Origin of the sequence: Paraburkholderia sp. J11-2, assembly GCF_905220185.1 — a bacterium.
Classification (GTDB): domain Bacteria; phylum Pseudomonadota; class Gammaproteobacteria; order Burkholderiales; family Burkholderiaceae; genus Paraburkholderia.
Genome location: NZ_CAJMYY010000002.1, coordinates 1 through 230,686 on the forward strand (window position 1 = coordinate 1; position 230,686 = coordinate 230,686).

The window sequence follows — 230,686 nt, forward strand, 5'->3', positions numbered from 1 at the left end:
GTAGGTGTCGCCGCCCACGAGATACGTCGGAGCCGAGATCGAGCCGTCGCTGTTCACCGTCGAACCGCCACCCAGCGCTGCCGCCGTCGAACTGGACACCGAGTACAGCTGCGAGCCGTTCACCGCGTCGAGGCTCGATGCGTTCACCATGCCGTTCGCCACGTTGTGCAGTGCCACTGCCGACGTTGCCGACGTGCCGCCCAGCGTTACCGAGTCATGCGCCGACGAGTCGTACAGCACTGCATCTGCCAGTTGCCCCTGCATGTTCGTGATCTGGCCATCGATGGTCGTCACGTCACCGGCGAGGTTCGTCACGTTGCCAGCCAGGTTCGACACGTTTGTGTTAGTCGCATACAGCTGCGAACCGTTCACCGCATCAAGGCTCGATGCGCTCAGCGTACCATTCGCCACGTTGTGCAGCGCGACTGCCGAAGTCGCACCCGTACCGCCCAGCGTTACCGAGTCATGTGCCGACGAGTCGTACAGAACCGCATCAGCCAGCTGGCCGTTGATGTTCGTGATGTCGCCAGACAGGTTCGAGATGCTCTGGTTCGTTGCGTACAGCTGCGAACCGTTCACTGCATCAAGGCTCGATGCGCCCAGCGCGCCGTTGGCCACGTTGTGCAGCGCCACTGCCGAGGTCGCCCCCGTGCCGCCCAGCGTCACCGAGTCATGTGCCGACGAGTCGTACAGCACTGCATCGGCCAGTTGACCCTGCATGTTCGTGATCTGGCCGTTGATGGTCGTCACGTTGCCCTGCAGCGTCGTCACCGCACCCGAAAGGTTCGACACATTCGTGTTCGTCGCATACAGCTGCGAACCGTTCACCGCGTCGAGGCTCGAAGCACTCAGCGTGCCATTCGCCACGTTGTGCAGCGCCACTGCCGACGTTGCACCCGAACCGCCCAGCGTCACCGAGTCATGCGCCGACGAGTCGTACAGTACCGCATCAGCCAGCTGGCCGTTGATGTTCGTGATGTCGCCCGACAGGTTCGAGATGCTCTGGTTCGTCGCATACAGCTGCGAACCGTTCACCGCATCCAGGCTCGATGCGCCCAGCGCGCCGTTGGCCACGTTGTGCAGCGCCACTGCCGAGGTCGCACCCGTACCGCCCAGCGTCACCGAATCATGCGCCGACGAGTCGTACAGTACCGCGTCAGCCAGTTGACCCTGCATGTTCGTGATCTGGCCATCGATGTTCGTGATCTGACCATTGATGCTCGTCACATTGCCCTGCAGCGTCGTCACCTCACCCGAGAGGTTCGACACATTCGTGTTCGTCGCATACAGCTGCGAGCCGTTAACCGCATCAAGGCTCGACGCACTCAGCGTGCCATTCGCCACGTTGTGCAGCGCCACTGCCGAGGTCGCGCCCGTGCCGCCCAGCGTCACCGAGTCATGTGCCGACGAGTCGTACAGCACTGCATCGGCCAGTTGCCCCTGCATGTTCGTGATCTGGCCGTTGATGGTCGTCACGTCACCGGCGAGGTTCGTCACGTTGCCAGCCAGGTTCGACACGTTTGTGTTAGTCGCATACAGCTGCGAACCGTTCACCGCATCAAGGCTCGATGCGCCCAGCGTGCCATTCGCCACGTTGTGCAGCGCCACCGGCGTGGTCGAGCCCGAGCCGCCCAGCGTCACCGACGTATGCGCCGACGAGTCGTACAGCACCGCATCGGCCAACTGTCCCTGCATGTTCGTGATCTGGCCGTTGATGGTCGTCACGTTGCCCTGCAGCGTCGTCACGTTACCCGCGAGGTTCGACACATTCGTGTTCGTCGCGTTCAGCTGCGAGCCGTTCACAGCGTCCGTGCTCGTCGCACTCAGCGTGCCATTCTGCACGTTGTGCAGTGCCACCGGCGTGGTCGAGCCCGAGCCGCCCAACGTCACCGACGTATGCGCAGACGAGTCGTAGAGCACCGCATCGGCCAGCTGGCCCTGCATGTTCGTAATCTGGCCGTCGATGGTCGTGATCTGACCATTGATGGTCGTCACGTTGCCTTGAAGGGTCGTGACATTACCCTGCAGCGTCGTGATGTTGTTCGCGTTCGCCGTGATCTGCGTATCGGCCGCGTACAGTTGCGAACCGTTCACCGCGTCCGTGCTCGTGGCCGCCACCTGACCCGCTGCCACGTTCGTGACCGTGCGTTCAGCGCCTGCCGAACCCACGCTCACCGTGCCCGTCGGGCTCGTGCCGGCATAGTTGTACGTCGTGCCGCCGATCACGCCGCTCGCCGTGCCCACCGCTGCCGAAGTCGTTGCGCCACTGCCCAGCGCGACCGAGTTCGCCACGCTTGCGTTCGCGCCGTAGCCGATCGCAACTCCGTTCTGGCCGCTCGCCTTCGCGTTGTAGCCCATTGCCGCTGAGTTGTTGCCAGTCGCGACTGCATTTGCGCCAACCGCAGTTGCGTACGTGCCGCCACTGGCGGTCGCGGACACGCCAAGCGCCGTACCAGCCTGGGCAGAGGCCGTCGCGCCATTGCCAAGCGCCATGGCGTCCATCCCGCTAGCAACTGCCACACCGCCAAACGACCCACCAACGCCCATGGCAATAGCGCCCGTCCCCGACGCGGTCGTTGAACTGCCGATAGCGACTGAGCCGTTGCTACCGGAAGCCGTCGAGCCACTCCCCAAACTAACGACGCCACCTCCGCTTGCAAGCGTGTTAAGGCCAATCGCGACACCGCCCCCGCTCGTGGCCGTCGCCGCCGGACCGATTGCCGTGCTGTTCGTGGCTACGGCCGACGAATCTGCCAGCGACGAATTCGTGTGGAAGTACTTGATCCCGCCGCCGTTGTTGATGTTGTTGACGGTGTTCGAGAGGTTCGTCACGTTCGTGTTCGTCGCGTTCAGCTGCGAACCGTTCACCGCGTCCGTGCTCGTCGCACTCAGCGTGCCATTCTGCACGTTGTGCAACGCCACCGGCGTGGTCGAGCCCGAACCGCCCAGCGTCACCGAAGTATGTGACGACGAGTCGTACATCACCGCGTCGGCCAGCTTGCCTTGCAGGTTCGTGATCTGACCGTTGATGGTCGTCACGTTGCCTTGCAGCGTGGTGACCTGGCCCTGGATCGTCGTGACCTGACCTTGCAGCGTCGTGATGTTGTTCGCGTTCGTCGTGACCTGCGTGTTGGTTGCGTAAAGCTCGGAGCCGTTCACCGCGTCCGTGCTGCTCGCAGTCAAATTGCCCGCTGCCACGTTCTGGATCTGACGCTCGGCGCCAGCGGCACCTACGCTCACCACACCGATCGGCGCCGTGCCAGCGTAGCTGTACGACGTGCCGCCGATCATCCCGCCAGGAATGGGGGTAGCCGCAACAGTGGCTTTCGCGCCATTGCCCAGCGCGACAGAGTTCGCCAGCGTCGCAGTGGATAGCAAGCCGATGGCCACGCTATTGTTGCCGAGCGCAAACGACTGCGTTCCGAGCGCTGTAGCACCGCCTGCTGCGTTACTACCAAAGCCAAAAGCCACGCCGAGGTCGCCAGTGACTGACGCAAACGTGCCGAAGGCTGTTGCTGCCAGATGGTTACCACCGGAAGCAGCACAGCCCGCAACGGAAGACCAGTCCCCACTGCCGTCGACCGCGTTGTAATTAGTACCGTAGCTGTAGCCATTAAGCGAACCACCAGCGCTACTACAGGTATAGGTTCCAGCGCCAATGGTATCTGCTTCAGCGACGGTTGAATATCCACTCAACGCGGTTACCGCCATAACCGCAGACGAAGCAACCAAAGTCTTGACCGATGAGCGTTTGCCACGCGCGGCAGCGTTCTCCTGCACAGCAACCCATGTTCCTGCGGCTTCGTTCCACACCGTCCGATACGACTTATTCATTTGCATTCCTGATTTATTTACAAATATTCCTATCGATTTCCGATCCATCGAGCAGCACAGCAATCGTCCCGTCTCTCGATATTCTGAGAAGTCTCACCTATTGATTTTTTCCACTCGCTAGAGTACGCATCAGGCCAAACCAGATGCCCCAGACGAGTACGGGTTTGACCGTCGTCGTAACGCACCAGGACAGAACGCGGACGCTAAACAGTCCACGCCCTGAGTCCGCTCCTGGCGACCACAAGAACAGGCAGCAGAAATACGACGGACGCGCCGGACTATTACGGGATCGAAAGCCCAACCCAATTCCGGACTAGTCCGGTGCCATTGGGGCAGTACTATTCGCGCCCGCTTTTTGCCCATCGCAGTTGCGTACGTGCTGCCAGCCGCACTCGCAGGCGAGCTGAGCGCCGCACCGGCCCAACAAAGGCCATCGCGCACATTGCGGCCATCCCGCCTGCCGGGGTGATACCCGCCGTCGAATCTCAAACGCCCAGCGCAATAGCGCCAATCTGAGCCACCTGAGCAGCGACATTGCCAAGGCAAACATGCCCGCAAATTGACAACGTCGCGATGTTGCTAAAAGAAGTGTGAGAGGCGAGCCGGACAAGTATGGTTACGACTTGGCACCGAGCAGATATGACCATTCTTAACACCCACTGACGGCTTCACACGTCACCCGTTACGCACAGCGGCGCGGGTCTGCCTGGGCAATCCAAGGCCTGTCATGATTTGGATGGATGCACACGAATTCCGTAGACGAATCTGTGCAATGGATCTAGATACACGGAGTGAAACAGGGCCTGTCCAACTCAGCGACGGCCTCCGAGTCCGTCGCACCTCTCGCGCTGTTGCGGGAAGGGATACGCTCAGCCGGATCGATCTCGTACGCCGGCATTTCCGCGCCCGCCAGCTTGCGGGCAACATCGACTAGTTCTTGCCCGCGCGCGGCTTCGCAGTCGTATGCGATGCGGCCCTTTACCGACAAGACAGTTCCAGTAACGGATTCGCCTCGCATAGCAGGACGGCGCGCGCAATGGCGAACCGAACGTGGCTTGCTGCAAACGAGCACCGTGCCAATCCGAGTGCCGATCCAAAAAAAGGGCGCGACCCCGTCGAGCCTCGCCGATGCGCACGGTAAATCCGGATCTATGCCACCGCAGTTCCGAACTTGTCCTGCCACGAAAGGTAAAGGCCTCGCGTAGCATGCATATTGAGTTGATTAGTGCCCAACTGGCACAGGGGAAAGCTGCGGTGGTTGGATTCTGCATGCGCCGCCCCTCTCGCGAATTGGGCCCGCACTTCAGGATCGGTAGTTGTTCTCAGACGAGCGCTGGAATACAGGAATCGAGCGAATAATTTGATATGCGCATATCACGGTTGATCATTTTGTCCGCCAAACAATAATCGCGAATGGGATTGTCATGCGAAGCGTTCCAATTCATGCTTTACTGGCGGACAGTCAACCTATCGTTGTATGTGGCGCGCGCTACGTATTGTCGACCGCAAGCACAATAGCCGTCACCAAAGCCGCACACGACTCTGGCGAGATGATGGACGCGTTGGCCAATCAATACTTCGACGTGCTTGTCGCGGACTATTCGATCTCCGGCGCCCGGTTCAGTGAAGGCCTTGCGCTTTTCGACACGATTCGCCAGCGCCATCCAAACCTGAATGTGGTAGTGACAACGACCACGGAAAACGCAATATTGACGCGGGCGCTTATCGAACTCGGTATTCGCTGCATTATCAGCAAGTTCGATATGACCAGTCATCTGATCAAAGCCATTTATTCGGCTTTTTTCGGAGGAACCTACCTGTCTCCGGCGCTGCACAAGAACCTCCATCGCGCCGAATTCATTGATCGAAATGTGCGCGCGCTTTCCGCACGCGAAATCGAGGTCGTGCGACTGTATGCGTCCGGACTAAGCTTAAAGGAGATTGCCGGCAGGCGCGCGCGTAGCATCAAGACGGTCAGTACGCAAAAGTCCAACGCGATGGCGAAACTCAACATCACACGCGATACGGATCTCGTTCGCTACGCGATTGAAGTCGGTCTCGGCGGCTAACCCGCCGGACATACTCTGGCCTAAGGGTGCGAACCACCGACGGTCATGCGGTTGCCAGCGTGAGCACCGCGATCAACAGTACGACCACATGACCGATTGCTGCAAAATAAGCTGGAAAGCACAGCGTTTTGGACTCGTTGAGGCTTCGCCGGAACTCATCGCCAGTCCATGTCACGCCAGCGGTTGCGATGATCGCAAACCCGCCAGGACCTAGCAAACCCCTATCGGCCATCGTGCCGTAACACGCCAGGACAACCAAAATGAGCAGCAAGGCCAACGGCCCGATGCCAACCATCTCCGACGAATAAGTACGCACTTTTTCCATTGTCTCCTCTCACACAATTGCGCTGAAAGCGTTCGGCACCCCATGCCCCATGAATGCAAGAACAGATACATTCAGCACACTAGCATCGGAGTTGCTGGAAAAGTGTCCATATAACGATATTTGACTTTCTTTTCGGCGGCATATCTATCAGACACTGTATATTGGACCCCGTTAAGTTTTATAGGGAATCGTCGCGCAGAAATTTTTTGCGATGATAAAGAGCGCTACACTTGCGCTGAGAGTTTCCACGTGCATTTCAGCGTGACCATGATCCCCCATAATCCTGGCCTGATGCGGCGCGAGCGCGCGGCATTGGACCTCTTTGAAGCCAGATCCGATCCGAACTTTGCTTCGGCATCCATGGCAATCATCGCCTGCGGCCAGGCGCAAATCTGCTCGGCTCGCCCGGTCGATGCTCGTCCATGCGCAACAGACGGCGGCACGTCATCCGCAATGCGGATGCGCTGCGGCCTATGTCTCGCGCGGTCGCACAACTTCGCATAAGCACGAATGCACGTTAGACGTCGTGGCGTCCGCGCGAACGCGGCGATGCGCAATGCTTTAATCGTTCTCGGCCAATTCGAGGTCAATAGCGCAGCGCATTGAATCCCGTTTTTTACAAGAGCTGTCGACCGCCGATCTCCCGGCATCCAGCGGGATCATCCAGACAGTGGCAACCATCCCGGCATGTCGACGTGAAAGCGTGATATCGCCTTCAAGGCCCGATTTTTTAGTACGTTTTCGAATATGTCCAACCTGATCGTCCACGGCGGATTTCCACTGCGGGGAGAGCTCACGCCTTCGGCCAACAAGAATGCCGTTCTGCCTGTTCTCTGCGCCACGCTGCTCACCAATAAACCGGTGCGCCTCGTCGGCGTGCCGGAGATCACTGACGTCACCAAAATTCTCGACATCTTCCGCTCGTTGGGCAGCGAAGTTTCTGTGAACTTCTCGACGGGCATTCTCGACCTGCATCACCATGCAACCGACTTCGATCCAGCGACGCACCGGCTACCCGAGGAGATGCGTTCGTCGATCATGCTGATCCCCCCGCTGCTTGCGCGTTTTGGCGTAGCGCGCCTGGAGAGCGACGTGAAAGGTTGCACACTCGGCGTGCGAGAGATCGACCCGCACGTCGAGGTATTCGAACGTTTCGGGGCACGCGTTACGCGCACCGACGATTCCCTGATCGTGCGCCACGACGGGCAGATGATTGCTAACGATCACTGGCTCGATTATGTGTCGGTTACGACCACCGAGAACTTTGCACTTTGCGCGGCGTCCGCCAAAGGAACCTCCACGCTCGTCAACGCAGCTTCGTAGCCACACGTGCAGGAGTTCTGCCGCTTTCTGGCCATGCTTGGCGTCGGTATCGAAGGCATCGGCACCTCGCGGCTCGGCGTGACAGGCGGCGGACAGCTCGGCGGCGGCGAGTTCCGCTTCAGCGAGGACTTCCACGAGATCACGACTTTTCTGGCGCTGGGCGCAATTACGGATGGTGATATCGCAGTCAGGAACTCGGCGCCGGAGCACTTCCCCCTGATCGACAGGACCTTTGCCAAGTTTGGCGTGCATGTTGTGCATCGCGACGGTTGGTCGCGTGCGCTAAGCAACGGCCCGCTCAAGGTACAGCGGCCGTTCACGCAGAATATCCTGACCAAGATCGAAGCGGCGCCGTGGCCGTATCTACCCGTGGACCTGCTGCCGATCTTCGTTGCGCTCGGCGTGAAGGCGCAAGGCAGCGCGATGTTCTGGAACAAGGTCTACGATGGCGCGATGGGTTGGACCAGCGAATTGTCGAAGTTCGGTGCCCACGCATTCCTTTCGGATCCACACCGGCTTATCACGTTCGGAGGACTGACGCTGACGCCCGCCCGCGTCGAGAGCCCCTATATTATTCGCGTTGCAATCGCACTACTGATGGTTGCGGCGAGCACCGAGGGGCGCTCCGAGATCATGCATGCGCAGCCTATCCGGCGGGCGCACCCGCGCTTCGTCGAAAATCTGTGCGCACTGGGTGCAAAGGTCAAATGGACCAGTGGCGAGTGAGCACAGGCCGCGCTTCGCATGGGCGTCTTGAGCGTTCGTGCACCAGAACGCCGGATACACCCGGTCGACATCTCGCGGCGCGCACGTAACACCAGCGTCCGCCCTGCATAGAACGACTACATCCGCATGGGCGCCGTGTGACGGGCGCCCATGCAGCACATCTCACGTTTTAGTCACGTGTTACTGACGCGGCGCAGCCGTGGCCGATGAAGCAGGCATTGCGCTATCGCTTGCGACCGAAGGAGTAGCGGCAGTTGCTGCGTGATCCGCATTCTTCACGCTCGTCATGTGCACGGCGTTATGCTTCGCGTGGCGCTTCGTGTGCTTCTTGTGCTTATGCTTATGTTTTTTGTACTTGACAGGCACAGTTGCCGGCTCGCTTGAAGTCGAGTTGGCCGTGGCAACCTGGCCACGCGCGTTTTGCACGACCTCTTCCTTCACCTGCTGCGTGATCTGCGCGACCGCCGCCTGCGCGACCTGCTGCTGGACTGCCTGTGCAACCTGAGCTGCGGCAGCCTGCGCCACCTGATCCTTAACCGCCTGCACCACCTGCGCGGTAGCGGCTTGCGCTACCTGGTCCTTCACCGCATTGGTCACCTGGACGGCCTGATCGACCTGAGCGTATGCGCCGGCCGAGAACAGTGCTGCAACAGCGACCATTACGAACTTCTTCTTCATCACGGTATATCCCTGCTTGATTGAATCGCCGATGAAATTGTTCGGCTTCGACCAAACGCACGATGTCGACAATGAGTTGACCGGATAGCGCCGCAAATTAACGCCTTTAAAGATGTTTATCAATTGACCACTATAAAATGAAATCACTATCGTTATCCGTTCGCAATCCGTAATTAAATTAGTAAAGGATCATCAAATCCTTGAAATCCATAACCAACGACGCAGACAATCGATATACGATAGTTCTTTATTCCGCATCGATCTCACCGCCTCAATCATGAAATACGGCGCCTTCCTGCTTACTGTCGCATGCGTCTGCGCAGGCATATCCTGTGCCGCGAAAGGCATCATGAAGGACGCACCGGCACCCACCGGACTCCATGCATACGGCGAACGGTTGACGCCGGTCATGCGTCATCCACAACTCGACCGCAGCTATTGGGGCGTAGCGCACGTCTTTCACCGAAGCGGCAGCAAGCGCCGCAATGCGGGATGCAATCACGAACTGTCCCAGGCTCACCCCTGCCCCGGCGCGGACAAGGGACTCCGTGATCCGTCGAACGCGCCCGCAGCCAGCAATGCCGCATAGCGCGGCATACACGCCTCAGCAACTCCTGGAATTTTGAGTCTGAAAAATGAACTTGACGATCGGCGATAGACACGGCGCAGTCTATTCTGCGCGACGCCTCGTGCACTTCCTGATTCCCGTGCTTTGCGGCAGCCTTGCCCAGGTGACTGGCTGCAGTACCGTGCCGGGTTCCCAGAACTGTGCGCCGCAGTCGGGCGCACTCGCCCACGCGGAACTCCCGCTGGCGCGCGCTGGCTACTATCGCGTCAACAATGGCGACACTGTCGCGTCGGTGGCGTCCGGGTTCTCCCGCGACCCATCTCTAATCGCGAAGTGGAACGGCATATCGTTCGACTCGCCTCTCGCCGCTGGTCAACTATTGCGCGTCGCGCCGGTCGCAAACCCTGTCGCCGCGAACCCGACGCCAGCTTGCGAAGCCCAGCCAGGCGCGGACCCGGCAGCGCACGAACTCGCGTGGCCGGCGGACGGTCCCGTTCTCAAGACGTTCAGCGCCGCCGGCTCGAAAAATATGGTGATTGGACTCGCACCAGGCGCTCCTGTACGTGCCGCGCGAGGCGGGCGCGTCGTGTACGTGGGTAGCCAGATCAAGGCATACGGCAACCTGATCGTCATTAGGCACGACCGCCACCTGCTCACCGCGTATGGCAATGCAGGGCGAATCCTCACCCGGGAAGGCGCGGTCGTCACCCAAGGCCAGGCGATCGCGGAAATGAGCGATCAACCAGATGGAAATCAATCGCTCATATTCGAGGTTCGCAAGGACCGTGTTCCCGTTGACCCGGCGGGATTGCTAACTGCGTGTCATCAGGCCAGGTAGTCTCAATCGGGACGAAGCGATCATGGCATCCTCGAAGTGTCAAATTGAATGGAGGTCTGTAACCCCGGGGGCGAACGGTAATTTACCGAAACTATCCGCGCAGCTCTGTTACTCATCCATCGCATCTCACTAACCCATCCACTGTAGACTTCTTGCGCTTCGGCACCCTGTCGACAGCATTGTTAACTGTAATTAACATTCATAAGGATTCCATATGAAATTGAAGAGCCAACTCATTCTGTCCTTGATCGCAGGCTGCGCAACGATTGCTGCCGGCACGGCCCACGCGGGCGTTTCCATCAACCTCGGCAATACTGCAGCCCCAACGTTCGTCGCCCCGGCGCCGGCTACGGAAGCCACGCCCGGCTGGCACGGCGACCGCTACCACGACGACCATCGCATGGGAGATCGCAAGGACTGGGAAGCGCATCAACGCATGGCCCAGGACCATCGCGAAGTGCGGCACGACGAACGTCATGACGAACGCGCCCGCCATGACGCTGATCACCGTGACGATCACGGCGCCTTCCATCACCAGGGTTGACCTCACGATGGCTCCACAGCCGTCCTCGCGCAGCCAAGGGTATAAGCCCCGCTCACGAGGACGGCTCTTCAAGACGACTGCGATACACGTCCTTGTCTGGATCGGCAGCACTGCAGCCCGCGACATCGGGATCTGTATTGATCCGCTGTATTCGTGAACAAATACAGGTTCAACCCGTGATCAGAAAGACGCGCCATATCAGGCTGGCAATCATGATGTCAGCGGCGGCAGTGCTGGCTGGCTGCGCCAGGTTCCCCTTGGCCCACCATTCCGGAGCTCCTGCGCCGGGCAATGGTTCGGGAAGCAAAGGGCATCCGGAACCGGATCACCCGTACAACATCGCGCCTGAAACGCCAAAGGGCGGCACAGCGCTACAACATGGATTCCGGCAGTCGGGCATTGCCTCGTGGTATGGACGGGCCTTCAACGGTCGTCGTACCGCAAATGGCGAACGCTTCAATACGAACGCCATGACCGCCGCACACAGGACCTTGCCGCTCGGCTCATACGCGCGGGTGACGCTCCCGCGCACCGGAAAGTCGGTCATCGTTCGTATCAACGATCGGGGACCGTATACCCACCATCGAATCATTGACCTCTCGTATGCCGCGGCATCGGCGCTGGGGATACAACGAACCGGGACGGGTCGCGTGATTGTCGAAGCGGTTGGCTCGCCGACGCCTCTCTATGCCAGTTCGCGCAAAGGCGAAAGCAAGAAGCGCGGCTGAACAGGCTGGAACTCGCCCAGCGAGGGCGATAATCTCTAGATCAATATTTCAACGGAGTGCATGGCGCGCCGTATGTCGGGAGCCTGCGTCCATTCTTCGGCGCGCACCGTTTCGATCAGGCAGTCAATAAAGCAACGCGACGCGGCATCCGCAGGTTCACCAGTGCGCGTAATGATGCCCACCATCGAATCATCGAGCTGTTCACGCACCGGCACCGCACGCAGGCCGTCGCGCTCCGCACACAATTCCACCAACGGCCATGGAAAGATGCTCACCATGTCCGTTCCCCTGAGCAGCGCGACAGCCACGGTCAGCGAATGCAAATAGTGGATGCTACGCGGCACCGGCAACCCGTGCTGCGCGAACATCCGGTAGGAAGCATGGCCCTCGGTTTCGGGGTCGAGCGCAACCAGCCAGTCGAGGTGGAGCAAATCGGCCAGTGAACGGCTTTCTGCATTTGGGTGATCGCGGCGCGCGACCACTGCACGGCTCGATGCAAACAGCGGTCTATATGTGAATTCGGAACTGGTTGCGCCTGGCGTCTGCCGGCCTACATACACGTCGAGGCTACCGTCGCGTAGCCGCGGATTGGCGATTGCGAGCAGTCCTTCGAACAGTTCGAGCTGGACTTGAGGCATCCGCGCCCGGAAGCGGGCAACCGCCCCTGGAAGGAACGCGAGTGCGACCCATGCCGTGACCGCAACCGAGAGACGTTTGCGCGTGTTGCCGCGTAGCGCATCCATGGCTTCGTGAGCGCGCGTCACCTGCGAGGCCACGAGCCGCGCGTGGGTGAGCAGCGTTTGCCCGCTCGCGGTCAGCGTGACGCCCGAGGGCGTACGCAGGACGAGTTGCATTTGCACCGATTCCTCCAGTAACTGGAGGCACTGGGTAATCGCGGCCGGCGACGAATTGATCAGACGCGCCGCACCGCGAACACTGCCCGTGTCTGCGATAGCGACAAGCGCTCGAAGCTGATGAATCTTCATGGCACCCCTGTCATAGGTATCGAGGAAGCGTGTTCGGTCCTACTTTACGCGTTCCGCTCTGCCCTGCGTTCCTCGATGACTTTCCCGGGCGTATCTTTGCGACACGTTCCCAGCGTCGATTCAGCATGCAGGTTGGCCGCACGATTTTTTTAAGGTGCTACTACATGACCCGCTTCGCGCCTTTTTCGCGCAGGTCGTGTGGCCGGCATTCTGGATATCAGAATGAATTGATTCGTTTGCGAACATAGCTCAACCGCGGCGCGCCGCAGCAGTCAAGCAAGGCTTCCTGCCCGAGCGACGCAGTCCGACGTATTGACCGAAGACGACCAACGCCCTTCGCTAACTCCGAAAGGGTGAGTGTGGAGCGAGGAGAGAGAAAATGTTTGATGCAGAAGCCGCTGTGACGTTATTGAACAACTGGGGCCACGAGGCGCTCGCTGAAGGATGGCCCGTATGCCTCGAAATCCTGCAAGAGGGCAATCTGGCGTTCACGCACGAACAAGGCTATATCGGCGAACGCAGCATTTTCGACGCCAAGGCGTGCCACGCCGAGTCACTGCGCTTCTGCGACGGTTCGCGAGCCGTGCGCCTGATATCTGGGGATAGCGCAGGCGGCTGGACCAGATGGACCGCACTGTTGCCTGTTCAGCCGCTACAGTAGTCCTTCAACGGCCGTCGCGGCGGCGGGCGCTTCATCGGACCTGGCGAGGCAAATTGAAGCTGCACTTCCCTTCGGTCAGCGGGCGGGATATTCGAGCCCTGCCCGCTTTTCCGGGCGCGACAGTCGTTCGACCAAACCGTTTCGACAACCGCCCTGATGCGTCGGCACGTCGCACTTCGTAGCGGACTTGTCTGGGTCTCTCAGCACACGTGTTTTCTTATCCTGATTTCATCCAGAAACATTGTGCGACAGAGAGGAAGTCATGAGCCCGCTTGCATTGCTCGACGTTGCGCGCAGGTGCGACTGCGCGCATTCAGCCATCCATTTCGATCGTCCAGTCCAGTGCGAAGCAACGCCGCCTGAACCGGACGGCCTGCTTACCCACTCCCTGGTTCAGGAGTCGTGGCTGTTTCTCCTGCTCGGCGGGGTCATCCTGCTCGCAATCATGTTCTTCGGTGCGCTGCTCGCTCTTCAGATATTGCTAGGCTAATCGAACTGTCATGTCTAACCATGTGAAAATTCGCGTCATCCTTGCCGATGACCATCCCCTGGTCATCGCCGGAGCCACGCGCTATCTATCCAGAATCGAAACGATAAACATCGTTGGGACTGCTCACGATTCGGGAGATGTCGTGGAGAAGCTCGACCAAACGACATGCGACGTACTGATCACCGGCTACTCCATGCCAAACGGAAAATTTGGCGACGGCCTTGCTTACCTCTCGTTCCTGAGACGGCGCTACCCTCACCAGAAGATCATCGTGTACACGTCAGTTGACGATCCTGCGCTAGTTTCGGAAATCAATCGATTGGGAATCCGCGCAGTGGTAAACAAGATGAGTGAGATGGAAACGCTGCTTGCAGCGATCAACGCTGCTTTTGCCGGCGATACGTTTTCCCCCGAACCTGAGGTAGGCGGTCAACGTGAGACAGTGACTGTCGATGAGCAGCGAAAGCATCCTCTTAGCGCGCGAGAAGCCGAAGTCATGCGCCTTTTCATCTCCGGTTTAAGGATTAGTGAAATCGCGCAGAAGCTAAGAAAGACTCATAAGACGATAAGTACCCAAAAATGTGCTGCCATGCGAAAGCTTGGAGCTAGAGGCGATGCCGACCTGTTCCGGATCTTTTCCATCGGCGGCCGGAATCTGGTTGGCGGCTTCAAGCCTATGCCTATGGTGAACTAGCCGTAGAATGTGACGCAGCCCCCTGGCTGAAACGACCCCAGCCATATAACACATCATGTGAACTTCCTGCGCTTCTTTCATACGTTTGACCATTCCCGAAAGCGTCGCAAATGGGGCGCCAAACCTTAACCGATCTCGCCAGCTAAGTCTGCACCGGCAGCTCAGTCGTGTGATGGGATGGCGGATCAACGCAGCATGGGCAGACTGCCTCACGACTTGGGCAGGAGCGTGGAAAGAAAACTGCGTCCCCGCGTTGCGATGGCAAGACTCCGCGGCTAGTCCCGATCGTGCCGAGTCATGGCGCTCATGGCCGCAGTGAGGTCTGGGTCGGCCTTCGGCCATCGCCGCGCTACAATTACCCGCTCGCTGACCCGGCGCTCAGCACCGTTGTGTTCGTGCGACAACGTAGCGCGCTTGAACACCCTGGAGGACGGGCCGCGCTTGCCCTGCGCGACACAGCCCGCGTCGCTGACTTCGCCTTTAGCCTGCATCTTCCGTAGTGCAACTGCAACGCCGCCCACGCTAGCATTGAGAGCGCGTGTGAGTTGCGCAATCGTCCATTCACTTCCATCAGCCATTCGCTCGGCAATGCGGCCCTGAAGCCGCGTCGCGACATCTCCCTCTTTCATCGTGCCCCTCCGTTGGCTAATCCTGCCTCCCTTGATCGACGTACCTCACTCTTCCTTGGGCAATGACTCGCGCCACAGGAGAATCGCCAGTTGCTCACTGGGCGGCAGGCTTGCAAGATCGACCGTGTGACGGCGCGTGGCGACGAGCCAACGATATCGCTTCTGGAGCCCAGTCAAGGGTTGAGCAAATAATAGATCCCATGCAGTGCGCAGCGCCTCCCGCTGCCAATAATGCATGGCTAGTTCGAGCTCCGTGAGCGTTACGCTCCGCATCTCGTCACGCGGCTGAAAGCCACCTGTCACACAAGGTCTTCCGGACTCTCCCTCATTCTTCATCTGCAATCCTGATTATTTATCTGGAGTAGGCCTGTCGATCGGGACGAATGGCTCGTGTATTCCGGGAGCGGCGGCCTTACTACCAGCTCACGCCGCAACGACCGAGCCGTCCCCGACGAAGTGCGGGCTAGCGCGCGGTGAATGCGCGAAAATCGTCGCAATCTCATATCGCCTCCCCATCACGCCAGCGTCCGGCTTTGCTCAATAATAAGCAAATCGTGGCGAAGGCGGCACCCTGGCGATGGGGGGGGGTAGCGAACGCAGATGTCCTGGAGCATATGTTGGCTGGTTGCGCTAACGGCGCGGCATCCCCGCCTTCGCCCGAATTACCTACGTTTTGGAGTAGGCGCTGTGCCATCCCATTTGAACGGGTCGAAACGACCACCAGGATCAGCGCAAGTTTCCATGAAGGGGGCGACCTCGGACTGATCTGCGAAGAGTTCGAATCGCGGATCGTTGTACGCGAGGTACGCGATCTGGTTCATCCGGTCGCGCTTTGCTTCTTGTTGGGCAAGCAATTCAGCGTTCTCATGCGCGAGTTGGTCATAGGTAACCCGGCCGGATTTGTGTGCCGTTGCGTACATCCATGCCGCCGTCACGTCGTCGTTGCACTGCGCTTCCAGATCGACTGCCGGCGTTACGCCGGTTGCGTCATTTTGCGCGTGGGAAGCGCTCGCGGCCGCGCTGACCAGAAGCGCACAGAATATCGTTCTCATGCCTCTACATTTGTAGGTGCGGCGCAGATTAGCGCCGCCGCGGCCGTGGAGTATTCCTGCAGCGCCTACAAACTAAGGGCATCTTGAAATAATGTCATTCGGCCCCGGCTGATGCTCGAGGCGACCGACCGGCTCGCGATACGCTGCCTCGCAGCGAACTTCTCTATTCGTCCGACTCTGATTGTGGCCGTACAAAGGCTGCCTCGGCCGATCGACACGCTCCGCGACTGTCCATTCCGAAGCTGACTCGATCGTCCCTCACAGTGCTCTTGAAATGGCCTCCTACATGGACGCTGAAGATCGGCCTGGATCGGCTCCGCAGAGAAAGGCAACATCGACCGGCCCATTTTCGGCCTGAAAGGCGATCTTTTTTATATAGAGCGTTTGTGCGCCTTTATTTTGCCGTCCGCATATATCAAAGGCCTTTGCCAGGCACGCGCTGGTATCTTCCGTGGCCCCGGAACAGCCAACGTGAAACGTAATGGATTTCGCCTCGAGGAAGCTACTCAGGATGGGTACTGTTTGCGGTTGGAACCCAAAGAATAGAAGCGAAGCACAGAAACCAAATACGATCAAAAATCCAGAAGCGAGAATTGATATTATGGCAAACGTTATCATTTTCGTATCATAAAATGAACTTTTCACCACATCCATTTTTCACCCGCACCCTCTTCGACCTGCGCCCTAATCGAAGCCTGCCAGCGTGGTGCAGAAGGCTACCGGCCAGCATTACCCATCGACTGTTATTCTGTCGTTTATGTTCAATTCCAACGCTTCGCGAATATAATCCGGATAAATTCATAGCGTTACTTGTACCAAATATAAATTGGTTCGAAAATAAGCAAAACCGGATAAAGCGAATAGCCTTAGCGTGTTCCGTTTCGTGCCGAGCATCGGAACATCAGAAACGACAATTTGATGATATGCCCGGCGCGTTCACGCATGTACCAGACTTGTTCGGAAGCGAGGTATCTATGGATTACCAGGTTCCGGCTCGAGAGCACGGACGCGAACCGAGCGCGCTAGACAGATGATCTGTCACCAATCATCTGGTCGAGACGTCGGGAATGATCCACGTCACCCAACTCCGCACCTCAGCCCAAGACGAGCCGTTCGAGTGAGCAACGCCTCACCGCAATTCCTTCCAGCATTGCGGAGGTGGAGGAGATACTGTTAGCGCCCGTCTTCGGTATCGGTAGCCAGCAGACCGGCAAGTTGCGCAGCCAGTTCGTCAATGTCCGCGCGCAAATCCGAATCGCCACTGAAGAGCACCCGTTCCATTGCCTCGCACTTCTCGCCCTGTTCTCTGCACCCGGTCATAAAAAACATGCCCTTCAAGGAATGGAGTTCTGAGCGCATCTGTGTCGCGTTATTGTGCTTGCATGCGTCCCGCAACACCTCGATGGACTTTGAGCTTGTCTCGGCAAAGCTGGCACGCAAATGCGCCGGAATCGACGCCACGCGATCGGGTGGCGGCGTATTTTCCATATCGGGCGCCAGGACATTCAACCCTTGCAGCAATTGATAAAGCGTCCGCATGGATACGGGCTTCAGGAGGATATCTCTGGCTCCGGCTCGTTCACATCGCTCTCGCTCATCCGCCGTTGCCTGCGCCGTAATGACGATGCACGGCAAATCCGGGAGTTCGGCGCCTACCGCGACACAGACCTCGTCGCCGTGCATGTCCGGCATGTTCAGATCGGTTAGCAATACGTCCCATTGCTTTGAATGAAGCTCGGCCAATAGAGCAGCCCCGGAGTTGACCACCAGCGCGTCGGCCCCCAGTTGCTCGAGTTGATCAGCCAGCAACTGTGCGTTCACCGGATTGTCCTCGGCGGCGAGGACGCGAACGGCGCGACGCGGCGCGGGCACTTGCCCACCTTGTGAGAAGGATTCTCCGCCTATGCCCCCCTGGCCTGCACGAACATCGCCGTCGAGCGCCATACGCACCGCTTCATGCAGTGCCGTAATCGAACAGGTAGACACCGTGATGATTTTCCCCGTTTGTACTGGCCGGGCTGGTGCGTCGCGCTGGCAGTCCACGACCCATTTCGCAGCGTCGACAATCCGGTCTTCGTCGTCCTGATCCCAGGCCGCTCCGTCGTGAAACATGACGACGAAGTCGTAGTCGCCGACCTCGTCGTCATCCAGTGAGTCGAGCCGCTGTTCATATCGGACAGACAGCCCCCATCTCGTGAATTGGGGAGCAGCCCACGCGTGCCACTCATCCAAGGATGCCAGGAGCAGAACGTTGCCGTTCAGGTCTGCAGTCACCTCTGTGATTTGCACCCGATCGTCAAGCGGCAGGCGCACGATAAAGCGACTCCCTGCACCGACACTGCTCTCAACAGACAAACTGCCAGACATTGCGCGAACGAACCACTGACAAAGAAATAGCCCAAGGCCAGTTCCGCCGAATCGGCTGGCGATCGATGCATCCGCCTGAACAAAAGCCTCGAATATCCTGCTCATTTGCTCTTTGGTCATACCGATGCCGGTATCGCGAACCTCGATGACCAGCATTTTCTCTTCCGGCTCAATACGGGCTATCGCCTTCACGATACCAGATTCGGTAAATTTTATAGCATTGCTAATCAGATTATGGATGACCTGTGCCAGGCGATTTTTATCCCCATAAAATTGCTGAGTCATTTCCATATCGATATCACTTGCCAGCATGATTCCCTTACCGGCAGCGACGGGTGCGAATAACATCAGAGCCTGCTCGATGACAGGGACGACCTGAAATGGAACGCACTCCAGGTTCATTTGACCGGCGCCGATTCTCGAGATATCGAGCACGTCACTAATGATAGTCAGAAGTCCAGCCGAGGATGCGCGGATTGTCGAGAGTCTCGCTTTCTGCGAATTGTTCAGCGTTGAATCGCCCAGAAGCTCGAGGTTGCCTATGATGGCGCTCAGTGGCGTCCGTATTTCATGACTGATCATGGCAACGAAGTTGGACTTCGCCGCGTTTGCCGACTCGGCTGCCTGCTTCGCGTCCTTTAAATACTCTTCGATTCTTTTTTGCTCAGTGATGTCTGAAAATGCCGCGACGAGGATATCCTGGCCAAGGTAGCGAGCCGATGAGACATTCACGGAGTAAGTATTCGCACTACCGGAAGACGAGACGATTTCAATCTCAACTGGCTTGACGATTCGTTGCGTGCCGCTTTTCTTCGGTTCGGGCGGCGAAAAATCATCCTTGTTCACCTTGGCAAGGAGCGCTGGAACGGCGGCCGTCCCCACCCTGTGCATCGTGGGACTGTTCAGGAGCGGGGTTCCACTGTCCTTAGCGATGAGACTCAAGCCGATTGGGGCCGTCTCGATCAATGTCCGGCTTAAATGCTCGCTCTCAAAAACGCGACCCGATCGATCCATGATCGGCTTGAAGTAGCGCTTCATCATAAGCAGCAATGTTGCCCATTGGCCCAGAATGATCGCAAACGTCATGCATGCGGACAGGAGCATGTGCCCTGCAATAGCCGACACGACCTCCTGCCAGGAAAACACATACGTCAATTTCCATCCTGTATCGCCAAGACCTTCGGAGAAACTGACGAAGTGTCCGTCGAGAGATCCTGGCATCTGGAGATCGCCGGCCTGCCCAAGACCAGACAACGTCGGCGGCTCGAAGCCGTGTGCCGTTCTCGCGACCACCAATCGCCCCGTGGGATCTGAGACGAGGTAGGTTCCCCGGCCCAAGGAGGACAGTGACGAAAACAGGATCTTGGGATCGAACTCGACCACGACTACCGCAAATGGAATTGCCGCATTGAGCACAACGCCTGCAACTCGTCCGGTAACCTCACCGGTAACCGGACTCATGGCTGGCGTCAACCAATGAAGCTTGCGTTTCACGGCCGGTAAGCGCGTATCGGCATCCGGTTGATCAGGTTTCGACAAATCAATGCGGATTGATTGCATCAAAGATGAGCGGTCGGAATGGATCTGCTCGAGCAGCGCTGCTGAGCGGCGGGACGGAACCAGCATGCTCGCGAAATCGGAGTCCGTACCGTAGAAGTACGCTCCCTTGAGGAGCCCCTCCCAGGCCACGTCGTTGACAGCAACGCCTTGCTCCAATATCTGGGCGAGCGCCAGCATGCGCGGAAGCGCTGCATCCGATGCTGTACAGCCTGGCCGGCCCACTGATACAAGCGCCATGCCGGGCACCGGTTGCGGGACAACGGAAGTACAGCCGCCCATCACGAACGCGCCCACCCAATCGGCCGGAGCCTGCCTGCCCCTTGCCCACGACACTTCGGCGCCGACCACCATCGCTCGAAAGAAGGTTTCCTTGACCTTGATGGCTTCAGTCATGACGTTCTTGTCATTGAAAAACTGCTGCCGCTCACGATCAATTTGAGCCTTGACCATGACTGCAACATTGACAAGAAACGCAACGATGACCATTGCGGTCACAATTGCGCCGCCGCCAAAAACCACCAGTTGGTGATAGTGTCGGAGTTCTGCCAGTGGTCTAAACCGGCTGATTCTAGGCACGCCCTGTCCTTAAGCCGCGTCGTGTACTTGTGGCTGTTGCAGCGCGCTCCGATACCGCATGCAGCGAAATCGGAGCCCCTTATTCCTCCGTCCAACGCACTCTGGTTTCACTTGTCCGCCCCACCACTCGGCAGGCCGGAGTTGTTATCCCCATCTTCGTGCGGCGCGCTGGTGTGATGTCGATCTTCGCGTCCCATGGCCAATCCCGCGTCAAAGGCGTAGCGGAAAAGATCCGCATCCCGCGAAATTCCCAACTTGCGCTTTACGCTGACTTTTTGGCCGCTGATCGTCTGTTTGCTGCGATGGAGGATTTCGGCAATTTTCCCGACCGAATGACCTGACGAGTAAAGACGAAGGAATTCCAATTCCTTGCCAGTCAGCCGAACGTCGCCTGCTGCGTCCTCGGCGGCCGAACGCAGCGGACGCCCAGTATTGGCCAGTTCCTCCACGTTAACCACACTGGGCGAGAAATATTCAGCGCCGGCGTAAACTTCGTTGATCGCCGTAATAAGATGTCGCGACTCGTCCCTCTTACTAACAATGGCTGGAATACCAATCTTGCGCATTTGCTGCACCATTGCCTGATTGTCCATCATCGTCAAAACGACTATTTTGAGCCCAAGGAATCGCCGCGCAAGAAATGCGAGCAGCATCAGCCCGTCGCCGAATTCGCCACCCGGCATAGCATAGTCGGTCAGCAGAATATCGCAATGTGTGGAATTGAGACGCTCGATGATTTGGGTTGAATTATTCGCTGTCCCGACGATATTGATGAACGGCACGCGCGCCAGTTCATGAAGTATGCCGGCGACCACAGTGGGGTGGTCGTCGGCAACAAGCAGATCGATCTTCATAACACCCCCTGAACGGTACCTGGAAGCTCTGTGCAAGCACACGAAAGTATCCGACCCCAGCCGCCTGACATACCAGACATGTACGGTTTAGCAGCCAATCTCGAATCAGGCCGCGACTTTGCCTCGCGCCGTTATTCAAAAGTATGCAAACGTCTCGCCCCTATTCGATCTGCATGCTGTACACGATCGGCCTGGACGCCACGCCAGCGCCTCACGATCAACCCTTTCAATTTCCTGCGCCCACCTTCCAATTCTTTACCATCGTACGCCTTTGGACAGGAGATGCCAGCAGGTACTTATTCACCTGCGCCAGTATGTGATCCTGCTCCGTTTTCCTTAGACTCACAAACGCCAGCAGCACGCTCAGTGCGCTGATCGAAAACTGGCTCTTCATTCAATCTCCTTTCATTTATTGGTCATTTTCCGGTCCCGACCACAGCTCGTTCTACATGTGAAACACGTGAACACACCCTGCCGACTATCTCGCATGCTGTCCTGCACTTGATCCAAGATACATTCAAACTTAACAATTGACGTTGCTTAATGATTGCAGACATGTCCGGAAAGCAAACGCCTTTCGATGCACGGTGAATCACATCGGCTCGACATGACCGGCATCGCATAGTGACGAGCAATGGCTACCTGCGCTCCCCTGGATCAAAAAGTAGTCAGCGGATTTGAAATTATGGCCACAACGCCACCATTTGGCGCTATTCACCTCAGCTCCGTGACGTCACATGCCTTTGAGCGCATAGGTATCGCGATATTTTCGGAATGCGAACTTATTCGACGAGAATTCGCGTTGCCAATCGGCGACGTTAGCGTACTCTTTGGGAGACCCAGACTTGTCCGATTTCACCCCCCATCTAAAAGTCTTAACATTAAATTCATATCAAAAACATTCCAGTCAGGCTAAATTCTCCCGCTTTTAGACCAGCTTATTCAAAAAATACGACATTACAACAGTCAAATCATGAGATCCGCTGACTAGCGGCACAAATGACCCTTTGCGGTAGTCTCATTTCCGGATCTTTGGTTTTTTTCTTTTTTCTGATCCACACATGATCTCTACCAAGAAAGAATGCCGAGTGATCATCGCCGATGACCATCCCTTCGTAACGGCTGGAATCAAGCATTTTCTGGCTGGAAGTGATTCCCTTGAGATCATCGGAACGGCACACGATTCAGGAGAGATTGTCGAACTATTGGATCATATCGGATGCGACATTCTGATTTCCGACTATTCCATGCCTAATGGCAAGTACGGCGATGGCATCAAATTCCTCTCGTTCCTGAGACGACGCTATCCGAACCTGAATATCATCGTGTATACCGTGATCGAAGAGCCGACCCTGCTGACGAAAATCAGCCGGTTAGGCATTCGTTCAGTCGTCGACAAATCAAGCGACATGGAGATGCTGCTCTCTGCGATAAATGCAGTTCGCGCCATTGACCAACGGGCTCCCAGGCACGTCGCAGCAGCAAGAGTCGAATCAAGCGTTGCACACGGACAGCAACGCGTAGCGCTCAGCCCACAGGAAGCAGAAGTTGTTCGCCTTTTCATTTCCGGGCTCACTGTCGATGAAATCGCACGAACGCTATGCCGAAGTAAAAAGACGATAAGCACGCAGAAGAACGCCGCAAAGAATAAGCTAGGCATCAAACGCGATGTCGAATTATACCGCCTCTTTCTCGGCTTCGATTAGTCATAGCCGACAAATATCGACGGTCTTCTGAATCGCACCATAGCGATGCGGAAAAATCACGACAAAGCGTTAATCCCTATTCACGCAGACCTGGTTCGGCTCAAGCACCTCGTCGCAAGCCGGAATCAGAAGAAAAAAGCGGACTCTCTAAGGAGTCCGCTTTGTGTTTACGCACCGCCCCGGTCATTGAACCGCCGGGGCGACGCGGCTAACGGATAAGGCTCAAAAGCACCGCTCCGTTTTCTGGCCACTTACCACTGGTACGACATGCCGGCGCCGACGGTGGTCCCGCCGCCTTCGCTGTATCCCGCACCCAGTTTCACCTTCAGATTCTGGGTGACGCGTGCCGATGCACCGAGCGCCGTCGCCTGGTAGCCCTTGTAGTTGGCCGTACCGACGCCAACCGCAATGGTCTTGCCCTGATCGACGTCCGGGATCATGGTGAGCGCCGTTGCCGCCGCCACACCGCCGTATGCGCCACGCTGCAGATTCGTCATGCCAGACTGGATATTGTTCATACCGGCCTGGAACTGTCCCATATTGACGGCATCCGTCGCGTTGACACCACTCGCCACGTTGGTAATACGTCGTTCGTTACCCGCCGAGCCCACGGACACGGTGTTGTCCTCGTTCGCCACCGAGTTCGCACCCAGAGCGACCGAGTTGTTGCCCGTGGCCGAAGCCTTGTCGCCGATTGCCGTCGAGTTCGCACCCGATGCCGTCGCGCCGCCGCCCGCCGCGATCGAGTTGCTGCCGGTCGCGGAAGCTGCTCCACTCGTCGTGTTGGTCGATACGTACTGGGAACCCGTGTCGCCGATGTTCTGGATCGCCTGGCCCAGGTTCGCGACTTGCTGGTTCGTCGCGTACAACTGCTCGCCCGTCACGGCGTCGGTGCTGGTCGCAGTCAGAGCCGCATCGGTCAGATTGGTCAACTTGACTGTGGAGGTCGAACTCGTACCGCCGAGCGTCACCTGATTGTGTGCCGACGAGTCGTACTGCACCGCATTGGCCACCGTACCGGCAATGTTGGTCACCGTATTCTCGATGCTGCTCACGCGTCCATCGAGGTTCGTGATCGCGCCGCCAACATTGTTGTAAGTGTTGCCGCCCACCGTGTACGTCGGCGCCGAAATCGAACCATCCGGATTCACCGTCGAGCCACCACCCAACGCGGAAGCCGTGCTCTGCGCAACGTTGTAGAGCTGACCGCCGTTCACGGCGTCACTACTGCCCGCCGCAACTGCGCCCGTTGCAACGTTGTGGATCGCGACCGGCGTGGTCGAGCCGACTCCGCCAAGCGTGATCGCACTCTTCGACGTATCGTCGTAGGCGACGAATGCGTTCGTCACGTTACCCGACGTATCGATGTTCGCGCCCATCGCTTCGAGCTGCGACAGGTTCACGGCGTCGTTGGCCGACGTGCCGTTCGCGACGTTGTGCAGCACGACCGGCGTCTTCGAGCCGACGCCGCCGAGTGTGACCGAACTCATCGACGTGTTGTCGTAGGCAACGAAGGCGTTCAGCACGTTACCCGAGGCATCGGTCTTCGCGCCCAGCGCATACAGCTGCGAGCCGTTCACCGCGTCGACGCTCGAAGCGCTCAGCGTCCCGTTCGCCACGTTTGTCAGCGCTACCGGCGTGGTCGAGCCTACACCGCCCAGCGTCAGCCTGGTATGCGTTGACGAGTCGTACATCACGGAGTCCACGGAACCGCCATCTGCGAGCGACGCAATTGCGTCCAGCGCCGAACCGACGTTGTTGTAGGTATGGCCATCGATCGAGTAACTCGGCACGCCGATCGTTCCGCTCTGGCTAACCGTTGCACCGCCACCCAGCGCACTGGCCGTGCTCGACGCCAGACCATAGAGTTGCGAGCCGTTCACGCCATCGGTGCTGGATGCGTTCACCGCACCCGCCTTGATGTTGTGCAGCGCCACCGGCGTACTCGAACCGACACCACCCAACGTCACCGATCCCATCGACGTGTCGTCGTAGGCAACGAACGCGTTAAGCACGTTGCCCGATGCATCGGTCTTCGCGCCCAGTGCATAGAGTTGCGAGCCGTTCACCGCGTCGACGCTCGATGCACTCAGCGTCCCGTTTGCCACGTTCGTCAGCGCAACCGGCGTGGTCGATCCTGCACCACCCAGCGTCACCTTGCCCATCGACGTATCGTCGTAGGCAACGAAGGCGTTGAGCACGTTGCCCGAGGCATCGGTCTTCGCACCCAGTGCGTACAGTTGCGAGCCGTTCACCGCGTCTACGCTCGATGCACTCAGCGTCCCGTTTGCCACGTTCGTCAGCGCAACCGGCGTGGTCGAGCCCGAGCCGCCCAGCGTGACCTTGCCCATCGACGTATCGTCGTAAGCAACGAAGGCGTTGAGCACGTTGCCCGAGGCATCGGTCTTCGCACCCAGTGCGTACAGCTGCGAGCCGTTCACCGCGTCGACGCTCGATGCGCTCAGCGCACCGTTCGCCACGTTCGTCAGCGCAACCGGCGTGGTCGAGCCCGAGCCGCCCAGCGTCAGCTTGTCGTGCGCCGACGAGTCATACACCACGCCGTCGACGGAACCCGAACGCGCCTCCGCATCCAACGCTTTCAGCGCCGTGCCCACATCGCTGTAGGTTGTGTTGTCAAGAACATAATTCGGCGTGCTGATCGAACCGTTCGGCGTCACCGAGGCGTTGCCACCCAGTGCCTGCGCTGTGCCCGACGCCAGACCATAGAGTTGCGAGCCGTTCACTCCATCGGTGCTGGATGCGGTCACCACACCCGCCTTGACGTTGTGCAGCGCCACCGGCGTGGTCGAGCCGACTGCACCCAACGTCAGCGAGTCATGCGCCGACGAGTCATACAGCACCGCATCGGCCACCTTGCCTGCCAGGTTCGTCACGGTGCCCGCGAGGTTCGAAACCGTCGTGTTCGTTGCATACAGCTGCGAGCCGTTCACCGCATCTACGCTTGATACGCTCAATGCACCATTTGCCACGTTCGTCAGCGCAACCGGCGTGGTCGAGCCTGCGCCGCCCAGCGTCACCTTGGCCATCGACGTATCGTCATAAGCAACGAAGGCGTTGAGCACGTTACCCGAGGCATCCGTCTTCGCACCGAGTGCATACAGTTGCGAGCCGTTCACCGCATCGACGCTCGACGCGCTCAGTGCGCCGTTTGCCACGTTGATCAGCGCCACCGGCGTAGTCGAGCCGACTCCGCCCAGGGTAAGCTTGTCGTGCAGCGACGAGTCATACACAACCGTGTCAGGAGACGGCGAGCCGCCACCATCATCGGCCGCCAAGGCCGAAATGGCCGAACCCACGTCCGAGTACGTCTTGCCTGCCACATCGTAGGCCGGAGCAGCGATCGAACCATCGGCATTCACGCTCGCGCCGCCGCCAAGCGCATTCGTCACGCCCTTGAGCTGCGAAACGTTCACGGCGTCCGTGTCCGCCTCGCCCGCTGCCATGTTCACGATGCGGCGCGTGTTCTGCCCGTTCTGGATCGTGTACGCGTTGCCGCTCGAGTCGTAAGCGACATACGAACCCGTTCCGTCGTTACCGACCGAAACCGTATTAGCCTGATTTGCGACCGAACCCGAACCCAGCGCAACGGCGTCGCTTGCCGACGTATACGCCTGCACGCCTACCGCTGTACCTGCCGTGCCCGTCGTATAGGCGTTCGAGCCGACTGCGATGGAGCCAGCGCCAGCGGCGCGCGCCACATCCGAAGGCGGCGTCGAGCCGGAACTGTTGCCCAGCCCCGAGACCTGCGAGTAATAGGCTGCAGTCTTGTACGTCGTGGTCAAACCAGTCGTATCGACGCCCGAACCCGACGGTGCCGCACCCAGCAGCGACGCTCGCATCATTTGCACGCCGCTGGCACCGGTTTGCGAGCTGTTCATGATGTCGTACACCTGGCCAACGTTCGCGGCATCCGTATCCTGGATACCATTGGCCACGTTGCTGATGACCGTGCCAGCCGGCAAATGACCATCCTGGCGATTGCCGTCGACAAAGTAGGCGCTGTTGCCCGTGCCTGGGTCCAGCGTGATCGTGGGCTTGCCCGACGCGATCGAGCCAGCATCGTACGTAACGGCCTTGTTGAGCACCGCCCCCGAACTGTCGAGGTTGAAGCCTGCCGAAGCCAGCTGCGCCACGTTCACGGCGTCGTTGTTGGCAAGGCCATTCGCAACGTTGTGGAGCGTGACCGGTGTGGTCGAGCCCACACCGCCCAGCGTCACCGAGTCATGCGTCGATGCATCGTACAGCACCGCATCGGCTACTTTACCCGCGAGATTCGTCACATCGCCTGCGATGTTAGTCACGGCGCCTGCGAGGTTCGAGACGTTCGTGTTCGTCGCATACAGCTGCGAGCCGTTCACCGCGTCGACGCTCGATGCGCTCAATGCACCGTTGGCGACGTTCGTCAGCGCAACCGGCGTGGTCGAACCCGCGCCGCCCAGCGTCAGCTTGTCGTGCGCCGACGAGTCATACGTCACCGCATCGGCTACCTTGCCTGCCAGGTTCGTCACGTCGCCAGCGATGTTCGTCACGGCGCCCGCGAGGTTCGAGACATTCGTGTTCGTCGCATACAGCTGCGAGCCGTTCACCGCGTCGACGCTCGATGCGCTCAATGCACCGTTGGCGACGTTCGTCAGCGCAACCGGCGTAGTCGAGCCCGCGCCGCCCAGCGTCAGCTTGTCGTGCGCCGACGAGTCGTACGTCACCGCATCGGCTACCTTGCCTGCCAGATTCGTCACATCGCCTGCGATGTTAGTCACGGTGCCTGCGAGGTTCGAAACATTCGTGTTCGTCGCGTACAGCTGCGAGCCGTTCACCGCGTCGATGCTCGATGCGCTCAATGCACCGTTGGCGACGTTCGTCAGCGCAACAGGCGTGGACGAACCCTTGCCGCCCAGCGTCACCGAGGCATGCGCCGACGAGTCGTACTTGACGGCATCGCTCGAGCTTGATTGCGCATCGTTATCGACAGCCTGCAACGCCGAACCCACATCGCTATAGGTGGAGCCATTGAGCACGTAGGCCGGAGCGGCAATCGAACCATCGGCATTCACGCTCGTTCCGCTACCCAGCGCATTCGTCACGCCCTTGAGCTGCGAAACGTTCACGGCGTCCGTGTCCGCTTCGCCCGCTGCCATGTTCACGATGCGGCGCGTGTTCTGCGCGTTCTGGATCGTGTACGCGTTGTTGCTCGAGTCGTAAGCGACATACGAACCCGTTCCGTCGCTACCGACCGAAACCGTATTAGCCTGATTTGCGACCGAACCCGAACCCAGCGCAACGGCGTCGCTTGCCGACGTATACGCCTGCACGCCTACCGCTGTACCTGCCGTGCCCGTCGTATAGGCGTTCGAGCCGACTGCGATGGAGCCAGCGCCAGCGGCGCGCGCCACATCCGAAGGCGCCGTCGAGCCGGAACTGTTGCCCAGGCCCGAGACCTGCGAGTAATAGGCTGCAGTCTTGTACGTCGTGGTCAAACCAGTCGTGTTGACGCCCGAACCCGAGGGCGCGGCACCGAGCAACCTTGCGCTCATCATCAGCTTCGGCGTCGCAGAGACCACGCCGCCACCGCCATCCTGCGCCTGCGCTACGATGTCGTAGACCTGTCCAACGTTAGCCGCGTCTGTATCCTGGATGCCATCTGCGACGTTGCTGAGGACCGTGCCTTCCGGCAGGCGACCCTGGCTGCGATCGCCATTCACGAAATACTGGCTGCTGCCTTGACCCGGATCGAGAACAATGTGCGCGTTCGCGGTGCCAGTGGTATTCGGCACGTAAAGAACCGCTGGATTGCTTACATGGCCGTTTGCGTCGGTGATGAAGCCACCGTACGTATAGCCGGCGGGACTCGATGCATTCTGCTGCGCACCCCAGCCGGCGGTGGTCAACGTGTTGTTGATCTTCGTGATCGAGTTATTGACGTTCGTGAGCGTCTGACTCACGCCGTACAGTTGTGCGCCGTTCACCGCGTCGGTGCTCGACGCGCTCAGCGCGCCGCTCGCCACGTTATGCAACGCCACTGCAGAGGTCGAACCCACACCACCCAACGTCACCGACGTATGTGCCGACGAGTCGTAAATCACAGCACCGAGAGCGCTGCCGCTGATTTGCGTGACCTCGCTGTACAGGTTCGAGATGTCCGACGTGTTCTGCGTAACCTTGGTGTTCGTAGCATAGAGCTCCGAACCATCCACCGCATCCGTGCTCGATGCTGTCACCCGGCCTGCGGCCACGTTTGTAATCGTGCGCTCGGCGCCTGCCGCACCCACGCTCACTGTGCCCGTCGGGCTCGTGCCGGCGTAGTTGTACGTCGTGCCGCCGATCACGCCGCTCGCTGTGGCCACCGCTACTGAAGTCGCTGCGCCGTTGCCCAGCGCCACCGAATTCGCCGTCGTCGACTTCGCTCCAGTGCCGATCGCGATCGAAGACGCACTAGAGGCCGTTGTCTGGCTTCCCAGCGATATTGAATTCGCGCCGCTAGCAACATTGAAGGCACCGCCCTTGCCAGTCGATGTTCCACCGATGGAAATCGCATTTTGCCCCGACGCCAGCGCAGCCCCGCCTACCGCGACAGAACCGCCACCCGTTGCGGACGCGGCAGCACCCAGCGCAACAGCCGATTCCTGGCTAGCAACTGTGCCATTGCCCAGCGCCATCGAATCCATTCCGGAAGCAAGCGTGGACCCGGAAAACGATCCCGAGTTTCCCATTGCGATCGCACCTGTGCCTGTGGCACGCGCGGCACCGCCAATGGCCTGTGCACCATTGCTCCCCGTTGCAACACCACCGTCCAATGAACCGGCCAAAGCCCCAGTTGCAGAACTGCTCAAGATCACCACCGCGACTGCACCGCGAACACTCGCTCCCTTTCTACGTGCCGCAGTATTCTCTTGAACCGCTACCCACGTCCCCGTGGACTCGTTCCAGACAGACCTATATGTTTTGTTCAATTTCTGTGTCCCGTTCAAAAATTCTTTAACGTGAATTCATTGCGCCGAAATCCACATCACGTACTGCCCCGCAATGCTCCATAACGGAAAAATCCAGCTTCGAAGGAGTTTCCGGCCATATCAAGCGAACGGAGAAAATCAGAGAATTTTTGATTCGGATATTTCAGAAATTTCCAGCAATCCCCATCATCCTGATACGGCACCCTCCACCTTATTCTTCATATAAATAGGAAGATTCAAGACGAGTCCGGAAATAAAGGGCTGCAACGTCAAATTGACAATTGCGACAGAAATTCACCCCATCATCGCGCTCGCTCGAGATTTTTGTTAATTTCTATAAATTACGAGGATGAATATAATTTGAAATTCACATGCGATTTATCCATGAATAATAATAATTTTCACTGGATGAAATCAGCATTCAACGCGATGGGCCATCGCACGCCGCCCGATTTACGGGTAGTCATGATCTCTCATGGAATTCTGCCTACAATATCTGCACGCTCAGTGGAATAACGCGCGAACGCGCTGGACCGCTGCCTTAGCGGCCCCAGCAATCTGGCGCACTCGTCCGCGTGAACGCGGACGAGCCGTGCACTCTGGTACTACGGATACGGCTTAGCGCGCGGTAACGCCACTCGTCTGAATCTCAACCCGGCGATTCTGCGCTCGGCCCTCTGCGGTGGCATTCGATGCAACTGGCTTCGAAGCACCATAGCCATGCACTTCATACTGACCAACACGCAGACCGTGTGAGTCCAGATAGTTGCGCACGGTTTGCGCGCGACGCAGCGAGAGGCGATCGTTATAGGCCTTCGAACCCACCGAGTCCGTATAGCCGCTAATCGCAACAGTGCCAATATTGATGCCGTCGCTGTCATGAACAAAGCGGTCGAGTTGCTCTTTGCCAGGCGGCAACAATTCCGCTTTGTTGAACGCGAAGTTGGCGTCAGCGTTCAGCGTAATCGTGCGCGGCTCGACCCGCGGCGGTGCCGGGGGCGGAGGCGGCATCTGTACGACGGGCTGCTGCTGAACTACCGGTTGCGGCGCCTGACAGATGAACGTGATTTCGCGCGGATCGTCTTCCGGCTTGAAGCCCGAAACAGCGCGATCCACCGACGAAACTCGCAGCGGCTCCTTGTTGCCGCAAATTTCGGTGACCTTGGCCATACAGGCCTTTGAACTTTCGAGCAAGCCAAGACACTGAACGCGCCAGGCTTGGGTGCCGTTTGCGAGTGTGACGACGTCGAGATTGTGGCGCGGACCCGAGGCAGTGGAGCAGCCGGTCACCGCTGCCGCAATCAGGGTAACCAACGCATAGGTGGAGAGATGTCGTAGTTTCATTGTCGATTTTGAGTTGTGAACGACGGAACGTGGCCCGGCGTGCGCCGAACTTGGTGCACGATACGAGACCCAATTTGCGCTCTCAACCAGACAATGACGGAACTCGCAACGCTCTAGTCAGCAATAACGACCCCGGTTTTTGTGAGCCTCGCGATTAGCGCTTGTCCCCGGTCAAGCACTATCGATACATCGCCATTGCGTTGCTCCCAACCTACATCGCGCCGCTTGTCAGCAGCTATATTCGCCTCGCTCATCAGTTCCGATCATTGCCGGTTACGGCTGACTGATTGGCGAAGCCTTATGGAAATGAAATCATGAAATTCAATCTGAAAAAAACACTGATTATTCTTGGCGTTGCGAGCACTTTCAGCGCAGCGGCACACGCACAAAGCAGCGTGACCCTGTACGGCTCGCTTGATGCAGGCCTGCTCTACGTGAACAACTGGGAAGGACACAGCAACTGGCTGGAACACAGTAGCACCCTGTCGAACACGTATTTCGGCCTCAAAGGCGTTGAAGACCTGGGCGGTGGCACCAAGGCAATCTTCAGGCTCGAAAGCGGATTTGACCTGACCAATGGCGGCTTCGCCGGTAACGGCCTGTTCAACCGTCAGGCTTATGTCGGTCTGCAGAACAACCAGTACGGGACGCTCACGCTCGGCCGCCAGTACGACTCCGTGGTCGACTATCTCTCGCCGCTCGCGCTGGCCGGCCAGGCCGGCGGTGTCAATGTCGCAGCGCACCCGCTGAACAACGACAACATCGGCGCCCAGTATTCGGTTGCCAATTCGGTCAAGTACGAGAGCGCGAACCACTCGGGCTTCCACTTCGGCGCCCTCTACGGCTTCAGTAACCAGGCAGGCGGCTTTGCCAACGGTCGCGCATGGAGCGTGGGCGCGGGCTATTCGAACGGCCCGCTCACGGTTGCGGCCGCCTACGACCAGTCGAACATCAATCCCAACGCTGCTGTCGCGAACCCGAGTCCGGCCGTTGCAGTGCTGCAGGATGCGAACCTGCAGCGCACGTTTGGCGTCGGCGCCAACTACGCGTTCGGGCCGGGTACGGTTGGTCTGCTCTGGACCCACACCATCCTGAACGGCGCGACCTTTGCCCCGCAAGATGGCGTCCCTGCGCTCAACGCTCACTTTGACAATATCGAGCTAAACGGCACCTACGGTCTCACGCCGGCGCTCGCGCTGGTGGGCGAATATACCTATACGTTCGGCAAGACATCGGGCGCCGGCACACAATCGAGCAGCCCGCGCTGGCACTCGGTCACGCTGGGCACCGACTACTCGCTCAGCAAGCGGACTGACCTGTACTTCGCTGGCGTCTACCAGCATGCGTCCGGTGACCTCTACAACGATGGCCAGGGCTTTGTCGTCGACAATTCGACCTCGATCGCCAATGCTCTCCCGCCCTCGTCGACACCGAACCAGGTGGGCGTGACTGCCGGGATCCGTCACCGCTTCTAAGACGATGTCAGGCAGGTGAGCCGCTGGTCGGCTCCCGCCTGAACGCCCTGCACCATCCTGCGCTCACGGACGCGTCTGCCACGATCTGTGGCGGCGCGCCCGTTCCCCTTTTCGCAGGTCCGACGAAGCAGTTGCGATGGATCACCTCCCGCGTCACTCGCTGGCAGTCCATAGCGGATACCAGTCATGCTCGCTTGAAAAATTAGCACCGGGCACCGGCTCTATTTCAGCCGGGCCTTTACGTCTCTCCAGACGTAACCTTCGACGTTTGCATGCCGCTTTCCCCACCGGACCCGACGCTGACGCGCCGTGACCGGGCTCTCGCGCTGCGCGTCGTGCCGCGTCCCCGCGTCACGCCCCTGCCCGGCATCAATCCCTGGCGCAACAATCAAACCCGCTCATCCTCCAGCCTTTCAGCCTCGCCCCTGCCCGGTCAACCCGAGGCCCGGCATGCATCCGGTTCCCAGGGTCCCGCCCTTGACCCGCGACCGTAGCCGATAGCGGACAGGCGTCAAGGGGCGAGGGACCGTGTTGCCCGCACCCCTCCCTCGCCTTTTTCCTTGACGCCTGCCCGCTATCGGCTCCTCAAGTCGCACGGGCGGGAACCCGGGAGCCTCGCGGCAGCAAAGCCAACCCCGAGTTCCACCGGGAGGTGTCCAGCCGCAACGGCAAATCACATCCCTTCGCCCGGTTCAGGTCCTCAACCTTGACTGTGGAGATTGCCATGCAACTCGCTTCTTCCTTCCGTTACGGCTCCCCGATGCTGCGCGCTGACTCGCCCCTGTCGGACGACCAGATTCGCCGCGTTGCCCCGTCCATCTTCGCGGATGGCAAGCACGAAAGCCGCTCCGAACGCTACACCTACATTCCGACCATCGACGTGCTACGCGGCCTGCGTAACGAGGGTTTCCAACCCTTCATGGTCTGCCAGACGCGCGTGCGGCACGACGACCGTCGCGAGTACACGAAACACATGCTTCGGCTTCGTCACGCCGACCAGATTACCGGCGAGGAAGCCAATGAAATCGTGCTGCTGAACTCGCACGATGGCACCAGCAGTTACCAGATGCTCGCGGGCATGCTGCGCTTCGTCTGCCAGAACGGCATGGTGGCGGGCGACAACGTCGCCGATATCCGCGTCCCGCATAAGGGCAACATTGTTCAGAACGTGATCAACGGTGCGTTCGACGTGCTCGACGGTTTTGACCTGATCTGCGAGCAGAAGGAAAGCATGCGCGCCGTCACGCTCGACCGCGACGAACAGCATGCGTTCGCCCGCTCCGCACTCGCGCTGCGCTATGACCCGACCGACACGGAGGCCCCGGCCCCGGTCACCGACAGCCAGTTACTCGCCCCGCGCCGCTTCGAGGATCGCCGCGACGACCTCTGGACCGTCTTTAACCGCGTACAGGAAAACCTCACCAAGGGCGGCTTGCATGGTCGCTCGCGCACGGGTCGCTCGATGTCCACCCGCCCCATCACCGGCATCGACCAGAACGTGAAGCTCAATCGCGCCCTCTGGATGCTCGCGGACGCCATGCGCCAGATGAAGGCGTAGCTACGAGAGGCGTAAGAAAACCACTTTTTCTCCTCATCCATCAGGATTCCTATACGGGTCGAGTCCTGATGGAATCCGATAGTCCCAGACCCGGAACCTTCTTTTCAACTCTCTGGAGTCAGCCATGCAAGCCCAATCCGAAACCATGACGGCGGACACTGCCGAGCCGGCTACCTTTCTCGAAACGCACTTCGGCAACGAGCAGCCTATCGTGACCGTGCCGTACTCCATCCTGCGGCCTTCGCCACTCAATGCGCGCACGAAACCCCTGTCCGGCATTCCCGGCCTTGCCTCCAATATCCGGGCCAAGGGTCTGCTGCAAAACCTCGTCGTCCATGAGATCAAGGGATCGCGCGGAAGGCAGCGCAAATATGGCGTGTGCGCCGGTCAGCGCCGCGAGGCCGCCCTCGACCTCCTCTTCGAACAGAAAGACATCGCCGCCGACTACCCAGTCCCCGTGCGAATCGTCAGCGAAGGCGAAGCCCTCGCCATTTCCCTGATCGAAAATACCGAGCGCGAAGGACTCGACCCGTTCGACGTGTTGCGCGCATACCGGATGCTGGCCGAGGAAGGGCGAAGCGTCGATTACATCGCCGCGCTCTTTTCCGCCTCGCCGCTCACGGTCAAACGGCGCATGAAGCTCGCCAATGTATCCCCAAAACTGTTGACCCTGTTGCGGGAGGACGCGATCACGCTCGACCAGCTTGCCGCACTCGCCCTCGCGGACAACCATGAAACGCAGGAACACATCTGGTTCGATGCGAACGATTGGCAGCGTCAGCCCAACTATCTGCGGCAGGCGATCACGCGGGCCGAAATCGACGCGAGCAGCAGCCGCCTTGTGCGCTTTATTGGCCTCCATACCTACGAAGCAGCAGGCGGGTATGTACGCCGGGACCTCTTCAGTGACGACGGGAATGCGGGCTACATTGCTGATGCCGCACTGCTGCAGCGGCTCGTCGCGCAGAAGCTCGACGCGGCTGCAGAAGAAGTGCGCGCCGAGGGTTGGGGTTGGACAGAAACCCGAGTCGAGTGTGACGTGCTGGAGCTTAACCGCTATGGCAAGCTGCGCCCCATCCAGCGCCCCTTTACGGACGACGAGCAGTGCGAGATGGCCGCACTCACCGCACAGCAGGATGAACTGGCCGGGAAGCTGGAGGCACTGTCCGAGGACGATGAAAATGCCTATGAGGAAGCCGACCGCCTTGATGCCGAAATCGGGCGGGTCAACGCCACGATCGTCGCACTCGAAAGCCGCGCCCTGGTGTGGGATGCACAGCAGATGGCAGAGGCGGGCGTGTTCGTGCTCATCGATCCACAGGGAAAACTGCTCATCGAGCGCGGTCTCGTGCGGCGCGAGAACAGTGCGGCACTGGACGCGGCGGGTGCAACTGTCACCGGCACGCCGCAGGCGGAAGCTGCGGACCCGGCAGACGGACCTGTTCCGAAGATCAAGCCGGTCCACAGCGCGAAACTCTGCCAGCGACTCACCGCGCACCGCACCGTCGCCATCCACGCCGAACTGGTCACGCAGCCCTCCGTCGCGCTTGCCGCCCTGTTGCGGCATCTCGTCCCACAGGCGCTGCCCGAGCACTACGGCTACACGTCCGCGCGCGACTATCTGGCGCTATCCGGCGACAACAATCACGACAACCTGCTGCGCGCGGCGGACGACCTGCCCACCAGCGTCGCCTGGAACGCGATTGAGGCACAACGCGCCCGATGGGTCGCCGAGTTGCCCGCGAAACGCGCCGACCTGCTGCCGTGGCTCACGAAACAGGATCCTGGCACGACGCTGCTCGATCTGCTCGCCTTCTGCACCGGCACCCTGCTCGACGGCATCGTGGGCGAGGAAAAACCACAGGCGATCAACGCGCTCGCGGGCGCGCTGAACCTGGACATGACCCGGTACTGGACGCCGACCCGTGCCACGTACTTCGATCATGTCAGTAAGGCGCGCGTTGGGGAAGTCGTGTCCGCAGCAGTTTCGCCAAAGGTTGCCGCCGACCTCGGGAAGATGAAGAAGGCCGACGCTGCTGCCGCAGCCGAACTGCGTCTGGCAAAGGTCGCGTGGCTCCCGGAAATCCTCACCGATACGGGAATCCCGATCGCGCAGTCATGGGAAACCCGCGACGACGAGGACGAAGACGCGGCGGAGGACGAACACAGCCCGGAACCCGGTAATGGTTCCAACGACGCGCAGGAGGACGACGAAGGTGCCGCCGAGCCCGGGAGCAATCACAATGGCATCAACCACACGGCTTGCGACGTGCCCGTGTCTCCCGCCACAGTCGGCACGCAGCCGCCGTGGCCCTTCCCGACCGCTACCGGCCTCGCGCACGCTTCATGATGGCCTCGCGTTCCTGAAAGGCAACAACAACTAAGTATGACCCGTGCGGGCAGACGGCAAACTGTCTGCCCGCACCATATGACTACCGGAGTAGCGGCCCGCCAGCCCACCCGCTGTCGCCGCAAGCAGAATCACGATCAACGCCCCGGCCACCAGTGCGCGGAACGCCTTCGTCATCCGTCGTGCGGCTATCTGCTCAACCTTCGCGGCTCGCGCCGCTGCCGCGCTCATTTCCCGTTCAAACAGAGCTACCGCTGCGTCGAGTTGCTGCCGGTGCTCGCGAGCCGCGGCGGCTACCGCGCCCACTACCCGGTTTCCCGCGATGCGCGCTATCCGGTCAGCCGCGCGCCCCGCCTGCGCAACCAACGCCTGTTCATTCAGTGCCGCGAGCGTCGCGCGATACCTCGCCTCGTGTTCAACGGTCATCCGTTCCGCGAGTTCTATGGTCACCTTGCAGCGCGCGAGCGCGTCGCGGTGCTGCGCCATCAACGCGTCCGTTGCCTCACGTGCCTCATCCCGCACTGCGTCCAGATTGCCCTTGCCTGCCTGCCGGATGCGCTCCGGCATCGCTTCGTAAAGCCGCGCATAGTATTCGAGCACCGCCAGCACCGACCACAGCGCATCGTTGTCGCGCAGATTCAGGGCCACCGACACCCGGCGCATGCGCAGCAGGCTCGCGTCGTCCGGCTTCTCGCCGGTCACGTCGTAAAAGAGCCGGGCGAGCGGATCGACAGGACGTCCGCGCCGCGCCCGCCGTTCAGGCATTGCCCGTCACCCCGGTGAACATCGTGTCATAGAGGGCCCGCCAGCGCAGCAGTTCCGCGCGCTGCCCAATGGGCAGCGACTCTGCCGCCTTGCGCACCGACAGGCGCTGACTGCGCAGATCGTCCGCCACGCGATCCGCGAGTTCCGGAAAGTCGAGCGACTTGCCCTTCGCCTCGACACTCTTGCGGATTTTCGAGTCCTGATACAGCACGAACCTGTCCGGCGCGCCGTAGTGGCCATTGCGCACAACATGTGTAATCGCCTCTGGAAACGTCTCCCCGAACTGGCGCAGCAGTTCCAGACTGTCGCGCTGCCGGTTGATCACCCAGAACACGACGAGCCGCCTGCCAAGCTCGCCCAGCGTGCTGGCCAGCGTCGCACCGTAGCGGGCGACGCCATCCTGGTTGCGGGCTGCCGTGCTGACCACCACAACTGCGTCGCGATGCTCGTCGCAGTAGTTCACGAAGTTGATCCAGCCGTCCGCCTCGTCCAGATCGAACGCGGCGCAATCAATCTCGCCCTGTACGGCCTTCATCACGTCAGGGTTTGACGTGTCGTTCTCAACCAGCACGGGTTTCACTCCGCGCCGCTGCAGATGATCGACCAGCGCGAGTGCAACAAGGCTCTTGCCAACACCGCCCTTGCCACCGCCCACAAGATAGATGGGATTGACTGTCGTATCCATCTCGACTCCTCTACAGATCGTCGGTGTCGGGCCGGATCGCAAATCCGAGTGCGCCCTGCACCGGCCCGGATTGCGGTCTGGCCTCTGTCTTTCCCCCATCCTTGCGAACATGCTTTGCCGGAGATGTCACATCCTGCGTGCGCGATTGCGCCGTGAACACCTTCTCAGCACCGGGCGCGCGTGCAGCTGGTGCTGGCCGCGCAACACCACCTGCGCTACCGCCTTTCCCGGTCGAGCGCAGTGCGTAGCGAATCGTCCCAGCCGTGATGTCGAGTCCTTGCTGCCGCGCCTGCTCCGCGATCTGCTCCAGCGTATAGCCCATCGCCTGCGCAGTCCGCACGCGCACACGCATGTCCTTCATCGCATCGCGCACCGTCACGCCACGTTCGGTATCCGGCTTCTCTGGCAGCGCATCGAGCGCGCGGGCAAACGCCTCCCATTGCGACTTCGTATAGACCTTCGCAACAGGCATGGTTACTCTCCTGAACATCGGCTACGCATTGCCGTGACATCATCGTGCGCAGCTCCTGAGCACGCGTCAACACGGTTTTTGCGCACGACTTGCTCATGCAGGAACAAACTGGCAGCGAAGGGAAAGTAGGAGAACAACGCAGTTTTTTGAGTATGTTGTGCGCACACGACACGCTTCACCAACGCATCAAGGTACGCCGGACGCGCACGTGCCGTTGACGCCGAGCGACATCACCTTGACGCGCATTTCTGGCTTCGGCCGCCGCGTGTGTGCGCGTGCAGATTCCAGTTCTCTCGCCTGAATCGCTCACGGTGCTCCGCACTTAACCGCGAGATCCACGCTCACGCGACAGTGCAACACGTGAATCTCAACGCAAGCAGGTCTCAGTCTGCCCAGCGCAATACGTTGACAGCCTGGACACTACACTTGGCTTTTCTTATACGGCCCGCGAAACGCATCGCTTACTCATTTACTCTACGAATTACTCGCACTTTTCTCGTGCGCCAAACGCACCGCGGTGCGCACATTCAACACGTCGGGTTCGCCACCGGTCGGCAGTTCATAGCACTGCGGCTACGCATCTTGTAGCGCGTCGTTCTACGCAGTACGTTGACTCTGGCTGCAATCTCAAGTCGCATCGTCTTCGCAAGGACACGCACGCCGTTGTCCAGGACGCGATCAGATGTTTACGCGAGGGCGGAAACCTCTGCGCACAGCGTTTACTCTGGGACACAATAAGTGCACGGAAAACAAGGGATGGCAGGATTGGCTTGCGCCGGTTTTGGGTGCCATGCACATATATTTAGATTTCAAGTCCTTGACTCATGCCATGTTAAGACAAATTGGAGTAAACCCCACGGCAGGTGCTTTGCCGATGTACTACGCTGTAGCTGTCCTCGCTGACTCGTGACAGCCAGGACTTTTTCCTTTCTGCACAGCCGATGTCCGGTCTGGTGAGCGGAGAACCGTGGCACTCATGTTTTACCCTGCCAAACTGATGGTGCCCAAATCGGTGCCGCAAGGTTTCCGGCCAATCACGTCAATACGTTAACCGCGAAACAGAATCGCTTGACCAATTGAGCCGCGCTCATTAACTTCTTGGAAAGTGTCCGCCGGCCGTTGAAATTCGAGGCGATTGAGCAGTCATGAACAGATATAAACAAAAAGGAAAACTATGGTTCACGTGACTCTTCTCGACGAGGCTGCCTGTTCTGTTCACCACGCATCGCTTGTCCCTTTTCGAATTCGCGTATGGCAATACGCGCAAATGGTGTGTGCACTTGCCTGTTGCATGATGGCCGCTGGGTGCTCGCTGCTGCCGCATGCCGCTTCCGCGTCCGATCCCCCCACGCTGTACGTATGGCCAGAACCGCTCTGCCCATCGGGCAATCAGCATGGCGGCGAGTTGGTGACAGCGACGCAGAACCTGCTGGGAGGAGATCTGATCGGCGCGGCGGTCGGCGTCCTCGCGTCGTCGTTGACCGCTGCCGCGGCGGCGGACAAGGCGGGCTACCAGGTCAGTTCGACCCGCTCGATTTACTACCAGACCGCCGAATGGTCCGCGGCCGGCAACAAATACAATGCGACTGCACCCACCTGCTACGTCGTCGCTCTTTCGAAACCCGACGCAGTGGGCAAGGACTGGTGCACGGACCCGGCGTTTAAAACCGCGCTCAGTGACACCTGTGGTCATGGCGGTAGTGTGGTCACCGTGTTGTCGACTACACAGGGCTTGCCCAATCCACAGCCGACTACGCTACCTTTGACGGTACCAACGTTCTACGCGGAAATCGCGCTGGAACCTACAAGCGATCCTCGGCCGAGCGCGCAGACATTCAAGATTGTTCAACCGCGCATCGCCGCGATGTATTACCCCCACTCGCTGCTTGGCGGCGTGTTCGAGCAAAACAAGAAAGAACACGTCGCGCTAACGCTCGCCTTCTCCAATCCCAACCCGAACTCAAAGGCCGACTACTACAAAGCGGCGTCGGTCGCACTAGACATTTACAACATCAAGCCGAGCAACAATCTGACCCCCGGCGATATCGGCAACAACACGCAAACCGCATGGGCGTTGGTGCCGATCGAAACCGTGCCGAACGGGCTTTCGTATCAAGACGCCTCTGGCAATCCCGCCGATGGTCCGTTCGAGCCAGTCACCGTCACTGCGTCGATTCACGAGGTGGGAGATCCGAACGCCTTTCTCCAAGCGCTGACCGGAGCGTTCGCATCCAGTACGTCGACGAACGGCGCCACCAATGCGTTAAGCAACGCACTACTGCCACAAGGGCAACTCACGCAGGAGCAGAACGACTCCACGCTGCAGGGCAATATCGGCAAGTACTATACGGCCGTCGCTAGTTATAAATCGGCTTGCGTCACGTTGCGGACGGACGAGAACACGCCTGCCAATGCAAGTAAGGTGGCCGCCGACAAAGCGACTCTTAGCGCGGCGCTTTACAACGCGCAAAGCGCGTATACCACCGCCTCGGCATCTGCGCTGCAGAGCAACGCGGCGTCGCTTCCCGCCCAACAAAGCTTGAGTTGTCCGTAGTGCTCCACGTTTCGCTGGGGATCACCACCTCCGGCACAACCACGAGACAGGTAAAACGGGAACTTTGACCATGCTAGCAAAGTCATCGTGCGTCAGCACAATATCGGTCATGTTGTACTGGGCCTTGATGGTTCCGGCTTCGGCGCAAACGGTAAGTATAGGCGACGGGTTTGGTAACAACGGCGCGATCGCGAAGCAAGCCCTCGCGGTTTCGGGCCGGCGCTTCGCCGAAGACACACCGGAGTTCAGCGCGAGCCTGCGATCAGCTATCACCGCGCTGAACGCGAAGCACTCGCAGGCGCAGATCGCAACGGACGCGCTGAAAAATCTCGAAGCACCCAACCTCGCGCCGCTCGACAACGATCCGCAATATCGCAGGATGATGTCATCTATCGTGCACGCAGCGGCCAAAGGCGATCCCAACAAGATTCTGACCGGACAGACTGACGGACCGGTGTCCGATCCGACGCAGTCGCCGCCGATCCTCGGTGGTTCGGGTGCCCCTCCGCAGCAGCCGGGCAGCGGGCCAGCTTCCCTCAACCTCATCAGTGCCTATAACGCGTCCACACACTATCCCAACGTCGTCTTCCTCTGGGACACGCATACCAATTTCTGTTCGGGCGTGGCAATCGCCAAGAGGCTCGTGTTGACCGCCGCGCACTGCGTATGTGATTACACAATGCGCTCGGTGGGCGTCGGTGTCGCGAAGGGCCGCGACATGCAGTTCACGCCGATCACACACAGCACCAGCATGGCCGCGTGCGGCGCCGGCGGCCCGGACGTCGCAATCGTCGAAACGCAGGGGGACGTCTACGATCCAAATGCGCGAGCCGCCTTCGCCTCGGCGGCCGCGCTCAACGCTGCAGGTTCTGGCGTCGCAGTTGGCTACGGCAACCGCGATGTGGGCGACAATGGTGGCGCGATGGACGGCCAGCGGGGCTGGGCAGGCATCGGCATCATGGGCCCGATCGGCTCGTCGCAGGTGTGCGATAAATATGGGTGCAATGCGAGCTTCGAATTCGCGACGCTTCCGCTCAACAACCTTCTCGGCGTTCAATGCATGGGCGACAGCGGCGGCCCGCTCTACATCAAGAACGGCAAGACCACGCTGCTAGCGGGCATCGCAGCTCGGGCCGTCAGCGTCCAGGGAACGACGTCCCTCGGATGCGGCCATGGCGGAATCTACGAGCGCGTCGACGGCAACGTCAGTACCTGGATCAACGGGATGCTGGCGAAGAAATGAGCGCCAAATAGTCGAGCGTTCCCCGTCCAATGGAAATGCAGCAATCCGGACCGAAGCGCACTCTACTCAAGCCGCTTGCCATATCACGACACAGTCCTTGCGCGCCTTGGTCCCAACCACAGTTGCGGCGGTGTCTCGACCACGGTCGCTTCGATCGCACGACATGATCCACGTGTCGGCGTAGAAAACGGCCCCGACAATCAAACCTGCCGAATTTAACGCGAACAAATATCAAAGCGCACCGACCAACTGCTTTCGATAAACCATACCTCCTCGCATGCGAGGGACGAGTATGCATTACGACCCAGTCTCCAAAATCTGAGCATGAGACAAAAGATCAACTCGTTTTCGTTTTGGAAGCCTACCAAAAACCAGGATCAGTTGAGCAAGTTCAGAGTCTTCAGCATACAGAAAGGCCACCGGCACCTTGAGCACGGCGGCAAGACGAATTGCGAATGTGTAGTCGACCTTATGGACGCCCAGTTCATAGCGGTTAATACGGGTGCTCGCGACGAATGGATCCAGGCCAGCCTCGATTCCGAGTTGCTTCTGCGACAGCCCGGCTTTCAGGCGAGCCTCGTTCAGTCGTGTTCCAAAAATCGAAGATGACGCCGCGGACATTCACTGGTAGCTCGTTAAATACGAAGCTACGAATATCGTTGCAAAGCGCCTGCTACGATTATCGTAGCACCCGTACGCAACTCGAGAGCTCTTGAAGCGTGCCACCGTGACCGCCCCGGATACATAGCGCTTCAACGCGGTTGCTGCACGTCCCCGGTCCGGCGCTTAACGCGCTCAACGCCCGGCAACGCAGGAAGCGAGAAATGCACGACAAGCAACTGCCGACCGGCCTCGGCATTGACCTCAACGAACAGGAATGCGTCCGCCTGCGCCTGCTCAACGACGAGTTGGCGCAGGCAGAACAGTGGATCACTCGCCGCAGTAGTGAAATGGTCGCGGCGTACGGCCTAGCTGCCGCCCAAAGCCGTCACAATGACCGGCTGGACGAAGACGTGGAACTGATCGCTACCGTACTGTTCCTGCTACGGAAGGATCATCCTGACTTTACCCCCGGGCGCCATGACCTTGTGACACGAATCGACATCCCGATTCTGCCCGCAACCCTTCGTGAGGATGATCTCCATTGCAACGGTGCGCGAACGGCCTGGCCATTTCGGGATCGCCGTAAAAACTGGTGCCCATTATTTCTGGAACTATACGAACGCGCTCTGCAGAAGGACACAGCGAAAGCGCTGAGCATCGGCACGCTATGCATTGACATCTCGCTGATACAACAGCAACTGCGCTCGTGCTAGACGAGCGACACGCTAACCACCAGTCATCTTTTCTAACCGTTCACGGCATTCGACAGGGCAACGTCTATATTGCATTTGTGGGATATTGAGGCTGTGCGTTTTCCTCAAATCATGCGCAGTCACGTTTCGCGGGAGAACGTCATATGGCTTTACTGAAACTTGCCGTCGTGGTCGGCATTCTTCTTGGTACTGCCTGGGCAATCCGGCTATGTGGCCGCCACTGCCGGGTTCGTTTCGGCCACAGCTTTTTCACTGCGCGCGGATTCTGGCTCGCCGCTATCGCAATCAATTTCCTCTGGTGGGGATACTATGCGTGGGCGACGGCCGCACTCCATCACGCGCCGCCGTCAGGAGGACTTGCCCTGATGGCTCTGGGTATCGCAGCAGCGGGCTGGCTGATTTTCGAAAACGTTCACGCAACAAACACCCTCTACGGCGTCGTCGGCTCGTCTCTCCAGCTCGTGCTGTTTTTTCCGGTGGCACTCTACGGCCTGCCGCTCCTCGCGATCGCCCTGATTTTCCTGCTCTTCGCGACCTACAAGGGCGCACCCGTGTGGCTTATCGACCTGTGAACCGCTTGCAGTTGATAACAGCCGTGCCTGTATGCTCTGTATGGTCATGGTCCGTCTCACGCCAGTACACCCTGCATACCGACCGGAACTTCAACGTCATCTTCCCAAGCGGACGATGACGGGTGCAGGGCCACGCGAGACGTGTCTCGCAAGAATGGCCCATAGAGCCCGCCGCGCGTGGATGCGGATACCGGACGATGCGTCGCTCGCTTCGCCCGTCGGAACACTACGATCGCCCTGACCGCACTAATGTTCGATGTCTGGACTGGGACCGTCAGGCTGACTATCTCGTTCTGGCGCCGTCCGATTCTCACGCTTTGGTACAGAATCCCGCTGCATGTCGGGGACGACGGCGTCCCGCTGGACCGGCATCGCACGCACAAACTCGACGATGCCGAGGGCCATCGCGCGGTCCGCACCGGCTGGAGACGCGGCCACTGTCCGCGCCACTTCCCGCCACGCGGCAAATGCCATGTCGTGAGCCTGCCACCCAGCCTGTCGCTGCTTTTCGCTCGCCACGGCGCGCCAGTGCTTCGGTGTCTCGCCACGATCCACCATATGCCTGACACCCTGAACGGGATACCGTCGCGTCTCGCCACGCACCCGTCGCGGCGTCGCATTGGCATCCACCCCGTTCGCGCGGAGCTGCTCGGCGAACCGCTCGCGCCAGCGCCGCAGATCCTGCTTTCGCGGATTCAGGCGCCGGCCATCCGGCCCACGCACCTGCACACTCAGGTGAACATGCGGGTGTGCCTCGTCGTCATGCGCAGCAAACACATAGGCACGCCCATCCCCAAATTCGACGGCCGCAAAATCCCGCGCCGCGTCCTTCACAGCCTGACGGTTCGTACCCGGGGGCATCGACAGCAGGATGTTGAATACCTCGCGACGGGCGCTCGTTTCCGGTATCCCCCATCCACCGAATTGCCAGGTCAATACAAGATCACGTACCGCATCGGTGCCTGCGATCCGGTCCCCGTTCTGGTCTTCCAGCTCCACCTGACCGTTCCGGGAAATATATCGAAGGTGCCGGCGCACCGCGCCGATACCTTGCGCGCCCGATGCCTTGTTCGTGATCTTGATCATCACCTCCGGCATGCGCCGGAGCGTACGCGCCAGCTGCTCGCGCATACGCGCTGCCTCATCGCGCAGGCTCGCATGGGAAAGCCGCTGTGCCCGTGCATGCCTGAACGGCTCCTGAAACAGCCGGTCACCCCAGTTCAGAAGCATCGCATCGATATAGACTTTCGGATAAGGCATCTCACCGGCTCCATCGATCCAGGTTCGCACGTATCACGACCGCCACGACCCGCAGATGCGCATCGATCGCTCCACGGATGGCCTCGATATCCCCGTTCCTATCCTGTGCGGTAGGTCGTATGTGGCCGCCGCGGACAAGTTGTCCGAGCCACCGGCTGATCGAAGCGAGCTGCAAATTCGAATCCGACAGCAGCCGCATTTCCCGCGCGCCGAGCTGGGGTTCGTTCGTCAACTGCGCACGGATCAGCGCAACGATCCAGCGATTCGCGGTCAGGCCTGATGCCCCCGCGCGCAACCCAACCGCCTCAAGTTCGGCGGGCGTCAGCCTGAGTTCGATCCGGGTACGAGGATCATCGACAGCAGTCCAGCGGATATCCGCTTCTATCCCTGGATCACCATTGCCAGCGTCAGCACGCAACGCGGCGGCAACCACTTGCCGAGCCCCCTCACCAGCGGTCAAGCCCCGGCGCACGCACCAGCGATCCCAATCCCGTCTCATGCCACCGAGCTCGACACACAGGCGCTCACGTTCACGCACACGCATAACCGCTCCTAGCGCGCCGGCGAAGGTTCGACGGGCGTGTGCACCAGCTCGAGCGCGATATCCCGCGCAGGCGTACGTCCGACCGCAGTGCGTGTCCGGCGATCCCGTTCCGACGGCGCTTTCGGATCGAAGACCTTCGGCCGCGGCACGGGAATTCCCTCGCGACCAAACGCATCGAGCAGCGCTTCCGCACGCCGTTGCACACGCTCGATCGAGCGCGCGCTGAATCCCTGCTCCCGCATCGCGCCGACGAGCACAGCCAGGTGCAGCACCTTGTCCTCGTCGGAGACGCCCGGGCGTCGCGACTCCTGGCCGTTTCCGCGCGCATTCGTGCCCGCAGGTGTCGCGTCTGCTCCCAGTACGCGTTCGGGTTCTGATACAGATTGCGTCGCCGTACGCTCTCGTCGCGTCAGATCTACCTGCCACGTATTCCGGTGCACATCGCGCTCATCTTCACCGATCACCACACCGTGCTCGTCCAGGATCGGTACCTTGACGGTGACGAGCCGTCGCCCCAGGTTTTCCAGTGTGACCTGCTGGCCGGGCCGCGCACCCGATTCCCGCACCGCGCGTTCGAGATCCACACCCCACACCGCGTGATCTGTGCCCGTCGTATCACGGAACACGACGTAGTACGACTCGCTGCGCGCCGGATTATTCTGGTACGGTGCACCGCCGTGCTCGCGCAGCTCGCCGGTATATCGCCTCGGGGTGTCGGCTTCGTCGCCCGCTACCGCTTGTCGCTTCGCGTCAAGAGGCTCACCCCGCTGAGCATCACGTCGCAGGGCTGCCGATGCGGCGCCATCCGCCACATCCGCCGGCCCGGCGGCTGGCGCGGGCGCAGACGTTGCACGACTGCGCTCTGCTACGTCTATCGGCGAACCAGCTGCATGCAACTGCGCATCTGCTTCGATCCGGTTGTTCAGACGGCCCTGTCGCGCATCGGCCAGACGTGCCAGATCGGCGGCCTTTGGCTCATACCCGCTGACCTCGATGCCCAGCAGCGATCCCTGCAGCCACACCTCGCCGCGGAACGCCTCATGACCGGATACGCGAATGCGACGCCACGATTTCGCCGCCACCATGTCGACCATCGACTCCACCACGTCCGGCCGGTTGTGTTCAGTGACGAGGTACGGTCCAATATCCTCGAACGCGAGCTGATACGGCGCGTCCTTCAGGAAGTACTGGTTCCCGGCCCGCAGATAGCGTTTGCGCACGCGCTCCGGCGCCTGATCAAGCGGTACACGGACGGCATCGGCACTTCCCCTCTCCGTTGGAACATCACTGGCTGGGCGGGAACCAGACTGACGTGCCGCACCGACATCGTCCCGGATGAGCTGATCACGCAGACGCGCCCGCGCCGCATCGAACTCACGCCGGCGCCGGGCCGACACGGCATCCAGGGCAACAGCGTCGAAGCGACTGGTATCATCATCACCCTTCGGGTCTTCAACGGATAGCGGAGGCCCGGGAATATCCTGTTCGATCACATTGATGACCGGTTCGGCAGACGACAGGGGGGCAGACATGGCAGAGCTCCTTTCTGATCGGTCATACTTCCTGGTGGTACGTCGAATGGTCTAGCGATCCGGCCCAGGCGTATCCTGCGATGCCGACCGCTCCTTCGACTGCTCGAGCGCCGCTGTGCGCGCTTCGCGTATCCGGGCCCATGAACGCGCCTGTAGCTGATCGAGCATCCCCTCGAGATTCGGACTGAAATTCAGTTCCCGGGCAGACTTCTTGAGCGAGCCGACGGTGCGGTCGAGCAGGTCACGTGCGCGATCCCACGGATAGACCCTAGGCCGATCACCCTCGTAGCCGACCTGCAGTTCCGATCCATTGAGCCGGGCGTTCTCGTCCATCCATCGCAGCCGCTCCGAGACGAACTCCATCTGTGTCTTCGGATGGAAGACAACGCTGCGCGTCGCCACCTCCTGGATCAGGTAGTGCTCGGTGTTGAACACCTCGCCACGATACGGTCCACCGTTTTCCCGCGGTGTGCCCATACGGAGCGGTGAACCGAACCGATGTTCGGCCAGTGCCCGGACTTCATTCGGCACATCCGCTACGGCGAACAATGGTTCGCCAACTGGTGGACGGGTTGGTGCGAACCGCCTCGGCTCAGCGGCCGGCGTATCAACCGCAGGGACAGCCGTAGACCGCTCCCCCGTCGGTTGTGCCTCCGCCGATGCCGTCACCGGCTCAGGTGCTTCCGACGGAGTGGTCGGCTTCGGTGCGTCGCGTTTCGACGTGCGACGACGCGGTGTGTCGTCCCCAGTATTGACGAGTTTTTCCTTCACGTTGCCCATCATGTCCTCCATCGGTTCGTCCAGCTCCCTGCCGTTTGCTGTGCCCGCCAGCGACCCAATGCCATCGACCACCCGCGCGTCATCGCGGCCCACGACTTCGCGCAGACGTTCGCCCACACGATCGAGCCCGGACAGCACCGCCATGTCGTTGAAATCGGTTGGAGCCTTGTCGTCAATTCGCGCGTCGGCGGCAAATACGGGTGAGACCACGCGTGCGCGGGATGCGTCCGCAGCCTGTCGTGCCTTGGCCTCGCCCGGCCCCAGTTCGCCCAGGACGACGATGTCTGCGTCCGGGAACTGCTCGCGCACGGATTCCGCGACGGGAGGCAGATTGCCGTTGGAGAGTGCCGCGAGCGCCACCCATCCCGTTGCGCGATGCGCAGAGAGCATGGTGGCCATGCCCTCGCCAATCAGGATCGGCACTGCCTGTCCGCTTGCGACAGGTGCTGGCCCTGCGATCCAGTACCCGCCTTTCTTGACGCCCCCGGCCAGCGACGACTTGTTGCCCGCTTCGTCGATCAGCTCCAGCGTGGAGACGGCAGGACCGATCCAGACCGGCACGACCAGGACGCGCCCGGAAAGCGGCCGCTCCTCGCTCGCCGGGGCATAGCCGAGCAACGCACGCAGTTCGGGCGCCTCCAGTTCGCGGAGTGCCGGCACGGGATCGAGACCCTTGCGCACGAGATAGGGATGTTCCGGACCAACAGGTCGTGCCCATTGCCAGATTTCCTGTGCCTCACGAGCCGCGGCAGCATGCCGTGCCTGCTGGCGTGCCGCTTCCCGCGCGCGGCGTTCCAGCACATCGGGACCCGGCATTGAGCGTCGTTGCCATCTGGTCCGGGTAGTGCCCACGTTTGAGGTCAAACCCATGCTCTCGCGCCAGCCAGAAGAGCGACGCGAGCGTCTTTCCGCCTGATTCCTTCACTGATCGCCAGGTCGTGCGGGCCGCCCGCTCGTCATAGTTGCCGGCTGTGCGACTCCATTCGTCCCAGATCCCGAAGCCCGCGTCACCCAGACCGTGCTTCAGTGCAAACGCCATATCGACCCACGTGCCGTAGTCCTCCGCCGGAATCACGGCAAGGGCGGCCCGTACACGGGCGGTTTCGTCCACCTGGGGCGTACTCATCGCCGGGTTCCCTCAATCGGTGCCGTGTTCGTCCCGGCACGTGTCACCGGGTCACGCCTCGCTCGCGCGGACTTTGGCGGCACCAGCTCCGCGACGTCGAGGTCTGCCACCGACAACCGGCGCGTCGCCTGCCCGATACGTCTGGCCGGAACGCCCAGCAGCATGAAGTGCCGTTCGACGTAGGTCGTGACCTCGTCCTCGCTGAGGTCGGCGAGTCGCGGCGGCAGATCGCGCGGATTCCAGGCCTGCAGCACCTCCAGATACTCGGCCGACAGATGAAGGAGACCCGCACCGTCCGGATCGATCTCGTCAGATCCGACTTCGCGTACACGTCGTTCGATCTGGGCAGTGAAGCGGGCCAGGTCCATGGCCGGCACCGATGGTGCACTGGAGACCCGCGAAGCGAAAACAGGGTCGCGCCAGTAGCAGATCCGGTCGGCAAGGATCGGCTTCGTGTTCTCCAGCACGATGATTTCCTTGTCGCACCCCAGTTCCTTGAGCTCCTGCGGTAACAGCAGCGGGCGACGCTGCTCGGACATGCTTTCGCTCGATCCACCGCGGCCGCCGAACATCGCGCTCGGGCGACTGATGCTGCGCGACTGGTCGGTCAAGGTGCCGAGCATCTCAGAGTAGTCGTTCGCATCCTTTTGCTCACGCGGGGCATAGAGGATCTGCATCGCGTGGTTCGTGAGGAACGTACGGGCGTCGGCCCGGCCGTAGACCGATTCGAGCTGCGCAATAGACTGCACGACGGAGAGCAGACGCAGGTTGTAGCCCGCCATGTAGGCCACGGCGCGCGCGATGATGTGGATCTTGCCGATTGCGGTCATCTCGTCGAGCAGCAGCAGGCACTGGAACCGCAGGGTTGGATCCGCCTCCGGCAACTGTTTCGTGTTCAGGTTGACGAGCTGCGAGAACACGAGGTTCACCAGCAGCGCCGCTTCGGACAGGTGATCGGGCGTGATTCCGATATAGACCGATATGCGACGCCGACGCACGTCGCGCAGGTCAAAGTCGTTGGCGCTCGTTGCCGCATCGACAATGGGGTTTGCCCAGATCGTGAGCGGCGCGTGGAATGTCGCGAGAATACTCGCCAGCACCTTGTCGTCGTTGGACAGGAAGCGGTTCAGGGCATCGACGCATGCGCCGGTCAGCAAAGTTCGATGCTGCACGAGTGCACGCTGCAGGTATGCCTTGACCGGCATGCCATCGCCCGACGACTGTCGCAGCACCTCGCCCATCGTGACAGGGTAGTCGGGAATGGATTCGCCCTTCCCCGTGCGCCGCGCGTCACGCCACTCACTGAGCAGCAGGACGATGCCGAGAAACAGGTTGCGCGCCTGGTCCTTCCAGAAGTCGTCGTGGCCACCTGGCGGATACAGGGCGTAGCCGATCGCCAGAATGTCGCCGACCCGGAACAGGCCATCCGAAATGGCCGACAGCGGGTTGAACCGGTGCGTGCGGCCATCTTCCGCGAACGGGTCGAAGAGATAGACCTCCTGCCCGTGCGCGCGCCGGAATCCTGCCGTGATCGCATAGTTCTCGCGCTTGATGTCGAGGACAACGACCGAACCGGTATAACTCAACAGGTTCGGAATCACGATGCTGACGCCCTTGCCCGAGCGCGCGGGCGCCGCGAGCAGCACGAACTGCTGTCCGGCAAAGCGCAGATAGCGCCCTCGCCAGACCCCGACGACGATGGGCGGCGCATCGATCAGTGTCCGCGCATTCATAGCAACCCCGCCGCGCGGATTTCCGCTTCGCTGGCAAACCGGGCGCTGCCGTAGAGACGCCGCCGTCCAGTCCGCTCCCAGATCGAATGCAACGTCATCGCCGGGCAACCCACCGCGACCAGCACGCCGAGCAAGACGGAGCCCGCGAGACGCCGACCGCAGTTCGGCATCAGGCCGTCATGCCAGGCCAGCAGTGCATCGGGCCAGCCCCATAGGCCCGCATGGAACGGGTTCAGCCGCAGGCTCGCGTAAAGGAAAAATGACGCAACCCACAGCGAGGCCAGCAGAGCCCCTGCGGCAACCGCCAGAACGGCGACCGTAACCAGGGTGGCGCGAACATGACGTGCTGCCGGACCAGCGGCATCGGAAGGAATTGAGGATCGACGGTTCGTATCCATGCCGGCCTCACGAAAACGTCGTGCGCGCCTTGCGCACCGGATCGAACCAGACTTCCGTCATGCCCCAGCGTTTGCCGACCTGTTTGCCCGCCTCGTCGTAGAGCGGAGATGCTTCCATGTGTGCGACGACGTCTATCGACAGGGTGAGCAGACGCTTGAGCGCCGCATCGTCATAGGCGGCAGCTTCGGGGTGCTCCTTCGCCATCAGTGCAAAGCGCTCGATCGCAACTGTGGCGCTCGACGCGTGATAGCTCGTGATCGAGCCAGCGTGGCCCGTCGTTAGCAGTTTCAGGAAGTCATAGGCTTCGGCGCCGCGCAGCTCGGCGAGCAGCACGCGATCCGGTCGCATGCGCATCGTGCTCGCGATCAGGTCGGCCGGCGTCACGCGGGCTTGGCCGTGGCCGCCCTTACTGTAAAGCAGGTGCACACAGTTTTCGATATGCCGGATGAAGAGTTCACGGACATCCTCGATCGTCACGATCCGCTCGGTCGACGGAATCGAGCGGCAGAGAGTCTTCATGAAACTGGTCTTGCCCGACCCTGTATTACCGACGATCACGATATTCAGACGGCCGGTCACGGCCAGTTCGAAGAAAGTGCCCCAGTCCCGCGCTTCGAGGCACTCCACGAGCTTCCGGTCTGTCGGGCGTAGCGCCGGCAGCACGGCATCGAGCCCATCCGGGCGGTGCCAGACGGTGTCGTCGAGCAGCCCTTCGTCGCGATATGCGTCGAGGCTCTTTTCGCGCGCGGAAGGCCGGCGAATCGTCACCGAGACGGTGCGCGGCGGCACGACGGGCGGCACCACGATCTGGATGCGTGCGTCACCCGGCAGCAAGGCGGAGAGCACCGGATGCTGCGCCGACACCTCCTGGTTCGTCAGCGTCGCAACCGCCACCGCGAACGACATTAGGCGCTCATAGTCCAGATCAGCGTAGTCGTGGCCGTGCCACCCCAGATGGGTCTCGGTCAGCACGCGCTGCGGCCGGTTGATGACCAGTTCAGTCACATCGGCATCATCGAGCAGCGGAGCGAACGGCCGCATCAGCTCGCGTACCGACGCGTCGTCGGGAAGCCGCGCGAGCACGGTATCGACCGACCGATCTTGCATCTCAGCGCGGGCGATCATGGCGCTCGCTCCGGCTGCAGTGCATAGACCGTCCCGAAATCCAGATCGCGCGCAACGACGATGGTAAATTCAGCGCCCTGGTTCTGCGTCAGCGTCGGCGGAATATTGATCGTGCTGTTGAGCACCCGCGTCGCCATGTCGTTGCCCTGCTGCTGCGTGTTCTCGTAGACGACAGACCCGTTGCTGTTACCACCTCGCGTAGCCAGATAACCGATCGCGTCCTGGGTAATGCCCAGCATCATCGCAGCGCCAATGCGCTGCCCCCAGTGATTGTCGACGTAGCCGTCAATCCCCATGCGGCCGAGCGCGTCAGCCGCCGGCGAATCGATCTCGACGGTCACGCCGCGCGGCGTCTCGATGCGGGCCGCAAGGATGAAAGTCCGCTTCTGTCCGGGCGACAGGTTCGAGCGGTACTGGCTGTTGATCTGGGAACCGCGTTCGATCAGTACGACCCGCCCGTCATCGGAATAGACGTTTTTCGTCACCGTGCAGGTGGACAACCCCGCTTCCGTCGAATCGAATGCGGTGTCGCCTGCGCAATCAATCTTTGCGCCCTGCGCGAGAATCAGGCTGCGGTCACCGAGCGTACTGGCACGCATCCTCGGCGTGGCGGTCGGGGTCAACGCCTGGGCAAGCGCCCCCGGCTCACCCTGACCGAGCGTAGCCGCAGGGCGACCAGACACGGATGCCGCCACTGACGAAGCTGCTTCCGCGGCGCCCCCAGCAACACCCTCCGCAGCGAGCATGCCCGTCAGGCCTCCAACCTGACCACTCTCCCCGGTTGCGCCACCATTCGCGAGTAACGGCGCATCGTAGTAACTGCGGGCCGGTGCCGGGCGCTGAACCGCGACCGGAGGACGGGCGACCACCGGCCCCGAAACCGCGGCAGGCGCACTTGCCACAATTGGTGTGGATGGTGCGCTCGCAGCCATCGGCGCGTCCCTGAATACACGCCCCTGCGTCGCCGTTTCCTGCACCGCGTCGCGATGCGCTTTGGCTTCCGCGTCGTGACGTGTGAGAAACGTGTGAACCGTCCAGACCGCGCCGGCCCCGGCCACAAGGATCACGACAAGCGGTGTCAGCCACCAGGCGCGCGGGCGCGTGCCCCGGTACTGCCCGAGTGCGGGCATGCCGCGATCGACTGGCTCCGCGGCCCCGTTCATGACACTCCGGTCCGCACTATCCGGACGACGGTCGAACGGGTCATCCGGTTCAATCGTGTTGCGGATATCGTCACTCATGGTCCTGACTCCGCAAGACGCGCTTCACGCCGTTGACCGTCGTGCCGTCACGGGGTGGCACGCCATCCATGTCGTACGCGTCGTTCCAGAGACCGACGACCTCGTCCCCAAGCCGCAGCTCGAAGCGCTTCGCCACCTCGTGGACGACGATCGTGTCGTCCTCCATGTGTTTGTCGACCACGCTCTCCGTGCCATCGTCCGCCACCCGGAAGATCGCCGGGATGCGCCGGTTGGCAGGAATGCGGATCCAGGTGAACCGTCCGTCGTCCCACGCCGCGACCGGCGCGATGTCGTCCGAATGCGGCATGACCTGCATCGAGTACCGGGTATTGCGCACCAGGGACGGCTGGGCCAGGCGCCGCGCCACCAGCGCCGCATCGGCTTGAGCGTGCGTCTGAACGCTGACCTCATCCGGGTAGACGAACGTCACCCGATACATCTCGTCGTCGTTGCCGAATCTCGCCCTCAGAGGCAGCACCACCAGGTCGAAGCTGTAGCTGCGTCTGTCCGTTCGGATTTCGAGGTTCGAGTTGTGCGCGGCGAACTGCGGTTTCAGATAGACGTCGTGGTCGCCTTTGTTGGCCACGACCTGCCAGCCGTCACGGTCACCGGGCGCCACTACCTGGATCTGCTCGTGCGGGTCGAGCGCGATATGGGTGGCGAAGCCACGCTGCGCCTCGATGCGTACGACGGCGTCGGACGCATACACGATCTGCCGCACCCGGGAGTCATCGGACCAGCCCGGCACGGTCCAGGCCCGTGCGACTGGACTCAGCACCAGCAGGCTCACAAGGCAGAGCACCAAAACAGGGAGCATTTTCATGGCGCACCTCCCGCGCTGGTGGATGAAGCCGGCGGCGTATATTCGGGATCGCGGCTGTAGGCGGTCACCTTGAAGCCGAACGGATTCGCGACGGCCACGCTCTCACGCGTAAAGACCGGCGGCCGGTAGATGTAGGCCAGCGTGATGACGAACCGCTGTGTGGGCTCGGCGTTCGCCTGGCCGTTCTTCAGAGTCGTGCGCTCGATGTGCACGACCGCGTGCCCTGGTTCATCGGGCGGCAGCGTCGTCGAGAGAATCCGCACGCGTCGCTCCGTGTTCGGGCCAAGCTGCCGGTCCAGCGCATCCGGGCCGCTGTAAATGCCGCGGTAGTCGCGCGCGACGACGTCATCGCTCATGGCGAGCACGCTGTCGTAGTCCATCTGCAGCAGCCCCCAGTCATAGCGTTCACGCTCGCGCACGTACGCCTCAACCCAGTGCTTGTCCTGGATTTCCTTCGTGTGCACGTGACGCGCATCGAGCACGTCGATCACCTGCGACTCACCTGTCAGACGATCGACCTCGATCGGCAACGGCACCACCCGGTAGAACGGCACCATAACGGCAAGCGCCATCACGCTGAGCACGGCTACACCGACCGCCCCGTACGCAACGTGCCAGGCCCGTCGCTCGGAGCGCTCCTGCAGGTGTGTCAGCGACGCCTCGATGTCGAGCACGCGTCCATAGTCGTTGTCCGCGCTCATGATCCCGCCCCCACTCCCGACGCGGAGGACGGCACAGCCGGAACGGGAAGCTCGCGGTTGATCGGCACGCGATGCGATCCGTCCGGAAGGACAGGTTTCGACGGACTAGATGAGCATCCACTGATAAGGATGACGAAATTTAAGAGAAGCGACCCAGCCAAAAATCTTTTCATAATCGCCTCCTCAGTTACCGAACGACGCCGGCACCATCTGGTCCTGCAGCCGGACGGTATTGCCCGCGCGACTCAATACCAGTTCGCTCTGCTGCTCCGCGACGAGCCGGTCTTCCGTATCGGCCAGCATCCGGAAGAGCTGCAGCTTGGTCATCTCGTCACCGACCGCCGTGGTCTCGGTCTGGACGCGCGCCTGCAGTTCGGCAATACCTTTCGGATCCTGCGTGACGTCGATCTGCTGCATCAGGCTCTGGATCTGGTTCAGTTCCTGCAGTTCCGTCTGATACGCCTGCTGGCCAAACGCCTTGTCCTGGAAGGGCTTGTTCAGTGCCCGCTGGCACACCTGCTGGTCGATGCCGGCCTGGTCTTCGCAGTTGTAGATCTCGCTGGCCGAACGCAGCGCCTGCGCGCTTCCGGTCAGACCCGCGTAGCCGCCGTTCTGCACTGCCGTGTAGACGCCCTGCCAGTTCGACGGTAGCGAATTCGCCACCACCGGATTGCTTAGCAGCGCACCAAAGCCCCGTGTGCCGACCGTCGACTGGTAGATCTGGATCTCCTGCTGAACCTCCTGCTCAAGCTGGAGCACCGTCGCAATGGCCTGGGCGACGTTCTGCGCGTCGAACACCGGAATGCCCTGGGCATAGCTCACCGGAGAAACTGCCACCCAGAAGAGCGCAGCAGCGGCTATCTTGAATCGTGTCTTCATCTTGATCACCTCTCTCAACTACCCTGCTGTCCGAGATTGGCGTGCGCGGCGCGCTGGTAAGCTGGCGCCACGCCACCTGAAGAATTTCCCGGTCCGCCGCCGGAACCCGTCCGGTCACGGATCGTGCCACCGGGACGCGGACCGCTCCCGCCGCGGGTTAATACCTGCCCGATCACGGTCGCGAGGCGCCGCGACGCCACACCCGCCACGAACGCGCCGAAGCCCGACACGGTGGCGCCACCGGACAGGCCGGACGCCACCGACGGCAGTTGCCAGCCGACCATCGCAAGGAAATTCGCGGTAGCGAACATGCCGAGCGCTGCCCCCCAGGCCGACGCGGCTTCGAGCGCTGCCTGACTCGCCGCCACAAGCGCTGCCGCGTTGGCACCGGGCGCAGACGTTGTCACCTGGAACGGCGCGAGCTCGGTCGAGAACGCCGTCAGCGCCATCCCCAGGAAAGCGGCCACCAGTACCTGCAGCAACGCATAGTTCGCGACTTTCGCGGTCCACGCCTCAAAGAAGCGCGCGGTCGGCGCAAATGCCGCGCAGGCAATGAAAATCGGACCGATCCCGAGCACCAGGTCAAGCAGCATGCGACCCATCACCACCTCGAACGCGAGCACGATCAGGAAGATCGAACCGCCGACCGCCGCGATGAACCCGCAAACAATGTCGCCGATGGCGGCAGCGAGGCCACTTGGGCTGAGCCCCTCGTGGGTCGCCTTTTCGGAATAGGCATCCAGAACCAGATCGATCTGCTGGTCATAGCAGTCGAGTGTCTGGTAGATGCTCGTTGCGCTCGTCGAAGTCACGCTACTGCCGCTCACCGATCCACACCCCGGGTTGCCGCCACCCGTGGTGTTGGCGGCGTTCTGGATCGTCTGGGCAAGGCCCGACGTCGCGCCGCTGACGGCCGTTACGACCTGCTGCTGGTAGATGCCGCTGCCGAGCGCAAACGCGAGGATGGTGGCCACCTTCAATCCTCGCCAGGCAAACGCGGGTACGGCTTCGTGTGCCTCACCACGCACAATCGCAAGACCATAGGCGACGACCCAGATCGTGACGGCGGTCGTCACGACGGGAACGAGCGCGCCCGACAGCGCCGACGAGACGTTCGTCACGTAGGTCGACATGCCGTTCTCGAGCGTGCCGCCGATCGCGGTAAAGAGGCCACTCATCGCGCACCTCCTGCACGGGTCGCCTGCGTCGCCCGGCGCTTCGCCAGTTGCGCATGGAAGACCGGTAGCCATACGTCGGGGTCGTCACCAACTTGGGCGCGGATCTTGTCGAGCAGTTCGACGTTGTCGCTCGTACCTGAAAGGACATCGAGGACATCCCCGAGCCCCGCGAGATCGAGCTTTCCGATCGCCGACCGGTGCCCCTGCTTGACCAGAAACATGCGGCTGTTCTCACCGAGATTGCGCACGATGTTGAATTCGGCTTCAGTCAGCTTGAAGCCGTGCACGTAGTCGTCGTAGTCGGCTCGCGGGTTCGGCAGGAAGAAGAAGGTTGCGCTTTGCTCGATCAGCGCCCGTGCGATATCGCTACTCAGCACGTCAGCCGGCGACTGGGTATCGAAGATGCCGAGCCCGTTCTGCTTGCGGATCGTCTTCTGCTTGTTCTTCGCAAAGTCCGTGAAGACCGGGTCACCCAGCCGCTTCCAGAATTCGGTCATCACATAGATGAAGCGCCGGCCGTCGATCAGGCTTTCCGTCAGGTGCAGTAGATACATCGTGACGGGCGTCGAGACTTCCGCATCGTCCAGCAGTTCAGTATCGTCGAAGCCGAAGAGATTCGCGCGTGCCAGGTTCACGGTGTCTGTCGGGTTGTCGAGCACCCAGCCCAGACGCCCACCCGCACACCATCTCGCGAGACGCGCGTGCAGGCTGTTCTCGCCCACATTCGGCATCAGTTGTCGCACCATCGACAGGCGCCGCAGTGACTTTTCCATGCGGGCAACTTCTCGCACGGCGCGCGAGATGTCGAGTTCGTCTTTCGCGGACAGCGGTAAACCCGTATCGACGAGCTTGCGCACCAGCCGCTCCCAGAAGTCGAGCACGAACTCGTCCGGCGTCATCTGGAAAGGGTTGAGTCCGGTCGCCTCGCCGCGGCGGAACACGGTATAAATGCCGCCCATCGCACGGATCGCGATCTCGGTGCCGCGATCCTTGTCGTACAGCACCGCGGTCAGCCCGAATTTCGTCGCCATCGCGAGCAGGAACAGTTCGAGCACCGTCTTGCCCGCACCGGCCTGACCGATGATCTGGGTATTGGCAAGCGCCTTCTCGTCGGCCGAATCCTGCTTCTCCGGCGTGACGTGAAAATTCAGGTACAGCGGCTGCCCGCTCGGCGTCTTGACGATCGTGATCGCCTCGCCCCACGGATTGCCGTCGCGCTTGCCGGTCGCGAAGTTGTGCAAACTGGACAGGCCACAAAAGTTGCGGGACGTCAGCTTCGCTTCGCGCGGCCGGTAACGCCAGTTGCCCGGCAACTGCGCGAACCATGCGGCGTCCGCCACGAGGTCAATCAGCGCAGTCTGGAATCCGGCGTCGGCAAGCTGCGTGCGGGCCTTCGCAACGTGCTTCGAGACTGCCGCGGGCGTATCAGCCAGCACCGCGAGCGAATAGTGATATTCGCCCAGCACGAAATCGCCGTTGATCAGATCGTTCAGTGCCCGGTCCATCGCCTCGACCTGGGAGACAGCCACATCGTCGCCGGCGATCAACTGGTTGCGCTGGCGCTCCAGCGCTTCCTTCGCACCGGGTTTGTCGAGGATGGTGAAGCTCTGCGTCTCGATATACTCGAAGTCGCCATACAGCAGGCCGTTGAGCATGCCCGGCTCGGTCTCTTCGGGATAGTCCTTCAGGTCGAGCAGCGCGGCGTAACGCGTCGCGCCTGGCATGCGGATCTCGACCTTCTCTACGCCGACGAACAGGCGCGAGGTCGGCAGTGCCTCACGGATCGCTCCGGCAGGGACTGGCTCTGGCTCCCAGACAGCGTTGACGAGATAGCCGAGCAGTTCCAGCGCGGACGAATACCGGCGCGGCCGCTTCATGAAAGGACTCGACTTGCGATAGACCCCGAGCGCCACCGGGTCGTAGGGCTTCAGCCCCGACTCGACCTGGGCACCGAGCTCGTCCATCACTTTCAGCGCTTCCTGCTCGTCACGCCGGATGTCCTCGCGTGTGCGGCGCGCCGCGCGACTGAAGACACGCCCAAGCTTCGTGCGGTTGGGGCGGTAGACAAGCGTCAGATACAATTCGTTGGCCATCATCCGGTAACCCGCGAAGCTCCCGTAGTAGCGGGTGGCCAGCTCCTGGCAGAAGCGGTTGCCGTAAGGCGTCGCAAAGTGGTCCGAGACACGCCGGCGCAGCCGGTGTGTCCAGAGTGCGACGTGACCACCGGGCAGCGCACGCACCAGCTGGTTGAATCCATCACGGCGCACGAGGATGTCCACTGGATCGGCGGCCTCGAATGCGATCCCGGCAAGCTTCCAGATCCGCAGGTAATCGCCCTCGCGCGTCCTGATCACCTGATCGGTGACGTGCGTCGAGTAAGGGATGTAGTCGGCAAGCGCCACCTCACGTTTTGAAACGGCGCCGCGTGTCGGATCAGCCAGCATGTCGGCCCCTCCTCTTCAGGCGAACCGGCGCATAGGCGCGCGCACCCCAGAAGCCACGATTACCCTGCCCCAGGACCATGCGCAGGCGCAGTGCGTACTGCGCGAGGCGCTGGTCGTCGCGGCGTGTAACGGCGCGCATGGCGACGAACACCGGGATCATCAGGAACAGCAGCCCGACACCAAGCGGTGGGGTGGCAAGCAGTGCCCAGATGGCCGGGATCAGCATGCCGCCGCCGACCATGAGGAATGGCACGAGCGGCACTCCCCAGAGCATGGCGGGCCGCGTGCATCCCTTGAAGACGGGATCCCTGAGCGTATTCATGATCGGGTTCATGGTTGACAGCCCCGGATCAGCTCGTCGGGATAAGCATGCCGGCAATCACGGTCGCGCACCCGACGAAAAGACCGCCGATGAACACGTTCGCGATGTCGCCGAACCGGGCATGCTGGAACATCATCCGGAAGCCCGCCCAGATGATCGAAATCGAGCAGATCACACCGCCGACACCCAGAAGGGTCGTCTGGATCGTGCTCAGCAGCGTATTGACCTGCGACAGCTGCGCCCAGGCGGGCGACGCCAACAACAGCGCAGTCGCGACGACAGCCGCCCACCGCGCTATCCAGCGGTCAGACAGCGTGACAGGCACGCGTTCAGCTTTCCTCTTTCTGATAAGTATTCCTAAATTCATGACAAACTCCTTTCCAACTGAACTAAATTTGCTATCGAAGGGAGACCGGGCTAGAACACCACCGCACTATCGCCTGAGTCGTCGGCATTCGTGCCGGATGCGGTATCCGGCGGATCCGGAAGCCGATGCCTCACCGGTTGTGACGACGTCCGGGCTGCGGACACGGCCCGGTCAACCGGAACGACTGGAACAACCGGAATCGGCTCAATCGCCGGCACGACGGTCTGTGAGGGAATCGACGCGGGCAAGTTGGCGTTATCGACCACACGCTGCACATACCCGGTGCGATACCCCGTCGAGAAATTGCCGCTCGCATAGCACGACAGGCCTGCGCGCAGCGCAGCCTGTGGATCGCGCCGGCCATCCGTTTGCGCAAGGCGCGCTGCGGTAAAACAGCCCTCAAGGACCGCGGCTCCCGCCGCCAGGTTGCGGCACGGATCGAAGGCGCTCTGCTCGTTCAGGCCATACGCCGCCCAGTTCGCGCGATTGACCTGAGCGAGACCGACGCTGAAGTTCCAGCCGCCTGCCACAAGCGCGCGGACAGTGGCCACGGCCTCAGCCTGGTTCGCTGGCTGACGCACCAGTCGACCGTGCACCACGCCAATCGCATAGGGATTGAATCCAGATTCCGTCCGCACGATCGAAGCCATCGTGACCGGCGAGACCCGGGGCGCGCACTGTTGCACAAGGGCGGTGAAATCGAGCAGCATCATTGCCCCCCGCCGCCGGCGCTGTTCTGCTGTTCGCTCTGCTGCAGGAAGAGAACAGCAGACCGCGATGGGTCGTAAGGCACCTGAGACGGCACCTGCGTACTGCCTGTGCCGTAATACTCGGTGACGGTCGATCCTGCACCCGCAACATCCCACCAGACGCGGGTATAAAGCTGGTTGTCGATGTCGACATTGATCGCGCCAGTAGCACCGCATAGCAGTTCGCTCTGCTCCGGGCCGCCCCAGTAGAGGAGGTGTTCCCTGCAATACCCACCACCCGCGAAGGTATTGGTCGCGGATGTTCCCTGCGAGCCGCCTGTGCCAAAGTCACAGGTCGGGACCGAATCGCCATGGCGCAGCGCACTCCAGAGTCGCTCAATCGGTGACACGCGCGCGCCGTATTGCTCCCGGCCGCCCGGGTTGGACAGGCAAAGCAGCACCTGACAGCCCCAGTCGTCCGCATGCGCCACGCCAGGCGCGAGAACTGACGTACCGGCAACCAATGTCAGGGCAAGCGTCCACCGACGGACGATGCTGCGCATCGCACATAACCGCGCTGCATCCGCTTTCAACCGAAAAAAATTCATGATTCGTTTCCTCACATCGATGCAGCGCCGAGCTGTCGAACCGGATAGGCGAAAAAGGAACCAGCGGCGCCTGGGAGGCAGACCGCGGGTTCAAGGGGGTCAGTCGTCAGGATCAGGCACAGAAGGACCTGCGAACGCAGGTCCAGGACCGGAAAACCACCATCATGCTCACACGCATCCGTCGATACGTCGGGGCCGCTTATGCGTACTCGGCCGTGCATCTCACACGTCGGCCGGAACAGGTTGTCGAACTACTTCCGGGGCTCTGCCGCCGCAGCGAGATCGTGCCGCATTGATCGGCCGCGCGTCGCTCCGGCATTCCGGACACCTCAATTCATGGTTTCTCCACCAGCAGATCCGCCAGCGCCTGCTTCGCGGATGACAGTTCAAGCTCATACCGGCGCAAGGGGGACCTTGGGATCCCAAGCCGGCGACAGATCACCTCGCGACCGGCTCGCCACAGATACACCATGCGCAACAGATCGCGGTGACGCACAGCCAGTCGCCGCCAGGCGCGTTCGATATGACCCGCATCAACCGGATCGTACGGACCACGGCCAGCGCTCGCCCAGTTATCGAGCCGCGCGTCGAGAGATCGCTGTGAGGCACGCTCACACATCTTCGCCGCCCTTAGCTGGCGATGAAACGCGATACCCGGCAGGGTCCTCAAGAAATCGCTCGATATCCGATGCACGCCAGCCCACCGCGCGCTCGCCGAGGCGGATCGGGCGCGGGAACGTGCCCTCCTGCATCCGTTGGTAGATCGTCGAACGCTTTAGTCCGACTTCCCGTTCGACCTGCCCGCGCCGTAGTATTGCGCCTGCTCCCCTCAACTGGACCGACATGGCCAACCTCCCGCTGTCCTGTTCGAAAGAGTTGCTGCATGGGTCTCATTCAAGCATCAGAGGCGTCAGACGGACAATTCCGTCACGCCGTCGGAAGATTCCGTCGAGAAGAGCGTGTCATCGATGACGACCGTCGACCTCGTTGACCGAATCCGGGCGCAATGCCGCGGCGAACGTTTGTGCGCTCCGTGAGGCCTCACCGTTCGCTTGACTCTTTAACCCGAGTTTCTCGTCAATAGCACGAGCAACTGTAGAAGACTTCGGAGGGCGTTCCGAGTCCCAGTCAGACCAGTGTGACCACATCACCTCGAAGAGAGCAGCAAGTGTCTGGGTCACGTGAGGCAGATGTACGACAACACCTTTCGTTACCTCTTGGGCGCGCACCGGTACGCAATCGGGTAGTCCAGTTAGGGCTTCTGACGGCGTACGATCCAGTTTGCGCTCCAAATGCACCGCCCATATGTGGTGCATAACCACTGTTCGCGCCAATGCACGTTCCAGGAGCTGGATGCGGCGATCCCGTCCTCTCAAGCGCCCCGTGAGACGCAACACCGCAGCCTGAGATACCTCAGCGCTTCGGCGCAAAACCTCCTCGTCAGACGCCGTCGCAGAGTTCTTCAACTTTAGACTTTGATGGTCGGTCGATTCGGACATACCTCCTCCTTTGGGTCTCGGCGGAGTTGATCGATGCCCAGGCAAAGACTTGGAACCCACACACTCGGATAGGATGTCCTGGTAGGCTCATCACTCATCTACATCACAAAAGTGCTTCTACAAGCGAGAGAATGAAGCACCATAATTTGCAGGTATCCAAATCTCAATTCCCATCGGACTTCGACGGAATCTCACAAAATCAAGTAACTTCTCACGGCGCGCAAGGATTTAATGTCGGGATTCCGCCATCTACTAACTGGTCATCGCTTTGGCTCTTTCAATTTATTGGGCGATCGCGTACACCGCAAGGGCAAATCCGCGAACTGAAGAAGTGCTATCGGCTGAATAGAAAAAGTAACAGGTCGGCAATGTCACGCCAACCCGATGTGATTCATTTGGCTGGCTCGTTGCGTCATAGCGCGGAAGTCGAGATCTCATGCAGTTGAGTCATCGCTTCATCCGCCTGATCCACTGGCACGAGAAGATGATCGTGGTAATAGCCGGCAATGATGTTGCACGGAATTTTCGCCTCTGCGAGCGTCCGACTAATCACCGCGATGAAACCAACTGCATTAAGGCTAGAGTGCACAGAGAGGGTAATAAGGCGAGCAGCGTACGTGTAGCACACGCCCAAACGCTGAGCCTCCGTACGCTCGACAATCGCGGTCAGTCCCTCGCTTTCCCGGAAGGTGCACAAGCAAGGCAAGCCCGTCGGAATATTGAATTCGGGAAACGAGCAGTAGACATACACTGCCGGCGCCATCACCGGCTTCATTGTCGCGCACAATTTTGCAAGATCGATTTCGCCCAATGTCTTGCCCTCCTATGTTCCTGCTTGCTTTATGCCATTAACTCAATCGATACGCATATGCGTATAGAAAGTCTAACCGGCGGATAGCAGTTCTGATTGCCCCTTCCATTATGCCGCTGGCTTCCTATGATCCCGTCATCGCTTCTTTTTGTCTTACGAACGGAACTAAGAGTCCGAACCTTCGGGGCGTACATCTCATCGGAAGGAGAGTGTGATGTGGACAACCCCAACAGCGTCGGTTATTGCCGATCAAGTGATTTTACAATCAACCTTGAGAGAAAATTTTCCTGCGGTAACGGCGAGTACATGGCGGTCAGTCAGAGATATCGTCCTTGACTGGGGCATCATCGGCCTCGCTGTCTGGGCAACCTACCGAATCGGCCTCTGGGCTATGCCGCTCTCCATTATTGTTATCGGAAACCGGCAGAGGGCACTTGGTAATTTGCTCCATGAAGCCAGCCATCAAAATCTCAGTCCATGGCGCCATATCAACGATGTGCTCGCCGGGATTCTGCTCGCGGCTCCGCTCTTCAACAGCTTGGCGTTTTACCGCCGTCAACACGCAAAGCATCATGCTTGGCTCGGTGATGCTGTTCATGATCCTGACGTTATTGCTTGTACCGTCGCGGATGATGACCACTGGCTCAATGTTTACTCCCACGTGCTCTTTGCATATCCGGTTTGGGAGGGCTCGCTCCTTGGACATTTGACTGGTCGGCGACTCGCGTGGCGCCAATGGTCGGCTATTGTTTTTTGGTGGATCTTATTTGAAATCCTGATCGCAATCTTTTTAGGTATACATATGGCGTGGTTGTCGCTCGTACTCTGGATAGTCGCCAAAGGCACAATCTTTCACGCTATCACGGTCTTTCGAGAGATGACGGATCACTACGGCCTGAAACCGGTGGGAATCTTCCAATACACAAGAGAGATCCCCACTCACGGTTTGCTGTCTGTTCTGCTCCATCCACATCACAATGGATACCACCTCACACACCATTTATTCCCGCATATTCCGTACTACCGTCTACCTCACGTACATGCTTATTTGATACAGAACTCGTTGTTCATCCAACGCGCAATAATTTGCCACACGTACTTGAACGGTACCCATGCCGGAGTTGACGGATGGGGAGCGAATCATGCCTGAGCGCTCACTGAATACGAGACAGGTCGCGAGCATGCTGGCATCCACTAGTTGCGGCATCGGATTTCTCTTGGGAACGGGAGAGATTGCTTTACGCCAAGGCATGATTGGCTGCCTTTACGCCGTTGCCAGCGCGCTGGGACTCGCCATACTTGCAGTATGCTCATCCACGCTTTGGAACGCAGGGCGATCCATCTGGGGTTTGTTCGGTCAACTCTACGGTCCTTCAGTTAGTCACGGCGCAGCGCTTTTGTCTCTCATCTGGATGACGGGTGCGCTCAGTGCACAAATCCGTGGGGGATCAGCGATACTCGCTCTGTCAGGCCTGCCCGAGGCTGTCGTGCTTCCGTTGATCGCCAGCATCCTGGTAGGCATATCCCTCGTCCGGCTCTCATGGCTTTCAGTGGGATTAGCCATCTGCATGCTGGGTTGCTGTGCCATGCTCGTCTGCGCATTGCTCGAAACCGGGGGAATTGGTATCTGGCTGCACGCCCCGATACTCTTCGCCGATGCAACGCGACAAACTTCGCTTGGCCGAATTGGGATCACCGTGACGTCGGTAGTTGCGATGGTAATCTGCGGTGCCGACTACCAACAGTTTGTCATTGCAGCGGATAAACCGAGCGCAGCTCGTATGGGGTGCATCCTCGCAGCCGGATTTGTATTCGTCATCGGCTTTTTGCCCGCCTCGGCCGTTATCGCCGCCCGATCGCTCTGGCATTTAGGCGAGGTGAGTGACCCCGCACAGGTTGTTCCGATACTGCTCATGCACAGCCTGTCGGATAGTGTGGCCTCCAGCGTTGTCATCGTGTTATTGAGTGCCTCGACCCTCGGCGCTGGGTGTGCGATCCTGTGCGCCATGTCAGAAGTAGTCTCTGCAATTGGACCCTCAACCGTTCGGCGGCCCATCTCATCACGCATCCTGCCCGTCGTCTTCAGTTTGCTTGTGGCAGCTCGTGGGCAAAACCTCGTCGACATGATGGTCGATCTCAACATGGTCTATCTTGCGGCAGTCGGCCCGCTGCTTGTTCTCAGGCTGCTGCGCTTGCGTATATGCGATGTCGCGGCAAATACATCGATGGCGGCAGGGTGCGGAATAGCACTGAGCTGTTACTTGTTACGCTGGGCAGGCGTGATCTCGCTACCATCTGGGGCCAGCGCACTTCTCTCGTTACTTGTTTCCCTCGTACTAGCAGTTGCGCACCACAACCACAGTGTCTCAGGGCTCCGCGATTCCGAACATCCGAAACGCTCGCTGTGGCTGACGCTCATATCCCAGCGGCGCCTTCTTCTCCCTTATCAGATGACGCAGAGGACAACTGAAACAGGCTCCGACGAGCGTGATACATCACAATTTCACTGATCGCTCTCGCGTTGGGCGGCGCTACCTCCCAATGATGCCAATACAAGTCGACTAGTATCTTGCGGCGCGGCGCCAAGGCAACCAGATCGCCCGATTCCTTCAGCGCCTGAACCTGCAAGGACGGCACGAGACCGTAGCCGACCCCGGCCCGAATGGCAGCGAGCAAAGCTGTCGGCGACGGAAAATAATGGGTTGCATAGCCACTTACGGGGAAACCCAGCAAATGCTCCAAGAACAGGGCGTGCAGACCATCCTTGCGGTTGAATAGAACAGCGGGCACGGCCAGGATATTGTGCAAACCGAGGCCGTGGGCAAAGTGGGTTTGTGCAAATGCTGGACGGGCGACGCATTCGTATTCCATAGCTCCGATCGGCTCAGCTACGAATCCAATCGGCGCAGAACTTTGCGTCGAAACGCATCCCATCGCCTCCCCCCTCGATAAGATGGGCAACGTGTGATCCTGGTCTTCGACAATGAGTTCAAGGACGAATTCTTCCTTTGCTATAGCGCACGCGACGGGCTCAAACCAGGTTGCCAGCGAATCGGCATTGACCGCGATGGCAACGCGCGTACGCTCGCTCGCCTCCGGCTTGATTTGCTTCAACGTGTCGGATTCGAGCGTCCGAAGCACCTGGATATGCCTCAGAAGCGCTTCACCCGCGGGGGTGGGTACCGCCCCGTCACGCACTAGTAATGGCGTCCCGAGAGACTCCTCAAGCGCGTTGATTCGCTGGGATACCGCGCCGCGAGTAATATTCAACGCGCTAGCTGCTCGTCCGAAATGCCGCAACTCGACGACGGCGGCTAAGGTTTCCAGCTGCTGACGGTCGAAACCCATACAACCTCCCACGCGCTAGCGCTGTTCACGTTGGCGCAATCACCTGACGGCGGTCTTCACTCCGCCACCGGTCAAACCATACTATAGACAAATAAGTAAACCGCTTTTCCGGTGTACATGTGACATGGTCAGCGTCATGCCGCGTATGCGAACTGCATGCAAGTACGCCAAATAGTGCCGGCGCTTACGCCCTGCCGGGCACGGGTATGTGAGAAGCGTCGTGACGTTGATCACGCCAACGCGCAGCATGGGAAAGTGAAAGGAAAAACCGGCATTTTCCGGCTTTTCGTACCGAGAGAAGCACTTGACTTTGAATGGACAGACCGAACTCTCACCCCTGAAGGGGTCGCAACAATTCCCGTCCGACTGGAGACGTTCAATCATTTTCGGGAATGACACTCCGGCATCAACTCGCTCTCGGATTCAATCCGAAGCAGCCTGGCAGTGTCCACAAGACCAGGGGCATTTATGCCGCTGCGCTCACGTTAAGCGGGATCACGTTGCCACCTGCCGCTGGCCGCCCGTGCAGGTAATCCGTCCATGCGCCCATGAGAATCGCCCGGCGCACAAACATCGTATCTCGTTGATATGCCACCGCTGTCTCTCCGCGTGGCCGGTGTGCAAGCTGGCGCTCGCCAAGTCTGGGATCATAGCCGTTGGCATCAACCCAACCGCGAAAGCACGCTCGGCATCCATGTGGCACAGGCGTGCGGCCCGGGGTATCCGACACAACGCCCGTTTCCCGAAAGAATGTCTGCAGGTCCACGTCAGAAAGCGGCCCGGTGTTGGTCACGTTCGGGAAAACGTACCGATCGTGCACTTTAATCTCGCGCATCGCGCGCAGCAAGCCGACCACCTCGGGGACGAGCGGCACATCATGTTCGACGCCACCTTTCATCCGCTCAGCGGGGATCAGCCACCGCGCCCGATCAAGATCAAGTTCTCCCCACTCCATGCCGCGCGCCTCGGCCGGGCGAACCGCCGTGTGCAGCAGCGCGAACGTGCACGCGCGCGTCACCTCGTGCGGCTCGATGTCCGTAAGGTGCGCGCGTACGAACGCAGGTGCATCGGTGTGCGGGATCGCGGGGTGATGTTTGGGCTTCGACTGCCGCGCGCTTCGGCTCGGTAGCAAGGCGCGCGCGCTCGGCACCGGATTACACATCACGTGCTCCGGGTACGCAGCGAAAGCCCATTCCATGATCGCACTAGCGCGCTGAAAGACATTATCCGCGACACGCGGACACTCAATCCACGCAGACGCTAGCGCATCGGAAAAGTCGCGCGGCTTGAGGGTATCGACGCGACGCTCCAGCAGCGGCGCGAGGTGCATTTTTACGCTACCTAGCCACCGCCGCGCATTTCTACCTTCGGCGTGCTTCCAGCCGCTCTTAGCCTTCTCGTGCGTTTTCTCGGCGGCCTGCAGGAAGGTAGGTACATTCGCCTCCCGCTCGGTGATGACCTGCTCGCGTCTACGTTCCTGGATTGGGTCGTGGCCGCTATCGATCTGGCTGCGCATCGCCAGCGCGCGTAGCCGGGCGTCGCGCAGCGACGTAGACGGGTACACGCCCAATCCCATTTCTCGGCGCTTCCGCGTCGTAGGACTCACATAGCGCAGCGCCCACTTGCCGCCGTTGGCATTGGGGCGGATCATCAGTCCGGGCACCTGACTATCGGTGAGCGGCCCATCGTCGGGTTTCATGTTGCGTAGCGCACGGTCGGTAAGCATGGGCATAGGGCATTCCCCACGAATTTGACCCACCATCTAGCCCACCATAAGATACTTGGCAGCAGTCGGATCAAAATGGAACACATCAGGCCAACCATGTTGACAACATATTGATTATACAGTGAAATTACAGAAAGATTGTAGGCCACCCTGGATCAACTTGCACAACAAGGGATCGACAAATGGATTACAGTCCCGAAGCCATCCGCACGATCGCTCTGGTCGGCCATGCCGGCTGCGGCAAGACCTCGCTTGCCGAAGCGCTCCTGCACCAGGGCGGCGCGCTGCACGCGCCAGGCAGCGTGAATCGCGGCACCGCCCTCTGCGATTTCGATCCCCTCGAACGCAAATATCACCACTCCCTCAACTCCGCCATCGCCCACTTCGAACACGAAGACACGCGCATCTACCTGCTCGACACGCCCGGCTACCCCGACTTCGCCGGCATGTCGATGAGCGCGCTGCCCGCGGTGGAAACGGCGGCCATCGTCGTCAACGCGCGCACCGGCATCGAAATGACGACGACGCGCATGATGGCGTACGCGCAGCAACGCAAGCTGTGCCGGATGATCATCGTGAACGGCATCGACGCGGAGAAGGTCGATTTACCTGGACTGCTTGCGCAGATACAGGAGACCTTCGGCAAGACGTGTTTGCCGATCAATCTGCCTGCACAAGGCGGACGTGAAGTGGTGGACTGCTTTTTCAACCCCGCGGGCGAGGCCGATTTCTATTCGGTGGAAGCCGCGCACAATGCACTCATCGACCAGGTGATCGAACTCGATCCCGAGTTGATGGAGCTGTACCTCGAACAGGGCGAAGCCATCAGCCCCGAGCAACTGCACGCGCCGTTCGAACGTGCGTTGCGCGAAGGGCATCTCGTGCCGGTGTGCTTTACCTCTACGGCGACGGGCGCGGGCATCGCGCAGCTGCTCGACGTGTTCGTGAAGCTCTTGCCCAATGTCACCGAAGGCAATCCGCCGCTGTTTTACCGCGAGGTGGACGGCAAGGAAGGCAAGGAGCCCGTGCGCGCCGAACCGGACGCCGATAAACACGTGCTCGCGCATGTGTTCAAGATCGTGATGGACCCGTATATCGGCAAGGTGGCCGTGTTTCGCATTCATCAGGGCACGGTAACGCGCGACAGCCAGCTGTATATCGGCAACGCGCGGCAGCCGTTCAAGGTAGCGCATTTGCTCATGCTGCAGGGCAAGGAGCATACGGAGGTCCAACGCGCGGGGCCCGGCAATATCTGCGCGGTGGCGAAGGCCGACGATATCGGCTTCGACGCCGTACTGCACGACGCCCCCGAAGACGGCAACATCCACCTCACGCCACCGGCGTTTCCGAATCCGATCTACGGTCTCGCTATCGAACCGGCGCGCCCTGGCAACGAGCAGCGCGTGTGGGAAGTGCTGCAAAAGCTCGCGGCGGAAGATCCTTGCCTGCAGATCGATCACCCCGAGGGCACCAACGAGACCGTTGTACGTGGGCTCGGCGAACTGCATTTGCGCTACATGCTGGAGCGGCTAACCGATCAGTACAAACTCGAAGTCGTAACACGTCCGCCTACGATCGCATGGCGCGAGACGATAGGCGGCAAGGCCGAAGGCCATTGCCGCCACAAGAAGCAGACCGGCGGCGCGGGCCAGTTCGGCGAGGTCATGCTGCGCGTCGAGCCCTTGCCGCGCGGTGCGGGCTTCGAGTTCGTGGATGCCGTGAAAGGCGGCGCGATTCCTTCGCAATTCATGCCAGCGGTGGAAAAAGGCATCTTGCAGGTGATCGACAGCGGGCCGCTCGCCGGTTTCCCCATGCAGGACGTGCGCGTGATCGTGTATGACGGCAAGCATCATCCGGTCGATTCGAAGGAAGTCGCGTTCGTTACCGCGGGGCGCAAGGCGTTTATCGATGCGGTCTTGAAGGCGCAGCCTATCGTGCTCGAACCGATTGTCGATATCGAGGTGATGACGCCCGAGGCCGCGATGGGCGACATCATCGGCGATCTTTCCTCGCGGCGCGGGCAGGTGCACGGCACGCGCACGATGGGCGGGCAAGCCATGGTCATTGCGGGGAAGGTGCCGCTGGCCGAACTTAACGACTATCAATCGCGGCTGAATTCGCTCGCGGGCGGGCATGGGAATTACAGCATTCAGCTGAGCCACTATGATCCGGTGCCGCCGACGCATCAGGAAAAGCTCGCGGCACAGCACAAGGGGCGGGGGGAGAGCGTGGAGTGAGGGTGTCTTGAATGAGGCAGTTGATTAGGAAATGAACATTTCCTATAATCCCCCCTCATGGCATCCGAGCACCCATCCCAACCCGTGGCCCGCAGCCCAGGCCGCCCGCGCGAATTCGACATGGACACCGTCGTGGACGGCGCCGTGCGCGTGTTTCGCGAGCGCGGCTACCACGCCACGTCGGTCGGCGATCTCAGCGAAGCAACGGGCCTGACCGCTGGCAGCCTCTACAAAGCCTTCGGCGACAAGCGCGGCGTCTTTCTCGCCGCGTTCGACCACTACGTCACCACGCGCCACGCCGAGTTGCGCCATCGCCTCGACAAGCAGTCCAAAGCAAGCGAGAAGATTCGCGTCATCTTCATTTTCTACGCCGAATCGTCGCATGGCAGCGAGGGCCGGCGCGGGTGTCTCGTCGTTTCAAGCGCCACGGCGCTCGCCACCTTCGACGACGAAATCGCCACGCGCATCGAAGCCGCCATGCGGCGCACCGAAGAGATGCTGCGCGAACTCCTCCAGCAAGGCCAGAAAGACGGCTCCGTTGCACCGGAAATTCATGTCCCGGCCATGGCGCGCACCTTGCTCGCCCTGCTCCACGGCTTTCGTTTGATCGGCAAATCCGGGCGCACACAGCGCGAGATGCTAGCCGCGGCTGAAGAAGCCATGCGTTTGCTGCGTTGAAATTTTTTTGGCCAATTTGGAAATGATTATTTCCAATTTATGTCTGCGTTTTTCTGCAACCACAGGAGCTTCACGTCATGAGCACGCCCTCCCGCATGATCGACCACGGTTCGGCCTCGCTGCCCGACCCCATCCTCCCCGGCTTCGCGCATCGCTTCGAAACCGTTGAAGGCACGCGCCTGCACTACGTCATCGGCGGAAAAGAGGAAGGCGAGACCGTGGTGCTGCTGGCCGGCTACCCAGAAAGCTGGTTCGCGTGGCGCAAGGTCATGCCGCTCCTCGCGCAAAACTACCGCGTGATCGTCCCCGACCTGCCCGGTCAGGGCGACTCGGACCGGCCGCAAGACGGCTACGACACACAATCGCTCGCCACTGCCCTGCATTCGTTGCTCGGCAAGCTCGAAGCGCGCCGCCACCATCTCGCCGCCCACGACGTCGGCGCATGGGTCGCTTATCCTTATGCGGCCCTATTCGGCGACGAAGTGTCGAAGCTCGCATTGCTCGACGCCGGCATTCCCGGCATCACACTGCCGGATGCGCTGCCCGTTGCGCCCGAGCGCGCGTGGCGCACCTGGCACTTCGCCTTCCATGCAGTTGCCGATCTGCCGGAGTTGCTGATAGCGGGCAAGGAGCGCGCGTACCTGGACTGGTTTCTGCGCCGCAAGACGGCCAATCCGCACACCTTCACGGAGGCTGATATCGACGAATATCTGCGCGTGTTCACGAAGGAAGGCGGATTGCGCGCGGGACTGGCCTACTACCGCGCGGCCCATATTTCAGCGCGCCAGAACCGCGAGTTGAGCAAGCGAGGCAAATTGCGGATGCCCGTTCTCGCGCTGAGCGCCGATCAGGGCTCGATTGCGGATATGGCGAGTCCGCTGCGCGATTACGCCGATGAGGTGCAAGGCGCGACGATCGCCCACTGCGGCCACTTCTTGCCGGAGGAACAGCCCGCAGCGGTTGCCGAAGCGCTGCTGCGTTTCTTCGCTCAACCCTGACGCTCGCCGTCCTTACTCCGGCGCCTCGACCGTGGTCACCGCCGAGGAAAACACATACCCCTCGCTGCGCAGCGTCTTGATGTAACGCGGCTCACGCGCCTCGTCGCGCAGGCGCTGGCGCAGCCGGCTCACGAGCAGGTCGATCGAGCGGTCGAACGCATCGGCCTGGCGGCCTTGCGTGAGGCTCAGTAGCTGGTCGCGCGTGAGCACGCGCTGCGGGTGGTCGAGGAACACGCGCAGCAGCCGGTATTCCGCGCCGCTAAGCGCGACGATCGTGCCTTCGGCGTCGAGCAGATGGCGCGCCGTGGTATCGAGCCGCCAGTCGCCGAACGCGAGCAGTTGCGCCGATTCGCTCACTTCCATGCCCGGCGGCAGCATGCGCGTGCGGCGCAGCACCGAGCGGATGCGCGCGAACAGTTCGCGCACGGCAAAGGGCTTGGGCAGATAGTCGTCGGCGCCCATTTCGAGGCCGACAATGCGATCCGTCTCCTCATTGCGCGCGGTGAGCATCACCACGGGCACGGCGCGGAACTTGCCCGCGCGCAGCTCGCGGCACAGCACGAGGCCGTCGTCGCCGGGCATCATGAGGTCGAGCACGATCAGGTCGGGCGCGCCGCTCTCGAGCACCGTGCGCATCTCGCGCCCGTTCGCGGCCAGCGACACGCGCATGCCGTTCTTTTCGAGGTACGCCCCGACCAGTTCACGTATGCCGCGATCGTCGTCGACGATCAGGACGTGATCGATCTTTTCCGTCATGGGTTCTTTTTCTCCTTGCGCGCGAGGCGTGAACGGGTTTCCGCGATGCACGAACAGTACACCGGATGGGCAATCTCCGCAGCCAGGCCGCTCGCCGCGAAGAACAGGATCGCGAACAGGCGTTTCATGCGTCCTCCAGGACCGAAAGGCTCGCGCCGTCGGCAACCGACGCTTCGAGCGCGTAGACGTCCACGCCTTCCAGGCAGCCGAGATTGACGCGCCAGCGCGCCGGGTCCCTTCGCGTCTGGTGAAACGGATAAATGCCGCAGTGCTTGCAGAAATAGTGCTTCGCCACGCGCGTATTGAACTGGTACAGCGTGAGCGCGTCTTCGCCCGCGAGAATCGTCAGTTCGCGAGCCTCGAACATCGGGCTCATCAGCGCGCCCTTGCGGCGGCACAGGCTGCAGTTGCAGCGCCCCGCCGGCTCGATGGCCGTGTGGACTTCGAACTTTACTGCACCGCAATGACAGGAACCCGTCCAGCGAGTCGTACCGGTCGACGTGCTCATATTGCCCTCCGCTCGATTGATTTCGTTGGCTGATTGATAACGCAGCGCGCGCGAGGCGCGGTATCACACCGTATCCACCGCGCCGCAAGACACAACACATTGCAATGCGCTCGCAAATTAGTTCAAAGCGCAGTGCAACAAGCAGTGCACATCGCAGTGCACAACGCGCGACACGGCGCGTACAACCCGCAACCGCGCCACCCGATTCGGGACCACAATGTGCGCTAGCGCGTATCCGGCGCGCCGCCCATCGACCCGACATGACCTGAAGCGACCGGCAATGACCGCTGCCGGTCGAGCAACAAACCGGCATTGTTTATGCGCGTTTGCTGTAGCGAGCGAAACTCATAGAACGGCTCCAGGAGGTCTCCATGAAATGTCTGCGAATCTACGCCGACGCCCAGGGTGAGTCCCATTTCGAGGACATCGATATCCCGCTCACGCCGCTGGAGCTCTTTCCCAACATCCCGCCCATTTATCTTTCGACATGGGAGCAGGCGAAGGCGGTGCGCTTTGGCTGGGTGCCGGCCGGTCTCAAGGAGGCGGACTGGCACACCACGCCGGTTCGTCAGTTCGTGATCTGGATGACCGGCTGGGTCGAGTTCGAAACGAGCGACGGCGACACGCGCCACTGCGAACCGGGCACGGTCGTGCTGTGCGAAGACACCGTGGGCAAGGGCCATCGCTCGCGCCACCCCGAGGAAGGCCAGTTCAACGTGTTCATTCCGCTTGCGTGAGCGACATGGGCGCGCGCTCGTGGCGCGCCGCCTTTCACGCATCCGCGCCGCCAAGCACGAGCCGTCCTTCCAGCCCGCCTTCGGGCCGGTTGCGCAGCGTAAGCTGCGCGCCCATCGCCACGGCAAGCTGGCGCGAGATCGCAAGGCCGAGACCCGTGCCGCCCGTGCCCCGGTTGCGCGAGGTTTCGAGCCGGTAGAACGGCTCGAACACCTTTTCGAGCGCTTCTTCGGGAATGCCGGGGCCGCTGTCGAGCACCGAGATCGTGACAGTCTTGTCGCGCGGCGACGCGCTCACTTCAATGGCCGCCGTGCTGCCGTACTTCAGCGCGTTATCCACAAGATTGCCGACGATGCGGCGCAGCGCCTGCACGCGCGTGACGATCGCCACGTTCAAACGCCGCTCGAAGGTCACGGGCGAGCCCGCATCCACGTAGTCGCACACGAGGCTGTCGAGCAGCGCGTCGAGATCGACGCGGGCGGGCGCTTCGCCGGTGCCGTGCAGCGTGCGCGCGTAGGCCACGCCCTCCTTCACCAGTTGCTCCATCTCGTGCAGGTCCTGCGCGAGCTTTTCCGCCTGCGTGCTGTCGTCCATCTGGTCCACGCGCAGGCGCATGCGCGTAATCGGCGTCTGCAAATCGTGCGAGATGGCCGCGAGTATCTGCATACGCTCGGCCACGTGCGCCGAAATGCGCTCCTGCATGGCGTTGAACGCGCGCGCCGCGCGCGCCACTTCGGAAGGCCCTTCCTCCTCGAGGCGCTCCGCCTTCAGGTCCGGACCCAGTGCATCGGCCACGCGTGCGAGTTCGTGCAGCGGCCGCGTGGCCGTGCGCACCGCGAACCAGCAGCATGCCGCCAGCACGACGAGCTGGGCGACGAGCACGGCCGGCAGCCAGCCCGACAAGGGCAGCGCGGCGCCCGGGCGGTAATCGATGGTGAGCGGCGAGCCGTCGGAAAGCCGCAGATGGATCTGCAGACGTTCGCCGTCGCCGGGCACCGAATTGGTCGTGAGCGCGTACTTGTCGGCAATGCCCGCCGCAATGGCCGACGCCACGGCCTTCGAGCGGCTCGCGTCGGGCGCCTCGCCTGGCGTGCCGGGGCCGAGAATGAAGCTATAGGTACGCCGCGCGAGTTGCGGCAGCCACGCCGCGCGTTCGGCCGCGGGCAGATGGTCGAGCAGCGCCACGGAGATGGCGACTTCACGCGAGATGTAATTGGTCATCATGTTCGCGGTGGCGTCGTTACGCTCGGTCATCGTGAGCTTGAACGACAGCAACTGCGCGAGCGCGAGGCCGACACAAAGGATCAGGGCGAGGCGCGCGAACAGCGTGCGCGGCCAGTGCAGCGCGCTCATCGCCGCCCCGCCCGCAAAACCAGCGGCTTGCATGTTCGGACTCCGTATGCAGGGAATGATGGGTTTATACCGCATGCCGCGCGCGGCTTTGTATCTCACTGTATCGGCGCAGGCGCGGGACACAATACATTGCAGCCCGGTTCATTTCAGCGCGTTTGCGTCTTGCGCTGCGGCGCGGCATCGGCCGTGCCGGCCGGGTCGGCCCATTCGCGCACGGCCTGCGCAAAGAGGCGCAGCGCCGCGGGCGGATGCCGATTGGCCGGATAGTAAAGGCAGAGCCCCGAAAACACCGGCCCCCATTCCGGCAGCAAGTGGACGAGCCGGCCGGCGGCCACATGCTCGGCCACGAGCGACTCCGGCACCCAGGCCACGCCGACCCCGGCGAGCGCGGCCTCGACCATCAGGTTCAGATTGCCGAGCGTAAGCGGCCCGTCCACGTCGATGCTGGCGCTCTTGCCGCGGTGCGCGAAATCCCAACGGAACAGCGCGCCGCTCTCGAAACGAAAGCGGATGCAGCGGTGCTGCTCCAGGTCGTGCGGCGCGCGCGGCGGCGCATGCTGCGCCAGATACGCGGGCGAGGCCACCGCGCCAAAGCGCATGTCCTGCGTGAAGCGAATGGCGATCATGTCGCGCGGCACGTCTTCGAGCACGCGCACGCCGGCGTCGAATCCGCCGGCCACGATGTCCACGAGCCGCGAGTCGACCACGAACTCCACGCGTATGTCCGGATAGCGGGCGAGGAACGCCGGCAACACATGTCGAATGAGCGGGCGCGCCCCCGATTCCGAAGCGCTGATGCGGATCGACCCCGAAGGCCGGTTGCTCGCGGACGTGACGTCGTTCACGGCGTCTTCGAGATCGGCCATGGCGGGCCGCACGCGGTTGAGCAACTGCTCCCCCGCCTCGGTCAGCGCCACAGAGCGCGTGGTGCGGTTCAGGAGACGCACGCCGAGTTTCGCCTCCAGGTTGCGCACGGTGTGGCTGAGCGCGGACGGCGAGACGCCCAGCACACGCGCCGCGCCGCTAAAGCTGCGTTGCTCGGCGATCGTCACGAAAGCCGTCAGTTCGGATAAGCCGGTGCGCACCATTTGTGAATTTTCCTCAGTACCCCATGCAAGTCTAGCGGGATTGTTGAGCGGCATGCAGCAACCTACACTCGATCGGGTAGAAGGCGGCTCGCGCGTGAACACGGGGGCCGTCCGTCCAATCGCTTTCAAGGAGCAAGACATGCAAAAGCGCACACTCGGCAAGAACGGCCTCGAAGTCTCCGCGTTGGGCCTCGGCTGCATGGGGCTCAGCTTCGGCTATGGGCCCGCCACCGAAAAGGCGGACGCGATCCGCCTGATCCGCACGGCGTTCGAGCGCGGCGTCACGTTCTTCGACACGGCCGAAGTCTACGGCCCCTTCGTCAACGAAGCGCTCGTGGGCGAAGCGCTCGCGCCGATTCGCGACCAGGTGGTGATCGCGACGAAGTTCGGCTTTCAGGACGGCGACTCGAAAAAGCCCATGGACAGCAGGCCCGAGCGCATCCGCGCGGTGGCCGAAGCGTCGCTCAAACGCCTGAAGACCGACCGCATCGACCTCTTCTACCAGCACCGCGTCGATCCGAACGTGCCCATGGAAGACGTGGCGGGCACGGTCAAGGATCTGATCCGCGAAGGCAAGGTGAAGCACTTCGGTCTTTCCGAAGCGGGCGAGCAGTCCATTCGCCGCGCCCACGCCGTGCAGCCCGTAGCCGCGCTGCAAAGCGAATATTCGCTCTGGTGGCGCGAGCCGGAGCACAAGGTGATGCCGGTCCTGGAGGAGCTGGGCATTGGCTTCGTGCCGTTCAGCCCACTCGGCAAGGGCTTTCTGACCGGCGCGATCGATGAGCGCACGTCATTCGATCAAAGCGACTTCCGCATGATCGTGCCGCGCTTTTCGGAGGAGAATCGCAAGGCCAATGCCGGTCTCGTCGACGTGCTGGGCCGCATTGCCGAGGGCAAAGGCGCCACGCGCGCGCAGATCGCGCTGGCCTGGCTGCTCGCGCAGAAGCCGTGGATCGTGCCGATTCCTGGCACCACGAAGCTTTCGCGGCTCGACGAGAACATGGGCGCGGCCAGTCTCGAGTTGAGCGCAGGCGATCTCGCCGCCATCGAAGCGGCGCTCAAGGCGATCCAGGTGGTGGGCGACCGGTATCCGGCGCAGATGCAGCAGCGGGTGGACCGCTAGGTTCGCGCGCGCGGCCCGCTCATACCCACAACCGGTACATCCAGAACGACTCGTCCTCGACATAGCGCTGCGCGAAGTCGGTGGGCGAGAAGCCGGTCATGCGGCGGGTCGTGCGGCTCAGGTGCGCCTGATCAGCGAATCCTTCGTCGTGGGCGAACGCCGCCCAGTCGAAGGACTGACCGTTGGCGAGGCGCTCCGTTGCCGCAAAATACGCGCCCTCGGCCTTCACGAGCGAGTGCCACTCGCGCAGCGAGCGCCCGCTGTAAGCCTTGATGCGCCGCTCCACCTGCCGCGCGCTATGCGTGCGCCCCCATTCGCGCGCCTGCCAGGCAAGACGCCCCACCCAGCGGCGGCCCGCCTGGCGCAGCGTGGCAACGGAGGAGCGCTGGCCGCGAACAGCTTGCCAGCGTGGCGCGAGATGCGTTTCGAGCGTCGCGAGCGTCTGCGCATCTTCGGCAGTGCAAAGCAACGCGTCGAGGAGCGCGAGCCACTCGCGGCCCAGCGTTTCGCGCGCGCACAGAAAGCGGTCGTGGACCGCAGCCAGATTGAGATCGAACAAGGCCTTCGCTGCGTCGGCGTTGAAGCACACCATGCCGCCGAAGCCCGCGGTGGGCGCCCAACTCGTGGTGGGCTGCGACTGGCTGCCCGAGAGCGTGATCGCCGTGCCGAAGGGCCGCCACCGCGGCCCGTTCGCGGTCGATTCCACGAGCCCGGCATCCAGGTCCCGATACCACGAGAGGCACACGAGCGGCGAGGCCGGGAAATGCGAGAGGCGTTGCGCGTCGTTCAGGTCGAAGCCGCGCGTGTCGCGGCAGGCCACGGCCACAATGGCATCCGCCAACGCCGCAGGCGGCGGATAGAGCCGCGCGTGAGGACGCTCGGCGCCGCGCAATACGCGCGGGCCGCGTGCCCAACGGTCGGGGCAAGCAATCGAGCTGGAAGGCGTAGCGGTGGACATGACCGCGCAGTATAGGCGAGCGCTGCAAGAGCGTCGATGTCGTTTGCGTTCAAGACGCGCGGCGGCCGTTGGTGTGCAATGCGTGGCATGAAAACGCCATCGACCGCTCAATGTCCTTTCCATGCGAGGCGCGACGGGACGCCGCCTTCGCCCCCGCCCACCGGCACATGGCCGCCCGGCCCGCCCGCTGGCCTGACCGGCTGGCGCCTGTTGCGCCGCATGTCCCGCGACCTGCTCGGCACGCTCGGCGAGTGGCAGCGCAGCTACGGCGACGTCGTGCATGTGCGCACCTTCCCCGAACACGCGGTCATGGTGGCCGACCCACAGCTTGCGCGCGACCTGCTGGTCACGCATCACGACGCGCTGGTCCGCTGGGAACGCGGCACGAGCATCTTCGCGCAGCTACACGGCCACAGCGTGCTGACATCCGAAGGCGATGCATGGCGCGTCAAACGTCATGCGATGCAGCCCGGCTTCGCGCCGAAGACCGTGCAGGCCTTCGTGCCGGGCGTGGCGGCGGCAACGGCGGCCGCGCTCGCGCAGTGGCCGTCGCATGACGCGCGCTGGCCGGTGGAAAACGCGCTGACCTCGCTGACCATGGACGTGATCTTGCGGATGATGTTCTCCGCGCAAGTCGGCGCGCAGGCTCGCGAGGCCGAAGACGCCGTGCGGGTGGCGAGCGAAGCCGCCAATGCCGAATTCTATTGGCCTGCCAGCGCACCCGACTGGATGCCCTGGAAGCGCGCGAAGCGACGGGCCATACGCGTGCTGAAGGGTCTCATCGAGCAGCATCTGCAAGCGCGCCTCGCGCTCTCCGCTAGCGCGTGGCCCGACGACCTGCTCTCGCGTCTCTTGCATCTTCATCGCGAAGACGCGGCTACATGGCCACTGCAGGCGGTGCGCGACGAATGCATGACGACGTTTCTCGCGGGTCACGAGACGACTGCGGCCACGCTCACATGGTGGGCTTGGTGCATGGCCTCGAACCCATCGGCGCAAGCGGCCGCGCGTGCGGAGGTGAGCGAGGTGCTGCAAGGCCGCGCGCCGGGCGCCGATGTCCGCACCGCGCTGCCGTGGGTGACGCAAACCCTCGAGGAAACGCTGCGCCTCTACCCCGCCGCGCCGGTGCTCATCAGCCGCCGCGCGACGCGTGCGGTGGAACTCGGTGCGTGGCGGTTCCCGGCGCGCACGCTGTTCATGCTGCCCGTGCAGTTGATGCAGCACGACGCGCGCTGGTTCGCCGACCCGTCCGCATTCAAGCCCGAGCGCTTCGCCCGCGAAGCCGCGCCCGCCCAGCGCGGCGCGTGGTCGCCGTTCGGCATGGGTCCGCGTGTGTGCCTGGGGCAGCATCTGGCGATGACCGAGATGACGGTGATCGCCGCAATGGTCTTGCAGCGCTACACGCTCGCGGTGCCGAACGGCATGGCGGCCCCGCGCCCCGTGCTCAACGTGACGCTAAGGCCGCAGGCGCCGCTACATCTGGCGCTCGCACCGGCTTAGCCCTAGCGGTTCGGGGGGATCACGGCGCCCCGGCCAACGCCAGCGCATCCGCACCCGCGACGATGCGGGCCGGAGCCGCCGCATCGGTCGCCGCGCGCCAGACCGCCTCGGCCACGTCCTGCGAGCGCGTGATCGCCGTGGACTGCGCCCACTGCTCGAACACGCGCTGTCCCAGCTCGACATAAGGCTCGGGAATGCTGCCCTCCATGCGTTGCTGCGCGTTCTCGCCGAAGCGCGTGTCGGGCGCGCGGCCCGGCAGCACGACGCAAGTGCGCACATTGAACGGCGCGAGTTCGTGCGCCAGCGACTCCGTGAACGCGTTGACCGCCGCCTTGCTCGCCGCATACACGGCGAGCAGCGGCAACGCGCGCAGCGTCACGCTCGACGTGACGTTCACGACGACACCGCTCTTACGCTGCCGAAACTGCGGCAGAACCGCCTGCGTGAGCGCAATGGTGCCGAGCGTATTCGTCTCGAACACGTCGCGCGCGGTCTCCATCGACATGCCTTCGAGCGCGCCCAGCACGCCAATGCCCGCGTTGTTGACGAGCACGTCGATCGGCCCGGCGGCCTCCACGGCCTCGCGTATGCTCTGCGCCTGCGTGACATCGAGCGCGAGCACGCGCAGGCGCGGCGACCGCGGCAGCACATCCTCGCGCGGCGTGCGCATCGTCGCGACGACGTTCCAGTCGCGGTCGAGAAAGTAGCGGGCGATTTCGAGGCCGAAACCGGACGAGCATCCAGTGATCAAGACGGTTTTCATCAACGCTCCTGCAGGTGGGTTGGCAGTACCGAGACGATAAGCCTCCGTAGCCGGACTTGCTACAATCAAACGTCCACGTTTCATTTGCAGGAGTCCGGTCATGATCGACCCACTCGCGGAAGTGGTCGCGCTGCTCCAGCCGGGCGCCTCGATCTCGAAACGAGTGAGCGGTGCGGGCGCCTGGCGTATCCGGCGCACGGATGCCGGGCAGCCCTTCTACTGCGCGATCCTCGAAGGTTCATGCCGCCTCGAGGTAGATGGCCAGGCGCCGCTCACGCTCGAACCCGACGATTTCGTCCTGATTCCGGAGGCCCACGGCTTCGCGATGTCGAGCCTCGACCCGGCGACGACGCAGACCACTGACACCACCCCCGTCGCGCAGCTCAGCGGCGAATACCGGCTTGGCGACCTGAGCGGCCCGCCCAATATGCAGATGCTCGTGGGTTACTGCGTGTTCGGCTCGCCCGATGCGGCATTGCTCGTCTCGCTGCTGCCGCAGCGCATTCATGTGCGCGGCGAAAAGCGCCTCGCCACGCTCGTACAACTCGTGCGCGACGAGTCGCGTGCGCAGCGGCCCGCGCGTGAGGTCGTCCTCGCGCGCCTGCTGGAGGTGCTGCTGATCGAAGCGCTGCGCTCGACAGGGGATGCGTCGGCTACGCCGGGCCTGCTGCGTGGGCTCGGCGACCCACGCCTTGCGCCCGCGCTGCGGCGCATGCACGAAAGCCCGACCGTGCCCTGGACCGTCGCTCAGCTCGCGAAGGAAGCGGCGCTGTCGCGCTCGGCGTTTTTCGAGCGCTTCCGGCGAGCCGTGGGCGTCGCGCCAATGGAGTATCTGCTCGGCTGGCGCATGGCGATCGCGAGAAACCTGCTGCGCCGCGAGACGCAGGGCGTGGCCGAAGTTGCGCTGCGTGTTGGCTACAGTTCGGCCAGCACATTCAGCGTCGCGTTCACGCGACATGTGGGCGTGCCGCCTGCGCAATACGCACGGGAGCAGGCGGCGGGTTGAGGGCGCTCAGTGCGAAATGCTCTCCAGCGACTTGCCCAGCGTACGCGGCCCCATCAGGCCGATGGCGACCATCACGAGCGCCATCGCGCCCGCGATGAAAACGAACACGCCAGTCACGCCGAACTCCTTGAGCGTGAAGGCGATGACGAAGGAACTGAACACGGCCGAGAGCCGGCTCCACGAATAGACGAAGCCCACGGCGCGCGCGCGGATGGCCGTGGGGTAAAGCTCCTGCTGATACGTGTGATAGGTGAACGAGATGATGTTGCCCGCGAGCGTCAACAGCACGCCAAGCGTGACGATCGCCACCGCCGCCGACGCCTGGCTGAACAACAAGCCGCTCACGATATTGATCGCCGCCATGCCGACGATCACATGCTTGCGCTCGAAACGGTCGGCAATCCAGTAGCCGAGCAGCGGACCCAGCGGCGCAGCGAGCCCGATCACCGTGGTGTACATGAGGCTCGACGTGACCGTGATGCCTTGCTTCACGAGCAGCGTGGGCACCCAGTTCGCGAAGCCATAAAAGCCCACCGTCTGGAAAACATGGAAGACGATGAGCATGACGGTGCGCTTGCCGTACGGCGGCTTCCACATGTCCGCGAATCCCGCCTTTCGCGGCACCGGGTCGGCGGGTCCTGGGGCAGGGAGCGGCGCTCCGTATTGCCGCGCCACCTTCTCTTCGAGATCCGCCAGCACCGCAGCGGCTTCTTCGGTGCGGCCTTTGCCCGCGAGCCAGCGCGGACTCTCGGGCAAATTGCGCCGGAAGTACCAGACAAAGAGCGCGCTAATGCCGCCAAGCAGCACGACCCAGCGCCATCCGTCGAGTCCCAGCAGCGCACGCGGCACGAGCAGCCACGAAAGAAACGCCACGACAGGCACAGCCGAAAAGCCGATCGCCTGGCACACCGCAAACGCTCTGCCGCGCAAATGTTTCGGCGCAAGCTCGGACAGGTACGTGCCGATGGTCACCAGTTCGACGCCTATGCCCACGCCCGAAACGAAGCGCCAGAAGTTCAGGCCGCTCGCCGTATCCTGGAAGGCCATGACCGTGTTCGCCGCGACATACCACAGCAGCGACCACGTGAAGATGGCGCGCCGGCCAAAGCGGTCCGCGAGAAAGCCACACGCGGCCGTGCCGATAAAGAGTCCGCAAAACAGCGCGGCGATGAAGCTCGCCACACCCGAGGTGCCGAAAAGGCCTGGTGTGGTCGAAGTGAGAATGCCGCTTTTGACGAGACCCGGCGCGACGTAGCCTGTGAAGAGCAGATCGTACAGTTCGAAGAAGAACCCGAGGCTCAGCAACAGAATCAGCTTCCATACCGCGCGCGTGGCTGGAAGCCTGTCGAGACGGGCCGATATCGACCCGTACTGCCCGCTGCCGTCGGCCAGCGCGTTCGCATCGCCGGGGGTTCCATGGTCAGCGGCGCGCAAGCTCGCCGTGCCCTCCAGAATGGCCATGTTTTGTCTCCAATGTAGTCATTCGAATGAATTGTTCTTGACGCTGCGCTCACGGATACCGCGCTTTCAGCTCGTCAAACGAAGCGATCTCTCCCGCAAGCGCGCTCGCCACGACCGTCGGCGGGCTCGCGAGCCAGACGCGGCCAGGACCCGAGCGTCCCGGAAAATTACGGTTGATCGCGCTGATCGTAACCTGGCCCGCGTCGACAGAGGCGCCAGGTCCGCAATTCGCGCACGCGCCGCATGAGGGTTGCAGGAGAACCGCGCCCGCCTGTTCGAAAGCTTCGATGTAGCCGCGCTGCACGCAATAGTCGCGCACGTCGGACGTACCGAATTGCAGATAGAGCTTCACATCGGCGGGCACGCGTATGCCGCGCGCCGCCGCCCACGCCAGCACTTCGTGGTAGTGGTCGAAGTCTTCGCGCTTGCCCGCCGTACACGAGCCGCCGTAGGCGATGTCGACGCGCGGCCGCACTTCAAGGTCATGCAGCGCAATGCCGTTGCCGGGGTCGCCCGGCGCGGCGAGCATGGGCGAGAGGCGCGTGCAGTCGATGTCGATCACTTCGGCGTAGGGCGCGCCGGGGTCACTGCACATCCACGGCTCGATGGCAAACTCGATACCGCGACGCTCCCGCAGAAAGCGCACGGTTTCTTCATCGGGCGCAACGATGCCCGTGAAGCCGCCCAGCTCCGCCGTCATGTTCGTGAGCGTCGTGCGCTCGTCGGTGCTCAACTGCGCGATCGCGGAACCCGCGAACTCGAACACTTTTCCTACGCCCGCGCCGGCGCGGATTCCTGGTTGCGCGAGCAGGTGCAGCACAAGGTCTTTTGCCGTCACGCCGGCGGGAATCGGGCCGTGGAAATTCACGCGCAAGGACTGCGGCACGGTCACGCGCACCGCGCCCGTCACGAACGCATTCGCCATGTCGGTCGTGCCCACGCCAAACGCGAGACACCCGAGCGCGCCGCTGTGCGGCGTATGCGAATCGGTCCCTGCCACGACCTGCCCCGGCAGCGCGTAACGCTCGGACATCATCGCGTGGGAAATGCCTTCTGAGCCTTCTTGTATGCCGCGTTCGAGTTCGCTCAAATAGCCGTGATTGCGCACCCCATAGTCGTGCGCGAATTGACGGTGTGCAGCCGAAAGCTCGCGTACGTCAGGCAGCAGGCCGTTACGCACATGCAGCTCGCTCTTGTGCGAATAGGAAAGGTGATCTTCGAACGCGAGCAGGGTTTCGGGCTCATGCAGTGAAAGCGGCTTGCCGAACGTGGCATGCAGCATGTGCGTGGCCATCCCCGTGTAGTACTCGTGGATGAAGCGCCAGTCCGCGCGAACGAAAACGCCCGCGCCCGGCGCGAGCGATTCGCCCGTGTGCTCCGTGCGTAACACATGCCGTTCGAGGATTTTCTGCGCGAACGTACGCGGCGCGTGATTGACGGACCGCGCGACAGGCTCGATCTGCCGCATGTATTGCGCGCCGTATTTCAACAGCCCGCCGCTGCGCAGAATCGACGCCGCCAGGCCGTCGCGGGAGGCGACCAGCTCCTCGATGTCGATCGGCTCGCCGCGCCGGATGCGCTCGATCAGGCCGAAATCCGTCGATGTGAACAAGCCGATGTTGTCCGCGTTCTGACGATAGATGCGCTCGAAGCTGCGCGCGATGACGAGCCGGATGCCCGCACGGTATTCCGCCAGCGGGCTGTGCTCGCGCGATGAGCCCTTGCCATAGCGACTCCCTGCCACGGTCACGCTGAAGCCGCCATTTCGTACGGAATCCATACCAATTGGATTGCGCCCGCCGGCCTGAAAGCCGACGTAGGGCACGCGGCCAAGACGGTCGTCGAAACGCGTGAGCACGCTCATGGGCGTGATCTCGTCGGTCGAAACGTCGTCTCTCAACGCGTCGGGCGTGACGCCGTCCAGATCGGCGCCTCGCATGTCTGCATGCAATTGCCGCTCGACCCGTTCCGGGTCATTGCAAAGAAACAGCACGCGGCCAGTCAATTCCAGTGTTGCCATCCATTTTCTCCTTGAGAGGAAATCTAGACGGCAGCTAGCGGCGCAATGAAGTGCTCGATCGGCAAAGGGGGCATCGCCGTTCGCGATGTCCTCGTTAACCCTCGCGCTGGACGAGCGTATCGATCAAGGCCTGCACGGCCCTCAGGCGCGGCGACTTGCGCAACGCGTGCAAGCGCAGGCTGCGGCTCGTCGCCCAGGGCTCATCGAGCGGCCGGCGCACGAACCCCTGCGAGCCCGCGAAGGCAGACGCCGCGCTGGTCGGGACGATGCCGATGCCAAGCCCGGCCTCGACCATGCGGCACTGCGCGTCGAAGCTGTTGACCGTCACCGGAATCTTGAGCGGCACGCGCGCAGCGGCGGCGCGCTCCTTGAGCATCTGGTCGAGCGAGCCGCCCGCCTGCAGCGCCACGAGCGGAAAACGCAGTACGTCGTGGAACGTGAGCGCCTGCATGGCGGCCAGTTCGTGTTCGGGCGGAAGCACGACCATGAGCGGGTCGGCGGCGAAATGCCATGAGTCGAGCGCGCCGGGAATCCTGCCGTTCGCGGAGATCCCCACGTCGGCGCGATCTTCCATGCAGGCCCGCACGACCTCGTCGCTGATCTGTTCGGTCAGCGCGATCTGCACGAGCGGAAAGCGCGCCTGAAAGACCTTGAGCCGCTCCGGCAGAAAGCCGACGATCGCGGACGCGTTCGCGAAAAGGCGCACGACGCCCGCCACCTCGCCGCTGAGCGACTGGACTTCGCGCGCGAGCGACTGCAACTGGTCGTGCACCGCCGCCGCACGAGAAAACGCGTGACGGCCCGCCTCGGTCAATTCGACGCCCGCAGGAGAGCGGATGAGCAAAGGCAGCCCCATTGCCGCTTCCAGATCCGCCATGCGGCGGCTGAGTGCCGAAGGCGCAATGTGATTGCGGCTGGCCGCCCGGGCAATGGAACCTTCCTCCACGACCGAAATGAACAGCTCGAGGCTATAGGGATCGATTCGCATGCCCGCAATCATATCAGCAGAGTCAATTAAATTCCGACCCGATTTAAATCAGAAAGGCATTTAAAAGGGAAATATAGACAAAAGAATGAATGACATCTGCGCTCTTCAGATCGCCCCATAGTTGCCGATATAGCCAGAAATAGCGGGTGAAACACGCGATCGATGCAGCAAGCATTACCGTCTTCTTTTGAGGTAATTCATACCTTGCTATTGGCGGAAATTCACTAAGTTTCGGTAATTGAAACTGATGTGAATTCGTGTGACATTTTGTTACGTCTGATTTTCACATGTCAGGGGGAATTATCGGTAACATCCGCCGCGCGTCTGACTTCAAGCAGTGACTTAATACTTCTTCGTCCGAAAATATTGCGCACGTCTCCCCTCCTCCAGGGATCCAGCGCAGGGCCGAAATTCCCGACGGGCAGCCGTAGCGAGGGCGCAATATTTACCCCCGCGAAAGCAAAGGACAGATACGCACGTTCGCGCAGTAGCGCGAGCCGCGCGGCGCACGTAGCGGGCGCAGGGCTCATCGAGCCGTTGTGCGGCGTCTGCCAAAACTCATTCTTCAGACCTTAGCCAGCCTCTGAGCGCGCACCGCGCGCCGTCGCCGGCTGGGCGTCGCTTTGTCTTTTTCGAGCACGATGAAACTCTTTTATCTCTTGCTGTCCTCGTCGCTATTCCTCGCGGCGTGCGGCGGCGGCGGTTCCGGAAGCTCCGGCGATGCAACCAATGCCTCGGCCACGTCGCAAAACTCGAGTGGCGCCAATGGCGGCAGCAACGCGGCCGCAGCGAATGCGGGCACGACCGCGCTCAAGCCCGGAACGATGACCTGCGGCTCCGCCTCGACATCGAGTGCGAGTTCCGGCAGCGCGCTCGTTTCGGCCGATACGCCGACCACGCAAAGCGGCCGCATCTTCGCCTCGGCCACAGCGTTCCCTGTGGCCTTGACGACCAACGCGCCCGCCGCCGACACGCTGATCTGGTCGATCGCCGACCAGTTCGGCAACGTGGCCGCGAGTGGCCGCCTGCCCGTGACGGCAGGCCCCCTGACGACCACGCTGTCCTGCTCGTCCACGCTCGCGGGCTACTTCGCCGTGTCCGCCACGCTCGCCAACGCCGGCGGTCAGCTGCCCTCGCTCGGCACCCGGCCCGCGGGCACCGCGACCTTCGGCGTGCTGCCCAATCTGGCCAACATCGTGCCGACGGTCACGTATGCGCATCAGGACCTGCATCGCTTCGGCATGCAAGGCGAGGACGACAACACCTCCGTGCTCTCGTCGCTCGGCATTTCGTGGACGTACGACCATCGCGAGCTGTACAACATGGAGCCGAACGGCCCCAACACCTTCAACCCGAACGCCAATAACCTCGATCCGTTCTACACCACGGGCCAGGTGATGCGGCTCGTGCGTCTGGACGGCATTCCCGCGTGGGCGAGCCCCACGGGCGCGTTCGAGGACGAAGCGCTTGCGCCTTCCGATCTCTCGTACTACCAGAACTACATGGCCCGGATCGGCACGGAGTCGAATCTCATTCGGACGACTTATTTTCCGAACCAGTCGGCCAACTACTACCAGCTCACCTGGGAACCGGATGCGCAATGGCAAGGCACGAACGCGCAGTTCGTGCAGCTCTATCAGACCGTTTATCAGGGCATCCATTCGACTGACCCGCATGCTGTCGTGATGGGTCCGACCGATACGGCGCCCTCCGGCACCGCCAGCCAGCTCAAGACGCTCGCGCCGCTCGGCTACGCGCAGTACATCGACGGCGTGACGACGCACGGCTACTACGACATCAACGGCACTTCGCCTTCGTATGCGCCGGAACGTCTCGCGACCGATCCCGCCAACGCATCCGGCTCGCTGATCGGGCAAATGCGCGCGCTGCGCAGCGAAATGGCCGCCGACTACAAGCCGGGCATGAAGCTGTTCAGCACGGAGCTAGGCATCAGCTATGACAACGGCTCGTCGTACGGCGCCAACTATCCGAGCGCCAACATCCTGTACGCACAAGGTGCACTGGTGGCGCGCAGCCACGTGATCATTCTGGGCGAAGGCGCCGATCAAACCTGGATCTTCTATGGCGCGGACTTCCCGGGCCTCGTGGGCTATGGCACGTTCTTCGATCTCGCCGACGCCCAGGGCCAATACGGTGCGCAGAACATCAGCCCCAAGCCGGCGGCGATGGCTGTCGCGGCGATGACGCGCATTCTCGATGGCACCAACACGCTCGGCCCGGTGAACGGCACGCCCTCGGGTGTCTACGCCTACGCGTTCCAGCAGTTGAACAACGGCGCGGTCATCACCGCGCTCTGGACGCACAACAACAGCGTGTGGAGCGCGAGCAGCGGCTACAGCTCGACCTATAGCGTGGCCTATAGCCTCGCAGTGGATGCGCCCGGCACGAGCGGCACGGTCACCGTGCTCGACGAGATGGGCAACCCGACCACGATGAGCTACACCAATGGCCAGCTCTCGCTGAATCTGACTGAATCGCCGGTGTACGTGGTTTCGCAGAATGCCTCGGTGGCGAGCGCCAATGCGACGCTTCCCACGGGCTACGTGGCGAACTGAGCGAACTGCGCGGCCACCTGGCCGCGCGAAAAGCGGCACCCCGAAGCGCCCGGCCCGCGGACACGGTTCCGCGGGCCGGGCGCTTCGTCCGTTTACCGTCGACAGGCTTGCTCCCCGTGAGCCGCACATCGTTGCGGTTGGCAACGAATCGAAATATACGCGAGAATATAGCGCTACCGCCCCGGTCCCCTCCTCAATGGGCGGCAAGACAACTGGAGCGACATCAGGTGAACACTGGCAGCAAGGAAGCGGTCGGAGAAAAATTCTCGGCCGACGCCATGGAGCACGCACGCGTGATGACCTGGAAGGCAATCGAGCAGATTGCGGCGGCTATCCGGCCCGGCATGCGCGAATCGGAAGCCACGGCGCAAAGCAAGGCCATCCTCGAAGCGCTGGGCATGGACCGCATCTGGCATCCCGTGCTGATCCGCTTTGGCGAGAACACGCTGCGCATCTTCAAGGAGCGCTCCGAAGACGACCCCGTTCTGGGCGCGGACGACATCTTCTTCATCGACCTTGGCGTGGTGTGGAACCAGCATGAAGGCGACGCGGGCGCAACCTTCGTCACCGGCGGCGACCTCGAAATGCGGCGCTGCGCGCGCGACGTCAAGATCATCTACGACGAGGTGGCCATCCACTGGCGCAGCACGGGCTGCAGCGGCAAGGCGCTCTACGAATTCGCCGCGGAACGCGCGAGCGCCTATGGCTGGCGCCTGAACGTCGATATCAAGGGCCATCGCGTGAGCGACTTCCCGCACGCCATCTACCGGGCCGGCGACCTCGGCGACTTCGAAACGGTGCCGGCCGCCGGGCTGTGGATCCTCGAAATTCAGATCGCTCACCCCACGCGTGCGTTCGGCGCGTTCTACGAGGACCTGCTCGCGTAGCGCCAGGCGTTGCGGGTAACGCAATCAGGCTGACGACGTCTGCGCCTCATAGCTGCGCTGAGCGCGGTCGTCCTGCAACACGCGCCGCCCCGTGCGCGTGAGCAGCACGAGCACGATGGCCAGCAGACTCGTGCCGAACAGATAGCCCGGTGGAATGAATCTGGCGTCCGTGAATCGCGCCACGACCGAGATATAAAAAGGCGCCAGCCCGCCGAACAGCATCACCGCCGTGTTGTATGCGATCGCCACGCCGGTGGAGCGGCCTTGCACCGTAAAGATCTTCACGAGCATGCCGGGGTGGGCGGCGCCTTGCAGCGTCAGGAACAGCATGCCGACGACCTGCACGAACATCAGCCTGTTCTCGCTCGGCTGGGCGAGCAGGTACCAGAAGAGCGGAAAGACACACACCATCCATCCTGCAATAAATAAGCAGAACAGACGATAGGCGCCAATGCGGTCGGCGAGCTTGCCGAACACGGGTGAAAGGATCGACATCACGAGGCTCGTCACGAACACGCCGCGCAGCGTCGAGCCCAGCGAAAGATGCAGCTGGAACTGCGCATAGTTCGGCAAATAGGCATTCCACACGTAATTGAGCGAGGTGCCCGCGATCATCACGCCCATCGCGCACACGAGCGCATCGCCGTTTTCGCGCACGAACTGGCGCGCACGAACTGGCGCGCACGAACGAGCGTGGGTGCCTGCGCGGCGGGGCGCGCCTGCATGCGCTGAAAGTCGTCCGACTCGCCGATATGATGCCGCAGATAAAAGCCGATGGGCCCGACGAGCGCGCCGACCAGGAACGGCACGCGCCATCCCCACGCGGCGAGCGCGTCGTGCGAAAGATGACTCGTCAACAGGTAGCTGCAACCCGAAGAGAGCATGGCCGCGACACCGAGCGAGACCATGTTGAAGCTACCGTAGAACATCTTCTTGCCCGGCGGCGCCACCTCGTAGATCGTGACCGACGAAAGCGCGAACTGCGCGCCCACCGCAAAGCCCTGCACGAGGCGGCCGATCACCACCAGAATGGGCGCCGCGAGCCCGAGCGTGGCGTAGCCCGGCGTCAGCGCGAGCAGCAGCGAGGCCACGGACATTGCCACCATGATCCACGAGAGCGCCTTCACGCGCCCGGCGCGGTCGGCGTACATGCCCATCACGACGCCGCCTATCGGCCGCACGAGAAAGCCAACCGCGAACGTTGCGAACGTCAACAGCAAGGACTCGCCGCGATTCACGCCAGCGAAAAACGTCCGCGCAATCAAGCTCGAAAAATAGGCGTATACCGCGAAGTCGAACCATTCGAACGTGCCGCCCGCCACAGTCGTGATGATGACTTTGCGGATCTTTCTGGCTTCGCTGACCGTTTCCATCGGCTTAGGCTCCCGTGCGCATCGCGCGCAGACTTTGCGCGAAGAAGTCCTGGACCACCTCGACCACCTGCAGGCCGCTGTGGGCGATGTTCTCGAGTTCGTCGAAGCGTACGTCGATACCGGCCGCCTCGAACGATGCCTTGAGCGCTCTAAGGCGCTCCGGGCGCGTTCTACCCGCATCGTTGATACCCGGCAGGTACATCGGGCTGTCGTCGCGCACGGTGATTTCCCACGTTTCGAGGTCCGCGCGGCCCACCACCATCTGCACCGGCACCCGGCGCAGCGCGGCGAGATCGAAAGGCTTGCCGAAATGCCGCTCGAAGCCGCCCACGCCCAGCCACCAGTCCTTCGACGCGTCCAGCAGCGTGACGTTGCCCGGCGCGCCGATGGTAGCCGCCCACAAGCGTTCGGGGTGAACATACGCGAAACGGTTGACGAACTGGCCGCCGCCCGAGTAGCCGAACAAGGCGAACTTCTCAAAGTGCTTGCCGTAACGTTCGCCGACTTCGCTCACCATGTCGAGCAGAACTTTGTCGTAGTGGATGTCGCCTTCCACGAGGCGCTTGAAGCCGCTGCGATCGCCGTCGCCGCGCACGCCCACCGGAAAGAGCGGACAGAGCACGATGCAGCGGTTCCAGCGGCCGAAGCCCGCAAATGCATCGCGGTACTGAATGAATTGCCGGCCGGTGCCGTGCATCACGACAACCAGCTCGACGTCGTTGCCAGGCGCAATCACTTCGGGCGGCACGTAAAGCGTGTAGGGGAACCGCGCATCGTGCCGGCTCGCGTACACCGTGGTCGAGCCCAGGTCATAGAGCGCTTCGGCTTTCGCTTTGTCCACCGTAAGCGGCCTTTCTGCAACTTCGGACATCGGTCTCTCCTCCCAATTCGTTTCGGGTATGGCGTTTATCAAGCTTCAAGCCGCTTCGGCAATCGGCTCGTGCTGGAGGCTGTAGCGAGTGAAAACGCGGTTCAGCGCAGGCATCGGCGCGACGTCCATCTCGCCGCTGGCCGGTTCCATGACGATCATCGCGACCGTTGCACTCAGCGTGTGGCGCGTGCCCGGGCGCGGCGGACGGCAAACCGAATGCGGCGTGCCGAACGCGTCGAACAGCGCGGCTTTCACCGCATTGCGGTCCACCTTCGGCGCGGCGTTCAGCAACTGACGCACGCGCCAGTCGCGGTAGTAGCTGTCGGGCGAATTTTCGCAGCCGGTGTCGCGCAGCTTCGTGCGGGCGACCGGACTCATCCAGTGGTTCGCATGCACGATCAGTTGATCGTCGTTTGGCCAGATCGGAAACGCCTCATCCGGCGCGCATTCGAAATCGATGCCGAAGCCCTCGGCCATGCCCAGCATGATGTTGTTCGAGCACGACTTGGGCGTCGTGGCGATCGTGCGCATCGCGTTGGCGAAGACCGGCTCTTCGAGCACGCGGCGGCGCAGAAGCGAAAGCGGCACGCCCATCTGCGTGAAATCGCGATCCGATTCGAGGTAGTTCGCCGTGATCGACACGCCCGCCGCATTCAGGCCGCTGCGCGCGAGGCCGCCCGCTTCGACGAAGGTCAGATAGTCGGGGCCCTCGTCGTTGCGCACGCGCAGCACGATGCCGGTATCCACGCAGTCGGCTTTCCAGTCCCAGTTCTGCGCGTGGATCAGCCGCCCGTTCGCGGAACGCGAAGGCAGCACGAGCACGCCCGTGCAGCCGTCCTCGTCTTCGGCATCCGCCGGTGTCGTCTTGTCGGCGCGCGCCTTGGCCAGCACCTCGGTGCGGGCATTGATCATGACGATGTCTTCGACCGGCACGTCCGCGCCCGCCGCAATGCCGCGCATTTCGTCCAGATACGCCGGCTGGAACTCGCCGATCGCCTGTTCGAGCGAGCGGATCAGCGCCGTTTGCGACGCTTCGCTATAGCCGATATTGCGCAGCGTCTGGCCGTAGCGCGACGCGCTCAAACGAACGCGGCCGGCCACGGCGCGGCCATATTGCACCCCGCGCTCATAGGGCTTGCCGGAGACGCTGACGAACGGAAACGGCTGGATTTGCGGCATCGAATCACTCCCACGCAAGAAACGAATGAACTTGATGAAACGATTCTCGGGCGAGAGAAATAAAATAAAAAGCGTTATTTTGTTTACTGAAAGGAAAGATTTTTTTGTGCTTCGTGCGATCATGCGGGCACGGCATGACATGCCAGAAACGGCCCGAGGAGGCGAAAGATGAGCGAAATCCGGATGCTCCGGACCTTTCTGGCGATCGAGAAGCACGGCACCATGGCCGCCGCCGCCGATCGCATGGCGCTGACCCACGCGGCGGTCGGCGCGCAAATGCGCACGCTGGAACGCGTGTGCCAACGCCAGCTGTTCGACCGCAGCGGCCGCAGCATCCAGCTCAACGACGCGGGCCGCTCGATCATCGAGCAGGCGCGCACGGTGGTGGCGGCCTACGACTCGCTGCTGCGCGGCGTGGCCGACACGCACAGCATCGAAGGCACGGTCACGATCGGCTCGACCGTGTCGTCCATGGGCTTTCTCGCCGCCAACGTCATCAAGCTCAAGGTGCCGTACCCCGCGCTGAACGTGCGCCTCACCCATGGCAGCAGCCCGGAACTGGAGCGCCAGGTGCGCGCGGGCGAGATCGACGCTGCGGTGCTCATCAGCGAACCGCGCAACACCACGCTGCCGGAATCGTGGGAGTCGCTCTATGAGGAGCCACTCGTGCTGCTGGCCAATCCGGCAGTCGGTCCCGCCGACGCGTCGGCGGCCTCGCTGCTCAAGCGCTTGCCGTTCATCGGCTTCGAAGCGGCATCGCTCACAGGCAGACACGTGGCGAGCCTGCTGCGCCGTTTGCGCGTGGAGGTCAATCCGGTGCTTGAAATGAATTCGATCGCGGCTATTGCCGATCTGGTACGGCAGAACGTGGGGGTGTCGATCGTGCCGAGCCTGCGGCACGCCGCGTGGGCCGACGACCCGCAACTGTTCGTCAAGCCGATTCCCGGCACCACATGGCGCCGGCACGTGGCCTGGTACGAGTTCGGCCGCCAGCCGCGGGCAACGGCGATCGTGAAGAATCAGCTGCTTGCGGCGCTCTCGAATTCGTAAGTCTTCCTGATTGATTTCATCGCGTGGCGAAGAAAGCCGGAATGGCGGATGCGACCAGCGACCCCGTCCAACGCGATCGCAGGATTCGACGCAGCGACCAAAATCAACGAAAATACCGCGAACCTACTGGAAAGAAACATGAAACGACTGTTACTCGCCGCGCTCACCGCCGCCTCGTTCGCCACCTGCGCTCATGCACAGAGCAACGCGGCCGGCTCGTTCGCCACCCCCGCAGGCACGGTGCAATTCGTGCGCGACGACCGCGACTTCGTGGCGGTCCTCGGCAAGGACATCTTCGACCGCTTCGACGCGAAAACGCTCGCGCATTTCGACGAAGTGGGCCACGACAACAGCACGATTACGCGCATGCTCGTGCAGACCGACTTCGGCCCGGTGCTGTACGACTTTCGCCGCAATCCGCCGCTCGTGCAGCACGTGAGCGCGCGCATGACGATCAAGCGCGTGTTCTGGCAACCCGACGAAGTCGTGATGCAAGGCTCGGAGGGTTGGTTCCGGCTCAAGAACGGCGCGCTCACCAAGCTGCAATCGTCGACGACCACCTACCGCACCAACTAGACCGCTCAGGCGTCTTTTTCGTCCTTCTCCTCGCCCTGCGAGTCGCGAGCCGCGATCTTCAGCTGACGCAGCTTGTGATAAAGCGTTTTCTTCGGCATGCCAAGCTCGTCGCTCGCCTGGGCGACGTTGCCGTGATGGCGCCGCAGGGTGTTCTCGATCAGCATGCGTTCGAAGTACGCAATCTGGTCCGCAAGCGTCTCCCCTTTCGCCGTCGCCGCGCCTGCGGAAAGCAGGCTGTCGCCGGTTAGTCCAAGCACGAAGCGGTCGGCGACATTCTGCAGCTCGCGCACGTTGCCGGGCCACGCATGCGTCATGAGCTCGGACACCTGCGCGGCGGTCACGACCGGCGCCGGCGTGCCGAAGCGGCGCGCGGCCGCGAGCACGAAATGTTCGAACAGCAGCGGGACGTCTTCGCGCCGCTCGCGCAGCGGCGGCAATTCGATCTGCGCAACGTTCAGCCGGTACAGCAGGTCCGCGCGGAAGTTGCCCTCGGCGGAGACTTCGGCGAGGTCCGCCTTCGAAGCGGCGACGATGCGGCAATCCACCGGAATCAGCTCGTTCGCGCCGAGGCGCTCGACCACGCGCTCCTGCAACACGCGCAACATCTTGATCTGCAGCGGCATCGACATCGTTTCGATTTCGTCGAGAAAGAGCGTGCCGCCGTTGGCCCATTCGATCTTGCCCACGCGCTTCTTGATCGCGCCCGTGAACGCGCCCGCCTCGTGCCCGAACAGCTCGCTTTCGAACACCTGCTCGGGCAAGCCGCCGCAGTTCAGCGCCACGAAATGCGCGTCGCGCCGCGCGCTGAAGTCGTGCAGGCTGCGTGCGATCAGTTCCTTGCCGGTGCCCGTTTCGCCGGTAATCAGCACCGACACGGACGTATCGGCGAGGCGCAGAATTTTCTTGCGGACTTCCGCCATGGCAGGCGACTTGCCGAGCACGAGCGCCTCGATCCCCTGCCAGTTGTGCAATGACGCGCGCAGCCCCTCGACTTCGAGTGTGAGCCGCCGTTTCTCGACCGCGCGGGCCACGCGGCCTGCGATCACGTCGGACGAGAACGGCTTTTCGATGAAGTCGTAGGCGCCCACGCGCATCGCGCTGACCGCCGTCGAAATGTCCGCGTGCCCGCTGATCAGCAACACCGGAATTTGCGGGTCAATCGCCATCACATGGTCGAGCAGCTGCAACCCGTCGATGCCTGGCATGCGCACGTCCGAGACGATCACGATCGGGGCGCCCGGGGCGATGTCGGCATAGGCATCGGCCGCCGACGCATACGCGCTCACTGGAAAGCCCGCGAGCGCCACCGCCTGCTCGACGCCGATGCGCACGTTCTCGTCATCCTCGACGACCAGCACGCGAATCTCATTTGCCCTGTCATCTGCCATGTTCTGTCCTTTGCGGCTCCGCGGCCGCGAATTCGATCGTGAAGCGGGCCCCGCCTTCGTCGCGATTCGTGGCCGTAATTTTCGCGCCAAAGCCTTCGACTATGCGCGACGTGATCGCGAGCCCCAGCCCGAGGCCTTGCCCGCGCGGCTTGGTCGTCACGAACGGCTCGAACAGGTGCGCCAGCACTTCCGGCGCGATGCCGGGGCCGCTATCGTCGATCGTAAAGCGCACGCGGCCCTGTGCGTCGGGCTCGCTCGCTTGCATCGCGATCACACGCTGGCTCGCGTCGCGCACCGCGTCGAGCGCGTTGCCAAGCAGGTTCACGATCACCTGCTGCAACTGGCTCGACTCCGCGTACACGGTGGTGCCCGGCGCGATCCGCACGTCGAGCTGAACCGCTTCGTCGCGAATGCGCGACTCGTAGATGAGCCTTGCATGCGCCACCGCTTCGCCTAGCGACACCGCTACACGCTCCACGTCCGGCTTGCGCGCGAACGCCTTCAGCTCGCTCGTGAGCACCGCCATGCTGTCCACGAGACGCCCGACGCGCTCGAGATTGGCGATCGCCTGCGCGGGTTGATTGCGTTCGAAGAAGGTGCGCGCATTGTCGCAGAGCGTGCGGATCGCGACGAGCGGCTGATTCAGCTCATGCGTGAGCGCGGCCGCCATCTGGCCGATCACGGCGAGCTTGCCGGCATGCACGACTTCCTGCTGTGTAGCACGCAGGCGCTGCTCGGTGCGTTCGCGCTCGGCGATCTCACGCTGCATCTGCGCATTGGCCTGAGTGAGCGCGGCGGTGCGCTGCGCGACGGTCGTTTCCAGCTGGTCGTTCGCGCGCCGCAAGGCTTCTTGCGCCTTGAGCTTTTCCACGATCACGCGGCGGCGCTGCACCGCATAGAGCGCATAGAGCGCGGCAATCACAAACAAGCCCGTCACGAACGCGAACGCAAGCCGCTGCTGCCGTCGCGCGCCCGCCGTGTCGAGCAGCACCATGATCGTGTCCTGGCCTTGCGGCGCGGGGCGCGACATCACGAGAAAGCGTGCGGTGCGGCCCGCGCGGCGCAGGTCGGGGAAGAGGCCGATCCACGCGTTGTCGTTCCAGTCGCCAACGCGCCGGTATTGCAGCGCCTCGACAATGCGGCCCGCGTATTGCCGCGACGCCTGAATGTCGCGCTGCTGCGGCTCGGTCATCGCCCGCATGGCGGTGAATTTCCATTCGGGCTGGGTCGAGATCACGATCACGCCGTTGCTGTCGACGACGACGGCCGCTTCGCCAGGCGTGCGCCATGCCGATTCGAGCGCGTCGACGCTGACCTTCACGGCCGCAGCTCCAATTGCCGCATTGCCAACATTGCCATCGTGAATCGCATTCGCGAAGTACAGCCCCGGCACGCCGGTGTTCGTGCCAATGCCGAAGAAGCGGCCGCGGCCCTGCGCGAGCGCGTCCTTGAAGTACGGGCGATACGACACGTTGGTGCCGACGAAGCTGACCGGCTGGTTCCAGTTGCTCGCGGCGATCACGGTGCCGTGCGCGTCGATCACGTCTACGGCGCCGCTGCCGACATCGTTGTTGACCGCTTCGAGGTAGGCATTGACTGCGGGCAACATGCCGCGCGCTTCATCGGGCGATGCCTTGAGCAACGCGCGCACGCTGTCCTGGCGCGCCACGAGCGCGGGGACCATCTCGAAGCGTCCCAGCTCGCTTTTCAGGCTCGCGGCGTAGAGATCGAGGCGATGCTCGCCCACGTCGGCGAGCGCGTCGATCGCGCGGTTCCATGCGAACTCCACCGCGGCGGCGGCCGCGCCGACATACAGCACGGCCGCCGCCGCCCATCCCCACCATGGAATGCCCTTGTAACGCATCTGCACGTTCACCCTCGTCGATTGGCTGCCGCCAGACGGCGGGTTCAGCGAACACCGCGCGCCGATTGGACCAGCGACGCTATCGCGAAGGCGCGTGCGAGGCTCGCACGCAGGGCGCACAGCGGCGCGTCATGCGCCGAAATGCGCGAGCAGGATGAGCGTCACCGTCACGACGATGGCGCCGCCAATACGCGTGGCGATCTGCGCGAACGGCATGAGCTGCATGCGGTTCGCGGCGGTGAGGATCGCCACGTCGCCGGTGCCGCCCTGGCCGCTGTGGCACGCGTTCACGATTGCGGTGTCGATAGGGTACATCTTCATCAGGCGGCCCACCACGAAGCCCGTGCCCATGAGCGTGACCACGGTCGCGGCAATCGTCACGACGTTGACGAGCGTGAACGCGGCCATGAGCTTGTCCCACGGCGTCATTGCCACGCCGATGGCGAACAGCAGCGGGTACGTAACCGCCGTCGAGAAGAACTTGTAGACGACGAACGCGCCTTCCTGCAGCGGCGGCGAAACCGCGCGCGCGAGCTTTACGAGCACGGCGAGGAACAGCATGGCCACCGGCGCGGGCAAACCGAACAGCTTGTTCGCCATCAGGCCGATGAGGTACAGCGTGATCGCCGTGATACCGGCCGCAGCGATGTGGCTCACGTCCACATGCCCGCGAATTTCGTCGTTCGACGACGACGCCAGTTCATCGGTTGCGCCGACTTGCAGGCGGCCGTTGCCGGTGAGATGCGGCATGCGCCGGCCCAGCATGTCGAGCATGCCCGAGAGGATGATGGCGATGAGGCTGCCGAGCATCACGGGCGGCAGCACCTGTGCGAACAGATCGCCTTGCGCCACATGCATGATTTCCGAGTAGCCCACCGAAAGCGGAATCGCGCCTTCGCCCACGCCGCCCGCCATGATCGGCACGACGATATACAGCAGCGTATGTTTGACGCCGAGGCCGAGCGCAGCACCCACCGCCGTGCCCACGATAGTCGCCGCAACCGTGCCGGCCGCGAGCGGAATGAAGATCTTCAGGAAGCCCTGGATCAGCACGCGCCGGTCCATGCTCAGAATGCTGCCGACGATGATCGAAGCGATGAAGAGATACAGGAAATTGGTCTGCTTCGTGAACTCGACCGTGAGGTGCTGCACGGGCTGGGGCAGCACGTGGTAGTACACGAGCGCCGAAGGCACGAAGGTCGCGAGAATCGCCGCCGCGCCGATATTGCGCAGGAGCGGCAGGCGCTTGCCGAGTTCGGCGCACGTGAAGCCGCAGAATGCGAGCACGGCGATGGCCATCGAGATTTCGCCGGGCACCTTGCCGGTCACCGCGAAGCCAGCGATGAGCGCAAACAGGATCACGTAGATCGGCAGCGGAATGATGCCGATGCGGATTTCCATCAGCTTCCACCAGCCTTCGGGCCAGAAGCGGGTTGGAGTCGTGGAGGATGATTCGGGGACCGACTGGCTCACTTGCGAGGCGGTGGATGCGGATGCGCTGTTCTGCACGGGATGTCTCCTTCGTTTTCGCGACCGGACTGCGTCGCGTCTCCGGTGCTTGTTTAATAACGGGTGCGGACTATCGAGGAATAGGCCGCCGGGCGTCTATATAGCAGTAGCCGTGCCAGCGCGTTTCATCCTGCCGCGCCAACCATAACTTGTTGATTTTTTTATTATTTTCAAGAAACGCTTCCACTCCCGTCATCCTATCGCTCCGAAATTTCAGAATCGGCCCGAGCCGCAGGCTGAAATCTCGGCCTGCCTGCCGACCGCTTGCATCCGTCGCCAATAACAACGGCCCGACCCTTGAGCCCATCGCAAGAATCATTTTCAGAATTTGTTCTGGTACAGCACCGAACGTTGGCCGAAGATGAATCACCGCAACTTGAGGAGCGAGCCATGAAGATCGTCTTGCCAGGATGCGCCGCTGTTTGCGCCGCGGTGCTGTGGAGTACCGGCGCGCTGGCCGCGCCACCGGGTTCCGCTTACCAGACGCCGGTGCAGTTATCGAGCGGAAGAAACCTGCTTTGCAGCGTGAACGAATCACAGCCTGCCGGCGAAACCGCGGTGCTCACGCGCCGCGAGCAAGTGGAGGCCGATGTCCTCGCCACGCAGCGCTTGCGGCTCGTGAGCGGACCGGAGTCGCCTTATCCCTCTGCCTATACGGCGCCGAGCGTGGCCTGCGTGAACGCAGGTTGATGCCGCAACAAGACAACGGGCTCGATTCGCCTGACGAATCGAGCCCGTTTGTTTTGAACGCGGATCAGAAGCGCGTACGCACGCCCGTCGTCACTTCGACCTGATTGGTCGCCCCGAAGGTCGTGCCAACCGTGTAGCCGCCGTGCAGCTTCATGTAGTCGCCCGCCAGGTACACTTCGGTGCGCTTCGAGAGGTGATAGAAGACCGAGCCGTAGAGCGTTTCCTTGAAGCCGTTGTGCAGCCCGCTCGCAGGATCGAATGCGCCTACGTTGGCGTTCGGAATATCGCCATCGACGTTGTACGCAGCGTTGTGCGTGCGCATTTGCTGATAGCCCAGTTCGTAGTCGAACGCGCCCTTCGGCACGAGCTTGAACGACACCGTCCACGCGTTGTCCTGACGCTGCCCGAGCGCACCCTGATTGCCCCAGTAGCGGAAATAGCCCGCATTGGCGCGCACGATGCCGATCGTGTAGTTGCCGCCCACCGAGAACGCCTGGTTCGTGTTGCCGTTGTTGTTCACATGGTTGTAGAACGTCGAGGCCGTCCAGGTCGGCGCGTTGTAGCCGAGCGCGAACTGATAGTTTGCGTTATTGCCAAAGCTCGTTGAATTGCCGAACGCGTAGCCCGCTGCCGCGTAGATCCCGTTGTCGAACACCTTCTTCCATGCGACGCCATTGTTATAACGGGTGCCCGTTGCGCTCGCAGCGTAGAAAATCATCTGCTTGAAGTTGTTCGCGTTGGTCCAGCCGCCCTCTTCCGTCGTGAGCTTCGCGTTGCCGTACGGGTCGCCGTAAATGGCCGCGGCGTCGCGCGCAATGGTGTTCTGGAAGCCCGCGGTGATCTTGCCGAAGCGGTCGTCCTCCAGGCCCACCCACGCGTCGCGGTCGAAGATCTGGCCAGGGTCTTCCATCTGGCCGTCGCTCACGCGGTATTCGCTTTCGAGCCGGAAGATCACCTTCGTGCCGCCGCCAATGTCTTCAGCGCCCTTCAAGCCCCAGCGGCTGCCGCTGAACCACGGTTCACCGGCAATGCCCATGCCGATCACGTGATTGCCGTTGGCGTCGGCATGCGACTGATACGTGGGAACGCTCAGGTCGATAAGACCATAGAGTTGAACGCTCGACTGCGCGTGTGCGCCGCTCGCCGCCAGTGCGCCAACCGTCACGGTGAATGCAAGGTGCCTTCTCTTCAAGATCGTCTCCAGGGGTGCTGTGTTGAAGTTTTCATGGACCCGCTGGCATCACTCACCGGTTGCGGCGAGCCGTGTGAATCAGCGGGTGAGACGAATAGTAGAGAGGTGAATCCTTCGCGATTCTTTCACGACCGCTTGGTAATACTAAGTAAAATCACTAATACCGGTAGAGAAGCGGACCTGTTCACGCCGGCATGGGCTCCTTCGCGCGAAGGATGTAGCCAAGGCCGCGCAGCGTGGTGATTTGCACGCTCGACTCCGCGAGATGTTTGCGCAGCCTGTGAATGTAGATGTCGATCGCGTCCACACTCGGGTCGTCGCTCAGGCTGCAGATGCGCTCGAGCAGCGCATGCTTGGGCACGGCCTTGCCCTGGCGCAGCATCAGTGCTTCGAGTATGGAATGCTCGCGCCTGCGTAGCGTGAGCGGCGCGTCCTTGTGACGGAATTCGCGCGTGTCGCAAACGTACCGCAGGTCGCCGCAGGTGAGCCAGCCCGACTTCTCGCCCGTCTGCCGCCGTATCAGCGCCTTGATGCGCGCCACCAGTTCGCGGCTGTCGAACGGCTTGACCACGTAATCGTCGGCGCCGGCGCCGAAACACGCCACCTTGTCGTCGATCGAGCCATGGGCGGTCAGCATGAGCACGGGCACGTTATTGCGCCTGCGCCGCAAGCGGTTGAGCACGTCCTTGCCGCTCAGGCGCGGCAGGCGCATGTCGAGAAGCACGAGATCGTAGCTCTGCGTAAGCAGCACGGAATCCGCGGCCTCTCCGTCGACCACGCAGTCCACCGTGAAATTCTCGGCGCGCAACAGGTTGACGATCCAGTGCGCGAGTTCGGCATTGTCTTCTACGAGCAGCAGCTTCATGGTCCTTCCTCACTTCCTCTCATCCGGGCCACACAGGCAAGCGCACCGTCGCAACAAGACCCACGCGCGCGGCCCCCGCGGCCACGCTCACCGAGCCGCCGTGCGAGCGCGCGACCTGGTGCACGATGGCAAGACCGAGGCCTGTGCCTTCAGTATCCGCCGCCACGCGATAGAAGCGCTCGAACACATGCGCGCGCGCCTCGGCGGGAATACCTGGGCCGTTGTCCACCACCTGCAGCATGACCTCGCTGCCTTCGCTGCGGCAGATGGCAGTCACGCGGCCGCCGGGCTGCGTATAGCGTATGGCGTTGTCGATCAGGTTCGACACGAGCGATGCAAGCAGGCCCGTGTTGCCCGCCACGTGCACGTCGTCGGCAAGTTCCGCGCCGAGATCGATGCCGCGCCGCTCGGCGGCCTGAACCATCTCCTCGAGCACCGAAGACACGACCTCAGTGAAATCGACGCGTGTCTGGCTGCGCGACGACTGCGCCATCGACTCTGCCTGCGCGAGCAGAAGTAGTTGATTCGTCAACTCCGCCATTTTCTGGCTGGTGCGGCGCACGCCTTTGAGCGCGTCGTAAAGCGCGGGATCGCGCGCGTCGCATTGACTCGCGAATTGCGTTTGCGTGGTGAGCAGCGTGAGCGGGGTGCGCAACTGGTGCGCCGCGTCGGCAATGAACTGGCGCTGCATGGCGGCGTGCACCTTGAGCCGCGCGATGCACTGGTTGATCGCTTCGACGATGGGCCTCAGTTCCGAAGGCAGATGGTCCGGGCGGATCGGCTCCAGTTGCACGGGCTCGCGGTCGGCCACGTCGTCCTTGAGCTTCATGAGCGGCCGCAGTTCGAGCGTGAGCCCGAGCGGCACGAGCAGCGCGACGAGCGCGAGCATGAGCCACTGGCGTGCAAGCTGCGGCCTCCACAAGGCGCTGATCATCGCTTCGCGCGACGCGCTCGTCTTGCCGACGATCACCACGACGCGTTCGGCGCGGCCCGAGTCGTAGAGCATGCGCTCGTAGGCCACGGCGCGAATCGGCATACCCGCGTACGCGGTGTCGTAGAACACTGGGGCGTTGGCGGTATCCGCGCGCGGCAGCGGCAAGTCCGGCGCGCCGCCCAGCAGGCGGCCATTGCCGGCCAGCACCTTGTAGAAAACGTGGTCCTGCCACGGCGATTCGAACAGCTCCAGCGCCGCAGGCGGAATCGACGCGCGGAGGGAACCGTTGTCCCAGTCGACGTCTTCGATGATCGTACGCGCCGAGTTCAGCAGCGAATGGTCCTGCACGAGATCCGCGGTCTGACGTGCGGCGTCATACGACACACCGCTCGTCACGACGACAAATACGGCAAGCGGCACCAGCAGCCACAACAGCAATCGCGCACGCAGGCTATGCACCATGTCACGCTCTCTCAGGTATGAAGCCGCGAGACGGCGCGCGCAAAACGGCGCTCGACGTGCTTCATTTCGCGCTGACGAATTCGTTCGTATACGTGCCGGACAAATCCACGTGCTTCCCCTTGACCGAAGGATTGAAACTCGAAAGCACCTTCAGCACGGTCGCCGGACCGTCGGCCGGCATCTTTCCGTCTGCGGTGTACATCGGCAGCGAGGCCTTGAGTGCGCTGACATACAGCGCCTTGTCCTTTTGATAATCGGCGGGCATTTGCGCGGCGATTTCCTCGGCGCTATGCGTGTGAATGAACTGCATGGTGCGCACGAACGCGTGCGCGAGCTTCGCCGCCTGCGCCTTGTGCGACTCGGCCCACGCGTTCTGCACGTAAAGGCTCGCGGCGGGATAGGTGCCGCCGAGCGCGGCGCGCGTGCCTTCCACCGAGCGCATGTCCACGAGCACCTTCGCGTCGCCGGCTTTCTGCAGCGCCGAAACGGTCGGCTCGGTCGTCATGCCCGCGTCGATGCGCCCTTGCTTGATGGCGGCAATGAAACTCGCGTCCGCACCCACCGGCAACATGGTGTATGCGCTGGACGCGACGCCGTGCTGGCTCGCGAGATACTGCGTGAGAAAGCTGGTCGAGGAGCCCAGGCCCGTCACGCCCAGCGTTTTGCCTTTGACGTCGCCCATGGACTTGATGGTGTCGGCCGCTTTAGACGACACCATCTCCACTTCGCCCGGCACCTGACCGAACACGACGATCGCCTTGACGTCCTTACCTTTGGTCTGCAAGTCGATGGTGTGATCGTAGAAGCCCACAACGCCCTGCACTGCGCCCGCGAGCAGTTCGTTCTCGGCATCCACGCCCGCGGGTTGCGAGAGCAACTCGACATTCAGCCCTTCGTCCCTGAAATAACCCAGTTGCTCGGTGAGGCGCGCGGGCAGGTAAATGAGCTTCGTAATTCCGCCCACCATGATGGTGATCTTGTCGCCGGCATCGTCGGCGGCATGAGCGCCGTGAAGCGCCATGGCAAACAGCAGGCCGCCAGCGAGTGCGACTTGACGCAGCGCGCCAAAACTGGGTTGCATTGAGTGTCTCCGTCAGAATGGGCCGGCGGCGCAAGGCTGGCCGCCTCGATCGTTTCGGGGATTTTAGTGATCCAAACCCTTCCCGAAGCTTTCGCGGGTCGCGCCGATTTATACGGGATTTCCATGAGCGGAGGCGTTATTTATACTTTTTATTGTTCTGAATAAAAATAGCTTTTATTCAGCGTGAATCGCTCGCCAATTCGATGCGTCGTGGCGATGGAATCTGCTACTGGACCGAAGTCGAACGCCAGCGGCAGCATCGCTATGACTGACTTCTACAGGATTACTTATTGATTCACGGCACGGAACGCATCGACGTTCCGTGTTCATTCAGCAGGAGCCCGCTCCAGCCGTTACCTTCGATCGAGCGGCTATCCGGCCACCCGAAGCGCCGGTCAAATAGCGCGCTGAACGGCCCGTGCAGAGTCCGTAATGTCCTGCCCGAAACCGGCAATCGTATTGCAGCCCGCCAAGGCGGCCAGTACGCCAACCATCGATACCACCACCAGAAGCCGTCCCATCATTTTTACTACCCCGTAAGCTCATTTTTAGATTGATGCGCGTGCGGCGGCGCATAGCGCGAACCCACCGCGCATAGCGTCTTTGCATCCGCTGGAATGGCGTATTCTGCCTGTGGTCGGTCCGCGTGTGCAAATTGCCCCCGCTGCGGCCTGGAGGTTCTTGCGCCAATCGATGCACGCGCAACGTGTGCAGCTTACTGAGCCTGATGAATGGGCTCCGGGCGAGAACAGTCCAAAAACACGCTCATCGAACGGCAACGCTAGAATTCACGACAATCCTGCCATCGCCCCAATGTGGCGCAACCATGACCAAGCCATCGAGGACTGCCTTATTTTCCGCAGCCCGCATGTGGGACTGGAAGCCGGTGGCAGCGCTATGCGCAGCCGCGCCCGGGCAGGTCGAAGCAAGCGAGCCGAACGGCGCGAGAGTGTTGCACTTGCGAGGGAACGCAAGCCGCCCGCGGGTATCATTGAAAGGATGGCGTCGATGCAGCGCAAACTGCGCAAACGTCGGCTTTGATCCGCGAGCGCGAGGTCGATTCGACGACCTGGGACGACTCGCCATGCCTGAAGCAGAACCACGCACCGGCAACGCACCACAAGGGACCCTTTCGCCAATGCGCATATTCGGAATCAGCCTCTACGTCATCATCGCCCTGCTCTTTGCAGTGCATGCCATCCGCAACCAGCAGAACATGTACTGGCTGCTGATCCTGTTTCTTTTCCCTGGCCTTGGCAGCCTCGTCTACTTCTTCGTGATTTATTTGCCGAGCCTGCGCCAGTCGCGCGGGGCGAGGGCGACTGGCCGGGCCATCTCGCAACTGGTCGATCCCAACCGCGCGGTGCGCGAGGCGCGCACGGACTTCGACCGCGCGCCGACCGTCGCGCACCGTATGCGGCTGGGCGCGGCGCTGCTCGACGCGGGCAATGCCGTCGAAGCGCTGGAGCATTACGAGGCGGCGGCAACCGGGCCGTTCGCCTCCGATCCCGCCCTGCTCGAAGGCCTCGCGCGCGCACAGTTTGCAAACGGCAATGCCGCTGCCACGCAAGAGACGCTCGAAAAGCTGTTCGCCGTGCAGCCTGTCGCCCGCCAGCAGCCGGACCCCACTTTGCTGTATGCACGGGCGCTCGCCGCCAATGGCGCAGCGGGCACGCGCGCCGCGTTCGAAGCCGCGCTTGCGTGCGCAAGCGACGCCGCTCCGCGTTGCCTCTTCGCCGACTGGCTGGCCAAGCAGCCAAGCGACGCCGACCGCCAGCGCGCACGCGAGCTTTACGCCGATATCGTGCACGACGCAAAGCACTGGCCGCGCCATGCCCGCGAACACAATAGCGAATGGCTGCAACGGGCCCAGGCCGGGTTGAGCCGCTAGCGCAGCCGCAGACCTTTCCCGCGAGGCGCGGCCATGCGAAACGCCAATCGCGGAATTCGCCTAGTCGCGCCTCTCCTCGCACATGCGCCGGTAGGTGGCCGGCGTCATCCGGTACGCGCGGCGAAACCAGCGTCCCAAATGGCTCTGGTCCGCGAAGCCGACTTCCGCGGCAACCTGGGCCGGCGTGCGCCCCGCCGCCAGCAGTCTGCGAGCGGCGCGCAGACGCAAGCGCACCAGGTAAGCATGGGGCGACGTTCCGAACTCGCGCTGGAACAGGCGCGTCAAACGAAACCGGTCGATGCCCGAGCTATCGACGAGTTCGTCGAGCCCGATGTTCGCGGCCATGTGCTCGTGCAGCAGGTCACGCACGCGAGCCAATGCGGGCGGCGCCGGGGCCGCTGCTGCGGTCGTATCGACCAGATGGCCGCCCAGGTGCTCCAGCAAGCGGTCGAGCGCCTCGTCGCGCGCGAGCCGGCCTTCCTCGCCGTATAGCGCGAGAAAGGCGCGGCGGATTGCGTCGGTCAGGCGCGGGTCGTCAACGAGCGTCTGGCCGAAAGCGGCCTCCACGGCGCCCAGACCCGCAATGTTCAGCCTGCGCGCCGCACGTTCGACCCACGGCTGCGGCAGATACAACATCGCGTAGGTGAAGCCGCCCGGTTCGGGCGCGTGGCCGTCGTGCAGCGCGCCCGGCTCGATCAGGATCGCGCGGCCCGGCACGCTCGTGTGCAGCGACCGGTGACACTGAAAACGCTGCACCCCCTGCTCCGTATAGCCGATCAGCATGTCGTCGTGATCGTGGGGGTCGTAGGCGTGACCGCTGAAATGCGCGCGCAAACTCTCGATACCTGTTTGCGCGTCGCGCCGCGCGACGAGCCAGTGATCGTTCCGGCCCTCAGTCACCGTCGCGTTCGTCATGGCCAGCGTCGCTCCTCATTCCCGGTTCCTTGCCCAAGGGCACGAGTGTACGCCAGCCCTGCGCGAAGCACGCCGCGCGCTCGCGGCGTTACCGGGTTCCCGGCGCCCGCTCGGCCTGGTTCAGTCGTCGAACTCGCCGGCCTGCAGCGCTTCGTCGAAATCCGTGATCCACGGGGCGAAGTGGTCGGTGTCGTAGGTGGCCGTCTTGCCATTGGCGATCCGTGTGACGGATACCTGCCGCATCGCCGCGCGCTCGCCCCCCGCAGGGCTTTTCTCGTTGTCCGAGATGCGGAACTCGCGCAGTTCGAGCCCCCGGCTGGCGAGCACAGCCTTCACGTCTTCCTGTTCGTCCCAGGAAAACTCGGCGAAGTCGTGGGCTGTCATGTTCGTCTCCTCCAGGGCGTCATCACGGACTGCACGGCGCGACGGGCAGTCCCTCGGCCTTCCAGCGCAACATGCCGCCGGCGAGATTGGCCACCTTGCCGAAGCCCGCCTTCGTGAGCAATACGCTTGCCTGCGCGGAGCGCACGCCGGAGCGGCACACGGCCACGACCGGCCGGTCGCGATCGAGCTCGTCGATGCGGGCCATCAGTTGCGAAAGCGGCACGAGCTTCGCATCGGGCAGATGGCCGAGCTGGTCGATGAACTCGGGCGGCTCGCGCACATCGACGATCTGCATGGCCGCCACATGCTCCAGCAACGCCATGGGCTCGATTTCCCACACGCCGCTAAAACGCAGCGTGAGCGGGGCCCAGTCGGGCGTTTCCTGGATCGGCGCCTCGCCCTCGGGCTTGCCGCAGCGCAGGTTGGCGGGCACCGCGACGGCCATCTGCTTGGGGTGCGGCAAATTCAGGTTGTGCATGTAGCCCGCGAAGTCGCCGAGATCGACGTCGCCGCCCAGGCGCGGATTGAAGCGCCGCTCTTCGGCCACGCTCGTGACCGTGATGCCGCGATAGTCGTGCGCCGGGTAAAGCAGGCAGTCGCCGGGCAGCGTGAGAATCTGCTCGCGCACGGAAGCGAACAGCTGCTCCGCGCTCCCGCCCTGAAAATCGGTGCGGCCGCAGCCGCGAATCAACAGGCTGTCGCCGGTGAAGGCCATGCTTGCGTCGTCGAGCACGTAGGTCAGGCAGCCGCTGGTGTGGCCGGGCGTGGCGCGCACCTCCAGATACCGCTTGCCGAAAGCGATGCGGTCGCCATGCCGCAGCGGGCGGCTCACGCCCTCGGCGCCGACCGTTTCGGCAAGCGCGATCTGGCTGCCGCTGCGCTCGCGCAGGCGCCACGCGCCGGTCACATGGTCGGCGTGCACATGGGTGTCGAGCGTCGCCTGCAGACGCAGGCCCAGTTCCTGCAGCAGCGCGAGGTCGCGCGGCACCTGCTCGTAGACAGGGTCGATCAGCAGCGCCTCGCCGCTTTCGGGGTCGCCGAGCAGGTAGGTATAGGTAGACGATACCGGGTCGAAAAGCTGGCGAAAGATCATCGCGGCTCTCTGTAATGGCAAACGCGTGGTGCGCTTTGCAGTATGCCGCATCCGCCTTCGGCCCGGTGGCTCGACGTGCGCGATAGGCCCGCGTTTATCCGCCGTTTGTTCGCTGTGTGTTCGGCACCGAACGTAGGGCGCGCGGCGGCCATTTCACCTGCCCTCGAGAAAATGGATGTCACGCGCCGCGGAGCGCTTCCCAACGACGAACCGAAAATGGAAGAAAGCCCGCCGTCAGCCGTTTATCACGTATCCCAGCGGGTTTTTACAAGGACTGAAATCATGACCAGAATCTTGTTGTGCGCCGTGGTTTGCTTTCTACCCATTGCGGTGTTCGCGGAACCGCCGAAAGTGGCCAACGGCATGGTCGTCGACGACGACGGCATGACGCTCTATACGTTCGACAAGGACACCGAGCAGGGCAAAAGCGCGTGCGCCGGCGCATGCGCAACCATGTGGCCAGCCGCGCTCGCCGACCCTTACGACAAGGCCAGCGGCGACTGGGGGTTGATCGCTTCCGCAGACGGGAAGCATCAATGGACCTACAAGGGCCACCCCCTCTATCGCTACTCGAAAGACACACACGCTGGACAGATGACCGGCGACGGCTTCAAAGACATGTGGCACGTCGTGAAGCCCTGATATTCTTTCGGCACACTAAGCAATTTCCACCACCTGCCCCGCTCCAGCGCTTCGGAGCGGGGCATGGGTCATCACGTTGCGCGCTTGTTGATCAGTTGCCGGTACGCAGCGTCCAGACCGTCGTCGTGTTGGTGGCGTCGTCTACGGCGGCAAACTGCGAGTGATGCTGGCTGTCCATGCCAAATGCCAGCCCGAATGCAGAACCCGCCGCGGGATCGACCGACATCTGAGCGACGAATTGCCCGTCCACCGTGAACTCGACGATTTCGCTAGGCTGTTTCGGGTCGGCGTTCACGGCGTCGCCGTTGGCCGTGACCAGATGCCCGTTGGGTGCGAGTGCAAGGGCAAGCGGTCCATGCAGATGGGTGTTGTCCTGATAGATCATCCGCCCCATTCCGCCGCTATGGCTCGCGAGCGCCGCGCCGTAAATGGCGAACACCGCGTTGTCGCCGGTCGAGGCGACATAGAGCACGTCGCGCAGGCCGTCGTAGGCGAGCCCCGTGGGGCCGACAACCAGCGCCGCCGGATCGGTCCGATGCAGGTAGCCCGAGGCGACGATCGTCGAGGTCGGCAACTCGGTCACGCCGTTCTCGCCGATCAGGAGGTCGATTCTCGCGACGGTGCCGTTCAGCACGTCCGAGACGAATACCTTCACGAATGGCCCGCCGTCGATCACCGTGAGGTCCCAGGGGCCGTCGAGCAGGCGCGCATCTTTCAGTTCCTTGACGAGCCGGCCTTGCGGATTGATGACGAGCAGCGAGCCCGGCGCGATGACGTTCTTGCCGTCGGCGGTCGGCACGTTGCCCACCAGCACGAAGCCGCTTCTCAGCACGGCGAGCGCCGTTGTGAGACCGAGGTTGTGCCCCGCGAAGAAGGTCACGGGCTGGCTATTGGGAACGATCTTCACGATCGTCGTGCCGGTGCCTTGCAGATTCGATTGCGCATTGAAGTTGGACACCACCACGTCGCCGGGTTTGAGCGGACTCCACGACGGCACGCCGGCCGGTACGAATGCAATGCCGTACGGATTGACGTCGCCATTGGTCGGCACAGTCGATGAAGTCGCAAACGCCGGCGGCAGGATCGCTTGCTGGGCGTCCACGCTAACCGCGCCGAGTGAAAGGGCGAGGAGCCCGGCGCCCAACGCCAGGTGACGCAGTCGCGGCACGAACGCCGTGCGGTTCCTGCCGATGTATGAACGACATGCAGACAACGAGCGAGAAGCTTTCATCTGACACCTCCTTCTCGCGGGGACGGGCCGCCAATGCCATGACGACTCGCGCGGCCGGTGAACCCACCATGCTTCGCGCGCCCCGCGTCTTGCATAAACGCAGCAGCGGCGGGGCTATTCCCTGGCAAGCAATGAATTCAGGCCGTCGCCCGAGCCCTCATGTTGCACGCTTCGCACGCGGCGCAGGCGCCGCCAGTTGCTCCACCAGAAAATCCACAAAGGCCCGCACGCGCGACGTCAAATAACGCGCGTGCGGATACAGCAGAATGAAAGGCCGGGTACGCCCGCCCTCCTCGCGCAGCACCTCAACGAGCCTGCCTTCGCGCAGGTCGTCCGCCACCACGAAGCGATACGTCTGAAAGAGCCCCGCCCCCGCACGCGCGAGCGTCACGCCCGCGAGCGCGTCGCCGGAGGTTCCGTAACTTCCGCTCGTCACCACATCGCCATCTTCATTGGCATTGCCGTCGAACGTCCAGACAACATGGCGCCCGCTACTTGGCAGTTCGAACTGTATGCATTCGTGCTTCTGCAGATCGGCCACGGTCTTCGGTGTACCCGCACGCTTCAGATAAGCGGGCGTGGCCACCACCACCATCTCCGCGTCTTCCAGCTTGCGCGCGACCAGGTTGGAATCGGCAGGCGCACGCCCGCGAATCGCCAGGTCGAAGCCTTCGTCGGCGAAGTCGATGTTGCGGTTGCTCAGGTGCGTGTCGACCTGCACCTGCGGATAGCGTTCGCGAAACGCCGGCAAAAGCGGCAGCACGCGATAGTGCCCGTAGGGCGTGGGCATGCTGATGCGCAGCACGCCGGCCGGCGTGGTCTGCTCGCCCGTGACCTCGCGCTCGGCGTCGACGAGTTGCGACAGCGCCTCGCGGCACTGCTCGAAGTAGCGTCGCCCCGCATCGGTCAGGCGGATCTGGCGCGTCGTGCGCACGAACAGGCGCACGCCAAGCCGCTCTTCGAGCCGCGCGACGGACCGGCTCACCGCAGCGGGCGTGACGCTCGCCGCATTGGCCGCCAGCGTGAAGCTGCCCAGTTCCGCCGCCTGGCAGAACAGCTCGATGCTGCCCAGCAGCAGATCGTCGAATTTGCGTTGCATGCCCGTTTTCTCCTGCCTGCTCCGATTCGCGCCCGCTGTTTTCGCTCTATTCTGAAGGCGCCAACATGAGGCGAATGCTCACCACCACTCAAGGAGAACATCGTGTCCGTCGAACAGAAACTTGCCGATCTCGGTCTCGCCCTGCCCGCCGCGCCGCAGCCGCTTGGCAACTACACGGCCGCTTCCCGGCGGGCAATCTGCTCTTCATCTCCGGCCAGGGGCCGCTCGCCGACGGCAAGCTGCGCTGGACCGGACGCGTGGGCGCGGAGTTGACGCTCGAACAAGGCCGCGAGGCCGCGCAGCTCACCGCCTTGAACGTGCTCGCGCAAATCAAGCGCCACCTGGGCGGCTTCGAGCGTCTGCATCACGTCGTGCGTATGGAAGGCCACGTGAGCAGCGCCGAAGGCTTTCTCGATCAGCCTGCCGTGCTCGACGCCGCATCGGACCTCTTCGCAGCCGCGCTCGGCGAGAAGGCCGGACATGCGCGCTCGGCGTTCTCGCATTCGCAACTGCCGCTGAACTTGCCCGTCGAACTCGTGGTGATCGCGCAGATCGTGCCCGCCTGAGCGCGTCTTTTGCGGCGGGCGGCGAAACGTTGGCGGCAGTCAGACCCGGCTCAACCCCACACGGACTGCAAGCGCGCGATGCTTTCGCGCGTCTCGCGCTCCAGTTGCGCCACGAGTTCCGCCGCCGGCAACGCGCGCGCGAGCGGCGCGGCCTGGCCCGCCCATTGCGCGCCATAGCCGGATTCGCCCTTGGCCTTCGCAGCCGCGATCAGGGATTTGCCCGCGTCGTAGGCGATCGGGTAGGACGGAATGCGCGGCGCCTTCGGGTCCTCGCCAAGCGCGGTGAACCGGTTGACGATGCTGCGCGCAAGGCGCCCCGAAATCGCCGAGGTGAAGGTGGTATGCCGCGCCGCGTCGCCAAGCAAGGCCGCGCGATAACCCTCGTCGGCCGCGCTCTCCGGGCAGGCCACGAACGCGGTGCCCAGTTGCGCCGCCTGCGCGCCGAGCGCCAGCGCGGCGGCAATGCCCGCGCCGTCCATGATGCCGCCCGCCGCGATCACGGGTACGTCGAACTCGCTCACGAGCAGGCGCGTGAGCGCGAACGTGCCAAGGCCGTCGTCGCGGGCATTCTGATCGAACACGCCGCGATGGCCGCCCGCCTCCACGCCCTGCGCGACGATGGCATCCACGCCCGCCTCCACGGCTGCGGCCGCTTCGTCGAGACTCGTTGCGCTCGCAAACAAACGGATGCCCGCGTGTTTAAGTTCGGCGATCACCGCATCGGGCGGCAGGCCGAAATGAAAGCTCACCACCGCGGGTTTTTCTTCGAGCAGCATGCGCTGCATGGCCTGATCCGCGACGAAGCTCGTGTAGATCTCCGAAAGCGATTGCGGCGGCGTGGCGCCGTATTGCTCGAACACCGGCGCGAGCCAGTCCAGCCACGCGCGCTCGACCGCCGCATCGGGCGTGGCCGGGCGATGGCAGAACACGTTGACGTTGAACGGCTTGGCCGTCAGTTCGCGCGTCTGGCGAATGGCGTTGCGCGCGTTCTCCGCGCTCATCGCGGCCACGCCCAGCGAGCCGAGCGCACCCGCGTTCGACACGGCGGCGGCCAGCGCGGGCGTGGTGGTGCCCGCCATGGGCGCCTGAATGATCGGCTTTTGAATGCCGAGCGAGCGCAGCAACGCGCGTTCGTCCACTTGAGTGCTGCTCATGTTGCGTTACCTCCGGATGCTTGCGATTTTCAAGCGTGAGCGCGGCGCTGCGCCCAGTGCGCGAGTCCACCGCATGCGACCAGCAGCGCGCCGGTCACGAAGAACACGGCGTGCAGGCCGAATTGAACGCCGATCACGCCGCCGATCACCGGGCCCACCACCTGGCCGCTGAATTGGGCCGATTGCAGATAGCCGAGCATGCGCCCCGTTTTGCTTTCGTCTACCGATTGCCGCGCGAGCTTGCCGATGGAAGGCAAGAGCCCCGCGAGCGTCATGCCCATCACCACGCGCAGGCCCGCGAGCTGCCACCAGTGCGTGACGAACGCTTGCGGCACCATGGCGAGCCCCGTGAGCACGAGGCACGCGACGATCACGCGCCAGCTCCCGAAGCGGTCGGCGAGCGCGCCAAGGCGCGCCGCCGTAAGCATGCTGCCAAGCGCCGAGCATGCCATGACCACGCCCGCCACGCGCGCGAGATGCGCCGCGCCCACGCCCAGACTGCCGATAAAAACCGTGATGACGGGTTCGATCGACATGTTGGCGAGCAGCACCATCATCGCGGTCACGAGCAGCGCGGCTACGACCGCGTAATCGGGGCGGCGCGCGCTACTGCCTGAACCCGCTGCTACATGGCGCGCGTGTGGCTTCGCGTCGCTTTCTGGATGAAACTCTTCCTTCACCACGAAGATGGTCAGGAGCGCCGCCACGGCGATCATCGCGCCGCCGGCGAAAAAGGTGCCGCGAATGCCGATCCAGCCAGGCAGCACGCCGCCCACCAGCGGCCCGACGAGATTGCCCGCCAGCGCGCCCGTGGAAAGGATGCCGAGGGCCCAGCCCGCGCGCTCGCGCGGCGCCTGGGTGCCGACCATCACGGTGGAAGCCGACGCATAGCCCCCCACGAGACCGGCGATCAGACGCAGCGCGACGAGCTCGTACACATTGTGCGCCACGCCGATCAACGACATCACCACGGCCATGCCGATCGCCGCGCGCACGAGCATGGGCTTGCGGCCATAGCGGTCGGCGAGACGCCCCCAGATCGGCGCGGTAAGCGCCGTGCCGAGGAAGGTCGCGCCGAATGCCACGCCCGACCACTGGATCACGGCGGACTGCGAGCTCACGCCGAGCTGCCGCACGTAAAGCGGCAGGAACGGCAGCAGCATGCTCAGGCTCACGAGCGTCGTGAACGAGCCGATCACGCACACGACGAGATTGCGCTGCCAGTACGGCGCATTGCGCTCCACATAGCCGCGCGGCGCAGGCGTGGCCTGCCGCAGCGCAGCGGCGGGGGAAGATGCGGTGGTATTCACCTGGCCCTCACTTGGCGCGCAGCGCGGAGCAGAGATCGACAAAGAGCGCGAGCACGAGAGCCGCAGCGCCGATGGCGAACAACACGAGGTAGTTGCCGCCGCTCGACGAGAACACGAACGACAGCCCGTAGGCGGCGGCCGCCTGCATCACGGCAAAGCTCGTCGTGGCGCGGCTCCACGCGCTTTTCACGGCGGACGGATGATGCGAGAGCAGCTCGTTCACGCGGCCGAGCACCAGCGGCACGATGGCCGGTGTAAAGGCGCCCACCAGCACGGCGGAGACCATGAGCCCCTGCGCGCCGAACATGCCAAACGCCGGAATGGCGACCGCGACGGCCTGCAGCAGATACGCCGCGCGCAATGCCGGCGCGAAGCCCGAGCGGTCGGCGAGATGTCCCGCCGCGAGCGGGCCGACGATCGCGCCGATGCCGTACAGCACCCAGAATTCGGCGCCTGCATCGACGCCGCGACCGAGACCGCGCGCCACGTAGTCGACGAGGAAGATCATGTGCGGCACGAGCCCCACGGCGTTCAGCCCGTATTCGACGTAGAGCGCGCGCAGCTTCGCGCGGGGGTAGGCCCTGGCGTGTTCGAAGCGTGAAGGCGTATGAGCGGGCGCGCTCGCGCCGTGCTCGGGCCAGCCGTTCCACGCCACGGCCGTGAGCAGCGCCGAGACGACGGCGAGCCCGAGCCACGTGGCGCTCAGGCCCTGGCGCAGCAGGATCGGCACGATCGTGCCCGAGGCCGCAATGCCGAGCCCGATGCCCGTGAAGATGCCGCCGCTCGCAAAGCCCCTGCGCGCCGCAGGAACGTGCGCAAGGATCGTGGGCGCGGCGAGCACCATGAGCGCGCCGCCCGACAGGCCCGAGGCGAAGCGCCAGGCGAAGAACCAGAGGAACGAAACGGGCACCGCGCAGGCGGCGAAGGCGAGCGTCGCGAGCAGCATCATCGCGCGCAGCACGGTGGCGGGCCTCGCGGCGCGAGCCATTGCGCCCGCGAGCAGCGCACCGGCCAGATAGCCGCCCAGGTTCGCGGCGCCGAGGTAGGCGGCGGTCGAGGCGGGGAACCAGTGCGCGCCGATGATGGCGGGCAACAGCGGCGTGTAGGCGAAACGTGCAAGGCCAATGCCGATGAGGCTGGCGCTGGCCCCGGCGAGCGTGCCGCGCCACACGTTGTAGGCGGCAGGCGTGGACGGATTCGAAACGGCTTGATGCATGACGACTCCCGGCAAGCGAGGCAATGAAGCACCTGCTGAAGATGGGAGTCAGTCTAGGTTAGATCGAATGGCGGGAGAATCGCCGCAGCACGGAAGTCATTCTTCCGCGCCGCGAACGAATGCGCGTATGGCGGCCACGTCGAATATCGCTTAATCGGCGTCGGTAATGCGCCGGGCCTGCGCGAAGTACTCGCGCAGCCGGGGCGCGGCGAAATCGACGAAACTGCGCACCTTGGGCACCGAAAGACGCCCGTGCGGCGTGACGAGATTCGCGGGCAGCGGCGCATGCTCGCTGTCGCGCAGCACAATCTCGAGCCTGCCCGCCTCGACCTCCTCGGCCACGTGGTACGAAAAGAGCCGCGTGAGCCCATGCCCCGCCACGGCCGAAGCGCGCGCCGCGCGTATCGTGTTCACGATGAAGCGCGGCGAGAACTGCACGACCTGGGGCAGCGCCGTCTGGCGCGCGGCCGGGAAGCTCCACGAGTCGAGCCCGAAATGCGTCATCGAAATGATCGGGTGGCTCGCGAGATCGGCGGGCGCCTCGATGGCCGCATGCGTGGCGAGATAGCCGGGCGAAGCGACCACCACGCGCCGCACCTCGCCCACCGGAATGGCGACGAGCGTGGAGTCCTGCAAATGCGCAATGCGCAACGCCACGTCGATGCCCTCGTCGATCAGGCTTGCGGGCCTGTCGAGCAAGTGCAGGCGGATCGACACCTCGGGGTGGCGGTCGATGAACTCGTCGATCATCGGGCGCAGCACCTCTTCGCCCACCGCCACCGCCGCCGTGACGCCGAGCAGCCCGCGCGGCGCGGAGCGCTCGTCGGCGGCGAGCAAGTCCGCCTCCTCGAGGTCGGCCAGAATGCGCCGGCATGCGAGCGCATAGCGCTCGCCCGCCTCGCTCAGCCGAATCGTGCGCGTGGTGCGGTACAAGAGCGGCGTGCCGGTGTGCTCCTCCAGGAACGCAATGGCCCGGCTCACCGCCGCGGGCGAGCGGCCCAGGCGGCGACCCGCGCCCGCGAGACTTCCCTCGTCGAGCGTGGCGACGAAAACCTTCATGGCGTCGATTCGGTCCATTGCGTATTTCTGGTTGGGTGGCCGCTTTGCGTTGTGACCTTGTATCACGAACCCGCATTCCGGTTGGCACTTCGTGCAGGCGCATTCAATCGAAAAGGCAATGGCGATTCGGCCGGAGCGACCGGCTCTCGCTGAATAAAGCCATTCAAAAAACGGCATCGTCTGGTCATCGCGCGACAGCAAAACCGGATGTCGCTTCCAGAGCGTCACCATGTCGCCTTTGTTCTAGGAGCGCCATTTATGGTCGCATTTACTGTGCAAACCAATACCGTGCGACTTCAGCGTTAAACCGCTCGCCTCAAGTGGCTCTGCCATTCATGGTGATACGCACACCTTATTCAACGCATAAGGGACGGCCAGAGCATGAAAGCGTATCAGCCAGACGTGGACCCAAAAACGCTTCGCAAGGTGATCATCGCCGCCGCGGTCGGCAATTTCGTCGAATGGTTCGACTTTGCCGTTTACGGATTTCTGGCAACCCTGCTGACTCGCCAATTCTTTCCGAACGGCGACCCCGCGATCGCGTTGATGAAAACCTTCGCGGTTTTCGCCGTCGCTTTTGCATTCAGGCCGCTCGGCGGCATCTTCTTCGGCGTGGTGGGCGACAGGGTAGGCCGCAAGAAAACGCTCGCCATGACCATCCTGATCATGGCAGGTGCAACTACGGTTATCGGCTTGCTGCCGACCTACGCATCGGTCGGCATGCTCGCACCGTTGCTGCTCGCGATCGTGCGATGCGTGCAAGGCTTTTCCGCCGGCGGCGAGTACGCAGGCGCCTGCGCGTATCTGATGGAACATGCGCCGAAGCACCAGCGCGCGCGCTACGGCAGCTTCATTCCGGTCTCCACGTTCCTTTCGTTCGCGAGCGCCGCCGTGGTGGCATCCGGACTGGACGCCCTGCTGTCCGCAGAGGCAATGAGCAGCTGGGGCTGGCGAGTCCCGTTCATCGCTGCTGCGCCTATCGGCCTCGTCGGCCTGTATCTGCGCACGCGCCTTGGCGAAACGCCGTCGTTCGCCGCAGTCGAACACGATCACGACCTGGCCCACGCCCCGCTGCGTGAAACGCTCAAGACCCAGGCAAGCGCGATTGTGCGCCTTGGGGCCTTTGTTTCCGTCACCGCGCTCTCGTTCTATACCTTTACGACCTACTTCGCCACGTATCTGCAGGTTGTCGGCCATCTGAGCCGGGCCAGCGCGTTGTTGATCACGGTAATCGCACTGGTCTTCGCCGCGGCGCTCTGCCCGCTCGCCGGCCTCTACTCGGACGCCGTGGGAAGACGCAAAACCGTTTTCACGGTATGCGCCATCCTGATCGCCGCGGTCTACCCTTCCTTCGTGCTCGGTGGGTCAGGCGACTTTCGCTCCGCACTGCTTGGCGCGGCCATGCTTGCGGTCGGCGCGGTCTTGTCGGGCGTGGTCACGGCGGCACTGCTGTCCGAAGTCTTTCCGACCCGAACGCGTTATACCGCTTCGGCCATCACGTACAACCTCGCCTATACGATCTTTGGCGGAACGGCGCCGCTCGTTGCCACCTGGCTGATCGAGACGACGGGCAACAACATCTCGCCCGCTTTCTACCTGATCGCCGTCTCGCTGCTGGCGCTGGTTGGCGGCATGTCCTTGCCGGAAACGTCGCGGATATCGCTCGACGATCACCTGCATGAAGCGGCCACTGAAGGCGTACGCGACTGGCAGGCTCCCACCGCTCAGTAGGCCGCGCGCAGGGCCTCCGTGGCGAGGGCGAGGCGCGACGCAATGACCTTCACCAGAAAGCGGTGAAACTGCTGGGCGGCTGCGGGGTCGTCCCGCTCTAGCGCAACGAGCGCGGCCAGCGACAACCTGCGCACCCGCGTCGGCACCTCGGCGAACACATCCGCGCTGCGCGGCCGCTGCGTATACACGGCCATTTCCCCGATGACCGTGCCCGGCAGGCAAGCGCGCACACGCACCGAGCGCCCGTTGCCAAGCGGCAGCGAAACGGCGACGCGCCCGCGCTCGATGATATACAGCGCGTCGCCGGGATCTCCACGAAGAAACAGCGCCTGGCCCGCTTGCAGATCGTGCACTTCGAGCCGGGTGGAGAGCGTGATCAGCGCGCTGGCCGTGAAATGCAGCGCGAGCAATGCGTTCAGGTCGTCCCCGCGCTTCGGCGCGAACGCGCTTGACGCGAGCAACTGGTCCTCCACCCATTCCAGGCCCGCATCGAGCGTGTCGAATTCACGAATGCGCAGATTGAGCGTGCCGGTTCGGGTCAGCAGGTCGCGCGAGCGCGGCGGCAGCGCGGTCAGGATCAGGTCCGCGTCCATCGCCGCACAAAGCTGCCGCAGCTTGACGAAGCTGATCGAAACCGACGCGTCGATGCCTTGCGTCGCCGCGAAATCGAGCATGACGAAACGAACCGGCACCGCGTCGCGCGCGGCTATTCGCTCGCGTATGCGCTGGAGGATCGAATTGGCCGTGCCGAAAAAAAGAAACCCTTGCAGGCACATTCCGCACACCTGCGCGCCGAGTGCGCGCAATGCTTCGGTCTCCTCGATGTTGCGCTCGACATTCGATCTGCGGGTGCGAAGGTCGAACGCCATGCGTATGCAACTCACGCGGCCGTAGAGCAGCGTGAACATGATGCACGCGGCGATCACGCCCGCGCCTACGCCGACAATCACGCCCCAGGCCGCGATCGTGCCGAGAATGACGGGCACGAGCAGGTACTCGTACCAGGCGAGCTTCGTCCATGCGCCGACAACCCACTGCACGATGAGGCGCAGCCCCATGAACAGCTGGAGGCCGACCAGCACCGGCACGGGAAAGAGCGCGACAAAACCGGGCGACGACGCCAGCACGACGAGACACGCGAGCGATGCGAACACGCCCGCCATGCGGCTCGTCGCGCCAACGCGCGCATTGAGCATCGAGCGATTGAACGATTGATAACCCACCATGCCGCCCAACAGTCCGCTCGCGAGATTGGCGAGGCCTGCAGCCTTCATCTCGCGGTTCAGATCGACTTCCTCGCCCGTTGCCGCGCCGATCGCCGTCGAATTCATCAGGATCGTGACGGCCGAGACCGACGTGACCACGAGGCTTTCGGGGAGGTGAGAGGCGATCGCCGCCCAGTCGATGCCACCCTGTGCGAGCTGCGCCCGCAAGTGCAGCTCCGGTATGCCCGTGAGCCGCAGCGCCACGCGCGGCAGCAGCAGCCCCATGTCGCGCGCCTGATCGATCGACAAGCCAGCAGCATGTAGCAGAACGTAGAAAAGGACGATCCCGAAGGCGAGCGTGAGCGGCAGCGCCGCAACGTGTTTCCAGCTGCGCATGAGGACAGTGGCCAGCACGCCTACGATGAGCGCGGGCAGCCAGGCGAGCCAGTGAAGATGGGTCAACAGCGCGAGCGTGTGCCATTGCAGCGACTCGCCCGTCATGACGCGAAATGCACCGGCGAGCAGCAGATAACCCGTGCCCGCGAGAAAACCGCCGAGGACCGGATAAGGCAGGAACTGCAGCGAGCGGCTGCGCTTCGAGGAGCCGATCGCGTAAAGCACGACCCCGGTCACGAGCGAACACAGCGCGATGGCGATCAGCACGGTGAGAAGGAGCGTCTGCGGGGAGCCGCCATCCGCGCGCACGCTGCTCGCCACGCCTGCCGCCACCCCCGCGAGAAACGCAGCCGCATTGCTGTCGGGGCCGCCAATGTTCAGACGCATCGAGCTAGTCAAGGCAATCACGAGCGCCGTGACGACACAGCTGACGAGCGCGGTGGGCACGCCGAGCATCGCGTAGCGCGCAAGATCGGCGCTGAAGATCATCGTGCCGAGGCTCATTGCGTAGCACAGCATGACGAGCGCCGATACCGCGCCGGCCGCCAGATCGCCGGGCAGCGCCGCCATACGCGAGCGCGGCGGGGCAGCGGCGACGGTAGCGGTCTTGCCCGGCTTCACGTGAATGCTCAGTGGAATGCGCGAGGCGCGATTGGGGAGCGATGGGGTGCGATCCAGTATCCGTCCGCAATCGAAAGCCTGTCAAACGCCGGAAGCAGGCCATACGCGGCGCGTGGCGCGCGCCTACACTGAATATTCATCGGCACGAGTGCCCACAGGCTCGCGGCGGTTCGCATCGGGCGAGCGGCATGGGATCCAGACGGCGAACATGGATACTGAGCAATGGCTGCGCGCCCTCGGACTTGAGCAGTACGCACCCGCGTTCGCGGCAAACGATATCGATCTGTCGCTGCTCGCGCAGCTGACCGACGCGGACCTGAGGGAGCTCGGGGTGCAGTCGCTCGGCCATCGCAAACGCATCCTCGCTGCCGCCGCGCAGGGCCTGGCGCCGGCGTCCGGGCCGCAGGCGCAGACGCCGAACACACCCACCGCACCCGACGCTGCGGACATCCCCACGGACGAGCGCAGGCAGGTCACGATCCTCTTTGCCGATCTCTGCGGCTTCACCGCGCTCTCGCGCACACTCGATCCGGAGGAGCTGCGCGCGCTGATCGGCCGCTTCACGGCGCTCGTCGACGGTATCGTGCTCGCCTACGGCGGCACGACCGACAGGCACATCGGCGACGCGGTCATGGCGCTGTTCGGCGCGCCCCGCGCGCACGAGACGGACACGCTGCGCGCGGCGCGTGCGGCGCTCGACATCCATGAGGCGCTGACGCAGCTGAGCGCGCAGGCGGCGCGCACGCTGCAGGCGCATATCGGCATCGCGAGCGGCGAAGTCGTCGCGGGCGCGCTCGGCTGCGTCGACGCGCGGGACTACACCGTGACCGGCAATCCGGTGAACCTGGCCGCGCGGCTGCAGGTGGCGGCGGCGCCCGGGGAGACCTGGCTTTCCGATGACGTGGCGCGCGCGCTCGGCGACGCCGCCGTGTGCGACGCGCTCGGCGAGCAGCGCTTCAAAGGCATCGACACGCCGCTGCGCGCATGGCGGCTGCGCGCGATTTCGAACGACCCGGCGAGCGAGTCGGCCAAGGCGAGCCAGAGCCTTTTCGTCGGACGTCAGGCCGAGCTCGAGCAGTTTCACGGTATCGTCCACGCGTGCATTGCGAGGCGGGCCGGCCACATCGTCCATGTGCGCGGCGAAGCGGGCATCGGCAAGACGCGTCTTGTCGACGAGATGCGCCGCTACGCGCAGTCGCAGGGTTTCGAGATCCACCGGGGCCTCGTGCTCGATTTCGGCGTGGGCAAAGGGCAGGACCCCGTGCACACGATCGTCGCCAGCCTGCTCGGCCTGCCGGCCGGCGCTTCGGGCGACGCGCGCCAGGCCGCCGCCGATCGCCTCGCCGCTGAAGGCGTCGTCAAGGCCGAACAGCGCGCGTTTGTCCACGACCTCCTCGACCTGCCGCTCGCGCACGAGTGGCGCGCCCTTTACGACGCGATGGACCACGGCGCGCGCAAGCGCGGCAAGCAGGCGCTCGCCGCGAGACTGACCGACGACGCCTGCCGGCGCGCGGCAACGCTTATCGTCGTAGAAGACCTGCATTGGGCCGACCCCGAAGTGCTCGACTATCTCTCGGCCTTCGCCTCGGGCATCGCGAACGGTCCGGGCCTGCTCGTGACGACTTCGCGCGTGGAAGGCGATCCGATCGATGCGACGTGGCGCGCGCGCTGCCGCGACACGCCGTTCGCGACGATCGATCTCGGGCCGCTGCGCAAGGATGAGGCGCTGAGCCTCGCGGGCAACTTCATCGACGCGACGCAGCGCGTGGCGCTCGCGTGCATCGAGCGCGCGGGCGGCAACCCGCTGTTCCTCGAACAGCTGTTGCGCAACGTCGAGGAAGGCAGCGGCAGCGCCGTGCCCGCCTCGATCCGCAGCCTCGTGCTCGCGCGCATGGACCGGCTCGCGCGGCACGACCGCCTCGCCTTCCAGGCGGCCGCCGTGATCGGCCAGCGCTTCGACCTCGCCTTGTTGCGGCGGCTCATCGACGATCCCGGCTATGTCTGCGACGGTCTGCTTGCCAATGCGCTCGTGTTGCCGGAGGGCGAGGAGTTCCTGTTCGCCCATGCACTGATCCAGGAAAGCGCCTATTCGACGTTGCTGCGCGCGCGCAGGCGCGAGCTGCACCGCAGCGCGGCCGACTGGTTTGCGCACGGCGACCCCACGCTGCACGCCCAGCATCTCGACCGCGCCGAGGACGAACGCGCGCCGCAGGCCTACCTCGCCGCCGCGCTCGCACAGCGCGCGGCGCACCTGCTCGAAGCCGCGCTACGCCTCGCCGAGCGCGGCCTCGAGATCGCGCAGACAGAGGCGGACCGCCTCGCCCTGGCCTGTTGCAAGGGCGAACTCCAGCGCGACCTGGGCGACATTGCGGGATCGATCGCGACCTGGCGCGCAGCGCTCGCGGCCGCCCCCGACGACGCCAGTTTGTGCCGCTGCCAGCTCGGGCTCGCGGAAGGCTTGCGCGTGAGCGAAGGGCTCGACGAAGCGCTAGACCTGCTCGACGCTGCGCAGCGGATCGCGGAGCGCGACGACCGGGTGGCCGAACTCGCGAGCCTTCACTATTTGCGCGGCAACATCTACTTTCCGCTCGGAAAGATCGATGCCTGCAGCACCGAGCACGAACGCGGACTTGTTTATGCGCGTCGCCTCGGCCTGCCGGAGGCAGAGGCCCGCGCGCTGGGCGGCCTCGCCGATGCCGCGTACGCGCAAGGGCGCATGCGCACGGCGTTCCGCCATTTCAGCGATTGCGTGGCGCTGAGCCGCGAGCACGGGTGCGGCCGGATCGAAGTCGCCAACCGGTCGATGCAGGGCTTCAGCCGCATTTATCTGAACGACCCGCGGCAGGCGCGCGAAGACGCTGTCGCCGCCGTGGGCGCCGCCGAGCTGGTCGGGCAGCCGCGCGCGCAATTGCTGGGCGAAACGCTCGGCGTATTCTCCTGCTACGAGCTGGGCGATATGCAGGCCATGCAGGTCCATCTGGACCTGGAGCGGCGCGTGATCCGGCAATTGGGCGCACGCCGGTTCGAGGCGCAGAACGTGGAAATGCAGGGGCGCGTCTGGCTCGCCGATGGGCGCCGCAGCGAAGCGCTCGAAGCGCTGCGTGAGGCGATTGCGATCTCGCGCGAGGTGGGCACGCAGTTCAGCGCACCGAAGGCGCTGAGCGCGCTCGCCGGCGCAGTCGACGAGCATGACGAACGGCTGCGGCTCCTCGCAGAAGGTGAGGACCTTCTGCGCCGCGGCGCGGTTGGCCACAACCACCTCTGGTTCTATCGCGACGCGATCGAAGCGATGCTCGCGGCCCGCGATCCGGCCGGCGTGCTGCGCTATGTGAGCGCGCTGGAGAACTACACGCGGCGCGAACCGCTGCCCTGGGCCGACCTGTTCGCGGCGCGCGGACGCGCGCTCGCGAGCGCCCTGCATGAGCGCGCTGACGAAGCCGCGCGGTGCGAGCTTGCACGCGTGCGAAGCGTGCTGTTGCAGGCTGGCTTCCAGCAATACCAGGCCGCGGTCGATGCAGCGCTTGCCGCTTGAAGCGGGCGGACCACCGCCATGCGGTGCGTTTGGCCCGATAGCGAATTGCGCGCAAGCGTTAAAATCGCGGATTCCACTTTTGCGGCAATAGAACACCCATGAAGTGCCTCACCCTCTCGTGCGCCCTCGCTGCCATCGCTCTGGCCGCCGTTCCCGCCCTTGCCCAAACGTCGTCGGGCGATTCGAATTCGAAGCGCGATTGCGCGATCGGCTACGTCACGGGCGTTGCAGGCTCGGCGCAAAGCGTGCGCGACTATCTGGCTACGCCCGACCGCGACCGCATTCGCTACCTCAAGGAAAACGAGATCCAATGCAAGATCGCCGACGACGACAGCCACGCGTCCGGCTGCACGGGCGTCACGCTATTGAAGAACGAGAAGGTGAGCGTGTACGACGATAGCGACCCCGCTACCACCGCTGTCGTCGTGCGCGTGGAACTCGACCGCGGCACCTACCCCGTGATCATCGTCGCGCCCAAGAGCGAGGTGAAGTGCGACGAGTGAGCGGCAGGTAGTTGGCGCGTCGCAGTTAGCCGGGTTGCTCGCACGCCGCGATTTCCGCATCCGTCACTCCCGCCATGCGCGCGGCATCGACAATCTGCGCCCAGCTCGTCGCATCCACGGGAATGCCGTGCGCCTCGCGCGCACGCCGTGTTGCGTCCTCGCGCTCGCCGGGCAGCAGGATCTCGTCGACACCCGCCGCGCGCCGCGTGGCCTTGAGCCATTCGACGAATGCGAGCGCTTCGTCCTCGCGCGAGGGCGCGTCGAACGCCGCCGGATCGACGATCACCGACATCATGCAATTGACGATCGCGTGCGTGGAGACGATGGTTTGCTCGCGCGTCGTGAAGCCGCCCGAGAGCGCACCGGCCAGAATCTCGCACATCGCGGCAAGCCCCGAACCCTTGTGCCCTGCCACCGCGCCGCCGAACGCGCGCAGCGCGCCATGCTGGGTATCGCTAAAGAGCGCGCCGGGGTCGCGCGTGGGGCGGCCGTCGCTGTCGATCAACGCGTCGGCGGGTACATCCACGCCTTTGTTGTAGGCCACGCGCACTTTGCCCGCGGCAATCGCGCTCGTGGCGAAGTCGAGCACCAGCGGCGAGCGGCCCTCGAGCGGAAACGCCGCGCAAAACGGATTGGTGCCGAAGCGCCGGTCGATGCCGCCGAACGGCGCGACGAGCGGATCGCCCGCGACGTTGACGAAATGGAACGACACGAGCCCGGCGCGCGCGCATTGCTCCGCCCAGTGGCCGATACGTCCGATGTGATGGGCATTGCGCAGACCGAGCGCGCACACGCCGAGCGACTTCGCGCGCTCGATGCCGCGCTCCATCGCTTCGAACGCCGTGACTTGCCCGAAGCCGCGCCCGGCTTCGATGGTGAGCACCGCGCCCGCGTCGCGCGCGACTTGCGCGTGCGCGTTCAGTTTCAGTTCACCTTCGCGGCACGCCAGCATATAGCGCGGGATCATGCCCACGCCGTGCGAGTCGTGCCCCGCGAGATTCGCTTCGACGAGATGGTCGGCAACGAGCGTCGCCTCGCGCGCCTCGCTGCCGGCCGCGCGCCAGATGGCGACGACGAAAGCATGCAGCGCGCGAGCCTCGACAACGACTTCTGAACCTTTTGCAGCAGTGGAATTCGACATGTACGTGACCCTGTGTATGGCAGCGGAACAAGAGGCGGCGCTCAGGCGCGCGGCGCGTAGGCCGACTCGTCGACACCCTTGGCCTCGGGCGCCCGCAGCGGCTCCACACGCCCGACTATCACAAGATAGCTCACCGCGCCGAGCACGCAAAACCCGCCGGCGACAACAAGCGGAATCGTGAAAGAGCCGCGCGTGAGCTGCAACATCACGCCTGTAAACGTCGTAAGCGCGATGCCCGCGAGATTCGACGCGAAGTTCTGGATGCCCGCCAGCGAGGCGACGTGCCGCGGCGTGGGCGCGACGTCGGCAGGCAGCGACCAGATGCTGGCCGCGGCGGCCGCGAGGCTCCCGTAAGCAACCGCGAAGAGCGCGAGCATTAGATAGACATCCTGAACAACGCCGGTGAGCGTGATCACGGACGAAAGCAGCATGCCGCCGACAATGCAGGTCTTGCGCGCGGCCGTCAGGCTCCAGCCGCGCTTGACCAGCGTGTCGGAAAGCCAGCCGCCCAGCCAGCCGCCGGGTATCGAGGCAATGGCGGGCAAGGTGCCGAGCGTGCCAAGCGACTTGAGCGAGAAGCCGCGCGCTTGCACGAGATAGCTCGGAAACCACGTAATGAAGAAGTAGATGACGAAGTTCAGGCAGAAGAAGCCCAGCATCATGCCCCACACGGTGCGATAGCGGAACAACCCGCTCCAGCGGATCGAGGCGGCGGCCGGCACGGGGGCGCGCGGCTGATCGAGTGCGGCGCGCGCCTCAGGCTCCCGATACATCACGAGCCAGCCCACGATCCACACGAACCCGAGCGCACCGGTAATCACAAATGAAGCCTTCCAGCCCCACGCGGCCATGATCGCGGCAACGAGCGGCAGCGACAGCGCGGAGCCCACGCGCGAGCCGCTATCGAAAATGCTCGTGGCGAGCGCGCGTTCTTCGCGCGAAAACCACTGGCTAACGAGCTTCGCGCACGACGGGTATGCGCCCGCCTCACCCGCGCCGAGCATGAGCCGGCAGCCGAACATCGCCGCGAAGCCGCCCGCTACCGCGGTGGCCGCGGTGAACACCGACCACCAGCCCACGGCGAACGGCAACGCGATGCGTGCGCCGGCCCGGTCGACGAACCAGCCGTAGGGCAGTTGCATCACGGCGTAAGTCCAGAAGAAGCCGCTCAGCAGGAGCCCCATGGCGGCAGGACCAATGCCGAGGTCCTTCATGATGTGGGGCGCTGCGACCGCGAGATTGGCGCGGTCGATGTAGTTCACTGCAATCGCCAGAAAACAGAAGAAAATGACCAGCCAGCGCGACTTTTCCTTCATGGAAAGCACTCCTTCTGAATGTGGCGTCGTGCCTCCATCGAGTTGCGGCGCCTGTCCGAATCGCTCCCGTGTTACATGACCGCCCCCAGATGCCAGGGCACGAATTCATTCTGGCCGTAGCCGTGCAGCTCGCTCTTGGTGCGCTGTCCGGAAGCCGTCGCGAGTATCAGCTCGAAGATCGCCGCGCCCGTCTCGTCCACGCTTTGCTCGCCGTCCAGAATGCGGCCGCAGTTCAGGTCGATGTCTTCTTCCTGGCGCCGCCACAGCGCGCTGTTCGTGCCGAGCTTGAGCGAAGGCGAAGGCGCGCAGCCGTAGGCCGAGCCGCGTCCCGTCGTGAAGCAGATCAGATTGGCGCCGCCCGCCACCTGGCCCGTGGCGGACACAGGGTCGTAGCCGGGCGTGTCCATGAACACGAGCCCCCGCGCATGCACGGGTTGCGCGTACTCGTAGGTTTCGACGAGCCGTGTCGTGCCGCCTTTCGCCACCGCGCCGAGCGACTTTTCGAGGATCGTCGTGAGGCCGCCCGCCTTGTTGCCGGCAGAAGGATTGTTGTTCATGTTCGCTTCCATGCGCGCGCAATACGCTTCCCACCAGCGGATGCGCGCCACGAGCTTTTCGCCCACTTCGCGCGACGCCGCACGCCGTGTGAGCAAATGTTCGGCGCCGTAGATCTCGGGCGTTTCGGAGAGAATGGCCGTGCCGCCGTGCATGACCAGTCTGTCTACCGCTGCGCCGAGCGCCGGATTCGCGGAAATGCCGGAGTAGCCGTCCGAGCCGCCGCACTGCAGGCCGACCATCAGATGACGCGCCTCCACCGGCTCGCGCGTCACGCGATTCGCATCGGGCAGCAGCGCGCGCACCTGGTCGATGCCCGCTGCAACCGTGCGCGCGGTGCCGCCCGTTTGCTGGATCGTCATGGTCGAGAGGCGCGCGCCGCGCTCCAGTTGCTCGGCTTCCACGAGACCGTCGATCTGGTTCGTCTCGCAGCCAAGACCAACGATCAGCACGGCATAGAAGTTGGCGTGACGCGCATAGCCCGCGAGCGTACGGCGCAGCACCGTAATGGGCTCGCCCTCTGCCGCGAGCGCACACCCTTCGCCGTGCGTGAGCGCCACCACGCCATCCACGTTAGGGAACGCTTCGAGCGCTTCGGGGTGGATATCGCGGCGGAAGTGGTCGGCTATCGCGCGCGCAACCGTGGCCGAGCAGTTCACGGACGTCAGGATGCCTATGTAATTGCGCGTGGCGACGCGGCCATCCGCGCGCCGGATGCCGAGGAACGTCGCAGGCTGCGCAGCGGCGGGCGTGTCGTGCGCATCCACGCCGAATGCGTAGTCGCGCTCGAAATCGCCCATCGAGAGATTCTGGGTATGCACGTGTTCGCCACGGCGGATCGGCCGGCTCGCGAAGCCGATGATCTGCCCATAGCGGCGCACCGGTTCGCCTTGCTCGATGTCGCGCAGCGCGACCTTGTGGCCCGGCGGAATCATGCCCGCGACCGTGTGGTCGCCATAGAGTACCGAGCCTGGCATCAACTGCCCGCGCGCGATGGCAACGTCGTCGCGCCGGTCGAGAAGAATGAGCGCGGCCGAAAGCTGAGCGGGGTCGAGAAGTGTCATAGCCGGTCTCCCTGGGAAGCGCCGCGCACGCCAACGTAAAGCGAATACAGCGAGGTGTTGGCCGCGATGAAAAGACGATTGCGGTTCGGGCCGCCGAACACGAGATTCGCGACCGTTTCCGGCACGAGGATCTTGCCGAGCAGCGTGGCATCGGGCGCATAGCAGTGGATGCCGTCTCCCGCGCTCGTCCACACGTTGCCGTGCTCGTCCACGCGCATGCCGTCCGGCACGCCCGGCGCAATGTCCGCGAACACCCGGCCGTTGTGCAACCTGCCTTGCGCGTCCACGTCGAATACGCGGATGTGATGCGGGCCGTTCTCGATATGCGACGCGCCCGAGTCGGCCACGTAAAGCCGCGCTTCATCCGGCGAGAATGCGAGGCCGTTGGGCTTCGTGAAGTCGTCGGCCATGCGCTGCACCACGCCCGTGTCGGGCGCCACGCGATACACGTGGCAGCCGCCGATCTCGCTCGGCGCGCGAAAGCCCTCGTAGTCGCCGAGAATGCCGTAGTCGGGGTCCGTGAACCAGATCGAGCCGTCCGACTGCACGATCACGTCGTTGGGTGAATTCAGCCGGTGGCCTTCAAAGCGATCGGCGATCACGGTGATGCGCCCGTCGTGCTCCGTGCGCGTGACACGGCGCGTACCGTGCTCGCACGTCACGAGCCGGCATTCCCGGTCGAGCGTATTGCCGTTGCTGAAATTCGAGTTCGCGCGGAACACGCCGGTGCCGATGCCGGGCACCCAGCGCATCATGCGGTTGTTGGGGATGTCGCTCCAGACAAGAAAGTCGCCGGCGGGAAACCACACCGGCCCTTCCGCCCACATGCAGCCGCCCGCGAGCTTCTCGAACTGCGCGTTGGGCTGCAGCAGCATGCGAAAGCGCGCATCGTGGATTTCGTATTCGTGGGGATTCATCGTTCCGGCCTCGTACCGTCAGGGTCAGGTCACGGCGACGCGCGTGACCCGTCGCTCACTGCCGCGCCGGTTTATTAAATACTAGTTGAATAGGCCTGTGAAGATTTTCTTCAAGCGCCTGGAATGTGGTTTACCCGCGTTTGCTCATCGGCCCGCGCGGCGACAACCGTGCAGCGCGCCGGCGGCCGCCAGCCGTTTTGTACCGCCTCGCCTTCGAGCGCGTAGAAGAACTCGGGACCGGTATGGCGGTGCCTCGGAAATGTTGCGCCTGCAGCGAACCGCACCCGTTGCATGGCGCGGCCCGCTGTTGTGCGCCCGGTATGCGTTATCGTGTCTTTTCGTCGGCAGCGGCAAGCATGGCGTCGCCCATGCGGGACTCGCCGCTCGATATGAGCGCTTCGCCCGCGCCGCGAATATCGCGCTCTTCCTTGTTCTGGCTGAGCTTGCTCTTGCCGACCAGACGCGTGATCTCGATCTCCACGCCAACGATCAGCTTCACGAGGGTGTCCGTATAGTCCTTGGGCGCGTCGGCCATCTTCCAGGGCTTGGGCTGCGTGGCTTCGTGCGTGCGCGTCAAGCGGCCGACCACGCCGCGCACGTAACGCTCGTCGTCGAGAATCCTGATGCGCCCATGCGCGTGAACGACCACGTAATTCCAGGTCGGCACCTGCTTGTGTGCTTCGTGCTTGCTCGGATACCAGTTCGGCGAGATATACGCGTCGCCCGCGCGGAAGATCACGAGCACGTCGTCGCCGTTGGTCACGTCCTGCCAAACCGGATTGGCCCGCGCGACGTGCGCGCGCAAGATGCCCAGCTCGCCTTCGCCCGCCGCGAGTTCGAAGGGAATGTGATTGGCGTCGAGCCCGCTTTCTCCGTGCGTGACCAGCGTGCCGAACGGATGTTGGGCAATGCAATCGTGCAGCACGTCCTTGCGGTTTTCGGCGAAATGGGCTGGTACGTACATGCGGGTGTCCCTGCTTGTAAGGTGAATGGATAGCGTGGCCGGCGCTGCCACACACCCAAGTCTGCCCCAAAAGTGGTTTATTCTATAGATCCAGTTTATTTAAATTCCAGTGAACCAGAATCATGCCGAGAACAGCGCAGGCCGCGGAAATGCCATCGTTCGGCACGCTGGACCGTGAGGCCGGCAATCTCAGCCGCCAGGTGGCCGAGGCGCTGCGCGAAGCGGTGCGCAAAGGGGACTTGAGGCCCGCCGACGCGTTGCCTTCCACGCGCGCGCTCGCCGCTTCGCTCCAGATCGCGCGCGGCACCGTGGTCGAGGCATACGAGCAATTGATCGCCGAAGGCTTCCTGGAATCGAAAGCGGGAGCCGGCACGCGCGTGGCGCTCGCGCTGGCCGAGCCGCCGCCCGCTCGCGAGCCCCGCGCAGCTTCGCGCCACGCGGAAGAAGCCGGGCTGCCGGAACGCGCCGAAGCGTTCGCCAGAATCGGACGCGAGTTCAAGCCGCTTCCTCCGGTGCCGTTTGCCATTTCGGTGCCAACGGGCCTGACCGCGCCCGGCGATATCTGGCGCCGGCTCGGCAACCGCTTGCGCGCGCGCGGTCCGGCCTCGCCAACCGGTTATGCCGATCCGCTTGGCGCGCGGGCGCTGCGCGAAGCCATCGCCGACTATGTGCGCAAGTCCCGCTCGGTGCGATGCGATGCGGATCAGGTCATCGTGACGAGCGGCACCCAGCAGGGCCTCTTTCTCGCCAGCCAGGTGCTGCTCGGGCCGCGAGACCAGGCATGGGTCGAGAACCCGGCCTACCGTGGCGTCACCGCCATTCTGGAGAGCCTTCCCTTCCGCGACGCCATGGTCCGCGTGCCCGTAGATGCCGAAGGTCTCGACGTCGAGGCGGGCATACGCATGGCGCCGAAAGCGCGCGTGGCATTCGTCACGCCTTCGCATCAATATCCGCTCGGCATGCCGCTGAGCATGGCGCGGCGCGCGGCGTTGCTCGCGTGGGCGCGCTCGGCCCACGCGTGGATCGTCGAGGACGACTATGACAGCGAGTTGCGCTACGAGGGCTATCCGTTTCCGGCACTGCAGGGCCTCGCGCCGGATCGCGTGGTGTATCTCGGCACCTTCAGCAAGATCCTCTTTCCATCACTGCGGCTGGGCTATGTCGTCGTGCCGCCCAATCTCGTCGATGCGTTCTGCGGCGCGCGCGTACTCGTAGACCGCCATCCGCCCACTGCCGATCAACACGTTCTGGCCGCCTTCATGACCGAGGGGCACCTGGCGCGGCACGTGCGCAAGGTTCGCAACGTCTATGCGGAGCAGCGGCTCAGCCTGATCGAGACCCTCGAAGCGCTATTGCCCCGGAATCTGGCGTGGATCGAGCCCGGCGATCAGGGCATGCATCTCGTGCTCTGGCTTGCAGCGGGACTCGACGATCACCGTGTGGTCCGGCTCGCCGCCGATGCGGGCGTCGCGGTGCGCGCGGCGTCGCCCATGTTCGCGGCGGGCACGGCGCGCCCGGGGCTGATCCTCGGCTTTGGCGGCTTTAGCAGCGCTCAAATGAAAGCGGCTGCGCATCGCCTTGCCGCCGTGATCGCCTCAGTGGCGAGATAAGGCGAGATCAAGTATTTCGGGCTACTGGATATCGCTGCGACTTGCTGAGTTCAATGGCGAGAAAGTCGACAAACGCCCGAATGCGCGTGGAAAGCTGATGCCGCTGCGCATACACGGCGTAGATGTCCGCGCCCGGCGTTTCATACTCGGGCAGCACGACCACGAGCCGCCCGTCCGCGAGATATTCGTTGATATCCCATTCCGCGCGCATCAGAATGCCGTGCCCGTCCAGCGCCCACTTCACCGCAATCTCGCCGTCATTGGTCGTGAGGTTGCCATTGATCCGGATGGCTTCCGATTTGCGCGTATTGCCGCGCTCGTTCGAAAGCCGCCACACGCCATACGCTTCGTCGCCCTGGCGAATGCTGATGCAGTTGTGCTTCGCGAGGTCGTGCGGCGTAGCCGGCGTGCCCCGGCTCGCGAGATAGGCGGGCGAAGCGCAGAGCAAACGCCGGTTCGCCGCGAGACGCCGGGCGATCACGCGCGTATCCGGCGGCTCGCCAAAGCGGATGCAGACATCGTATGAATCTTCCGTGAGCGGCGGCGGCATGACCGAAAGCTGAAGCTGCACGGAAACCTGCGGATACTGCGCGACGAAACGCGAAAGCGCAGGCCCGATGTGGCTGCGCCCAAAGCCGAGCGTGGCGTTCACGCGCAGCAAGCCCTTGGGGTGCTTCTTCGAGCCACCGAGCAGTTCACCCAGTTCGTCGATCTCGTCGAGAATGCGCCGCGCATGCTCCAGGTACACCTCGCCTTCGGGCGTGAGCATCATGCGGCGCGTCGTGCGGTTCACGAGCGGCACGCCGGCGCGCTCTTCCATTTGCGCGAGCCGCTTGCTCACGGCAGCGGGCGTGAGGCCCAGTTCGCGTGCGGCGGCGCTCAGGCTGCCCGATGAGGCGAGCGTGGAAAAAAAGCCGAGATCGGCGGGCAGAACGGTGTCGGTCACGGTCGCCACTTGTGAATTCAGGTTAAGGATGCTTTGAGTCTAGCACCGGTTTTTGAACCAGGAGTTGGGTAAAGTGCACCCACACTGGCCACATTCCAAAGGAACGAGACATGAAGACCTATCGCATCGCAACCATTCCCGGCGACGGCATCGGCAAGGAAGTCGTGCCCGCAGGCAAGGAGGTGCTGGAAGCGCTTGCGAAAACCACGCAGCGCTTTGCGTTCGAGTTCGAGAACTTCGACTGGGGCGCCGACTATTACCGCCAGCACGGCGTGATGATGCCCGCTGATGGCCTCGACGCCATTCGCAACAAGGACGCGATTCTGTTCGGCTCCGCGGGCGACCCCGACGTACCCGATCACATCACACTGTGGGGCCTGCGCCTGAAGATCTGCCAGGGCTTCGACCAGTATGCGAACGTGCGCCCCACGCGCATCCTGCCTGGCATCGACGCGCCTTTGAAGCGCTGCAAGCCCGAGGACCTCAACTGGGTGATCGTGCGCGAAAACTCCGAAGGCGAATACTCGGGCGTGGGCGGCCGCGTGCACCAGGGCCATCCGCTCGAAGCGGCAACCGATGTCTCGATCCTCACGCGCGCCGGCGTCGAACGCATCCTGCGTTTTGCGTTCCGGCTCGCGCAGTCGCGCCCCCGCAAGCTGCTCACGGTCATCACCAAGAGCAACGCGCAGCGCCACGCCATGGTCATGTGGGACGAGATTGCGCAGCAAGTCTCGAAGGAATTCCCGGACGTGAAGTGGGACAAGGAGCTGGTGGACGCCGCCACGGCGCGCATGGTCAACCGTCCCGCCTCGCTCGACACGATCGTCGCAACCAACCTGCACGCCGACATTCTCAGCGACCTCGCCGCCGCGCTCGCGGGCAGCCTGGGCATTGCGCCTACGGGCAACATCGATCCCGAGCGCCGCTACCCGTCGATGTTCGAGCCAATCCACGGCTCCGCCTTCGACATCATGGGCAAGGGGCTCGCCAATCCGATCGGCACGTTCTGGTCGGTCGTGATGCTGCTCGAACACCTCGGCGAAACCGAAGCCGCCGCTCATGTGATGCAGGCTATCGAGACCGTGACGGCCAACCCCGCGCTGCACACCGGCGACCTTGGCGGCAAGGCGACCACCGCACAGGTCACGGCCGCGGTGTGCGAACTCGTCGAGAAGGCGGCCGTCGCTGCCTGAACGCAGGCCTGAGCGCTACCGCGCCGTCAAATCAAGCAGACACGGGGGCGTAACACAAAAAATACCCGCACGCCTCCGTCAACCCTCCAAGGAGGAGACACATGAATTCGGATACCGAAGCAATTGTCACGCGCAAACTCATGTGGCGCATCATCCCGTTCGTCATGCTGCTCTACTTCGTGAGCTTTCTCGACCGGGTCAACGTGGGCTTCGCGGCAATGACGATGAATAAGGCGATCGGCCTTTCGCCCACGGCGTTTGGTCTCGGCGGCGGGCTCTTCTTCATCGGCTACTTTCTGTTCGAAGTGCCTTCGAACCTGATCTTGCACCGCGTGGGCGCGCGCATCTGGATCGCGCGCGTCATGGTCACGTGGGGCATCGTCTCGGCGGCCTCCGCTTTCGTGACCGGGCCCACGAGCTTCTATGTACTGCGCTTTCTGCTGGGCGTGGCGGAAGCGGGCTTCTTCCCCGGCATCATTCTCTATCTCAGCCTCTGGTTTCCGGGCAAGCAACGCGCGGCAGCCGCGGCATGGTTCATGGCAGCCGCGCCGATCTCGACTGCGCTCGGCTCGCCCATTTCAGGCGCGCTCATGCAATTGCCGCGCACGTTCGGGCTCGCCAACTGGCAACTGCTCTACGTGATCGAAGCAATTCCCGCCGTGCTGCTGGGTTTCGTGGTCCTGAAGGTTCTCACCGATGCGCCTGCCAAAGCGCGCTGGCTGAAGCCGCAAGAACGCGACTGGCTGATGGCGAAGCTCGCCGAGGAAGCGCGCGCGAGAGAGAACCACACCGGCCACACGGCAGGCGCGCTGAGCGCCCTGCGCGACCCGCGCGTGCTGGCGCTCGCGCTGATCTACTTCGGCACCTCGGCAGGCCTTTACACGCTGGGGCTGTGGGCGCCGCTCATCATCCGGCAATATGGTTTCAGTTCGCTCGAAACCGGACTGCTCAATGCCATTCCGAGCATCGTGGCGGTCGTCGCGATGATTCTGTGGGCGCGGCACTCCGACCGCACGGCGGAGCGCACCTGGCACGTCGTCGTCCCTTGCGTGCTCGCTTGCGTGGGCTTCATCTTCGCGGGGCAAGCCAGCACCGCGCTGATGATCGTGCTGGCGCTCGTGGTGGTCAATATCGGCATCAGCGCCGCGAAGGCGCCGCTCTGGGCCATGCCCAGCATGTTTCTCTCTGGCGCTGGAGCAGCGGCGGGAATCGCCATGATCAATTCGATCGGCAATCTCGGCGGCTTCGTTGGGCCCGCCGTGATTGGCTGGCTGAAAACTCAGACGGGGGGTTATGCCGCCGGCTTGTACGTCGTTGGCGCGACGCTCGCGCTTTCCGCGGTGGTCACGTTGATGCTGAGCCGCAAAGCAAGCCAGCCGGTCATTGCGCAGGTGAGGCACGATCACTGAAGGGGCCGCGCGGAGCTTGTGGCAATCCAGGCGCATGCTGGCATGCTCCGCGCGAGCGCGATAAGCCGATAACAGGGTTGGCATTAGTGGCGGCGCGCGTTATCTCGGCCGACCCGATGCGCCAGATTCTGTATCGCCGACGCGCGGCGTGGCCATGCGCACCGCAACCACACAAGCCGCCATCGATATCAACGAGACGATCAGCACGGCCCACTCCACCGGTACATAGCTGCCGCGTATCGCCCAGATCGCTGCGCCCGCGATAGGCGCAATGCCTTTGGCGATGTTTGCAGGCATCGAGAGCAGGCCGCTCACCGCGCCGTAGCCTTCGGTTCCCAGCAGCGCCTGCACGATCGTCCCGCGCAGGATCGTCATCATGCCGTTGGCGCCGCCGTAGACGACGGCGAACAGCATCAGCCACGCAGCGGACTTCCCCGCACCCATCAGGATCACGACGGAGCACGGGAACGCAGTCGTCACCACGACGGCGACACGCCCCGGTGGCGCGCGCCTGCCGACGGCGAACCACAGGACCCGCGCAAGCACCTGTGCCGGCCCGATCGCCGCCATGGTGACAATGACCGTTGCGCCCGCAACGTCACGCTCGTGCATCAACGGGATCAGATGGAAGGTGAGCGCGACGAAGGTGGAGTAATACGCCGTGAAGCAAACGGCCAGCGCCCAGAATACGGGCGAGCGCAAGGCGTTGCGCGTCGAGGTGCGGCTCACTTCGCGGGCGCGTTGCTGCGTCGCGGTGTCCGCATCCGGCTCGCCGCGATGAATCGCAAATACGTGCACCGGCAAGCAGACAAGCAGATTGACGAGCGCAAGCGCGAGCAACGCGCCCCGCCAGCCGAACGCGACGATCAAGCCTTGCGTGAGCGGAATGAACACCGTGCTCGCGAAACCCGCCACAAGCGTGATGAGCGTGATTTTCCTTGCATAGCTGCGCGGGAAGTCGCGCGTCACGACGGCAAACACCGGGTCGTAGAGCGTCGCCGCAATGGCTACGCCCAACCCGCACCACACGGCAAAGAGCGTCGGCAGACTGCGCGCCTGCGCCCACAGCACGAGCATCGCCGATGCAAGCAGCGTACCGCCCGCCATGACGCGCCGCCCATAGCCGCGGTCGATCAGGGTGCCGACCGGGTAGGCCGCAAACCCCGAGACCAGCAAACCTGTTGAGAGCGCAGCGTTCGTCGCCGTGCGGCTCCAGCCCAACGCGCTTTCCATGGGCACGACGAAAAGCGAGAACGCGTAGTAGATCGTCCCCCACGAAACGAGTTGCGCCACCGCGAGCGCCCATGTCTGCGCTGCGGCATGCGGTCGGTCCAGTCCGTGCGGTCTCGCGTGGGTCGGTGTCGGCATGGATGTGAGTGCCGGGGCGCGCTGTTCGTCGGGCGCGCGCCGGACCCGATTTGCCGATTCTGGCGCACCTTCAGCGCGACTGCACTATGTACGCTAGCGCACGGAACGGGCCGCGCTCGATCGCTATGCTCGCCAGGTGCCCGAGAGGCCCGGCGCTATCCCTCACGTTCGTTTCTCCAAACGGTATCGCCAGTGCGCAGCCAAGCCATCCAATATGCCTTGCTTCTCGCCTGCGGGTGCCCGCCAGCATTCGACGCGCACGCAGCCGATGCAATTGGCATAGTCAAGACGATCAAAGGCTCGGTGCAAATCGAGCGCGCAAGCCAACCGGTCAGCGTGGCGGTCGGCAGCGAGGTGTTCGCGAGCGACCGTGTCACGACCGGCCCCGCATCCGCCGTTGGGATCACGCTGCGCGACAACACACTGCTGACCGAGGGCGCCAATTCCATTCTCGATCTCAACAAGTTCGCATTCAACACCACCACCTACGACGGTGCGCTCGACGTGAGCATCAAGCGCGGTTCGCTCGCCGTGGTCGACGGCAAGCTCGCGAAGGCCAATCCGGAAGCCGTGCGCTACAGCACGCCCACCACCACGCTCGGCGTGCGGGGCACCGAATTCATCATCGAGGTAGGGGGAAGCGGGGAGAACGGTCATTGAAGACAATGAACGCCGGGCACTGGCTTGCGCGATACATGGCCCTTACGCTGTGCTTGTGCCTCTTTGCATGCAGCACGCCCGACAAGATCACGCTGCTGCCGAATCCGGACGGCAGCGTCGGCAACGTGATCGTGCATAGCGGCAGCAAGACGCAAGTCATCGACAAGGCCTACACACGCGCCGATGTTTCGAAAGGCGGCGCCATCGCGGAAACCGCCGATAACAAGGCCGCCGTGGAGGCGCAGTACGGCGATCTGCTGGCCGCCCAGCCGCCACGCCCCCGCACGTTCACGATCAACTTCGTTTTCGACTCCGCCACGCAACTTGCACCCGAGTCCGCGGCCACGGTTGCCGAGTTGAAGAAGGTGCTGGCAACGTGGCCGGCCCCTCACCTCACGGTGGTCGGCCATACCGACATGGCGGGCTCGCAGGCGTTCAACGACCAGCTTTCCATGCGCAGGGCGCAAAGCGTAGCGTCGTTTCTGGTCAAGTCCGGCATACCCGCGCAGCAAATCGAAATTGCCGGCCGGGGCAAACGCGAGCCACTCGTCCACACTGCAGACGGCGTGCCCAACCAGGCAAACCGGCGCGCGGTCATCACCGTTCAGTAATCCGTATCGATGCGCGGCGCTCATCGTCAGCCCCCATCCCCATGAAACGCTACCGCAACGCATGCATCGCATTCTTGAGACGCATGATGCGGGCGCGCAAAGGGCGCCCTTGGGCGCTCGCGGTGCTCGTGACGCTTTTGTTCATCAACCTGTGCAGCGAATGGCCCGGCGACGTGGTACGCCCCGCCTTCCTCGACACACTCGACAATGTGTTGCCCGATACCTTCGGTTCGGCGCGCCAGCTTCTTTTCGACCACTATCAGCGCCGCTTTCCGCGTGTGCCCGCCGCGCAGCCGGTGACCATCGTCGAGATCGACGACAAGACGCTCGAAGCCTTCGGCCAATGGCCCTGGCCGCGCAACCGCCTGGCCGGCCTCGTCGATGCGATCGAGGCGGGCAAACCGCTGGCGATCGGCCTTGACATCTACATGCCCGAACCCGATCAAACCTCGCCGGGCATCGTGGCCGACAACCTGCCCGCCTCCGAGGCCGCGCTCGCCACACAACTGCGCGCGCTGCCCAGCCACGAGCGCATTCTTGAGACCGCGTTGCGCGCGTCGCCTTCCATTCTCGGTGCGGCCGCGTTCGACTACGCGACCTCCACCACGCGCACCGACATGCTGAGCGCCCCCGTGCTCGTGCACGGCCCGGACGCGCTCGCGAGCGTTCACCGCTTCAATTACGTGCTCGCAAGCCTGCCCGAACTGCAAGGCGCGGCCCACGGCCAGGCCATGCTCAACGTCGCGCAGGAGCAGGGCACGGTGCGGCGCATTCCGCTCGTGCTGGGACTTGGCGACAAGCTCGTGCCGAGCCTGCCCGTTGAAATGCTGCGCGTGGCCACCGGCTCGCCCGCCATCGAGGTGTTCGCGGGCCCATCCGGCGTGCGCGCCGTGGGCGTGGCGGATGTGCGGGTGCCCACGCAACCCGACGGCGATATCTGGCTGCATTTCGCCTCGATTGCGCGCACGCAGCAGCGCTATGTTTCCGCACGCGACGTGCTGCAAGGCAAGATCGACGCGAACCGCATCCGCAACAAGCTGATTCTCGTCGGCCTCACCGGCACGGGCCTGACCGACATGCGCACGACGGCGCTAGGCGAGTTGGTGCCCGGCATCGAAATTCAGGCGCAAGTGATCGAGACGATCTTCGAGGGCCGTTTCCTGCAGCGCCCGGCCTGGCTGATCTGGTGCGAGAGCGCTTTCATCCTCGTGGTCGGGCTGTTCTTCATCTGGTATGTGCCGCGCAACGATTCGCGCCTCGCCGTCTTCATGCGCACCGTGCCGAAGGCTTCGGCCATCATTGGCGTTACGCTTAACGTGTTGACGCTTTCGGTTTGCTTCCTCGTGTTCCGGTATTTCGGCTTCCTTGTCGATGCCGCATCGATCTTCATCATTCTTTCCGCTGTCATGGGCAGCTTCTTCACGATCTCCCTCATGGAGCCCGAAGCGCAAATCCCGTCCAGCTCCGGCCGCGCGCACGTCAGCTGAGGTTGCCGAGTGCTACATTACGGTCCTGATCGCCCGGCGACGGGAAGCCACGCAAGGCACGGAGCGCGAATGACCCCATCGGAACGTATTGACCAGCTAATCGCGGACCTCACCGACTGGCGCCGCGACACCTTCACCGCCATGCGCGAGGCCATTCTCGAAGCCGACCCGGCGATCGTCGAGGAATGGAAATACATGGGCAGCCCCGTGTGGTATCGGGACGGCATGATCGCCGTGGGCAATGCGCACAAAGGCAAGGTCAAGCTCACGTTCCTGTACGGCGCGAGCCTGCCCGACCCGAGCAAGCTCTTCAACGCCGGGCTCGAGGGCAACGCGCGGCGCGCCATCGACTATCTCGAGGGCGACAAGGTCGACAAGCGCGCACTGAAGGCGCTCATTCGCGCGGCAATCGAATTCAACCAGGGCAAGGCGAAGAAAAAAGCGCCCGCGAAGCCGCGCGCCAGCAAAACCGCCTGACGCGAGCGCCTCACACTTCGCTCACCTCGCGAATGGGAATCACGGTGCGCTCGCCGCATTCGCGCAGCAGGTCGCGCAATTCGTTGATGACGGGAAAGACTTCGTGATTCCAGTCGGCGCCCTGGTTGTCGTGCGCCGCCTGTTCGAGTTCCACGATCGTGCGGTCTTCCTTGAAGATGCGCTCCGTGAACCAGACCAGCAGCGGCCACGCCGCGTCGAGCAGGAACGGCACGGCGGGGCGCTTCACCGAAAGGAGTCCGAAGGTCCGGTTCGTGCGCTGCTGCGCGTCGAGCGGCACATACACGATCCACAGGTCCATGAGGAGCGACTCGTCGCCCGACCGGATCTTCAGCGTTTGATACGGATATTCCGTGCGCACAGTCATCACGCTCTGATCGCTCGGGTCCGCGCGGTTCTTGCTCGCGCCGAACACGAGCGCCTCGCCCGCGGGCTGCTTGCCCGCCATGCGCGCGAACGTGTAATCCACTTCGATGGACTTCTCGCCGCGCCGCCGGCCGAGCGAGCGCGCCCGCATCTGGCCCATCTGGCGGCGGTGGAGAAACTGGTGGTTCATGTCCATCAGATTCTCGTGCATGAACGAGTAGTGGCACTTCACTTCCCGGCCGAAGCGGCGCGTCTTGTAGGCCTTGTCCGTGACCGAATCCAGCACGGGCAGCGGACGCGCTTCGGCAAGCGTGGCATTGCCGGGAAAGACAAAGATCATGCCGTGCGCCTCGCGGCACGGATAGGCGCGCACGCCGTTGGGCAAGCGCTCCCTGCCGAGGTACGGCACGTCCACGCATTGGCCCGAACAATCGTAGGTCCAGCCGTGGTAGCCGCAACGAAGCGACTCGCCGTCCACCACCCCCGCATGTAGCGGCACCTGGCGATGCGCGCAGCGGTCTTCGAGCGCGTACACCGCGCCTGACGCGGTGCGAAAGAGCACAATGGGCTCGCCGGCGAAATGCGTACCCAGCGTCTTGCCAGGCTTGAGTTCGCGCGACCAGGCAAGCGGATACCAGTAGTCGGGATGAATGGGCACCCGGCGCAAATCGCGCGGTTCCTGCAAATGTGACTCGATCGTATAACCATCTGGCAAAGGCACTGCGCGCATGCGGAGAATCTCCTTGTCGAGTCCGTTGTTATCGTCGTTCCGTTAAGAGACTGGCTGGAGGCAAATCTCGTGCCCGATCATTCAACGCGAATGCCGCCTGGGTGTCGATCAGTGTTTAGCCGGAAAGCACGCGATGATGGCGGCCTGAACCTTGACGACGGCAGCGTCGCGCAGCGAGCTGTTGCGCCACCCGAGTTCCACCGGATAGCGCGGCAGATCGATCGGGCAAGCAAGCAGTTTCAGGCCCGTCACGCGCGCGATCGCTTCGGCCGCATGGCGCGGAATCGTGGCGACGCTGCGCGTGCCCTTGAGCAGGAAAGGCAACGCGGCGAAATGCGTCGTGGAGGCCACGACATTGCGCTTCAGGCCGCGCGCGGCGAGCCCTTCGTCGACGATCCCGACCACGCCGCCCGACGACACCAGGATGTGCCCTCTCGACACGTAGTCGGCAAGCGTCAGGCGCCGTGGGGTGCGGGGAGCGTCGTCCACGAGGCACGCATAGCTGCCCTCGCCGAGCACCCGGTGGCTCAGCCCGCGCGAAGCGAAGCCGCCCGCCGCGACGGCGAGATCCATGTCCTGATTCGCGAGCGCGTCGGCGACGATCTGGCTGTGCGTCTGACGAAAGATGATGCGCAGGCCCGGCGCGCTCGCTTCGAGCGTTTCGATGATCCGCCGGCCAATGGCCACCTCGAAGTCGTCGGAAAGCCCGATCGACACCGCGCGCCCATGAAACGTGGTCGCGTCGGGCGAGGCAATCGCAAGGCTATGGCGGCAACGGTCGAGCGCCTCGCTAATCACAGGCTTGAGTTCCTGCGCGCGCGAGGTCGGCGCGAGCCCCCGCCCGGTACGCACGAAGAGCGTGTCCGCATAGAGCGCGCGCAAGCGCCTGAGCGCGGCGCTCACGGCGGACTGTGTCATGTCGAGGCGTATCGCGGCGCGGCTTGCCCCGCCCTCCTCGAACAGCGCCTCGAAGATCTTCAGCAGATTCAGGTCCACGCCTGCGATATCAAACTGGTTCATATCACATAGTATCGATATACGTTCTCGCGATTTTATCGCCGTGGAAAGATGTGAGCTGTCCAAACCCCTGGGAGCACGCCATCATGGCCAAGTCGAAAGTCGCCGCGCTGCAGATCGGTTCATCCGCCGCCGGCAAAGCGCAAACGCTGGAACAGATTCTCTCGTTCGAAGCGCAGATCCGCGCCTCGGGCGCGAAGCTCGTGGTCATGCCCGAGGCGTTGCTCGGCGGTTACCCGAAGGGCGAAATATTCGGCACGCGCCTTGGCTACCGCCTGCCCGAAGGCCGCGAGGCATTCGCGCGCTATTACGAGAATGCGATCGACGTGCCGGGCGCGGAAACCGAAGCGCTCGCCGAGCTTTCCACGCGTTGCGGCGCGTCGCTCGTGCTCGGCGTGATCGAGCGCGATGGCAGCACGCTCTATTGCACCGCGCTGTTCTTCAATCCGGGTGAGGGGCTCGTGGCGAAGCACCGCAAGCTCATGCCCACCGGCACCGAACGGCTCATCTGGGGGCAAGGCGACGGCTCGACGCTGCCGGCCGTTCGTACGGAATCCGGCGTAGCGGGCGCTGCGATCTGCTGGGAAAACCACATGCCGCTGTTGCGCACGGCGATGTACGCGAAAGGCGTGCAGATCTGGTGTGCGCCCACCGTGGACGAGCGCGACATCTGGCAGTGCTCCATGCGCCATATCGCGCACGAAGGGCGCTGCTTCGTGATCAGCGCATGCCAGGTGCAGCCCTCGCCCGCGGCGCTTGGCGTCGAGGTGCCGGGCTGGGACGAGAACCGGCCGCTCATCAATGGCGGCAGCTTGATTGTCGGGCCGCTTGGCGATGTGCTGGCCGGGCCGTTGCGCGGCGAAACCGGCCTTATTGTCGCGGAGATCGACACCGAAGAACTCACGCGCGCCCGCTACGATTTCGATGTGGTGGGCCACTATGCGCGGCCCGATGTGTTCTCGCTTTCGGTCGATGAGCGGCGCAAGCGTACGGTCTCGTTTATCGCCGAGTGAGCGCGCGTAACGTTACGCCGCGCGACGTCACGCCGAATACAACCCTTCCGGCCCGTTGCGCAGCGTGCGCGCCAGCAACTCCAGCCCCTCGCGCAGCGCCTCGTGGCTGCGCGCGCCGCCCAGACTCAAACGCACCGCGTGCGGTGCAGAGCCGCGCCCGATCACGAAGCTGTCCGCTGTTTTCGCAAGCACGCCGGCCTGACGCAGCGCCGCCGAGAATTCGGCGGCACGCCACGGCTCGGCGAGCGGCAGCCAGAGATGCGGGCTTGCGGGGTCGGTGCGATACGTCCAGTCCGCCAGCACCTCGGCGGCGATCGCGTGGCGCACGTCCACCTGCGCGCGCTGCTGCGCGACGAGGCGATCGATCTCGCCATCGACGATCCAGCGCGCCGCAATCTCCGCGGCGAGCGGCGACGTCATCCAGCAATCGCTGCGTATCACCGCGAGAATCTTGCCGACCCAGTCCTGCGGCGCCTGCACATAGCCAATGCGCAGGCCCGGCGCGACCGCCTTCGAAAGACTGCTGATCACGATGCCATGCTCGGGCAGGCGCGCCGCGAGCGGCGTGGGCGGGGCGTCGAGCAGGGCGGCTGGCACGAGATCCTCGATCACGACGAGGTGATGGCGCACGGCGATCTCGGCGATCATCGCGCGGCGCGCTTCGGAAAGCGTGGCCGTGGTCGGGTTGTGCAGCGTCGGCACGCAAAAAAGCGCGCGCGGCGCGAGCAGGCCGCACGCGCGCTCGAGCGCCGCGGGCACGATGCCTTCCTCGTCGATTTCGATGCCGACGAGATTGAGCCGCAGCTGCCGCGCGAGCGCGACGATACCGGGATAGCTCAAGGCCTCGGCGAAAATCGTGTCGCCTGGACGCAGCACTGCGCGCAACACACAGGCAAGTCCGTGCTGCGCGCCCTGCGTGACCAGCACGCGCTCGGCGGCCACCGTGCAGCCCATGCGCGCGAGCCAGCGCGCCCCCGCCTCGCGGTGCGAGCGGCGGCCGCCTTCGGGCTGGTACAGCAGCAGCTCGCCCGCCAGCCGCTCGTCGGCGGCCAGTTCGCGCAGGGTCTGCGTCAGCAGGAAGGCTTCGTCGGTCGGCATCGGCACGTTCTGGCCGAGATCGATCAGGCGCCCCGGTGCATAAGCGCCCGGTGCACCCGGCGTGGTCGCCGCAGCCCGCTCGGTGGATTCGGGTGCGGGGCGCGTACGGTCCTGCATACGCACGCCGTCGGCGTCGGGCTCGGCCACGTAGGTGCCATCGCCCACGCGCGCCACCACCATCCCGCCGCGCTCCAGCTCCGCATACGCGCGGCTCACCGTGCCGGTCGTGACATTGAGCTTCTTCGCGAGCAGCCGGTGCGCAGGCAGCTTTTCTCCGGGCAGCATCTGGCCGCCATGAATGGCCTGCGCGTAGGCGTGAGCGATTGCGCGGTACTTGGGTTCGCTGCTGCGCGAGAGCGTGGGCATCCAGCCATTCATGGTTTTCCCGAAGGAGAAAAGCACGCCGCGGCACGGCGCGGCGGCTGCGCCATTATCGCGCCCAATTCGCGGAAATGAAGGCTGTCATTTACTTCAATTGACTTCATTGAGTGCGTGGAATTGACCCTCTAGGATGCCGTAACGCCTAACAAGGCCAAGGAGACAATGCCCGCCCCACGGCGCACTGCGTGCGTATCTTCATACGTAAGTTACGCAATGTTGCGCGCCACCGGGCGGCGCCCCACGCGCCATGACGAACCGCATCGCCCGCATCACCGTGAGCCAGCACCGGCTGCCGCTCGACCCGCCGTTCCCCGCCTCGTGGGACAGCCGCCCGCGGCGCGCCTTCCCGGCGACGATCGTGCGCGTGGAGGACGACGAAGGCCGCGTGGGCATCGGTTCCGGCGACGCCATGTATGGCTTCGACGACTACCGCGATCTCTTTATCGGCACAGATCCGCTCGATCTGGCGCGCCACTCGGCGGTGCTCGACAACCTCAGCTTCCACGCAGGCCGCCTTTGGCCGCTTGACGTCGCGCTCTGGGACCTCGCCGGCAAGATTCGCGGCGAGCCTTGCTGGCAGATGGCCGGCGGCCGTTCGAAGCGGGTGCGGGCGTATGCGTCCTCGGGCGTGCATCGCACACTCGAAGGCATGGCGCAGTGGGCCGAGCATGCCGTCGCGCGCGGCTTCCCGGCGCTCAAGGTGCGCTTCGGCCGCGCCACGCTCGCCGACGATATTGCCGCGCTCGCCGCCGTGCGCGAAGCCGCTGGCGACGCGATCGAACTCATGGTGGATTGCAACCAGGGCTGGCGCATGCCCTGGGACACCCAGGCGCCGTGGCGCGCCGACGAAGCACTCGCCGTGATCCGGCAGATCGAAAAGTATCGCGTGTACTGGGTGGAAGAGCCGCTGCATCGCGGCGACTACGCGGGCTACGCGCAGTTACGCAAACAAACGGCAGGACTCGGCATACGCATCGCAGGCGGCGAGATGACGCGCGACGCGCACGAATTCGCGGCGCTCCTTGCACACGACTGTCTGGACGTCTATCAGCCCGATGTCGTCTGCACGCTCGGCATGGAAGGCGCGCGGCGGCTCGCGGCGCAGATCGAAGCGCACGGCAAGGTGTTCACGCCGCACACGTGGGGCAACGGCATTGGCCTCGCCGCGAACCTGCATATCGTGGCGGGCGCGGCGCACGCGCCGTTCGTCGAGTTTCCGTACGACCCGCCCGAATGGACGCCTGCGCGGCGCGACTTTCCGATCAAGCACGTGATCGACATCGACGCGAACGGCTGGATCGAGCTGAGCGATGCGCCGGGCCTTGGTATCGAACTCGACGAAGCCATGCTCGCCACCACACGCGCACACGACAGCCGGTACGACTGAAGCAAAACGGGCATGGCATGAAGACGATGCCATCCTCTATATGAAGCATTCCGAAACAATTCAATAAAGTGGAGACATGCAATGAAAAGCTTGACGTCCCTCTTGCGCGCGGCCTGCCTCGCGGCGCCGCTCGCCCTTGCCGCGTTGCCGGCGCACGCCGCGGGCACCTGGTGCAGCAGCGGCAAACCCGTGCGCTTCGCGGGCATCACGTGGGAAAGCGGCAACTTCACGAGCGAAGTGCTGCGCTACATCCTCAAGAACGGCTATAGCTGCCAGACCGACAGCGTGCCCGGCAGCACCGCGGCCACCGAAACGGCGCTCTCGCGCAACGACCTGCAGATCTGGGCCGAGCAGTGGACGGGCCGGTCGGAAATCATCGCGGGCGCGGTCAAGGCGGGCTCGGTCAAGCTCGTGGGCGACACGCTGCCGGGCGGCACGAAGGAAGGCTGGTACGTGCCCGACTACGTGGTGCACGGCGACGCGAAGCGCGGCATCAAGGCCAGCGCGCCCGACCTTCAGTCCGTGAGCGATCTGCCCAAATACAAGGGCCTTTTCGTCGATGACGAGGAACCCGATCGCGGCCGCTTTCTCAACTGCCCCTCGGGCTGGGATTGCGAACGCGTGAATACGCGCTTGCTCAAGCTGCTCAAGCTCGACGACACCTACACGAACTTCCGCCCCGGCACGGGCGCGGCGCTCGATGCGGCCATCTCCTCGGCCTACGCGCGCGGCAAGCCGATTCTCACCTACTACTGGGAGCCGGCCGCGCTGATGGCGAAGTACAAGTTCGTTCAGCTCAAAATGCCGCCGTTCAACGAAGCCTGCTGGAAGACGCTGCGCGACGCCAACAGCGCGCAGCAATGCGCCTCGTCGTATCTGGTCTCGCAGTTGAAGATCGGCGTTTCGACACCGTTCTATCAGGCGGAGCCCGACGTGATGACCTTCTTCTCGAAGGTGAGCTTCCCTATCGACTTCCTGAACACGACGATCCTCGACATGACCGAGCACAAGGTCGATGCGCAGGACGAAGCGCTCAAGTTCCTCAAGCAGCACCCTGAAATGTGGAAGACCTGGGTGCCTGCGGATGTCGCGGCGAAGGTGCAGAAATCGCTTGGCGCGTAATACGAATCCGATACCGCGCGATACCAGCGCGATACCAGCGCGATACAAGCCTGATACCAACCAGAATGCCGAGCCGCGTTACGCGGCTCCATGATAAGGAGACTTAATTGAAGAAGAAGATTCTCGCGGCGCTGCCGCTGGCGCTCGCCGCAGCAGGCGCGCACGCGCAAAGCAGCGTGACGCTGTACGGCCTCATCGACCTCGGCGTGGACTACGCCAGCAATGTGGCGAACGGGGCGAACGGCCAGCTCGTGCCGGGCACGGGCAGCAAGCTCGTGCAGATGCAAAGCGGCGTGCCCGCAGGCAGCCGCTGGGGTCTGCGCGGCACCGAAGACCTGGGCGGCGGCTACGCCGCGATCTTCCGGCTCGAAAGCGGTTTTAACGCTGCGACGGGCGGACTTGGCGGCGGTCTCGCGTTTTCGCGTAATGCCTATGTCGGCTTCAAGTCGGATCAGTATGGCCAGATCACCTTCGGCAAGCAATGGGACGCCACCGTCGACCTGATCGAACCGTATTCGCTCAACGGCAACTACGGCGGCTGGTATTTCGCCCACCCGAACGACATGGACAACCTGGACAACGGCTTCCCTGTCAACAACGCCGTGAAATACGTGAGCCCCGTGCTCGCCGGCTTCCAGTTCGAAGGCCACTACTCGTTTGGCGGCCAGGCGGGCCAGTTCTCGAACAACGCCTCGTATAGCGCGGCGGCAGCCTACACGCTCGGCTCGTTCAGTGCGGGCGTGGGCTACCTGCGCGTGAACAACCCGATCACGGCGGTGGCCGGTTATGGCAGCGGCGGCAGCTTCGTGAATTCGGTGTTCGGCGACGCGCTCGCCAACGCGCGCTACCAGGGCATTCTCTCGGCCGGCGCGTCATACGTGATCGGCAGCCTCAAGCTGATGACGAACTACTCGAACGTGGACTTCTCCTCGGCCACCGGCAGCGGCGACCTGCACTTCCAGAACTTCGAAGTGGCCGGCACCTACGCCGTGACGCCCGCCTTCACGGTGGGCGCGGGCTACACCTACACGGTGGGCCAGGACCACGCCACCGACAACTCGCCGAAGTATCACCAGGTCAACCTGATCGGCCAGTACGCGCTCTCCAAGCGCACGTCGCTCTATGCGATGGGCGTGTACCAGCATGCGGCGGGCTCGGCGGAAAACGCGCAGATCACGGGCTTCAACCCCTCGGGCACCGACAACCAGGCCGTCGCCCGCGTGGGTATCACGCACGCGTTCTAACGTTCTTGACGTAGTCCTTATCAATGTCAATACGCCGGCGCGCATGACCATGCGCCGGCGTGCCTGCATCGCGAGGTTTGCATGCGCCGCCTTCCCTCTTTATCGGCACTGCGTTCATTCGAGGAGGCGAGCCGCACGCTCAGCTTCACCCGGGCAGCGCAAAACCTGCACGTGACCCAGGGGGCGATCAGCCGCCAGATTCGCCTGCTCGAAGACTATCTCGGCACGCCGCTCTTCATGCGGCATCATCACCGGCTCGAAATCACGGCAGCAGGCAAGCGTTTGCTGCCTACGCTCCAGGCCGCGTTCGACAGCATCGCCCACACGCTCGACACGATTCGCGCCGATCCGTCGAACAGCCTGCTCAGTCTGAACGCCGCGCCTACGCTCGCCACGCGCTGGCTCACGCCGCGCCTGCGCGACTTCCAGGTGCGCCACCCCGATCTGCGCATCTCCATCACCAACGAATACGGCCCGCTGCACGGCACGGAGCGCAACGAGGACTGCCAGATCCGCTTCGGCATGGAACCGCTGCCGGGCGGGCAGAGCACACTGCTCATGCGCGAGCGCCATGTACTCGTCGGCTCGGCGCGCGAGTTCTCCGAGGCCCCCGCCGATCCAGATGTGCTGCGCGAGATCCTCGCACGGCATCCGTGGCTCTATATCCTCGATATCGACCGGCGCCTGCTGGTCTGGGAAGCGTGGCTCGAGGCCGCGGCGCTCGACGTGCCGATCGCACCGCGCGGGGAACTGGAGTTCAGCACGCTCGATCAGGTCATACACGCGGCGGTGGCCGGGCTTGGCATTGCCGTTGCCGACCGGCACATGATCGCGCCCGAACTGGCGAACGGCACGCTCGTCCAGCTGAGCGAGGTGGAAGTGGCGGGACCTTCGGGATACTGGCTCGACGTGCGCCCCGAAGTGCAGGACACACTACGCGTTCGCAACTTCAGCAACTGGCTGGTCGAGCGCCACAGCGAGCAACCGGCCAGGCAATGCGCGGCTAGCCCGGGCGCATGACTGGCGTCACCCACCCGGGCCTACGCTGCGCAATGCGTCAATTGGGATCGATTGGCGGGCCAGGCGGCCCCGAATCCACCTGCCTCATCGTGGGCGCGGCGGCCGCGCCCTGCGCCATGTTGCCCGCGCCCTGCGCCGCGATCGAACGCGAGAGGATTGCCCGCGCTTCGCCGCTCGACGAATCGACGGTCAAGGCATGCCCCGCGTTGTGCCAGGCGCACAGCCACCGCCCGTCGCGTGCGCACAGCCGTGCGTAGCCAAGCAACGAATCGCGCTGATCTTCACGCGAAGTCAATTCGGCCTGCATTTGCAGCGCGTTGCCGTTGCCCGGTTGTTCCGCGAGTGCGGCATTGATTGCACTGCGCGCAGGCCCCAGGTTGTTCTTGTCGAGGCTCGCACGCGCGCTTGCCAGATTTCGCGCAACGTCGGCGCGCGCGTAGCTGGCCTTCGCGGCGTTGGCCTTCGCTTCGTTGGCCTTTTCCGCCTTGATCTTCGCGGCAGCGAGTGCGCGTTCATCAGCGCTGCTCTTTCGTGCAGCATTGCCCGGCGGCAGCGTCACCGTATGCACTGCAGCGGTACGCGGCGGCGCTTGCTGCACTTGATGCGGCAGTGGCACCTGAGCGGTCATAGGCGGCGGCGCGCTCACGGCAGGAGGCGGCAACTGGGCGACGGCTACCGGCGGCGCGCTGCGCACCGGATGCAGCACCGATGGCGGCTTCGTGGCCGGCACAGCCGATGGGGTCTTCGGCCCGAGGATCGCTCCCTCGACGACCTGGGCGCCCGGCGCCGGCTCCCGCTCGGCTCGATGCGAAATGATGTACGCGGTCAGCAGGAACGCGATCGACACCACGCTGCCAATGGCATAGAAAGGCAGCCACGAGCGTGGCGCGGCAGGCGCTTCATCGCGCGGTTCGTAATCACTGTCGCGCGCCGCGCCGCCGAAACTGAACGCCGGAGCGTTCCACTCCGTGCGCGCATGGCGTGCGAAACCATCGTGCCATTCGGGCGCGGCGGATTCGCTTGCCGGCGACATGCGCGGGCCAGAGGAAAGCTGCTTCGCGCCGCACTGAGGGCAAATCATCAGTGGCGCATTGAAGCGGGTCCCGCAGTATGGACATCCCCACGGACCAGACGTGGCTCGGCCAGGTTCGTTGAACATTGCAGGCATGGAAGCTTTGACAGGATAGGTTCGGGTTTGCTACCGGCGGCTGGTGCGCGTCACGTCACGGCGGAGGCATCCAGGCGGCACGGATTCGAAGTATTCGCTGTAATCCCTACTGTATTTCGCGGAGCGCGGGAGGGTTGTAACAAATAGTCGTTTTGAATATGAGCTACTTCGCGGCGAAGTTCAACCGGCTTAATCGGCCAGATGGCGGATTTGGACAGGCGGGATTTCGACCCCCGCAGAGGGCTGGAGGGCCATGCCATGATGGCTGCGCCACGCGGGCAAATCTGCCCGGTCGATGGGGACCGACGGCGTGACATCTTGATACAGAAAACGTGTGGCTCATACGCGAAACACAGGCGTTTTCGCAACGCCTCGCGCAAACAGCCGACGAATAGCGCCACGGCAAGCGGACTTACAACGTCCTTGCGCCAGATGACGCCCACCGGCTCGAGCACGCTGCCTCGCGAAAGCGGCGCGCCTCACAGCGTCACGCCTTCAACGCATCCTTGAAAATGCGGCCATCCTTCATGATCAGATTCAGGTTCTGATCGGGGTTGGCCAGCAGCGTCATATCCTGGAGCGGGTCGCCGGCCACGAGCAGCAGATCCGCATACGCGCCCTCTTCCAGCACGCCGAGCTTGTGCGGATACGGATTTCGCTCGCCCGCCAGCGCAAGCAATTGCCCATTCGTGGCCGTGGCCATGCGCAACGCTTCGGCGTTCGAATACCAGCGCGTCATGTGCCCGAGCATCGTGCCCTGGCGCGTCGCCAGCGCCTGGGAGAAGATCAGATCCGTGCCGAACGCGACCTTGAGCCCGTGCTTGCGCGCGAGCTTGTACATGTTGTCGGTCCCGGCGGTCACTTCCAGAAACTTCTCGCGGCTCGACGGCGCCATTGGCGCCACATCCTCTTCGCTCGTAAACGGTTGCGTGCTCAACCAAGTGCCGTTCTTCGCGATGACTTCGGCGGTCCGGTCGTCGATGAGGTGTCCGTGCTCGACGCATTGCGCGCCCGCCGCCACACTGCGCTTCACCGCTTCTGGCGTGTACGCATGCACGAGCACGTAGGTGCCCCAGTCGGCTGCGGTTTCCACCGCCGCTTTCAGTTGCGCCTCGGTGAACGTGAGCATGTCGAGCGGGCTGCGCGGCGTGGAAACGCCGCCGCAACCCACGATCTTGATCTGCGTCGCGCCCATCATGAACTGCTCGCGCACACGCAGGCGCACTTCGTCGGACGAATCGGCGATCGCGGCGGCGCCGGTTCGCTCAATCTCGCTGATCTGGCCGGTGGTGCGCGGCACATCGGTCAGCAGACGAAAGTCGCCGTGCCCGCCCGTCGTGGTGATCATCGCGCCGCAGGGGTAAATACGCGGGCCGCTCAGCATGCCCGCGTCGATAGCCTGCTTCAGGGCGAACGCGGGCCCCCCCACATCGCGAATGGTCGTGAATCCGCGCAACAGCGTGCGCTGTGCCTCCGCGCCCGCGGCCAGGTACACGAAGCTCAGGTCGGATTGCATGATGGCCGCGATCGGGAGCGAGGCGAGCAGCGAATGCCAGTGCATGTCGATGAGGCCCGGCATCATCACCTTGCCGCCGCAGTCGATCACGCGGCCGCCCGACGCGTTCTGCGCGTCGGGCGAGCCCCGGCGCAACTGCGAGATGCGGTTGCCGTCGACCACGAGATACATGCCGTCCTGCAGCGCGGCCGACTTGCCGTCGAACAAGCGGAAGTTCGTGAATGTCGTGGGCTGCGCGGGGGCCGCGGCGCCGGGCTGCTGCGCGCTGCTGAACTCAGGCAAGACCGCGCTCAACAACGATGCACCCATGCCGACCAAAAAACCGCGCCTGGAAAGATCGGCGCTGATGCGGCGATTCGCGAACGCTGCGAGCGCCTTGTCGCACAGGCACGAGGAAACCGGGCCGATTGCGTTGCCGCGGCGGTTGATTCTGGAAGCCATAGATCACCTGAGAGAGTAAGCCACGCATTTATTCTGCATGCCTGACGACATCGTCCTTCGTCAACAGCAACGCCAGCGGCCGTGTGGAGCTGAACGCGGAGAAAATGATCGTGAGCGCCACGGTTCCCGGCACGGCGAGAAAGGCGCCCGGAATGCCCCAGATCGCCGTCCATGCGGCGAGGCTCATGAGAATGACCGCGGGGCTCAGGTTCAACGAGCCCGCCATCAACCACGGGTCGAGCACGTTGCCCATCACGAAGTTGATCGCCGAAAGCGCAATGAGCAGTGTGATCGCTTCGTTCCACTGACCGAATTGAAGCGCGGCGAGCAAGGCGGGAAGCACCACGGAGATGAGCGAGCCCGCATACGGCACGAAGTTGAGCAACACGATGAGAATGGCCAGGAGCGGCGCGAACTCGAGCCCGACCAGATGCATGCAGATCCAGCTGAGAATGCCGAGCACCACGCCGAGCAGCGCTTTCAACGCCAGATACGTGCCGATCTTCGCGTTGATGGCGTCGATCACGGGCTCCATGTCGGCCTTGCCGCGCATGACCGCAGAGAGCTTGCGACGAAAGCGCCCCATCTCGATCATGAAGAACGCCGTGTATAGCAAGACGACGAGCGTCGTGGCCATGAGCGAAGAGAGCGAGCCAAGGAGCGAGGTGAGCAGCGACTGCACGTTGACGGTCGCGAGCAGTTCGCGCCGGAATGCTGCCCACGAAGCCTCGGTTTCCAGATGAAACAGCGCGGTGATCTTGGCGAGCAACGCGAGCAGCGTGGCTTCGTACTTGGGCGCCACGGCGACCATGCGGTCCGTGTCGGAAAGCAGCAGTTCGGTTGCGAGCCACGCGGCCGCGAGGATGAGCGCGGCGGCGCTCCAGTAGCGCACGCCCGCGCGAATGCGCTTGCCCACGTGGGGCACGCGCCGCAGGATGTCGGCGAGCCCGTAGATCACGTACGACGTGATGATCGCGAATGCAATGGGCACCAGCACCGGCCGCCCGATATACAGCACCCATCCCGTGATGACGGCGATGACGACCACGCAGGTGAACGTGACGAGATCCTGTTTCATGGAGATGCTTTGGATGACGAACCACGTTGCGTTGATGAGACGTTTGCAAGCCATCAACGTCCCGCTGTGTTTTATCCGGCCCCAAAAAAAACGTCTTCGGGGCGTGATCGGGCACGACTTCGAAAGACTAGCTGCTTTGCAGAAGACTTGCGCGCTAGCTGGCGAGGATTCCGAACCACGTCGAAACAAGCGCGCCCCAATTTCGTTGCGCGCACATCGACTCGTCGATCGGTCAAAAGATCCTTCTTTCCTTTAAGTCACGTTTAAGCAGCAAAAAGTACCTTACGCCCCACCTTCACCAACCTCTTCGAAGACCATAGCAATGAGTACCATCAAATATCGGCGCCGGGGCCTGATCGCCGGTGTAGCGGTGGCGCTTGCCGGCGCCTGGGTTGTTAGCCATGAGCACGCCAGCGCGGACGAACGCGGCATCATGAAAACGTCGTTGTCGACGCCTGTGCCCAAAACGGACGACGTCAAGGGCACGGCGCCGAACTTCTCGGCGATCGTCGCGCAGTACGGTCCGGCTGTGGTCCATGTCGAAGTCGTCAAGGAAAACCCCGACTCCGAAGACGGCCATTCGGGCGCCCTGGGATCGGGCTTCATCGTGAGCCAGGATGGCTACATCCTGACGAACAATCACGTCGTCGAAGGCGCGGACGACGTGACGGTCAAGCTCACCGACGGCCGCAAGTTCCCCGCACGCGTGATCGGCACCGACAAGGCGGGCGACGTGGCCGTGCTGAAAATCGCCGGTACGGGTTTCCCCACGGTGAAGATCGGCAATCCGGCGAACAGCAAGGTCGGCGACTGGGTCGTTGCAATCGGCTCGCCTTATGGTCTCGACAACACCGTGACCTCGGGCATCATCAGCGCGAAGTCGCGCCAGCTCTCGGAAGACAGCCCGACGCACCTCATCCAGACCGACGTGCCCGTCAATCCGGGCAATTCGGGTGGCCCGCTCTTCAACCTGAACGGCGAAGTCATCGGCATCAATTCGATGATCTATTCGCGCACGGGCGGCTTCCAGGGCCTCTCGTTCGCCATTCCCATCGACGAAGCCATGCACATCAAGGATCAGATCGTGCAAGGCGGCGGCAACGGCAACGGCGGCACGCTGGCCCACAATGCGCGTCCGCGCCTTGGCGTGGCCGTGCGCTCGCTCACCAGCGACGAAGCGCAGCAAGTCGGCGTGGACGGCGGCGTGCTCGTCGTGAAGTCGGGCGGTGCGGCCAAGGCGGCTGGCATCAGCGCCGGCGACGTGATCGTTGCGATCAACGGCATCGAGGTGGAGAACGTCGAGCAGCTGCAAAGCATGATCGCGCGGGCTCGCAGCAACGTGTCGATCGTCGTTGCGCGCGACGGCGAGCAGATGACCGCGAAGGTCGAACTCGCACCGCGCGCCTAAGCGAGGGCGGGCCGGGCGCGCGTTATTTGCGCGCTCACGGCCCATGACTCGCCAGAGCGTCGATGCGCTCGACGATGTACCCGTAGAAGGGGTTCCACGAGAGCCGCGTGAGGAACCCCGCCCCCACCATCAGCGCCCCGGTTTCGCCGCGTACGGATTGGGCGCCCAGGTGGATGCCCATGTCGTCGTCGGGGTCGGGGGTGCGGCCGTACAGCGAGTCGGTCACCGGAAACGGCAGGGCCACGTGTGAAAGCGAATAGACGTCAGGTGGATAGTCGAGCCCCGTGGGTTCGACTTTCGCCGTTGTTTCGTTCGGTGCCGTGCTCGCTTCGACCACTTGCGGCGAGGTGGCGGAGGCGTTGGTCAGCACGGTCAGCCGGTAGCGCAGCGGCGGCACGGGCAAGAGACGGCGCAGCGCGTCGCGCATCGAAGCGCGCAGCAGCGGGCTCCATTGCGCCGTGCGATTGATGTCGAACAGCACAAGCTCGCTGCCATTGGCAGGCAGTTGCGAGTACAACGAACTGATAATCGCGCTCGTGCTGACCGTGGAGTCGAGCACGGACTGGAATGCGAGCGTGGGCGGCAGCGACGCGAGTTTGCCGTTGCGCGCCGCGTCCGCCACTTCCTGCTGGATCTTGCGCGTGACCCGCCATGACTGGCGCGCGCCGTTCACCGGAAACGAGTTGTACTTGAACGGATTGAATTCCGGCACGATGTCGAGCCACGCGGCTTTTGCAAATGCAGGCAGGATCGCGGGCAAGGCCGCAAGCCCCGCAAAGCGCGCGAAGGCCGTAACGCCGATCATCGGCGAAAGCAGGATCAGGCGATCCGCTTTCGGCAGGCTCGGGTCGTCCAGCACTTCGAGCGAGTATTGCAGCGCGAGTGCGCCGCCGTTCGAATAACCCACGATATGCAGCGGCGCAGGCGCCGGCACGAGCCGCCGCGCTTCGCGCACGGCCAGACGCGTGGCCGCTTCCCAATCTTCCGCCGTCACCTCGGTCAGACCCGCTGGCACGGTGCCGTGCCCCGGCAAGCGCACCCCCACCACGGCGAAGCCATCTTGCTGATAACGCTGCGCGATGTGCCGCAGGCTGTATGGCGAATCGGTCAGCCCGTGCAGCATCACGGCCACGCCGCGCGGCGCGCCCTGAGGCATGAGCGTGAACGAACGGTTCCAGTCGGCGCGAAAGTGGCCCGGATAAATCGGGCTGCCCGAGAAATAGCGGTTAGCGGGAACGCGTTCGTCCGCCGGTAGTTTGTCGGTCACGTTCTTCCTGACCGAGTCGAACACGCGGTTCTCGTTCGCGATGTATTGCTCCCACGTCGCGTGATCGATCTCGTGCGCGTGCATGTCTTCCGGGACATACGTGTGCCACAGGCTCAACGGCGCCTTGCGCTGCGCGTCGTACAGGCGCACGCCGGCAATGCACACGAATGCGATCAGCACGAACAGGAGAAGCCGCTTGATCCAGCGAAAAGCCCACGTTCTCGTCAAGAAGTTCGCCATGTCCGGTCAATGCCTCGCGAACGGGTGGCCGGCCGTTCTTCGCGCTAGCGCGGGTAAACCGGCCAGATGAGCGGTACCAGCAATACGGTGATCACGAGCGCCCCGAGGGCGGCGGGCGAGCCCACCTTGAAAAAATCCCGGAACCGATAACCGCCCGCCGTGCTGACGAGCGCATTCACAGGGGTCGATATCGGCGACATATAGGCTGCGGACGCGGCAACGGCCGTCGTCATCGCGAACGGATACGGCGACGCATGCAGGTGCGCCGCCATCGCGAGCACCACGGGCGCCATCAGCACCGCGGTCGCCGTGCCGGAAATCACGGTGCCGATCACGAGCGTGAGCAGAAATACGGCGCCCAGCAGTCCATGCGCCCCCCAGTTGCCGGCCACGCGCAGCACGGCGTCGGCGGCAATGTCGATGCCGCCCGTGCGTTGCAGCGCGATGGAAAACGGCAGCATGCCCACGATCAGCACGAGGCTGCGCCAGTGAATCGCGCGATACGCGCTGTCGAGACTCACGCAGCCGAACGCGCCCATCAAGAGACAGCCGATCAGGCCCGCGAGCACGTTCGGCACGCGCGGCGTGAGCATCATCGCGATGACGAGCGCCATGATGGCGAGCGCGTGCAGCGCCTTGTGCGGCACGGGCACGTAGGCGTCGCTTTCGACCGGCATGGCGAGACACACGATATCGCGCTCGACCGACTGCATCGAAAAAATGTCGATCCACGGCCCCACCACCAGCAGCGTGTCGCCCACTTTCAGCCGTGTGGCCTGCAGATCCTGCTCGAGCGCGGCGTCGGCGCGGCGCAGGCCGACGACCGTCACGCCGTGGCGGCGCAGCGCGGCGGAACTGCGCGCGACGTTGCCCACGAGCGAGGAGTCCGGCGGCACGATGACCTCGGCCATGCCCACGTCGTGGGTCTGGTCCGTGAAGTACGCGCCCGACATGTGGCGCACCGCGAGCGCATAGCGCCCGCAAAACGCCTTGACGTCGAAGCTCGCGGACTCCACGTCGAGCAGCAGCACGTCGCCGGGCGCGATGCTGCTGTCCGCAGTCGCGGGCAGCACCGTTGCGCCCATGCGCGCGCGCCGCTCGATCGCAACGACATGCGCCACGGGGTCGTCATCGAGCCCGGTGTGCCCGAGCGTTTGCCCGACGAGCGGGGAACCCGCGCCCACCTCCAGGCGAAATGCGCGCCCTTCGAGCGAATAGCGCGCAACCCAGTCGTTCAGCGACGGGCGCGTGCTCGCCTCCGCGCCGCCGGTGCCGTTCAGAAAGCGCCTTGCGAACAGCATCCAGGCAATGCTCGCCGCGAGAATCGGCAGGCCCAGCGGCGTGATGCCGAAAAAGCTGAAGCCCGGGTAGCCGTGATAGACGAGCGCGCTGTTGATGACGAGATTCGGCGTGGTGGCGACGAGCGTGAGCATGCCGCTCGTGAGCGCGGCCATGCTGACCGGCATGAGCATGCGTGCGCGCGACACGCGCGACTGCCGCGCAATGCGAATGACGATGGGAATGAAGATCGCCACGACGGCCGTCGAACTCATGACCGAGCCCATGACGCCCACCACGACCATGATCAGCACGACGAGGCGGCGCTCGTTGGAGCCGCCGCGCGCAATCAGGTAGTCGCCCACGCGCTGGGCCACGCCCGTGCGCGCGAGCCCGTCGCCGAGCACGAAAAGGGCCGCGATGAGCACGATGTTCGGATCGGAGAAACCGGCCAGCGCCTCGTTGACGGTCACGATGCCCGAGAGCGACAGCGCGACGATCATGATGAGCCCCACCGCGTCCGAGCGGGGCCGGCCGATCAGGAACATCGCGATCGCGCTGGCCAGACAGGCAACGGTCATCAAAAGGTCGGTAGACATGATTTCGGTTTGCCTGGTCGATGTACCGCTCAACGGGCCTTTGAAACCACTGCTACCGCAAATAGTGCCGGATTTTGAAAACTTACGTTTCAGCGCGGCCTTGGGTCATGCCCGGGGCGCGGCCGGTTTGATGGCATGTTTGTGAACGTTTTCGGCCTTCACGCTTCCAGCAGGGAAACGCGGTTGCGCCCCTGGTGCTTGGCCCGGTACATGGCCTGATCGGCCTGCTCCAGCAGCGAGCGCGCCAGCACCTCGGGGCTCGCGGCGAGCGCGTTCATCCGATACGCCGCCACGCCGATCGACACGCTGAGCGCAATGCGCTCGCCCTCGTCGTCGAGCACTTCGAGCGCCTCGACCGCATGCCGGATACGCTCCGCAACCGCCAGCGCGTCGGGCAACTCGCACATCAGCAGCGCGACGAACTCTTCGCCGCCGTAGCGCGATACCGTATCCCCCACGCGCACCTGCTGCTTCAGGCACGTGCCGATGGCGCCCAGCGCGAGATCGCCGGTTGCGTGGCCGTGCGTGTCGTTGATCTGCTTGAAATGATCGATGTCGATGAAGAGGCACGACATGGGCGCGGCGTGCGAGCTCGCGCGTCGAATCTCGTGATGCAGGCGCTCGTCGAAATAGCGGCGGTTCGAGAGGCCGGTGAGCGGGTCGGTCACGCCCGTCTTGCGCAAATGCTCGCGGTGGGCGACGTTGTCGAGACTCGCCGCCGCCACGCTGCTGAAGCGCATGAGCAGGTCGGTGCCCATGCTGGCGTCGAAGCGCGCGGGGTCATCGCTTGCGAGGCACAGGTAGCCGAGCACCTGAGTGCGGTTAAGGAGCGGCAGCACGATTGCGCTGCCGGTCGCTGTCTGTGCCGTCTGCGCCGCCCGCGCCGCTCGCGCGCCGAAAAAGGTCTCGCTCACCGCGGGCTCGAGATCGCTCATTTCGCTCACGCGGCCCAGCCACGGCTGGTTGCCCGCGCACAGACGCGACAGCGCGAGGCCGCCCTGAAACCCGGACCGCAGGTTCGCTTCGAGGTCGGCGCGCCCGCAGTCGGTTTCGAGCAGGTCGCGCAGGAGCGGCGTGCGGGCATCGAGCCAGATGCCGGACGAAGCGAGCCGGAACACCTCAGGCAGATAGACGAATATCCCTTCGAGAAAGGCGCACCAGTCGTGCGCGCCGATCAGGCGCAGTTCCACGTCCTGGAAGGACTTCGACGCGCGCTCGTTCCGCTGGACGGTTTCGATAAGCGCAGCAAGATCCAGTGAAGGCTGAGTCCCGGGATGTGTCACGATGCATCGAGAATATTCCGAAGCCTGCTATTACGGCAGCTTGGGGCCAGACTTGAGGCCGCATTTCACCTGCCGGACCAGGGAGAAAAAGAAAAGGCCGCTGCCCGTGAGGGCCGCGGCCTTGCTTACGGCGAGAGGCTGCTGTTATTTGGCGGCCGGCGACGCTGTGGTCGGGGTCGCCAGCGTATTGTTGCTAGGCCCGCCCGGGACCGCCGCCGCGCCATTGTTCGCGCTATTCGGCGACGCAGCGCTCATGCCGCTGTCCGAGCTGGTGGCGCCTGGGGTGCCGTAGCCGCTCGTTGCGTTGTTATTGGCGGCGGCGGGCGATACAACGCTCGGGGTTGCCAGCGTATTGTTGGCCTGTGCATACGCACCGGCCGACAGCGTGAGTGCGGCGACACCCGCGATGAATGTGCTGATTGTTCTGCTCATGACTCGCTCCTCCTATGATTGGACTGGAATTCCGGCACAAACGATCCACTCCTTTATCTCCTTAGCGGTCGTTATATGCGCGGCTCGCGGCGATCAAAATCGCGTAACTGTTCGCAGCGGTATGCGTATAACAAACCACTACCAGTTGATATCAAGTTTAGGAAAGCGATGGCAGATTATTAAGCGCATTGCACGCAACGATTTATTTCGCTTTTTGGCATTAGAGGTAATGGATTCGGGTCGCCAATCCTCTGGGCGCACGATTGCCGTATTAAGGGGAATTTCCTGTAAATCGGCTCGGAACGGATATTCGACGGGCCTCAACGCGTGCAAGGGTCCGTACATCCGCAATGATTCGCGTTTTGGCCAGTCAGGCAGGCATTGACAAGCAGCCCTTTGGCACGCTGATTGAAATCCGGTTCAGCGATAAATGCCGACTTTTGCGAAACGTTGTTTTCGCAACGGCGTTTCGAAAAATCGTTGCATACGCATCGAGGTCGTCTGTCGTTTCCGCATTGGCATGCGGTCCGCGGCGGGCCGGCAAAGCACAGCCAAAGCGCGAGAGAACCCACCGGGCGCGAGAAGAGCGCGTCTGGCGCGCTTCGCGATATGAAACCTTCAGCAGGAGCCCGGAGACTCGTCTCCGGGTATCGGCGCATGCGCCCGGGCGGGCGCATGGCGATGGCGAGGAACGATCAGGACTCGTTCGGGCGGATCGTCAGCGCGTTCTTGACCGACGTTACGCCTTGCACGCCCTTGGCGACTTCGGTGGCGTGGTCGATCTGCGCCGACTCGGGCACCGAGCCCTGCAGCACCACGGCGCCGTCACGTGCGCGCACGGTGATACGGGCAACGTCGATCTTCTTGTCCTTGGCGAGCGCCGTGCGAACCTTGCGGCTGAGCGCCCGGTTAGCGGCCTTCTCCTGCTTCGTTTGCGCGTGCGACGGGCTGGCCTGCTGGGCAGCGGCGGCCGCGCCGCTCGCTGCGTCGTCCTGCGCATAGGCGTGCAGGGACGCAGCCACGAGAGCCGTCGCCGCGGCCAGCTTGAATACTTGAAGAGCCTTCATGCAGTTTCTCCTGTTGTCACAGTCTTGTTGTGGGCCCACGAACGAGCCGGTGCACTACCCCATCCACTACTCAGCATTCGCGCGTCAAACGCGAGCACGCGCCAGATTATAGGAATGTAATGTGCGGTGCAGGGCGGGAAAATGCGGCTCCATCACTAGCTTGATATCGATCCCATCATGGAGTAGGCACACCGTTTGTAGCCATGAACTCATGGTCACATCGCCCCCAACTCCAATCGGGTCCGTCAACCATGAAATGGCTTCGACGCGCTGTTTTACGGATGTGGGAGAAATAGAGCGCCTATCCAGGAGCGCGTGCGCGAAAAAAGTCTGCCTGGCGTCGCATAATTGCGACGCCGGTTCTCGCGGCGCATGAGCACGACAGCAGGCTTTCTCTTGCATCGCGTGGCGCCCCGCTGCGTTCATGCAGCCATCCCTTCCCGCTCGAGCCACGCACGGAACAGCGCGACCCATTCATCGCCGGACTTCTCGTGCGCAACGTAAGTGCAATAGCTGCGCGACGGCAGGCGCGGAGCCGCGAACGGCGCGACGAGCCGGCCAGCAGCGAGATCGTCGGCCACCAGCGCGGTCGGCCCCATCGCAATGCCGATTCCGTCGATCGCTGCCTGCAAGGTCAGATAGAAGTGGTCGAACGTCAAAGCGGCCGCCGGCCTCAGTTCGGCAATCTGCGCGCTCGCCAGCCAGTCGGGCCAAAGCCGCGGAAGACTCGAGGTATGCAGCAACGTGTGGTCTCGCAAGTCGCGAGGCGTGCGCAGCGGCACGCGCTGCAAAAGCGCAGGACTACACACCGGAAGCCGCTCCTCACACAAGAAAGGCCGCATTGAATAGCCGTAGAACGTGTCGGGACCGCCGCGGATGACGATGTCGTAGTCATCGTTCAGACTCTCTAACGGCTCGTTCGACGTTTCCACCTTGACGTGCACGTCGGGGTGCCCGGCGCGGAACGTTGCCAGCCTCGGCACCAGCCAGCGCAATGTAAATGTCGCGGGCGCGTTCACGGACAGCGTGCGGGAGACCGTTCGCGGCACGCCGTATCGCGCGGTTGCCTGCGCGAGCCGTTCGAACAAAGGGCCGATTTCCTCCAGATATGCCTTTGCCGCCGCAGTGAGCGCCACACGCCGGTTGTGCCGTTCAAACAGCGACGCGCCAAGCCACTCCTCCAGCAAGCGTACCTGCTGGCTCACCGCCCCTGGCGTCACGTGCAACTCCGCGGCGGCTTCCTTGAAGCTGCCGAGCCGGCCTGCGGCCTCGAAGGCTCGCAGGGCATTGAGCGGGGGTAACACCGGCTTCATTCGAAATAGTTTATCTAACGTGAACGAGCAATTTATCTGGTTTGCCGGTCCATCACAAGATAGATATCCTGCCAGTGAAAATCACTCATGAAACCCGACCCGCGCGCTCATGCTCAGCTATACCGGCGGTATCGTGCTCTTCGCAGCGCTCCTCCACGCAAGCTGGAACGCGATGCTTCACGGCAACCGCGACCGGTTTTTTTCCATGACGTGGATGAGCATCGCCATCGCGGCGGTCGCCACGCTCGTCGTCCTGTCCACGCCCTGGCCGGCTAGCGCCGCCTGGCCGTACATTGCCGCGTCGGGGCTCGTGCATATCTTCTACAACGTGAGCCTCGTGCGGTCGTATCGGCGCAGCGATCTGGCGTTGGCGTATCCGATTGCGCGAGGCTCGTCGCCGCTGCTCGTCACGCTCGGCGCGGCGCTCTTTGCACACGAAGCGATCGGCCTCTTGCACGTACTCGGGATCTTGATGATTTCGGGAGGCATCATCGCGATCGCGCTGCAGGGGCGCCGCGTGCCTCGCGCGGGTGCGCTGGCCGCGTTGACGACCGGCGCGACGATCGCGCTCTATACCGTGATCGACGGCATGGGTGTGCGCTTGTCCGACGGCCAACCGCTCAGTTACACCGCATGGATGTTCCTGTTCTACTGGGCGATGCCGGTGCTGTTCGTCGCTGCGCGCGGGTTCGCGCCGTTATGGACGCCGGTGCGTGACGAGCCATTGTCGATCGCCTCGTCGCTGGCCGGCGGCCTCGTGTCCATCGCGGCCTATGGCATCGTGATCTGGGCGCTGCAGTCAGGCGCGATGGGCGCGGTGTCGGCGCTGCGCGAGACCAGCGTGGTGTTCGCGGTGCTGATCGGGCGACTGTTTTTGCGGGAAACGGTGAGCGCAGCGCGCTGGCTCGCCTGCGTGGTTGTCGCGGCCGGTGCGGTTTGTCTTGGGCTTTGACGGGGCCTTGAGCGCGTTATTTTGAGGAAACGCTTCAATCTTTCCTGCGCGACCGTAGCGGGCTGGAGCGGGTTAAAGGGTAACAAGCGCAATGACCAGTTGATGCGCCATAGCGCTGGCCCGACAACCGTTTGGGTAGACGACTGCGTCCTCCGCGACTACAGAAAGCGATCCCCCGGCTTCGGCACACGCTTCCCCTAACTTGCCCGGATGGCGATGCGTTTCCTGGGTACCTGGGTCCCTGGAATCGTGCATAGCAAGGTGTCCATAGCTTCGGTCGCGTATTCGAGCACAACACGGCCATCGGCTTCCACCACAGGTAGCGGCCGCGCCGAAAAGTCGAGCCAACGCACATCCACACGCCCCTGGAGCGATCTCCGCTTCCGCCTGACATGCTCGTGAAGCGTGTTCCGCTGCGCCGGAGTCAGTCCATATTCGCCCTGCGTGCCAAAGCCGCTTCCACGCGGAATAAACGGAAGAATATTGAGTTGCCGTACGCGCTCGGCTACGCAGAAGTCTGCCATCCAGTCGACCACCCATTCGCCGTCAGCCACGATCGTCGTTTGTATCGCCGTCGGAATTCCCTCATCGAGCAGACGGCGCACATGTCCGATTGCCAGATCGAACGCCGCGCGCCCGACCAGTGCGTCGTGCCGCGCACGATCGCCATGCAGGCTCACTCTGACGCGCGTGCCTGCCATGCGCAAAGCGGGCAACAGCGCCTCAGGCAAGGCGATACCGTTTGTCGTGAGCCTCGAACCCGAGCCGCGAGCAGCGACATACGCGAGCAGTTCCGGCAGTGCCGGATGAATGGTCGGCTCGCCGCCGCAGAAGTGAATAACCCGCACGCCCTGTTCGGCCAGCCAGTCGAGACGCTGCATGAGCACAGATGAAGGCGGATGCGCGCCATCGGGCGGAGCGAGGCAGAAGCCGCAACGCGCATTGCAGTAGCGCGTGACCCTGAAGCAGATCATGGACGGCAGGTGCAGGTTCATGGCGATGGATCACCGAGTCGGCGCTCAGCGCTCGCGGCTCTCTCTGAGCATGTTGCAAAACAGTGCGCCCTGCTCGAGCGCATCGTCAAGTGCAACATGGCGATGCGGCACGTCGTCAAACCAGCGCTTGGGCATCGCGCTCTTCGTGCTGCGGCGATACTCCCTGCGCAGAAGCATCATGGCCATGGTCTTGATGTCGAGCGCGGAAAAGCTGAAAGGACTTCGCCCCACAAACCGCATCATGTACCAGTACACGAACATAAAATCAAAGGCTGCCGGATATCCGACGAACACGGGTAGCCCCGGTAGCGACTCGAGCCACGCGACATACTCGGTCATCGCTGATTGCGGGGGCTGCTGATTCGTCCGCGATGCTTCCCAGGCCTCGGGATGTTCGCGCCACCACGCGAGCGTGTCGGGATGGCCGCTCGCACCTGGTAGCAATTCGAGGTTGGCAGAAAACGTGCCATGCAGCACCTTGTCGGCGCCGTATGCCGCCGACGCGAAACTCAACATCGAATGCGGCCCGGGAATTGGACCGTCGACCTCGACGTCGGTGCTGACATAGACTTCGGTTCTGGTTTTGCCGCTCATCGGATGCTTGTCTCATTGGTGTCTGCAACATGATCGCGCAACCAGCGCGCGACGGTAGCGCTCCCGCGCTTGGCGAGCGCGGTGTTCCAGTCTTTGCAGCGCGGCGGCGGCAATAAACGTGAGATGCTCGATTGAGCAAGCAACTGCGCATAGCGCGCCGCCTCACGATCGCCTGGCGCGTTCGCGTCGAAGCCCAGCCACACTGCGCGCTGCGCGCAGACCTGCGGCAACCACGAAGCCCAGCGGCCGATGGTGGCGACGCTGGGCCATCCGCATGTGGCGAGCGAAAGCGCATCGAAGATGCCTTCGACCAGAATGAGGTGTCTCGCATGCCAGCCTTCGCCAACGTTGGCCACGCCGCCACCGCGACCGACCGTCAGCATCTTGTTTTGGCCGCGCAAGGTCGTAAGATAGCGGCCGTGAACCGCAGTGAGCGCACCCTCGCAGTCATACAAGCCGATCAGGACCGCGGCGCGGCCGTCCCAGTCGGGATCGAAGCGCATGCCGGCCGCGTCGGCGACGGCGAGCGGAATGCCGCGACGCTCGACGTATGCCTCGCCCGGCGTGGCGGCGAGCGGCGCAGCTCGCGCAATGCGCTCGTCCGGTAAATCACCGGAGCGCGGCATCCGCAGGCTATCGACGAATCCAGACTGGGCCATGTGCGTTGGCGTGCCACTGCCCACGTGCAAACGGCTCCGGCCGCTCTCTTGATTGGGTCGCATACAGCGTTCGACCAAATGCACCACTATGCATTTAACGAATTCCGATACACGTCTTGCGTCTTGATGTATCAGTGTATGCGCACGAGGCTGCTCTTGCCACAAAGCCTTGTCGGATTGACCGCCTCACAGAGGCTGCCAAACATATGTTCGCATCGCCAACAAACGACCGTTCAACTCGCCGCTGGAGACGCGAATCCATCCTGGAGCGAGTCGGACTGGCTCGACAAGGTGCACGGAAGAACACCGATGCCACAGAAGGGCTGCTCCATCGCGGCGATGTGTGCGTCAGCTTGCAGCATGCGGATGATTGCGCCCGAACCCGTTGATCCAGGCGGTGAGGAAATCAACACAGCGCTTGACGCCCTGACCACCTGGCGCGAAATGACTGAACGTTCCAACACCATGCTCGATGAGGAACGCATCACGCTCGAGATGTGGTAGATCCGGCGCGGCGGGCAGCAATAGCGCGCAGAAGTCCGCACGCTGAAGATCGACACGAAGCGAGTCATGGTAGATGTGCGCGGATTCCATCGCTTCGAGCACGTTCTCGCGGTACCTTCGATATTTGGCGTCCAGCACCAGAAATGAACATGCGCCTTCTCCCCTGAGCACAAATACGATGTCAGGAATACGCGAACGCGACAAACTCCACCCCTGCCGGCCGGCCTCCGGGTAGCTCGACCGGAAGTTCGCCTGAAAGTGCGCCTCGAGCAACCTGCCGTCCGCAAGCGTCAACTCATAGGACTCGGCAGCACTCACGATACCTGAGCGCAAGATCCGCCATGCAGACTAGCCTACTGATTGCGCGACCCTGCCAAGCAAATGGGCGAAGCACCATGTTTCATACACGCCCCAAGTCGGACTGACATACAGCGGGCTCTGATCGTTCGTGCCATCCACGCCTCGCAGCAAAGCCCGGTTGCCTTGTCGATACGCGCTGCTGTAGAGGGGCTGTGCCGAGATTTGCGTCAGGCTGGCGGCCGACGTTTCCAACCGCGAAGCGCTGGAAAACGGCTCCTGTGCCAATAGCGGCTTCAGTTCTCGTAACAATCCGGAAAGAAAGCGGACTCGTCGTGGCCGTCGAAGCTGTTGCTCTGCTATGTCACCCTCCAGCCGGCTATCCTGCACTGAGTCCAGAAGGTCGGTAATGCGCGTTTCCAGTCGAATGGCGAGCGCTTTCAGTGCGCGATTGGCGGGTGTGTCGAAAGTCTGCACGGCCGTTGGCGTGGCGACCTGCAGAGAATCGAGAGGCGCGGTGTCGACAGCTCGTCTCGCGACGACCGCGGCGATGCGCGGCTCGCGCAGCGCAAGTGGATGAAGACGTTTCGCGCGCGAAAGAGGAATCCGGTGCTCGCCATAAAGTATCGAGCGGTGCGGCATGCGACAAATCGCGCGAAGACTTCGGAGGAAACCGGGCGCATAGCGCTTCAGCCGGGCCAGTAGAACCAGCCGTTCGAATGCATGCGTGCCAAACTCGCTTCCAAATGTCGTCGTGGCACTCGAGATTCCGAGCAGGAGCGCCGCCCGGAACGCGCGAATCTCATCGATCATCGCATCGAACTGCTCATCAATCATCTTGCTGATCGACGGTCCGACAACGGCATGGAAAGCAATTTCATTGTCCTGATCAATCGCCACGACGATTTCGACGCGTCCCGCGAAGAATGTCGGCGTCCACGCGAACCGGCCGTGCTCGTCTTGCCGAACCTCCACGTCATCGATGAACAATCTCGCGTGCCGCGCATTCACAATTTCAATCTGACATGGTTCGCATTCCCGCAGTCCGACGATGAGAGACCCTGCTGCATAGGTCGCCGTGGGCGTCTGGTCGCCAGGCAAAGAAACTTTCAGGAGCACACCGTTGGACTGCGCATCTTCGAAGCTCATCGCCAGAATCTGGCCGTGCCAGTCTCTTTCAGATCGACCAACAGTGCAGCAACCTTGTTCGCACAACGCTTCAGATCCTTCTTGAGCAGCGCCGCTTGCGTCGACGTGAGGGCCTGATGAAATCTCTCGGTGCTCTCGCCTCGCAGCTTTGGCAGGACTCTCGCGTAGATGACCGCGTCGAGCGCATCGCGCTCCGCCGCACCGGCCTCGATAGCGAGCTTCATATAACTGAGCACGTCCTCGATGGTGCGCCAGCCAAAGTGCAGCCGGACAGGGGCGAGCGCTTCACTCAGCTCCGCAAGCAGTTCGCGCAAGGAGTTCTGCAAGCCCGAAGACAATTCGAATCGATTCCAGCCCGGAAAGGCATCGACACTGATGTTCCAGAATTCCAGTGTGAATGCACGGTCTAGCACTTTGTCCGATAGGCCATGCGTGGTCTCGTCCATGTTCAGCGTTCCGATAACCGCGAGATTGGCAGGATATTGGATACGTTGTGGCACATCCGTTGCATCCTCAGGCAATTCGTGCAGATCGATCCAACCACGTGTCTCCATGGCGGACAGAAGCGGCGCGAGGTACTGCTCCGGATGCGACAGATTCAATTCGTCGAGTATGACCACATAGGGCCGCTCAGGGTCCTGTGCGGCGCGCAGGAACAGTTCCAGAAAGGGGGCCGAACAGTACTGTTGGCTCAGGGGGCTAACGTAGCCGAAAAGTGGCGTTGGATCGAACCAGCCCGGTTGAACCGGGATGACACGGACGCGCTCCGATTGCGCGTCTTCGCCTCCGCATAGTGCCGCACCATAGTTCAATGCGAGCTGGGTTTTTCCGGAGCCGGAGATTCCAGTTAGTACGGCGAAGTGCCGTACGGGATGAGACCAAAGCCCGACGTGAAGTTGACGAACGAGATCGTTCGGAAACAGAAACTTCCCACCGTTGATCGTTTCCAGCGTCAGTGCGATCTCGGCAAAAGCTGGGACTTTCACTACGGCGCCAGTAGTCTCGAGCATCGGCGTTACCGGCGCTGAAGCGAGCGACAGCGATTCGAGGGGCCAAGTGATCTTGCCAGCCCACACGTTCCCTCGTTCCGTCAGCACACACCTGTTCGAAGCATCCTGCGCGACGACATCGAGGCTGACAAGCCAGGCGATGATCGAGCGCGGCATAAAGTCCGAAGTCCAGCCCGGATTGACGTGCTTGACGGTCTTGACCAGATCCACGAGTGGCAAGGGACCTTCCTGAAGCGCCTTGATAGCATGGTCTATGCCGAGAATACGCGTGAGCAGATGATCGACGAACTCGTCGGGGTCGCGCGTGTCGAGCAGATTGAAACCACGCCGGTTCAGGCGGTATTCGTTCCCCTCACGGACACAAAGATCAAATTCCCGGGTAATCGTGCTGATGGTCGTACTGACGCTGCTTTCCGATAAGTTGGCATTGCTGCGCCTGACTTCGTCGGCCAGTTCCTCTCTGGTCAGGCCGTCCTTCAAGATCTGGACGAATTCGAGCAACGTGCCAAAGTAGCCCTTGAGCGCAGTTAGTCCCTTGCGCCGCAGTGGTGCCGGCAGCGGCCGCAGACTGGTCGAAGTCGGAGTGGAATCTCCCGAAGAAGCATTCGTCTCGGTTTGCGCATCGTCGGCTATGTGTTGATACAAGTACCACGGCAATGACAAGCGCTCGAGATCGCCATCGGTCTTGTTGGGATCGATCGGACCGAGCACTTCGTCTATGCGCCGTCTGATGGTGAGATGCGCGTGAATGGCATGATCGCTCGACGCTCCGCCCATCGAACGATGAAGGACCTTGAGGGCCCCCGTATCCGCGACTGTTGTTAAATGCTGCGGGAAACGTGCGCACAACACTCGATTGAGTTTGAGACGGGCGACGCGACCGCACTTCTCGCCCAAGCGTTGCTCCAGTTCCCCGTACAACGCGGTCAGATGCGTCTCGATCTGAGCGTCGTCCGAGGGGAGCGCAGCGCTGTAGGCGTGGCTGAACCATTCGCGAAACGCTGAATCCTCGAGCGCGGGCCCCACTTTGACACTACCCATGCCCGTCGCCGAAACGGACTCGTCGCTCCAGAGGGCTTCGAGAAAATCTTTATCGGAAAAGTCAGCCGTCGTCGCCGCGGCGACTCTTGCCAGGTGCGCGCGAAGGCGCGGATACCACGCCTTCGCCTCGCTCGCCGACTCCGCCAGCGTTGCGGCAATTGCTTCTGTCAGCGCCTCGTCGGAACTTAGGTCCTGTGTTTTTTCTCTCATATCGAAAGCCTGCAATCTTGCGTTGGGCTGACGTGCTCGAAGGCACCGGGGTCGAAGTGTGCATGCTATCCCGAAGAGGGCGGTCGCGCGCGGCACCTCGCTGTCATATCTACCCTGATACCAGAATCGATGTTGCGGTGATAGGCCGATCAGACGGCAGCCGGTCATGAGCGGTCATCGGAAAGTATTTGCCGAAGCAGTCATTCGGCAGTGTTGACCTGCGCAAACAATAGACGCTAGGATTAACGCTATGCCTATTCTCAGCCACTTCCTCTCTTTGCTGGTTCACGCATGTTGTCAGGACATGCCAGGAGGGCGCTGCGTCTAGCGATCTAGCGACACGTTGAATCAATCGCCTTCTGGCCGCCCGTTGAGAAACCGGCGGCCTTTTGTTTTGTCCCAATCCTTTCTGGACGGAGAATTCGATGCCGCTCGTGCTATATGACACCTGGTCGCGCACGGTGCGCCCGTTCAAATCAATCCATGCCGGCACAGTTGGTATGTATTGCTGCGGCCCCACCGTCTATGACTATGCCCATATCGGCAATCTGAGAACCTATGTGTTCGAGGACCTCCTGCGCCGCACGCTGATTCGCAACGGATATGAGGTTCGGCATGTCGTCAATATCACCGACGTCGGGCATTTGACTTCGGATGCTGACGAAGGCGAAGACAAAATGGAAAAAGGCAGCCGGCGTGCCGGAGAGTCTGCGTGGGTCATCGCGCGGCGCTACACCGACGCCTTCGTCACGGACTGGCGAGCGCTTCACCTGTTGGAGCCGACTGTTTGGTGCCGCGCGACCGATCACATCGCGGAACAGATCGAGTTCATCGGCGAACTCGAACGGGCGGGCTACGTGTATCGGACCGGTGACGGTTTGTATTTCGACACCAGCAAGCAGGACGATTATGGCTTCCTGGCCCGGCTCGATCGCACCGGCCTTCAGGCAGGCAAGCGCGTCGCAGTGGGCAGCAAGAAGAGCAATACGGATTTCGCATTGTGGAAGTTTGCTCCGGCTGGCACCACGCGCCAGATGGAATGGGATAGCCCATGGGGCCGGGGATTTCCAGGCTGGCATATCGAGTGCTCGGCCATGGCGGCGAAATACCTTGGCAACTGGTTCGATCTTCACTGCGGCGGTGAAGACCATATTGCAGTCCATCATAGCAATGAGATTGCGCAGACTCAGGCGGCACGCGGTACGCGGCTCGCGAACTTCTGGATGCACGGACACTTTCTGACGCTTGATGCCAACGCAAAGATGTCCAAGTCGAGCGGCGACTTCATTCGTCTCCAGACCCTGCGTAGCGGCAATATTGATCCGGTCGCGTTTCGTTACCTGTGCCTGACAGCCCACTACCGAAGCAAGCTGCATTTCAGCTGGGCGTCGCTTGATGCGGCGCAGACGGCTTTGAACCGGCTGAGGCACCTCTATTCGAGCTGGCCGGAAGGGGGGCGTGTCGACCCTGACTTCGCCGCACGCTTCGACGCTGAAGTGAACGAAGACCTGAATCTGCCGCGGGCGCTGGCCGTGCTGTGGCAACTCGTCAAGCGTCCTCTGCCCCCCGCGATCTTGCGAGCCACCGTGGACAGCTTCGATTCGGTGCTAGGTCTCGGGCTTCGCAACTGGAAGCCGCTTGTGTCTGATATTCCGGAAGACGTCCGGGCCTTGCTTGGCGAGCGCGAGCAGGCCAGAGCGGTAAGGGACTGGGCAAAATCCGATGCAATGCGGGACGCGTTGAACGCGCGGGGCTGGCGAGTCGAGGACAGCAAAGAAGGGCAGCGCCTAATCGGAATCCCCGCAGACTCGGCAGATATCAGGCACGATTGATGACTGAATTGGCGTCATCTGAGCGTCTGGTCTGCATAGGGATCGGCTGACCGCCTGAGGTCGAACAGAGCCTCCGCTGAAGCCCGCAAAAGAAAACCGCCGCGCAATCGCGCGGCGGCCTCCACCAAAAACCTGCCAGACGTGGCAACGGCGCAGAAAATCAGCCAAGCCCGCCCATCATCAGGTACTTCGTTTCAAGGTACTCATCGAGCCCGTACTTCGAGCCTTCGCGCCCGAGCCCCGACTCCTTCACGCCGCCAAACGGCGCGACTTCCGTCGAGAGAATGCCTTCGTTGATGCCCACCATGCCGCTTTCCAGCGCGCCCGCGACGCGCCACACGCGCCCAATATCGCGCGCATAGAAGTACGCGGAAAGCCCGAACTCCGTATCGTTCGCCGCCTGGATCGCTTCCTCTTCGGTCTCGAAGCGGAACACCGCCGCCACGGGCCCGAACGTCTCCTCATGCGCGAGCATCATGCCGCCGTGCGCGCCCGTAATGACCGTGGGCTCGTAAAACGTGCCGCCCAGCGCATGCGCGCGGCCGCCGCACACAATGGCGCCGCCCTTCTCGAGCGCGTCGCTCACGTGCGCCTCGACCTTGCGCAGCGCGGCGCCGTTGATGAGCGGCCCTTGTGTGGCGCCGGGCTCCATGCCGCCCGCCACACGCAGCGCGCGCACCGCCTTCACGAGTTTCTCGACAAACGCGTCGTGCACGCCGGCCTGCACGTAGAAGCGGTTCACGCATACGCAGGTCTGCCCCGTGTTGCGGAATTTCGAGGCCATCGCGCCTTCCACGGCAGCGTCGAGATCGGCGTCGTCGAATACGATGAAAGGCGCATTGCCGCCCAGTTCGAGCGAGACCTTCTTCACCGTATCGGCGGCGGCGCGCATGAGCAGCTTGCCCACGCGCGTCGACCCCGTGAACGAGATCTTGCGCACGGCTTTCGAGGCCATGAGCGTGTCGCCAATGGCCGGTGCATCGCCCGACACGACGTTGAACACGCCGCGCGGAATGCCCGCCTCGAGCGCCAGTTCGGCGAGCGCGAACGCCGAAAGCGGCGTCTCCTCCGAAGGCTTGAGCACCATCGTGCAACCCGCAGCGAGCGCGGGGCCAGCCTTGCGCGTCACCATGGCGAGCGGGAAATTCCATGGCGTGATCGCGCCGACCACACCCACGGCCTCCTTCGTCACGACGATGCGCGCGCCCTTCTTCGGCGCGGGAATCACATCGCCGTAGGCACGGCGCGCTTCCTCCGCGAACCACGTGAGAAAGCTCGCCGCGTAGGCCACTTCACCCAGCGCTTCCGCATAGGGCTTGCCCTGCTCGGCCGTCATGATGCGCGCGAGGTCTTCGCGATGCACCTGCATCAGCTCGCCCCAGCGGCGCACCTTCGCGCTGCGCTCCGCCGCCGTGGCGTCGCGCCACGCAGGGAACGCGTGCGACGCCGCCGCCACGGCCTGCAGCGCTTCGCGCGCACCGGCGCGGGCCACTTGTGCGAGCGGTGCGCCCGTGGCCGGGTCGACGACCGCATAGGTCGCTTCGCTTGCGACCCACTCGCCGTCGATGAAGCTCGACGTGCGCCACAGGCGCGTTTCCTTGAGGCCTTCGATCATGCTGCGATCTCCAGGCGTCGCGCCGCGCGCGGCACACGCGGAATGCGCGCGCTCACGTAGTCGTTGATCACGTCGCACGGCGTATAGTTGCGCTCGAGTTCGTAAAGCTCGTCGGCGCTCAGTTGCGTGTCGAGCGCGGCGAGCGCGCTCTCGAACTGCGCGACGGTGTCCGCGCCCACGAGCATCGACGAAATACCCGCGCGCCCCAGCACCCACGCCTGCGCGATCTGCGCGCTCGACACGCCGCGCGCCGAAGCGACTTCCGCCACCGAACGCGCGATATTGCGTGAGGCTTCGTCGTCGTACATTTGCACGGTGAAGAAGTCGGTCTGGTTGCGCACCGACTTCGCGTCGCCGGAAAGCAGGCCGCGTGCGAGCGGGCTGAACACCGAAACACCCACGCCCTGGTCCTGGCAGAACGGAATCATCTCGCGCTCTTCTTCGCGATACGCGCAGTTCAGCTGCAACTGCATATTGATTGGTCGTGCGAAGTTATAGCGCTCGCACGCCTGCAGAATCTTGGCGAACTGCCACGTGAACATCGTCGAAACGCCGATATAACGCGCCTTGCCCGCACGCACGATGTCGTTGAGCGCATCCATGGTTTCTTCGACAGGCGTGTTCACGTCGAAGTAATGCAGCATATAGATGTCGACGTAGTCGGTTTGCAGCCGGCGCAGCGACCCGTCTATGCCTTCCATGATGTGCTTGCGCGAATGCCCCTGGTTATTCACGCCATTGCCGATCGGATAGCCGACCTTGGTCGTAAGCACGAGTTCGTCGCGCTTCGCGAGGCGCCGCACGATGCGCCCCACCACTTCCTCGCCCACGCCCGTCGAATAAAAGTCCGCGAGGTCGATGAAGTTCACGCCCGCTTCGAGCGCGCGGCGCACGATCGGCTCGCTCTGCTCTTCGTTGTAAATCCACGGCTTCCAGTCGGGCGTGCCCATGTTCATCGTGCCGAGGCACAGGCGCGACACCTTCAGGCCGGAGCGGCCAAGTTGCACGTATTGCATCGTAGTCACCTGTAACGATTTGCGCGGCTCAGGCCGCCTTGGCCTTCGGCGTGTAGAACGGATTGCTGATCTGATCCTTGATCTTCGCAATGTCGTCGAGCTTGGGCAGGCCGTTCATCGCGGCGCGAATGGCCGTTTTGCAGGCCACGTAGTTGTTCTCGTACACGGCGTCGAGGTCGTCGCACGACCAGTTCACCCAGTTCGCCGTGACGATGCACCATTCGTTTTCCGCTTGCGGCGGCAGCGTGCCGTCGAGCATCGCTTCCGTCACGGCCTTCGCAATCGCCGCCTGCGACGCGCCCCACGTGGCGTTGCCGTGCAGGTCGCCGCGAATGTCGGCCTTGTTCACGTAGAGCGTGGCGGGCTTGACCGGCACGTTGGGCTGCGCCACCACCATGAACGGCACGTGGCCTTGCGAAGGCGACGACAAGCTGTTCGTAAACGCCTGCCCCACGGGGCCGTTGCGCGGGCCGATCATGATGTTGATGTGAGCAGCGTTTACGCCTGGTCCAGCGAAACCTTCGCCGATATAGACTTGCAGGTCTTTCATGTTTGACTCCGTCTCCTGTGTCGTGAGTTCGAATTGGCCAGACGCATTCCAGCACACGCCGCAAGCGCTCAAAAGCTATGAAATCTCATGGGGGCATGACGCGCAGTCATCGCTCGTACCTGAGTCATTCGCGCGCTGAAAGTGGCATGAGATCAGGTAATGCATCGATGACTATTCGTGGCTTTCGCAACCCGAAATGCCACGGCTAGACTCTGGTCGGATCGATTCGAAAAGCACGGCCCATCGTGCCTATAAAACTGGAGACGACATGAGACGTATCACGCTGGCAGGCGTACGTATTGCCGCCGCCCTCGCGCTGACCAGCGCGGCCACGAGCAGCTTTGCCGCCCCCGGCTGGTGCGAGGCAGGCAAAACCGTGAAGCTCGCGCAAATCACCTGGGAAAGCGGCGCACTGATGACCGAAATGGTGCGCACGGTGCTGGAGAAGGGTTACGGCTGCAAGACCGAAGTCGTGCCCGGCGCCACGGCCGCCACCGAAACGGCGCTCACGAAAAACGACCTGCAGGTGTGGGCCGAGCACTGGACGGGCCGCAGCCCCATCGTCGCGCGAGGCTTGCAGGACGGCAGCGTGAAGCTCGTGGGCGAACTGATTCCCGGCGGCGACAAGGAAGGCTGGTACGTCCCCGACTACGTGATCAACGGCGACCCGAAGCGCGGCATCAAGCCCATGGCGCCGCAACTGCGCTCCGTCGCGCAACTGCCGCAGTACAAATCCCTCTTCACCGACGACGAAGAACCCGGCAAGGGCCGCTTCTACAACTGCCCGGCGGGCTGGGACTGCGAGCGCTTCAACAATCGCCTGCTCACGGCCTACAAGCTCGGCGACGACTACACGAACTTCCGCCCCGGCACCGGCGGCGCGCTCGACGCGGCCATCGCCTCCGCCTACGAGCGCGGCAAGCCCATTCTCTTCTACTACTGGCAGCCCGCCGGCCTGATGGCGAAGTACCGCTTCGTGCAACTGGAGAGTGCGCCGTATTCCGACGCCTGCTGGAACACCATCGCCGACCCGAAGGGCACGCCGTGCGCTTCCGCATTCAAGGTGTCGCATCTGAAGGTCGCGGTCTCCACCCCGTTCTACGATGCGCAACCCGACGCGGTGGCGTTCTTCGGCAAGGTCAGCTTGCCGCTCGCGCTCGACGAGCAACTGGTCCAGCAAATGCACGACAAGAAGCTCGACGCCTCCACGGTCGCGCGCACGTTCTTCGAGCAGCATCCGGAAATCTGGAAGCAATGGGTCACGCCGGAAGTCGCGGCGCGCGTGCAGGCCGGCCTGCGCACGTAAGCCACGATACCGACCGCAAGACGGCACGCATCACATGACACACGCAGAATGAGGCTCACCATGGGATCTCCCTTTCTTCACCTCTCGATCGCCGACTGGGTCAACGACCAGGTCGCCGCGTTCGTCCAGCGCTACGGCGACGCGTTCCACAACTTCAGCGTGCTCATGCTGCGCGACCTGCTCGTGCCGCTCGAAGGCCTGTTGCGCGCCACGCCGCCCATTGTCGTGCTCGCGGCCGTGGGCCTGCTCGGCTGGCATGCGTCGCGGCGCATCGGCGTGGCGCTGCTGTTCGTCGTCCTGCTCTGGCTGATCGGCTGCTTCGGGCTGTGGGACAAGCTCATGCAGACCTTCGCGCTGATGGTGGTCGCCACGCTCATCTCGGTCATGCTCGGCGTGCCGCTCGGCATTCTCGCGGCTTCGAGCAGCGGGCTGCGCCGCGTGCTGCTGCCGGTGCTCGACGTGATGCAAACGCTGCCGAGCTTCGTGTACCTCATCCCGGTGCTCATGCTGTTCGGCCTCGGCAAGGTGCCCGCCATTCTCGCCACGGTCGTCTATGCGCTGCCGCCGCTCATTCGCTTGACCGATCTCGGCATTCGCCACGTGGATGGGGAAATCGTCGAGGCCGCGCGCGCGTTCGGCACCACGCGCATGCAATTGCTCTTTGGTGTGCAGTTGCCGCTCGCGCGGCCCAGCATCATGGCCGGTATCAACCAGACCACGATGATGGCGCTTTCCATGGTCGTGATCGCCTCGATGATCGGTTCGCGCGGTCTTGGCGAAGACGTGCTCGCGGGCATTCAAACGCTCGATGTGGGCAAGGGCACGCAGGCGGGCGTCGCGATCGTGATTCTCGCGATCGTGATCGACCGCATCAGCCAGGGCTATGGCCAGGGCCGGCGCACACGCGGCCTCGCGCGCAAGCAGAAGCAGCCCTCGCGCATTCCGTTTCGCCGCGTTCGCGAGCAGGAAAGCGACAGCGCGCAAGCAGCCAAGGCCAGCGACCTGGCGAGCCAGCCGGCCAAATAACGAACGCGAAGGCACAAGCGCCGGCACAATGGAAGCGATCCGGCCGGCGCATCCCGCATACGCAATGAGCATGGAATGAGGTAACGATCATGAGCGGCATCGAAGTCAAGAATGTCTACAAGATCTTCGGCACACGCGACGCAAGCCAGCGCGCGCTCGACCTGCTGCGCGGCGGCGCGGGCAAGGCCGAGGTCCTCGAAAAGACGCGCTGCAACGTGGGCCTGAACGACGTGAGCCTGTCGATCGGCTCTGGCCAGATCTTCGTGATCATGGGCCTTTCGGGCTCGGGCAAGTCCACGCTGGTGCGCCACTTCAACCGGCTCATCGAGCCGACCGTGGGCGAGATCCTGATCGACGGCAAGGACGTGCTCAAACTCTCCGACAACGGCCTGCGCAATCTGCGCCGTTACGGCGTGAGCATGGTGTTCCAGAGCTTCGGACTCCTGCCTCACCAGACGGTGCTCAACAATGCCGCGTATGCGCTCGCCACGCGCGGCGAAAAGAAGGCAGCAGCGCAGGCAAGCGCCCGCGAATGGCTCGGCAAGGTCGGTCTTTCGGGTTATGCCGACCACTACCCCGACGAGCTTTCTGGCGGCATGCGCCAGCGCGTGGGCCTCGCCCGCGCACTCGCCGCGAACACCGACGTGCTGCTCATGGACGAAGCGTTCTCGGCACTCGATCCGCTCATTCGCACCGAAATGCAGGACCAGCTGCTCGAACTCCAGGCCACGCTCAAGAAAACGATCGTGTTCATCACGCACGATCTCGACGAAGCGCTGCGCATAGGCAACCAGATCGCCATTCTGCGCGACGGCCGCCTGATCCAGTGCGGCACCCCCGACGACATCCTGCACCGCCCCGCCGACGACTACGTGCGGCGCTTCGTCGAGCGCCGCGCCGGGACCACGCACTAAGCCGTAGATGCGGGCGCTCATCGGCCTGCTGGGCGGCTATACGATCCTCGTTTGCGGGAACAGCCTTCTCACGACGCTGATCTCGCTGCGCATGCTGCACGGCGAGCAGACCGCGCTCGCCGTCGGCCTCGTGCAATCGTGCTACTACGTCGGCTTTATCGTCGGCGCGCTGGGGCTCGGCCCGATCGTTGGGCGCATCGGGCCGCAACGCGCCTTCATCGGCTTCGGCGCGCTCGCCGCGCTGGCGGCGCTCGGCTATCTCTCCTTTGATTCCCCTGACGTTTGGGCCGTGCTGCGGCTCATTACCGGCTTCAGCATGGTGGGCGTGTTCACGTCGATCGAAAGCGGCGTGAACGGCGCCGTGCCGAACGAGCGGCGCGGGCGCGCGTTCGCGCTCTATCTCGTGCTCACGTATCTCGGTGTGAGCGCCGGGCAGTTCCTGCTGGGGCTCGGCGCGCCCGGCGGCATTTTCGAGCACGCGCTGGTGAACGGCCTGTTCGTGGTCGCGCTCATTCCCGTGGCGTTGATCGGCGAATGGCAATCGGCCGAAGGCGCCCTGCCCGCGGCCGCAGCCAGGCCGCCGGACTCCGCGCTCGCCACGCCCAAGCGCCCTACGCTGCTCCTCGACGGCCTGCGCGAGTTGCATCGCGTTGCACCGCGCAGCGTGCCGGCCTGCATTGGCGCGGGGCTGCTTTCCAGTGCGTTCTATGCGCTCACGCCGGTGTATCTCGCGCGCATCGGCTATCCGCCTGGCAGTATTTCGCGCGCCATGGGTGTCGTGCTGATCGGCGCCCTGCTTTCGCAGTGGCCCGTGGGACGCCTCTCCGACCGCCTCGGGCGGCGCGCCACGCTCGGCGTGATCTCGCTCGTCTCCGCGTGCGCGGCCGCGGCGCTCGCCGTCCTGCGCGCGCCCGCTTTCGTCGATACGCTGCTCTTTCTCTATGTCGCGCTCACCTTCACGCTGTACGGCGTGATCGTCTCCGACGTGAACGACCGCGTCGATCAGGCGCGGCGCGTGCAAACGAGCGCGACGCTGCTGCTCGTCTTCTCGCTCGGCGGCGCGGCCGGTCCGACCGTCGCTTCGTTGTTCATGCGTCTTTTGGGGGCGGGCGGACTCTATGTGTTCGCGCTCGTCGTCACGCTTGCGCTGGCCGCACTCTCACGCGCGCGGGGCGCCTGATTGGCGGTGCGGGCCGGTATACTGCGTCGTTTGCATGAGGCGTCATTTCGAGATGGCGCCTGGAGCGAGGAGACGACCTTGAAGCGAAAGATGCCGGCGCTGAACGCCCTGAAGGCGTTCGAGGCGGCAGGCACGAGCGGCAGCTTCACCCGCGCCGCCGAGCAGCTGAACGTGACGCAGAGCGCGGTGAGCCGCCAGGTGCGCCAGTTGGAGGAACAGCTTGGCGAGGCGCTGCTCGAGCGCCATCACCACCGGCTCGAACTGACCGATGCCGGGCGCGCGCTGCTGCGCACGCTCCAGCAGTCGTTCGACCGCATCGAATTGACGGTGCGCACGATCCAGCAGAAAAGCGACCTGAACCGCCTGCGCGTGAACGCGCCGCCCACCTTCGCGAGCCGCTGGCTCGTGCCGCGCCTCACGCGGCTGCGCGCGCGCCATCCCGAACTGGAGCTGAGCCTCACCACGCATCTGCAGGACAGTCTGGCCGATTCCACGGCGCTAGACTGCGCGATCCGCTTTGGCGATGGCGAATGGGAAGGCCTCGACAGCTCGCTGCTGATGCACGAGTCGCACATTGCCGTGTGCTCGCCCGCGCTGCTCGCTCATGGGCCCGTCGACCTCACGCAGCAAACTTTGTTGCACGTGCTCGCGGGCGACAACCAGCGCTATCTCACGTGGCGGCACTGGCTCGACGCAGCGCGTATCGAGGACGTGGACACCTCGGGCGGCTACGAATTCGACCTGCTCGATCACGCGATCCGCGCGGCCATCGAAGGGCTCGGCGTGACCATGGCCGACCGCCACATGATCGAGCACGAGCTGGCCCAAGGCCTGCTCGCGCCCGTGCGCGACATCCACGTGGACGGCCGCCAGTCATACTGGTTCGTCGTGCGGCCCGAACAAAAGGCTTCGAAGCCGCTCAAGCTTTTCCGGCAGTGGCTTCAGGACGAAATCGCCGCCATGCGCTGACGGCCCTGCGCGACGGCCTTCGCGGCAATCGCCTGATCCGCGTCTTCCAGAATCAGATCCGCGCCCTTTTCCGCGACCATCATCGTGGGCGCGTTCGTGTTGCCCGATGTGATATTTGGAAAGATTGATGCATCGACCACGCGCAAGCCTTCGATGCCATGCACGCGCAGGCGCGCGTCCACGACCGCCGTGCGCGGGTCCGGCCCCATCGCGCAGGTGCCGCACAGGTGATAGATCGAGCCGCTTTGCTCGCGGAAGAACTTGAGCATGCTCGCGTCGTCGGTCACTTCGCCTGCGGGCGTCACCTCGGCAACGGTAATGTCCTGCAACGCGCGCGCCGTCATCAGCTTGCGCACGAGGCGGCTGCCTGCAATCGCCTCGTCGCGGTCCTTCTGCGTCGAGAGGTAGTTGCCGCGAATTTTCGGCGCGTCTTCCACGTTCGCCGAAGCGATCTCCACCGAGCCGCGGCTCGTGGGCCGGCACGGATTGAAGCAGACGAGAAAGCCCGAGTACGGCTCCGGCGTGAGCTGCGCGCGATTTGACTTAGGAATCCGATACGACAGCGGATTGAAATACAGCTGCATGTTCGGGTGCGCCTCAGCTTCGCTGGTGCGGAAGAAGCCGCCCGACTGGTTCACGCTCATCGAGAACGGTCCCTTGCGCTGGAACACATACTGCAGGCCGAACTTGAGCTTGCCCGCCCAGCTGCTGAACGAGTCGTTGAGCGTCTTCACGCGCGAGCGATAGTAGAAGCTCACACACAGGTGATCCTGCAGGTTCTGCCCCACTGCAGGCAACTCGTGCACCACGTTAATGCCGTGCTTCGCGAGCAGCGCGCGCGGGCCCACGCCCGAGAGCTGCAGCAGCTTCGGCGAATCGACCGCGCCCGCCGCGACGATCACTTCGCGGTTCGCGTGGAACGTGCGCTTTACGCCCTGCTGAACGATCTCCACACCAACGGCGCGTTGCTTGCTCTCGTCGAACAGCACACGCGTGGCGCGCGCATGATGCTCGATCTTCAGGTTCGAGCGGTGCCCCGCGCGATGCAGATACGCCACGCTGCTCGAATCGCGCTTGCCGTCGCGCGTATTCACGTCGTAGATACCCACGCCTTCGAGCCGTGCGCCGTTGAAGTCGTCGTTGCGCTCGTAGCCCAGTTGCGTGCAGCCTTCGACAAACGTGCGGCAGACCGGATGCGCACCGTCCTTCATCGGCGTGATGCGCACCGGGCCGTTCGCGCCGTGCCAGGGCGTGTCGCCGAGCGGATGCGACTCGAGCTTGCGGAAGTACGGCAGCACTTCTCGGTACGACCAGCCCGCATTGCCTGCGGCAGCCCAGTCGTCGTAGTCGCGCGCGGCGCCGCGCACGTAGATCATCGCGTTGATCGCGCCCGAGCCGCCCTGCACCTTGCCGCGCGGCGCGTAGATCTGCCGGTTGGCAAGCTCCGGCTCCGGCTCGCTGTAATACATCCAGTTGTACTGCTTGTTGTAGTACAGCTTGGCGAAGCCGATCGGGATCTTGAACCAGAACGAATCGTCAGGTCCGCCCGCTTCGAGCAGCAGCACCGAATGCCGGCCGGAAGCGGAGAGCCGCTCCGCGAGAATGCAGCCCGCCGAACCGGCGCCGACGATGATGTAGTCGTAGTTCATCTGTGTGCTCCGGCAGATCAGCCGCGTGCGGGCGAGGTGTCGCGCACGTCGGCGGGCTGGCTCGCCATCTGCAAATGCAGACGCTTGCCCGTATAGGGCGAGTGCGCACGCACAACGTCCATGTTGAGTTCGACGCCAAGGCCCGGCGCCTTCGACGGAATGATGTAGCCGTCTTCCCACTGAATGGGCTGCTTGAGCACTTGCGCGTGGAAACCGTCCCACGTGCCAATGCTTTCCTGAATCAGGAAGTTCGGCGTGCAGGCCGCCAGTTGGATGCTCGCCGCCGCGCCGATGGGCCCGTTGTACAGATGCGGTGCGATCTGCGCGTAGTGCACCTCAGCCAGCGTGGCGATCTTCTTCGCTTCGAGCAAGCCGCCCACGCGCGCCACGTTCAATTGCAGGATCGACGCGCCGCCCGCCTGCAAGAGCTTGTGGAATTCGTATTTCGTGGTGAGGCGCTCGCCCGTGGCAATGGGAATCGACGTATGCTTCGCAACATTGGCGATGGCCTCTTCCTGCCCCGGCGGCACCGGCTCTTCGAACCACAGCGGGTCGTACTTTTCGAGCCGCTTCGCCAGCCGGATTGCCGAAGAAGGCACCATCTGGCCATGCGTGCCAAACAGCAGGTCGGCCTTGCTGCCAACCGCTTCACGCACCTTGCGGCAGAACGTTTCGCAGCGGTCGAGCACTTCCAGCGAGAGCTGGTGCCCCGAGTAGGCCGTGTACGGACCCGCCGGGTCGAACTTGACCGCGGTGAAGCCACGCTTCACGTTCTCGGCCGCGCATTGTGCAGCGAGGTCCGGGTCGTCGTAATCGTATTCGCCTTTCGCGTTCTTCGGGTACAGGTAGGTGTACGAACGAAGACGCTCGTTCACCATGCCGCCGAGCAGCGCGTGCACGGGCTGGTCCGCCGCCTTGCCGATGATGTCCCAGCACGCCATTTCGAGGCCGCTCACGATGCCCATCATCGTGAGGTCCGGGCGCTGCGTGAAGCCGCTCGAATACGCCTCGCGGAACAGGCGCTCGACACGATGCGGGTCGTGGTCGAGCAGATAGCGCGTGAAGACGTCTTCGATCGCGCGCACCATCACGTCGGGGTGGAACGTGGCGGAGTAGATTTCGCCCACGCCCTCGATGCCGCAATCCGTTTTCAACGTGACGAAGATCCAGTACATGCCGCCGAGATGCGGAGGGGGCACCGCAACGATGTGCGTTTCAATTGCAACGACTTTCATGGTTCAGGCTGTTTCAGGCAGGTTTGGAGTGGGTCATGCGCTTGAGCACGAGCGCAGCGATGCCGCCGAGCGTGCCGATGGCGGCCACATAGGCGAAATAGATCTGGTAGCCGAGCATGCCCGCGTAGTGCTCGGTGATATAGCCGTTCACGAGCGGCAGGAAGATGTCCGACGAATAGCCGATCAGCGAAACGAGACCGATGGCGAGGCCCGTTATGCGCATGGGAATGGCGCAGTAGTCGAGCAGCGTCCAGTAGAGGCCGCGAATCGCATACGTCATGAGCCCGATGAACAGCACGACCGCACCGAGCAGCGCCATGTTGCGCAGCGCAGGCAACAGGATCAGGCCGATCAGCCCCGCGACGGCGAGAAACAGCGCCCAGATCAGCACACGCAGATTCGAGAGACGGTCGCCGAGAAAGCCGCCGCCAATGCCGCCGATGGGACGCATCCAGAGTTTCGCGGTGGTGACCATGCCGGCAGCCACGACGCTCATATGCATCTCGCCTTGCTGGAGATACGCGGAGAAGCTGTAGGTCGCCCAGAAGATCTGATAGCCGCAGAACACCACAGCAGCCATGAGCCAGAGTTGCGGAATCGAGGCGAGCGTCGCCAGATCGCGCCAAAGCGAGCCCCTGGCATTCGCTTCGGCCGACTTGCTTTCGGCCTGCGCGGGCGCGGGGTCCTTGAAGAAGCTCATCAACGCGCCAAGGCCGATACACGTGAACGAATACAGATAGATCACGTGGCGCAGGCCCGTTGCTTCACCGCGGCCCGAACCGGTCGCGGCTGCGAAGAGCGCGAGCGCCGCGGTGGCGAGCAGCGCCTCGACGAGCCCGCGTCCACCGTCGAGCAGTCCGAAGAAACGGCCTTGTTCATTCGCCGCTGCGATCATGCGCACGCGCTTGAGCACCGAGGCCCAGAACGTGAGGCCGGTGGTAATGCCCCAGCAGCAAAAGATCACGAGCAGCACATTGAACGAGGGCGCCGTGGAGTACCAAAGGCCCAACGCTCCGGTGCCGATGAGCGAGAAGCAGATCAACAGACGCGGCGCGACGCGGTCGGCGAGCCAGCCGCTTGGCAGATAGCACACGAAGAACACGATGCCGAGCACCGAGTAGAGATAGCCGAGCTGAGCGTTATCGATACGGAAAACGTCGAGCATCGTGGTCTGATAGACCTGACGCAGATACAGCAGCGGGTAGATGCCGCCCGCGGCGAGCACGAGCAGCAGCAATTGCACGTAGCGCTGCGTGGACCCAGACGCGGCGCTCGCAAGCGATGAGGTTTCGGCGCGCGGCGAGCCAGCCGCCGAATTGGGCTTTCCGATGGACTTCTGCAAGATTGTCTCCTGTCGACCGGAGCCAGCGATTTAACGCTTACTCTGGTCCCATGCAAGGCTGACGCCTTCGAGCGGGCGGTTGCCAGCGCGAGGCGCTATTTCTTCATTTGTGGCGCCCGTTGCAGGGGGCGCCGTTGTTGCAACGATTAATCAGTAACTCGAATGATCAGAACGGCATCACGACAAGGCGTGTTTGCGTGAATTCGAGCATGCCGTGCTTGCCGTCGTCGCCGCCGAGTCCCGAGCGCTTCCAGCCAGCGTGATAACCCTGGTAGGGATCGGCGGGCGTGCGGTTCACGTACAGTTCACCGGCTTCGATCTCGTTCGCCACACGCATGGTCGAGCGGTAGCGCTCCGTAAAGAGCACCGACGAAAGGCCGAACTGGTGATCGTTGGCCATGCGCAGCGCGTCGTCGAGCGTCTCGTACGACAGCACCGGCAGCACCGGACCGAAGATCTCCTCCTGCACGATCTCCATGTCCTGGCGGCAATGCGTGAGCAGCGTGGGTGGGTAGAAATGCCCCTTGCCTTCAGGCACGTAACCGCCCGTTTCGAGCTTCGCGCCTTCCGCCACCGCGCGTTCGACCATCGCGTGGATCGCCGAGCGAGCGCTGGCGCTCACGAGCGGACCCATACGGGTTGCGTCTTCGGCGCGGTCGCCGAAGCGCACGGCGCTCATCTTTTCGCGCAGCAGCGCGACAAAGCGGTCATGCACGCTGGCGTGCACGTACACACGCTCGATCGCCGTGCAAAGCTGGCCGCAATGCGTGGTTTTCGAGCGCACGATGGCCGTTGCGGCCGCTTCGAGATCGGCGTCATCTTCGATGATCGCGGGTGTCTTGCCGCCCAGCTCCAGCGACGGCTTGGCGATGTTTTCCTTGCAGTAATCGAGCACCTTGCGGCCCGCGCTCACGCTGCCCGTGAGCGTGATCATGCCGACGTCCGCGTGCGTGCAGAGCACGGCCGCCGTGTCGTGGTCCATGGCCAGCACGTTGAAAATGCCCGGCGGCAGTTCTGCTTCCTGCGCTGCGCGCGCCACTTCGAACGCCGAAGACGGCGTGTTGTTGCTCGGCCGCACGACCACCGCGTTGCCCGTGATGAGCGCCGGCGCGATCTTGCGCAGCAGTGTGTACACGGGGAAGTTGAACGGAATCAGGCAGGCGGCCACGCCGATCGGCTCGCGCATGAGAATGAGGTTTTCGTTTGCGCTGTCGCTCGGAATCACCTCGCCTTCGATGCGGCGCGCCCATTGGGCGTGGTAGCGCAGGATTTCGGCGGCGTATTGCGCTTCGGCGGTTGCGTCGGCGACGCTCTTGCCCGACTCGGCGGCCAGCGCCGCGCCGATCTTCGGCGCGCGCGCGACGATCGCGTCCGCAAAACGGTTCAGGATCACGCCGCGTTCGGCGGCGGGCAACTTGCGCCAGCCACGCTGGGCGGCCTTCGCCGCCTCGACCGCACGAATGGCATCGGCGGCGCTCGCCGCGCTCACCTGACCGATCGCGTCGCCGGTTGCGGGGTTATGGACAGCGATGCGCGGCCCTTCGGCGCCGACGAACTGCCCATTGATGAAATTGAGGTCTGATCGCATGGATTGCTGCCGGTTTGGCGTTGCCGCCGCTTCTTGGGAGAGGGCAGTATCCGTGCGGCATCGGGACGCGACAAACGATTAATTGTCGAGCGAAGCATGCGAAAAACGCATGCTCGCCGAAGGCCGCGCGGCAGCCGCGCGCACCAAAGCGCGTGGCCTTCGCACGCCGTGCTTGTTATAATTCGATCACGCGGACGAAACAAATCTAACGCTCGCCGGAAGGCAGCCCATTCCGGCGCGCAGCACCCACTCCATGGCCAAAACCGACCGGCTGCGCGCCCTTGCCGACGCGCTCGCCAAACACAACGTCATGCATCTGCGCGATGCCGCCAGCGTGCTTGGTGTCTCCGAAATGACCGTGCGGCGCGACATCGCCGCGAATCCCGAGCGTTTCACGTATCTGGGCGGCTATATCGTGAGCGCGCAGGACGTGCCCAACACCGTCGGCTACTCGCTCGAGCACGAAAAGGACCACTTCGCGCAGGCCAAGGCGCAAGCGTCGGCGCACGCGGCACGGCTCATCGCGCAGAACGACACCGTGTTCATCGACTGCGGCACGACGCTCGCGGCGCTCGCGCGCCTGATCCCTTCGCAGTTGCAAATCACGGCGGTGTGTTATTCGCTCAACGTGGCCGAGATTCTGCGGCGCATGCCCAATGTGCGCATGATCTTGCTGGGGGGCGTATATGTGCCGTCGTCGGACTCGTTTTCCGGCGAGGAGAGCCTTGAAACGCTGCGCCGCATGGGCATCAACAAGGCGTTTATTTCAGCGGGGGGTGTGGACGCCGCGCGCGGCGTGACATGCTGGAACTTCCACGAAGTGGCGCTCAAGCAGGCCGCCATGGCCAGCGCCGTGGAAAGCCATCTCGTTGTGGACGCAAGCAAATACGGCGTCGTGAAAGCGTGGCGCTTTTCGCAGATGGACGACTTCAGTTCCATCATCACCGAAAAAGGCCAAACGCTGCGCGCGCACGGCGCTTAAGCGCCGACCGGCCACGAAGGCCGGTCGCTCTGAGTGCCTGCTGGCTTAGCCACGCCGGCGCAGCGCGAACAGCGTGCCCGCCACCAGAATGAATGCGCCGACAATCACCTTCTGCCAGGTGCTCGGCACGCCCACGAGAATGAGCACGTTGTTGATGAGCGTAACGAGCGCCACGCCGAGCAGCGTGCCCACGACCGTGCCGCTGCCGCCCGTAATGCGTGCGCCGCCCAGGATCACCGCCGCGATCACGTCGAGTTCCGAGCCCACGAGGTCGAACGGATTGGCGAGGCGGTTGTTCGAAACGTGCAAAATGCCCGCTACGCCAGCGAGAAACCCGGTATAGCCGAACACGAACAGCCGGATCGCGCGCAGGTTGAAACCGAGCCGCTCCGCAATGGCCGTGCTGCCGCCCATGGCGTACACGCCACGCCCCATCATCGTGCGGTTGAGCAGCCACCACGTGAGAATCGCACCGGCCACGAGCGCGATCGCGGAAACGGGCAGTACCGCGTTGAGCCCGTCGGCGGTCTTGTACGCAATGAGCGGAATGCGGCCGAAGTGGTCCATGCTGTGCGGAATGTTCATGAAGAACGTCGTGCCCACGAAGGTGAGCAGCAGGCCGCGATAGAGGTATTGCGTACCGATCGTTACGATCAGCGACGGCGCTTGCAGCCGGTGCACGAGCATGCCGTTGATCACACCGAGCACGATGCCGCCCACCGCGCCCGTGAGCAGAATGAGCGCGAACGGCGCGTCGGGCCACCACGCGAACACGGCCTTCGTGATCGCGTACATCGTGAGCGCGCCGATGGCCGTGAACGACACATCGATGCCGCCCGAAGCCAGCACGACAAGCGTGCCGAGCGCGAACAACGACGTGGTCGTCGCAGAATGCAGCAGGTCGAACAGCGTCGCCCACTGGAAAAAGCGCGGGTTGATGGAGGCCACGATCACACAGGTGATGACGATCAGCGTGGCCGTGAACCACTCGGGATTGCGGGCGAGCTTCGCGCGCCAGTTGAGCGGCACGCGCTGACGCGCGACTTCGACGGTGTTGGACGACGTGCTCATTGTCTGATTCATGCTCATGCGGTGTCCGGCAAAACGTTACGCGAAATTCAGGCCGCTTCGGCAAGCAGCGCGCGGTACAGCTCGGCCTCGGTCAGGCCAACAGCGTGGTGCTCTTCAGCGAGGCGGCCTTTACGCATCATCAGCACGCGGTCGCAGTTCTGCAGCAGTTCGGGCAAGTCGTCGCTCACGAGCAGAATGCCGATGCCACGCTGCGAGAGCCGCTGCATGATGCGATAGATGATGTCCTTCGAGCCGACGTCCACGCCCACGGTCGGCCCGTGCAGAATCAGCACGTGCGGGTCGATGGCAAGCCAGCGGCCAATCAACACGCGCTGCTGGTTGCCGCCCGAAAGCGACTGCACGGCCTTATCCACATCGGGCGTGGCGATCTGCAGTTCCTTCACGGTGTTCTCGGCCAATGCGCGCGCACGCGTGCGGTCGATCTGGCCGAAGCGGTCACGCAGGCTCGCGATCATCGCCGTGATCACGTTGTCGCGAATCGGCTTGTCGAGGAAAAGGCCTTCGTTCAGGCGGTCTTCCGGCACATAGCCAATGCGCGCGCGTCGCGCGTCGCCGGGCGTGGCAAGCTTGATCGCACGGCCCTCGAGCACGATCTCGCCCGCGTCGGCCGGCGCAACGCCCGCAAGCGCACGCGCGAGTTCGTTGCGGCCCGAATCGAGCAGGCCCGTCACGCCGAGAATCTCGCCGCGATGCAGCGTGAACGACACGTCGCGAAAGAGGCCCGAGCGGCCAAGGCCGCGAACGTCGAGCAGCACGTCGGCTTCGGCCGCGACGTTGCGGTACCGTTCGGTGGAGAGCGCGCGGCCAGTCATCAGTTCGCTCAACTGCGCCTTGGTGTAATTCGTAATCGGGCCTTGCGTCACTTTCTGGCCATCGCGCAGCACGATCACTTCGCCGCCAATCGCGTAGCACTCGTCGAGCTTGTGGCTCACGAACAGCACGGTCACGCCCTGCGCGCGCAAGTGCGCGAGCACGGCGATCAGGTTGGTGACTTCCTTTTGCGTGAGCGAGGTCGTGGGCTCGTCCATGATGACGAACTTCGCTTCGCTCGCAATGGCGCGCGCGATCGCCACGAGCTGGCGTGTGGCGAGCGGCAGTTGCTCGATGAGCGTCGCCTGAAAGTCGGCGTCGCCTGGCAGCCCCACGGCCTTCAGCGCGCGCTCGGCCGTGCGGGCGAGTTCGCGGCGGTCGAACGTGCGAGCAAGGCGCCCCGCATGTTCCGCGAGTTCGGTCGTGAGCCCCACATTCTCCGCCACGCTCATGTTGGGCAGCAGCGAAAGATCCTGATAGACGGTCTCGATGCCCGCCGCAAGCGATTCGAGCGGCGAGAGCCGCGCATGGCGCGCGCCGTCGATCACGAGTTCGCCTTCGTCGGGCGGTTGCGCACCGGAGATGATCTTGATGAGCGTGCTCTTGCCGCACCCGTTCTCGCCGAGCAGGTGATAGATCTGCCCGCGCTCGAACGCGAGCGTCACGCCTCGCAAGGCGTGCACGCCCGTAAAGCGCTTGTGCACGCCGAGCACCTGCAATAACGGTTCTGAAGCCATGTCGTCTCTTCGTGACGTTACGACCAGGCGCGCGCTTGGGCCTCACGACCGTTGCGCGCGCCACCTTCTGCCGATCAGAAGTTGTATTGCTTGTAGTTCGACTTGTCGACGCTCACCCAACCCTGGCCGCGCACGATGATGCCCTTGCCCGGACCCTTCGACACCGTGACCTTCTCGTAGCCCGGCAAGCCGAGATTCGCGCCGTTTTCGACCGTCTTGCCGTCGATCAGCATCATCGCGATCTTGTTCATCGCCATGCCCGCCAGCTTCGGATCCCAGAACGCAATACCGTTGATCGCGCCGCTTTCGAGGTACTTGCCGGCTTCGGTCGGCAGGCCCGTGCCATACACGCAGATCTTGCCCTGCAGGCCCGCTTCCTCGACCGCGCGGCCAATGCCGATCACGTCGAGCGACGACGAGCCCTGGAAGCCCTTGATGTCCGGATGCTTGCGCAGCACTTCCTTGGCCACTTCATAGGCGTGCTCGCCGTCGTTGTTGGTCTCGAGGTTCGTTTCGACGAGCTGCATCTTCGGGAACTTCTTCTTCGCGTTGTCGATGCCGCCGTCGGCCCACTGCACCTGCGAGCGGCTGCCGAGCGATCCGACCATCGTCGCCCACTTGCCGTCGTTGTGCATGCACGAGGCGAGGCGGTCGTTGAGCGCGGCGCCGTAGGCGGAGTTGTCGAACGCCTCGACGTCGACCATGGTGTTCTTCTCGTTGTCGGCCTCATGCGTAACCACCTTGATGCCGCGGTCCATCGCCTTCTTGAGCGCCGGCTCGAGCGTGGGCGGATCGTACGGCACGACGGCGATCGCGCTCACTTTCTTCGCGATCAGGTCGTCGATGATCTTCAGCTGCTGCGCGGCGTCCGCGCGGCCCGGCCCCGTCTGGTAGACCGAAACCTTCGGGTTGTCCTTGCCGAACTCCTTGATGCCGTCGTCCATGCGGTTGAACCAGCTGATGCCAGTCACCTTCACCACCGTGACGATGGTCGGGTTTTCCGCCGCATACGCCACGGCCGCCATGCCGGCGGCAAGTGCACATGCTGTGATTGCCACGCTGAGTCGCTTGATCTTCATGTCATGTCTCCGTTTCTTTTGTGTCGATCCGCAGTTTGTGCGTCGGCACTTACTGCGGTCCCATGCAACGCAAGCTCTCGCCCCGAATTAGATGGCGGCGGACCTCCGAGGCTCGAGGCCCGCCTGTTGCACGATTCAGCCGGTCAGCCCGAGGTCCGCCCTTTGCCCGCAGACGGAGAGCCCCCGAAACCGAAAATCGCGCGTACCCGCTCACCGCCCGCAAAGGCGAGCGAAAGCAACAGCAGGAAGCCCCAGGCGCAGTCGCCGAAAAACTGCGAAACGCCCATCAAATTGAAGAGGCTCGAAAGGAATTGCAGCACCGTCGCGGCAAAAAACACGCAGATGATGCGTCCATAGCCGCCCGCCGGATTTACGCCGCCCATCACCGCGATGAGAATGGCGATCAGCAGATAGGAATTGCCGTAGTCCCATTTCGCGCTGAGCGTGTGCGAAACGCTCACGAGCCCCGCAAGCGAAGCGAGCACGCCGCACATCGCATAGGTCATGATCAGCATGCGCGCACGCGGAATACCTGCATAGAACGCCGCGCGCTGGTTCGTGCCCATGAGGTAGAGGCGCAGCCCGAACGGCGTGCGCCTGAGCAGCCAGCCCAGCAGCACGACCACGGCCACGAATAGCAGGAATGAGATCGGCACCTGGAAGAACGTGCCGTTGCTGATGTCGGCCAGCGGTTCGACATAATCCACGTGCACCGAGGCGCCGTTGGAAAGCGCCACCGCGAAGCCCGTGAAAAGCAGTTGCGTGCCGAGCGTGCAGAGAATGGGCGTGAGCCCGAGGCGCGCGATCACCACGCCGTTGAGCAGGCCGCCAATGAGCCCCATGCACAGGACGATTACGCAAAAGAGCGACGTATACAGCACGGGTGAGTCGTCGCCGCTCACGAGGCGCGGCACCACCAGCGCGGCGATCATGCCTGAAAGATTCGCGAGGCCCACACCGGAAAGGTCGATGCCGCCGTTGCCCGAAAGCATGGAGAGCATGATGCCGAGCGCGAGCAGCGCGACTTCGGGCAGTTGCGCGCCCATCGACTGCAGGTTGTCGATGCCGACGAACTGCCCGCGCGATACCCAGACCGCGACCAGCACGACCAGCAGGTTCACCGCCAGCAGGAAGTTCAACTGCCGGTCGCCGAACCATTTGGCAAAGAGTGCAGACTTCATGGACCTCATCCTTTGCGGTGTGTTGTCACCTGGCAATGCTTAACGTGCTGCGCTCAATGCGCGTCGGCGCTCGCCACGCGCGCGAGCATCGCGTCGACTTCTTCCTTTCGCGGCATGGAAGGCGCGGTGCCCGCGCGCGTGACGGAAATGCCCGCCAGCGCACAGCCAAAGCGCGTGGCCGTGAGCGCGTCGTCGCCGCGTGCGAGCGCCGCCGCGAAGCCGCCCGTGAAGCCATCGCCCGCGCCCGCCGTTTCCACGACCGGGCCGCAATTGAACGCGGGCAGCAAGACCGAGTCATCGCGCGTATGCAACAGCGCACCAGCTTCGCCCAGCGTCACGATGACCGCGCCCGCGCCCTTGGCGAGCAGCACGTCGGCGGCGCGGCGCGCGTCGTCGGCGTTGCGGATTTCGATGCCGGTGAGCGCCTGCGCCTCAGTCTCGTTCGGCGTGACGTAGTCGCACAGCGGGAAGATGTCGTCGGGCAGCGCCATGGCGGGCGCCGGATTGAACACGGTCTTCACGCCATGCCGGCGCGCGAGTTCGAGGCCGCGCCGCGCCGCCGCGAGCGGCTGTTCGAGCTGCGTGACGAATACCTGGGAGGCCGCAATATCGGCTTCGATTGCTTCGGCGTCGCCGGGCTCCATCGTGGCCGCCGCGCCCGCCGCGACGATGATCGCGTTCATGCCGGTCGTGTCGTCCACGAAGATGTGCGCCGCGCCCGTGGCCAGGCCGTCCACGGCCCGGGTGCGCGCCGTGATGCCTTCGGCCGCCCATGTCGCCCGCGCGATATCGCCGAACGCGTCGTTGCCCACGCGCGTGCAGAACACCACCTGCGCGCCCGCGCGGGCGGCCGCCACCGCCTGATTCGAGCCCTTGCCGCCGGGCCCCATCGCGAATGCCGAGCCGGCGAGCGTCTCGCCGATCATCGGCATGCGGCTCGCACGGAACGCGAGGTCGGTCACATAGATGCCGAGGATGACGACGCGTCCGCTCATTGGCCTGGCTCCTTCGCGCGCGGCGCGTCGGGCGCAAGCAGCACGCCTTTGGTGAACACGAAGCAGCCGTAGCCACGCGTTTCCCCCGTGGCGATCACGCAGTAGGCCTTGCGGGCGCGCGCGTAGAACGCATGACGCTCGATGGGCGCGAACGGCACGGAGCGGCCTTCCGCGGCATCGACTTCGGCCTGCGCTTCGTGCTGCACCGTGGGGATCGTGTTGGGCTCGCCCACCACTTCCATGCGCATGGCCGGGGATTCGACAAAGGTGTCGAGCGGCAGCACGGAGAGGATCGCGCGCACGGCGCGAGGGGCATCGGCGCCGTCGATGCGCAGCAGCTTGCCGAGCACCGTTGCGCGCGCAACGGAGTCGGCGGGAAAGTTGGCGTCGCAAACGACGAGTTCGTCGCCGTGACCCATTGCGCGCAGCGCCTGGAGGACATCGGCGTTCAGAAGCGGGTCAAGATTCTTCAGCATTTTTTGTCTCCTGTCGACGGCACTTAGCGCTTTAGCGCTTAGTGCCGTCCCATGCAAAGCTGTCGACCGGAGTTAGTCCTTCAGCACTTACTCCGGTCCCATGCAAAGCTGTCGGCAGCACTTGGCGCTTCAGCGCTTAGTGATGCCCTTTGGCGTTCTCTTGTTCGAAACGCTCAGTCGCCGTACGGTATCCAGATGTTCTTCACCTGCACGGCCTGGCGCAGGAACGGCAATCCTGCGCTCGTCCGGTCGAACCAGTCAACCTCGCGGCCATGATCGACGAAGGTGCGCTTCAGGTTGCCGACCGATTCGCGCTCCACAAGGGACGAATCGGCCGCCGTGCCGAAGCACCAGAGCGCGTCCACGTCGTCGTGCTTCGCCAGCGCCGGCAGCAGCGCAGCACGCTCGCCGGTCAGAATGTTGAGCGCACCCGCGGGCACATCCGAAGTCTCCACGACCTGATAAAAATCCGTTGCCGCCAGCGGGCATGCCTCGCTCGCCAGCGCCACCACGCGGTTGCCCATTGCGAGCGCCGGCGCGATGAGCGAAACGAAGCCAAGCAGCGGCGCTTCGTCGGGGCAGGCGATGCCGACCACGCCTAGCGCCTCGTGCATCGCGAGCGCAACGCCGCGCAACGGCGGCGTATGCACCGCGCCATCGAACTTGTCGGCCCACGCCGCGTAGCTGAATAGCCGGTCGATGGCCATTTCCACTTCACGCTCGGCCGCGCGCGCGTCATGTCCCGCGCGGCGCGAAAGTTGCCGCGCGAATTCTTCGGCGCGCGCGCTCAGATTTTCCGCGAGGTAGTAGAGCACCTGGGCGCGAGCGTGCGTGCTCATCTGCGTCCATTTGCTCGCACCACGCGCGGCGGCAACGGCGTCGCGCACGTCCTTGCGGCTACCCGCGCCAACTTCGCCCACCCACTCGCCATTGGGCGCGTACACGGCGTGCGAATAACCGCTATCGGGCCGCACCTGCTTGCCGCCGATGAAAAGCTTCGCAGTGCGATCGAGACCTGTGCCTGCATGCGCAAAGTCTTGTGCGGGCGAGCGCGCCTTGCGTTGCGCGCGCATCGGCAGCGTGCTCCAGGCTGCGGGCTTCAGATATTCGAACACGCCTTCGCGGCCGCCTTCGCGCCCGAAGCCCGATTCGCGGTAGCCGCCAAAGCCCACGCTCGCGTCGAAGAGGTTTGTTGCGTTGATCCACACCACGCCGCATTGCAGGCGCGGCGCGATGTCGAGCGCGCGCCCGATCGTTTCGCTCCACACGCTCGCGGCGAGTCCATAGCGCGAGTTGTTCGCGAGCGCCACGGCCTCTTCCGGCGTGCGAAAGCTCATAGCCGCGAGCACCGGCCCGAAGATTTCTTCCTGCGCGAGCGTCGACGCCGGTCCCACGCCCGTAACTAGCGTGGGCGGATAGAAACAGCCGCCCGACGGCAGCTCGACTTCGCGCGGCTGCCACACGTTGCAGCCTTCGCGCCGCCCGGCTTCCACGAGCGACTCGATGCGTTCGAGCTGCACCGGATCGACGATCGCGCCAATGTCGATGCCCTTGTCGAGCGAAGGCCCCACGCGCAGCGTCGCCATGCGGCGCTTGAGCTTTTCGATAAAGCGCGCTTCCACGCCCTCCTGCACGAGCAGGCGCGAACCCGCGCAGCACACCTGGCCCTGGTTGAACCAGATGGCGTCCACCACGCCTTCCACCGCGCCGTCGAGGTCGGCGTCGTCGAAGACGATGAACGGCGACTTGCCGCCCAGTTCGAGCGTGAGCGACTTGCCCGTGCCGGCCGTCGCGGTACGGATGAGGCGGCCCACTTCGGTCGAGCCGGTAAAGGCGATCTTGTCGACGCCCGGATGCTCGACGAGCGCCGCGCCCGTGCTGCCGTCGCCCGTCACCACGTTGAGCACGCCCTTGGGCAGCCCCGCGCGATGCGCCAGTTCGGCGAACAGGAGCGCGGTGAGCGGCGTGTATTCGGCGGGCTTGAGCACCACGCAGTTGCCGAGCGCGATAGCGGGCGCCACTTTCCACGCGAGCATCAGTAGCGGAAAGTTCCACGGCACGATCTGACCGATCACACCAAGCGGCGACCAGCCAGGCAGTTCGTTCTCCTGAAGCTGCGCCCAGCCAGCGTGATGGAGGAAATGGCGCGCCACGAGCGGAATGTCGATATCGCGCGCCTCGCGAATCGGCTTGCCGTTGTCGAGCGCTTCGAGCACGGCAAAGAGGCGGCTGTGCCGCTGCACCATGCGCGAAAGCGCGTAGAGATGGCGCGCCCGCACCGCGCCGCCCATGGCGTACCACTCGGGCTGCGCCGCGCGCGCTGCCGCCACGGCCGCCGCCACATCGGCCGCGCCGCCTTGCGCAACGGCGGCGAGCGCCTCGCCGGTGGCCGGCGCGCGCACTTCGAAGCGCGCACCATCGCCACTTTCGCGCCATGCGCCATCAATGAAATGCCCGAACGTGGCTTCGTGCTGCGCAAGCCAGGCGCGCACGGGCTGATCGTCCTCGGGGGCGGGACCGTAATCCATCGTTCGGAAGTACTCGGCTACGCTCATCGGTATGGTCTGCTCAGGCTACGGGGTGGCGGTGGAAGGCGGAATAGCGGCCGCTCACGTGGTGTTCGAGCTGGCGCTCGATGTCGGCAAGCAGGCTCGACGCGCCGAAGCGGAACAGCTCCGGCTCGAGCCAGGGCCGCCCCAGCTCTTCCTTCATGAGGATCTGGTACGCAAGCGCGGTTTTGGCGTTCGAGACGCCGCCCGCGGGCTTGAAGCCCACCAGCGCGCCGGTGCGCTCGCGGTATTCGCGGATCATGCGCACCATGACGAGCGAAACGTCGAGCGTGGCATTGGTGCCTTCCTTGCCCGTAGACGTCTTGATGAAGTCCGCGCCCGCCATCATGCAGACCATCGAAGCGCGGGCAATGTTCGACAGCACGCGAATGTCGCCGGTGGCGAGAATCGCCTTCAGGTGCGCGTCGCCGCACGCCGCGCGGAATTCGCGCACTTCGTCGTAAAGCGCGCGCCAGTTGCCGGTGAGCACGTACTCGCGCGTCACGACGATGTCGATTTCCTCGGCGCCGTCCTTAACGGAGGCCTCGATTTCCTTGAGCTTGAGCGCGTGCGGATTGAGGCCGGCAGGAAAGCCGGTGGACACCGCCGCAACGGGTATGCCGCTGCCCGCCAGCGCGTCCACGGCCGCCGCGACGAAGCGGTGGTACACGCACACCGCGCCCGTGGTGATGGCCTCGGGCGCGAAGCCGAGCGCGGCCAGCAGGTCGGCGCGCACGGGGTGGCGCGCCTTCGTGCATAGGCGCCGCACACGGCCCTCGGTGTCGTCGCCGTTGAGCGTGGTGAGATCGATGCAGGTGATGGCCTTCAGGAGCCACGCGGCCTGCGCGTCCTTCTTGACCGCGCGGCGCGTGCCGAGCGTGGCCGTGCGCCGCTCGACGGCGGACTGGTTGACGCGCAAGGCGTCGAGCCACGCCGCGTCGAACGCCACGCCGGCGTTGCGCGCGCCATGCGCAGCGTGCTGGGCGGGCGCGCCGCGCAGCACGACGAGCGAGTTCGTTGAGGCTTCTGACATAGGCTGGGAGGCGAATTTGTGCAATGCACATCAAACCGTGGTGGTTTATTCGCACCCATCCTATACCGATGAAACGATTGTGACAATACTCGTTACAATCCTATCTATCACACGCGAGACGTGGGAACGCCGGCCCGCGCGTTCAAGCCTCCGCGCGAAGCCGCCGTTTGCGCGTATCCGCGCGCCGGGTTCAGAACTGCAATCGATAACGCACAAAATCGTCGGCTTGCGCGAATTCGTCGTAGAGCTTGCGCGCGGGATTGTCCTCGCGCGTGTGCCAGTAAAGGCGCGACCATGCGCGCGAGCGCGCCAGTGCGATGAGGTCTTCGATGAGCCGCCTGCCTATGCCCTGGCCGCGGCAGCCGGGATCGACGAACAGGTCTTCCAGATAGCAGATGGGCGCGTCCACCCATGTGCCTTCGTGCAGCACGCAGAGGCTGAATCCCGCCAGCTTTCCCTCGACTTCAGCCACGCGCGCGAACAGCGGCGCGTTCGCATCGAGCATGCGCTGCCATGTTCGCTCGCTGATGTGCGGCGCGACGCGCGTTGCGTAGAACGCGTTGTAGCCGGCCCAAAGGTGGAACCACGCGTCGCGGTCGGCGGGCGCGACGTCGCGGATCAGGATCGCCGCGGACATTCAGGACGCCGCCGGGTCTCTCAAGCTGGCAAGCGAGGCGCGCTGCTTGCCGTGAGCGTCGAAGTTGTCTTTCGAGAGCCACTTCTCGAACGCGGCTTTCACGAGCGGCCAGTCCTGGTCGATGATGGCGAACCACGCGGTGTCGCGGTTGCGGCCCTTGTACACGATCGCCTGGCGGAAAATGCCCTCGAACTGGAAGCCCAGACGCAGCGCCGTCTTGCGCGAAGGCGCGTTCAGGCTGTCGCATTTCCATTCGTAGCGCCGATAGCCCAGGTCGTCGAACGCGTAGCGCATCAGCAGGTACTGCGCCTCGGTCGAAACCGGCGTTTGCTTCAGGCGCGGCGAAAACGTCACGCTACCCACTTCGATCACGCCATGCACCGGCTCGATGCGCATGAGCGCGAACGTGCCCACAGCCTTGCCGCTCGCGCGGTCGATCACAGCGTAATGGAACGGGTCGCTCGATGCGGCCGCTTTCGCGAGGTACTCGCGAAACGCCGCGAAGTCGGTGAACGGCTCGGCGAACAGATAGGTCCAGTCGCGCCCGTCGGCCGCCGCGCCGTACGCTTCGAAGAGATCGGCGGCATGCCGGTCGAGGTCAATGGGCTCGATGCGGCAGAACTGACCTTCGATCGTCACACGCGCGGGCCGCTCGCGCGGCTGCCAGCCGGTTACCGGGTCGCCAATGGGCTGCTGGAATTCGTTCAGTCTTGCTGACATGCGTGACAAGCTCCTCTTGCGCGAGACAGATAGGGTATCCGCACAAAGGTAACGTAGCCGTGGCTCCGTGAAAAGATCCACGGGTTATGGCTGCGGTGGAGCCACAACCGGACTTGAATTCCACCGGTTCTCGCGGCGTCGCGGCGGGCGTGTCCTGATAGATGCATGCGCGCGCAACGATTCGCGAGTTTTCGCTTTGATCGACCGTATCAGCGCACGGCACGTGCTGACTCGATCCTCAACGCCGCCCGCCCGCAAGCCTCACCGCGTCGGGATGACGGCGCAAGCGCAGCATCGCGACGCAACCAAGCGCCGGCCCCACGGCCAGCATGCCGAAGCCGCCCCGCCATCCGAGCCACGCCACCGCGTAAGGCACGAGATGAATGCTCACCAGCGTGAGCAAAAAGCCCGCGCAGGTTTGCGCGGTCAGCAGCGTGCCGACCGAGTCCGGATCGGCCAGTTCGGCCACGCTCGCCGAAAACTGCGCGGAATCGGCGATCACCGAGACGCCCCACACGAGCGCGACGGCCCCCATTACGGCAAGCGGCGCGTTGGCCAGCCAGCCCATGAGCGCCGCGCACATTGCGCTCGTCGCCATGGCGCCCACCGTGACGGCCGTGCGCCCCACGCGATCCGCCAGCACGCCGCCTAGCCACGCGCCTGCCGCGCCGATCGCGATCACGCTGAAGGTCATCCATTCCGCGCGCGTGCGGGCGTTGGCCATGCCACGTGCGATAAAGGTTTGCTGAAGAAACAGCGCGAGCCACGCCCACATCGCGTAAAGCTCCCACATGTGGCCGAGATAGCCGAGATTGGCGAGCCGCAAGGCGGGCTTGCGCCACGCCTGCGTGACCTTCGCGAAGTCGATGCGCGTGGCGCGCCGGATATTCGGCCCGATGCCCGCAAAGCCGATCAGCACTGCGGCGCACGCCGCGCATGCGGCGGCGACGCCATAGATCGTGCGCCAGTCGAGCCCGCCCGTCGCGGCCAGCAAATGCGGGCTCGCCGAGCCGAGCGTGAGCGCGCCGACGAGGAGGCCAACGAGCAGGCCGAGATCGCCCTTCGCCCAGGTGGCCGCGAGCCGCATGCCGACCGGATACACGCCCGCCATGCACATGCCGGTGACGAAGCGCAGCGCGACGACCGCGCCGCCAACCGGCGGCAGGAACGCGAGCGAGGCGGTAGCGACGGCCGCCACGAGCGCGGAGCCCGCGAGCAGCCTGCGTAGATCGTAGCGGTCGGGCAGCGAAAGCAGCGCCGAAGTGATGGTGCCCGCTACGAAGCCGCACTGCACGGCGCTCGTGAGCAGCGCCTCATCGAACGCGGCAATGGCGTGTGCCTGCTTGATGAGGGCCACCACCGTGCTCGACGAAAACCACACGCCCATCGCCGCCACTTGCGCAAGCAGCAGCAACGCCAGCGATGCGGCCTTGCCGCGTTGCGCCGCGCCTTGCCCAGGCGACCCCGTTTCGTCAGGAGAACGGGAACCGCCAGCCCCTTGAGAAGGCGTGCGCGCCACGCTCAGACCGCCGCCGCTGCGTGCGCCTGCGCAAGCACGCGATGAAACGCGCGGCCGAACCAGATCAGCCCGTCACGCCCGCCCACCATGCGTGCCGCCTTGATCTCGCAGAAAAACACCGTGTGCGTGCCGACTTCGGTCGTGCGCGTAATGTGGCAATCGAATGAACTCACCGCGCCGCGCAGCGCAGGCGCCCCCGTTTCGAGCCGATACCAGTCGGCGAGCGCGAAACGCTCGTCCATGTCGATGTCTTTCGTGGCGAAGCGCGTGGCCACCTCGCGCTGGTCGGCCGCCAGCACGTTTACGCAAAGCCGGCCGTTCTCGCGCAGGATCGCGTTGTTGCGGCTCGTGCGGTTGATGCAGACGAGCAGCGTGGGCGGCTCGTCCGTCACGCCGCATACGGCGGACGCCGTGCACCCGGCGCGCCCGGCGTCGCCATCGGTCGTGACGATGTTCACGGCGGCCCCAAGACCTGCCATGGCGTCGCGAAAGAGGGATTTGTCTACCATGTTCTTGCCCGCTTGCCGCGGTCTCCTCGTAGCGGGAATTCAGTGTCCGATGCTCATGCGTCGTTGGCGTGCGCGCCGCGATACCGTGCCGCCGCGTGCGAGGCCGGCAGACGCGCGCCGCCGGAGAGCTTTTCGCGCAGCGTGCCCTCACGATACGCGCGCTTGTACGCGCCGCGCGTTTGCAGTTCCGGCACCAGCAGTTCGACCACGTCGTCGAAGCACTCCGGCACCACCGTGCGCGAAAGATTGAAGCCATCCACGCCGGCCGTTTCGCTCCACTCGATCAGCGTATCCGCAATGCGCTGCGCCGAGCCCACCCACGGCGCCTGGCGGCTGCCGAGCACCATTTGCTCGAGCAGCTTGCGGCGCGTCCACTGCGGCCCGGCGCTGCGCGTCATGGCTTCGACGTTGGAAACAATCGCCTGGCTCTGGCCTGTTTCGATCGGCTCGTCGAGATCGTAGCGCGCGAAGTCGATGCCAAGCGAAGCCGCCGCGTGCGCGAGCGCCGCTTCGGAACTCACGTAGCGCCGGTAGTCTTCGAACTTCTCGCGCGCTTCGTTATCCGTGCGTCCGACGATCAGCGTGGCGCCAAGAAAGACCTTCACGTCGTCGGCCGCGCGTCCGAGTTGCACCGCCTGGCGCCGAATGTCTCCGACGATCTCCTTCACGCCGTCCATCTTCTGACCATTGATGAACACGCACTCGGCGTGCGTCGCCGCAAAGCGCCTTCCGCGCGTGGACGATCCCGCCTGGTACAGCACGGGCGTGCGCTGCGGCGACGGTGCGCACAGGTGCATTGCATCCACCTTGTACTGCGGCCCGCGATGATGAATCATGCGCACGCGCGCCGGGTCGGCGTAAATACCGCCCGCGCGGTCGTTGATCACCGCATTGTCGTCCCAGCTGCCCTCCCAGAGCTTGTACACGAGCGACATGTATTCGTCGGCCAGATCGTAACGGTCGTCGTGGGCGTTCTGCCCGTCCATGCCGATCGCGCGCGCGGCGCTATCGAGATAGCCTGTGACGATGTTCCAGCCGATGCGCCCGCCCGTGAGATGGTCGAGCGTGGACATGCGCCGCGCAAACAGAAACGGCTGCTCATAGGTGAGATTGGCCGTCACGCCAAAGCCCAGATGCTGTGTAACCGCGGCCATGGCGGGAATGACGAGCGTAGGGTCGTTCACCGGCACCTGCACCGCGCCGCGCAGCGCGGCATCCGCGTTGCCGCCGTAGACGTCGTACACGCCCACGACATCCGCGAAAAAAATGCCGTCGAACAGGCCCCGTTCGAGCTTCTTCGCGTAGTCGGTCCAGTACTGCAGCTCCGTATAGCGGCTCGACTGGTCGCGCGGATGCGTCCACAAGCCTTGCTGAATGTGGCCCACGCAGTTCATGTCGAAAGCGTTCAGACGGATTTCACGCGGCATGTCGGCTCCTTTTCGGCGCACTCGATGCTATCTACTATAGTAGACGAACGGATACTAATGAAACCGGGATTTGATCCGGGTTAACTCGGATGCCGTTCGATCTGCTAAACAGCGCGCCGCGACTGGCCCCGTATAATCGACTCGCTCGCGCCCCAACGCCAACCTTCCAGGTATGAACCGACCGCTCACCGATCCCACCTCCGCCATTTCCACGCGCGTGCGTATCGAGCGCGAATCGCGCGGCTGGTCGCTCGCGGACATGGCCGAGCGCTCGGGCGTTTCCAAGGCCATGATCAGCAAGATCGAGCGAGGCGAAGCGAGCCCCACGGCGACCGTGCTCGGCCGGCTTTCGGGCGCCTTTGGCCTGCAGCTTTCCATGCTCCTCGCGCTCGCCGAGCAAACTGGCGAGCGCTTGAGCCGCGCCGCCGATCAGCAGCTCTGGCAAGACCCCGAAACCGGCTATACGCGCCGCGCCGTCTCGCCGCGCAACGGCGGCATGCTCGAACTCGTGGAAATCGCGTTGCCGGGCGGGGTTCGTGTTGCGTATCCAGCGTCGGCGTTTGCGTTCCAGCATCAGCAGATCTGGGTGCGCAGCGGCACGCTGGTATTCGAGGAAGGCGAGCAGGTTCATACGCTCGAAGCCGGCGACTGCCTCCAGCTCGGGCCGCCTGCCGCGTGCGCGTTCTTCAATCCGGGCAAGGGCCCGTGCGTCTACGTCGTGGCGCTCGTGCGCCGCTGAATGCGAGCACGCGTTGGCGCGGCCGCTGTCTTTCATCGTTGAATCGGCTATGGCACAGGGGTTTTGCGCGCATGGCGCGTGCGCACCCAATGCGAGTAGCCGAATGTGAGCATTTGCTTATATTCTGAAGTCCTCAGGCGGTAACGGCACAGGGCCGCCGCCACACCATGAGAGACCGACGATGAATGACGTGATTCAAGCCATGAAGCTCAATCACCTGAGCTTCCCCTCCTCCGATACCGCCGCAACGGCGGCCTTCTTCGAACGCCATTTGGGATTCACGATAGCGGGAGCGTGGGACCAGTCGTTTATCCTCAAGCGCCCCGGCTACGACGTGGTGATCGACCACGCAAGCGGCGACGCGCCGGCGTGGCCCGAGAACTTCCACGTGGGCTTCGAGCTGCCGAGCCTCGACGCCGTGCGCGACCTGTATGAGCGCTTCACGACGGAGGGCGTCCACATGGAAACCGGCATCTTCAACAATGGCCGCGGGTCACGCTTTTTCTGCCGCGCGCCGGGCGGCGTGATGTTCGAAATGAACACTCGAGCGGACGCCGCTCCCGAATATCGCGGCACGTTTGACAACTGACTGGTGTGATTGCCAATCTCGATCAAGCCGTTTTTTAATGTTTAGTCATGCTATGCAATTACGCGCCGTTTTTGCATTAGCGAAAGGAGAATTCCATGAACACATTGACCTCGCCTCAACTCGCGCCGTTGCTGGATCGCCTGTTCGACGAAGCCGATGCCATTTCCCCGGCGTCCATTTCCGCAGTGGCCGCACTCTCACCCGAGGAACGCACACGGCTGATGCACAGCAAGACGGACTATCTCGACTTCTACGGCCGCCTGAAGGACGTTGCCCTTCCCGTTTCGCGAGAAACGGGCGTGCTGCTCTACATGCTGGCGCGCGGCGGTCGTGCGCGGACCATCGTCGAATTCGGTACGTCGTTTGGCATTTCCACGCTGCACCTCGCGGCGGCGCTGCGGGACAACGGCGGCGGCCGGTTGATTACGTGTGAATTCGAGCCGTCCAAGATCGCGCGAGCCCGCGAAAATCTCATGAGCGGCGCACTATTCGATCTCGTGGAAATTCGCGAAGGCGATGCCTTGCAGACGCTGAGTGTGGACCTGCCCGATTCGATCGAGCTTCTGCTGCTCGATGGCGCGAAGGCGCTTTACGGCGACGTGCTGAGCCTCGTTGAGTCGCGCCTTGCGCAGGGCGCGTTCGTCGTCGCGGACAATGCCGCTTACAGCCCCGACTATCTCGCGCGCGTGCGTGCACCCGGGAATGGGTATCTCTCGATTCCGTTCGGCGGGGATGTGGAGGTTTCGATGCGGGTGGGTGTTGGCAAACCCTCGTGAAAAAACACCCCAAAGGTTGGATCAATGTCCAACTTTTGGGGTGCGATTCACAAGCGGAGCGCTTCTTTAACTGGGTAACGTGTCTGCTACCCCGCGCTTCCGAACCTGCGATTAGAACCGATGGTACATGCCAATGTTGGCTTGAACCTGGTTGCCGCCCGATGCGGTGTTGCCGAAGTCAGCAGCCGAAGCCTGAGCGCCCTGAGCATGAACGTAGGCACCCATTGCGTAGACCGACGTGAGCTTCGACAGCGCGTACGTCGCACCCAGCGAGACCTGGTTGATCGAAGCCATGGTGCGGCCCTCAGCGGCTTGCGCAGGCGTGGCTTGCGAACCGTAGACGTACGTGTATCCCGCAGCCAGCGACAGCGCCGGGGTTGCCTGGTACTGCAGAAGGCCGCCCAGCACGTTGAAGTGAATCGACTGTTGGCCGTCGTTGCCCTGGTACTGCGCGTTCGAGTAACGCAGGCCGGCCGTGTACGGACCAAACTGGTATTGACCGGCGATCTGAGCGATGCCCGCGCTCTTGAACGCATTGCCGCCGTAGTAACCCGAGCTCGGATAGCCCAGCGCACCACCGAAGGACGGTTGTGCCGTTGCGTTCTGCCAGCCGGCCTCACCCTGGTTTGCGGCGTGGAAGTAGCCGCCAGCGACCGTCAGACCACCCTGATCGTAGTCCGCAGCCACCGACCACGACTGACCCGAGCCCATAGCACCGGCAACGCCGCCGAACGAGTACGCGCCTTCAGCCTGGAAGCCGTGGAAAACCGGCGAGATGTACTTCACCGCGTTGTTCTGGTTCGTCGTGTTGTCGTTGTTGTCCACGTCGCCCGGGGTCGAGAACGTCGACGCCGAAATGGCGTCGCCCGTGAGGCCTTGAACCATTTCCGTCACGGCGTCGATCTGGCGACCCAAACGCACGGTACCGTACTGGTCCGAAGTGAGGCCTACGAACGCCTGGCGGTTGAACAGCGAACGCGAGGAGCCAATGGGGCCCTGGCCGCCAATGCCACCGGTGGCAATGTTGAAGCCATTTTCGAGCTTGAAGACTGCCTTGAAGCCGCCGCCGAGGTCTTCCTGACCCTGCATGCCCCACTTGTTCGAACCTGAGGCGCCGCCGTCGAGGCTGACCTTCGAGTGGCCGCCGACGTTGGAGGTGTAGCCGATACCGGCGTCGAGCATGCCGTACAGGGTGACCGACGACTGTGCCATTGCTGCCGAGGATGCTGCGAAAGCGGCAACCGCGATAACGCTTGCCTTGATGTTGGTGTTCTTCATCTGTAATTCAGTAACCAGTAGTCTCTTTTGGATTGATGTACTTTTTTGTTGCGCGCCGGAGAATACGGTACCGCCCTGCAACTCAAGAAACGAAAAAAAATGACTGTCGCGAAAACGTAACAGTAGGCGCAATGTCTTGTGGAGCGGGCGATCGACGGATTGCGCCACATTATCGACGCCGGATTGCCCCCTTCAATTATTACGAGATTTGATACAATTGGGGTCGCATTCACTTAAATGGTGCATGCGCGGGTGCCGCGCGAGCCGGTCTGAGTTGGGTGCCGCGCCAGGTGGCGGCGTGCGGCAACTGCAGTCATGGCAATCGCCGCGACCGCTTTCAGCAGCACTGAACGCTATGGATGACGCTTGACGAAACGGGCGACGGCCACGACCGTGACCCTGTGGCGGCTGGAGATGATCAACGTATACCCGGGTGGCGCAGATTAGGTATTTCGCACCGCGATTTATGCGCCGTTGCGGTCGACGATCCAGTCATCTGGAAGGTTGCAAAATGGGCAGTGAAGGGGCATGCCGCGCTCGCACGCCGTAAAACGAGCGGCTGCGCCTTCACGCCGCTCGTCACGTCTCCAGATATTGGCTCGGCGCTTCCCCCAGCACGCGACGAAAGGCGAATGAGAACGCGCCAGGACTCGCGTACCCAAGGTCCAATGCAACCCGAGTCACGGGCTCCCCTCCACTCAAACGCTCGATGGCAGAAAGCAGGCAGACCTGCTGGCGCCACTCCGCAAAACTCACGCCGGTCTCTACACGAAAAAGCCGCGTAAGCGTTCGCCGGCTCATTCCGACTTCGGCGGCCATCATGTCCAGCCCGACGGCGATCGATGGCGCGTCAAGCAGCATCCGGCACGCGCGAACGAGACGAGGATCACTCGGCAACGGCGCATGGAGTGAGAGTCGCGGCATTGACGCTATCTCCGCCACGAGCAGGCTCATCAGCTTGCCTGCACGCCCACCAACGTCGTACATGGCCGGCAAATCGATGGCCTCTTCGAGCAATTGTTTGAGAAGGGCCGAAACGCCGTAGACGCAACAATGGGCCGGCAGTTGCGCATCGCGCGTTTCTTCCAGCGACACGAAAGCGTTGAGCATGGTGACGGGCCCGCGCATCGTCATTTCGTGCGCTACACCGGCGGGCACCCAGCACGCTCGCTGCGGCGGCACGAGCCACCGGCCTTCCGGAGTCGCCACGCTGATCGTGCCGCGAGAGGCAAACGCGAACTGACCGCGTCGATGCGCATGCACGGGAAATGATGAGCCGGCCGCGTATTCGTTCGCGGTCACGACCACGCTGCGAGGAATGTCTTCGAAGGGATCGACCAAGGTATTTCGCATGGCCCGAATTCTACAGTGATTGACCCGTTTTAGAAGGCGGGCCTCGGTCATCCGACTTACGATCTGCCCATCCCATTCATTTCGGAGTCGATATGCCCAATACGTTTCATCGCGTGGGACATGGCCCTCACCCCGTCCTCGTTCTGCACGGCTGGTTCGGTGACGCTCATTCGTTCGAGCAGATTGAACCCTGGCTGTCTGGCCACGCCTTCAGTTACGTATTCATGGACTATCGCGGCTACGGAAAAATGCGGGAAGCGCGCGGAGACTACACGGTCGATGAGATCGCCTCCGATGCGCTGGCGCTTGCCGATGCGCTCGGCTTTCACACCTTCAGCCTGATGGGTCATTCAATGGGCGGCATGGCGATCGAACGGATTGCGACACGTGCTCCCGAGCGGGTCAGGGCACTGGTTGCAGTCGCGCCGGTTCCATGCGGCGGCATTGCATACGATGCGGCAACGCGGCGCCTGCTCGAAGACGCCGCCGGGTCCATCGACAATCGGAGAACCATCATCGATCGCAGCACCGGCGGACGGTTACCCTCGTCCTGGGTCGACTGGAAAGCGGCCTGGTCGGCAACGCATTCCTGCCCGCATGCGTTCGCCGCGTACTTCCGTGCGTGGGCCGATACCGACTTCAGCGACGCGATCACCGGCAGGCATCCGGTGAAGGTGCTGGTGGGCGAGCACGATCCCACCTTCAACGCCGCATTGATGGCCAAAACCTACCTCCTCCGCTATCCCCGGGCCACGGTTGAGATACTGAGGAACGCCGGCCACTATCCGATGAATGAAACACCCCTCGCGCTTGCCGCGGCCATCGAATCCTTCCTTATCGAAACGGCCGTGGCCGCGAGTCCGTCCCAAAACGGCGCCGATGCTCCTCCGGATCGCCCCGCTTTCGCGGAAAATTGATTCATGCCCGAGGGCGATCAGCCCTCCACCCGCGCCTTCACAATTTTCCCCCGCTGCAGCACATAGTCGATCCGCTCGCCCTCACCGGCCACGACGCCAATGTCGTCGAGCGGATTTCCGTCGAGCACCACCACATCGGCAATGGCGCCCGCCGCGATCACGCCCAGTTCGCCCTTCATGTTCACGATCTCCGCAGCCACGCTCGTAGCCGAACGCAACGCCTCCAGATTACCGAGCACTTCCGCGCGAATGCGGAATTCACCGGTCTGGAACGCGTGCATCTCGCCGAGCAGGTCGGAGCCGAAGCCCATCTGCACGCCGGCCTTTGCATAGATTTCCAGCGATTCGCGCCCCTTCTGCTGCACGGAAGCCACCTTCGCCACCGAATCCGGCGGCAGTCCGAACTGCGCGCCGTGTGTGGCCAGTGCGTCGTAGGTCACGAGCGTCGGCACCACGAAAGCACCGAACTCGCGCATCACCTGCGCGGCCGCTTCGTCCACGAGATTGCCGTGCTCGATCGTGCGCACGCCGCAGCGCACCGCGCGCGCAATTGCGCGCCCCGTGTACGCATGCGCCATCACATAGGTGTTCGCTGCTTGCGCCTCCGCCACGATGGCGCGAATTTCATCTTCGGAGTACTGGGTATTGTTGATGGGGTCCGTAGGCGAAGCCACGCCGCCCGACGCCATGATCTTGATCTGCGTGGCGCCCTTCTGGATCTCCTCGCGCACGGCGAGGCGCACGGCATCCACGCCATCCACCACGCGCGCAATCGCGCCCGTGCGAAAGCAGCACGAGCACGGTTCGAGCAGGTCGCCTCGCGGGCGGAAATCGCCGTGACCGCCCGTCTGCGAGAGCGCCTTGCCCGAGGGGAAGATGCGCGGCCCGGGCACGAGGCCCGTTTCCACGGCCTGCATCAGGCTCCAGTCGGCGCCGCCCGCGTCGCGCACGCTAGTGAAGCCGCGCGAGAGCATGGCGTCGAGAATCGGCAGCGAGCGGATGGCCGCGAGTATATTGGGCTGCATGGCGTTCGCGCCGAGATTCGCGTTCGAGGCGAGCACGTGCACATGACAGTCGATAAAGCCCGGCATGACGGTCTTGCCGCGCACGTTGACCACGTTTGCATTCGGCAGATCGATGGGGCGATCGGTCACTTCCACGATGCGCTCGTCTTCGATCACGACGTGATGGTGTTCGAGCAGCACGCCGCGTTCGAGATCGAGTACGTTGCCGCCTTTGAGAACCGTAATGGCCATTGTCTGGATTCCTTATAGAGTCGTTCAGTTCGCGCGCCGCATGTCCTTCACGAAGAAGGTGCCAACCAGGCTGATGGCGGCCGCAACGATCACATAGAGCGCGGGCGCCATGTTGCTGCCTGTGCGGGCGATGAGCCACGTGATCAGGAACGGCGCGAAGCCGCCGAAGATCGTGACCGCGAAGTTGTAGGCCACCGAAAGGCCGGTCGAGAGCACCTTGGTCGGGAACAACTCGGAGAAGGCGGCGAGGATCGGCCCGGTGTAGGCGGCGATCAGCACGCCGAACACGGCCTGAAACACGATGAGCGAAGCGAAGCCGGGCGCGTGGTTGATCCACGTGAACATGGGCCATGCGAGCACGAGAATCAGGAACGCGGCGCCGCTCAGGAACACGCGCCGGCCCCACGCATCCGCCAGCTTGCCCACAATGGGCGCGCCGCACATGATCATCAGGCCGCCTACCATGCCCGCGGAAAAGCCCGTCGACTGCGGCAAGTGCAGCGTGCGCACCGAATAGGTCGGCATGTAGAACAGCAGCACGTAGGTGCAGACCGTCCAGAGAATGACCATGGAAAAGCTCGCGAACGTCTCGCGCGGGTAGCGCTCGAACACTTCCTTGAGCGGTGAATTGTCTTTCGCCTGCGCTTCCACGGCGCTGAACGCGGGCGTTTCGTCGATATGGCTGCGGATGTAATAGCCGACCGGCCCCACGAGAATGCCGATCAGGAACGGCAGGCGCCAGCCCCAGCTATGCAGCGACTGCGCGTCGAGCGACGAGGTCACGAAGGTGCCCGTGGCCGCGCCCAGCAGCACGGCAAAGCCGATGCTCGACTGAATCCAGCTCGAATAGTAGGCACGCTTGCCCGGCGGCGCGTACTCGGTAAGGAACGCCGTGGCGCCGCCCATCTCGCCGCCTGCGGAGAAACCCTGCAGCAGGCGCGCAAGCACGATCAGCAGCGGCGCGGCGATACCGGCTTGCTCGTAGGTGGGCGCGAGCCCGATGAGCGCGGTGCCGAACGCCATCAGCAAGATGGTGAGCGAGAGCGCGGCTTTGCGGCCCACCTTGTCGGCATAGATGCCGAGCACGATGCCGCCTACGGGCCGCATGAAAAAGCCCACGCCGAAGGTCGCCACCGTGAGCAGGACGGAGGTCAGCTCGTTGCCGGTTGGAAAGAACAGCTTCGCGATGATGACAGCGAAGAAGCTGTACACCGTGAAGTCGAACCACTCGAGGCCGTTGCCCAGTACCGTCGCGATGATCGCGCGGCGGCGCTGCTGCGCGGTTGTCGCGACGGCGTCATGCGCGACGCGAGGTGAAAGCGTTCCTTGCATGGTGTCTTCCTGATCAGATTAATCGTAGCTGCGCGCCAACTGCCACGCGCCCGGAGCCCCAACATGCTCCCCATGCTAATGACAGCACGATTAATTTCTGAAACGAAAGATACGCATGCATGCATGCGCTGGGCGCATGCATGGCCCCTGAACGCTGCTTACACCGCCGTCTGCGCCTCCGCCTGCTCGAAAAGCCAACGTGTGAACAAACGCGCCGCCTGGTTCTGCGCGCGGTCGTTGGGCGAGATCACGTAATAGCCGCCGCCGTGGCTCGCCGAACTCTCGCCCACACGCACGAGCAAACCGTCGTCAATACAGGCGTCGATCATGTAGCGCCAGCCTAGCGCCACGCCCTGGCCGAGTATGGCCAGCTGCACAAGCTGCGGATAGTGGTTGATCGTGAGGCCCTGTGGTGTTTTCGGCATCGTCACGCCATTCAGGTCGAACCATTCGGGCCACGACATCCATTGGCGCTGGCCGTCTTCGAGCAGCAGCAGCGTTTCGTTCGCGAGGTCGGCGGGCGCAAGCAAGCGGCCCGCGAGATAGCCCGGCGAGCACACGGGAAACACTTCTTCGTTAAAGAGGCGGCGCGCGGTGAAATGCGCGGGCGCCTGCTGGCGCACGTAATACACGCCAACGTCGAACTCCGCGGGCGACATCGAGGCGAGCCCGTCGCGCACGATCAGGCGCAGCTTGATGTTGGGATACGCCTTGCGAAATGCCGGCAGGCGCGGCGTGAGCCATAGCACCGCCACGCCCGACGAGCAGGCAATGGTTAGTTCGAGGTCGCCATAGTGCTTCATCACGTCGAAGGTGGCTTCGGCGCATTGCGTGAGAAGCCGCTGCACCTGCGCCGCATATTGTTCACCCGCTATCGTGAGCCGCAGCGAACGGTGCTCGCGCACGAACAGCGAGCGGCCAAGAAAATCTTCGAGCTGCTGGATCTGGCGGCTGATTGCACTTTGCGTAAGGTGCAGTTCGGCGGCCGCGCGCGTGAAGCTGGCGTGCCGCACGGCGGCTTCGAACGCGACGAGGCAGGGCAGCGGAGGCAGTGGCGTGATGCGCATGGAATGACTCGGGCGGGTCGTGGCAAGGAGATGTTGCCATACATCCCGCCGCGGCTCGCTCCAACGGATGTTGCGCGCACCAGGTTGCGCGTGCCTGCCGCGAAAAAAACTTACTATTGCGTTGAATCTCTGTGCAACCGGAGGGCGAAGATGAGTTCTGGGGAGAAAGCGGCAACAGGCGCAAGCGCAGGCGCGGCGCAGTGGCACGCCATGCCTGCCGACGAGATCGAGCGCCAGCTCAAGGTGAAGCCGTCGCAAGGGCTCGATGGGGCGGAGGCCGCCCAGCGCCTCGGTACCTATGGGCCGAACGTGCTGCCCCAGGGGAAGAAAAGCGGCCCCCTCGTGCGCTTCCTGGCACAGTTCAACAATGTGCTCATCTACGTGCTGCTCGCGTCCGGCTTCATCAAGCTGATGTTGAGCCTGTGGCTCGACGCCTCGATCATCTTCGCGGTGGTGATCCTCAACTCGTTGCTCGGCTTCCTGCAGGAAGGGCGCGCCGAGAAAGCGCTCGACTCGATTCGCAACATGCTTTCCGCCGAAGCGCGCGTGCTGCGCGCCGGCGAGGTGCGCCTGATCCCCGCCGACGAGGTCGTGCCCGGCGACATCGTGTTGCTGGAGTCGGGCGACAAGATCCCCGCGGACATCCGTTTAGTCGAGGCGAGAAACCTGCGCACGGAAGAGGCGGCGCTCACGGGCGAGTCGGTGCCTGCTGAGAAGAACACCGGCGCGGTGCCGGCGCAAGCCACCGTGGGCGACCGCGAAAACATGGCGTTTTCCGGCACGATGGTCCTTTCGGGCCGCGCAACCGGCATCGTCGTCGCAACGGGTAGCCAAACGGAGCTTGGCCGCATCAACCAGATGCTCGCCGAGGTCAGCGCGCTCGAAACGCCGCTCCTTCGCCAGATCAAGAAGTTTGGATACGTCATTACGATCGCCATCGGCATTCTCAGCGTGCTGCTCTTCGCGTGGGGCCACTGGCTCGGCCACATGACCTTCATCCAGTTGTTCCAGGCGGTGGTGGGCATTGCGGTGTCGGTGATCCCCGAGGGCCTGCCAGCGCTCATCACCATCACGCTCGCCATCGGCGTGCAGCGCATGGCGAAGCGCAACGCCATCATCCGCCGCCTGCCCGCCGTGGAAACGCTCGGCTCCGTCTCGCGCATCTGCTCGGATAAAACCGGCACGCTCACCCTCATGGAGATGATGGTGACCTCGGTCGTGACGGCAGAAGCGCCCTATGAAGTGACTGGCGACGGTTACGCCCCTGAAGGCGAAGTCCGCGCGGGCGGCAAGGCGCTCGACGCCGCGCCGCCGGAAGTCCTCACGCTCATGGGCCGCGTATCGATCCTGTGCAACGACGCCGGACTCTTCGAGGAGGACGGCAAATGGAAGGTGGAAGGCGACCCGACCGAGGGCGCGCTCTATCCGTTCGCCGGCAAGCTCGGCATGGACCGCGGCGCGGAAGCCGCCGCCGCACCCCGCATCGACGGCATTCCCTTCGAGTCCGAGCACAAGTTCATGGCCACGCTGAACCGGTCGGCGCAAGGCGAGATGCTGCTCGTGAAGGGCGCGCCGGAAGTGATCATCGAGAACTGCGACCGCCAGCAAACGGCTAGCGGCCCCGCGCCGCTCGACCGCGAGCGCTTCGCACGCGAAGGCGAACGTCTCGCCTCGCAAGGCGAGCGCGTACTGGCGTTGGCGTGGCTGCCAGATCCCGGCCTCCAGGTTGGCAACCTCGGCCCGCAGGACCTGCCGAAGACGCTCGTGCTGCTCGGCCTCGTGGGCCTCATGGACCCGCCGCGCAAAGAAGCAATCGACGCCGTGCGCGAATGCCACGGCGGCGGTATTCGCGTGACGATGATCACGGGCGACCACAAGGTCACGGCGGCGGCAATAGCGGGCATGCTCGGCATCGGCGACGGCAAGACGGCCGTGGCCGGCACCGAGATCGAGGCGATGAACGACGCCGCGCTGCAGGAATGCGTGCGCGACGTGGACGTGTTCGCGCGCGCGAGTCCCGAGCACAAGCTGCGGCTCGTGAAGGCGATCCAGGCCAACCGCCAGGTGGTCGCCATGACGGGCGACGGCGTGAACGACGCGCCTGCGCTCAAGAAGGCCGATATCGGCGTGGCAATGGGCATCAAGGGCACGGAAGTGACGAAGGAAGCGGCGGGCATGATCCTCGCCGACGACAATTTCGCCTCGATCTCCGCGGCGGTGAAGGAAGGGCGCACGGTCTACAACAACATCGAAAAGGCCATGCTCTTCATGCTGCCGACGAATATCGCCCAGGGCGCGGTGATTGCCATCGCGATCCTGTTCGGCTTCACGCTGCCGATCACTGCGCCGCAGGTGCTGTGGGTGAACATGGTCACCTCCGTTGCGCTCGGCCTCGTCATTTCCTTCGAGCCGCACGAGGACGACGTGATGCAGCGCCCGCCGCGTTCGATCGACCGGCCTATCGTCACACCATTCGGCGTGTGGCGCATTCTCTTCGTCGGCGCCGCGCTCGTGCTCTATACGCTCGCGGCATTCTTCTGGATGAAGTCGCAGGGCGCATCGGACTTCATGGCGCGCACGGCCGCCGTCAACGCCATCACGATGGGACAGGTCTTCTATCTGCTCAACAGCCGCTCGCTGATCAATTCGGCGCTATCGGTGCGCGCGCACATGGGCAACGCGTATCTCTGGTACGGCATTGGCGCGGTCGTGGTGCTGCAGATCCTCTTCACCTATACGCTGCCCTTTCACGCCATCTTCGAAACCGAGTCGCTGCCGCTCGCGGCCTGGCTTTGGCTCGTGGCGGGCGCGATCCTGTTCTTCCTCGTGGTGGAGCTCGAGAAGCTCGTCATTCGCTCGATACCGGCGCTCAAGCGGTCCGTGAGCCCGCCATCGCGCGCCGCGGCCACAAGGCAGTACCATGACGCGTAGAATCGTTTCGTCCCGACTCGAGAGCGAGGGCCCATAGCCATGCTGCCTGGTGCGAATCTGAATCTGGTCGAGGTGATTGGTCTGCTCGTCGGCGGCCTCGCCCTGTTCCTCTTCGGGCTGGACCTCATGACGGGGGCGCTCAAGACGCTTGCCGGCGCGCGCCTGCAATCGCTGCTGGGTTCGCTCACCGCCAACCGCTTTCGCGGCGTGCTAGCGGGCGCCGGCATCACGGCGCTGCTCAATTCGTCGACCATCACCACGGTGCTGCTGGTGGGCTTCGTTTCCGCGCGGCTCATGACGCTGCGGCAGTCCATTCCGATGATCATGGGGGCCAACATCGGCTCGACGCTCACCGCGCAGATCATCGCGTTCAATATCTCCGCACTCGTGCCGTTCATGCTCGCCGGTGGCTTCCTGCTCTACGGTTTTGCGAAACGCGAAACGCTGCGCGAGCTGGGCGGCGCACTGCTCGGGCTCGGCTTGCTGTTCCTCGGCATCGAGATGATGGGCAACGCCACGCGGCCCTTGCGCGACTACCAGCCGTTCATCGACGCGATGCAGGACATGCGCAATCCGCTCGTCGGCATTGTGATCGGCGCGGTGTTCACGGCCATCGTGCAAAGCTCGGCGGCCACGCTCGCCATCGTCATAGCGCTCGGCAGCCAGGGGCTGATTCCGCTCGAATCGGGCATTGCGCTGATACTCGGCGCCAACGTGGGCACCTGCGGCACGGCGCTGCTCGCCTCGATCGGCAAGTCGGCGGAAGCGGCGCAGGTCGGTATCGTTCACCTGCTCTTCAACGTGCTTGGCGTGCTGTTCTTCGCCTTTGCGATTCCACAGTTCGCCGACTTCATACGCATGATCTCGCCTTCCGCGCCCGACTTGAGCGGCACTGCGCGCCTCGCGGCGGAAACACCGCGTCAGGCCGCCAATGCGCACACGGTGTTCAGCGTGTTCAGCACCTTCGTGCTGATCTGGTTCACCGGGCCGATTGCGAAGCTCGCCGAACGCCTGGCCCCGGTGCGACGCGAAGCCTGGCAGGACCCAGGCGTGCCGCGCTACCTCGACGAAACGCTGGTCGAAATGCCGGCGCTCGCCATTGCCCGCGTGCAACTGGAACTGGCTTCGCTCGGCAAGCTCGTGCAGCTTCTGGTCGAGCAAAGCGCCAAGCTCCTGGCCGAGAGTTCCTCGCAGGCGCTTTCCACGGTGGCAAACGAGGACAAGGCGGCGGACTCGCTAGCCACCGCCATTCTTACCTATATCGGCAAGCTCTCCGACGCCGTGCATAGCGACGACGAAGGGCGGCAACTGGTCGACCTCGCGCGCATTGCGACGTGCCTCGACGCTATCCGCGAAGTGGCCACGACGAGCATGCTCGCGCTGAGCCAAAGGCGTGCCGCGCAAAGCGCAGACGTGAGCGTGTTGGCGAGCAACGCCGAATTGCTGCAATTCGGCCGGTCCGTGATCGAGCATTTCACGCTGGCCGTGCAGATGATCGCGCACCCCGAGGCCGACGTCGTGACGCGCATCGTCAACGCCAAGCCGGAAATCGAAGCGCTGTCCGACTCGGCGCGGCAACGCATCCTGTCCGCGCTGCAGTTGCGCAACGAGGGCGCGGCGTTCATTTTCCGCTTCGCCAACGACGTGATCGAGCAGCTCAACGAAGTGGCGCGGCTCTCGCGCGCCATCGCCAAGGCCACGCGGTGGCTGCACGACGTGAAAGTGCTGGAACCTCAAGGCACCGAGGCCGTGGCCGAAGCTGAGGCCGAAGCCCAGGTGTAATGCCCGCGCGCTGGGTTGGTCCTCAACGCGCAGCGCCCGAGGTCAGTGCCTGAGGATCGCTCGTGGGCACGGCTTCGAGAAAACCGCGGCCCATCTCCGCTTCGAAACGCGAAGCGCTGCCCTCCCAGATAATGCGCGCGTGCTCCAGCACATAAACGCGGTCCGCGTGCGGCAGGGCGAAGCGAACGTTCTGCTCGCCTAACAACACGGTAATGGGCGTGGACTGCTGTAGCGCATCGAGCGCCTTCGACAACTGTTCGAGGATCACGGGCGCAAGCCCGAGCGTCGGCTCGTCGAGAATCAGCAGCTTGGGCTGGGGCATGAGCGCACGCGCAATGGCCAGCATTTGCTGCTCGCCGCCCGAGAGCGTGCGCGCGGTTTGCCCCTGGCGCGACTTGAGAATGGGAAAAAGGTCGAAGAGCCAGGTGAGCTGCTGTTTGCGCACTTCGTCCGAAAGATGATAGCCGCCGAGTTCGAGATTCTCGCGCACCGTCATGTCGCCGAACAGCTCGCGCGTTTCCGGGCATTGCACGAGGCCCGCGCGTGAGACGGCCGCCCCGCTCATACCCTTCAGGTCGCGCCCGTCGAAGTGGATCGTCCCTTTGTACGGCAGGAGGCCCGAGAGCGCGTTGAACAGCGTGGTCTTGCCCGCGCCGTTGAGGCCGACCACCGAGACGAACTCGCCCTCGCGAACGTGGAGGCTCACACCGTCGAGCGCACATGCCTTGCCGTACAGCACGCGCACGTCCGAGACCTCGAGAATGGCGCGCTTCGCCTCGCCCGCGACGCTCGCGCGCTGGCGCAATTCGAGCTTGCCGCCCAGATACACGCGGCGCACCGTTTCGTTTTGCATCACCGCTTCGGCCGTGCCTTCGGCGACGTGCTCGCCCAGGTACATGGCGAGCACGCGGTCGGCCAGCGCGGAGAGGCTCTTCACATTGTGATCGACCAGCAGCACCGCGCGGCCCTCTGCGCGAAAACCGCGTATCAGCTCGGAGAAGGCCTCCGACTCCGCAACCGTGAGTCCTGCGAACGGCTCGTCGACGAGCACGACCTTCGGGTCGCGCGCAATCGCTTTCGCCATTTCCATGCGGCGCAGGTCGGCGAAAGGCAGCGTGGCGGGATGCCGGTGCATGACGGCGGCAAGGCCCACGCGCGCGGCAATTTCCTGCGCGCGCTGATGCACGTGCGGTTCTGCCGCCAGCTTCACCAGCGAATCGGGCAGCAGCGCGAGCTTGATGTGCTCCAGCACCGTTTGCCGATGCAGCGGCCGTGAATGCTGGAACACGATGCCCACGCCCGCACGCGCGATGCGGTGCGGCGCCCAGCCGGCCATCTCCACGCCGTTCACCTTGACCGAGCCCCCGTTGGGCCGCTCGATGCCCATGATGAGCTTCATCACGGTCGACTTGCCGGAGCCGTTGGGTCCGATCAGGCCCAGTATCTCGCCGGGCCGGATGTCGAAGCCAATGTCCTTCACCGCGACGAGACCGCCGAAGCGCTTGGTCAACCCGCGAACTGAGAGCAGCGGCGTGTCGTTCATTGGCGTTCCCTCGCGCGCAGCAGGTTGCCGAGCAAGCCGTCCGGAAAGAACAGCAGCGCGGCGAGCGCGACTGCCGCGACGACGAACGTGTTGAGCTGGCCGAGCGGGCGCAGAAATTCGCCGGCCACGATCAGGAAGATCGATCCGAGCACCGCACCGAGTATCGTGCGCCGGCCGCCGAGCACGGCCGCGATGATGATCTGCACGCCCACACTCAAATCCACCACCGTGCTCACGGAAGCCGTGCCTTGATAGAACACCAGCATCGCGCCGGCCACACCCGAAAACACGGCACTGATGCAAAAGGCCACGAGCTTGTGCCGCGTAACGTTGAAGCCCAGCGCCTGCGCGCCGGTGGCGTCCTGGCCGCTCGCCTGCAAGATGAGGCCGATTGCCGAGCGCGAGAGGCCGAACAGCAGGATCGCGCACACCACCAGAAACGCCAGCGCGATCCAGTAGTTGTGGTTGGCGTCGACGGACATCACGTCGGGCACCATCATGCCGATCTCGCCGCCCGTCACGCCCGCGAAGATCACAATGGCGTTCTGCAGCAGCAGCACCGCCACGAGCGTGACGAGACCGAAGTACGGACCGCGCAGCCGCAGCGCGGGCACCGCGAGCAGCAGCCCGCCCACCAGCGCGACGAGGCCGCCCGCGATCACGCAAACGGGTATCGGCATGCCCCAATGAGCGTCGATGATCGCCGCGGAATAGGCGCCGAGGCCGATCAGAAACGTGGGGCCGAAATTCACCTCGCCGGCAAAACCGAACAGCAGGTCCCACGACATGGCAAACACGCCGAAGTAATACGCGACCGTGAGCACGCCGAGGATATAGCCCGACATCCACCACGGCAGCGTGGCCGCCGCAACGGCGAGCAACACGGCCACCCATACCCCACGCGAACGAAGAAGACCGGACATGTCGATGCTCCCTGCGTTCGGTTAGCGGCGGCCCAGGAAACCCTGGGGCCGCACATACACGACGAGCACCAGCAGCAGCAGCGCGGGCAGCGGCCGCAGCGTCGGCGCAACGAGGTACGCGGTGACGGTCTCCAGATAGCCCACGACATACGCGGCCATCAACGACCCGGAAACGCTGCCGAGGCCACCCAGCACGACGATGGAGAACGCGCTCGCGGTGAGCTGCCCGGCGTTGTTCGTGCTCACGCCGAGGAACGAAGCGAGCAACACGCCCGCAATGCCCGCCAGCACGCCGTAAATGGTCCACGCGAGCAGATAGATGCGCGAGAGTTCGAAGCCGAGCAGCGTGAGGCCGCGCGGATTCATCGAGGCCGCGAGCAGCGCCTTGCCCGCGCGCGTGCGGTTCACGAACAGCCACAACAGGCCGATCACGGCCCAGCAGACCACGGCGATCATGATCTCGTTGAACGGCACGCGCACGCTGCCTATCATCGCCACGCCGCTGATGAGCGGGCGCATCGTCACCGGGTTGTCGGTGAAGAGCCAGGCCATGCCTTGCTGGATCATGATGCCCCACAGCAGCGTGCCGGTGAGCACGAAGATTTCCTTCTCTTCGTTCGGAATGGCGGCGGAGCGCTGAATGGGCCGCACCACCATCAGGTAGGTGACGTAGGCCGCGACGAGTCCGGCGACCACGCCGAGCAGCGTGCCGAGGTAGGTGCCGAGGCCGGCTTCGCCCGCAAGCATCCAGCCCATCAGCGCCGCGACGAGCATCACGCCGCCGTGTGCGAGATTCAATATGCCCGAGACGCCGAAAATCAGCGTAAAGCCGATGGCGCCGAGCGCGTAGAGCGAGCTGATGGCAAAGCCGTCGATGAGAATCTGCAGGAGCAGCATGACCGGCCTTTCATTTGGGTGGGTCGCTGGATGCGCAGCGCGGCCCGACGCCTGGGCGTTGGGCCGCACTACGCGACGCACTACGAAGCTAGTTCGCGCTGGCCTGCTGGATCTTGATGAAGGTCGGGAACTTGACCTTGCCGTTCGCGACGGACTTCGGCCAGATCGCAATCTGCTTGCCGTCCTGCCACTGCAGGTTGATGCCGGTGATATACCCCGGGCCGTACTTGAGCGCGTGCGTGAACTGGTCGTTCTTGCCGTAGAACTGCCAGCGCCCGATCGTGCCTACATAGTCGGTTTTCTCGAGCGCGGCGACCATCTGGTCCGGATCGGTCGAGCCTTTGTTGCGCTTGATCGCATCCGCGATGATGTGAACAAGGTCGTACGTCGAGAAGCCGCAATACGCTGGCGAGACGCCGAACTTCTTCTGATACGCATCCGCGAAGGGCACCGTCTTCGGCGTAATTGCCACGCCCGGAGCCGCAGCGGAAGCCGTGATCACGCCTTCGGTCGCGCCGTTCGTGTCCTTCCAGAAGCTCGTGGTCGTGGCCTGCGAGCTTTGACCCGACATCGGGATCGGCACCTGCTGGTCGTGCCATTGCACGGTTGGCTGCACGCCCACATGGCTGATGCCCGTGGTGATGGTATCGGGGTGCTTGGCCTCGATCTGGTTGAAAATTGGTGTGAAGTCCGAAGTATCCGGATTGAAGCGGATATGATCGAGCACCTGGAGACCGGCCTTGGGCAGGCATTCCATGAAGCGCTCGTCGAGCGGCTTGGTCCACGCCGCGTCCTCGCTCATCACGACCGTCGACTTCATCTTGAACTGGCCAACGAGAATATCGTGCGAAAAGTCGCAGATCGACTGCGCAATGAAAGCCGACGTCATCCAGCCATGGAACGTGTACTTGTAGTTGTCGTAGTCGTCGTGAACGTGCTTCGAAATGTCGTTGCTCGCGGCGCCCGGCGTAACAAAGGGCATTTTCAGCCGCGCCGACCACGGCTCCATGGCGAGCGCCACTTCGCTGATATAGCTGCCGATCACGGCGACCACCTTGTCCTGGGTCGCTGCGCGCTGGAATGCGCGCACGCCGTCGGAGGCCGACGAGTGGTCGTCATACGCGATGATCTGGATAGGGCGGCCATCCACGCCGCCGCTCGCGTTGATCTCGTCCGCGGCGAGTTGCGCCGCCTTGCTGATCGAGGCGCCCGCCACTGCGGACTCCTCACTGATCACACCGATCTTGATCGGGTCGCCCGCGGCATGCGCGCCGGCCGCGAGGCCCAGCCCTGCTGCCACCATACCCGTCGCCGCTACGCGATAAAGGTTTCGCCACACGCCGTTATTGGACATCCTGCATCTCCGATTCGCCTGGATCGTTGAGGAACATCTGCCCGCTACATTGCAGCTTTGAAGAATGCGCCCACAACAGTATCACCAGCCTTTGCGTGCTCAATCGGTAAAAACGATGACAGGTAACGTGCAGCTTTCATGGTGCAAAGCGGCAAAAAAATGCGCCGCCCCGCACGGCTGCGAACGCGACGCGCAACACCTCGCGCATGCCTCACGTCGATGATTGCGATCTTCACGTATACGACAGTTGAACGTGCCGTCTATTCGACCTTCACCCACGCCAGCTCTGAAATGCATTCCTTGCCCGTGACCGGATTGCGGGCGGGCGGCATCGTGAGGTACAGGTTGTTGCCGTCGATTCTGAAACGGCGCAACTGAATCGTCCCCGTCCATGATTCATTCCACGAAGTGTCGACATGGTGACTCACGAGGTCGCCCTCGATGCTCCACGTCCCCGCGTAAGCGCATAAGCCGTTGAACAGCGCAATGCGCTCGGCGTCGGTGGGCACGAGGTCGGCGGGCGCGTTGCGGTGCTTGTCGACCACAATCGCGTACATCCGCTTGTCGGCGCTGTAGTTGAGATAGCCGCCTGGGTGTGAGCCGAACAACTCGGTCTTTTCTCCGGTGTCCAGATCTTCGGTCGTGAAAGATTGCAGCTTCCATGTGCCCAGCAGCGCAGCGCTGCCGGTTTGCTGTGCTTGTGCCATTGCGTTCCCCTTCAGCACAACCTGGGCAGCGCGCTAGCGCTGCTTGCCCCACCGCCAGCGAGGCGGCTCGCCCTTGAGCCAGCACACCGCGCAAAGCGCGAGCGAGGCGAGTATCACGAGCCCCGCGAACGCGAACGCATGCCGGTGCGGTTCAAAAAAAACAGCAATCAAACAGATCGACAGCACATACACAGCTAGCGCCGCCCAACCCTGCCAGGTGAGCGGAAGTCCCCACCCCCAGCCATAGCGTTTGGCTCGAAACCAGTATTTTCCAGTGCCTGACATTTACCCTTCTCCTACGAATCGCGTTTGCGCCGCTGCGTCAATGATCGGCGTTTGGAAGGGCGTTTGGCAACCGCATTGCGGCCTCGCCTCGTTCCGGGTCAACCCGGATCGAGAAGGATTGCGAAGTTTCAATGACGGTGGATTTGCGCGTATAGCGCGTTACGAAACGTCAGGCGGGTGCCAAATGGCACACCGCCTCGACGCGGTTGCCGGCCGGATCGACAAGAAAGGCAGCGTAATAGTCGGCGTGATAGTGCGGCCGCAAGCCCGGCTCGCCATCGGAGCGGCCGCCCGCCGCGCAGCCGGCTGCATGGAACGCATCGACCTGAGCGCGCGAAGCGGCCTTGAAGCACCAGTGCCGCTTGTTCGGCACGATGGCACTGGAGTCCAGATAGACGGAAAGATAGGACGATTGCGTTTCGGCGGCGTCGCACCGCTCGCCGTAGCCAAGCGCGCCAGGGCGGTCATAGACCTTGAGCGCGCCCAGCGCGTTCATGATCGCGTCGTAAAAGTGGCGCGCTGCATCGAGATCGGGAACGCCGATCGAAACGTGATCGAGAAGCTGCATGGTGTCCGAGGTCCGCAGTCGTCAATGCATGACTATAACCGGCGATTCACACCATGCAGCGTGCGCGTTCGTGCGCCTTCGTGCGTGTTACCCCGTGCGCCCGGTGCGGAACACCGAAACCGCGGCATTGAGCCGGTGCGCTTCGTTTTCGAGCGACGAAGCCGCGGCCGTTGCCTGCTCAACGAGTGCCGCGTTCTGCTGGGTCACGAGGTCCATCTGGCCAACGGCGATGTTGACCTGATCGATGCCCGTGCTCTGCTCCGCCGCCGCCGATGCGATCTCGTTCATGATCGCGCTCACGCGCGCGATCGCCTCGACGATCTCGCTCATCGTCGAGCCCGAGCGCTCGACGAGGCCCGCGCCGGTTTCCACGCGCGACGTCGACGACTCGATCAGCTCCTTGATCTCCTTGGCCGCCGCGGCGCTGCGCTGCGCGAGCGAGCGCACTTCGCTCGCCACCACCGCGAAGCCGCGCCCTTCCTCGCCCGCGCGCGCCGCTTCCACGGCCGCGTTCAGCGCGAGAATGTTGGTCTGGAACGCAATGGCCTCGATCACACCGACGATCTCGCCCACGCGCCGCGAGTCGCCCACGATGTCCTGCATCGTGCCGACCACTTCGCGCGAGAGCGCACCGCCCTGTGCCGCGAGACCGGAAGCGCCCTCGGCGAGCGTGCTGGCCTGGCGGGCGTTTTCGGCGGTCTGCTTGACGGTGGAGGTCAGTTCCTCGATGCTCGCAGCCGTTTGTTCGAGCGAGGCGGCCTGCTCCTCGGTGCGCTGCGAAAGATCCGTGTTGCCCGCGGCAATCTCGCTCACGCCCTTGTCGATCGACAGCGCGCCTTCGCGCACGCTGCTGACCGTCTTGATGAGCGCATCCTGCATCTGCCGCAATGCAGCCTGAAGGCGGCCCATTTCGTTGTTGCTCGTCGCCTCGACCGTGCCGCTCAGATCGCCCGCGGCGATACGCTGGAACTGCGCGATAGCGGCGTCGACGGGATGCACGATCGCGCGCATGAGCGCGGCGCGGCCAATCCATGCGAGCAGCAACGAGAGCACCATGCCCACGGCCACCGCAATGCTCACTGCATTGAAACGGTCCTGCGCTTCCTGGTAGCGCTGCGCGCCGAGGTCGATCTGGCGCTTCTCGAGCACGAGCATCGCCTTTTCGTAGCTGCCGTAGAGCGACGGCAGCTTGTGGCCCTGCATTTCCTGGAACGCGGTCTTGTCGCCGGCCTTGAGCGCCGCGAGCGCCGGTTCGACGCCGTCGTGCAGGAAGCTGTTGCGCTTGGCCTGCATGTCGGCGATGAGATCCTGCGCCTCGCCCTCACCGCTCGCAATCGACAGATAGTGGTCAAGACGCTCGTTCGAGTTCTTCAGGTACTGGTCGTAGCGCTTGAGCACCGCGTCGGCGGCGTCGTGGTCGCCGAGTTCGGAAAGCGAGGCGTTGGTGGCGAGCGCGAGGCGCAAACGCAGCAGCTGGCCGGCACTGCCTTCGAGGTCCGCGACGGCCGGCGTATCGACGGTGTACATCGTGCGCAGCGACTCGTTGCCCGCTCGCATCGACAGAAGTCCTGTGGCGGCCCCGCCAATCAGGACGATGCCGAAGAAGGCGATCATCAGCGTCAGGCTGGCGCGTATTGACAGCTTGTGAAGCATTCCTGGTCTCTCTCCGTGGGGCGCGCAGCACTGGAGGCCACGCGTGTCCCAGTCGTTTTCATCGAATGTTCCGGCGCGCTTACCCAGTGCAGCCCGGTCGTGCGGGCTGTTTAAGCGTCCAGTACATAACAACGGCAGGAGAGGTTGCGAACTTTATGGTTCGCCGCAAAGAAGTACGACCGTTAGCAACACTTCGTATTACAGACCGAAATACGGGATGCCTGCGAGTCAATGCGCATCACGCGCTGACCGCTTCCCCGCCCGCCTCGCCCTCGTCCATCGGCACGAGATAGCGCAGCACGTCGCGCCAGCTCACGATGCCCACGGGCCGGAATTCGGCATCGACGATGGGAATGCACGAAATCTTGTTGGCGAGAAAGAGGGCCACAGCTTCGGAAAGGGTCGACTCGGGCCGCAGCGTAAGCGGCTTGCGGCTCATGATCTGGTGCACGCGCTTGTTAAGCGTGCCGAGGTCGCGCGCGGATTCGACCACGCTGTCGATGAACGGGCTGATTGCGCGCAGCAGGTCGCGGTCGGAGACGACGCCTTGCAGCTTGCCGTCTTCGACCACGAGCAGATGGTGAAAGCTCGCCTCCGTGAAGATCTCGCGCACCGTTGCGAGCGTCTCGTCGAAACCGACGGTGACGACACGGCTCGTCATGAATTTCTCTACTTGCATACCTTCCAGACCTGAGTGGGTTCGACGTCCCGAGCCAGTCTATGCCCTGCGCAATGGACTGCGGATTCCGGCGGCGGCTCGGGGCTTCAGCCCGTTATATCGACCGCGCGCGCGGAAATCTTCAGTCTGGAAAGGGGCGCGCCCCACAGGTTTCACGCGTTTGTCATGCTTCGAGCGCGAGCGTCGCGAAGGTGGCGAGCCAGTGCTCACCCATATAGTCGCCGGCCACGTGGTCGAGCGCGCTGGCCAGATGCACTTGCGCGGCATCGTTGAGCACAGCAACGCGAGCGTCGCCGGCGGGCAGTGCGCGTGCGAGCGAGCGCTGGCACCACGCACGGCTCAGGTTGAGCCCGTCGAGGTGGGCGATCTTGCCGTCGCTGCGGTCGGTCACGGTGGCCGGCGTAAAGAGCGTGGCGGGTTCTTGCGCCGCGAGATTGGGCAAGAAGCGCGTGAACCACGGCTCGAACTGCGGCGCGCGCAGTACGCGGCTCATCAGCAAGGCGACGCTCAGTGCGGGCGAGAGGAATTCGTCGCCGCCCGGCTCCCACGCCTGGCAGCCCGCGTCGTTCGCGTGCCAGCGCATAGCCGTGTCTTCAATCAGCGTCACCAACGCCGGGCGCGACGTGGCCTTCGCGAAGTCATACGCGAGCGTGAGCGCGAACGCCGTGTTGAAGTGCGTGCCCACGCGCAGCGGATACGTTGCCTTCGGCAGGAATTCCTCGAAGCGCTCGACGAACCACTCGGTGAGCGGCGCCAGCGCCGCCTTCCAGCGCGCGGCCTGCGGCAGTTTCAGCGCGTCGACCTGCGCCGCGAGCGCCAGCAGCCACGCCCAGCCATAAGGCCGCTCGAAGCCGCGGTTGTGCGCGAGCGTGAGGTAGGCCATTTCGCCCGCCATTTTCTCCGGCGTGAAGTGCTCGTCGACCACGGCGACGATCTGCGCCGCCTCGGGCAAGTCGGGAAAGCGCTCCAGCAGATGCAGCACGAGCCAGTAGCCGTGCACGCACGAATGCCAGTCGTAGCTGCCATAAAACACCGGGTGCAGCGCGCGCGGGCCCTGCACGTCCTGCGGGCCTTCGAGCGAGTGCGTCAGCTTGTTCGGATACTCGCGCGTGAGGTGGGCGAGCGCGAGCGAGGCGAACTTCGAGGCGTGGGCGGCGGTGAGGTGTGGGGTCATCGTGAACTCGTCAGAACCGGAAAACGAAGGCGTACATCAGCAGCGTGTTGACGACGAGAAGCAGCACGGCGGTCGGCCATTGCGCCTTGATCACGCCGTTCTTGTCGCTCAATTCGAGCAGCGCTGCCGGGACGATGTTGAAGTTCGCGGCCATGGGCGTCATGAGCGTGCCGCAGAAGCCCGAGAGCATGCCGATCGCGCCGAGAATCGCGGGGTTGCCGTGGAACTGATGCACGATCAACGGCAGGCCGATGCCCGCGGTCATCACCGGAAAGGCCGCAAAGGCGTTGCCCATGATCATCGTGAAGAGGGCCATGCCGAAAGTGTAGGCGGCCACGACCGCGAACGCCGAGTTTTGCGGAATCCAGTTCGTGACGAGTTCGGACACCACGTGGCCCACGCCCGCCGCCGCGAACAGCGCGCCGAGCGCCGCGAGCATCTGCGGCAGGATGGCGGCCCAGCCCACGGCGTCCATGGTGTGCCGTGCGCCCTTGAGCGCGTGCACGGGCGAATCGCGCAACATGACGAGCGCCGCGCCGAAGGCCACGAGCGTAGCGATCACGAGCGAGATCAGCGTGACGTTCTTCGCCTCGACGAAGGGCGCGTACTTGAGCGTGAGCGTGCCGACGAGCGTGATCACGGGAATCAGCAGCGCGGGGATGAAGAGCCGGCTGCCGAAGCGCCCCGCCCCTTGTTCGCGGCGCGCCTGGGCCGTGGCGTTGTCATTGCCCGCAGGGCTGCGGCCGAGCTTGCCGGAGCCCGCGATCAAGGCGAGCGCGATGGCAAGGCAGCCCATCACGAAATGCGGCAGCACGCCGCCGAACAGGAACGTCACGGCATAGACGCCCCAGAACACGAAGTTGACGACACGGCGCGGGTTCGCGCGGTCGAGCAGGTTAAAGAGGGCGAACGACGCGAACATCAGACCCGCGACGATATAAAGCGATTCGAGCTTGATCACGATGCGGCTCCCTGGCGGCTTGCTGCGCCCGGCGCATTGGCCGCGCCGAGGCGCCGCGAGAGATTGTGATCGAGCAGTTTCAGGCGCACGCAGTGAATGAGGAGCGCCGCGAACGCGGTGGGAATCGCCCAGACCGAGACTTGCAGCGGCTGAACGATGATGCCGTTCTGCTCCAGAAAGCCCTTGATGAGCAGGATCGACTGGATCGCGATGAAGATGTCTTCGCCGAAGAACACGGCGATGTTGTCAACGGCCGAGGCGTTCGCGCGGATCTGTTGGCGCACCGCGTCGGGTACGTCGCCGTAACGCTGCGTGGCGGCACCTTCGGCCATGGGCGCAATGAGCGGACGCACCATCTGCGCGTGTCCGCCCAGCGACGTGAGGCCGAGTGCGGCCGTGATCTGGCGGATCACGAAGTAGAGCATCAGCACGCGGCCGGTGGTGGCGGCGTGCACGCGCGAAATGAGGTTTTTTGCCTGCTCGCGCAGGCCGTTGCGCTCGAGCAGCGCGATCACGGGCAACGTGAGCCAGACAAGGCCCATGTAGCGGTTATCGGCAAACGCCTTGCCGAAAGCGCTGACGATCTCGACCGTATGCAGGCCGCCCGCAAGCCCCGTTGCAATACCCGCCGCGGTCACGACGAGCAGCGCGTTCAGGCGCAATGCAAAGCCGATCACCACGATCGGCACCCCTATCAGAACCAGCATCTCTCCTCCGCCTTGTGTCTTTGCGCCGGACTCGTGACGCCGGCCGCGCGGGCGCGCTTCCCCGTTGCGCCCGATTCAGGCCAGGAATCTATCACGACAATTTATCGACAAATAGTCGATAAAGTCTTTTTAGGGGAAGTCCCTGGGCCAAATGCGCTATCTGGAAGCGGAGTGAGGCCGCCGCAGGGCGGCGCTGGTCCGGGGCGGGCGGACTAGGCGGTTAGTTGCATCTGCATATGATGGATCGGAGTGCCTGTGCGCGCCTCAGCGCGACCGCATGGGATGCGTCAGGTATCCAGATCGAAGGCGTGTTGACCGTTTGCCGCTTGCGGCGCGTCGTGGAACGACAACTCAAAGCCGATGCGCTCGCCGCTGCGCACCCGGCTGATGGCGTGCCGAAGGTTCACACGGTAGTAACCGCTGCTGCCTTTGAATGGCCGCTGGGCCGTGGCGATGATCGCCGCGTCGCCCAGGCCAAGCGGAACGACTGTCGGGCGCGACTGCATGCGCGGGCGCTGCTCCGTCAACACCAGTTCGCCGCCCGTGAAGTCTTTCCCCGGCGCCGCGAGCAAGGCGACCACTTGCAGCGGAAAGACATGCTCTCCTTCGCTGCGTTGATGCAGCGCCAGATAGTCGTCGGCGCGCAGTTGATTCAAATGCGATTGCGACTGCGTTTGCCCTGCTCGCCGGTTGTGCTCGAGAAATGCAGTCAGTTCAATCGGAAATCGATAAGGCATGCCAAGGATCTCGTTCCAGCGATTCGCGAGAGG

At 63.5% G+C, this 230,686-nt stretch carries 192 protein-coding genes and 6 pseudogenes (1 of these 198 cut by a window edge); 64 read left to right on the top strand and 134 right to left on the bottom strand.

Translation table 11 applies throughout. The features are described 5' to 3' along the window. Together U5A57_RS02300 and U5A57_RS41650 are read right to left on the bottom strand one after the other, a co-directional pair. A partial coding sequence (locus U5A57_RS02300; RefSeq protein WP_415774574.1) for a beta strand repeat-containing protein occupies positions 1–3,471 on the bottom strand: 3,471 nt, incomplete at its 3' end. Positions 3,472–3,708: 237 nt separating this feature from the next. Continuing rightward, positions 3,709–3,882 (bottom strand): annotated as a pseudogene (locus U5A57_RS41650) (ESPR domain-containing protein); the annotation flags it as partial. 1,376 nt (positions 3,883–5,258) lie between these two features. On the opposite strand from U5A57_RS41650, the gene U5A57_RS02305 reads away from it, so the two are divergent. Then, entirely contained in the window at positions 5,259–5,903 is a 645-nt protein-coding gene (locus U5A57_RS02305) for a response regulator transcription factor (RefSeq protein ID WP_321907833.1), read from the top strand. A gap of 43 nt (positions 5,904–5,946) precedes the next feature. Here U5A57_RS02305 and U5A57_RS02310 read toward each other — a convergent pair whose 3' ends face one another. Beyond that, positions 5,947–6,228 (bottom strand): hypothetical protein, encoded by a 282-nt coding sequence (locus tag U5A57_RS02310; protein ID WP_321907835.1) that lies wholly within the window; start codon positions 6,226–6,228, stop codon positions 5,947–5,949. Positions 6,229–6,789: 561 nt separating this feature from the next. Further along, positions 6,790–6,996 (bottom strand): hypothetical protein, encoded by a 207-nt coding sequence (locus U5A57_RS02315; RefSeq protein ID WP_321907838.1) that lies wholly within the window; start codon positions 6,994–6,996, stop codon positions 6,790–6,792. On the opposite strand from U5A57_RS02315, the pseudogene U5A57_RS02320 reads away from it, so the two are divergent. Then, positions 6,976–8,277, top strand: a pseudogene (locus U5A57_RS02320) (UDP-N-acetylglucosamine 1-carboxyvinyltransferase). The gene U5A57_RS02315 and the pseudogene U5A57_RS02320 overlap by 21 nt on opposite strands. 180 nt (positions 8,278–8,457) lie before the next feature. On the opposite strand, the gene U5A57_RS02325 reads toward U5A57_RS02320, so the two are convergent. After that, a complete protein-coding gene (locus U5A57_RS02325; RefSeq protein WP_321907840.1) occupies positions 8,458–9,102 on the bottom strand; it encodes a hypothetical protein in 645 nt (214 codons plus the stop codon). Between the two features lie 202 nt (positions 9,103–9,304). On the opposite strand from U5A57_RS02325, the gene U5A57_RS02330 reads away from it, so the two are divergent. From U5A57_RS02330 to U5A57_RS02345, 4 genes are all read left to right on the top strand, one after another. Further along, positions 9,305–9,544, top strand: coding sequence for a hypothetical protein (locus tag U5A57_RS02330; protein ID WP_321907842.1), 240 nt, complete (start codon positions 9,305–9,307; stop codon positions 9,542–9,544). A gap of 46 nt (positions 9,545–9,590) precedes the next feature. Then, positions 9,591–10,361, top strand: a complete 771-nt coding sequence (locus tag U5A57_RS02335; RefSeq protein ID WP_321907844.1) for a peptidoglycan DD-metalloendopeptidase family protein — start codon at positions 9,591–9,593, stop codon at positions 10,359–10,361. 214 nt (positions 10,362–10,575) lie between these two features. Further along, on the top strand, positions 10,576–10,905 hold the full coding sequence (locus tag U5A57_RS02340; RefSeq protein ID WP_321907846.1) for a hypothetical protein: 330 nt from the start codon (positions 10,576–10,578) through the stop codon (positions 10,903–10,905). A gap of 176 nt (positions 10,906–11,081) precedes the next feature. After that, complete coding sequence (locus U5A57_RS02345) at positions 11,082–11,633, top strand: septal ring lytic transglycosylase RlpA family protein (protein WP_321907848.1); 552 nt, start codon at positions 11,082–11,084, stop codon at positions 11,631–11,633. Positions 11,634–11,668: 35 nt separating this feature from the next. Here U5A57_RS02345 and U5A57_RS02350 read toward each other — a convergent pair whose 3' ends face one another. Continuing rightward, positions 11,669–12,619 carry a LysR substrate-binding domain-containing protein gene (locus U5A57_RS02350; RefSeq protein WP_321907850.1) on the bottom strand — a complete coding sequence of 317 codons (951 nt, stop codon included), beginning with the start codon at positions 12,617–12,619 and terminating at the stop codon, positions 11,669–11,671. Positions 12,620–12,998: 379 nt separating this feature from the next. Between U5A57_RS02350 and U5A57_RS02355 the strand changes: the two genes are divergently transcribed. From U5A57_RS02355 to U5A57_RS02365, 3 genes are all read left to right on the top strand, one after another. Further along, positions 12,999–13,280, top strand: a complete 282-nt coding sequence (locus U5A57_RS02355; RefSeq protein ID WP_321907852.1) for a hypothetical protein — start codon at positions 12,999–13,001, stop codon at positions 13,278–13,280. Between the two features lie 262 nt (positions 13,281–13,542). After that, complete coding sequence (locus U5A57_RS02360) at positions 13,543–13,770, top strand: hypothetical protein (RefSeq protein ID WP_321907853.1); 228 nt, start codon at positions 13,543–13,545, stop codon at positions 13,768–13,770. Positions 13,771–13,780: 10 nt separating this feature from the next. After that, on the top strand, positions 13,781–14,464 hold the full coding sequence (locus tag U5A57_RS02365; protein ID WP_321907854.1) for a response regulator: 684 nt from the start codon (positions 13,781–13,783) through the stop codon (positions 14,462–14,464). A gap of 275 nt (positions 14,465–14,739) precedes the next feature. On the opposite strand, the gene U5A57_RS02370 is transcribed toward U5A57_RS02365, so the two are convergent. From U5A57_RS02370 to U5A57_RS02400, 7 genes are all read right to left on the bottom strand, one after another. After that, the gene (locus tag U5A57_RS02370; protein WP_321907855.1) at positions 14,740–15,093 is read right to left on the bottom strand and encodes a hypothetical protein; all 354 of its coding nucleotides are present in this window, start codon (positions 15,091–15,093) and stop codon (positions 14,740–14,742) included. A 45-nt stretch (positions 15,094–15,138) separates the two neighbouring features. Further along, entirely contained in the window at positions 15,139–15,429 is a 291-nt protein-coding gene (locus U5A57_RS02375; protein ID WP_321907857.1) for a DUF3717 domain-containing protein, read from the bottom strand. A gap of 326 nt (positions 15,430–15,755) precedes the next feature. Further along, a complete protein-coding gene (locus U5A57_RS02380; protein ID WP_321907859.1) occupies positions 15,756–16,145 on the bottom strand; it encodes a hypothetical protein in 390 nt (129 codons plus the stop codon). 282 nt (positions 16,146–16,427) lie between these two features. After that, positions 16,428–16,799 carry a hypothetical protein gene (locus U5A57_RS02385; RefSeq protein WP_321907861.1) on the bottom strand — a complete coding sequence of 124 codons (372 nt, stop codon included), beginning with the start codon at positions 16,797–16,799 and terminating at the stop codon, positions 16,428–16,430. A 519-nt stretch (positions 16,800–17,318) separates the two neighbouring features. After that, positions 17,319–20,648, bottom strand: a complete 3,330-nt coding sequence (locus U5A57_RS02390; protein ID WP_321907864.1) for an ATP-binding protein — start codon at positions 20,646–20,648, stop codon at positions 17,319–17,321. Positions 20,649–20,755: 107 nt separating this feature from the next. Beyond that, positions 20,756–21,502 carry a response regulator gene (locus U5A57_RS02395; RefSeq protein ID WP_321907866.1) on the bottom strand — a complete coding sequence of 249 codons (747 nt, stop codon included), beginning with the start codon at positions 21,500–21,502 and terminating at the stop codon, positions 20,756–20,758. A gap of 226 nt (positions 21,503–21,728) precedes the next feature. Beyond that, the gene (locus U5A57_RS02400; protein WP_321907867.1) at positions 21,729–21,896 is read right to left on the bottom strand and encodes a hypothetical protein; all 168 of its coding nucleotides are present in this window, start codon (positions 21,894–21,896) and stop codon (positions 21,729–21,731) included. A gap of 667 nt (positions 21,897–22,563) precedes the next feature. On the opposite strand from U5A57_RS02400, the gene U5A57_RS02405 reads away from it, so the two are divergent. Beyond that, positions 22,564–23,208, top strand: a complete 645-nt coding sequence (locus U5A57_RS02405; RefSeq protein WP_321907868.1) for a response regulator transcription factor — start codon at positions 22,564–22,566, stop codon at positions 23,206–23,208. A 251-nt stretch (positions 23,209–23,459) separates the two neighbouring features. Here the strand turns inward: U5A57_RS02405 and U5A57_RS02410 are convergent, their stop codons facing one another. The 3 genes and pseudogenes from U5A57_RS02410 to U5A57_RS02420 form a co-directional block, all read right to left on the bottom strand. Then, positions 23,460–29,606: a YadA-like family protein gene (locus U5A57_RS02410; protein WP_321907869.1), complete on the bottom strand. Its 6,147-nt coding sequence runs from the start codon at positions 29,604–29,606 to the stop codon at positions 23,460–23,462. A gap of 15 nt (positions 29,607–29,621) precedes the next feature. Further along, positions 29,622–30,194, bottom strand: a pseudogene (locus U5A57_RS41655) (ESPR domain-containing protein); the annotation flags it as partial. Positions 30,195–30,794: 600 nt separating this feature from the next. Further along, positions 30,795–31,520 (bottom strand): OmpA family protein, encoded by a 726-nt coding sequence (locus tag U5A57_RS02420; protein ID WP_321907873.1) that lies wholly within the window; start codon positions 31,518–31,520, stop codon positions 30,795–30,797. Positions 31,521–31,846: 326 nt separating this feature from the next. On the opposite strand from U5A57_RS02420, the gene U5A57_RS02425 reads away from it, so the two are divergent. From U5A57_RS02425 to U5A57_RS02435, 3 genes are all read left to right on the top strand, one after another. Beyond that, positions 31,847–32,995 (top strand): porin, encoded by a 1,149-nt coding sequence (locus tag U5A57_RS02425; RefSeq protein ID WP_321908557.1) that lies wholly within the window; start codon positions 31,847–31,849, stop codon positions 32,993–32,995. Between the two features lie 724 nt (positions 32,996–33,719). Next, positions 33,720–34,553 (top strand): DUF932 domain-containing protein, encoded by an 834-nt coding sequence (locus U5A57_RS02430; RefSeq protein ID WP_321907874.1) that lies wholly within the window; start codon positions 33,720–33,722, stop codon positions 34,551–34,553. Positions 34,554–34,677: 124 nt separating this feature from the next. Then, entirely contained in the window at positions 34,678–36,903 is a 2,226-nt protein-coding gene (locus U5A57_RS02435) for a ParB/Srx family N-terminal domain-containing protein (RefSeq protein WP_321907875.1), read from the top strand. A gap of 30 nt (positions 36,904–36,933) precedes the next feature. On the opposite strand, the gene U5A57_RS02440 is transcribed toward U5A57_RS02435, so the two are convergent. The 3 genes from U5A57_RS02440 to U5A57_RS02450 are packed head-to-tail and all read right to left on the bottom strand — an operon-like array spanning position 36,934 to position 38,825. Further along, positions 36,934–37,668 (bottom strand): hypothetical protein, encoded by a 735-nt coding sequence (locus U5A57_RS02440; RefSeq protein ID WP_321907877.1) that lies wholly within the window; start codon positions 37,666–37,668, stop codon positions 36,934–36,936. Next, entirely contained in the window at positions 37,661–38,353 is a 693-nt protein-coding gene (locus tag U5A57_RS02445) for a protein mobD (RefSeq protein WP_110856520.1), read from the bottom strand. The genes U5A57_RS02440 and U5A57_RS02445 overlap by 8 nt, the downstream gene beginning before the upstream one ends. A gap of 10 nt (positions 38,354–38,363) precedes the next feature. Next, on the bottom strand, positions 38,364–38,825 hold the full coding sequence (locus U5A57_RS02450; protein ID WP_321907880.1) for a hypothetical protein: 462 nt from the start codon (positions 38,823–38,825) through the stop codon (positions 38,364–38,366). A 1,183-nt stretch (positions 38,826–40,008) separates the two neighbouring features. On the opposite strand from U5A57_RS02450, the gene U5A57_RS02455 reads away from it, so the two are divergent. Next, positions 40,009–41,379, top strand: a complete 1,371-nt coding sequence (locus tag U5A57_RS02455; RefSeq protein WP_321907882.1) for a hypothetical protein — start codon at positions 40,009–40,011, stop codon at positions 41,377–41,379. 109 nt (positions 41,380–41,488) lie between these two features. Further along, positions 41,489–42,622 (top strand): trypsin-like serine protease, encoded by a 1,134-nt coding sequence (locus U5A57_RS02460; protein ID WP_321907884.1) that lies wholly within the window; start codon positions 41,489–41,491, stop codon positions 42,620–42,622. A 297-nt stretch (positions 42,623–42,919) separates the two neighbouring features. On the opposite strand, the gene U5A57_RS02465 is transcribed toward U5A57_RS02460, so the two are convergent. After that, complete coding sequence (locus tag U5A57_RS02465) at positions 42,920–43,243, bottom strand: helix-turn-helix transcriptional regulator (RefSeq protein WP_321907886.1); 324 nt, start codon at positions 43,241–43,243, stop codon at positions 42,920–42,922. A gap of 203 nt (positions 43,244–43,446) precedes the next feature. Between U5A57_RS02465 and U5A57_RS02470 the strand changes: the two genes are divergently transcribed. Both U5A57_RS02470 and U5A57_RS02475 read left to right on the top strand, forming a co-directional pair. After that, entirely contained in the window at positions 43,447–43,938 is a 492-nt protein-coding gene (locus U5A57_RS02470) for a hypothetical protein (protein WP_321907887.1), read from the top strand. A gap of 143 nt (positions 43,939–44,081) precedes the next feature. Beyond that, complete coding sequence (locus U5A57_RS02475) at positions 44,082–44,510, top strand: hypothetical protein (protein ID WP_321907888.1); 429 nt, start codon at positions 44,082–44,084, stop codon at positions 44,508–44,510. Positions 44,511–44,756: 246 nt separating this feature from the next. Here U5A57_RS02475 and U5A57_RS02480 read toward each other — a convergent pair whose 3' ends face one another. From U5A57_RS02480 to U5A57_RS02570, 19 genes and pseudogenes are all read right to left on the bottom strand, one after another. Continuing rightward, positions 44,757–45,770 carry a relaxase/mobilization nuclease domain-containing protein gene (locus tag U5A57_RS02480; RefSeq protein WP_321907890.1) on the bottom strand — a complete coding sequence of 338 codons (1,014 nt, stop codon included), beginning with the start codon at positions 45,768–45,770 and terminating at the stop codon, positions 44,757–44,759. A gap of 1 nt (position 45,771) precedes the next feature. Next, positions 45,772–46,308, bottom strand: a complete 537-nt coding sequence (locus U5A57_RS02485; protein WP_321908559.1) for a plasmid stabilization protein — start codon at positions 46,306–46,308, stop codon at positions 45,772–45,774. Positions 46,309–46,322: 14 nt separating this feature from the next. Continuing rightward, positions 46,323–47,846: an LPD7 domain-containing protein gene (locus U5A57_RS02490; protein ID WP_321907892.1), complete on the bottom strand. Its 1,524-nt coding sequence runs from the start codon at positions 47,844–47,846 to the stop codon at positions 46,323–46,325. 51 nt (positions 47,847–47,897) lie between these two features. Then, positions 47,898–49,752 (bottom strand): annotated as a pseudogene (locus tag U5A57_RS02495) (PriCT-2 domain-containing protein). Beyond that, the gene (locus tag U5A57_RS02500) at positions 49,749–51,485 is read right to left on the bottom strand and encodes a type IV secretory system conjugative DNA transfer family protein (RefSeq protein WP_321907894.1); all 1,737 of its coding nucleotides are present in this window, start codon (positions 51,483–51,485) and stop codon (positions 49,749–49,751) included. Before U5A57_RS02500 ends, U5A57_RS02495 begins: the two are co-directional and overlap by 4 nt. Then, positions 51,482–51,883 (bottom strand): hypothetical protein, encoded by a 402-nt coding sequence (locus U5A57_RS02505; RefSeq protein WP_321907896.1) that lies wholly within the window; start codon positions 51,881–51,883, stop codon positions 51,482–51,484. The genes U5A57_RS02500 and U5A57_RS02505 overlap by 4 nt, the downstream gene beginning before the upstream one ends. A 7-nt stretch (positions 51,884–51,890) precedes the next feature. Beyond that, positions 51,891–53,009 carry a P-type DNA transfer ATPase VirB11 gene (gene virB11 / locus U5A57_RS02510; protein ID WP_321907899.1) on the bottom strand — a complete coding sequence of 373 codons (1,119 nt, stop codon included), beginning with the start codon at positions 53,007–53,009 and terminating at the stop codon, positions 51,891–51,893. Next, the gene (gene virB10 / locus U5A57_RS02515; RefSeq protein ID WP_321907901.1) at positions 53,006–54,250 is read right to left on the bottom strand and encodes a type IV secretion system protein VirB10; all 1,245 of its coding nucleotides are present in this window, start codon (positions 54,248–54,250) and stop codon (positions 53,006–53,008) included. The genes virB11 and virB10 overlap by 4 nt, the downstream gene beginning before the upstream one ends. Continuing rightward, positions 54,243–55,073: a TrbG/VirB9 family P-type conjugative transfer protein gene (locus U5A57_RS02520; RefSeq protein WP_321907903.1), complete on the bottom strand. Its 831-nt coding sequence runs from the start codon at positions 55,071–55,073 to the stop codon at positions 54,243–54,245. The genes virB10 and U5A57_RS02520 overlap by 8 nt, the downstream gene beginning before the upstream one ends. Further along, positions 55,070–55,774, bottom strand: a complete 705-nt coding sequence (locus tag U5A57_RS02525; protein WP_321907904.1) for a type IV secretion system protein — start codon at positions 55,772–55,774, stop codon at positions 55,070–55,072. The genes U5A57_RS02520 and U5A57_RS02525 overlap by 4 nt, the downstream gene beginning before the upstream one ends. Before the next feature lie 183 nt (positions 55,775–55,957). Further along, entirely contained in the window at positions 55,958–56,653 is a 696-nt protein-coding gene (gene virB5 / locus U5A57_RS02530; protein ID WP_321907906.1) for a P-type DNA transfer protein VirB5, read from the bottom strand. Between the two features lie 14 nt (positions 56,654–56,667). Beyond that, positions 56,668–57,831 (bottom strand): type IV secretion system protein, encoded by a 1,164-nt coding sequence (locus U5A57_RS02535; protein ID WP_321907907.1) that lies wholly within the window; start codon positions 57,829–57,831, stop codon positions 56,668–56,670. Beyond that, complete coding sequence (locus U5A57_RS02540; RefSeq protein WP_321907909.1) at positions 57,828–60,275, bottom strand: VirB4 family type IV secretion/conjugal transfer ATPase; 2,448 nt, start codon at positions 60,273–60,275, stop codon at positions 57,828–57,830. Before U5A57_RS02540 ends, U5A57_RS02535 begins: the two co-directional genes overlap by 4 nt. Then, the gene (locus U5A57_RS02545; protein ID WP_321907911.1) at positions 60,265–60,609 is read right to left on the bottom strand and encodes a VirB3 family type IV secretion system protein; all 345 of its coding nucleotides are present in this window, start codon (positions 60,607–60,609) and stop codon (positions 60,265–60,267) included. The genes U5A57_RS02540 and U5A57_RS02545 overlap by 11 nt, the downstream gene beginning before the upstream one ends. Before the next feature lie 16 nt (positions 60,610–60,625). Continuing rightward, positions 60,626–60,964 (bottom strand): TrbC/VirB2 family protein, encoded by a 339-nt coding sequence (locus U5A57_RS02550; RefSeq protein ID WP_321907914.1) that lies wholly within the window; start codon positions 60,962–60,964, stop codon positions 60,626–60,628. Between the two features lie 50 nt (positions 60,965–61,014). Further along, entirely contained in the window at positions 61,015–61,677 is a 663-nt protein-coding gene (locus tag U5A57_RS02555; RefSeq protein WP_321907916.1) for a lytic transglycosylase domain-containing protein, read from the bottom strand. Further along, positions 61,674–62,261 (bottom strand): hypothetical protein, encoded by a 588-nt coding sequence (locus tag U5A57_RS02560; RefSeq protein WP_321907918.1) that lies wholly within the window; start codon positions 62,259–62,261, stop codon positions 61,674–61,676. Before U5A57_RS02560 ends, U5A57_RS02555 begins: the two co-directional genes overlap by 4 nt. 611 nt (positions 62,262–62,872) lie before the next feature. Continuing rightward, on the bottom strand, positions 62,873–63,106 hold the full coding sequence (locus tag U5A57_RS02565; protein WP_321907919.1) for a helix-turn-helix transcriptional regulator: 234 nt from the start codon (positions 63,104–63,106) through the stop codon (positions 62,873–62,875). Positions 63,107–64,172: 1,066 nt separating this feature from the next. Next, complete coding sequence (locus U5A57_RS02570; protein ID WP_321907920.1) at positions 64,173–64,571, bottom strand: ACT domain-containing protein; 399 nt, start codon at positions 64,569–64,571, stop codon at positions 64,173–64,175. A gap of 214 nt (positions 64,572–64,785) precedes the next feature. Here U5A57_RS02570 and U5A57_RS02575 point away from each other — a divergent pair, with 214 nt between their 5' ends. Next, positions 64,786–65,721 (top strand): fatty acid desaturase family protein, encoded by a 936-nt coding sequence (locus tag U5A57_RS02575; RefSeq protein WP_321907921.1) that lies wholly within the window; start codon positions 64,786–64,788, stop codon positions 65,719–65,721. After that, positions 65,714–67,081, top strand: coding sequence for a hypothetical protein (locus tag U5A57_RS02580; protein WP_321907922.1), 1,368 nt, complete (start codon positions 65,714–65,716; stop codon positions 67,079–67,081). The genes U5A57_RS02575 and U5A57_RS02580 overlap by 8 nt, the downstream gene beginning before the upstream one ends. On the opposite strand, the gene U5A57_RS02585 is transcribed toward U5A57_RS02580, so the two are convergent. Continuing rightward, a complete protein-coding gene (locus U5A57_RS02585; protein WP_321907924.1) occupies positions 66,987–67,919 on the bottom strand; it encodes an HTH-type transcriptional regulator ArgP in 933 nt (310 codons plus the stop codon). The genes U5A57_RS02580 and U5A57_RS02585 overlap by 95 nt on opposite strands. Before the next feature lie 466 nt (positions 67,920–68,385). Next, positions 68,386–69,651, bottom strand: coding sequence for a tyrosine-type recombinase/integrase (locus tag U5A57_RS02590; protein ID WP_321907925.1), 1,266 nt, complete (start codon positions 69,649–69,651; stop codon positions 68,386–68,388). Positions 69,652–69,827: 176 nt separating this feature from the next. Here U5A57_RS02590 and fusA point away from each other — a divergent pair, with 176 nt between their 5' ends. The 3 genes from fusA to U5A57_RS02605 all read left to right on the top strand — a co-directional run bounded on the left by fusA (position 69,828) and on the right by U5A57_RS02605 (position 73,558). After that, on the top strand, positions 69,828–71,882 hold the full coding sequence (gene fusA, locus U5A57_RS02595; RefSeq protein ID WP_321907927.1) for an elongation factor G: 2,055 nt from the start codon (positions 69,828–69,830) through the stop codon (positions 71,880–71,882). A gap of 120 nt (positions 71,883–72,002) precedes the next feature. Then, the gene (locus U5A57_RS02600) at positions 72,003–72,560 is read left to right on the top strand and encodes a TetR/AcrR family transcriptional regulator (protein ID WP_321907928.1); all 558 of its coding nucleotides are present in this window, start codon (positions 72,003–72,005) and stop codon (positions 72,558–72,560) included. Positions 72,561–72,637: 77 nt separating this feature from the next. Beyond that, positions 72,638–73,558, top strand: coding sequence for an alpha/beta hydrolase (locus tag U5A57_RS02605; RefSeq protein WP_321907930.1), 921 nt, complete (start codon positions 72,638–72,640; stop codon positions 73,556–73,558). A gap of 12 nt (positions 73,559–73,570) precedes the next feature. On the opposite strand, the gene U5A57_RS02610 is transcribed toward U5A57_RS02605, so the two are convergent. The 3 genes from U5A57_RS02610 to U5A57_RS02620 are packed head-to-tail and all read right to left on the bottom strand — an operon-like array spanning position 73,571 to position 74,822. Then, positions 73,571–74,314, bottom strand: coding sequence for a response regulator (locus tag U5A57_RS02610; RefSeq protein WP_321907932.1), 744 nt, complete (start codon positions 74,312–74,314; stop codon positions 73,571–73,573). Continuing rightward, entirely contained in the window at positions 74,311–74,442 is a 132-nt protein-coding gene (locus U5A57_RS02615) for a hypothetical protein (protein ID WP_321907934.1), read from the bottom strand. Before U5A57_RS02615 ends, U5A57_RS02610 begins: the two co-directional genes overlap by 4 nt. Then, positions 74,439–74,822, bottom strand: coding sequence for a GFA family protein (locus tag U5A57_RS02620; protein ID WP_321907936.1), 384 nt, complete (start codon positions 74,820–74,822; stop codon positions 74,439–74,441). The genes U5A57_RS02615 and U5A57_RS02620 overlap by 4 nt, the downstream gene beginning before the upstream one ends. Before the next feature lie 371 nt (positions 74,823–75,193). On the opposite strand from U5A57_RS02620, the gene U5A57_RS02625 reads away from it, so the two are divergent. Then, positions 75,194–75,559 carry a hypothetical protein gene (locus U5A57_RS02625; RefSeq protein WP_110383838.1) on the top strand — a complete coding sequence of 122 codons (366 nt, stop codon included), beginning with the start codon at positions 75,194–75,196 and terminating at the stop codon, positions 75,557–75,559. A 34-nt stretch (positions 75,560–75,593) separates the two neighbouring features. On the opposite strand, the gene U5A57_RS02630 is transcribed toward U5A57_RS02625, so the two are convergent. Both U5A57_RS02630 and U5A57_RS02635 read right to left on the bottom strand, forming a co-directional pair. Next, a complete protein-coding gene (locus U5A57_RS02630) occupies positions 75,594–76,943 on the bottom strand; it encodes an ATP-binding protein (protein WP_321907938.1) in 1,350 nt (449 codons plus the stop codon). Positions 76,944–77,056: 113 nt separating this feature from the next. Beyond that, positions 77,057–77,998 carry a LysR family transcriptional regulator gene (locus tag U5A57_RS02635; protein WP_321907939.1) on the bottom strand — a complete coding sequence of 314 codons (942 nt, stop codon included), beginning with the start codon at positions 77,996–77,998 and terminating at the stop codon, positions 77,057–77,059. 139 nt (positions 77,999–78,137) lie between these two features. Between U5A57_RS02635 and U5A57_RS02640 the strand changes: the two genes are divergently transcribed. Further along, on the top strand, positions 78,138–79,121 hold the full coding sequence (locus U5A57_RS02640; protein WP_321907941.1) for an aldo/keto reductase: 984 nt from the start codon (positions 78,138–78,140) through the stop codon (positions 79,119–79,121). A 19-nt stretch (positions 79,122–79,140) separates the two neighbouring features. On the opposite strand, the gene U5A57_RS02645 is transcribed toward U5A57_RS02640, so the two are convergent. Then, a complete protein-coding gene (locus tag U5A57_RS02645; RefSeq protein ID WP_321907943.1) occupies positions 79,141–80,079 on the bottom strand; it encodes a helix-turn-helix domain-containing protein in 939 nt (312 codons plus the stop codon). An 87-nt stretch (positions 80,080–80,166) separates the two neighbouring features. On the opposite strand from U5A57_RS02645, the gene U5A57_RS02650 reads away from it, so the two are divergent. After that, on the top strand, positions 80,167–81,579 hold the full coding sequence (locus U5A57_RS02650) for a cytochrome P450 (protein ID WP_321907945.1): 1,413 nt from the start codon (positions 80,167–80,169) through the stop codon (positions 81,577–81,579). A gap of 19 nt (positions 81,580–81,598) precedes the next feature. On the opposite strand, the gene U5A57_RS02655 is transcribed toward U5A57_RS02650, so the two are convergent. Beyond that, a complete protein-coding gene (locus tag U5A57_RS02655; protein ID WP_321907947.1) occupies positions 81,599–82,342 on the bottom strand; it encodes an SDR family oxidoreductase in 744 nt (247 codons plus the stop codon). Between the two features lie 100 nt (positions 82,343–82,442). Between U5A57_RS02655 and U5A57_RS02660 the strand changes: the two genes are divergently transcribed. Next, on the top strand, positions 82,443–83,348 hold the full coding sequence (locus U5A57_RS02660; protein WP_321907949.1) for an AraC family transcriptional regulator: 906 nt from the start codon (positions 82,443–82,445) through the stop codon (positions 83,346–83,348). 6 nt (positions 83,349–83,354) lie between these two features. On the opposite strand, the gene U5A57_RS02665 is transcribed toward U5A57_RS02660, so the two are convergent. The 3 genes from U5A57_RS02665 to U5A57_RS02675 form a co-directional block, all read right to left on the bottom strand. Next, positions 83,355–84,809, bottom strand: coding sequence for an MFS transporter (locus U5A57_RS02665; RefSeq protein ID WP_321907951.1), 1,455 nt, complete (start codon positions 84,807–84,809; stop codon positions 83,355–83,357). 49 nt (positions 84,810–84,858) lie between these two features. Next, positions 84,859–86,829, bottom strand: coding sequence for an aconitase family protein (locus U5A57_RS02670; RefSeq protein ID WP_321907953.1), 1,971 nt, complete (start codon positions 86,827–86,829; stop codon positions 84,859–84,861). Between the two features lie 94 nt (positions 86,830–86,923). Next, entirely contained in the window at positions 86,924–87,817 is an 894-nt protein-coding gene (locus U5A57_RS02675; protein WP_321907956.1) for a LysR family transcriptional regulator, read from the bottom strand. Positions 87,818–88,458: 641 nt separating this feature from the next. Here U5A57_RS02675 and U5A57_RS02680 point away from each other — a divergent pair. Together U5A57_RS02680 and U5A57_RS02685 are read left to right on the top strand one after the other, a co-directional pair. Next, entirely contained in the window at positions 88,459–90,393 is a 1,935-nt protein-coding gene (locus U5A57_RS02680; protein ID WP_321907957.1) for a hypothetical protein, read from the top strand. A gap of 227 nt (positions 90,394–90,620) precedes the next feature. Next, positions 90,621–91,280: a M24 family metallopeptidase gene (locus U5A57_RS02685; protein ID WP_321907960.1), complete on the top strand. Its 660-nt coding sequence runs from the start codon at positions 90,621–90,623 to the stop codon at positions 91,278–91,280. Positions 91,281–91,304: 24 nt separating this feature from the next. Here the strand turns inward: U5A57_RS02685 and U5A57_RS02690 are convergent, their stop codons facing one another. Genes U5A57_RS02690 through U5A57_RS02705 form a run of 4 tightly spaced genes read right to left on the bottom strand, consistent with a single transcriptional unit; the run spans position 91,305 to position 94,703 of the window. Then, positions 91,305–91,937 carry an MFS transporter gene (locus U5A57_RS02690; RefSeq protein WP_321907962.1) on the bottom strand — a complete coding sequence of 211 codons (633 nt, stop codon included), beginning with the start codon at positions 91,935–91,937 and terminating at the stop codon, positions 91,305–91,307. After that, the gene (locus U5A57_RS02695; RefSeq protein ID WP_321907965.1) at positions 91,895–92,653 is read right to left on the bottom strand and encodes an MFS transporter; all 759 of its coding nucleotides are present in this window, start codon (positions 92,651–92,653) and stop codon (positions 91,895–91,897) included. The genes U5A57_RS02690 and U5A57_RS02695 overlap by 43 nt, the downstream gene beginning before the upstream one ends. A gap of 4 nt (positions 92,654–92,657) precedes the next feature. Next, a complete protein-coding gene (locus U5A57_RS02700; RefSeq protein ID WP_415774572.1) occupies positions 92,658–93,524 on the bottom strand; it encodes an alpha/beta hydrolase in 867 nt (288 codons plus the stop codon). Between the two features lie 45 nt (positions 93,525–93,569). Then, positions 93,570–94,703, bottom strand: coding sequence for a C45 family peptidase (locus U5A57_RS02705; RefSeq protein WP_321907967.1), 1,134 nt, complete (start codon positions 94,701–94,703; stop codon positions 93,570–93,572). Positions 94,704–94,871: 168 nt separating this feature from the next. Between U5A57_RS02705 and U5A57_RS02710 the strand changes: the two genes are divergently transcribed. Together U5A57_RS02710 and U5A57_RS02715 are read left to right on the top strand one after the other, a co-directional pair. Beyond that, complete coding sequence (locus tag U5A57_RS02710; RefSeq protein WP_321907969.1) at positions 94,872–95,753, top strand: LysR family transcriptional regulator; 882 nt, start codon at positions 94,872–94,874, stop codon at positions 95,751–95,753. Between the two features lie 138 nt (positions 95,754–95,891). After that, positions 95,892–96,329, top strand: coding sequence for a hypothetical protein (locus U5A57_RS02715; protein WP_321907971.1), 438 nt, complete (start codon positions 95,892–95,894; stop codon positions 96,327–96,329). Positions 96,330–96,334: 5 nt separating this feature from the next. Here the strand turns inward: U5A57_RS02715 and U5A57_RS02720 are convergent, their stop codons facing one another. From U5A57_RS02720 to U5A57_RS02730, 3 genes are all read right to left on the bottom strand, one after another. Further along, positions 96,335–97,717 (bottom strand): sigma-54 dependent transcriptional regulator, encoded by a 1,383-nt coding sequence (locus tag U5A57_RS02720; protein WP_321907973.1) that lies wholly within the window; start codon positions 97,715–97,717, stop codon positions 96,335–96,337. Next, positions 97,707–99,581, bottom strand: a complete 1,875-nt coding sequence (locus U5A57_RS02725; RefSeq protein WP_321908563.1) for a sensor histidine kinase — start codon at positions 99,579–99,581, stop codon at positions 97,707–97,709. Before U5A57_RS02725 ends, U5A57_RS02720 begins: the two co-directional genes overlap by 11 nt. A 129-nt stretch (positions 99,582–99,710) precedes the next feature. Continuing rightward, a complete protein-coding gene (locus U5A57_RS02730; protein ID WP_415764298.1) occupies positions 99,711–100,982 on the bottom strand; it encodes a 2-hydroxycarboxylate transporter family protein in 1,272 nt (423 codons plus the stop codon). Between the two features lie 498 nt (positions 100,983–101,480). Between U5A57_RS02730 and U5A57_RS02735 the strand changes: the two genes are divergently transcribed. Further along, positions 101,481–101,780, top strand: a complete 300-nt coding sequence (locus tag U5A57_RS02735) for a hypothetical protein (RefSeq protein WP_321907975.1) — start codon at positions 101,481–101,483, stop codon at positions 101,778–101,780. Between the two features lie 64 nt (positions 101,781–101,844). On the opposite strand, the gene U5A57_RS02740 is transcribed toward U5A57_RS02735, so the two are convergent. From U5A57_RS02740 to U5A57_RS02755, 4 genes are all read right to left on the bottom strand, one after another. After that, positions 101,845–102,984, bottom strand: a complete 1,140-nt coding sequence (locus U5A57_RS02740) for a porin (protein ID WP_321908567.1) — start codon at positions 102,982–102,984, stop codon at positions 101,845–101,847. A 172-nt stretch (positions 102,985–103,156) separates the two neighbouring features. Beyond that, positions 103,157–103,837: a response regulator gene (locus U5A57_RS02745; RefSeq protein WP_321907978.1), complete on the bottom strand. Its 681-nt coding sequence runs from the start codon at positions 103,835–103,837 to the stop codon at positions 103,157–103,159. Between the two features lie 19 nt (positions 103,838–103,856). Next, entirely contained in the window at positions 103,857–105,233 is a 1,377-nt protein-coding gene (locus tag U5A57_RS02750) for a sensor histidine kinase (protein ID WP_321907980.1), read from the bottom strand. A gap of 61 nt (positions 105,234–105,294) precedes the next feature. Beyond that, complete coding sequence (locus U5A57_RS02755; protein ID WP_321907982.1) at positions 105,295–106,314, bottom strand: ABC transporter substrate-binding protein; 1,020 nt, start codon at positions 106,312–106,314, stop codon at positions 105,295–105,297. 1,138 nt (positions 106,315–107,452) lie between these two features. Between U5A57_RS02755 and U5A57_RS02760 the strand changes: the two genes are divergently transcribed. Continuing rightward, positions 107,453–108,205, top strand: a complete 753-nt coding sequence (locus U5A57_RS02760; RefSeq protein ID WP_321908568.1) for a hypothetical protein — start codon at positions 107,453–107,455, stop codon at positions 108,203–108,205. 60 nt (positions 108,206–108,265) lie between these two features. Here U5A57_RS02760 and U5A57_RS02765 read toward each other — a convergent pair whose 3' ends face one another. From U5A57_RS02765 to U5A57_RS02775, 3 genes are all read right to left on the bottom strand, one after another. Beyond that, positions 108,266–109,120: an AraC family transcriptional regulator gene (locus U5A57_RS02765; protein WP_321907984.1), complete on the bottom strand. Its 855-nt coding sequence runs from the start codon at positions 109,118–109,120 to the stop codon at positions 108,266–108,268. Positions 109,121–109,240: 120 nt separating this feature from the next. Then, a complete protein-coding gene (locus tag U5A57_RS02770) occupies positions 109,241–109,504 on the bottom strand; it encodes a hypothetical protein (protein ID WP_321907986.1) in 264 nt (87 codons plus the stop codon). Between the two features lie 22 nt (positions 109,505–109,526). Beyond that, positions 109,527–110,597 (bottom strand): MBL fold metallo-hydrolase, encoded by a 1,071-nt coding sequence (locus tag U5A57_RS02775; protein WP_321907988.1) that lies wholly within the window; start codon positions 110,595–110,597, stop codon positions 109,527–109,529. A 282-nt stretch (positions 110,598–110,879) separates the two neighbouring features. On the opposite strand from U5A57_RS02775, the gene U5A57_RS02780 reads away from it, so the two are divergent. Next, positions 110,880–111,239 carry a hypothetical protein gene (locus U5A57_RS02780; RefSeq protein ID WP_321907989.1) on the top strand — a complete coding sequence of 120 codons (360 nt, stop codon included), beginning with the start codon at positions 110,880–110,882 and terminating at the stop codon, positions 111,237–111,239. 91 nt (positions 111,240–111,330) lie between these two features. Here the strand turns inward: U5A57_RS02780 and U5A57_RS02785 are convergent, their stop codons facing one another. Continuing rightward, complete coding sequence (locus U5A57_RS02785; RefSeq protein ID WP_415774575.1) at positions 111,331–112,290, bottom strand: hypothetical protein; 960 nt, start codon at positions 112,288–112,290, stop codon at positions 111,331–111,333. 337 nt (positions 112,291–112,627) lie between these two features. Then, positions 112,628–113,569 (bottom strand): LysR family transcriptional regulator, encoded by a 942-nt coding sequence (locus U5A57_RS02790; protein ID WP_321907992.1) that lies wholly within the window; start codon positions 113,567–113,569, stop codon positions 112,628–112,630. A gap of 102 nt (positions 113,570–113,671) precedes the next feature. Between U5A57_RS02790 and U5A57_RS02795 the strand changes: the two are divergent. Beyond that, a pseudogene (locus U5A57_RS02795) lies at positions 113,672–114,135 on the top strand (RidA family protein). A 50-nt stretch (positions 114,136–114,185) separates the two neighbouring features. Here U5A57_RS02795 and U5A57_RS02800 read toward each other — a convergent pair. The 4 genes from U5A57_RS02800 to U5A57_RS02815 all read right to left on the bottom strand — a co-directional run bounded on the left by U5A57_RS02800 (position 114,186) and on the right by U5A57_RS02815 (position 118,892). Next, positions 114,186–115,289 carry a nitronate monooxygenase gene (locus tag U5A57_RS02800; RefSeq protein WP_321907994.1) on the bottom strand — a complete coding sequence of 368 codons (1,104 nt, stop codon included), beginning with the start codon at positions 115,287–115,289 and terminating at the stop codon, positions 114,186–114,188. 29 nt (positions 115,290–115,318) lie between these two features. Then, complete coding sequence (locus U5A57_RS02805; RefSeq protein ID WP_321907996.1) at positions 115,319–116,599, bottom strand: MFS transporter; 1,281 nt, start codon at positions 116,597–116,599, stop codon at positions 115,319–115,321. 7 nt (positions 116,600–116,606) lie between these two features. Beyond that, positions 116,607–117,815, bottom strand: a complete 1,209-nt coding sequence (locus U5A57_RS02810) for a YbfB/YjiJ family MFS transporter (protein WP_321907998.1) — start codon at positions 117,813–117,815, stop codon at positions 116,607–116,609. A gap of 150 nt (positions 117,816–117,965) precedes the next feature. After that, positions 117,966–118,892 (bottom strand): LysR family transcriptional regulator, encoded by a 927-nt coding sequence (locus U5A57_RS02815; protein ID WP_321908000.1) that lies wholly within the window; start codon positions 118,890–118,892, stop codon positions 117,966–117,968. Positions 118,893–119,255: 363 nt separating this feature from the next. On the opposite strand from U5A57_RS02815, the gene U5A57_RS02820 reads away from it, so the two are divergent. After that, on the top strand, positions 119,256–120,605 hold the full coding sequence (locus tag U5A57_RS02820; RefSeq protein WP_321908002.1) for an MFS transporter: 1,350 nt from the start codon (positions 119,256–119,258) through the stop codon (positions 120,603–120,605). Here U5A57_RS02820 and U5A57_RS02825 read toward each other — a convergent pair. Then, positions 120,599–122,827 (bottom strand): SulP family inorganic anion transporter, encoded by a 2,229-nt coding sequence (locus U5A57_RS02825; RefSeq protein WP_321908004.1) that lies wholly within the window; start codon positions 122,825–122,827, stop codon positions 120,599–120,601. The genes U5A57_RS02820 and U5A57_RS02825 overlap by 7 nt on opposite strands. Positions 122,828–123,035: 208 nt before the next feature. Between U5A57_RS02825 and U5A57_RS02830 the strand changes: the two genes are divergently transcribed. Both U5A57_RS02830 and U5A57_RS02835 read left to right on the top strand, forming a co-directional pair. Continuing rightward, entirely contained in the window at positions 123,036–126,359 is a 3,324-nt protein-coding gene (locus U5A57_RS02830; protein WP_321908005.1) for an adenylate/guanylate cyclase domain-containing protein, read from the top strand. 98 nt (positions 126,360–126,457) lie between these two features. Next, positions 126,458–126,862 carry a hypothetical protein gene (locus U5A57_RS02835; RefSeq protein WP_321908006.1) on the top strand — a complete coding sequence of 135 codons (405 nt, stop codon included), beginning with the start codon at positions 126,458–126,460 and terminating at the stop codon, positions 126,860–126,862. 25 nt (positions 126,863–126,887) lie between these two features. On the opposite strand, the gene U5A57_RS02840 is transcribed toward U5A57_RS02835, so the two are convergent. The 5 genes from U5A57_RS02840 to U5A57_RS02860 all read right to left on the bottom strand — a co-directional run bounded on the left by U5A57_RS02840 (position 126,888) and on the right by U5A57_RS02860 (position 132,819). Next, entirely contained in the window at positions 126,888–128,003 is a 1,116-nt protein-coding gene (locus U5A57_RS02840) for a malate/lactate/ureidoglycolate dehydrogenase (RefSeq protein ID WP_321908008.1), read from the bottom strand. 41 nt (positions 128,004–128,044) lie between these two features. Beyond that, positions 128,045–129,319, bottom strand: a complete 1,275-nt coding sequence (locus U5A57_RS02845; protein WP_321908009.1) for an MFS transporter — start codon at positions 129,317–129,319, stop codon at positions 128,045–128,047. 71 nt (positions 129,320–129,390) lie between these two features. Continuing rightward, positions 129,391–130,938, bottom strand: coding sequence for an altronate dehydratase family protein (locus tag U5A57_RS02850; protein WP_321908010.1), 1,548 nt, complete (start codon positions 130,936–130,938; stop codon positions 129,391–129,393). Further along, a complete protein-coding gene (locus U5A57_RS02855; RefSeq protein ID WP_321908012.1) occupies positions 130,935–131,855 on the bottom strand; it encodes an SMP-30/gluconolactonase/LRE family protein in 921 nt (306 codons plus the stop codon). Before U5A57_RS02855 ends, U5A57_RS02850 begins: the two co-directional genes overlap by 4 nt. A gap of 325 nt (positions 131,856–132,180) precedes the next feature. Next, complete coding sequence (locus tag U5A57_RS02860) at positions 132,181–132,819, bottom strand: FMN-binding negative transcriptional regulator (RefSeq protein WP_321908014.1); 639 nt, start codon at positions 132,817–132,819, stop codon at positions 132,181–132,183. Between the two features lie 122 nt (positions 132,820–132,941). Here U5A57_RS02860 and U5A57_RS02865 point away from each other — a divergent pair, with 122 nt between their 5' ends. Next, on the top strand, positions 132,942–134,429 hold the full coding sequence (locus U5A57_RS02865) for a PLP-dependent aminotransferase family protein (protein ID WP_321908017.1): 1,488 nt from the start codon (positions 132,942–132,944) through the stop codon (positions 134,427–134,429). 7 nt (positions 134,430–134,436) lie between these two features. Here U5A57_RS02865 and U5A57_RS02870 read toward each other — a convergent pair whose 3' ends face one another. Continuing rightward, positions 134,437–135,375: a LysR family transcriptional regulator gene (locus tag U5A57_RS02870; protein ID WP_321908019.1), complete on the bottom strand. Its 939-nt coding sequence runs from the start codon at positions 135,373–135,375 to the stop codon at positions 134,437–134,439. 110 nt (positions 135,376–135,485) lie between these two features. Here U5A57_RS02870 and U5A57_RS02875 point away from each other — a divergent pair, with 110 nt between their 5' ends. Together U5A57_RS02875 and U5A57_RS02880 are read left to right on the top strand one after the other, a co-directional pair. Continuing rightward, on the top strand, positions 135,486–136,568 hold the full coding sequence (locus tag U5A57_RS02875) for a tartrate dehydrogenase (RefSeq protein ID WP_321908022.1): 1,083 nt from the start codon (positions 135,486–135,488) through the stop codon (positions 136,566–136,568). A 101-nt stretch (positions 136,569–136,669) separates the two neighbouring features. Next, complete coding sequence (locus U5A57_RS02880; RefSeq protein ID WP_321908024.1) at positions 136,670–137,977, top strand: MFS transporter; 1,308 nt, start codon at positions 136,670–136,672, stop codon at positions 137,975–137,977. Between the two features lie 99 nt (positions 137,978–138,076). Here the strand turns inward: U5A57_RS02880 and U5A57_RS02885 are convergent, their stop codons facing one another. Then, positions 138,077–139,345 (bottom strand): MFS transporter, encoded by a 1,269-nt coding sequence (locus U5A57_RS02885; RefSeq protein WP_321908025.1) that lies wholly within the window; start codon positions 139,343–139,345, stop codon positions 138,077–138,079. Positions 139,346–139,648: 303 nt separating this feature from the next. Between U5A57_RS02885 and U5A57_RS02890 the strand changes: the two genes are divergently transcribed. The 4 genes from U5A57_RS02890 (at position 139,649) to U5A57_RS02905 (ending at position 142,580) form a co-directional block, all read left to right on the top strand. Beyond that, a complete protein-coding gene (locus U5A57_RS02890) occupies positions 139,649–140,005 on the top strand; it encodes a FecR domain-containing protein (RefSeq protein WP_321908026.1) in 357 nt (118 codons plus the stop codon). A 5-nt stretch (positions 140,006–140,010) separates the two neighbouring features. Continuing rightward, positions 140,011–140,616 (top strand): OmpA family protein, encoded by a 606-nt coding sequence (locus U5A57_RS02895; protein WP_321908571.1) that lies wholly within the window; start codon positions 140,011–140,013, stop codon positions 140,614–140,616. Positions 140,617–140,699: 83 nt separating this feature from the next. Then, positions 140,700–142,103: a CHASE2 domain-containing protein gene (locus tag U5A57_RS02900; RefSeq protein WP_321908573.1), complete on the top strand. Its 1,404-nt coding sequence runs from the start codon at positions 140,700–140,702 to the stop codon at positions 142,101–142,103. A 69-nt stretch (positions 142,104–142,172) separates the two neighbouring features. Further along, complete coding sequence (locus U5A57_RS02905) at positions 142,173–142,580, top strand: DUF1801 domain-containing protein (protein ID WP_321908027.1); 408 nt, start codon at positions 142,173–142,175, stop codon at positions 142,578–142,580. A 10-nt stretch (positions 142,581–142,590) separates the two neighbouring features. Here the strand turns inward: U5A57_RS02905 and U5A57_RS02910 are convergent, their stop codons facing one another. Both U5A57_RS02910 and U5A57_RS02915 read right to left on the bottom strand, forming a co-directional pair. Beyond that, on the bottom strand, positions 142,591–143,694 hold the full coding sequence (locus U5A57_RS02910) for an aromatic ring-hydroxylating dioxygenase subunit alpha (protein ID WP_321908030.1): 1,104 nt from the start codon (positions 143,692–143,694) through the stop codon (positions 142,591–142,593). A gap of 108 nt (positions 143,695–143,802) precedes the next feature. Then, on the bottom strand, positions 143,803–144,714 hold the full coding sequence (locus U5A57_RS02915) for a LysR family transcriptional regulator (RefSeq protein WP_321908031.1): 912 nt from the start codon (positions 144,712–144,714) through the stop codon (positions 143,803–143,805). An 83-nt stretch (positions 144,715–144,797) separates the two neighbouring features. Between U5A57_RS02915 and U5A57_RS02920 the strand changes: the two genes are divergently transcribed. Then, positions 144,798–145,724, top strand: a complete 927-nt coding sequence (locus tag U5A57_RS02920; RefSeq protein WP_321908033.1) for a carbon-nitrogen hydrolase family protein — start codon at positions 144,798–144,800, stop codon at positions 145,722–145,724. 27 nt (positions 145,725–145,751) lie between these two features. Here U5A57_RS02920 and U5A57_RS02925 read toward each other — a convergent pair whose 3' ends face one another. After that, positions 145,752–147,200: a PLP-dependent aminotransferase family protein gene (locus U5A57_RS02925; protein WP_321908035.1), complete on the bottom strand. Its 1,449-nt coding sequence runs from the start codon at positions 147,198–147,200 to the stop codon at positions 145,752–145,754. Positions 147,201–147,450: 250 nt separating this feature from the next. On the opposite strand from U5A57_RS02925, the gene U5A57_RS02930 reads away from it, so the two are divergent. The 4 genes from U5A57_RS02930 to U5A57_RS02945 all read left to right on the top strand — a co-directional run bounded on the left by U5A57_RS02930 (position 147,451) and on the right by U5A57_RS02945 (position 151,976). Continuing rightward, entirely contained in the window at positions 147,451–148,590 is a 1,140-nt protein-coding gene (locus U5A57_RS02930; RefSeq protein ID WP_321908038.1) for a mandelate racemase/muconate lactonizing enzyme family protein, read from the top strand. A gap of 81 nt (positions 148,591–148,671) precedes the next feature. Beyond that, positions 148,672–149,712: an ABC transporter substrate-binding protein gene (locus tag U5A57_RS02935; RefSeq protein ID WP_321908040.1), complete on the top strand. Its 1,041-nt coding sequence runs from the start codon at positions 148,672–148,674 to the stop codon at positions 149,710–149,712. Positions 149,713–149,819: 107 nt separating this feature from the next. Then, positions 149,820–150,956, top strand: a complete 1,137-nt coding sequence (locus tag U5A57_RS02940; protein ID WP_321908043.1) for a porin — start codon at positions 149,820–149,822, stop codon at positions 150,954–150,956. An 81-nt stretch (positions 150,957–151,037) separates the two neighbouring features. Next, entirely contained in the window at positions 151,038–151,976 is a 939-nt protein-coding gene (locus U5A57_RS02945; RefSeq protein WP_321908044.1) for a LysR substrate-binding domain-containing protein, read from the top strand. 37 nt (positions 151,977–152,013) lie between these two features. On the opposite strand, the gene U5A57_RS02950 is transcribed toward U5A57_RS02945, so the two are convergent. From U5A57_RS02950 to U5A57_RS02960, 3 genes are all read right to left on the bottom strand, one after another. After that, positions 152,014–153,057, bottom strand: coding sequence for a hypothetical protein (locus U5A57_RS02950; protein WP_321908045.1), 1,044 nt, complete (start codon positions 153,055–153,057; stop codon positions 152,014–152,016). 574 nt (positions 153,058–153,631) lie between these two features. After that, positions 153,632–155,101 (bottom strand): amidohydrolase family protein, encoded by a 1,470-nt coding sequence (locus tag U5A57_RS02955; protein ID WP_321908046.1) that lies wholly within the window; start codon positions 155,099–155,101, stop codon positions 153,632–153,634. Between the two features lie 28 nt (positions 155,102–155,129). Further along, positions 155,130–156,179 carry an AI-2E family transporter gene (locus U5A57_RS02960; RefSeq protein WP_321908050.1) on the bottom strand — a complete coding sequence of 350 codons (1,050 nt, stop codon included), beginning with the start codon at positions 156,177–156,179 and terminating at the stop codon, positions 155,130–155,132. Positions 156,180–156,501: 322 nt separating this feature from the next. On the opposite strand from U5A57_RS02960, the gene U5A57_RS02965 reads away from it, so the two are divergent. Beyond that, positions 156,502–157,587, top strand: coding sequence for a S1C family serine protease (locus U5A57_RS02965; RefSeq protein WP_415764107.1), 1,086 nt, complete (start codon positions 156,502–156,504; stop codon positions 157,585–157,587). A gap of 34 nt (positions 157,588–157,621) precedes the next feature. Here U5A57_RS02965 and U5A57_RS02970 read toward each other — a convergent pair whose 3' ends face one another. The 6 genes from U5A57_RS02970 to gcvA form a co-directional block, all read right to left on the bottom strand. Beyond that, a complete protein-coding gene (locus U5A57_RS02970) occupies positions 157,622–159,082 on the bottom strand; it encodes an alpha/beta hydrolase (RefSeq protein WP_321908053.1) in 1,461 nt (486 codons plus the stop codon). Between the two features lie 56 nt (positions 159,083–159,138). After that, a complete protein-coding gene (locus tag U5A57_RS02975; protein ID WP_321908055.1) occupies positions 159,139–160,971 on the bottom strand; it encodes an SLC13 family permease in 1,833 nt (610 codons plus the stop codon). 158 nt (positions 160,972–161,129) lie between these two features. Continuing rightward, entirely contained in the window at positions 161,130–162,254 is a 1,125-nt protein-coding gene (locus U5A57_RS02980) for a GGDEF domain-containing protein (protein WP_321908056.1), read from the bottom strand. Between the two features lie 144 nt (positions 162,255–162,398). After that, positions 162,399–162,686, bottom strand: coding sequence for a hypothetical protein (locus U5A57_RS02985; protein WP_321908057.1), 288 nt, complete (start codon positions 162,684–162,686; stop codon positions 162,399–162,401). Between the two features lie 695 nt (positions 162,687–163,381). After that, positions 163,382–163,753: a BON domain-containing protein gene (locus U5A57_RS02990; protein WP_321908058.1), complete on the bottom strand. Its 372-nt coding sequence runs from the start codon at positions 163,751–163,753 to the stop codon at positions 163,382–163,384. A 422-nt stretch (positions 163,754–164,175) separates the two neighbouring features. After that, on the bottom strand, positions 164,176–165,066 hold the full coding sequence (gene gcvA, locus U5A57_RS02995; RefSeq protein ID WP_321908059.1) for a transcriptional regulator GcvA: 891 nt from the start codon (positions 165,064–165,066) through the stop codon (positions 164,176–164,178). A gap of 109 nt (positions 165,067–165,175) precedes the next feature. On the opposite strand from gcvA, the gene U5A57_RS03000 reads away from it, so the two are divergent. Continuing rightward, positions 165,176–166,018 (top strand): DMT family transporter, encoded by an 843-nt coding sequence (locus U5A57_RS03000; protein ID WP_321908060.1) that lies wholly within the window; start codon positions 165,176–165,178, stop codon positions 166,016–166,018. Positions 166,019–166,215: 197 nt separating this feature from the next. Here U5A57_RS03000 and U5A57_RS03005 read toward each other — a convergent pair whose 3' ends face one another. The 6 genes from U5A57_RS03005 to U5A57_RS03030 form a co-directional block, all read right to left on the bottom strand. Further along, positions 166,216–167,013, bottom strand: a complete 798-nt coding sequence (locus U5A57_RS03005) for a radical SAM protein (protein WP_321908062.1) — start codon at positions 167,011–167,013, stop codon at positions 166,216–166,218. Between the two features lie 24 nt (positions 167,014–167,037). Next, on the bottom strand, positions 167,038–167,607 hold the full coding sequence (locus U5A57_RS03010) for a 3'-5' exoribonuclease (RefSeq protein ID WP_321908063.1): 570 nt from the start codon (positions 167,605–167,607) through the stop codon (positions 167,038–167,040). Further along, complete coding sequence (locus U5A57_RS03015) at positions 167,604–168,266, bottom strand: toprim domain-containing protein (protein WP_321908064.1); 663 nt, start codon at positions 168,264–168,266, stop codon at positions 167,604–167,606. Before U5A57_RS03015 ends, U5A57_RS03010 begins: the two co-directional genes overlap by 4 nt. A gap of 348 nt (positions 168,267–168,614) precedes the next feature. Further along, a complete protein-coding gene (locus U5A57_RS03020; protein WP_321908065.1) occupies positions 168,615–169,088 on the bottom strand; it encodes a nuclease domain-containing protein in 474 nt (157 codons plus the stop codon). A gap of 30 nt (positions 169,089–169,118) precedes the next feature. Then, a complete protein-coding gene (locus U5A57_RS03025) occupies positions 169,119–170,216 on the bottom strand; it encodes a DUF2357 domain-containing protein (protein WP_321908066.1) in 1,098 nt (365 codons plus the stop codon). Beyond that, entirely contained in the window at positions 170,213–172,477 is a 2,265-nt protein-coding gene (locus tag U5A57_RS03030) for a hypothetical protein (protein WP_321908068.1), read from the bottom strand. The genes U5A57_RS03025 and U5A57_RS03030 overlap by 4 nt, the downstream gene beginning before the upstream one ends. A 425-nt stretch (positions 172,478–172,902) precedes the next feature. On the opposite strand from U5A57_RS03030, the gene cysS reads away from it, so the two are divergent. Continuing rightward, entirely contained in the window at positions 172,903–174,309 is a 1,407-nt protein-coding gene (gene cysS, locus U5A57_RS03035; protein ID WP_321908070.1) for a cysteine--tRNA ligase, read from the top strand. 160 nt (positions 174,310–174,469) lie between these two features. On the opposite strand, the gene U5A57_RS03040 is transcribed toward cysS, so the two are convergent. From U5A57_RS03040 to fae, 3 genes are read right to left on the bottom strand one after another with little or no spacing between them, the layout of a single operon-like run. Then, complete coding sequence (locus tag U5A57_RS03040) at positions 174,470–175,924, bottom strand: NAD-dependent succinate-semialdehyde dehydrogenase (protein ID WP_321908073.1); 1,455 nt, start codon at positions 175,922–175,924, stop codon at positions 174,470–174,472. Then, positions 175,921–176,940, bottom strand: a complete 1,020-nt coding sequence (locus tag U5A57_RS03045) for an aldo/keto reductase (protein WP_321908075.1) — start codon at positions 176,938–176,940, stop codon at positions 175,921–175,923. The genes U5A57_RS03040 and U5A57_RS03045 overlap by 4 nt, the downstream gene beginning before the upstream one ends. 28 nt (positions 176,941–176,968) lie before the next feature. Further along, complete coding sequence (fae, locus tag U5A57_RS03050) at positions 176,969–177,490, bottom strand: formaldehyde-activating enzyme (protein ID WP_158761135.1); 522 nt, start codon at positions 177,488–177,490, stop codon at positions 176,969–176,971. Between the two features lie 268 nt (positions 177,491–177,758). On the opposite strand from fae, the gene U5A57_RS03055 reads away from it, so the two are divergent. From U5A57_RS03055 to U5A57_RS03075, 5 genes are all read left to right on the top strand, one after another. Beyond that, on the top strand, positions 177,759–178,796 hold the full coding sequence (locus tag U5A57_RS03055; RefSeq protein ID WP_321908078.1) for an ABC transporter substrate-binding protein: 1,038 nt from the start codon (positions 177,759–177,761) through the stop codon (positions 178,794–178,796). Between the two features lie 60 nt (positions 178,797–178,856). Further along, positions 178,857–179,822, top strand: a complete 966-nt coding sequence (locus U5A57_RS03060; RefSeq protein ID WP_321908080.1) for a proline/glycine betaine ABC transporter permease — start codon at positions 178,857–178,859, stop codon at positions 179,820–179,822. 89 nt (positions 179,823–179,911) lie between these two features. Then, positions 179,912–180,736, top strand: coding sequence for a betaine/proline/choline family ABC transporter ATP-binding protein (locus U5A57_RS03065; RefSeq protein ID WP_321908082.1), 825 nt, complete (start codon positions 179,912–179,914; stop codon positions 180,734–180,736). Positions 180,737–180,743: 7 nt separating this feature from the next. Continuing rightward, entirely contained in the window at positions 180,744–181,916 is a 1,173-nt protein-coding gene (locus U5A57_RS03070; protein ID WP_321908084.1) for an MFS transporter, read from the top strand. 90 nt (positions 181,917–182,006) lie between these two features. Next, positions 182,007–182,885, top strand: coding sequence for a LysR substrate-binding domain-containing protein (locus U5A57_RS03075; RefSeq protein ID WP_321908574.1), 879 nt, complete (start codon positions 182,007–182,009; stop codon positions 182,883–182,885). Here the strand turns inward: U5A57_RS03075 and U5A57_RS03080 are convergent. The 4 genes from U5A57_RS03080 to aldA all read right to left on the bottom strand — a co-directional run bounded on the left by U5A57_RS03080 (position 182,858) and on the right by aldA (position 188,699). Further along, positions 182,858–184,534: a choline dehydrogenase gene (locus U5A57_RS03080; protein ID WP_321908086.1), complete on the bottom strand. Its 1,677-nt coding sequence runs from the start codon at positions 184,532–184,534 to the stop codon at positions 182,858–182,860. The genes U5A57_RS03075 and U5A57_RS03080 overlap by 28 nt on opposite strands. A gap of 17 nt (positions 184,535–184,551) precedes the next feature. Continuing rightward, a complete protein-coding gene (locus tag U5A57_RS03085; protein ID WP_321908088.1) occupies positions 184,552–185,769 on the bottom strand; it encodes a mandelate racemase/muconate lactonizing enzyme family protein in 1,218 nt (405 codons plus the stop codon). Positions 185,770–185,782: 13 nt separating this feature from the next. Beyond that, on the bottom strand, positions 185,783–187,114 hold the full coding sequence (locus tag U5A57_RS03090; protein WP_415773770.1) for an MFS transporter: 1,332 nt from the start codon (positions 187,112–187,114) through the stop codon (positions 185,783–185,785). Positions 187,115–187,277: 163 nt separating this feature from the next. Beyond that, positions 187,278–188,699, bottom strand: coding sequence for an aldehyde dehydrogenase (gene aldA, locus U5A57_RS03095; RefSeq protein ID WP_321908090.1), 1,422 nt, complete (start codon positions 188,697–188,699; stop codon positions 187,278–187,280). A gap of 253 nt (positions 188,700–188,952) precedes the next feature. Here aldA and U5A57_RS03100 point away from each other — a divergent pair, with 253 nt between their 5' ends. Continuing rightward, positions 188,953–189,681, top strand: coding sequence for a DeoR/GlpR family DNA-binding transcription regulator (locus U5A57_RS03100; RefSeq protein ID WP_321908092.1), 729 nt, complete (start codon positions 188,953–188,955; stop codon positions 189,679–189,681). 45 nt (positions 189,682–189,726) lie between these two features. On the opposite strand, the gene U5A57_RS03105 is transcribed toward U5A57_RS03100, so the two are convergent. The 12 genes and pseudogenes from U5A57_RS03105 to U5A57_RS03160 all read right to left on the bottom strand — a co-directional run bounded on the left by U5A57_RS03105 (position 189,727) and on the right by U5A57_RS03160 (position 204,445). After that, positions 189,727–190,764, bottom strand: a complete 1,038-nt coding sequence (locus U5A57_RS03105; protein WP_415774576.1) for an ABC transporter permease — start codon at positions 190,762–190,764, stop codon at positions 189,727–189,729. Between the two features lie 35 nt (positions 190,765–190,799). Continuing rightward, positions 190,800–192,320: a sugar ABC transporter ATP-binding protein gene (locus U5A57_RS03110; RefSeq protein WP_321908096.1), complete on the bottom strand. Its 1,521-nt coding sequence runs from the start codon at positions 192,318–192,320 to the stop codon at positions 190,800–190,802. A 74-nt stretch (positions 192,321–192,394) separates the two neighbouring features. Beyond that, complete coding sequence (locus tag U5A57_RS03115; protein WP_321908099.1) at positions 192,395–193,399, bottom strand: autoinducer 2 ABC transporter substrate-binding protein; 1,005 nt, start codon at positions 193,397–193,399, stop codon at positions 192,395–192,397. Between the two features lie 143 nt (positions 193,400–193,542). Continuing rightward, on the bottom strand, positions 193,543–194,580 hold the full coding sequence (locus U5A57_RS03120; protein ID WP_321908101.1) for an ABC transporter permease: 1,038 nt from the start codon (positions 194,578–194,580) through the stop codon (positions 193,543–193,545). A gap of 53 nt (positions 194,581–194,633) precedes the next feature. Further along, a complete protein-coding gene (gene rbsK / locus U5A57_RS03125; RefSeq protein WP_321908103.1) occupies positions 194,634–195,575 on the bottom strand; it encodes a ribokinase in 942 nt (313 codons plus the stop codon). Further along, on the bottom strand, positions 195,572–196,051 hold the full coding sequence (locus U5A57_RS03130; RefSeq protein ID WP_321908105.1) for an RbsD/FucU family protein: 480 nt from the start codon (positions 196,049–196,051) through the stop codon (positions 195,572–195,574). The genes rbsK and U5A57_RS03130 overlap by 4 nt, the downstream gene beginning before the upstream one ends. A gap of 173 nt (positions 196,052–196,224) precedes the next feature. Then, on the bottom strand, positions 196,225–198,606 hold the full coding sequence (locus U5A57_RS03135; protein ID WP_321908107.1) for an aldehyde dehydrogenase family protein: 2,382 nt from the start codon (positions 198,604–198,606) through the stop codon (positions 196,225–196,227). A gap of 13 nt (positions 198,607–198,619) precedes the next feature. Next, positions 198,620–199,633: a deoxyribose-phosphate aldolase gene (gene deoC / locus U5A57_RS03140; RefSeq protein WP_321908109.1), complete on the bottom strand. Its 1,014-nt coding sequence runs from the start codon at positions 199,631–199,633 to the stop codon at positions 198,620–198,622. Positions 199,634–199,823: 190 nt separating this feature from the next. Beyond that, positions 199,824–200,990 (bottom strand): annotated as a pseudogene (locus tag U5A57_RS03145) (GNAT family N-acetyltransferase). 238 nt (positions 200,991–201,228) lie between these two features. Beyond that, positions 201,229–202,509, bottom strand: coding sequence for an MFS transporter (locus tag U5A57_RS03150; protein ID WP_321908111.1), 1,281 nt, complete (start codon positions 202,507–202,509; stop codon positions 201,229–201,231). Between the two features lie 2 nt (positions 202,510–202,511). Beyond that, complete coding sequence (locus U5A57_RS03155; protein WP_321908113.1) at positions 202,512–203,018, bottom strand: flavin reductase; 507 nt, start codon at positions 203,016–203,018, stop codon at positions 202,512–202,514. A 53-nt stretch (positions 203,019–203,071) separates the two neighbouring features. Further along, on the bottom strand, positions 203,072–204,445 hold the full coding sequence (locus U5A57_RS03160) for an LLM class flavin-dependent oxidoreductase (protein ID WP_321908115.1): 1,374 nt from the start codon (positions 204,443–204,445) through the stop codon (positions 203,072–203,074). Positions 204,446–204,617: 172 nt separating this feature from the next. On the opposite strand from U5A57_RS03160, the gene U5A57_RS03165 reads away from it, so the two are divergent. The 3 genes from U5A57_RS03165 to U5A57_RS03175 all read left to right on the top strand — a co-directional run bounded on the left by U5A57_RS03165 (position 204,618) and on the right by U5A57_RS03175 (position 206,549). Further along, positions 204,618–205,184 carry an XRE family transcriptional regulator gene (locus tag U5A57_RS03165; protein ID WP_321908116.1) on the top strand — a complete coding sequence of 189 codons (567 nt, stop codon included), beginning with the start codon at positions 204,618–204,620 and terminating at the stop codon, positions 205,182–205,184. Positions 205,185–205,365: 181 nt separating this feature from the next. Beyond that, on the top strand, positions 205,366–205,773 hold the full coding sequence (locus tag U5A57_RS03170) for a VOC family protein (protein WP_321908117.1): 408 nt from the start codon (positions 205,366–205,368) through the stop codon (positions 205,771–205,773). 95 nt (positions 205,774–205,868) lie between these two features. Then, entirely contained in the window at positions 205,869–206,549 is a 681-nt protein-coding gene (locus U5A57_RS03175; protein WP_321908118.1) for an O-methyltransferase, read from the top strand. Between the two features lie 111 nt (positions 206,550–206,660). Here U5A57_RS03175 and U5A57_RS03180 read toward each other — a convergent pair whose 3' ends face one another. Both U5A57_RS03180 and U5A57_RS03185 read right to left on the bottom strand, forming a co-directional pair. Further along, positions 206,661–207,827, bottom strand: coding sequence for a porin (locus U5A57_RS03180; RefSeq protein ID WP_321908120.1), 1,167 nt, complete (start codon positions 207,825–207,827; stop codon positions 206,661–206,663). 579 nt (positions 207,828–208,406) lie between these two features. After that, entirely contained in the window at positions 208,407–209,180 is a 774-nt protein-coding gene (locus tag U5A57_RS03185; RefSeq protein WP_321908578.1) for a helix-turn-helix transcriptional regulator, read from the bottom strand. Positions 209,181–209,272: 92 nt separating this feature from the next. Between U5A57_RS03185 and U5A57_RS03190 the strand changes: the two genes are divergently transcribed. Next, the gene (locus U5A57_RS03190; RefSeq protein WP_321908121.1) at positions 209,273–210,097 is read left to right on the top strand and encodes an alpha/beta hydrolase; all 825 of its coding nucleotides are present in this window, start codon (positions 209,273–209,275) and stop codon (positions 210,095–210,097) included. A gap of 17 nt (positions 210,098–210,114) precedes the next feature. Here U5A57_RS03190 and U5A57_RS03195 read toward each other — a convergent pair whose 3' ends face one another. From U5A57_RS03195 to U5A57_RS03205, 3 genes are all read right to left on the bottom strand, one after another. Next, on the bottom strand, positions 210,115–211,353 hold the full coding sequence (locus tag U5A57_RS03195; protein ID WP_321908122.1) for an amidohydrolase family protein: 1,239 nt from the start codon (positions 211,351–211,353) through the stop codon (positions 210,115–210,117). Between the two features lie 24 nt (positions 211,354–211,377). After that, positions 211,378–212,685 (bottom strand): MFS transporter, encoded by a 1,308-nt coding sequence (locus U5A57_RS03200; RefSeq protein ID WP_321908124.1) that lies wholly within the window; start codon positions 212,683–212,685, stop codon positions 211,378–211,380. Positions 212,686–212,843: 158 nt separating this feature from the next. Beyond that, on the bottom strand, positions 212,844–213,752 hold the full coding sequence (locus U5A57_RS03205; RefSeq protein WP_321908125.1) for a LysR substrate-binding domain-containing protein: 909 nt from the start codon (positions 213,750–213,752) through the stop codon (positions 212,844–212,846). A 150-nt stretch (positions 213,753–213,902) separates the two neighbouring features. On the opposite strand from U5A57_RS03205, the gene U5A57_RS03210 reads away from it, so the two are divergent. Beyond that, positions 213,903–216,683, top strand: coding sequence for an HAD-IC family P-type ATPase (locus U5A57_RS03210; RefSeq protein ID WP_321908126.1), 2,781 nt, complete (start codon positions 213,903–213,905; stop codon positions 216,681–216,683). A gap of 39 nt (positions 216,684–216,722) precedes the next feature. Continuing rightward, complete coding sequence (locus U5A57_RS03215) at positions 216,723–218,465, top strand: Na/Pi cotransporter family protein (protein WP_321908127.1); 1,743 nt, start codon at positions 216,723–216,725, stop codon at positions 218,463–218,465. A 22-nt stretch (positions 218,466–218,487) separates the two neighbouring features. Here U5A57_RS03215 and U5A57_RS03220 read toward each other — a convergent pair whose 3' ends face one another. The 13 genes from U5A57_RS03220 to U5A57_RS03280 form a co-directional block, all read right to left on the bottom strand. Continuing rightward, positions 218,488–220,008, bottom strand: coding sequence for an ATP-binding cassette domain-containing protein (locus tag U5A57_RS03220; RefSeq protein WP_321908128.1), 1,521 nt, complete (start codon positions 220,006–220,008; stop codon positions 218,488–218,490). Beyond that, on the bottom strand, positions 220,005–220,931 hold the full coding sequence (locus U5A57_RS03225) for a branched-chain amino acid ABC transporter permease (protein ID WP_321908129.1): 927 nt from the start codon (positions 220,929–220,931) through the stop codon (positions 220,005–220,007). The genes U5A57_RS03220 and U5A57_RS03225 overlap by 4 nt, the downstream gene beginning before the upstream one ends. A 21-nt stretch (positions 220,932–220,952) precedes the next feature. After that, a complete protein-coding gene (locus tag U5A57_RS03230) occupies positions 220,953–221,828 on the bottom strand; it encodes a branched-chain amino acid ABC transporter permease (protein ID WP_321908130.1) in 876 nt (291 codons plus the stop codon). Between the two features lie 88 nt (positions 221,829–221,916). Then, positions 221,917–223,182: an ABC transporter substrate-binding protein gene (locus tag U5A57_RS03235; protein ID WP_321908132.1), complete on the bottom strand. Its 1,266-nt coding sequence runs from the start codon at positions 223,180–223,182 to the stop codon at positions 221,917–221,919. A gap of 260 nt (positions 223,183–223,442) precedes the next feature. Continuing rightward, the gene (locus U5A57_RS03240) at positions 223,443–223,889 is read right to left on the bottom strand and encodes a lipocalin-like domain-containing protein (RefSeq protein ID WP_321908133.1); all 447 of its coding nucleotides are present in this window, start codon (positions 223,887–223,889) and stop codon (positions 223,443–223,445) included. Positions 223,890–223,922: 33 nt separating this feature from the next. Next, entirely contained in the window at positions 223,923–224,174 is a 252-nt protein-coding gene (locus U5A57_RS03245) for a hypothetical protein (protein WP_321908134.1), read from the bottom strand. 169 nt (positions 224,175–224,343) lie between these two features. After that, complete coding sequence (locus tag U5A57_RS03250; protein WP_321908135.1) at positions 224,344–224,742, bottom strand: VOC family protein; 399 nt, start codon at positions 224,740–224,742, stop codon at positions 224,344–224,346. A gap of 87 nt (positions 224,743–224,829) precedes the next feature. Next, positions 224,830–226,395, bottom strand: a complete 1,566-nt coding sequence (locus tag U5A57_RS03255; protein WP_321908137.1) for a methyl-accepting chemotaxis protein — start codon at positions 226,393–226,395, stop codon at positions 224,830–224,832. A 238-nt stretch (positions 226,396–226,633) separates the two neighbouring features. Further along, positions 226,634–227,074, bottom strand: coding sequence for a CBS domain-containing protein (locus tag U5A57_RS03260; protein WP_321908138.1), 441 nt, complete (start codon positions 227,072–227,074; stop codon positions 226,634–226,636). 163 nt (positions 227,075–227,237) lie between these two features. Then, complete coding sequence (locus U5A57_RS03265) at positions 227,238–228,248, bottom strand: DUF2891 domain-containing protein (RefSeq protein WP_321908140.1); 1,011 nt, start codon at positions 228,246–228,248, stop codon at positions 227,238–227,240. A gap of 10 nt (positions 228,249–228,258) precedes the next feature. Then, the gene (locus U5A57_RS03270) at positions 228,259–229,209 is read right to left on the bottom strand and encodes a DUF979 domain-containing protein (RefSeq protein ID WP_321908142.1); all 951 of its coding nucleotides are present in this window, start codon (positions 229,207–229,209) and stop codon (positions 228,259–228,261) included. Beyond that, the gene (locus U5A57_RS03275) at positions 229,206–229,916 is read right to left on the bottom strand and encodes a DUF969 domain-containing protein (RefSeq protein WP_321908143.1); all 711 of its coding nucleotides are present in this window, start codon (positions 229,914–229,916) and stop codon (positions 229,206–229,208) included. The genes U5A57_RS03270 and U5A57_RS03275 overlap by 4 nt, the downstream gene beginning before the upstream one ends. Positions 229,917–230,203: 287 nt before the next feature. Continuing rightward, a protein-coding gene (locus tag U5A57_RS03280) for a 2OG-Fe(II) oxygenase (protein WP_321908144.1) crosses the window boundary here: on the bottom strand, positions 230,204–230,686 show its 3' portion. 246 nt of this gene lie beyond the right edge of the window; 483 of the gene's 729 nt are visible here — the last part of the coding sequence; its start codon lies beyond the right edge, outside the window; it ends in the stop codon at positions 230,204–230,206.

Excerpts from the sequence above, each read along its gene's own strand:
- U5A57_RS02305 (WP_321907833.1), top strand. The coding sequence starts at position 5,259 with ATGCGAAGCGTTCCAATTCATGCTTTACTGGCGGACAGTCAACCTATC.
- U5A57_RS02310 (WP_321907835.1), bottom strand. The coding sequence starts at position 6,228 with ATGGAAAAAGTGCGTACTTATTCGTCGGAGATGGTTGGCATCGGGCCG.
- U5A57_RS02330 (WP_321907842.1), top strand. The coding sequence starts at position 9,305 with ATGAAGGACGCACCGGCACCCACCGGACTCCATGCATACGGCGAACGG.
- U5A57_RS02335 (WP_321907844.1), top strand. The coding sequence starts at position 9,591 with ATGAACTTGACGATCGGCGATAGACACGGCGCAGTCTATTCTGCGCGA.
- U5A57_RS02340 (WP_321907846.1), top strand. The coding sequence starts at position 10,576 with ATGAAATTGAAGAGCCAACTCATTCTGTCCTTGATCGCAGGCTGCGCA.
- U5A57_RS02350 (WP_321907850.1), bottom strand. The coding sequence starts at position 12,619 with ATGAAGATTCATCAGCTTCGAGCGCTTGTCGCTATCGCAGACACGGGC.
- U5A57_RS02355 (WP_321907852.1), top strand. The coding sequence starts at position 12,999 with ATGTTTGATGCAGAAGCCGCTGTGACGTTATTGAACAACTGGGGCCAC.
- U5A57_RS02360 (WP_321907853.1), top strand. The coding sequence starts at position 13,543 with ATGAGCCCGCTTGCATTGCTCGACGTTGCGCGCAGGTGCGACTGCGCG.
- U5A57_RS02365 (WP_321907854.1), top strand. The coding sequence starts at position 13,781 with ATGTCTAACCATGTGAAAATTCGCGTCATCCTTGCCGATGACCATCCC.
- U5A57_RS02370 (WP_321907855.1), bottom strand. The coding sequence starts at position 15,093 with ATGAAAGAGGGAGATGTCGCGACGCGGCTTCAGGGCCGCATTGCCGAG.
- U5A57_RS02375 (WP_321907857.1), bottom strand. The coding sequence starts at position 15,429 with ATGAAGAATGAGGGAGAGTCCGGAAGACCTTGTGTGACAGGTGGCTTT.
- U5A57_RS02380 (WP_321907859.1), bottom strand. The coding sequence starts at position 16,145 with ATGAGAACGATATTCTGTGCGCTTCTGGTCAGCGCGGCCGCGAGCGCT.
- U5A57_RS02385 (WP_321907861.1), bottom strand. The coding sequence starts at position 16,799 with ATGGATGTGGTGAAAAGTTCATTTTATGATACGAAAATGATAACGTTT.
- U5A57_RS02395 (WP_321907866.1), bottom strand. The coding sequence starts at position 21,502 with ATGAAGATCGATCTGCTTGTTGCCGACGACCACCCCACTGTGGTCGCC.
- U5A57_RS02400 (WP_321907867.1), bottom strand. The coding sequence starts at position 21,896 with ATGAAGAGCCAGTTTTCGATCAGCGCACTGAGCGTGCTGCTGGCGTTT.
- U5A57_RS02405 (WP_321907868.1), top strand. The coding sequence starts at position 22,564 with ATGATCTCTACCAAGAAAGAATGCCGAGTGATCATCGCCGATGACCAT.
- U5A57_RS02420 (WP_321907873.1), bottom strand. The coding sequence starts at position 31,520 with ATGAAACTACGACATCTCTCCACCTATGCGTTGGTTACCCTGATTGCG.
- U5A57_RS02430 (WP_321907874.1), top strand. The coding sequence starts at position 33,720 with ATGCAACTCGCTTCTTCCTTCCGTTACGGCTCCCCGATGCTGCGCGCT.
- U5A57_RS02435 (WP_321907875.1), top strand. The coding sequence starts at position 34,678 with ATGCAAGCCCAATCCGAAACCATGACGGCGGACACTGCCGAGCCGGCT.
- U5A57_RS02440 (WP_321907877.1), bottom strand. The coding sequence starts at position 37,668 with ATGCCTGAACGGCGGGCGCGGCGCGGACGTCCTGTCGATCCGCTCGCC.
- U5A57_RS02445 (WP_110856520.1), bottom strand. The coding sequence starts at position 38,353 with ATGGATACGACAGTCAATCCCATCTATCTTGTGGGCGGTGGCAAGGGC.
- U5A57_RS02450 (WP_321907880.1), bottom strand. The coding sequence starts at position 38,825 with ATGCCTGTTGCGAAGGTCTATACGAAGTCGCAATGGGAGGCGTTTGCC.
- U5A57_RS02460 (WP_321907884.1), top strand. The coding sequence starts at position 41,489 with ATGTTGTACTGGGCCTTGATGGTTCCGGCTTCGGCGCAAACGGTAAGT.
- U5A57_RS02465 (WP_321907886.1), bottom strand. The coding sequence starts at position 43,243 with ATGTCCGCGGCGTCATCTTCGATTTTTGGAACACGACTGAACGAGGCT.
- U5A57_RS02470 (WP_321907887.1), top strand. The coding sequence starts at position 43,447 with ATGCACGACAAGCAACTGCCGACCGGCCTCGGCATTGACCTCAACGAA.
- U5A57_RS02475 (WP_321907888.1), top strand. The coding sequence starts at position 44,082 with ATGGCTTTACTGAAACTTGCCGTCGTGGTCGGCATTCTTCTTGGTACT.
- U5A57_RS02480 (WP_321907890.1), bottom strand. The coding sequence starts at position 45,770 with ATGCCTTATCCGAAAGTCTATATCGATGCGATGCTTCTGAACTGGGGT.
- U5A57_RS02490 (WP_321907892.1), bottom strand. The coding sequence starts at position 47,846 with ATGTCTGCCCCCCTGTCGTCTGCCGAACCGGTCATCAATGTGATCGAA.
- U5A57_RS02500 (WP_321907894.1), bottom strand. The coding sequence starts at position 51,485 with ATGAATGCGCGGACACTGATCGATGCGCCGCCCATCGTCGTCGGGGTC.
- U5A57_RS02505 (WP_321907896.1), bottom strand. The coding sequence starts at position 51,883 with ATGGATACGAACCGTCGATCCTCAATTCCTTCCGATGCCGCTGGTCCG.
- virB11 (WP_321907899.1), bottom strand. The coding sequence starts at position 53,009 with ATGATCGCCCGCGCTGAGATGCAAGATCGGTCGGTCGATACCGTGCTC.
- virB10 (WP_321907901.1), bottom strand. The coding sequence starts at position 54,250 with ATGAGTGACGATATCCGCAACACGATTGAACCGGATGACCCGTTCGAC.
- U5A57_RS02520 (WP_321907903.1), bottom strand. The coding sequence starts at position 55,073 with ATGAAAATGCTCCCTGTTTTGGTGCTCTGCCTTGTGAGCCTGCTGGTG.
- U5A57_RS02525 (WP_321907904.1), bottom strand. The coding sequence starts at position 55,774 with ATGAGCGCGGACAACGACTATGGACGCGTGCTCGACATCGAGGCGTCG.
- virB5 (WP_321907906.1), bottom strand. The coding sequence starts at position 56,653 with ATGAAGACACGATTCAAGATAGCCGCTGCTGCGCTCTTCTGGGTGGCA.
- U5A57_RS02535 (WP_321907907.1), bottom strand. The coding sequence starts at position 57,831 with ATGAGTGGCCTCTTTACCGCGATCGGCGGCACGCTCGAGAACGGCATG.
- U5A57_RS02540 (WP_321907909.1), bottom strand. The coding sequence starts at position 60,275 with ATGCTGGCTGATCCGACACGCGGCGCCGTTTCAAAACGTGAGGTGGCG.
- U5A57_RS02545 (WP_321907911.1), bottom strand. The coding sequence starts at position 60,609 with ATGAACCCGATCATGAATACGCTCAGGGATCCCGTCTTCAAGGGATGC.
- U5A57_RS02550 (WP_321907914.1), bottom strand. The coding sequence starts at position 60,964 with ATGAATTTAGGAATACTTATCAGAAAGAGGAAAGCTGAACGCGTGCCT.
- U5A57_RS02555 (WP_321907916.1), bottom strand. The coding sequence starts at position 61,677 with ATGATGCTGCTCGATTTCACCGCCCTTGTGCAACAGTGCGCGCCCCGG.
- U5A57_RS02560 (WP_321907918.1), bottom strand. The coding sequence starts at position 62,261 with ATGAATTTTTTTCGGTTGAAAGCGGATGCAGCGCGGTTATGTGCGATG.
- U5A57_RS02565 (WP_321907919.1), bottom strand. The coding sequence starts at position 63,106 with ATGTCGGTCCAGTTGAGGGGAGCAGGCGCAATACTACGGCGCGGGCAG.
- U5A57_RS02575 (WP_321907921.1), top strand. The coding sequence starts at position 64,786 with ATGTGGACAACCCCAACAGCGTCGGTTATTGCCGATCAAGTGATTTTA.
- U5A57_RS02580 (WP_321907922.1), top strand. The coding sequence starts at position 65,714 with ATGCCTGAGCGCTCACTGAATACGAGACAGGTCGCGAGCATGCTGGCA.
- U5A57_RS02585 (WP_321907924.1), bottom strand. The coding sequence starts at position 67,919 with ATGGGTTTCGACCGTCAGCAGCTGGAAACCTTAGCCGCCGTCGTCGAG.
- U5A57_RS02590 (WP_321907925.1), bottom strand. The coding sequence starts at position 69,651 with ATGCCCATGCTTACCGACCGTGCGCTACGCAACATGAAACCCGACGAT.
- fusA (WP_321907927.1), top strand. The coding sequence starts at position 69,828 with ATGGATTACAGTCCCGAAGCCATCCGCACGATCGCTCTGGTCGGCCAT.
- U5A57_RS02600 (WP_321907928.1), top strand. The coding sequence starts at position 72,003 with ATGGACACCGTCGTGGACGGCGCCGTGCGCGTGTTTCGCGAGCGCGGC.
- U5A57_RS02605 (WP_321907930.1), top strand. The coding sequence starts at position 72,638 with ATGAGCACGCCCTCCCGCATGATCGACCACGGTTCGGCCTCGCTGCCC.
- U5A57_RS02610 (WP_321907932.1), bottom strand. The coding sequence starts at position 74,314 with ATGACGGAAAAGATCGATCACGTCCTGATCGTCGACGACGATCGCGGC.
- U5A57_RS02615 (WP_321907934.1), bottom strand. The coding sequence starts at position 74,442 with ATGAAACGCCTGTTCGCGATCCTGTTCTTCGCGGCGAGCGGCCTGGCT.
- U5A57_RS02620 (WP_321907936.1), bottom strand. The coding sequence starts at position 74,822 with ATGAGCACGTCGACCGGTACGACTCGCTGGACGGGTTCCTGTCATTGC.
- U5A57_RS02625 (WP_110383838.1), top strand. The coding sequence starts at position 75,194 with ATGAAATGTCTGCGAATCTACGCCGACGCCCAGGGTGAGTCCCATTTC.
- U5A57_RS02630 (WP_321907938.1), bottom strand. The coding sequence starts at position 76,943 with ATGCAAGCCGCTGGTTTTGCGGGCGGGGCGGCGATGAGCGCGCTGCAC.
- U5A57_RS02635 (WP_321907939.1), bottom strand. The coding sequence starts at position 77,998 with ATGGTGCGCACCGGCTTATCCGAACTGACGGCTTTCGTGACGATCGCC.
- U5A57_RS02640 (WP_321907941.1), top strand. The coding sequence starts at position 78,138 with ATGCAAAAGCGCACACTCGGCAAGAACGGCCTCGAAGTCTCCGCGTTG.
- U5A57_RS02645 (WP_321907943.1), bottom strand. The coding sequence starts at position 80,079 with ATGTCCACCGCTACGCCTTCCAGCTCGATTGCTTGCCCCGACCGTTGG.
- U5A57_RS02650 (WP_321907945.1), top strand. The coding sequence starts at position 80,167 with ATGAAAACGCCATCGACCGCTCAATGTCCTTTCCATGCGAGGCGCGAC.
- U5A57_RS02655 (WP_321907947.1), bottom strand. The coding sequence starts at position 82,342 with ATGAAAACCGTCTTGATCACTGGATGCTCGTCCGGTTTCGGCCTCGAA.
- U5A57_RS02660 (WP_321907949.1), top strand. The coding sequence starts at position 82,443 with ATGATCGACCCACTCGCGGAAGTGGTCGCGCTGCTCCAGCCGGGCGCC.
- U5A57_RS02665 (WP_321907951.1), bottom strand. The coding sequence starts at position 84,809 with ATGGCCATTCTGGAGGGCACGGCGAGCTTGCGCGCCGCTGACCATGGA.
- U5A57_RS02670 (WP_321907953.1), bottom strand. The coding sequence starts at position 86,829 with ATGGCAACACTGGAATTGACTGGCCGCGTGCTGTTTCTTTGCAATGAC.
- U5A57_RS02675 (WP_321907956.1), bottom strand. The coding sequence starts at position 87,817 with ATGCGAATCGATCCCTATAGCCTCGAGCTGTTCATTTCGGTCGTGGAG.
- U5A57_RS02680 (WP_321907957.1), top strand. The coding sequence starts at position 88,459 with ATGAAACTCTTTTATCTCTTGCTGTCCTCGTCGCTATTCCTCGCGGCG.
- U5A57_RS02695 (WP_321907965.1), bottom strand. The coding sequence starts at position 92,653 with ATGGAAACGGTCAGCGAAGCCAGAAAGATCCGCAAAGTCATCATCACG.
- U5A57_RS02700 (WP_415774572.1), bottom strand. The coding sequence starts at position 93,524 with ATGTCCGAAGTTGCAGAAAGGCCGCTTACGGTGGACAAAGCGAAAGCC.
- U5A57_RS02705 (WP_321907967.1), bottom strand. The coding sequence starts at position 94,703 with ATGCCGCAAATCCAGCCGTTTCCGTTCGTCAGCGTCTCCGGCAAGCCC.
- U5A57_RS02710 (WP_321907969.1), top strand. The coding sequence starts at position 94,872 with ATGAGCGAAATCCGGATGCTCCGGACCTTTCTGGCGATCGAGAAGCAC.
- U5A57_RS02715 (WP_321907971.1), top strand. The coding sequence starts at position 95,892 with ATGAAACGACTGTTACTCGCCGCGCTCACCGCCGCCTCGTTCGCCACC.
- U5A57_RS02720 (WP_321907973.1), bottom strand. The coding sequence starts at position 97,717 with ATGGCAGATGACAGGGCAAATGAGATTCGCGTGCTGGTCGTCGAGGAT.
- U5A57_RS02725 (WP_321908563.1), bottom strand. The coding sequence starts at position 99,581 with ATGCGTTACAAGGGCATTCCATGGTGGGGATGGGCGGCGGCGGCCGTG.
- U5A57_RS02730 (WP_415764298.1), bottom strand. The coding sequence starts at position 100,982 with ATGGAAATCCGCATCGGCATCATTCCGCTGCCGATCTACGTGATCCTG.
- U5A57_RS02735 (WP_321907975.1), top strand. The coding sequence starts at position 101,481 with ATGAAGATCGTCTTGCCAGGATGCGCCGCTGTTTGCGCCGCGGTGCTG.
- U5A57_RS02745 (WP_321907978.1), bottom strand. The coding sequence starts at position 103,837 with ATGAAGCTGCTGCTCGTAGAAGACAATGCCGAACTCGCGCACTGGATC.
- U5A57_RS02750 (WP_321907980.1), bottom strand. The coding sequence starts at position 105,233 with ATGGTGCATAGCCTGCGTGCGCGATTGCTGTTGTGGCTGCTGGTGCCG.
- U5A57_RS02755 (WP_321907982.1), bottom strand. The coding sequence starts at position 106,314 with ATGCAACCCAGTTTTGGCGCGCTGCGTCAAGTCGCACTCGCTGGCGGC.
- U5A57_RS02760 (WP_321908568.1), top strand. The coding sequence starts at position 107,453 with ATGCGCATATTCGGAATCAGCCTCTACGTCATCATCGCCCTGCTCTTT.
- U5A57_RS02765 (WP_321907984.1), bottom strand. The coding sequence starts at position 109,120 with ATGACGAACGCGACGGTGACTGAGGGCCGGAACGATCACTGGCTCGTC.
- U5A57_RS02770 (WP_321907986.1), bottom strand. The coding sequence starts at position 109,504 with ATGACAGCCCACGACTTCGCCGAGTTTTCCTGGGACGAACAGGAAGAC.
- U5A57_RS02775 (WP_321907988.1), bottom strand. The coding sequence starts at position 110,597 with ATGATCTTTCGCCAGCTTTTCGACCCGGTATCGTCTACCTATACCTAC.
- U5A57_RS02780 (WP_321907989.1), top strand. The coding sequence starts at position 110,880 with ATGACCAGAATCTTGTTGTGCGCCGTGGTTTGCTTTCTACCCATTGCG.
- U5A57_RS02790 (WP_321907992.1), bottom strand. The coding sequence starts at position 113,569 with ATGCAACGCAAATTCGACGATCTGCTGCTGGGCAGCATCGAGCTGTTC.
- U5A57_RS02800 (WP_321907994.1), bottom strand. The coding sequence starts at position 115,289 with ATGAGCAGCACTCAAGTGGACGAACGCGCGTTGCTGCGCTCGCTCGGC.
- U5A57_RS02810 (WP_321907998.1), bottom strand. The coding sequence starts at position 117,815 with ATGCATCAAGCCGTTTCGAATCCGTCCACGCCTGCCGCCTACAACGTG.
- U5A57_RS02815 (WP_321908000.1), bottom strand. The coding sequence starts at position 118,892 with ATGGACCGAATCGACGCCATGAAGGTTTTCGTCGCCACGCTCGACGAG.
- U5A57_RS02820 (WP_321908002.1), top strand. The coding sequence starts at position 119,256 with ATGAAAGCGTATCAGCCAGACGTGGACCCAAAAACGCTTCGCAAGGTG.
- U5A57_RS02830 (WP_321908005.1), top strand. The coding sequence starts at position 123,036 with ATGGATACTGAGCAATGGCTGCGCGCCCTCGGACTTGAGCAGTACGCA.
- U5A57_RS02835 (WP_321908006.1), top strand. The coding sequence starts at position 126,458 with ATGAAGTGCCTCACCCTCTCGTGCGCCCTCGCTGCCATCGCTCTGGCC.
- U5A57_RS02840 (WP_321908008.1), bottom strand. The coding sequence starts at position 128,003 with ATGTCGAATTCCACTGCTGCAAAAGGTTCAGAAGTCGTTGTCGAGGCT.
- U5A57_RS02845 (WP_321908009.1), bottom strand. The coding sequence starts at position 129,319 with ATGAAGGAAAAGTCGCGCTGGCTGGTCATTTTCTTCTGTTTTCTGGCG.
- U5A57_RS02850 (WP_321908010.1), bottom strand. The coding sequence starts at position 130,938 with ATGACACTTCTCGACCCCGCTCAGCTTTCGGCCGCGCTCATTCTTCTC.
- U5A57_RS02855 (WP_321908012.1), bottom strand. The coding sequence starts at position 131,855 with ATGAATCCCCACGAATACGAAATCCACGATGCGCGCTTTCGCATGCTG.
- U5A57_RS02860 (WP_321908014.1), bottom strand. The coding sequence starts at position 132,819 with ATGTACGTACCAGCCCATTTCGCCGAAAACCGCAAGGACGTGCTGCAC.
- U5A57_RS02865 (WP_321908017.1), top strand. The coding sequence starts at position 132,942 with ATGCCGAGAACAGCGCAGGCCGCGGAAATGCCATCGTTCGGCACGCTG.
- U5A57_RS02875 (WP_321908022.1), top strand. The coding sequence starts at position 135,486 with ATGAAGACCTATCGCATCGCAACCATTCCCGGCGACGGCATCGGCAAG.
- U5A57_RS02880 (WP_321908024.1), top strand. The coding sequence starts at position 136,670 with ATGAATTCGGATACCGAAGCAATTGTCACGCGCAAACTCATGTGGCGC.
- U5A57_RS02885 (WP_321908025.1), bottom strand. The coding sequence starts at position 139,345 with ATGCCGACACCGACCCACGCGAGACCGCACGGACTGGACCGACCGCAT.
- U5A57_RS02895 (WP_321908571.1), top strand. The coding sequence starts at position 140,011 with ATGAACGCCGGGCACTGGCTTGCGCGATACATGGCCCTTACGCTGTGC.
- U5A57_RS02900 (WP_321908573.1), top strand. The coding sequence starts at position 140,700 with ATGATGCGGGCGCGCAAAGGGCGCCCTTGGGCGCTCGCGGTGCTCGTG.
- U5A57_RS02905 (WP_321908027.1), top strand. The coding sequence starts at position 142,173 with ATGACCCCATCGGAACGTATTGACCAGCTAATCGCGGACCTCACCGAC.
- U5A57_RS02910 (WP_321908030.1), bottom strand. The coding sequence starts at position 143,694 with ATGCGCGCAGTGCCTTTGCCAGATGGTTATACGATCGAGTCACATTTG.
- U5A57_RS02915 (WP_321908031.1), bottom strand. The coding sequence starts at position 144,714 with ATGAACCAGTTTGATATCGCAGGCGTGGACCTGAATCTGCTGAAGATC.
- U5A57_RS02920 (WP_321908033.1), top strand. The coding sequence starts at position 144,798 with ATGGCCAAGTCGAAAGTCGCCGCGCTGCAGATCGGTTCATCCGCCGCC.
- U5A57_RS02925 (WP_321908035.1), bottom strand. The coding sequence starts at position 147,200 with ATGAATGGCTGGATGCCCACGCTCTCGCGCAGCAGCGAACCCAAGTAC.
- U5A57_RS02930 (WP_321908038.1), top strand. The coding sequence starts at position 147,451 with ATGACGAACCGCATCGCCCGCATCACCGTGAGCCAGCACCGGCTGCCG.
- U5A57_RS02935 (WP_321908040.1), top strand. The coding sequence starts at position 148,672 with ATGAAAAGCTTGACGTCCCTCTTGCGCGCGGCCTGCCTCGCGGCGCCG.
- U5A57_RS02945 (WP_321908044.1), top strand. The coding sequence starts at position 151,038 with ATGCGCCGCCTTCCCTCTTTATCGGCACTGCGTTCATTCGAGGAGGCG.
- U5A57_RS02950 (WP_321908045.1), bottom strand. The coding sequence starts at position 153,057 with ATGATTTGCCCTCAGTGCGGCGCGAAGCAGCTTTCCTCTGGCCCGCGC.
- U5A57_RS02955 (WP_321908046.1), bottom strand. The coding sequence starts at position 155,101 with ATGGCTTCCAGAATCAACCGCCGCGGCAACGCAATCGGCCCGGTTTCC.
- U5A57_RS02960 (WP_321908050.1), bottom strand. The coding sequence starts at position 156,179 with ATGAAACAGGATCTCGTCACGTTCACCTGCGTGGTCGTCATCGCCGTC.
- U5A57_RS02965 (WP_415764107.1), top strand. The coding sequence starts at position 156,502 with ATGAGTACCATCAAATATCGGCGCCGGGGCCTGATCGCCGGTGTAGCG.
- U5A57_RS02975 (WP_321908055.1), bottom strand. The coding sequence starts at position 160,971 with ATGTCTACCGACCTTTTGATGACCGTTGCCTGTCTGGCCAGCGCGATC.
- U5A57_RS02985 (WP_321908057.1), bottom strand. The coding sequence starts at position 162,686 with ATGAGCAGAACAATCAGCACATTCATCGCGGGTGTCGCCGCACTCACG.
- U5A57_RS02990 (WP_321908058.1), bottom strand. The coding sequence starts at position 163,753 with ATGAAGGCTCTTCAAGTATTCAAGCTGGCCGCGGCGACGGCTCTCGTG.
- gcvA (WP_321908059.1), bottom strand. The coding sequence starts at position 165,066 with ATGAAGCCGGTGTTACCCCCGCTCAATGCCCTGCGAGCCTTCGAGGCC.
- U5A57_RS03000 (WP_321908060.1), top strand. The coding sequence starts at position 165,176 with ATGCTCAGCTATACCGGCGGTATCGTGCTCTTCGCAGCGCTCCTCCAC.
- U5A57_RS03005 (WP_321908062.1), bottom strand. The coding sequence starts at position 167,013 with ATGAACCTGCACCTGCCGTCCATGATCTGCTTCAGGGTCACGCGCTAC.
- U5A57_RS03010 (WP_321908063.1), bottom strand. The coding sequence starts at position 167,607 with ATGAGCGGCAAAACCAGAACCGAAGTCTATGTCAGCACCGACGTCGAG.
- U5A57_RS03015 (WP_321908064.1), bottom strand. The coding sequence starts at position 168,266 with ATGGCCCAGTCTGGATTCGTCGATAGCCTGCGGATGCCGCGCTCCGGT.
- U5A57_RS03025 (WP_321908066.1), bottom strand. The coding sequence starts at position 170,216 with ATGAGCTTCGAAGATGCGCAGTCCAACGGTGTGCTCCTGAAAGTTTCT.
- U5A57_RS03030 (WP_321908068.1), bottom strand. The coding sequence starts at position 172,477 with ATGAGAGAAAAAACACAGGACCTAAGTTCCGACGAGGCGCTGACAGAA.
- cysS (WP_321908070.1), top strand. The coding sequence starts at position 172,903 with ATGCCGCTCGTGCTATATGACACCTGGTCGCGCACGGTGCGCCCGTTC.
- U5A57_RS03040 (WP_321908073.1), bottom strand. The coding sequence starts at position 175,924 with ATGATCGAAGGCCTCAAGGAAACGCGCCTGTGGCGCACGTCGAGCTTC.
- U5A57_RS03045 (WP_321908075.1), bottom strand. The coding sequence starts at position 176,940 with ATGCAATACGTGCAACTTGGCCGCTCCGGCCTGAAGGTGTCGCGCCTG.
- fae (WP_158761135.1), bottom strand. The coding sequence starts at position 177,490 with ATGAAAGACCTGCAAGTCTATATCGGCGAAGGTTTCGCTGGACCAGGC.
- U5A57_RS03055 (WP_321908078.1), top strand. The coding sequence starts at position 177,759 with ATGAGACGTATCACGCTGGCAGGCGTACGTATTGCCGCCGCCCTCGCG.
- U5A57_RS03060 (WP_321908080.1), top strand. The coding sequence starts at position 178,857 with ATGGGATCTCCCTTTCTTCACCTCTCGATCGCCGACTGGGTCAACGAC.
- U5A57_RS03065 (WP_321908082.1), top strand. The coding sequence starts at position 179,912 with ATGAGCGGCATCGAAGTCAAGAATGTCTACAAGATCTTCGGCACACGC.
- U5A57_RS03070 (WP_321908084.1), top strand. The coding sequence starts at position 180,744 with ATGCGGGCGCTCATCGGCCTGCTGGGCGGCTATACGATCCTCGTTTGC.
- U5A57_RS03075 (WP_321908574.1), top strand. The coding sequence starts at position 182,007 with ATGCCGGCGCTGAACGCCCTGAAGGCGTTCGAGGCGGCAGGCACGAGC.
- U5A57_RS03080 (WP_321908086.1), bottom strand. The coding sequence starts at position 184,534 with ATGAACTACGACTACATCATCGTCGGCGCCGGTTCGGCGGGCTGCATT.
- U5A57_RS03085 (WP_321908088.1), bottom strand. The coding sequence starts at position 185,769 with ATGAAAGTCGTTGCAATTGAAACGCACATCGTTGCGGTGCCCCCTCCG.
- aldA (WP_321908090.1), bottom strand. The coding sequence starts at position 188,699 with ATGCGATCAGACCTCAATTTCATCAATGGGCAGTTCGTCGGCGCCGAA.
- U5A57_RS03100 (WP_321908092.1), top strand. The coding sequence starts at position 188,953 with ATGGCCAAAACCGACCGGCTGCGCGCCCTTGCCGACGCGCTCGCCAAA.
- U5A57_RS03105 (WP_415774576.1), bottom strand. The coding sequence starts at position 190,764 with ATGAATCAGACAATGAGCACGTCGTCCAACACCGTCGAAGTCGCGCGT.
- U5A57_RS03110 (WP_321908096.1), bottom strand. The coding sequence starts at position 192,320 with ATGGCTTCAGAACCGTTATTGCAGGTGCTCGGCGTGCACAAGCGCTTT.
- U5A57_RS03115 (WP_321908099.1), bottom strand. The coding sequence starts at position 193,399 with ATGAAGATCAAGCGACTCAGCGTGGCAATCACAGCATGTGCACTTGCC.
- U5A57_RS03120 (WP_321908101.1), bottom strand. The coding sequence starts at position 194,580 with ATGAAGTCTGCACTCTTTGCCAAATGGTTCGGCGACCGGCAGTTGAAC.
- rbsK (WP_321908103.1), bottom strand. The coding sequence starts at position 195,575 with ATGAGCGGACGCGTCGTCATCCTCGGCATCTATGTGACCGACCTCGCG.
- U5A57_RS03130 (WP_321908105.1), bottom strand. The coding sequence starts at position 196,051 with ATGCTGAAGAATCTTGACCCGCTTCTGAACGCCGATGTCCTCCAGGCG.
- U5A57_RS03135 (WP_321908107.1), bottom strand. The coding sequence starts at position 198,606 with ATGAGCGTAGCCGAGTACTTCCGAACGATGGATTACGGTCCCGCCCCC.
- deoC (WP_321908109.1), bottom strand. The coding sequence starts at position 199,633 with ATGTCAGAAGCCTCAACGAACTCGCTCGTCGTGCTGCGCGGCGCGCCC.
- U5A57_RS03155 (WP_321908113.1), bottom strand. The coding sequence starts at position 203,018 with ATGGTAGACAAATCCCTCTTTCGCGACGCCATGGCAGGTCTTGGGGCC.
- U5A57_RS03160 (WP_321908115.1), bottom strand. The coding sequence starts at position 204,445 with ATGCCGCGTGAAATCCGTCTGAACGCTTTCGACATGAACTGCGTGGGC.
- U5A57_RS03165 (WP_321908116.1), top strand. The coding sequence starts at position 204,618 with ATGAACCGACCGCTCACCGATCCCACCTCCGCCATTTCCACGCGCGTG.
- U5A57_RS03170 (WP_321908117.1), top strand. The coding sequence starts at position 205,366 with ATGAATGACGTGATTCAAGCCATGAAGCTCAATCACCTGAGCTTCCCC.
- U5A57_RS03175 (WP_321908118.1), top strand. The coding sequence starts at position 205,869 with ATGAACACATTGACCTCGCCTCAACTCGCGCCGTTGCTGGATCGCCTG.
- U5A57_RS03180 (WP_321908120.1), bottom strand. The coding sequence starts at position 207,827 with ATGAAGAACACCAACATCAAGGCAAGCGTTATCGCGGTTGCCGCTTTC.
- U5A57_RS03185 (WP_321908578.1), bottom strand. The coding sequence starts at position 209,180 with ATGCGAAATACCTTGGTCGATCCCTTCGAAGACATTCCTCGCAGCGTG.
- U5A57_RS03190 (WP_321908121.1), top strand. The coding sequence starts at position 209,273 with ATGCCCAATACGTTTCATCGCGTGGGACATGGCCCTCACCCCGTCCTC.
- U5A57_RS03195 (WP_321908122.1), bottom strand. The coding sequence starts at position 211,353 with ATGGCCATTACGGTTCTCAAAGGCGGCAACGTACTCGATCTCGAACGC.
- U5A57_RS03200 (WP_321908124.1), bottom strand. The coding sequence starts at position 212,685 with ATGCAAGGAACGCTTTCACCTCGCGTCGCGCATGACGCCGTCGCGACA.
- U5A57_RS03205 (WP_321908125.1), bottom strand. The coding sequence starts at position 213,752 with ATGCGCATCACGCCACTGCCTCCGCTGCCCTGCCTCGTCGCGTTCGAA.
- U5A57_RS03210 (WP_321908126.1), top strand. The coding sequence starts at position 213,903 with ATGAGTTCTGGGGAGAAAGCGGCAACAGGCGCAAGCGCAGGCGCGGCG.
- U5A57_RS03215 (WP_321908127.1), top strand. The coding sequence starts at position 216,723 with ATGCTGCCTGGTGCGAATCTGAATCTGGTCGAGGTGATTGGTCTGCTC.
- U5A57_RS03220 (WP_321908128.1), bottom strand. The coding sequence starts at position 220,008 with ATGAACGACACGCCGCTGCTCTCAGTTCGCGGGTTGACCAAGCGCTTC.
- U5A57_RS03225 (WP_321908129.1), bottom strand. The coding sequence starts at position 220,931 with ATGTCCGGTCTTCTTCGTTCGCGTGGGGTATGGGTGGCCGTGTTGCTC.
- U5A57_RS03230 (WP_321908130.1), bottom strand. The coding sequence starts at position 221,828 with ATGCTGCTCCTGCAGATTCTCATCGACGGCTTTGCCATCAGCTCGCTC.
- U5A57_RS03235 (WP_321908132.1), bottom strand. The coding sequence starts at position 223,182 with ATGTCCAATAACGGCGTGTGGCGAAACCTTTATCGCGTAGCGGCGACG.
- U5A57_RS03240 (WP_321908133.1), bottom strand. The coding sequence starts at position 223,889 with ATGGCACAAGCACAGCAAACCGGCAGCGCTGCGCTGCTGGGCACATGG.
- U5A57_RS03245 (WP_321908134.1), bottom strand. The coding sequence starts at position 224,174 with ATGTCAGGCACTGGAAAATACTGGTTTCGAGCCAAACGCTATGGCTGG.
- U5A57_RS03250 (WP_321908135.1), bottom strand. The coding sequence starts at position 224,742 with ATGCAGCTTCTCGATCACGTTTCGATCGGCGTTCCCGATCTCGATGCA.
- U5A57_RS03255 (WP_321908137.1), bottom strand. The coding sequence starts at position 226,395 with ATGCTTCACAAGCTGTCAATACGCGCCAGCCTGACGCTGATGATCGCC.
- U5A57_RS03260 (WP_321908138.1), bottom strand. The coding sequence starts at position 227,074 with ATGCAAGTAGAGAAATTCATGACGAGCCGTGTCGTCACCGTCGGTTTC.
- U5A57_RS03265 (WP_321908140.1), bottom strand. The coding sequence starts at position 228,248 with ATGACCCCACACCTCACCGCCGCCCACGCCTCGAAGTTCGCCTCGCTC.
- U5A57_RS03275 (WP_321908143.1), bottom strand. The coding sequence starts at position 229,916 with ATGCTGGTTCTGATAGGGGTGCCGATCGTGGTGATCGGCTTTGCATTG.